The 230,686-nt window shown below is 54.7% G+C and carries 195 protein-coding genes and 3 tRNA genes (2 of these 198 cut by a window edge); 65 read left to right on the forward strand and 133 right to left on the reverse strand.

Annotated elements, in window-relative coordinates:
* Nucleotides 1-726, forward strand: partial view of a DUF349 domain-containing protein gene (locus PHACT_RS02080; RefSeq protein ID WP_070115694.1) — the 3' portion only. Its footprint begins 1,362 nt before the window's first position; the window shows 726 of its 2,088 coding nt (coding positions 1,363-2,088); the start codon falls outside the window, past its left edge; the stop codon is at nucleotides 724-726.
* Nucleotides 727-738: 12 nt separating this feature from the next.
* Here PHACT_RS02080 and PHACT_RS02085 read toward each other — a convergent pair whose 3' ends face one another.
* Nucleotides 739-1,905, reverse strand: coding sequence for a 1-acyl-sn-glycerol-3-phosphate acyltransferase (locus PHACT_RS02085; RefSeq protein WP_070115695.1), 1,167 nt, complete (start codon nucleotides 1,903-1,905; stop codon nucleotides 739-741).
* A 161-nt stretch (nucleotides 1,906-2,066) separates the two neighbouring features.
* Nucleotides 2,067-3,548 carry an exodeoxyribonuclease I gene (sbcB, locus tag PHACT_RS02090; RefSeq protein ID WP_245730752.1) on the reverse strand — a complete coding sequence of 494 codons (1,482 nt, stop codon included), beginning with the start codon at nucleotides 3,546-3,548 and terminating at the stop codon, nucleotides 2,067-2,069.
* 133 nt (nucleotides 3,549-3,681) lie between these two features.
* Between sbcB and PHACT_RS02095 the strand changes: the two genes are divergently transcribed.
* The 3 genes from PHACT_RS02095 to PHACT_RS02105 all read left to right on the forward strand — a co-directional run bounded on the left by PHACT_RS02095 (nucleotide 3,682) and on the right by PHACT_RS02105 (nucleotide 7,124).
* On the forward strand, nucleotides 3,682-4,695 hold the full coding sequence (locus PHACT_RS02095) for an aspartate carbamoyltransferase (protein WP_070115696.1): 1,014 nt from the start codon (nucleotides 3,682-3,684) through the stop codon (nucleotides 4,693-4,695).
* Nucleotides 4,696-4,737: 42 nt separating this feature from the next.
* Nucleotides 4,738-5,850 carry a PilT/PilU family type 4a pilus ATPase gene (locus PHACT_RS02100; protein WP_070115697.1) on the forward strand — a complete coding sequence of 371 codons (1,113 nt, stop codon included), beginning with the start codon at nucleotides 4,738-4,740 and terminating at the stop codon, nucleotides 5,848-5,850.
* Between the two features lie 80 nt (nucleotides 5,851-5,930).
* Nucleotides 5,931-7,124, forward strand: coding sequence for a GGDEF domain-containing protein (locus PHACT_RS02105; RefSeq protein ID WP_070115698.1), 1,194 nt, complete (start codon nucleotides 5,931-5,933; stop codon nucleotides 7,122-7,124).
* On the opposite strand, the gene PHACT_RS02110 is transcribed toward PHACT_RS02105, so the two are convergent.
* Together PHACT_RS02110 and PHACT_RS02115 are read right to left on the reverse strand one after the other, a co-directional pair.
* Nucleotides 7,125-8,288, reverse strand: a complete 1,164-nt coding sequence (locus PHACT_RS02110; RefSeq protein ID WP_070115699.1) for an acyl-CoA dehydrogenase family protein — start codon at nucleotides 8,286-8,288, stop codon at nucleotides 7,125-7,127.
* An 11-nt stretch (nucleotides 8,289-8,299) separates the two neighbouring features.
* Nucleotides 8,300-9,070: an SDR family NAD(P)-dependent oxidoreductase gene (locus PHACT_RS02115; RefSeq protein WP_070118091.1), complete on the reverse strand. Its 771-nt coding sequence runs from the start codon at nucleotides 9,068-9,070 to the stop codon at nucleotides 8,300-8,302.
* Nucleotides 9,071-9,170: 100 nt separating this feature from the next.
* On the opposite strand from PHACT_RS02115, the gene PHACT_RS02120 reads away from it, so the two are divergent.
* The 3 genes from PHACT_RS02120 to PHACT_RS02130 all read left to right on the forward strand — a co-directional run bounded on the left by PHACT_RS02120 (nucleotide 9,171) and on the right by PHACT_RS02130 (nucleotide 12,480).
* Nucleotides 9,171-10,268 carry a CaiB/BaiF CoA transferase family protein gene (locus PHACT_RS02120; RefSeq protein WP_070115700.1) on the forward strand — a complete coding sequence of 366 codons (1,098 nt, stop codon included), beginning with the start codon at nucleotides 9,171-9,173 and terminating at the stop codon, nucleotides 10,266-10,268.
* Nucleotides 10,265-11,704 carry an amidase gene (locus PHACT_RS02125; protein ID WP_083264269.1) on the forward strand — a complete coding sequence of 480 codons (1,440 nt, stop codon included), beginning with the start codon at nucleotides 10,265-10,267 and terminating at the stop codon, nucleotides 11,702-11,704. The genes PHACT_RS02120 and PHACT_RS02125 overlap by 4 nt, the downstream gene beginning before the upstream one ends.
* 152 nt (nucleotides 11,705-11,856) lie before the next feature.
* The gene (locus PHACT_RS02130) at nucleotides 11,857-12,480 is read left to right on the forward strand and encodes an inorganic pyrophosphatase (RefSeq protein WP_070115701.1); all 624 of its coding nucleotides are present in this window, start codon (nucleotides 11,857-11,859) and stop codon (nucleotides 12,478-12,480) included.
* A gap of 91 nt (nucleotides 12,481-12,571) precedes the next feature.
* Here the strand turns inward: PHACT_RS02130 and PHACT_RS02135 are convergent, their stop codons facing one another.
* Nucleotides 12,572-13,543, reverse strand: coding sequence for an XdhC family protein (locus PHACT_RS02135; protein ID WP_083264270.1), 972 nt, complete (start codon nucleotides 13,541-13,543; stop codon nucleotides 12,572-12,574).
* Between the two features lie 42 nt (nucleotides 13,544-13,585).
* The gene (locus PHACT_RS02140; RefSeq protein ID WP_070115702.1) at nucleotides 13,586-14,986 is read right to left on the reverse strand and encodes an MATE family efflux transporter; all 1,401 of its coding nucleotides are present in this window, start codon (nucleotides 14,984-14,986) and stop codon (nucleotides 13,586-13,588) included.
* Nucleotides 14,987-15,300: 314 nt separating this feature from the next.
* Between PHACT_RS02140 and PHACT_RS02145 the strand changes: the two genes are divergently transcribed.
* Both PHACT_RS02145 and PHACT_RS02150 read left to right on the forward strand, forming a co-directional pair.
* Entirely contained in the window at nucleotides 15,301-16,395 is a 1,095-nt protein-coding gene (locus PHACT_RS02145) for a response regulator (RefSeq protein WP_083264271.1), read from the forward strand.
* Nucleotides 16,389-17,354: a GGDEF domain-containing protein gene (locus tag PHACT_RS02150; protein WP_070115703.1), complete on the forward strand. Its 966-nt coding sequence runs from the start codon at nucleotides 16,389-16,391 to the stop codon at nucleotides 17,352-17,354. The genes PHACT_RS02145 and PHACT_RS02150 overlap by 7 nt, the downstream gene beginning before the upstream one ends.
* Before the next feature lie 15 nt (nucleotides 17,355-17,369).
* Here the strand turns inward: PHACT_RS02150 and PHACT_RS02155 are convergent, their stop codons facing one another.
* From PHACT_RS02155 to PHACT_RS02165, 3 genes are read right to left on the reverse strand one after another with little or no spacing between them, the layout of a single operon-like run.
* On the reverse strand, nucleotides 17,370-17,867 hold the full coding sequence (locus tag PHACT_RS02155; RefSeq protein ID WP_070115704.1) for a methylated-DNA--[protein]-cysteine S-methyltransferase: 498 nt from the start codon (nucleotides 17,865-17,867) through the stop codon (nucleotides 17,370-17,372).
* Nucleotides 17,864-20,023, reverse strand: a complete 2,160-nt coding sequence (locus tag PHACT_RS02160; RefSeq protein ID WP_070115705.1) for a PQQ-dependent dehydrogenase, methanol/ethanol family — start codon at nucleotides 20,021-20,023, stop codon at nucleotides 17,864-17,866. The genes PHACT_RS02155 and PHACT_RS02160 overlap by 4 nt, the downstream gene beginning before the upstream one ends.
* Before the next feature lie 28 nt (nucleotides 20,024-20,051).
* Entirely contained in the window at nucleotides 20,052-21,878 is a 1,827-nt protein-coding gene (locus tag PHACT_RS02165; RefSeq protein WP_083264272.1) for an outer membrane protein assembly factor BamB family protein, read from the reverse strand.
* A gap of 224 nt (nucleotides 21,879-22,102) precedes the next feature.
* On the opposite strand from PHACT_RS02165, the gene ilvD reads away from it, so the two are divergent.
* Both ilvD and corA read left to right on the forward strand, forming a co-directional pair.
* A complete protein-coding gene (ilvD, locus tag PHACT_RS02170; RefSeq protein ID WP_070115706.1) occupies nucleotides 22,103-23,782 on the forward strand; it encodes a dihydroxy-acid dehydratase in 1,680 nt (559 codons plus the stop codon).
* A gap of 93 nt (nucleotides 23,783-23,875) precedes the next feature.
* Nucleotides 23,876-24,826 (forward strand): magnesium/cobalt transporter CorA, encoded by a 951-nt coding sequence (gene corA / locus PHACT_RS02175; RefSeq protein ID WP_070115707.1) that lies wholly within the window; start codon nucleotides 23,876-23,878, stop codon nucleotides 24,824-24,826.
* Nucleotides 24,827-24,858: 32 nt separating this feature from the next.
* On the opposite strand, the gene PHACT_RS02180 is transcribed toward corA, so the two are convergent.
* The 3 genes from PHACT_RS02180 to PHACT_RS02190 form a co-directional block, all read right to left on the reverse strand.
* Nucleotides 24,859-25,857 carry a hypothetical protein gene (locus PHACT_RS02180; protein ID WP_070115708.1) on the reverse strand — a complete coding sequence of 333 codons (999 nt, stop codon included), beginning with the start codon at nucleotides 25,855-25,857 and terminating at the stop codon, nucleotides 24,859-24,861.
* Between the two features lie 172 nt (nucleotides 25,858-26,029).
* Nucleotides 26,030-27,169: a beta-ketoacyl-ACP synthase III gene (locus PHACT_RS02185; RefSeq protein ID WP_070115709.1), complete on the reverse strand. Its 1,140-nt coding sequence runs from the start codon at nucleotides 27,167-27,169 to the stop codon at nucleotides 26,030-26,032.
* A 62-nt stretch (nucleotides 27,170-27,231) separates the two neighbouring features.
* Nucleotides 27,232-28,512, reverse strand: coding sequence for a serine hydrolase domain-containing protein (locus tag PHACT_RS02190; protein WP_083264273.1), 1,281 nt, complete (start codon nucleotides 28,510-28,512; stop codon nucleotides 27,232-27,234).
* A gap of 423 nt (nucleotides 28,513-28,935) precedes the next feature.
* On the opposite strand from PHACT_RS02190, the gene PHACT_RS02195 reads away from it, so the two are divergent.
* Nucleotides 28,936-29,142 carry a cold-shock protein gene (locus PHACT_RS02195; protein ID WP_070115710.1) on the forward strand — a complete coding sequence of 69 codons (207 nt, stop codon included), beginning with the start codon at nucleotides 28,936-28,938 and terminating at the stop codon, nucleotides 29,140-29,142.
* 109 nt (nucleotides 29,143-29,251) lie between these two features.
* Here PHACT_RS02195 and PHACT_RS02200 read toward each other — a convergent pair whose 3' ends face one another.
* From PHACT_RS02200 to PHACT_RS02210, 3 genes are all read right to left on the reverse strand, one after another.
* Nucleotides 29,252-32,122 (reverse strand): TonB-dependent receptor domain-containing protein, encoded by a 2,871-nt coding sequence (locus PHACT_RS02200; protein WP_070115711.1) that lies wholly within the window; start codon nucleotides 32,120-32,122, stop codon nucleotides 29,252-29,254.
* 316 nt (nucleotides 32,123-32,438) lie between these two features.
* Complete coding sequence (locus tag PHACT_RS02205; RefSeq protein WP_070115712.1) at nucleotides 32,439-34,229, reverse strand: acyl-CoA dehydrogenase; 1,791 nt, start codon at nucleotides 34,227-34,229, stop codon at nucleotides 32,439-32,441.
* A 51-nt stretch (nucleotides 34,230-34,280) separates the two neighbouring features.
* Nucleotides 34,281-34,913, reverse strand: coding sequence for a TetR/AcrR family transcriptional regulator (locus tag PHACT_RS02210; protein ID WP_070115713.1), 633 nt, complete (start codon nucleotides 34,911-34,913; stop codon nucleotides 34,281-34,283).
* A gap of 164 nt (nucleotides 34,914-35,077) precedes the next feature.
* Between PHACT_RS02210 and PHACT_RS02215 the strand changes: the two genes are divergently transcribed.
* Both PHACT_RS02215 and PHACT_RS02220 read left to right on the forward strand, forming a co-directional pair.
* Complete coding sequence (locus PHACT_RS02215; protein WP_070115714.1) at nucleotides 35,078-36,202, forward strand: efflux RND transporter periplasmic adaptor subunit; 1,125 nt, start codon at nucleotides 35,078-35,080, stop codon at nucleotides 36,200-36,202.
* Entirely contained in the window at nucleotides 36,199-39,237 is a 3,039-nt protein-coding gene (locus tag PHACT_RS02220; protein ID WP_070115715.1) for an efflux RND transporter permease subunit, read from the forward strand. Before PHACT_RS02215 ends, PHACT_RS02220 begins: the two co-directional genes overlap by 4 nt.
* Nucleotides 39,238-39,336: 99 nt before the next feature.
* Here PHACT_RS02220 and PHACT_RS02225 read toward each other — a convergent pair whose 3' ends face one another.
* Both PHACT_RS02225 and PHACT_RS02230 read right to left on the reverse strand, forming a co-directional pair.
* Nucleotides 39,337-40,977 carry a long-chain fatty acid--CoA ligase gene (locus tag PHACT_RS02225; protein WP_070115716.1) on the reverse strand — a complete coding sequence of 547 codons (1,641 nt, stop codon included), beginning with the start codon at nucleotides 40,975-40,977 and terminating at the stop codon, nucleotides 39,337-39,339.
* 227 nt (nucleotides 40,978-41,204) lie between these two features.
* Complete coding sequence (locus tag PHACT_RS02230) at nucleotides 41,205-42,776, reverse strand: flavin monoamine oxidase family protein (RefSeq protein ID WP_070115717.1); 1,572 nt, start codon at nucleotides 42,774-42,776, stop codon at nucleotides 41,205-41,207.
* Nucleotides 42,777-43,266: 490 nt separating this feature from the next.
* Here PHACT_RS02230 and PHACT_RS02240 point away from each other — a divergent pair, with 490 nt between their 5' ends.
* From PHACT_RS02240 to PHACT_RS02255, 4 genes are all read left to right on the forward strand, one after another.
* Nucleotides 43,267-45,522, forward strand: coding sequence for a winged helix-turn-helix domain-containing tetratricopeptide repeat protein (locus PHACT_RS02240; protein ID WP_070115719.1), 2,256 nt, complete (start codon nucleotides 43,267-43,269; stop codon nucleotides 45,520-45,522).
* 384 nt (nucleotides 45,523-45,906) lie between these two features.
* Complete coding sequence (locus PHACT_RS02245; protein ID WP_070115720.1) at nucleotides 45,907-48,447, forward strand: TonB-dependent receptor plug domain-containing protein; 2,541 nt, start codon at nucleotides 45,907-45,909, stop codon at nucleotides 48,445-48,447.
* 72 nt (nucleotides 48,448-48,519) lie between these two features.
* A complete protein-coding gene (locus PHACT_RS02250; RefSeq protein ID WP_070115721.1) occupies nucleotides 48,520-49,152 on the forward strand; it encodes a c-type cytochrome in 633 nt (210 codons plus the stop codon).
* A gap of 315 nt (nucleotides 49,153-49,467) precedes the next feature.
* Nucleotides 49,468-50,133: a MaoC family dehydratase gene (locus tag PHACT_RS02255; RefSeq protein WP_083264276.1), complete on the forward strand. Its 666-nt coding sequence runs from the start codon at nucleotides 49,468-49,470 to the stop codon at nucleotides 50,131-50,133.
* An 8-nt stretch (nucleotides 50,134-50,141) separates the two neighbouring features.
* Here the strand turns inward: PHACT_RS02255 and PHACT_RS02260 are convergent, their stop codons facing one another.
* The 5 genes from PHACT_RS02260 to PHACT_RS02280 all read right to left on the reverse strand — a co-directional run bounded on the left by PHACT_RS02260 (nucleotide 50,142) and on the right by PHACT_RS02280 (nucleotide 56,197).
* Complete coding sequence (locus PHACT_RS02260; protein ID WP_070115722.1) at nucleotides 50,142-51,761, reverse strand: FMN-binding glutamate synthase family protein; 1,620 nt, start codon at nucleotides 51,759-51,761, stop codon at nucleotides 50,142-50,144.
* A gap of 21 nt (nucleotides 51,762-51,782) precedes the next feature.
* Nucleotides 51,783-52,739 (reverse strand): NAD(P)H-dependent flavin oxidoreductase, encoded by a 957-nt coding sequence (locus PHACT_RS02265; RefSeq protein WP_070115723.1) that lies wholly within the window; start codon nucleotides 52,737-52,739, stop codon nucleotides 51,783-51,785.
* A 43-nt stretch (nucleotides 52,740-52,782) separates the two neighbouring features.
* Nucleotides 52,783-53,784: a zinc-binding alcohol dehydrogenase family protein gene (locus PHACT_RS02270; RefSeq protein ID WP_070115724.1), complete on the reverse strand. Its 1,002-nt coding sequence runs from the start codon at nucleotides 53,782-53,784 to the stop codon at nucleotides 52,783-52,785.
* 79 nt (nucleotides 53,785-53,863) lie between these two features.
* A complete protein-coding gene (locus PHACT_RS02275; RefSeq protein WP_139141407.1) occupies nucleotides 53,864-55,528 on the reverse strand; it encodes a hypothetical protein in 1,665 nt (554 codons plus the stop codon).
* Nucleotides 55,529-55,747: 219 nt separating this feature from the next.
* On the reverse strand, nucleotides 55,748-56,197 hold the full coding sequence (locus PHACT_RS02280; protein ID WP_070115726.1) for an Hsp20 family protein: 450 nt from the start codon (nucleotides 56,195-56,197) through the stop codon (nucleotides 55,748-55,750).
* Between the two features lie 402 nt (nucleotides 56,198-56,599).
* Here PHACT_RS02280 and PHACT_RS02285 point away from each other — a divergent pair, with 402 nt between their 5' ends.
* Nucleotides 56,600-57,361 (forward strand): SDR family oxidoreductase, encoded by a 762-nt coding sequence (locus PHACT_RS02285; RefSeq protein WP_070118098.1) that lies wholly within the window; start codon nucleotides 56,600-56,602, stop codon nucleotides 57,359-57,361.
* 23 nt (nucleotides 57,362-57,384) lie between these two features.
* On the opposite strand, the gene PHACT_RS02290 is transcribed toward PHACT_RS02285, so the two are convergent.
* The 6 genes from PHACT_RS02290 to PHACT_RS02315 form a co-directional block, all read right to left on the reverse strand.
* Complete coding sequence (locus PHACT_RS02290) at nucleotides 57,385-59,172, reverse strand: thioredoxin domain-containing protein (protein ID WP_070115727.1); 1,788 nt, start codon at nucleotides 59,170-59,172, stop codon at nucleotides 57,385-57,387.
* A gap of 103 nt (nucleotides 59,173-59,275) precedes the next feature.
* The gene (locus PHACT_RS02295) at nucleotides 59,276-60,316 is read right to left on the reverse strand and encodes an endonuclease/exonuclease/phosphatase family protein (RefSeq protein WP_070115728.1); all 1,041 of its coding nucleotides are present in this window, start codon (nucleotides 60,314-60,316) and stop codon (nucleotides 59,276-59,278) included.
* Nucleotides 60,317-60,395: 79 nt separating this feature from the next.
* Complete coding sequence (locus tag PHACT_RS02300) at nucleotides 60,396-61,529, reverse strand: dihydrolipoamide acetyltransferase family protein (RefSeq protein WP_070115729.1); 1,134 nt, start codon at nucleotides 61,527-61,529, stop codon at nucleotides 60,396-60,398.
* A gap of 9 nt (nucleotides 61,530-61,538) precedes the next feature.
* Entirely contained in the window at nucleotides 61,539-62,603 is a 1,065-nt protein-coding gene (locus PHACT_RS02305) for an alpha-ketoacid dehydrogenase subunit beta (RefSeq protein WP_083264567.1), read from the reverse strand.
* Nucleotides 62,593-63,696, reverse strand: coding sequence for a pyruvate dehydrogenase (acetyl-transferring) E1 component subunit alpha (gene pdhA / locus PHACT_RS02310; protein ID WP_070115730.1), 1,104 nt, complete (start codon nucleotides 63,694-63,696; stop codon nucleotides 62,593-62,595). Before pdhA ends, PHACT_RS02305 begins: the two co-directional genes overlap by 11 nt.
* A 41-nt stretch (nucleotides 63,697-63,737) precedes the next feature.
* Nucleotides 63,738-64,760 (reverse strand): Glu/Leu/Phe/Val dehydrogenase family protein, encoded by a 1,023-nt coding sequence (locus PHACT_RS02315; protein WP_070118100.1) that lies wholly within the window; start codon nucleotides 64,758-64,760, stop codon nucleotides 63,738-63,740.
* A gap of 292 nt (nucleotides 64,761-65,052) precedes the next feature.
* Between PHACT_RS02315 and PHACT_RS02320 the strand changes: the two genes are divergently transcribed.
* Nucleotides 65,053-66,057, forward strand: a complete 1,005-nt coding sequence (locus tag PHACT_RS02320) for a glucokinase (RefSeq protein ID WP_083264277.1) — start codon at nucleotides 65,053-65,055, stop codon at nucleotides 66,055-66,057.
* Nucleotides 66,058-66,087: 30 nt separating this feature from the next.
* Here the strand turns inward: PHACT_RS02320 and PHACT_RS02325 are convergent, their stop codons facing one another.
* Nucleotides 66,088-67,008: a hydroxypyruvate isomerase family protein gene (locus PHACT_RS02325; RefSeq protein WP_070115732.1), complete on the reverse strand. Its 921-nt coding sequence runs from the start codon at nucleotides 67,006-67,008 to the stop codon at nucleotides 66,088-66,090.
* Nucleotides 66,983-68,272, reverse strand: coding sequence for an MFS transporter (locus PHACT_RS02330; RefSeq protein WP_070115733.1), 1,290 nt, complete (start codon nucleotides 68,270-68,272; stop codon nucleotides 66,983-66,985). The genes PHACT_RS02325 and PHACT_RS02330 overlap by 26 nt, the downstream gene beginning before the upstream one ends.
* Before the next feature lie 162 nt (nucleotides 68,273-68,434).
* Between PHACT_RS02330 and PHACT_RS02335 the strand changes: the two genes are divergently transcribed.
* From PHACT_RS02335 to PHACT_RS02345, 3 genes are read left to right on the forward strand one after another with little or no spacing between them, the layout of a single operon-like run.
* Entirely contained in the window at nucleotides 68,435-69,595 is a 1,161-nt protein-coding gene (locus tag PHACT_RS02335) for a Gfo/Idh/MocA family protein (RefSeq protein ID WP_070115734.1), read from the forward strand.
* Complete coding sequence (locus tag PHACT_RS02340) at nucleotides 69,592-70,659, forward strand: sugar phosphate isomerase/epimerase family protein (protein ID WP_317622238.1); 1,068 nt, start codon at nucleotides 69,592-69,594, stop codon at nucleotides 70,657-70,659. Before PHACT_RS02335 ends, PHACT_RS02340 begins: the two co-directional genes overlap by 4 nt.
* A gap of 29 nt (nucleotides 70,660-70,688) precedes the next feature.
* Nucleotides 70,689-71,423 (forward strand): 3-keto-disaccharide hydrolase, encoded by a 735-nt coding sequence (locus PHACT_RS02345; protein ID WP_083264278.1) that lies wholly within the window; start codon nucleotides 70,689-70,691, stop codon nucleotides 71,421-71,423.
* A gap of 74 nt (nucleotides 71,424-71,497) precedes the next feature.
* Here the strand turns inward: PHACT_RS02345 and PHACT_RS02350 are convergent, their stop codons facing one another.
* On the reverse strand, nucleotides 71,498-72,022 hold the full coding sequence (locus PHACT_RS02350) for a DUF4329 domain-containing protein (protein WP_070115735.1): 525 nt from the start codon (nucleotides 72,020-72,022) through the stop codon (nucleotides 71,498-71,500).
* A 193-nt stretch (nucleotides 72,023-72,215) separates the two neighbouring features.
* Here PHACT_RS02350 and PHACT_RS02355 point away from each other — a divergent pair, with 193 nt between their 5' ends.
* Complete coding sequence (locus PHACT_RS02355; protein ID WP_070115736.1) at nucleotides 72,216-73,196, forward strand: winged helix-turn-helix domain-containing protein; 981 nt, start codon at nucleotides 72,216-72,218, stop codon at nucleotides 73,194-73,196.
* Between the two features lie 41 nt (nucleotides 73,197-73,237).
* Here PHACT_RS02355 and PHACT_RS02360 read toward each other — a convergent pair whose 3' ends face one another.
* The 4 genes from PHACT_RS02360 to PHACT_RS02375 are packed head-to-tail and all read right to left on the reverse strand — an operon-like array spanning nucleotide 73,238 to nucleotide 77,961.
* Nucleotides 73,238-74,098, reverse strand: a complete 861-nt coding sequence (locus tag PHACT_RS02360; RefSeq protein WP_070115737.1) for a sugar phosphate isomerase/epimerase family protein — start codon at nucleotides 74,096-74,098, stop codon at nucleotides 73,238-73,240.
* A gap of 40 nt (nucleotides 74,099-74,138) precedes the next feature.
* Nucleotides 74,139-74,708: a gluconate 2-dehydrogenase subunit 3 family protein gene (locus PHACT_RS02365; RefSeq protein ID WP_070115738.1), complete on the reverse strand. Its 570-nt coding sequence runs from the start codon at nucleotides 74,706-74,708 to the stop codon at nucleotides 74,139-74,141.
* A 1-nt stretch (nucleotide 74,709) separates the two neighbouring features.
* Nucleotides 74,710-76,395 (reverse strand): GMC oxidoreductase, encoded by a 1,686-nt coding sequence (locus PHACT_RS02370; protein WP_070115739.1) that lies wholly within the window; start codon nucleotides 76,393-76,395, stop codon nucleotides 74,710-74,712.
* 57 nt (nucleotides 76,396-76,452) lie between these two features.
* Nucleotides 76,453-77,961, reverse strand: coding sequence for a Gfo/Idh/MocA family protein (locus PHACT_RS02375; RefSeq protein WP_070115740.1), 1,509 nt, complete (start codon nucleotides 77,959-77,961; stop codon nucleotides 76,453-76,455).
* A gap of 138 nt (nucleotides 77,962-78,099) precedes the next feature.
* On the opposite strand from PHACT_RS02375, the gene PHACT_RS02380 reads away from it, so the two are divergent.
* Together PHACT_RS02380 and PHACT_RS02385 are read left to right on the forward strand one after the other, a co-directional pair.
* Nucleotides 78,100-79,428, forward strand: a complete 1,329-nt coding sequence (locus PHACT_RS02380; protein ID WP_070115741.1) for a sulfatase family protein — start codon at nucleotides 78,100-78,102, stop codon at nucleotides 79,426-79,428.
* Between the two features lie 55 nt (nucleotides 79,429-79,483).
* On the forward strand, nucleotides 79,484-80,143 hold the full coding sequence (locus tag PHACT_RS02385) for an O-methyltransferase (RefSeq protein ID WP_070115742.1): 660 nt from the start codon (nucleotides 79,484-79,486) through the stop codon (nucleotides 80,141-80,143).
* Nucleotides 80,144-80,167: 24 nt separating this feature from the next.
* Here the strand turns inward: PHACT_RS02385 and purT are convergent, their stop codons facing one another.
* From purT to PHACT_RS02425, 8 genes are all read right to left on the reverse strand, one after another.
* A complete protein-coding gene (gene purT, locus PHACT_RS02390; protein WP_070115743.1) occupies nucleotides 80,168-81,385 on the reverse strand; it encodes a formate-dependent phosphoribosylglycinamide formyltransferase in 1,218 nt (405 codons plus the stop codon).
* Nucleotides 81,386-81,440: 55 nt separating this feature from the next.
* A complete protein-coding gene (locus PHACT_RS02395; RefSeq protein WP_070115744.1) occupies nucleotides 81,441-83,048 on the reverse strand; it encodes an N-acyl-D-amino-acid deacylase family protein in 1,608 nt (535 codons plus the stop codon).
* 10 nt (nucleotides 83,049-83,058) lie between these two features.
* Nucleotides 83,059-84,777: an ABC transporter substrate-binding protein gene (locus PHACT_RS02400; protein ID WP_070115745.1), complete on the reverse strand. Its 1,719-nt coding sequence runs from the start codon at nucleotides 84,775-84,777 to the stop codon at nucleotides 83,059-83,061.
* 25 nt (nucleotides 84,778-84,802) lie between these two features.
* Nucleotides 84,803-85,084, reverse strand: a complete 282-nt coding sequence (locus tag PHACT_RS02405) for a DUF2160 domain-containing protein (RefSeq protein ID WP_070115746.1) — start codon at nucleotides 85,082-85,084, stop codon at nucleotides 84,803-84,805.
* A gap of 13 nt (nucleotides 85,085-85,097) precedes the next feature.
* Nucleotides 85,098-85,850 (reverse strand): carbohydrate ABC transporter permease, encoded by a 753-nt coding sequence (locus tag PHACT_RS02410; protein ID WP_397389513.1) that lies wholly within the window; start codon nucleotides 85,848-85,850, stop codon nucleotides 85,098-85,100.
* 65 nt (nucleotides 85,851-85,915) lie between these two features.
* Nucleotides 85,916-86,809 (reverse strand): carbohydrate ABC transporter permease, encoded by an 894-nt coding sequence (locus tag PHACT_RS02415; protein WP_070115748.1) that lies wholly within the window; start codon nucleotides 86,807-86,809, stop codon nucleotides 85,916-85,918.
* Between the two features lie 51 nt (nucleotides 86,810-86,860).
* Complete coding sequence (locus PHACT_RS02420; RefSeq protein ID WP_070115749.1) at nucleotides 86,861-87,937, reverse strand: ABC transporter ATP-binding protein; 1,077 nt, start codon at nucleotides 87,935-87,937, stop codon at nucleotides 86,861-86,863.
* 30 nt (nucleotides 87,938-87,967) lie between these two features.
* Nucleotides 87,968-89,077: an ABC transporter ATP-binding protein gene (locus PHACT_RS02425; protein WP_070115750.1), complete on the reverse strand. Its 1,110-nt coding sequence runs from the start codon at nucleotides 89,075-89,077 to the stop codon at nucleotides 87,968-87,970.
* A 221-nt stretch (nucleotides 89,078-89,298) separates the two neighbouring features.
* Here PHACT_RS02425 and PHACT_RS02430 point away from each other — a divergent pair, with 221 nt between their 5' ends.
* Nucleotides 89,299-90,225, forward strand: a complete 927-nt coding sequence (locus tag PHACT_RS02430; protein ID WP_070115751.1) for a D-2-hydroxyacid dehydrogenase — start codon at nucleotides 89,299-89,301, stop codon at nucleotides 90,223-90,225.
* Here PHACT_RS02430 and PHACT_RS02435 read toward each other — a convergent pair.
* Nucleotides 90,216-91,934 (reverse strand): aminotransferase class V-fold PLP-dependent enzyme, encoded by a 1,719-nt coding sequence (locus PHACT_RS02435; RefSeq protein WP_317622239.1) that lies wholly within the window; start codon nucleotides 91,932-91,934, stop codon nucleotides 90,216-90,218. The genes PHACT_RS02430 and PHACT_RS02435 overlap by 10 nt on opposite strands.
* Nucleotides 91,935-92,043: 109 nt before the next feature.
* Between PHACT_RS02435 and PHACT_RS02440 the strand changes: the two genes are divergently transcribed.
* Entirely contained in the window at nucleotides 92,044-92,490 is a 447-nt protein-coding gene (locus PHACT_RS02440) for an Lrp/AsnC family transcriptional regulator (protein WP_070115752.1), read from the forward strand.
* 9 nt (nucleotides 92,491-92,499) lie between these two features.
* Here PHACT_RS02440 and PHACT_RS02445 read toward each other — a convergent pair whose 3' ends face one another.
* Both PHACT_RS02445 and PHACT_RS02450 read right to left on the reverse strand, forming a co-directional pair.
* On the reverse strand, nucleotides 92,500-94,416 hold the full coding sequence (locus tag PHACT_RS02445; RefSeq protein ID WP_083264279.1) for an outer membrane protein assembly factor BamB family protein: 1,917 nt from the start codon (nucleotides 94,414-94,416) through the stop codon (nucleotides 92,500-92,502).
* Nucleotides 94,417-94,456: 40 nt separating this feature from the next.
* Complete coding sequence (locus PHACT_RS02450) at nucleotides 94,457-96,880, reverse strand: DUF5916 domain-containing protein (RefSeq protein WP_139141409.1); 2,424 nt, start codon at nucleotides 96,878-96,880, stop codon at nucleotides 94,457-94,459.
* A gap of 231 nt (nucleotides 96,881-97,111) precedes the next feature.
* On the opposite strand from PHACT_RS02450, the gene PHACT_RS02455 reads away from it, so the two are divergent.
* Nucleotides 97,112-97,351: a TIGR02647 family protein gene (locus PHACT_RS02455; RefSeq protein WP_070115755.1), complete on the forward strand. Its 240-nt coding sequence runs from the start codon at nucleotides 97,112-97,114 to the stop codon at nucleotides 97,349-97,351.
* Between the two features lie 69 nt (nucleotides 97,352-97,420).
* Here the strand turns inward: PHACT_RS02455 and prpF are convergent, their stop codons facing one another.
* The 5 genes from prpF to PHACT_RS02480 are packed head-to-tail and all read right to left on the reverse strand — an operon-like array spanning nucleotide 97,421 to nucleotide 104,050.
* Nucleotides 97,421-98,602 carry a 2-methylaconitate cis-trans isomerase PrpF gene (prpF, locus tag PHACT_RS02460; protein WP_070115756.1) on the reverse strand — a complete coding sequence of 394 codons (1,182 nt, stop codon included), beginning with the start codon at nucleotides 98,600-98,602 and terminating at the stop codon, nucleotides 97,421-97,423.
* Nucleotides 98,599-101,223: a Fe/S-dependent 2-methylisocitrate dehydratase AcnD gene (acnD, locus tag PHACT_RS02465; RefSeq protein WP_070115757.1), complete on the reverse strand. Its 2,625-nt coding sequence runs from the start codon at nucleotides 101,221-101,223 to the stop codon at nucleotides 98,599-98,601. The genes prpF and acnD overlap by 4 nt, the downstream gene beginning before the upstream one ends.
* 45 nt (nucleotides 101,224-101,268) lie before the next feature.
* Nucleotides 101,269-102,396: a bifunctional 2-methylcitrate synthase/citrate synthase gene (prpC, locus tag PHACT_RS02470; protein ID WP_070115758.1), complete on the reverse strand. Its 1,128-nt coding sequence runs from the start codon at nucleotides 102,394-102,396 to the stop codon at nucleotides 101,269-101,271.
* Between the two features lie 59 nt (nucleotides 102,397-102,455).
* Nucleotides 102,456-103,343, reverse strand: a complete 888-nt coding sequence (gene prpB / locus PHACT_RS02475; RefSeq protein WP_070115759.1) for a methylisocitrate lyase — start codon at nucleotides 103,341-103,343, stop codon at nucleotides 102,456-102,458.
* Complete coding sequence (locus PHACT_RS02480; RefSeq protein WP_070115760.1) at nucleotides 103,340-104,050, reverse strand: GntR family transcriptional regulator; 711 nt, start codon at nucleotides 104,048-104,050, stop codon at nucleotides 103,340-103,342. The genes prpB and PHACT_RS02480 overlap by 4 nt, the downstream gene beginning before the upstream one ends.
* Before the next feature lie 244 nt (nucleotides 104,051-104,294).
* Between PHACT_RS02480 and PHACT_RS02485 the strand changes: the two genes are divergently transcribed.
* The 10 genes from PHACT_RS02485 to PHACT_RS02530 all read left to right on the forward strand — a co-directional run bounded on the left by PHACT_RS02485 (nucleotide 104,295) and on the right by PHACT_RS02530 (nucleotide 113,899).
* Nucleotides 104,295-105,020 (forward strand): alpha/beta fold hydrolase, encoded by a 726-nt coding sequence (locus PHACT_RS02485; RefSeq protein WP_070115761.1) that lies wholly within the window; start codon nucleotides 104,295-104,297, stop codon nucleotides 105,018-105,020.
* A 60-nt stretch (nucleotides 105,021-105,080) separates the two neighbouring features.
* Complete coding sequence (locus tag PHACT_RS02490) at nucleotides 105,081-106,667, forward strand: M28 family peptidase (protein WP_083264280.1); 1,587 nt, start codon at nucleotides 105,081-105,083, stop codon at nucleotides 106,665-106,667.
* A gap of 12 nt (nucleotides 106,668-106,679) precedes the next feature.
* Entirely contained in the window at nucleotides 106,680-107,456 is a 777-nt protein-coding gene (locus PHACT_RS02495) for an enoyl-CoA hydratase/isomerase family protein (RefSeq protein WP_070115763.1), read from the forward strand.
* A gap of 20 nt (nucleotides 107,457-107,476) precedes the next feature.
* Nucleotides 107,477-107,818, forward strand: coding sequence for a DUF503 family protein (locus PHACT_RS02500; RefSeq protein ID WP_070115764.1), 342 nt, complete (start codon nucleotides 107,477-107,479; stop codon nucleotides 107,816-107,818).
* Between the two features lie 105 nt (nucleotides 107,819-107,923).
* Nucleotides 107,924-108,409, forward strand: a complete 486-nt coding sequence (locus PHACT_RS02505) for a Rid family hydrolase (protein WP_083264281.1) — start codon at nucleotides 107,924-107,926, stop codon at nucleotides 108,407-108,409.
* A gap of 162 nt (nucleotides 108,410-108,571) precedes the next feature.
* Entirely contained in the window at nucleotides 108,572-109,468 is an 897-nt protein-coding gene (locus PHACT_RS02510) for a YihY/virulence factor BrkB family protein (RefSeq protein ID WP_070115765.1), read from the forward strand.
* Nucleotides 109,469-109,491: 23 nt separating this feature from the next.
* The gene (locus PHACT_RS02515) at nucleotides 109,492-110,862 is read left to right on the forward strand and encodes a cytochrome ubiquinol oxidase subunit I (RefSeq protein ID WP_070115766.1); all 1,371 of its coding nucleotides are present in this window, start codon (nucleotides 109,492-109,494) and stop codon (nucleotides 110,860-110,862) included.
* Between the two features lie 4 nt (nucleotides 110,863-110,866).
* The gene (locus tag PHACT_RS02520; RefSeq protein ID WP_070115767.1) at nucleotides 110,867-111,865 is read left to right on the forward strand and encodes a cytochrome d ubiquinol oxidase subunit II; all 999 of its coding nucleotides are present in this window, start codon (nucleotides 110,867-110,869) and stop codon (nucleotides 111,863-111,865) included.
* Nucleotides 111,866-112,062: 197 nt separating this feature from the next.
* On the forward strand, nucleotides 112,063-113,646 hold the full coding sequence (locus PHACT_RS02525) for an ABC-F family ATPase (protein ID WP_070115768.1): 1,584 nt from the start codon (nucleotides 112,063-112,065) through the stop codon (nucleotides 113,644-113,646).
* A 37-nt stretch (nucleotides 113,647-113,683) separates the two neighbouring features.
* Nucleotides 113,684-113,899: a dodecin gene (locus PHACT_RS02530; RefSeq protein ID WP_070115769.1), complete on the forward strand. Its 216-nt coding sequence runs from the start codon at nucleotides 113,684-113,686 to the stop codon at nucleotides 113,897-113,899.
* 20 nt (nucleotides 113,900-113,919) lie between these two features.
* On the opposite strand, the gene PHACT_RS02535 is transcribed toward PHACT_RS02530, so the two are convergent.
* Nucleotides 113,920-114,609, reverse strand: a complete 690-nt coding sequence (locus PHACT_RS02535) for an SOS response-associated peptidase family protein (RefSeq protein ID WP_070115770.1) — start codon at nucleotides 114,607-114,609, stop codon at nucleotides 113,920-113,922.
* Between the two features lie 110 nt (nucleotides 114,610-114,719).
* On the opposite strand from PHACT_RS02535, the gene ggt reads away from it, so the two are divergent.
* Nucleotides 114,720-116,495, forward strand: coding sequence for a gamma-glutamyltransferase (ggt, locus tag PHACT_RS02540; protein ID WP_070115771.1), 1,776 nt, complete (start codon nucleotides 114,720-114,722; stop codon nucleotides 116,493-116,495).
* A 47-nt stretch (nucleotides 116,496-116,542) separates the two neighbouring features.
* Here ggt and PHACT_RS02545 read toward each other — a convergent pair whose 3' ends face one another.
* Complete coding sequence (locus PHACT_RS02545; RefSeq protein ID WP_083264282.1) at nucleotides 116,543-117,613, reverse strand: VOC family protein; 1,071 nt, start codon at nucleotides 117,611-117,613, stop codon at nucleotides 116,543-116,545.
* Between the two features lie 199 nt (nucleotides 117,614-117,812).
* Nucleotides 117,813-119,891, reverse strand: a complete 2,079-nt coding sequence (locus PHACT_RS02550) for a TonB-dependent receptor family protein (RefSeq protein ID WP_070115773.1) — start codon at nucleotides 119,889-119,891, stop codon at nucleotides 117,813-117,815.
* A gap of 244 nt (nucleotides 119,892-120,135) precedes the next feature.
* Here PHACT_RS02550 and arsB point away from each other — a divergent pair, with 244 nt between their 5' ends.
* A complete protein-coding gene (arsB, locus tag PHACT_RS02555) occupies nucleotides 120,136-121,197 on the forward strand; it encodes an ACR3 family arsenite efflux transporter (protein ID WP_070115774.1) in 1,062 nt (353 codons plus the stop codon).
* A 35-nt stretch (nucleotides 121,198-121,232) separates the two neighbouring features.
* On the opposite strand, the gene PHACT_RS02560 is transcribed toward arsB, so the two are convergent.
* The 14 genes from PHACT_RS02560 to PHACT_RS02625 all read right to left on the reverse strand — a co-directional run bounded on the left by PHACT_RS02560 (nucleotide 121,233) and on the right by PHACT_RS02625 (nucleotide 135,518).
* Complete coding sequence (locus tag PHACT_RS02560; protein WP_070115775.1) at nucleotides 121,233-122,120, reverse strand: sulfurtransferase; 888 nt, start codon at nucleotides 122,118-122,120, stop codon at nucleotides 121,233-121,235.
* A 132-nt stretch (nucleotides 122,121-122,252) separates the two neighbouring features.
* Entirely contained in the window at nucleotides 122,253-122,459 is a 207-nt protein-coding gene (locus tag PHACT_RS02565) for a hypothetical protein (RefSeq protein ID WP_070115776.1), read from the reverse strand.
* A 106-nt stretch (nucleotides 122,460-122,565) separates the two neighbouring features.
* Nucleotides 122,566-123,858, reverse strand: a complete 1,293-nt coding sequence (locus tag PHACT_RS02570; protein ID WP_139141410.1) for a nucleotide pyrophosphatase/phosphodiesterase family protein — start codon at nucleotides 123,856-123,858, stop codon at nucleotides 122,566-122,568.
* Nucleotides 123,848-127,069, reverse strand: coding sequence for a TonB-dependent receptor (locus PHACT_RS02575; RefSeq protein ID WP_070115777.1), 3,222 nt, complete (start codon nucleotides 127,067-127,069; stop codon nucleotides 123,848-123,850). Before PHACT_RS02575 ends, PHACT_RS02570 begins: the two co-directional genes overlap by 11 nt.
* A gap of 215 nt (nucleotides 127,070-127,284) precedes the next feature.
* Nucleotides 127,285-127,668, reverse strand: coding sequence for a hypothetical protein (locus tag PHACT_RS02580; RefSeq protein ID WP_070115778.1), 384 nt, complete (start codon nucleotides 127,666-127,668; stop codon nucleotides 127,285-127,287).
* Between the two features lie 268 nt (nucleotides 127,669-127,936).
* Nucleotides 127,937-128,377, reverse strand: coding sequence for an ion channel (locus tag PHACT_RS02585; protein ID WP_070115779.1), 441 nt, complete (start codon nucleotides 128,375-128,377; stop codon nucleotides 127,937-127,939).
* A gap of 168 nt (nucleotides 128,378-128,545) precedes the next feature.
* Entirely contained in the window at nucleotides 128,546-130,834 is a 2,289-nt protein-coding gene (locus PHACT_RS02595) for a mechanosensitive ion channel domain-containing protein (protein WP_070115781.1), read from the reverse strand.
* Between the two features lie 172 nt (nucleotides 130,835-131,006).
* The gene (locus PHACT_RS15940) at nucleotides 131,007-131,216 is read right to left on the reverse strand and encodes an EAL domain-containing protein (protein WP_397389501.1); all 210 of its coding nucleotides are present in this window, start codon (nucleotides 131,214-131,216) and stop codon (nucleotides 131,007-131,009) included.
* A gap of 145 nt (nucleotides 131,217-131,361) precedes the next feature.
* Complete coding sequence (locus PHACT_RS02600) at nucleotides 131,362-133,230, reverse strand: GGDEF domain-containing protein (RefSeq protein WP_070115782.1); 1,869 nt, start codon at nucleotides 133,228-133,230, stop codon at nucleotides 131,362-131,364.
* Between the two features lie 47 nt (nucleotides 133,231-133,277).
* Nucleotides 133,278-133,616, reverse strand: coding sequence for a hypothetical protein (locus tag PHACT_RS02605; RefSeq protein ID WP_070115783.1), 339 nt, complete (start codon nucleotides 133,614-133,616; stop codon nucleotides 133,278-133,280).
* 58 nt (nucleotides 133,617-133,674) lie between these two features.
* Nucleotides 133,675-133,887: a hypothetical protein gene (locus PHACT_RS02610; RefSeq protein ID WP_070115784.1), complete on the reverse strand. Its 213-nt coding sequence runs from the start codon at nucleotides 133,885-133,887 to the stop codon at nucleotides 133,675-133,677.
* Nucleotides 133,888-133,899: 12 nt separating this feature from the next.
* A complete protein-coding gene (locus PHACT_RS02615; RefSeq protein ID WP_070115785.1) occupies nucleotides 133,900-134,469 on the reverse strand; it encodes a cysteine hydrolase family protein in 570 nt (189 codons plus the stop codon).
* 63 nt (nucleotides 134,470-134,532) lie between these two features.
* Nucleotides 134,533-134,907 carry a VOC family protein gene (locus PHACT_RS02620; RefSeq protein WP_070115786.1) on the reverse strand — a complete coding sequence of 125 codons (375 nt, stop codon included), beginning with the start codon at nucleotides 134,905-134,907 and terminating at the stop codon, nucleotides 134,533-134,535.
* 534 nt (nucleotides 134,908-135,441) lie between these two features.
* A tRNA-Arg gene (locus tag PHACT_RS02625) sits at nucleotides 135,442-135,518 on the reverse strand.
* 147 nt (nucleotides 135,519-135,665) lie between these two features.
* On the opposite strand from PHACT_RS02625, the gene PHACT_RS02630 reads away from it, so the two are divergent.
* From PHACT_RS02630 to PHACT_RS02640, 3 genes are read left to right on the forward strand one after another with little or no spacing between them, the layout of a single operon-like run.
* A complete protein-coding gene (locus PHACT_RS02630; protein WP_070115787.1) occupies nucleotides 135,666-136,091 on the forward strand; it encodes an SEL1-like repeat protein in 426 nt (141 codons plus the stop codon).
* Nucleotides 136,092-136,721 (forward strand): tetratricopeptide repeat protein, encoded by a 630-nt coding sequence (locus tag PHACT_RS02635; RefSeq protein WP_070115788.1) that lies wholly within the window; start codon nucleotides 136,092-136,094, stop codon nucleotides 136,719-136,721. It begins immediately after the preceding gene.
* Nucleotides 136,718-137,413 carry a tetratricopeptide repeat protein gene (locus tag PHACT_RS02640; protein ID WP_070115789.1) on the forward strand — a complete coding sequence of 232 codons (696 nt, stop codon included), beginning with the start codon at nucleotides 136,718-136,720 and terminating at the stop codon, nucleotides 137,411-137,413. Before PHACT_RS02635 ends, PHACT_RS02640 begins: the two co-directional genes overlap by 4 nt.
* A gap of 37 nt (nucleotides 137,414-137,450) precedes the next feature.
* Here PHACT_RS02640 and PHACT_RS02645 read toward each other — a convergent pair whose 3' ends face one another.
* The 8 genes from PHACT_RS02645 to ppnN form a co-directional block, all read right to left on the reverse strand.
* Complete coding sequence (locus PHACT_RS02645) at nucleotides 137,451-137,873, reverse strand: SufE family protein (RefSeq protein WP_070115790.1); 423 nt, start codon at nucleotides 137,871-137,873, stop codon at nucleotides 137,451-137,453.
* Nucleotides 137,873-138,406 carry a putative Fe-S cluster assembly protein SufT gene (gene sufT / locus PHACT_RS02650; protein WP_070115791.1) on the reverse strand — a complete coding sequence of 178 codons (534 nt, stop codon included), beginning with the start codon at nucleotides 138,404-138,406 and terminating at the stop codon, nucleotides 137,873-137,875. Before sufT ends, PHACT_RS02645 begins: the two co-directional genes overlap by 1 nt.
* 40 nt (nucleotides 138,407-138,446) lie before the next feature.
* Complete coding sequence (locus tag PHACT_RS02655) at nucleotides 138,447-138,830, reverse strand: HesB/IscA family protein (protein ID WP_070115792.1); 384 nt, start codon at nucleotides 138,828-138,830, stop codon at nucleotides 138,447-138,449.
* Between the two features lie 57 nt (nucleotides 138,831-138,887).
* The gene (locus tag PHACT_RS02660) at nucleotides 138,888-140,162 is read right to left on the reverse strand and encodes an aminotransferase class V-fold PLP-dependent enzyme (protein WP_070118106.1); all 1,275 of its coding nucleotides are present in this window, start codon (nucleotides 140,160-140,162) and stop codon (nucleotides 138,888-138,890) included.
* Nucleotides 140,137-141,576 (reverse strand): Fe-S cluster assembly protein SufD, encoded by a 1,440-nt coding sequence (sufD, locus tag PHACT_RS02665; protein ID WP_083264286.1) that lies wholly within the window; start codon nucleotides 141,574-141,576, stop codon nucleotides 140,137-140,139. The genes PHACT_RS02660 and sufD overlap by 26 nt, the downstream gene beginning before the upstream one ends.
* A gap of 1 nt (nucleotide 141,577) precedes the next feature.
* On the reverse strand, nucleotides 141,578-142,327 hold the full coding sequence (sufC, locus tag PHACT_RS02670) for a Fe-S cluster assembly ATPase SufC (protein ID WP_070115793.1): 750 nt from the start codon (nucleotides 142,325-142,327) through the stop codon (nucleotides 141,578-141,580).
* Between the two features lie 15 nt (nucleotides 142,328-142,342).
* Nucleotides 142,343-143,797 (reverse strand): Fe-S cluster assembly protein SufB, encoded by a 1,455-nt coding sequence (sufB, locus tag PHACT_RS02675; protein ID WP_070115794.1) that lies wholly within the window; start codon nucleotides 143,795-143,797, stop codon nucleotides 142,343-142,345.
* Between the two features lie 200 nt (nucleotides 143,798-143,997).
* The gene (gene ppnN / locus PHACT_RS02680; RefSeq protein WP_070115795.1) at nucleotides 143,998-145,464 is read right to left on the reverse strand and encodes a nucleotide 5'-monophosphate nucleosidase PpnN; all 1,467 of its coding nucleotides are present in this window, start codon (nucleotides 145,462-145,464) and stop codon (nucleotides 143,998-144,000) included.
* 131 nt (nucleotides 145,465-145,595) lie between these two features.
* On the opposite strand from ppnN, the gene PHACT_RS02685 reads away from it, so the two are divergent.
* Nucleotides 145,596-145,973 carry a DUF2750 domain-containing protein gene (locus PHACT_RS02685; protein ID WP_070115796.1) on the forward strand — a complete coding sequence of 126 codons (378 nt, stop codon included), beginning with the start codon at nucleotides 145,596-145,598 and terminating at the stop codon, nucleotides 145,971-145,973.
* Between the two features lie 138 nt (nucleotides 145,974-146,111).
* Here the strand turns inward: PHACT_RS02685 and PHACT_RS02690 are convergent, their stop codons facing one another.
* Nucleotides 146,112-146,984 carry a 3-hydroxyacyl-CoA dehydrogenase family protein gene (locus PHACT_RS02690; protein WP_070115797.1) on the reverse strand — a complete coding sequence of 291 codons (873 nt, stop codon included), beginning with the start codon at nucleotides 146,982-146,984 and terminating at the stop codon, nucleotides 146,112-146,114.
* 293 nt (nucleotides 146,985-147,277) lie between these two features.
* On the opposite strand from PHACT_RS02690, the gene PHACT_RS02700 reads away from it, so the two are divergent.
* Together PHACT_RS02700 and PHACT_RS02705 are read left to right on the forward strand one after the other, a co-directional pair.
* Complete coding sequence (locus PHACT_RS02700) at nucleotides 147,278-148,372, forward strand: hypothetical protein (protein ID WP_139141412.1); 1,095 nt, start codon at nucleotides 147,278-147,280, stop codon at nucleotides 148,370-148,372.
* Nucleotides 148,347-148,673, forward strand: a complete 327-nt coding sequence (locus tag PHACT_RS02705) for a hypothetical protein (RefSeq protein ID WP_139141413.1) — start codon at nucleotides 148,347-148,349, stop codon at nucleotides 148,671-148,673. The genes PHACT_RS02700 and PHACT_RS02705 overlap by 26 nt, the downstream gene beginning before the upstream one ends.
* Nucleotides 148,674-148,757: 84 nt before the next feature.
* Here the strand turns inward: PHACT_RS02705 and PHACT_RS02710 are convergent, their stop codons facing one another.
* Nucleotides 148,758-151,088, reverse strand: a complete 2,331-nt coding sequence (locus tag PHACT_RS02710) for a DUF6351 family protein (protein WP_070115801.1) — start codon at nucleotides 151,086-151,088, stop codon at nucleotides 148,758-148,760.
* Nucleotides 151,089-151,482: 394 nt separating this feature from the next.
* On the opposite strand from PHACT_RS02710, the gene PHACT_RS02715 reads away from it, so the two are divergent.
* A complete protein-coding gene (locus PHACT_RS02715; protein WP_070115802.1) occupies nucleotides 151,483-151,851 on the forward strand; it encodes an energy transducer TonB in 369 nt (122 codons plus the stop codon).
* A 766-nt stretch (nucleotides 151,852-152,617) separates the two neighbouring features.
* Here PHACT_RS02715 and PHACT_RS02720 read toward each other — a convergent pair.
* The 15 genes from PHACT_RS02720 to ffh all read right to left on the reverse strand — a co-directional run bounded on the left by PHACT_RS02720 (nucleotide 152,618) and on the right by ffh (nucleotide 170,168).
* A tRNA-Ser gene (locus PHACT_RS02720) sits at nucleotides 152,618-152,707 on the reverse strand.
* A gap of 115 nt (nucleotides 152,708-152,822) precedes the next feature.
* Nucleotides 152,823-153,029 (reverse strand): carbon storage regulator CsrA, encoded by a 207-nt coding sequence (gene csrA, locus PHACT_RS02725; RefSeq protein ID WP_070115803.1) that lies wholly within the window; start codon nucleotides 153,027-153,029, stop codon nucleotides 152,823-152,825.
* 277 nt (nucleotides 153,030-153,306) lie between these two features.
* Entirely contained in the window at nucleotides 153,307-154,539 is a 1,233-nt protein-coding gene (locus tag PHACT_RS02730) for an aspartate kinase (protein ID WP_070115804.1), read from the reverse strand.
* 85 nt (nucleotides 154,540-154,624) lie between these two features.
* On the reverse strand, nucleotides 154,625-157,234 hold the full coding sequence (alaS, locus tag PHACT_RS02735) for an alanine--tRNA ligase (protein WP_070115805.1): 2,610 nt from the start codon (nucleotides 157,232-157,234) through the stop codon (nucleotides 154,625-154,627).
* Nucleotides 157,235-157,346: 112 nt separating this feature from the next.
* Nucleotides 157,347-158,414 (reverse strand): AI-2E family transporter, encoded by a 1,068-nt coding sequence (locus PHACT_RS02740; RefSeq protein WP_083264287.1) that lies wholly within the window; start codon nucleotides 158,412-158,414, stop codon nucleotides 157,347-157,349.
* A gap of 54 nt (nucleotides 158,415-158,468) precedes the next feature.
* Entirely contained in the window at nucleotides 158,469-160,736 is a 2,268-nt protein-coding gene (locus PHACT_RS02745; RefSeq protein ID WP_169819370.1) for a protein-disulfide reductase DsbD family protein, read from the reverse strand.
* Between the two features lie 124 nt (nucleotides 160,737-160,860).
* Nucleotides 160,861-162,627: a single-stranded-DNA-specific exonuclease RecJ gene (recJ, locus tag PHACT_RS02750; RefSeq protein WP_070115806.1), complete on the reverse strand. Its 1,767-nt coding sequence runs from the start codon at nucleotides 162,625-162,627 to the stop codon at nucleotides 160,861-160,863.
* Between the two features lie 31 nt (nucleotides 162,628-162,658).
* Nucleotides 162,659-164,047: a threonine synthase gene (gene thrC / locus PHACT_RS02755; protein ID WP_070115807.1), complete on the reverse strand. Its 1,389-nt coding sequence runs from the start codon at nucleotides 164,045-164,047 to the stop codon at nucleotides 162,659-162,661.
* A 9-nt stretch (nucleotides 164,048-164,056) separates the two neighbouring features.
* On the reverse strand, nucleotides 164,057-165,400 hold the full coding sequence (locus PHACT_RS02760; protein ID WP_070115808.1) for a homoserine dehydrogenase: 1,344 nt from the start codon (nucleotides 165,398-165,400) through the stop codon (nucleotides 164,057-164,059).
* 73 nt (nucleotides 165,401-165,473) lie between these two features.
* The gene (locus PHACT_RS02765) at nucleotides 165,474-166,238 is read right to left on the reverse strand and encodes a DsbC family protein (protein ID WP_070115809.1); all 765 of its coding nucleotides are present in this window, start codon (nucleotides 166,236-166,238) and stop codon (nucleotides 165,474-165,476) included.
* Between the two features lie 243 nt (nucleotides 166,239-166,481).
* Nucleotides 166,482-166,847, reverse strand: a complete 366-nt coding sequence (gene rplS, locus PHACT_RS02770; RefSeq protein ID WP_070115810.1) for a 50S ribosomal protein L19 — start codon at nucleotides 166,845-166,847, stop codon at nucleotides 166,482-166,484.
* A gap of 59 nt (nucleotides 166,848-166,906) precedes the next feature.
* On the reverse strand, nucleotides 166,907-167,689 hold the full coding sequence (trmD, locus tag PHACT_RS02775; protein WP_070115811.1) for a tRNA (guanosine(37)-N1)-methyltransferase TrmD: 783 nt from the start codon (nucleotides 167,687-167,689) through the stop codon (nucleotides 166,907-166,909).
* A 55-nt stretch (nucleotides 167,690-167,744) separates the two neighbouring features.
* Entirely contained in the window at nucleotides 167,745-168,278 is a 534-nt protein-coding gene (rimM, locus tag PHACT_RS02780) for a ribosome maturation factor RimM (protein ID WP_070115812.1), read from the reverse strand.
* Nucleotides 168,279-168,297: 19 nt separating this feature from the next.
* Complete coding sequence (rpsP, locus tag PHACT_RS02785) at nucleotides 168,298-168,558, reverse strand: 30S ribosomal protein S16 (protein ID WP_070115813.1); 261 nt, start codon at nucleotides 168,556-168,558, stop codon at nucleotides 168,298-168,300.
* A gap of 227 nt (nucleotides 168,559-168,785) precedes the next feature.
* Nucleotides 168,786-170,168 (reverse strand): signal recognition particle protein, encoded by a 1,383-nt coding sequence (gene ffh, locus PHACT_RS02790; RefSeq protein WP_070115814.1) that lies wholly within the window; start codon nucleotides 170,166-170,168, stop codon nucleotides 168,786-168,788.
* A gap of 215 nt (nucleotides 170,169-170,383) precedes the next feature.
* Here ffh and PHACT_RS02795 point away from each other — a divergent pair, with 215 nt between their 5' ends.
* Nucleotides 170,384-171,184: a cytochrome C assembly family protein gene (locus PHACT_RS02795; RefSeq protein ID WP_070115815.1), complete on the forward strand. Its 801-nt coding sequence runs from the start codon at nucleotides 170,384-170,386 to the stop codon at nucleotides 171,182-171,184.
* A 65-nt stretch (nucleotides 171,185-171,249) separates the two neighbouring features.
* Entirely contained in the window at nucleotides 171,250-172,542 is a 1,293-nt protein-coding gene (locus PHACT_RS02800) for an HlyC/CorC family transporter (RefSeq protein ID WP_070115816.1), read from the forward strand.
* On the opposite strand, the gene PHACT_RS02805 is transcribed toward PHACT_RS02800, so the two are convergent.
* From PHACT_RS02805 to pspF, 3 genes are read right to left on the reverse strand one after another with little or no spacing between them, the layout of a single operon-like run.
* Complete coding sequence (locus PHACT_RS02805; protein WP_083264289.1) at nucleotides 172,543-173,379, reverse strand: 4'-phosphopantetheinyl transferase family protein; 837 nt, start codon at nucleotides 173,377-173,379, stop codon at nucleotides 172,543-172,545.
* The gene (locus tag PHACT_RS02810) at nucleotides 173,379-174,476 is read right to left on the reverse strand and encodes a histidine kinase N-terminal 7TM domain-containing protein (protein WP_083264290.1); all 1,098 of its coding nucleotides are present in this window, start codon (nucleotides 174,474-174,476) and stop codon (nucleotides 173,379-173,381) included. The genes PHACT_RS02805 and PHACT_RS02810 overlap by 1 nt, the downstream gene beginning before the upstream one ends.
* A 26-nt stretch (nucleotides 174,477-174,502) precedes the next feature.
* Nucleotides 174,503-175,534 carry a phage shock protein operon transcriptional activator gene (gene pspF, locus PHACT_RS02815; RefSeq protein WP_245730552.1) on the reverse strand — a complete coding sequence of 344 codons (1,032 nt, stop codon included), beginning with the start codon at nucleotides 175,532-175,534 and terminating at the stop codon, nucleotides 174,503-174,505.
* A 236-nt stretch (nucleotides 175,535-175,770) separates the two neighbouring features.
* Here pspF and pspA point away from each other — a divergent pair, with 236 nt between their 5' ends.
* From pspA to PHACT_RS02840, 5 genes are all read left to right on the forward strand, one after another.
* On the forward strand, nucleotides 175,771-176,427 hold the full coding sequence (pspA, locus tag PHACT_RS02820; protein WP_070115820.1) for a phage shock protein PspA: 657 nt from the start codon (nucleotides 175,771-175,773) through the stop codon (nucleotides 176,425-176,427).
* Between the two features lie 16 nt (nucleotides 176,428-176,443).
* Complete coding sequence (gene pspB / locus PHACT_RS02825) at nucleotides 176,444-176,680, forward strand: envelope stress response membrane protein PspB (protein ID WP_070115821.1); 237 nt, start codon at nucleotides 176,444-176,446, stop codon at nucleotides 176,678-176,680.
* Nucleotides 176,664-177,452 carry a PspC domain-containing protein gene (locus PHACT_RS02830; protein ID WP_070115822.1) on the forward strand — a complete coding sequence of 263 codons (789 nt, stop codon included), beginning with the start codon at nucleotides 176,664-176,666 and terminating at the stop codon, nucleotides 177,450-177,452. Before pspB ends, PHACT_RS02830 begins: the two co-directional genes overlap by 17 nt.
* A gap of 6 nt (nucleotides 177,453-177,458) precedes the next feature.
* Entirely contained in the window at nucleotides 177,459-177,815 is a 357-nt protein-coding gene (locus PHACT_RS02835; protein ID WP_070115823.1) for a DUF3135 domain-containing protein, read from the forward strand.
* 110 nt (nucleotides 177,816-177,925) lie between these two features.
* Nucleotides 177,926-178,507, forward strand: coding sequence for an NUDIX hydrolase (locus tag PHACT_RS02840; protein ID WP_070115824.1), 582 nt, complete (start codon nucleotides 177,926-177,928; stop codon nucleotides 178,505-178,507).
* Between the two features lie 394 nt (nucleotides 178,508-178,901).
* On the opposite strand, the gene PHACT_RS02845 is transcribed toward PHACT_RS02840, so the two are convergent.
* The 6 genes from PHACT_RS02845 to guaB all read right to left on the reverse strand — a co-directional run bounded on the left by PHACT_RS02845 (nucleotide 178,902) and on the right by guaB (nucleotide 187,778).
* Entirely contained in the window at nucleotides 178,902-179,213 is a 312-nt protein-coding gene (locus PHACT_RS02845; protein ID WP_070115825.1) for a Nif3-like dinuclear metal center hexameric protein, read from the reverse strand.
* A gap of 69 nt (nucleotides 179,214-179,282) precedes the next feature.
* A complete protein-coding gene (gene purL, locus PHACT_RS02850; RefSeq protein ID WP_070115826.1) occupies nucleotides 179,283-183,197 on the reverse strand; it encodes a phosphoribosylformylglycinamidine synthase in 3,915 nt (1,304 codons plus the stop codon).
* Nucleotides 183,198-183,292: 95 nt separating this feature from the next.
* Complete coding sequence (tadA, locus tag PHACT_RS02855) at nucleotides 183,293-183,844, reverse strand: tRNA adenosine(34) deaminase TadA (RefSeq protein WP_397389514.1); 552 nt, start codon at nucleotides 183,842-183,844, stop codon at nucleotides 183,293-183,295.
* A 149-nt stretch (nucleotides 183,845-183,993) separates the two neighbouring features.
* Entirely contained in the window at nucleotides 183,994-184,557 is a 564-nt protein-coding gene (locus PHACT_RS02860; protein WP_070115827.1) for an outer membrane beta-barrel protein, read from the reverse strand.
* A gap of 110 nt (nucleotides 184,558-184,667) precedes the next feature.
* On the reverse strand, nucleotides 184,668-186,245 hold the full coding sequence (guaA, locus tag PHACT_RS02865) for a glutamine-hydrolyzing GMP synthase (RefSeq protein WP_070115828.1): 1,578 nt from the start codon (nucleotides 186,243-186,245) through the stop codon (nucleotides 184,668-184,670).
* Nucleotides 186,246-186,308: 63 nt separating this feature from the next.
* On the reverse strand, nucleotides 186,309-187,778 hold the full coding sequence (gene guaB, locus PHACT_RS02870; protein WP_070115829.1) for an IMP dehydrogenase: 1,470 nt from the start codon (nucleotides 187,776-187,778) through the stop codon (nucleotides 186,309-186,311).
* 99 nt (nucleotides 187,779-187,877) lie between these two features.
* On the opposite strand from guaB, the gene xseA reads away from it, so the two are divergent.
* Nucleotides 187,878-189,128: an exodeoxyribonuclease VII large subunit gene (gene xseA / locus PHACT_RS02875; protein WP_070115830.1), complete on the forward strand. Its 1,251-nt coding sequence runs from the start codon at nucleotides 187,878-187,880 to the stop codon at nucleotides 189,126-189,128.
* A complete protein-coding gene (locus PHACT_RS02880; protein WP_070115831.1) occupies nucleotides 189,125-189,832 on the forward strand; it encodes a DsbA family protein in 708 nt (235 codons plus the stop codon). Before xseA ends, PHACT_RS02880 begins: the two co-directional genes overlap by 4 nt.
* Here PHACT_RS02880 and PHACT_RS02885 read toward each other — a convergent pair.
* Both PHACT_RS02885 and rodA read right to left on the reverse strand, forming a co-directional pair.
* Nucleotides 189,829-191,562, reverse strand: coding sequence for a methyl-accepting chemotaxis protein (locus PHACT_RS02885; protein WP_083264292.1), 1,734 nt, complete (start codon nucleotides 191,560-191,562; stop codon nucleotides 189,829-189,831). The two genes, PHACT_RS02880 and PHACT_RS02885, sit on opposite strands and share 4 nt — an antisense overlap.
* Before the next feature lie 169 nt (nucleotides 191,563-191,731).
* Complete coding sequence (gene rodA / locus PHACT_RS02890) at nucleotides 191,732-192,877, reverse strand: rod shape-determining protein RodA (protein ID WP_070115833.1); 1,146 nt, start codon at nucleotides 192,875-192,877, stop codon at nucleotides 191,732-191,734.
* Between the two features lie 114 nt (nucleotides 192,878-192,991).
* On the opposite strand from rodA, the gene PHACT_RS02895 reads away from it, so the two are divergent.
* Nucleotides 192,992-193,432: a DoxX family protein gene (locus PHACT_RS02895; RefSeq protein ID WP_083264293.1), complete on the forward strand. Its 441-nt coding sequence runs from the start codon at nucleotides 192,992-192,994 to the stop codon at nucleotides 193,430-193,432.
* A gap of 50 nt (nucleotides 193,433-193,482) precedes the next feature.
* On the opposite strand, the gene der is transcribed toward PHACT_RS02895, so the two are convergent.
* From der to iscR, 10 genes are all read right to left on the reverse strand, one after another.
* Nucleotides 193,483-194,886, reverse strand: a complete 1,404-nt coding sequence (gene der / locus PHACT_RS02900) for a ribosome biogenesis GTPase Der (protein ID WP_070115834.1) — start codon at nucleotides 194,884-194,886, stop codon at nucleotides 193,483-193,485.
* 56 nt (nucleotides 194,887-194,942) lie between these two features.
* Nucleotides 194,943-196,079 carry an outer membrane protein assembly factor BamB gene (gene bamB / locus PHACT_RS02905; protein ID WP_169819371.1) on the reverse strand — a complete coding sequence of 379 codons (1,137 nt, stop codon included), beginning with the start codon at nucleotides 196,077-196,079 and terminating at the stop codon, nucleotides 194,943-194,945.
* A 38-nt stretch (nucleotides 196,080-196,117) separates the two neighbouring features.
* Entirely contained in the window at nucleotides 196,118-196,786 is a 669-nt protein-coding gene (locus PHACT_RS02910) for a YfgM family protein (RefSeq protein ID WP_070118112.1), read from the reverse strand.
* 117 nt (nucleotides 196,787-196,903) lie between these two features.
* Nucleotides 196,904-198,190, reverse strand: a complete 1,287-nt coding sequence (hisS, locus tag PHACT_RS02915) for a histidine--tRNA ligase (protein WP_083264295.1) — start codon at nucleotides 198,188-198,190, stop codon at nucleotides 196,904-196,906.
* A gap of 35 nt (nucleotides 198,191-198,225) precedes the next feature.
* A complete protein-coding gene (ispG, locus tag PHACT_RS02920) occupies nucleotides 198,226-199,353 on the reverse strand; it encodes a flavodoxin-dependent (E)-4-hydroxy-3-methylbut-2-enyl-diphosphate synthase (RefSeq protein ID WP_070115836.1) in 1,128 nt (375 codons plus the stop codon).
* 27 nt (nucleotides 199,354-199,380) lie between these two features.
* Nucleotides 199,381-200,295: a helix-turn-helix domain-containing protein gene (locus tag PHACT_RS02925; protein ID WP_070115837.1), complete on the reverse strand. Its 915-nt coding sequence runs from the start codon at nucleotides 200,293-200,295 to the stop codon at nucleotides 199,381-199,383.
* An 8-nt stretch (nucleotides 200,296-200,303) separates the two neighbouring features.
* The gene (rlmN, locus tag PHACT_RS02930; RefSeq protein ID WP_070115838.1) at nucleotides 200,304-201,461 is read right to left on the reverse strand and encodes a 23S rRNA (adenine(2503)-C(2))-methyltransferase RlmN; all 1,158 of its coding nucleotides are present in this window, start codon (nucleotides 201,459-201,461) and stop codon (nucleotides 200,304-200,306) included.
* Between the two features lie 56 nt (nucleotides 201,462-201,517).
* Complete coding sequence (gene ndk / locus PHACT_RS02935; RefSeq protein WP_070118114.1) at nucleotides 201,518-201,946, reverse strand: nucleoside-diphosphate kinase; 429 nt, start codon at nucleotides 201,944-201,946, stop codon at nucleotides 201,518-201,520.
* Between the two features lie 149 nt (nucleotides 201,947-202,095).
* Nucleotides 202,096-203,262 carry an IscS subfamily cysteine desulfurase gene (locus PHACT_RS02940; protein WP_070115839.1) on the reverse strand — a complete coding sequence of 389 codons (1,167 nt, stop codon included), beginning with the start codon at nucleotides 203,260-203,262 and terminating at the stop codon, nucleotides 202,096-202,098.
* Between the two features lies 1 nt (nucleotide 203,263).
* Nucleotides 203,264-203,725, reverse strand: coding sequence for a Fe-S cluster assembly transcriptional regulator IscR (gene iscR, locus PHACT_RS02945; protein WP_070115840.1), 462 nt, complete (start codon nucleotides 203,723-203,725; stop codon nucleotides 203,264-203,266).
* Nucleotides 203,726-203,823: 98 nt separating this feature from the next.
* On the opposite strand from iscR, the gene PHACT_RS02950 reads away from it, so the two are divergent.
* A complete protein-coding gene (locus PHACT_RS02950; RefSeq protein WP_070115841.1) occupies nucleotides 203,824-204,669 on the forward strand; it encodes a PHP domain-containing protein in 846 nt (281 codons plus the stop codon).
* On the opposite strand, the gene PHACT_RS02955 is transcribed toward PHACT_RS02950, so the two are convergent.
* The 5 genes from PHACT_RS02955 to leuA form a co-directional block, all read right to left on the reverse strand.
* Nucleotides 204,670-205,056 (reverse strand): TFIIB-type zinc ribbon-containing protein, encoded by a 387-nt coding sequence (locus tag PHACT_RS02955; protein ID WP_070115842.1) that lies wholly within the window; start codon nucleotides 205,054-205,056, stop codon nucleotides 204,670-204,672.
* A 141-nt stretch (nucleotides 205,057-205,197) separates the two neighbouring features.
* Nucleotides 205,198-206,262, reverse strand: coding sequence for a DNA-binding protein (locus PHACT_RS02960; RefSeq protein ID WP_070115843.1), 1,065 nt, complete (start codon nucleotides 206,260-206,262; stop codon nucleotides 205,198-205,200).
* Between the two features lie 49 nt (nucleotides 206,263-206,311).
* On the reverse strand, nucleotides 206,312-206,980 hold the full coding sequence (locus tag PHACT_RS02965; RefSeq protein WP_070115844.1) for an anti-sigma factor family protein: 669 nt from the start codon (nucleotides 206,978-206,980) through the stop codon (nucleotides 206,312-206,314).
* Nucleotides 206,946-207,533 (reverse strand): RNA polymerase sigma factor, encoded by a 588-nt coding sequence (locus PHACT_RS02970; protein ID WP_070115845.1) that lies wholly within the window; start codon nucleotides 207,531-207,533, stop codon nucleotides 206,946-206,948. The genes PHACT_RS02965 and PHACT_RS02970 overlap by 35 nt, the downstream gene beginning before the upstream one ends.
* Before the next feature lie 218 nt (nucleotides 207,534-207,751).
* Entirely contained in the window at nucleotides 207,752-209,437 is a 1,686-nt protein-coding gene (gene leuA, locus PHACT_RS02975; RefSeq protein WP_070115846.1) for a 2-isopropylmalate synthase, read from the reverse strand.
* Nucleotides 209,438-209,888: 451 nt separating this feature from the next.
* Here leuA and PHACT_RS02980 point away from each other — a divergent pair, with 451 nt between their 5' ends.
* Complete coding sequence (locus tag PHACT_RS02980) at nucleotides 209,889-210,368, forward strand: Lrp/AsnC family transcriptional regulator (RefSeq protein ID WP_070115847.1); 480 nt, start codon at nucleotides 209,889-209,891, stop codon at nucleotides 210,366-210,368.
* A 63-nt stretch (nucleotides 210,369-210,431) separates the two neighbouring features.
* On the opposite strand, the gene PHACT_RS02985 is transcribed toward PHACT_RS02980, so the two are convergent.
* From PHACT_RS02985 to PHACT_RS03010, 6 genes are all read right to left on the reverse strand, one after another.
* The gene (locus PHACT_RS02985; protein WP_070115848.1) at nucleotides 210,432-211,253 is read right to left on the reverse strand and encodes a LytR/AlgR family response regulator transcription factor; all 822 of its coding nucleotides are present in this window, start codon (nucleotides 211,251-211,253) and stop codon (nucleotides 210,432-210,434) included.
* Nucleotides 211,240-212,310 carry a sensor histidine kinase gene (locus PHACT_RS02990; protein WP_070115849.1) on the reverse strand — a complete coding sequence of 357 codons (1,071 nt, stop codon included), beginning with the start codon at nucleotides 212,308-212,310 and terminating at the stop codon, nucleotides 211,240-211,242. Before PHACT_RS02990 ends, PHACT_RS02985 begins: the two co-directional genes overlap by 14 nt.
* A 78-nt stretch (nucleotides 212,311-212,388) precedes the next feature.
* On the reverse strand, nucleotides 212,389-213,369 hold the full coding sequence (locus PHACT_RS02995; RefSeq protein ID WP_070115850.1) for a malate dehydrogenase: 981 nt from the start codon (nucleotides 213,367-213,369) through the stop codon (nucleotides 212,389-212,391).
* A 66-nt stretch (nucleotides 213,370-213,435) separates the two neighbouring features.
* Nucleotides 213,436-214,494 carry a tRNA preQ1(34) S-adenosylmethionine ribosyltransferase-isomerase QueA gene (queA, locus tag PHACT_RS03000; RefSeq protein WP_070118115.1) on the reverse strand — a complete coding sequence of 353 codons (1,059 nt, stop codon included), beginning with the start codon at nucleotides 214,492-214,494 and terminating at the stop codon, nucleotides 213,436-213,438.
* A 78-nt stretch (nucleotides 214,495-214,572) separates the two neighbouring features.
* Nucleotides 214,573-216,408 (reverse strand): alpha/beta hydrolase family protein, encoded by a 1,836-nt coding sequence (locus PHACT_RS03005; protein ID WP_169819372.1) that lies wholly within the window; start codon nucleotides 216,406-216,408, stop codon nucleotides 214,573-214,575.
* A 330-nt stretch (nucleotides 216,409-216,738) separates the two neighbouring features.
* Nucleotides 216,739-218,049, reverse strand: coding sequence for an amidohydrolase (locus PHACT_RS03010; RefSeq protein ID WP_139141416.1), 1,311 nt, complete (start codon nucleotides 218,047-218,049; stop codon nucleotides 216,739-216,741).
* Nucleotides 218,050-218,220: 171 nt separating this feature from the next.
* Here PHACT_RS03010 and PHACT_RS03015 point away from each other — a divergent pair.
* Nucleotides 218,221-218,307: transfer RNA gene (locus tag PHACT_RS03015), tRNA-Leu, on the forward strand.
* A gap of 57 nt (nucleotides 218,308-218,364) precedes the next feature.
* On the opposite strand, the gene bla is transcribed toward PHACT_RS03015, so the two are convergent.
* The 7 genes from bla to PHACT_RS03050 all read right to left on the reverse strand — a co-directional run bounded on the left by bla (nucleotide 218,365) and on the right by PHACT_RS03050 (nucleotide 226,648).
* Nucleotides 218,365-219,306 (reverse strand): subclass B3 metallo-beta-lactamase, encoded by a 942-nt coding sequence (bla, locus tag PHACT_RS03020; protein WP_070115852.1) that lies wholly within the window; start codon nucleotides 219,304-219,306, stop codon nucleotides 218,365-218,367.
* A gap of 74 nt (nucleotides 219,307-219,380) precedes the next feature.
* A complete protein-coding gene (locus PHACT_RS03025) occupies nucleotides 219,381-220,280 on the reverse strand; it encodes an alpha/beta hydrolase family esterase (protein WP_070115853.1) in 900 nt (299 codons plus the stop codon).
* Nucleotides 220,281-220,318: 38 nt separating this feature from the next.
* Nucleotides 220,319-221,602: an amidohydrolase family protein gene (locus tag PHACT_RS03030; protein ID WP_070115854.1), complete on the reverse strand. Its 1,284-nt coding sequence runs from the start codon at nucleotides 221,600-221,602 to the stop codon at nucleotides 220,319-220,321.
* A gap of 56 nt (nucleotides 221,603-221,658) precedes the next feature.
* The gene (locus PHACT_RS03035; protein WP_070115855.1) at nucleotides 221,659-222,087 is read right to left on the reverse strand and encodes an acyl-CoA thioesterase; all 429 of its coding nucleotides are present in this window, start codon (nucleotides 222,085-222,087) and stop codon (nucleotides 221,659-221,661) included.
* 67 nt (nucleotides 222,088-222,154) lie between these two features.
* Nucleotides 222,155-223,465 carry an amidohydrolase family protein gene (locus PHACT_RS03040; protein WP_070115856.1) on the reverse strand — a complete coding sequence of 437 codons (1,311 nt, stop codon included), beginning with the start codon at nucleotides 223,463-223,465 and terminating at the stop codon, nucleotides 222,155-222,157.
* A 4-nt stretch (nucleotides 223,466-223,469) separates the two neighbouring features.
* On the reverse strand, nucleotides 223,470-226,385 hold the full coding sequence (locus tag PHACT_RS03045) for an amidohydrolase family protein (RefSeq protein ID WP_070115857.1): 2,916 nt from the start codon (nucleotides 226,383-226,385) through the stop codon (nucleotides 223,470-223,472).
* Between the two features lie 23 nt (nucleotides 226,386-226,408).
* On the reverse strand, nucleotides 226,409-226,648 hold the full coding sequence (locus tag PHACT_RS03050) for a hypothetical protein (protein WP_139141419.1): 240 nt from the start codon (nucleotides 226,646-226,648) through the stop codon (nucleotides 226,409-226,411).
* Nucleotides 226,649-226,761: 113 nt separating this feature from the next.
* Between PHACT_RS03050 and PHACT_RS03055 the strand changes: the two genes are divergently transcribed.
* Nucleotides 226,762-228,600, forward strand: coding sequence for a DUF885 domain-containing protein (locus PHACT_RS03055; RefSeq protein ID WP_139141420.1), 1,839 nt, complete (start codon nucleotides 226,762-226,764; stop codon nucleotides 228,598-228,600).
* 27 nt (nucleotides 228,601-228,627) lie between these two features.
* Here the strand turns inward: PHACT_RS03055 and PHACT_RS03060 are convergent, their stop codons facing one another.
* Entirely contained in the window at nucleotides 228,628-229,098 is a 471-nt protein-coding gene (locus tag PHACT_RS03060; protein ID WP_317622240.1) for an MgtC/SapB family protein, read from the reverse strand.
* Between the two features lie 148 nt (nucleotides 229,099-229,246).
* Between PHACT_RS03060 and PHACT_RS03065 the strand changes: the two genes are divergently transcribed.
* The 3 genes from PHACT_RS03065 to PHACT_RS03075 form a co-directional block, all read left to right on the forward strand.
* Entirely contained in the window at nucleotides 229,247-230,068 is an 822-nt protein-coding gene (locus PHACT_RS03065; protein ID WP_070115860.1) for an HAD family hydrolase, read from the forward strand.
* Nucleotides 230,069-230,173: 105 nt separating this feature from the next.
* On the forward strand, nucleotides 230,174-230,557 hold the full coding sequence (locus PHACT_RS03070; RefSeq protein WP_070115861.1) for an MAPEG family protein: 384 nt from the start codon (nucleotides 230,174-230,176) through the stop codon (nucleotides 230,555-230,557).
* 10 nt (nucleotides 230,558-230,567) lie between these two features.
* On the forward strand, nucleotides 230,568-230,686 hold the 5' portion of the coding sequence (locus PHACT_RS03075) for a DUF938 domain-containing protein (protein ID WP_070115862.1). The gene runs 580 nt beyond the window's last position; 119 of the gene's 699 nt are visible here — the first part of the coding sequence; the start codon lies at nucleotides 230,568-230,570; its stop codon lies beyond the right edge, outside the window.

Below are 230,686 nucleotides of genomic sequence, written 5' to 3' on the forward strand. Positions count from 1 at the left end.
CAACAACGCCAGGTCTCAAATGCAGCGCGCGACACGCTCAGAAAAATTGCCGCGCTGCTCAGCCTGAGTGATGAAGACTTCAGCCAGTCGCGTGGCCAGTACAACGCGCTGGTACAGGCGTTTCGTGCGGCGCTGACACCGGACATGAAAGCCGAACGCAAGAGCCTGCAGGATCAGTTCAATCAATTGAGCCGAAAGTATGAAGCCAGACTTCGCACAACCCCGGACAAAAAAGAACTGCAACTGATGCAGCAGGTTCAGGCCAAAGCAGACCTTTGCCAGGCACACGAAGAGACGCTGCTGGCGGATAACGTACCAGAGGTGACGGCGGATGCACTGGAAGCGGCCTGGTCCGAGCTTGATCGTATCAGCAGCGCGGATATTGAAAAGGCTATGAAAAAACGCTTCACGCAGTTGCTACAACACCTGACCAAACCAGCAGACTGGCCCGCCATGGTAGACAAACAGGAAACCAGAGCGCGTGAGTTATGCGTGGCCGCCGAAATCATGAGCGGTGTAGACACCCCCGCCGCTGATAAAGCGATCCGCATGCAGCAGCAACTGAATCAACTGCAACGTGGACTGGGCCGAATGCCGCAGACACAGAAAGACAAACTGCAACAGATGCAACAAACAGAGATGGAGTTCCTGTGCCTCGGACCATTGTTGCCGCTGACGCGAAGCACCTTGCAGAACCGGTTGCAGCACATACGTCAGAAAATCTGAGTGGACTGACGCCTACTCCTGTTTGTTGTCGGAAAAACGGCTGAGCACAGGATTGGCATACATCAGTCGCACCTGATTCTGTACACCGACTGGCATGGCGGCCAGGCGAGCATTGAATTTTGCCAGTGTCGCCGGATCTGGTCGCAGATTCAGCAAGGCCTGCCGACCTTCCTCAGTCAGCGCCGGCACTAACTCAGGAGACGTTTCCTGCAATTGTTGCAATGCCAGCAGATTGGTCTGCTGAAGCAGGTAGTTGTTAATGATCTGATGGTCTATCTGCGCTGCAATCGCTTCATCATTCATGGCAGCATCCAGCGACAGCTCGTCACCAAACGCGACGTGAACATGCCCTTTAAATCCCACCATCCCAGCGACGATGCTGTTAATGTCACTCTGTTCATCTTTCTGATATGAGCCCGTGCTCAGTTTCTGATGCAGTTCATCACCTTTAAGCCCATCACAGGGATCGAATTCATAGGAAATCGATACCGGCACTATATGCAGCGCATTGAGTGCGTCACCCAGTGACTCCGGCCGGCGCGCCATACCCAGCATCTTCAGCAGCGCGGTATCGGTTCGATCAATACCATTTTTAGCTCTGCCCTCGCGCTGGGCAATCCAGACATTACGATTGATATCAACGCAATGATGAATGTACTCCGACAACTGTTTGGATGATTTCAGCAGATCACGCCCTTTTAGCGAGCGCCTGACAATAAAGCTTTTGTTGAGCCGCATCAGGTCGGTGACAAACGGTCGTTTGAGCAGGTTGTCACCGATGGCAATATACAGCGTGTCGAAACCAGCGTGATACAACATGTAATTAACAAATGCCGGATCCATGGCAATGTCGCGATGATTGCTGACAAACAAATAGGATCTGTCGTGGCTGAGATTCTCCAGACCACTATTGGTCAGCCGCGAGGTCGTGCGCTCAATCATCTGATCCATGTAACCGGCAATGACATCCTGCATGGACTTGACGTTGTTGACGTCTTTCAATTGTGCCGCCAGCCGGCGTCGGGTCAACTCAGTCAGCAATCCCGGTAGCCAACGATACAGGCGTGGATGACTGAAGCTGGCAATACTGCGGATAAAATCGCGGTCCTGCAACAACGCATCCAAAACCGGGCGAATCTCTTCGTCATGGTATGGTCTGATATCCTTGAATGGGTCCATATTCAGTTAACCGCCTGGGTGGATTAATAGAGTCGCCTGAGCGAGTGCGTTGAGCAAATGGCCTGAATGACTGACCTGCCTGAATGGCCTGATCGAGTGGCGTGTCGGTATGACCTGTCCGAGCGAGCTGCATAAAATGCGCGCGATTCTAACCATTTTCATCAAAGCTGGCAAACCTCGTCCCGCCATTGCTGCAGATCCTGCAACAATGGCGACTGAACCTTAGCGGAAGAAGTTTGCTCCAGGTCAGCCAGTGCGTTATCAAAACTTGCCAGGTCGGGACCGGCACCCGGAATATCGGCGCTGCGGGTCAACCGTTGCTGGCAGAACTGCCGCCATCTAAGCTGCTCAGTTGATGATAATGATGGCGGGAAATTTCGCGCCCGGTAGCGAAACAACATTTCGGGCAGACGCGCATCATTGAACTGCGATGCCAACTGCCCGGACTCATCTGCCAGTTGCTGCGCACTCATTTCGCGCACCTTTGCCATCAACCTTTTGTCGGACGCGCTGAAAAAACCGCCCGCGTACAACATAAAATCCGGATCCACAGGCGCGACAAACCCGGGCCGATCAGCGAATGCCTCAACCACTTTTTTGATAAAGTCGGGATGCGCCTGAATCGTCTGCCAGTGCTCACGTGACTGCTCCATGTCAATCTGCAGCTGCTGCCCCCGTTCCGCCTCCAGCGCGGCCGGAGATGCAATCATCGGGCTGCGATTGCTGTGAAGCACCTTGACGGGCAGGCGCTGCTGATCGTCTGCCATTTCCGCGCGGGGACGAAACAGACTTTCACGCAACTGTTGCGCCGTCATTTGCAGCCAGGGCGCGGGATCAACCCTGAGGTCATACAACAGCACACCATTACTATCAACCGGATGCGCGGCCAGTGGCATGGTCAATGCCAGACAACCCAGCCGCGCCGGATACATTGACGACACATGCAAAACCGGCGTATGTGCCGCCACGTCCAGCAACTCATTAACGCGGTGTTTGCTGCGCAAGCCGAAAGCATAGTCAAACAGACGCGGTTGCTGAAGTTTTACCAATTTCGCCATGGCAATGGTTGCGCGAACATCCGACAGCGCATCGTGGGCATCCTGATGGGCAATGTCATTGGCAGCACTGAGTTCTTCCAGTCGAAATGACACACTGCCATCTTCTTTTTTCGGCCAGACAATTCCGTCCGGGCGCAACGCGTAACACAACCGAAGGACATCAATCATATCCCAGCGCGAATTGCCGTTTTTCCACTCTCGCTCGTAGGCGTCATAAAAATTCCGATACAACAACTGCCGTGTCAACTCATCATCAAAGCGAATGCTGTTATAACCAGCGACACAGGTCTTTGCTTGCGTAAACTGCGCGTGGATCTGACGAATAAACTCGGCTTCGGGCAGGCCGCGCTGACGCGCAATCTGCGGTGTAATACCGGTGATCAGACAGGCCTGGGGATGCGGCAGCATATCCACGGACGGCTGACAATAAATCACCAGCGGCGCATCGATTTCATTCAGCTCCATATCGGTACGGATACCGGCGAACTGGGACGCCCGATCGCGCCTGGCATCTGCACCAAAGGCTTCGTAGTCGTGCCAGTAAATAGTTGCCGCCCTGCCCTCGTTTGCCATGTTGTCACCCATCACATCAGTTTCGCCTGCACTCGTTTGGCAATGACTATAACACAGACAAAATTTGCCTCGGCAGTCGGCGACTGCCGCCCAGATGGTGTACTATCTGCAGCATCTGTTAAAGCCCAACCAAAGGATCAGCCTTATGCGTTTTCCCGGAGCCCATGTATTGAGCGTATCTCAATTCGAACGCAGCGACGTCGAGCGGATTTTTGAGGTTGCCGACAGTATGAGACCTTATGCCCACCGGGAACGCATGACCAAGGTGCTTGATGGCGCCATCATGGGCAATATGTTTTTTGAGCCCAGCACCCGCACCCGTGTCAGCTTTGGCTGCGCCTTTAATCTGCTCGGTGGCGAAGTACGCGAAACCACGGACATCAAGGCCAGCTCGCTGACAAAAGGCGAGTCCCTGTATGACACCGGTCGGGTCATGAGTGGTTACAGCGACATCATTGTCATGCGTCACCCGCAGGCAGGGTCAGTGGCAGAGTTTGCCAAGGCCAGTCGGGTGCCGGTCCTCAATGCCGGCGACGGACCCAATGAACATCCCAGTCAGGCATTGCTGGACCTATACACGATCAAAAAAGAACTGAAGTCGCGGCAGCAAAATATTGACGGCATGCATATAGCCATGATCGGTGACCTGAAGCATGGTCGCACTGTGCATTCGCTCTCCAGGCTTGTCAGCCTGTACTCAAAGGTAAAGTTCACTCTGATATCCCCCAGAGAACTCGCCATGCCGGAAGCCATTGTTGAAGACCTGCGCACCCGTGGTCATCAGGTGGTGGAAACTGAAGACATGGAATCGGGTCTGATCAGCAATGACATTGTTTATCTGACCCGGATACAGGAAGAGCGTTTTGCCAGCAAACCTGAGGCTGATCTGTACCGGGGCCGCTTCCGCCTGAATCAGTCTATCTACACGCAATACTGCCAGCCCAACACCGTTATCATGCACCCGTTGCCCCGCGACTCACGCGAAGAGGCCAACGAGCTCGACAATGACCTTAACCAGCACCCTAGTCTGGCGATTTTCCGTCAGACTGACAACGGTGTGCTGGTGCGTATGGCATTGTTCGCCCTGACACTGGATGTGTGCGAACAGGTCGACAAATCATCACGCGAAGTTAACTGGTATACAGAACGTCGTTTCTGAACACGGTCCAATTATCGCAGCACAACAAGCAGGAGCCGGAAAATGCAACTCAAGGATATGTTAAACGCCATGGTGACGCTGGAAGGCTCTGATCTTTTCCTCACCGCCGATGCGGCACCGATGATCAAGATGTTCGGGCAATTAAAGGCGCTTGATGACCATGTCATGAGTAACCGAGACGTAGAGTCGGCGGCGTTCTCTCTTATGTCTACTGACCAGCGTAAGCACTTTGACCTCGAACCAGAGCTCAATCTGGCCATCAGCGAGCCTGGCATCGGCCGCTTTCGTGTCAATATTTACCGCCAGCGTGGTCAACTGGCCATGGTGATCAGGCATGTCAAAACCGAGATCCCTCAGCCCGAAACACTCGGGCTACCTGATACCCTGAAACAATTGATGGCGGAGAAACGTGGGCTGGTGCTGTTTGTCGGCGCTACGGGTTCAGGCAAGTCCACCTCGTTGGCGGCGCTGATTGACTACCGTAATCAGACCTCCGACGGTCATATCATTACCATCGAAGACCCGATTGAGTTTATACACCCTCATAAAAAATCCATTGTCAGCCAGCGCGAAGTTGGCCTGGACACAACAAGTTATGAGGCGGCCCTGAAAAACACGCTGCGTCAGGCACCTGATGTCATTCTGATTGGGGAAATTCGCAGCCGTGAAACCATGGAGCATGCCCTGGCATTTGCCGAAACCGGTCACCTGTGTGTTTCCACACTGCATGCCAATAACGCCAACCAGGCCTTGGACCGCATTATCAATTTTTTCCCTGAAGAACGACATAAACAATTGTTTATGGATCTGTCACTGAATCTGCGCGGACTGGTTTCACAACGCCTGATACCGTCATCCGATGGCAAACGCGCCGCCGCCTTCGAAATCCTACTGGGCACACCCCGAGTCTGCGATCTCATCAAACAGGGCAAAATAGATGAAATCCGTGAAACCATGGAGAAATCTGCCGATCAAGGTATGTCCACATTCGATGGCGCGCTGCTGGAACTCTACCAGACCGGACGTATCACGCTCGATGATGCACTCAAGAACGCTGACTCGAAAAACAACCTGCGCCTGAAAGCCCAGTTGACACAAGGGTCGACGACAGCACAGGACACTGAGTCCGGTCTGTCATTACGCCCCAAAGACTGATTGCGCAATTACCGCACACGCCGATCAGATTGCACCCCGGCTTAGTGTGATTATGCCGGATATTCGGCTATAATCCCGAAATGGTCGATACAAAAATCAACAATTTCGCAATTTCGCGCTGGCGCGCCGAGTTTGTCGACCCGGCGATGGAACGTGCATACCACCTGCATGTTGAAGCCGATGTTGCCCAGTTTCTGGCTCGGGCGCTCAAACTGTGGGCTTTGTTATTGACTGTATTTGCCTGGGCGGATTGGCTGCAGCTAGGCAACAGCCCTGGTTTTTATATATTGTCTGGATTGAGAATGGCTCATGTCTGCCTGCTCTTGTGCCTGGCGTTTGTATTGCCTCTGAAACCGCACTGGGCCACCTGGGGCTGGCCGGTCACGATTGTCGCCATCGCGGGCTATCCGTTGTTTTTCGCCTACCCCTATATTATGCCTGACACGGGCGCAATGGGTCTGGCGATCATGATGATGATGCTACTCAGTGTTTATGTATTTGTACCCAATCGACTGGGTCTGACCAATCTGGTTGCTCTGATCGGGTTCGCCATGGTCATTTTTAACAGTATTATCGCGGGAGCAACATTGTCCCAGCTCATTCTCGTTACCATTGTTCTGGCCTGGCCGGTGTCGATAGGTTACGCCGCCGCACACCGGATCAATACCGGTAACCGCAAAGCCTTCAGAGCATTGCGACTGGCTGAGAATACAAATCTAGAGCTGGAAGAGGAAATGACCCGCCGCAAAACCCTGGAAGTGGAATTACAGCGCCAGGCGTTGACTGACCCGTTAACCGGCCTCAGTAATCGTCGCCAGTATGAGTTATTGTTCCGTCGTGAACTTGAAAGACATCGTCGCCATGGCACCAGGCTGGCAATGGGCATGATTGATCTGGATCACTTCAAACGTATCAACGATGAGCATGGGCATGAGTTTGGCGATCAGGTGCTCAGGACCGTTGCCGAAACTTTACAGGAGCCGCTGCGCAGCTGCGATATTCTGGGTCGATTTGGCGGCGAAGAATTTATCCTGATTCTGCCGGAAGCCAGCCTTCAGCAAGGGATAGAAGTTGCCGAGCGCATGCGCAAGGCACTTCGTTCAGCTGCCGTCATCAAAGATGGCAAAACCATCCACATTACCGCAACCTTTGCCATAACCGAAGTCTGCGACAAGGACGAGAACATCAGCGACCTGATTCGCCGCGCAGATGAAGCCCTTTACGAGGGCAAGCGTGACGGGCGTGATCGGGTCATGGAAGCGGCCGCAGCCTGATCAGAGATCGCGTGCAATCAGCAGCTTCATGATCTCGTTGCTGCCACCGTATATTTTCTGAATGCGGGCATCAATGTACATCTTCGCAATCGGGTACTCCATCATGTATCCGTAACCACCAAAGAACTGCAGACACTCATCAACTATTTCGCATTGCTTCTGTGTTGTCCACCACTTGGCCATGGCTGCCGTCGACGCATCCAGCTTGCCTTCCAGCAATTTCATGGCACAGTCATCGACAAACACGCGCGCAATTTTTGCTTCGGTCAGACGCTCCGCCAATTTAAACTGTGTGTTCTGGAAATCAGCAATACGTTTACCAAACGCCTTGCGTTCTTTGACGTACTCACGGGTGTAGTCCAGCGCCCTTTCCATGGCAACACAGGCGCTGACCGCAATAATCAGGCGTTCCTGTGGCAACTGCTCCATTAACTGGACAAAACCCAGACCTTCCGATTCTCCCAACAGGTTGCCTTCCGGTACAAATACGTTATCAAAAAATGCTTCCGACGTGTCCTGCGCCTTCAACCCGATTTTTTCCAGATTGCGCCCGCGCTTAAAACTGGCTTTGGCTGCGTCTGACTCGGTTTCCAGCATCAACAGAGATATGCCCTTGCTACCGGCATCGGCATCTGTCTTCACCACCACACAAATAAGATTGGCCAGCTGCCCATTGGTCAGAAATGTTTTCTGACCATTGATGAAGTAGCCGCCCTGCGATTTGATCGCGGTTGTTGATACCGCCTGTAGATCCGAGCCAGTGCCGGGTTCGGTCATGGCAATGGCGCCAACCAGTTCACCACTCGCCATTTTCGGTAACCAGCGCTGCTTCTGCTCTTCGGATCCGTAGTTAAGCACGTAGTGTGCAACGATGCCTGAATGCACGGAATTGCCTATACCGGTTACACCAGCACGTGCCATTTCCTCTTCGATGACCATTTCGTGCCGAAAGTCACCGCCGCCTCCGCCGTACTCCACGGGTATGGAGGCGCAAAGAATACCGGCCTCGCCTGCTTTCAACCAGGCCTCTCTGTCGACCATGCCCTGCTCATCCCAGCGTTTTACGTGAGGCACAAATTCGCGTTCAAAAAAGCGCGCAATGTGCGAGCGCATGATATTCAGTTCTTCATTCATCCAGGGTGGCGTGTGCTCATAATTGCTCATCAACAAATCTCCTAGCGCGCAGCCATACGAATGGCTGCATCCAGCCTGATGACTTCACCGTTCAGGTACGAACTGCTGACAATATGGCACGCAAGATCAGCAAACTCTTCAGGCAGTCCCATGCGTTTGGGGAACTGAATCATGTCCACCAATGCGTCTTTGACTGGTTGCGGTGACGCCTGCATCAACGGTGTCGCAAATATACCCGGCGCCACTGTCATGACACGAATGCCATCGCGAGCCAGATCTCTGGCTATGGGCAGGGTCATGGCAGCAATACCGCCCTTGGAGGCGCTATAGGCAGCCTGTCCCATCTGCCCGTCATAGGCAGCGACAGACGCCACGTTGATGATGACACCGCGCTCGCTGTCGTCGGTTTGCGCGTCGTTCTTTTGCATGGCGGCGGCGCATAGGCGCAAGACATTAAAGGTGCCCAGCAGATTTACCCGGATGACACGCTCAAACTGTGACTGCGGCATAGGGCCATCGCGGCCGACAGTTTTTGCCGCTGCGCCGATCCCGGCACTGTTTACATTGACATGCAGGCTGCCGAAGGTAGCCAGTGTCTTTTGCACGGCGGCCTCTACCTGTGATTCGTCGCTGACATCGCCGGCTGACCAGCTTGCCCGGCTCCCCAGTTCTGAAGCAACCGCCTGCGCCCGGTCAGCATCCAGGTCAAACAACATGACATTGGCCCCTTCGGCGATGAAACGCTGTGCCGCTGCCAGGCCAAGACCTGAGGCGGCTCCCGTGATAAAGGCTGTTTTTTCTTTTAATTGCATGGTAAAACCTCGTGCACCGGTCTGTTTGTCATCAATAAGTTGGCAAGAATGGAAGATCACGGGCCTAAAATCAATAACAAAATGAACGAATTCATTAAACATGAGCGGACCACTGCAAGGTTTTAAAATTATCGAAATGGCGGCGATCGGACCGGTTCCGTTCTGCGGCATGATGCTGTCGGACATGGGAGCGGACGTCGTCCGCATTGATCGTCGGGGCAGCCCCGTTGCACATCAGGGCAACCCGGTGAACCGGGGCCGGCGCTCGATAGCGCTGGATCTTAAACAACCGGGTGACATCGACATCGCATTGAGCCTGATCTCGGCAGCCGATGCGCTGCTGGAAGGTTTCCGGCCGGGTGTCATGGAACGCCTCGGGCTGGGTCCCGATCGCTGCCTGCAACACAATCCGCGTCTGGTATACGGCCGCATGACGGGCTGGGGACAGACCGGACCCCTGGCGCAGGCAGCCGGTCACGATATCAACTACATTGCCCTGACCGGCGCTCTGCATGCAATGTCGCGCGATGGTCAGCCACCCTCTCCGCCGCTCAATCTGATCGGCGACTACGGCGGCGGCGCCATGCTGCTGGCGTCCGGTGTGCTTGCTGCCCTGCTGGAAGCATCCCGCTCAGGTCAGGGCCAGGTCGTTGATGCCGCCATGACCGACGGATCTGCCAGTCTGATGAGTCTGTTCCACGGTCTGCAGGCGGAAGGGATGTGGCGGGATGAACCCGGCACCAACATGCTGGATGGCGGCGCACATTTTTATAATTGCTATGTATGCGCCGATGGCAAATTTATCAGCATTGGCCCTATCGAGCCGCAATTCTATGCCAGCCTGCTGCAACTGTGTGACATTAACGATGCCGACTTTTCCGCACAGATGAACACAGCCCAATGGCCGACTCTAAAAAACCGGCTAAGCGAGCTTTTCAAGACCCGGACACGAGACCAGTGGTGTGATCTGCTGGAAGGCAGCGACGCCTGCTTTGCGCCGGTGCTGGATACAAAAGAAGCTGCCATGCATCCACATAACATGGCGCGACAGACCTTTGTCAGCCACAACGGCATTAACCAGGCAGCTCCTGCGCCCCGTTTCAGCAGAACGCCTGGCGCCATCGGTAACGCGCCCGCAGCCGCTGACGAACATCGCGACGCCATTCTGAAGGACTGGATCAAGGACACCACATCATGATGACGATTGACGAATATACTCAGCTTGATGCTGTCGCCATGGCAGACTTGCGCCAGTCTGGCGAGGTCAGCGCCGGTGAATTACTCGAATGCGCCCTGCTTCAAACCGACAGGCTCAACCCGCAGCTGAACGCCATCGTGCATCAGGACAGGGATAGCGCCCGTGAGCGCGCACAAAAACTGGATCAGTCCGCATCTGCGGATGATTCCTCAAAGGTCGCTGGTCAGCTTGCCGGCGTGCCGTTCCTGATCAAAGAAGTCAATGCGGTTGCGGGTTGGCCGCATACTCGCAGCACTGCCCTGTACAGGGACCATATTGCCAGCCAGGACAGCGCCATCGTTCAACGCTATCGCGAAGCTGGACTTGTTGCCTTTGGCAGCACCAACACGCCGGAGTTGTGCCTGACCATCAGCACAGAGTTCTCTCTGTTTGGTAGCAGCCGTAACCCGCACAACCTGAACCACAGCAGCGGTGGTTCCAGTGGCGGCGCCGCAGCAGCCGTGGCAGCCGGTATTGTACCGGTAGCGGATGGCAGCGATGGTGGCGGTTCTATTCGTATACCTGCCGCGTGTTGCGGACTGGTGGGATTAAAACCCAGCCGCGGGCTCAGTGTGGTTGAACCGGATTTTGGCAGCGCCTGGAGCGGCATGAGCGTTGGTCATGTGTTAAGCCGCTCGGTACGTGACAGTGCCGCGTTTCTTGATCTGCTTCGCTTGCAGCAACCGGGACTGTTTCCGCTCCCTGCCTACGGCGAATCCTATTTTCAGACCTGCAACCACGACCTGCCGCGACTCAGGATTGCAGTGCAGCGACAGCACCCGGGCGGACTGGATGTGCACGCGGATTGCCAGCATGCGGTTGATCTTGCCGCAAGTCAGTGTGAAAGCGCGGGGCATGAGTTGGTAGACGCAGCGCCGCCGGTAAATTACGCCAGCGTCAGCAAAGCCATGTCGACGCTGATCAACGTACATATCGGCCAGATTATCAGTGCCGGCCTGGAGGCACGAGACACAACAATAGACAACGCAGAACTGGCAGAATCCACCCGGCGCATGGCCAGTCACGGTATCAATACCACGGCAGCAAGCTACCTGACGGCACTGGATACGGTGAAACAGGCAGAGCGCGAGATGGCTGAATTCCACAAACATCATGATCTGGTTTTGTCTCCGGTGTTAGCGTTGCCACCGGCGGAACTGGGATGGCTGGACATGAACGCAGGCGACATACGCGAATACGCACGCCGTTACGCTGCCTACAGCCCGTTTACAGCGTTGTACAATGGAACCGGGCAGCCCAGCATTTCCTTACCCCTGCACCAGAATGCCAGTGGCTTGCCTATCGGGGTCATGTTCAGCGCCGCCTGGGGTCAGGACCATGTCCTGCTACAACTGGCAAATCAGCTATTACCCGGCATCGTGCCGATCGCTGCATGATCGCCCTGCATGTGTGACAAAGCCGACGCTGCAATACAGCGCCAGATCGGCTTTCGCGCCTACACATCAGCACAGGCTGTTGTTATAATGCGCCGCTTTTAGCATCGCAGCATTCTCCAACAGTACGAACCGTCAACAGGATCCCAATACTCATGAAACAGACCCCCTCGTTCTCTCGCTGGCGTCCGCATCCCTGGCACGGCCTGGAAGTAGGCCCCGATCTGCCTCGCGTGGTTAACGCCTACATCGAAATCAGCCCATTTGATCAGATGAAGTATGAGATCGACAAAGACACGGGTTACCTGTGCATTGACCGTCCGCAACGCACCTCAGCGCAGCAGCCCACGCTGTACGGTTTCATTCCGCGCACCTACTGTGGCAACCGTGTTCGCGACCTGATGCCGGGCACTGAGTGCGGTGACGGTGACCCGCTGGACATCTGCGTGATCAGCGAGCGCCCTATTGATCGCACCGAAATTCTGATCAAGGCCAAAGTCGTGGGCGGCCTGCCCATGAACGATGGTGGCGAAGCCGATGACAAGATCATTGCCATTGTTCAGGATGATCCGGCGTACGGGCACATGAACGACATTTCCGAGCTGCCACCGATTCTGGTGGAGCGGATTGCCCACTATTTCAATACCTATAAAATGGTGCCCGGCAAAACCAACAAGGTCTCCATTGGTCCAGCCTATGGTTTTGATCACGCACAGACGGTACTGGCGGCGTCCATGGCCGACTATGACGAAGACTACGGTCACCTGCTGGAAGACTGATTAAGCTACTGACGAAAACCAGAACGGCGCAGGGTTCGGTGTTACCGGGACTCTGCGCCGTTTCTATTTGTGCGACAATGCTGACTCGAAACTAAGCGTGTGAATGCCGGACCGCGGTCAGTTCGGCCATGATGGAGATCGCAATTTCCGCGGGTGTTTTACTGCCAATTGCCATCCCGATGGGCGCATGCAGACGGGCAATTTCATCTGCACTCAATCCCAGTTCAGGCAAACGTAAACGACGATTGGCCGACGTGCGTTCAGATCCCATCGCGCCTATGTAAAACGCACTGGTTTTTAAGGCTTCCATCAAAGCCATGTCATCGACGCGCGGATCATGTGCCAGTGCGACAATACCGCTGTAAGGATTGCTGAATTGATCTCGCACGACATCGTCAGGCAGATCCGCCGTCAAATGCACGCCGTCAACCTGCCAATTATCCAGATACGATGGTCGCGGGTCACACAGCGTGACTTCATAATCCATGATCAAGGCCAGCTCTGCCACATAGCGCGCTACATCTCCCGCGCCCAGCAGCAATAACCGGTAACGCGGACTCAGACTGTGCAGCATTTCCCTGTCATCAAGTGTCACTGCCTCGTCAGAGGAAACCTCACGTGTGCTGACAGTTCCGGTCAGCAGATCAACATGCCGGCTGATACGTTGGTGATCATTCAACGCTGCTCCCAAGGCCGAGAACACGTCCCGCATCTCCGGCTCCGGTGCAATAAATTCCACCAGTACATGCAATTGTCCGCCGCAGGGTAGTCGCAGCCTGGCCTGTTCTTCCGCAGATACGCCATATTGCACGATAAAGGGCCTGCCTTCGTTCTGGTACCGCTGCTTGAGACTGCCATCGCGTAATTGCGCAATAAAATCCTCTTCAATGCATCCGCCGGAGATCGAGCCCACCATCTCGCCAGCCAGAGTGCAGGCCATCATGGCGCCGACCGGGCGCGGCGACGACCCCCAGGTCTTTAAAATCGTGCACAACCACACCGGTTTATCCTGAGTCAGCCACGCTGACACACTGGTGATAATATGATGCTGACTACTTTGCATTGTTATCCTTCTACGTTATAGCTGCGGGTACCAGTATGTCGATCATAAGGATCGTCGCTTCCATCCTCCCCGCATAAACAGGTAGGTGCCGATGATGCCCATGGTCAGGTCCCCGATAAAGATGGACCAGTATACACCCTCGGCACCCCATCCGGCTGCCATGGCCAGTGTCCAGGCCAGCGGTATCTGCACCAGCCAGAAACTGAATGCATTTATCCAGGTAGGTGTCATGGTATCGCCGGCGCCATTAAAGGCCTGTGTCACCACCGAGCCAAGCGCCAGGAAAACAAAGCCGTAACTGAGTATGCGCAGGCTTTGAATGCCATTGGCGACCACATCAGGGTTCTCGCTGAAAAAACCCATCACCCAGATCGGGAAAAAAATCAGAACCAGAGCGACCAGCAACATATAACTGACGTTGTAGCGAACGACCTGCCAGACGGTACGCTCTGCCCGCTCAGGCTTGGCCGCACCCAGGTTCTGCCCGACCAGCGTGGCTACCGCGTTGCTCAAGCCCCAGGAAGGCAGGATCACAAAAATGATGACGCGAATGGCGATGGTGTAACCGGCGACTGCTTCGTTGCCAAAATTGGATACCAGACGCATCAGAAACACCCAGCTTGCCGTCGCAATCAGAAACTGGGCAATGCCACCGACCGAAATGCGTAGAAGCTGAGCCACAATGGTCAGACGCATAACAAGATCAGATAGCGCCAGTCTGATACGGCGATTATGCGAACAGAGGTAATAAAGCTGGTATGCAACACCGATGCCGCGACCGATGTTGGTAGCCACCGCGGCCCCGGTCAAACCCATCTCAGGAAACGGCCCCCAGCCATAGATCAATACCGGGTCCAGCACGATATTGATGCCATTCGCCAGTATCAGCGCGCGCATGGCAATACTGGCATCACCGGCACCCCGGAAGATGGCATTATTCAGAAACAGAAACACAATGGTGAACGAACCCGAAAACATGATTCGGGTATAGGTTTCCCCAGTCGCCAACACAGCAGCGTCTGCCCCCATCAGGCTAAGAATTTTTCCGGCGTAAAAAAAACCGACAGTACCCACCAGCACAGACACCGCAACGCCCACCCAGAGCGCCTGCCCGGCGACGACAGCGGCAGCCTGTGGGTTGTTTTCACCAATGCGTCGGGCGACCAGCGCTGTTGCTGCCATGCTCAAACCAATGGCAATGGCGTACAGCAGCGAAATCACCGCTTCAGTCAGGCCCACCGTGGCCACGGCCTCCGCCCCCAGTCCGGCCACAAAAAAGATGTCCACGATGGCGAACACCGACTCCATGGCCATTTCCAGAATCATGGGCACTGACAACAGGAATGTCGCCCGCGCAATCGATCCCTCGGTGTAATTGATAGTAGCGCTGCCCACCAGCGCCTGTTTAAACAGGCTCAGGCCCGATCTTATTTTTCTTAACATATGACTAACCCCGGTAACCGGTCGGCAGGCACAACAATGACTACCCAAAACATCAGAGCGCAGTTCGTCAACGCAATAGAGCTGACTGTGCGACCGGTAAACTAAACTGAATAATTAAAAGGCACCCGATCAAAATACTCAGGGCCAGTGATGGAACTGGAAAAGAGACTTATGTCGTCAACCTTCGACGATGTCTCAAGCGGCTTTGGGAAAGCCTGAGGTTAGTAACTTCATGGACCTGCGCTCCTGCAGTGGGATGCTCGGTAGCATCAAACGGGCAAGGCAGTATAATCTGCAAATTATGCTTTGTCTGCATGTTTAATTGTCACAATGTGTTACAATGCAGCCTGAATACACTGAGCAATCTGGAAGCAATACGCGTGACTTTAGCGGTACTGATTTGTGACGACTCCGGTCTGGCAAGACGCCAGATGGCTCGATCCCTGCCGGCAGGCTGGGATATAGAGGTCAGCTTTGCCGAAGATGGCAAGCAGGCGATAGATGCCATACTGCAAGGCAAGGGCGATGTATTGTTCCTCGATCTGAATATGCCTGTGATGAATGGTTATGAGGTACTGGAGCGGATACGGCAAGACGATCTGCCGACCATGGTACTGGTAGTCTCCGGCGATATTCAGGCAGAAGCCCGCAACCGGGTCATGGCCGCTGGCGCGCTGGATTTTCTGAAGAAACCGGTTGCCCCGGAACAGATCTCTGACGTGCTGAAACGCTATGGCATTTTATCGCTTGCCAGCTGCGATCCTGACACAGCACCCGAATCGCGAGATTTAGACCTGCCCAGCCCCGATTTTCAGCCAGCCCTGCGCGAGGTTGTGAACATTGCCATGGGTCAGGCCGGTAATCGACTCAGCGAACTGTTGGGTACATTTATTCAGTTGCCGGTGCCCGATGTATTTACCGGACCCTATAATAAAATCACACAACACCTTCCCTATGATGACGGCTCCGCCATGAGCGCTGTCTCTCATGGCTTTAGCGGCAACGGCGTTGCCGGTGAAGCCGTCGTGATGATGCGTGCCGACGGCTTTGCCGATCTGGAGTCATTGGTGTCGCTTGATATGCCCGAAGGCAGCAACTCGGAAACCGGCATTCTGACGGACCTGTCGGAGTTACTGGTGGGTTCCTGCCTCAAAGGTATCAGCCACCAGCTCGACATCGAATTCAATCACAGCTATCCGGCAGTGCTCGGCCATGGTCAGGAATGCTCAGTGCTACTCGATTGCGAGGCTAACGAACAGAACGTGCTTGCAATCAATATTTCTTACAACCTGTCGACGCCAGACATGGATTGTCACCTGCTGCTGTTATTAACCGAGGATTCAATACCGGCACTCAAGTCCAGAGTTGACATGTTGATGCAGGATTCAGGAGCGGATACTTCATGCTGAGCCCTACAACCACTGGCAATGATATGGACAGCCTGCACCAGGTCATGCAGCTGCTGCAAACGCTGGACAACGGCCTGGTGCTGCTGGATGCAGATTATAATGTGCAGATGTGGAACAGCTTTATGGAGAATCACAGTGGCATTGCCATCAGTGACGCCAGGGGAAAGAATCTGTTCGATCTGTTTCCGGATTTGCCCAAAACCTGGCTCAGACGAAAAATCGACTCCGCCTTCAGCCTGCAAAGCCGTGCTTTTTGCACCTGGGAGGAACACCCTCGCCTGTTCAATTTCAAGAGCACTCGCCCATTAACGGGACGCTCAGCGATGATGTACCAGAACATTACCCTGATACCACTGACGGGTCTCAACGGAGCCATAAACAGTGTCTGCCTGCTGGTCTATGATGTGACTGAGATTGCAACGCGCAAGCAGGACCTGGAATCGGCCAACAAAACTCTGCAAAAAATCAGTCGAACTGACAAATTGACCGGACTGTACAACCGGGGTTATTGGGAAGAGTGCCTTGAGCAGGAATTCAAACGCTGCCAGCGCAGTAAAAGGCCATCAGCACTGATTCTGTTTGATATTGATCATTTCAAAACATTTAATGACACGCATGGCCATACCGCTGGTGATGAGGTCTTGCGAGCTGTTGCCAGAGCCATCAAAGAGACGCAGCGCTCAACCGACATCTCAGGCCGTTACGGTGGCGAAGAGTTTGGCCTGGTATTGCCGGAAACAACCCAGAGTCAGGCTATGCTGGTAGCAGAAAGACTACGTGAAACTATTGCAGCGGCAACGGTGGAATGGGATTCTACAACCCTGCAGGTTACGGTCAGTATCGGCGTTGCAGAATATTCCGACTCATTGAAAGATCATCAAAATTGGCTTGAGGTTAGCGATAAAGCCTTATACAGGGCCAAGGAAGATGGTCGCAATTGCACTAAGGTGCCCGAGTAGTGCCGTAACGAAACCTCACTGCAGACTGAATGGCGTATGCGCCTGCTCCAGAGCCAGCAAGTGCTTTTTGCAGGCCAGTCCACCACCGAACCCTGTCAGATCACCCTTGCTGCCAATCACCCGGTGGCAGGGAATGACAATCGGCAGCGGATTCTGTCCATTGGCCGAACCCACCGCACGACTTGCTTCCGGTTTTCCAACCAACGCAGCGATATCACCATAACTTCTGGTTTCGGCGTAAGGTATCTTGCGCAACGCCTGCCAGACCTGGCATTGAAAATCGGTACCGATGGGTCTTAAAACCAGATCAAACTCTGTCAGCTCGCCAGCAAAATATGACGCCAATTGCCGTTTCACTGGCAAAAACAGTTCATTGCGACGCAGCCAGTCGGGAGCCGGTTGTCTTGCCGCTTTACCGGTAGGGAAACTGATCAGCGTCAGTGCACTATCGTCACCCGCCAGCAACAGCTTGCCAACGGGTGATTCATAGTAACTGTAAAACGTTTCGCTCACTGAGATTCAAGCAAAGCGTTTGCACGCGCGATCACATACTGCAGAACCGCCTCTGCATCAGACTCTTCCAGTTGTTCGGAGAAGGACACCATGCCCCCAGAGGCAAGTTCGCCACCCAGTACAACCGAATTCCAGTCTTCAATATCATGCAGGCGATCTGTATATCGCAGATCAGGGAATACGCCAGCACCATCGCTGGCGGCATTGTTACCATGACAGACACTGCAGTACTGGCCGTATACCTGCTCGCCATGGGCCAGCATTTCATTGTTGGCCAGCAGCGGCGGCGGGTTCAGTTCACGGTCCTCGGCCACTGCAACTTCCGTTGGCAATGCGTGATCGCCACCCAGTGTGTATACCAGCAGTCGCGAATTATTACTGGATTCACGCGTCGTGGAGCCGATGGCACCTGGCCCGACCTGCGGCAGTGCACGCGACCCTGTCAACACCGCAACATATTGCTGGCCATCGATACTGTAGCTGACCGGAGCCGCTACCGTATGGGACTGGGTAATGCCACTCCACAGACGCTCACCATCGCTGTCCCGATAAGCAACAAATTCACCAGCCGCGTTACCCTGGAACACCAGCCCACCTGCCGTTGACATCACACCGGCTGCTGCCGTGGGTGACAACTGCGGTTGACGCCAGACTTCCTGCTGAGCAATCGGGTCCCAGGCCAACAGATAGGCTTTACGTTCGGGCGCTGCATCACCTGCAGCCGCTACCAGTCGCGCACCTTCGGCCAGATCGGTTCCGGTATTCCAGCCACGATCGGATCTTTCAAAAGACTCCTGAGCATGGTATCCCATGTAGTTTTCGGTCGCCGGCAGGTACACCAGATTGGTGTTCTGGCTGAATGACATGGGATACCAGTTGTGTCCGCCCAGCGCGCCCGGCTGCACAATAATCGGCTGTTTGGTCACGTCATAACGCGCCTCGGGTATTTCCACCGGACGACCGGTCTCCAGATCGATATGGGTGGCCCAGCTCACAGGGACAAAGTTTTCCGCTGACAACAGACGACCGGTCAACGCGTCCAGTACGTAGAAAAATCCGTTCTTGGGCGCCTGCATGACCACTCGACGATCTTCGCCACCGATGTTCAGGTCAGCCACAATAATCTGCTGCGTTGCCGTGTAGTCCCAGGTTTCACCCGGCGTGGTCTGATAGTGCCAGACGTAGCTGCCATCATCGGGATTGATGGCAACAATCGAAGTCAAGAACAGGTTGTCACCGCCGCCCGGGCTTCGCAGCGTCTGATTCCAGGGCGAACCATTACCAACACCGATATACATCAGGTTGGATTCCGGGTCATAGGCCATGGAGTCCCAGACCGTGCCACCGCCACCCATGGCCCACCATTCACCGGTCCAGGTTTCCGCCGCCATTTCCAGCTCAGGTTGCTCAAATCCATTTTCGGGATTGCCCGGTACTGTATAAAAACGCCAATGCTCTTCACCCGTATCAGCATCGTAGGCAGTAATATAACCACGCACGCCGTATTCACCGCCGCCATTGCCTATAATGACCTTGCCATCTACGATGCGCGGAGCACCCGTGATGGTATAGGGTTGCGACTGATCGGTAGTTACTACACTCCACAATTGCTCGCCAGTGCTGGCGTCCAGCGCAATCAGCCGGCCATCAAGCGCGCCAAAAAAGATTTTACCGTCCCACGCGGCCACGCCCCGATTGACCACATCACAACAGGCATCGACGCCACGCGCCCGGTCCACTTCCGGGTCGAATTCCCACAACAGGCTGCCATCTTCGGCATCAAATGCTTTCACCATGCTCCAGGCAGTCGTGATGTAGATTGCACCATCCACGACAATGGGTGTCGCTTCCTGACCGCGACTGGTATCCAGGTCTGCCGACCAGGCCAGGCCGAGCTGGTCAACAGTATCCTGATTGATCTGATCCAGAGGACTGAAACGTTGCTCCCAGTAATTGCGACCAGTAGACATCCACTGCCCGGGCTCCGCATCGGCTGCCACCAGCCGTTCAGTGGTGACTGACGCACTGTATTGCGGCATCGCAGTCGGCGCAGCAGCTGCCGGCGCACTGACAGCCGTATCCGACTGCTCTGCTGGTCCACATGCGGCCAACAGCGCCGCGGCCGCCAGCATTGGGAGGTGTTTGCTAATCTTCATCTTGTGTCCCCTGAATCTACGTCAGTTTTTAATTGTTCAACTTGAATACCAGAATCGCGTTGCCCGGCATCTGACCAAACGTTGCATACCCGGTATTAACGATCATGTAATTACCCGAAACCACAGGGCCGGTGGCGTCCAATGAACCACCGCTGGCTTCAACACCATTAATAGTGTCGTAGCTCTGCACCGTATTGTACTCCCAGAGCAGTGCTCCGGTCTCGGGGTCATGTGCAAACAGGTAACCACTGAGTGAGCCAGCAAGGACCAGATCATCCGTTACTGTGATGGGTGCGGAGTAAGCATCCATGCAGCCACGCTCGCCGGCGCAACGCTCAGGCACGGGTGCATACCAGAGCACATCACCGGTTTTCATGTCGATAGCGTGCAGACCTGGTTGGCGGGGCTCGCCCTCATCAGTGATGCCGCTGCGATCAGAGACCGGCACGTAGACGACATCGCCATGAAAGGACATGCCCCAATGTACGCCGCCCAACGCGCCGCCACGACCAACGCGAGTACGCCAGAGCACCTCGCCATCGGCAGCAGGATCAAGCCCGTACACCTCGGCACCCTTGGTGCCGGCAACAACAATGTCCTGCCCGTTCGACAGTGTCGTTGTCACAATGGGAGCGCCGATATCCAGGTCCGGACCCGGATCCGGGCAATTGGGGTGCGCGCCATCAGGCCGGCAACCCATAACAAACTGATCCTGGCCAGTGGTCTGGTAAACCCACTTCATCTCACCGCTATCCATATCAAAAGCAATCACCGAATCACTGGTGGTGCTGGCTGGCCGACTGTAGTTCTGACCGGATCCGGCGTAAACCAGGTTGCGCTCGGGGTCGATACTGGGGGCCTGCCAGATAGGTGCACCGGAGGGCGCATAGACCGGATTGCCGGCACTGTTGACGCCGACCTGCGTGGGCTCATCCATAATATAGGTATGCCAGAGCCTGGCACCGGTATTCAGATCAAACGCTGCCATATTGCCCCGGAAGGTGCAGCAATGGTGATCCGGGCGCCCGGCCGCAGCAACTTCAATGGAGGATACAGGGACAAACACCTTGCCCTTGTGAACGACTGGCGAGCCAGTACTGCGAGCAAAAGGGTTGTCATCGACTTGTACATCCCACAAATTCTCACCCGTATTGGCATCCACCACGTAAATATGATTCGTGTTTTCCGCGATTACCGCGAGGTATCGATCCAGCTCTTGTGAATAAGCTACCGTCACCGCAGCCCGAACCTCGCCTGGCACCGCAATATTCCAGTAAGCGCAGCCAGACGCGATGTCCATGGCGTAGACACTGCCCGATGGACTGCCCATGAACACGGTATTGTTGATCACGGTGGGTTGAGCACGCGCGGCAGTGGAGTTCTCCAGCCCCATCACCCAGGCCAGTTCCAGTTGATCAATATTGCTGGCATTGATCGCAGTGCCCTCAGCCGACTGGTAGCGCTCGTTACTCAGGCCATTGCCCCAACCGTTCCAGTTGCTGTCCAGCGCCAGATCAAGAGGCGGCATTGCCTGCGTGCAGCGTTGCAGCCCTGCCACCGCATCAGCCTGCATACGATCGCCAGTCAGATACTCTGCCAGCGCTATTTTTTGTGTACTGGTCAGCGCTGCGGCCTGAGCCTGCATGATGCCGTCCGTTAATGCGCTATGAAGGCTGTTTGCGGTATATGCGGCCAGGGCCTCACGATTGGGTGTACGCACATCCTGAGGGTCGGCATGGCAGCTTGCACAATATTGATCATACAGACTGGCGCCATCCAGATTTTCCGCTGCCAGCGCCAGACCCGCCGAACTGCCGATTGCCAGCCCGACCAGCATGCTTGTTAACTTTTTCATCGTGTTAAAAACCTCTACTGTGTTGCAAGGAACAGCCAGGGAATCTTGGCTCAAAAAACAAGAAGACCGATGTTAACCGAATCGTTACTCAAAACGAACCGCCTATGCGTCAGAACACCACCTGCGTAGACAAGACGCTAGCCTGTACTGGCCGTGACATGCCGCTTTGGTGTATAGTTCGCGAAAATAAAGTTCCCGCCCAACATAGCATTACGGACATTGTCATGAGTGATAAAAAAACCCGAAAATACTCCAGCCAGGTTGTTGATGGCGTCGAACACGCAGCCAGCCGGGCCATGTTGCATGCGGTCGGTTTCTCCGATGCTGATTTTAAAAAACCACAAATAGGCATAGCCTCGACCTGGAGCATGGTGACCCCGTGCAACATGCATATCAACAAACTGGCAGAGGACGTCAACCGGGGCGTGGATGCAGCGCAGGGCAAGGGCGTCATTTACAATACCATCACCATTTCCGACGGTATCTCCATGGGCACAGAAGGTATGAAATACTCTCTGGTGTCGCGTGAAATCATCGCTGATTCGATCGAAGCGGTATCTGGCTGCATGGGCCACGATGGCATCATCGCCATTGGTGGCTGTGACAAGAACATGCCCGGCTGCCTGATGGGCCTGGCTCGACTGAACCGCCCCTCCATTTTTATCTACGGCGGCACCATTCAGCCCGGTAAAAATCACACCGACATCGTATCCGTGTTTGAAGCTGTTGGCGGTCACGCCGCCGGCACTGTGTCTGATATTGAATTAAAAAACATTGAAGAAACCGCCATTCCCGGCCCTGGCTCATGCGGCGGCATGTACACAGCCAACACGATGGCCTCAGCCATTGAAGCACTGGGCATGAGCCTACCCAACAGTTCGGCTCAGGACGCAATTTCGCAGGAAAAAGAAGACGATTGCGTGCGCGCTGGCGATGCCATCATGAACCTGATCCAGAATGACATTAAACCGTCAGATATCATGACCCGGGCTGCTTTCGAGAACGCCATCAAGGTTGTTATTGCCTTGGGTGGATCCACCAATGCGGTACTTCACCTCATCGCCATGGCGCACACCATCAATATCAAGATTACCCTGGATGACTTTACCCGCCTGGGCAAGACCACACCCATGCTGGCGGATCTGCGCCCCAGCGGGCGCTTTCTGATGTCGGAGCTGATCAAGATTGGCGGCATACAGCCACTGATGAAAATGATGCTGGATGCCGGCATGCTGGATGGCTCCTGCCTGACGGTGACCGGTAAGACGCTGGCAGAAAACCTGGCAGACGTGGCCCCCTACCCTGAAGGCCAGGAAATCATTCGCGGCTTCGATGACCCCATCAAAGCGGACAGCCACCTCGTCATCATGCGTGGCAACGTCGCACCACAGGGCGCAGTCGCCAAAATTACCGGCAAAGAAGGCCTGCGATTCACCGGTAAGGCTCGGGTATTTCATTCCGAAGAAGAATCCATGAAAGGCATTCTCGATGGCACTGTTGTTGCTGGCGATGTCATTGTGATTCGATACGAAGGCCCGAAAGGCGGACCAGGCATGCGTGAAATGCTTAGCCCGACATCCGCCATCATGGGCCGGGGCCTGGGCAAGGACGTGGCACTGATCACCGATGGCCGGTTCTCCGGCGGCAGTCACGGTTTTGTTGTGGGTCACGTGACACCTGAAGCATTTGACGGGGGTCCGATTGCCATCATTGAAAACGGTGACGAAATCACCATTGATGCTGAACGCCAGCAGGTCATGCTGCATCTTGATGACGCTGATATCGCTGACCGACTGGCGAAATGGCAACAACCGGCGCCCCGCTACACTCGCGGCGTGCTGGCAAAATACGCCAGAACGGTAGCATCCGCATCTGAAGGTGCTGTCACCGACAGCGATAGCTAGAGACCGGCTTATTGCGCCTGCGATGTGCAGCAGCAGACAATGTAAACACACGTTCTGGTCACATCAGGACAGACAATACAGGCAGGGCTTTGTATGCTGATTCGTTATCAACTTGATGACCAGAAGTACCTGGTTTCCACCCAGGGCGAGATCACCAACGAAGCATTGGCGTCCGCCATGTGGCTCGACCTGGTCAACCCTGACGCTGATGAGCGGCAACTGGTGGAAAGTCTCTACAGTCAGCCGCTACCGGAAACTGAGGACGTTGAAGAGATTGAGGCCAGCGCGCGCTCCTATCAGGACGAAACTGGCCTGCACGTCCACTCACTTTTTCTGCATAAAGTGGATGAGCGGCACCGCAACAGCAGTGTCGCGTTTACACTCACTGACAACCAGCTCATCACCCTGCGTGAACGCGAAATCCCGGCTTTCCGGTTGATGCGAATGCGCGCCCGTCGCTTACATGGCCTGGTCGAAGATCCGGTCACCATTGTACTGTCGCTGTTCGAGATCAAGATTGATGACCTTGCTGACACGCTGGAAGAAGTGTATACCCAACTGGAAAATACCAGCAATCAGGTACTGGAAGACAACGACAGTCCAATTGAAGACGCTCTTGATGAACTGGCACGCCAGGAAGACACTAACGGCAAGGTTCGCCTGTGTCTGATGGATACGCAGCGCGCACTGAGCTTTCTGCTGCGTCGTGGCAAAATGTCTGCCGACCACGCTGAAACCGCGCGTGAACTGCTGCGCGATATCGATTCGCTGTTGCCGCACAACAGCTTTGTTTTCGACAAAATCAACTTCCTGATGGATGCGGCTCAGGGTTTTATCAGCATTCAGCAAAATAAAATCATCAAGATTTTTTCGATTGCTGCGGTGGTGTTTTTACCGCCCACTGTGATTGCCAGTATTTACGGCATGAACTTTAACACCATGCCGGAACTCGGCTGGCAACTGGGCTACCCATGGGCGCTGGGACTGATGTTCATGTCAGGCGTTGCGCCTTATGTCTTCTTCAAAGTGAAGGGCTGGCTGTAACCACTAACCGTCAGCCTGCCCTCACCACTAAACTAGAAATCAATGGTCGCGATCAGTGACAGATTGTTGCGCGAACGCGTACCTCGGGCATGCTGGTACCGGTCATACTGCAGATGCATACGTTTACCCCGGGCAAGCTGACGCACGATCCCCGAACTCAGCGTAACCGCAGTGCGATCATCAATGGGGAAATTCATGTTGGTTTCCAGTTCGTAGTCCAACGCTATCTCGCCAAACACACTCCACGAACCACTACTACCAAGCGGATACCCCAGGTTTAGACTTGTGCTGAGAACACTCAGGCGATTTTGTTCACCAAAAGGTTCTGCCACAGCCTGACCCAGACTATTGGTTGTCGGTTCGTTGTGAATGTGCAGGTGCCTGAAGCTATTGGCCCACCTGAGCATGACCCTCTCCGGCAGCCAGGGCAATGTCGACTGATTGAACCGCGCCATCGCATCCAACTGTAGATAACGGCGCTGGTATTCCACATCACGCGTGATGTTCAGCAAACCGGCGCCAGTCACGACTGACACCTCGTTATTACCATCAAACTCTAAATAATCTGCACGAATGCCCACGGCCCATACCGGGCCCAGCACCAGACCCGCATCAAACCGTGGCCCCCAGGCCTCGCCACTGGTTTCACCGGTCACATAAAAAATATCAGCCTGGGTAAGTTCACCAGCCAGTCCAAAACTGACAAAGGAACGGGTTGAGGGGGCGTAGACAAGACCGAGGTCAAGCCGATCGTTGCGACTGTCAACGCGTGCATCCTCGCTCCGTCCGGCAGAGCGCACAAGCGTCCGAACGAACAACGGTCGTTGCACCGAGTCGGCCACCGGTATCAGAGAATCAGACTGCAGGACCCAGGTGTCCGAACGCGACCGCATATCCTGTGGTCTGGTTGCAGGCTGTCGGCTATAAACACGCTGCGCAGTCTGGTAGCTGACAACGCGATTTACCATTTCACCCAGATCGCTGCCAGAAGCAAAGAAGCCGCGCAGACCGGATTCGCCCATAGCGCCCATCCACTGCCCCCTGTCAGCTGGCGTGGCAGCGTGCAGGGAAGCGCTCACGGAAACAGAAAGATACGCGACTGATATCAATGCCAAAGCAAAGCTTCGGCATTGATTTGAGGTTATCACAAACACAAAACCGCTCCATGACCGCGATCCGTTGACACCGGACCATACTGTTTGTCTATAGTTTTTTCAGTAACAGACTGCCAATTGAATAACCGGCACCAAACGAACACAGTACACCGATGTCACCCGACTCCAGATCCTGATGATAGAGAGACAGCGCTATAACAGAACCCGCTGAAGCTGTATTGGCATAACGGTCCAGCACAATGGGCGCCTCATCCGTATCCGGCAGACGGCCCAGCAGTTTTTTTGAAATCAGCTGATTCATGTTGATATTGGCCTGATGCAGCCACCAGCGCCTCACATCAGTTGGCGTCAGTCCGTGCAGCGCCAGGTGGTCCGACAAGTGCTCAGCGGCCATCGGACAGACTTCCTTGAAGACAGAGCGCCCTTCCTGATGAAAAAGCTTATCCGCCGCAAAGGGGTCGGTACCAAAGGCTCTGGACATATAGCCAAAATTGGAACGGATATTATTGGAGTACAGTGTCTTCGCCTGGGTACCAAGGATTTCAAAAACATGATCACTGCTGGCTGTCTCGGCACGCTCGATAACAACAGCTGTGGCTACGTCGCCGAAAATAAAATGACTGTCACGATCACAGTAATTTACCTGAGGCGAAACCAGCTCCGGATTTATCACCAGCACTGCGCGGGCGGAGCCGGACTTGACCATTTCCCAGGCACGATGCAAGGCAAACGTTGCCGCTGAGCATGCCACCAGCATGTCAAAACCGAACCCGTCTATACCCAGAGCACTCTGCACCTCTATTGCCAATGCCGGATAAGCGCGCTGAGTGTAGGCGCAGCTGACGATAACTGCATCAAAATCTTCAGCCTTTTTATTGGCAGAGGCCATTGCACTGCGTGCGGCATGCAATGCGATTTCAGCCTGATGGCTGAGTTCATCGTCATCGCGCTCTGGAATCAGGGGGCGCATATGCTCAATGTCCAGAATGCCGTCTTTGACATAGACATGGCGCTGTTTAATGCCACTCGCTTTTTCAATAAATTCGGGATCAGACTTCATGACCGGTTCTACATGACCGGCCTCAATCGCTGCCTGATGCGTCAGATTATATTTGTCGGCATAAGCGTTTAGCGCCTGCACCAGTTCTGTATTCGTTACGACGTGATCCGGTGTCCAGAGGCCAACGCCACTGATAACGACACGGTCACCTGCCTGATGCAAACGCATGACTGTTTCCTTCTCTCCCCATTTCTATTATTAGCTGGCTCTTTACAAAACCCAGCGACCTGTCAGTCGACGATGGCGCCATAGGCCAGCGCTTTGAATGTGGCACGCAACGGCACCTGAACATTCATGTGTTGAATCATTACCACACCTATCAATTCTTCAACCGGATCAATCCAGAATATGGTGCCGGCAGCGCCGCCCCAATAATACTCACCTTCCGAACCGACACCTCCTGCCGCCGCCGGATCTTCAATTACCGCAAAACCCAGACCAAAGCCGGTGCCGTCTACAAAACCTGGCAATGTATCGGGCGAATGCTGGCCATTGTCACCAAAGATTCCCGGCAAATGATTCTGTGTCATATATTCAAGTGTCTTCTTGCCAATAATACGGACGCCGTCAAGCTCGCCGCCATTGAGCACCATTTGACTGAACTTCATGTAGTCTTCAGCCGTTGACAGCAAACCGCCGCCACCAGACTCAAATGTCTGACGATTAACGAAGTTGCTGGCATTGGGGTTATCGCTGACTTCCAGTGTGTCGGATTGCGGGTTATAGGTATGGTTGGTGCCAAAGCGGTTGAGCTTGTCCGCGGGTACCTGAAAAAATGTATCATCCATTTCCAGCGGGCCAAATATGCGCTGCTGGAAGAATTCACCCAGAGACTGTCCGGACACTGCTTCTACCAGCGCACCCAGCACGTCGGTTGAAACGCTGTAATGAAAGCGTGTGCCAGGCTGATACTGCAAAGGTATTTGCCCAAGTCGTTCAATAAAGGTATCAAGGTCAGGGCTGACCATGACATTACCATCGCGGTATTGACGGTCGACCATGGTGTCGCCAAACACACCGTAAGTCAGACCCGAACTGTGTGTCATCAACATCTGAACGGTCATGGGTCGGTCCGGCGCTACCAGAGAACCTCCTGGGCCGGCAACACGGGCATTGGCGAAGGCTGGCAGGTAGCGCTCGACCGGATCGGTAAGCTGCAGCTTGCCCTCTTCGTACATCATCATGACGGCAAGTGTAGTGATGGGTTTTGTCATGGAGTAAATACGAAACAGGCTGTCTTTCTCCAGAGCCTGACCGGTATTCTTGTTCAGGTTGCCAAATTCTTCAAAATGCACAACTTCACCGCGACGTGCCAGCATACTCACCACACCGACGAGCTGACCTTCGTCAACGTAGCGCTGCAAAACCGGGCCAATTCGCTCCAGCCGCTCCGAGGACATACCCACCGCCTCTGGCGAATCGTAGGACAGATCCTGTGCGGAAGTCTGCGCCACCAGACCTGTCAGGGCCGCAGCGAGCACCAGCGTTGATCGCAATGATTTGAAATGCATCGAATTACTCCCTTGTGATTATTAGATTTGTCCGGAATGATAACTCAGCCCCAATGATAATGTAATAGCTACCAGAGCCACCAAAAAGCGCTCGCCTGCTCGGACGCAATCAAGCGCCGACCCGCTTACTGCAGCGCCTGGCCAGGCGATAACTTATAGTCCGCCTGATGATGCTCTGGCAAATAGCCGTTGACTTGGCCTACGGTTACTGTAGACTGCGCGGCAAGCCAGAATACCGGCTATATTTATATCTGCAATACGAAGTGCCGCAAGTAGACCCTCGTCGTGTAAATGTATTTGTAATCGTATTTTTCTGCTTACCGAATGTTGGTATGTGGCACTGTTGCACCAGAAATTCTGGTTCAAACAGCCCGCTCCCGCATACGGTGCATATTTAATTTTAGTAATTTCAAGGAATATTCTATGTCTACAGTGACAGGTCAGGTTAAATTCTTCAACGAATCCAAAGGCTTCGGCTTCATCCAGCAAGACGGCGGCGCCGATGTATTCGTACATTACAGCGCAATCAAATCTGCAGGATTCAAAACTCTGGCAGAAGGCCAGCGCGTTGAATTTACCGTGACTAAAGGCGCTAAAGGCCTTCAGGCGGAAAACGTTATTGGTCTGTAAGACTGCAACGTTTGAAATCGCCGCGCTGCTAAGCTAACGCGAATTCAAAAAAAAAGGGCTGTCACCTGGGTGACAGCCCTTTTTTCATGCCATTTATTATGACGCAGGCTTAGAAGCCTGGACGCCAGTCAACTGACAGCCAGAACTGACGGCCCCACGGGCTGTGCAGACGGCTTTCAAAACCACCAAGAATAGGCAGTCGCTGTGGCAGTTCGTCAAACACATTGCTTATCCCGGCACTCAACGTGATCTCGCTGTCGAAGTACTGGTCCATCAGATAAGTGTACTGTGCATTAACAATACCCTGCGAACGGATTCGGCCATCTTCAGGCGGTGGCGTTCCGGTCAGCGCGTTGTTGACGTTATCATCGAACTCAACATGATGCTGATAGTTCCAGCTCGCCGAAGCGCTGTGCTTGTCGCGAATCCAGCTCAGGCGAGCCTGACCCTTGATCTTGGGAACAGGCGCAACGATACCGGTGCGACCGTTCTGCTTGCCCAGTGCGTCAACCACTTCACCGCCATCTGCATACTCGTACTTGGTATTGTAGGTAGCATTCAGTGATGTCGTAAACGAACCCCAGTTATTGGTGTCCATGGTGTAGGTGGCACGCGCATCAAACAGGTCTACCCAAACGGTAGACACGTTCTGTGCCTGACTGACAACCCGGGATACGCGCTGATTGTCACTGCTGTCACGTGTCACATTGGAGAGTCCGCCCGCTGCGACCCATGCGTTGGCAGCTTGCCGGGTTGCAGAACCTGGTGTCGGATCGTAGGCCTCCGGTGTTGAACCAATTGCGGCCAGCATTTCTTCGAACTCAATGGCAACAATGTCCAGCGTACCCAGCGTACGGATACGGTCGGTGTACTCAATCGATTGATAATCCATGCTCAGGGTCAGGTCGTCCAGCGGCTCCCAGGTGAAGCCAACGTTCCAGATGTCAGACGTTTCCGGAGACAGTTTGGGGTTACCCGAGGAACAGGTCGCACCACCGTTAAGTACCCCGCCTGTGATCGGGTCGCTACCAAAGAAGATCTCACCACAATTTTCGTTGGGATCGAATGGGCGGGCATCTGCCGGCGTTGGAGCCAGAAAACTTTCACCAACCGAGGCACGAATTGCCAATTCAGGCAGTGCTTCCCAGCGCAGCGCAATCTTGGGTGTTGTCGTTTGCAGGTCATAAGTGGTGAAATTTTCATGCCGGACAGCTATCTGGGCATCCAGAGTATCCAGCAATGGCACTTCAAACTCCAGATACGCTGCCTGCACACGGCTACCGTAGTTGCGGCTTGTCGGTGGTGTATCAATGATACTGGTGTTGTAGTCCAGACCCGCTGCAGACAAGGGGTTAGCGTAATCCCACTCATCTATGTCACGCATCTGATAACCAATCGCCATCTGCGCCATACCGGCAGGCAGTTCGTAAAGGTCACCGGTCGCGTTGACTTCAAACACCGTCAGCTCGCGCTGTGATGTGCGGAAAGGTACGGTAGGAGCGATCCAGTCGATCAACGCCTGGCTGTTGGCCGTTGTGGCAGCATCATAAAACGGCGAACGCACATCGGCAGAACCAAAGGGGTTGAACCACTCATTACCATTAGGACCGCCCTGCCCGATCAAGGCCGCTGCGATATTCGGCATATTGATCATACGTGCAGTGTAGTCGCGGTGCGTGCGCTGCCAGGAGTACGACGAATTCGCAGTCCAGGAGTTGGTCAGGTCAAAGCGGGCACCCACTTTGTAGCGCTGAATGGTATCGTCATAGGTCTGCTTGCGTGCACCCGTTTTCAGGTCAGTATAGCTTGGCAACGTACCTGCTGCGGCAAACGGACGCCAGGTCCAGGGACCGACATCCATACCGAACGGGTTGGCAGGATGCGATTCCGGCACCACCAGACCTTCCCGGTTATTGGCATTAAGCTGGTACGACAGGGTATTGTGGTTTTCGCTTTCCCGGTTGGCCAGGGACATCTGAGCTTCCAGCTGCACGCGATCACTGACATCAAAAGTCATGTTCTGGAAGATGTTGTACTCGGTTTTGCCCTCTGCCAGTGGCCATTGCGCATTGTAGTTAAAAAAGCAGTTGTTGCCGGGGCGGGGAATGCCCGATGGGTTGTTATTCGCGGCACCAAAGTCTGTCACTTCATTAAAGGTGCCACAACTTGGATCGACCAGATTACCGCCAACCAGGTCGCCACCATGAACCTTTCCCGGGTTTGCGGTGGCGCCATCCAGTTCACGCCAGACCCCCGGGTTTCCTGAGTTTGCCCAGCCGTAGGCTGCGCGCAACGTACGTGGACGCTCGTACATCATCAGCGGTGTCGTGCGGGCATAGTCCGCAGCAAAAACATAGTTGATGCCGTTGCTGAAGTTGCGACCAAACATGACGCCAATCTTGTTGTCTTCAAAGTCCTGAGGCTCATCAAACTGGTGATACAGACGCACCCTGAAACCATCAAAATCTTTCACGGGTATCAGGTTGACGACACCGGCGACCGCGTCCGAGCCATACAGAGCCGAACCGCCATCCAGCACTACTTCCAGGCGGTCAATGGCAATTTCAGGTAACAAGGTATTGATACCGGCATCAACCGAGCGCGTACCATCCATCAGCGTCAGGGTGCTGTTCTCACCCAGCCCACGCAGGTTGAAGGTGGTGCCTACACTGGATTGGGAACCGCTGTTGCCAGCGTTAACATTGGCAACCGTATTGGTATTCTGTGTGTAAGGCAGGTCGCGGATATAGTTACCCATACTGGCGGCGCCGGACTCCAGGATATCGCTCTGGGTCACGGTATCAACCGGGTTATTCTGGGCGAAGGCGCTGTTCCGGATAAAGGAACCGGTAACAACAACCTCTTCCACGGCAGGGGTGTCATCCTGCTGTGCGAAAGCGGCCATAGGCACTAGCAGCGAACCGCTCACACAGGCGTGAATCATGTGCCTGAGGTAGTGTTTTGATTTATTGACAGACATTGGCAGTTTCTCTCCTGTTATTTTTTTTAGACCTTATATGCCATGGATTCGCCTTTTTCGGCGAAACAAGGGCATATGCGGCGGAGTGTACTGCCAGCCGGGCTTGACGCCGTTGTGAAAACGACAAACTATTATGATAAGTCACAACTTTGTAACTATTCGGGGAGGAAAAAAGTAGGTTTACAGGAGGACTGACTGTCGATGAAAGACGTGTTTTCTGCGGTATTCTGAAAATTTCTGTAAGCGCGACACGGCAGCCATCAGTCAATGTTCCCACTGACTGACGGTGACAGGTTGTTACAACTCGTGGGCTCGGTTAGAACCAGTTGTCACGCATTGTCAGGCAAGTATCGTCCAAGCTCGAGAGCAGGTTAAGCCACTGTTCGGTTCTGGGTAGCTCCCAGGCAAAATACCAACGACCCGCCTGACGTTTGCCAGCATAAAAATCGCCTGACTTGCCGGCCGCAGCCAACATCTGTTCAAGCCATATCCAGGCCACGACAGTGTGGCCAAACGCTTCCAGATAGACGGCCGCATTTGCCATTGTCAGTGCCGGCTGTCCGCACGTGTGCAGCTTGCGGGTCACATCTGCCAGGCGATAGACCACCGCATCAAGCTGAGCGCCAGACTCCGCCAACTCAGCCACTTCCGACGCCTGTGCGGTCGTTGCCTGAATCAGGTCAAGCAGCAGGTCCAGACCCAGCCCACCCTGCATGACAACTTTGCGGCCGAGCAAATCGAGGGCCTGAATGCCATGTGTACCTTCGTGAATCGGGTTCAATCGATTATCGCGATAGAACTGCTCAACATTATAGTCACGGGTATAACCGTATCCTCCGTGAACCTGAATGGCCAGATTGTTGGCCTCCAGGCACCATTGTGACGGCCAGCTCTTCGCCACCGGTGTCAGCATGTCCAGTAGCAGCGTTGCGCGTGCTTTATCGTCACCCTGGCTGGTGCGCTCTTCATCGATTAATCGCGCGCAATACAGATTGAGTCCAAGACCACCTTCAACATACGCCTTTTGTGCCAGCAGCATGCGTTTGACATCGGTGTGCTCGATGATTGCGACGGCTGGCTGCGACGGATCCTTGGCCCCGGGTGTGCGCCCCTGTTTACGCTCTCGGGCGTATTCAAGCGCGTGCAGATAACCGGTATACCCCAGTGCGGCGGCACCGAGGCCTACGCCGATGCGTGCCTCGTTCATCATGTGAAACATATACGACAGGCCTTTGTTCGCCTCCCCGACCAGATAGGCAACAGCGCCGGATTTACCTTCGGGGGTAAATTTTCCTTCACCAAAATTCAATAAGGTATTGGTGGTGCCACGGTAACCCATCTTGTGATTGAGCCCCGCCAGCACGACGTCATTATGTTCCCCGACAGTGCCATCAGCTTCAATCAGATGACGAGGGACGATAAACAGGGAAATACCTTTGACCCCGGGCGGCGCATCCGGCAACCGCGCCAGTACCAGGTGCACAATGTTTTCTGACAGACTGTGCTCGCCGCCGGAAATCCACATCTTGTTGCCAAACACACGATAACGACCATCATTGTCAGGCTCCGCCCGTGTCCGGATATCCGCCAGTGACGAGCCCGCCTGTGGCTCGGACAGGCACATGGTGCCAAAGAAACGACCGTCCATCATCGGTTTAACCCAGGTCTGCTTCTGTTCCGGGGTGCCATAAGTCAACAGCAGGTTGGCGTTACCAATAGTAAGGAAAGGGTATGCGGCTGTGCCGACATTCGCAGCCAGAAACCAGGCAAAACAGGCTTTTTCCACCAGTGTTGGCAGTTGCATGCCGCCGAGGTCATAATCCTGTCCCGCAGCAATCAGTCCGGCTTCAGCAAAAATATCCAGTGCCGCCTTCACTTCCGGGATCATATGCACAACATCCCCATCAAACCAGGGTTCGTTGGCATCATTCTTCTTGTTGTGGCTGGCAAAATGCTCGGTGGCAATCTCTGCGCTCAGATCGAGCACAGCATCAAATGTCTCACGCGAGTGATCGGCGTAGCGCGGCAAAGCCACAAGAGACTCGGCATTGAGCCACTCGTACAACATGAATTCGATATCTCGCCGACTCAGTATCAAGGAAGTCATAAACAATAACCTGTTAATCGTCAGTTTGGCCGCTCACTCGCAGGCCCAAATTCAGGGTTCAATGGAATTGGTCAGCATCGAGATGGTGTATTTAATCAGTTCGCCACCCTGCGGATAGTCTGTTTGTGACGATTTGGCGCTACGGGTCTGCATGATCACACCATGCAAGGCACCCTGCAGATAGAACGCAGTCTGCAACGGGTCTTTAATGTATGTTTCGCTCAGACTGCCGTCACTCAGGCCGTTGCGTAACGCTTTTACCATGAGGTCATTGACACATTCCCGGCAGTGGTCCAATGCCAGCAACTGGCTATCGCTTTCATCAGGGCCCGGAAAGGTTGCCATACTCGTCAGAACATCAAAGTAATTCGCTTCGTCGACCGAAAACGCGTGGTAGGCGTGACCGATGCCCTCTATTTGCGCAACGCCTGTCTTTCCAGCTTCCAGGGCTGCCTCAAAGCGACGTTGCAGGGACTGTGCTGCCCGCAACATGACACCGCGCATGATTGCGGCTTTGTCCTTGAAATAGACGTATAACAAGGCACGGCTGAGTTGCGCGGCCCTGGCGATATCATCCATTGAGGTTTGTTCATAACCTTTGTCAAAAAAGGTCAATTCCGCAGCATCGAGTATTTCATCATGCCGTTCCTGTTTTTCCTTTGCCCGTCGTCTGCGTACTGTCATTCCCTTGGAAGCCTCGGTCTCGATTCATGCATCAGTGAATTCTCCAGCATAGTGACAGCTAATGCCAGTGTTGGTTGCTGAAGACAGATTCAGTCTTAAGCATTATTGACATTTTGTCAATTAATGACATTATGTCAACAAATTAGTATGCACGGAGATTTACGATGCCTGTCCTACCTCGCCTGCCATCAGCAGTACTCCCGCTATTATTGTTTGTCATGATCACAGCGCTGCCTGCCTGTGGCGAAGAAAGTGGCGATACTGAAGCTGAACAAGGAACCGCTGACAGCAACAATACGCCTGCTGTGCCGGTGCGTATTGCCCGGGTCAGCCAGCGTAGCGTCGACGACAGTCTGCGTTTTGCTGGCATCAGCCGGGCTCGCCAGCGCGCAACATTGACATTTCAGGTTGGCGGTACGCTTCAGACACGTGCTGCTGATATTGGCGAATCAGTGAAACAGGGACAGGTCCTTGCGCAACTGTATAACCCGCAGCTCGAACCGTCACGCGATGCTGCGCAGTCGCGACTCGAGCAACTGCTCACAGACATTGCCCAGGCCAGACGCGATCAGGTGCGCATTGAGCAGCTACATGAACGAGGCGTATCGCCTTTGTCTGACCTGGAACAGCAACGTGCCAGGGTCGACAGCCTGCAGGCCGCGGTCAGTAATGCCGAAGCATCGCTTCAGCAGGCCCAGCGCCTGTTGGCAGAAAACACGCTGAGAGCTCCCTTTGCCGGTAGTGTTGAGGCTGTCCTGCTGCAACCGGGAGAATTCGCCCAGGCCGGCCAGCCCGTTATTCGCATCGCAGCCCGGGATGGAATGGAAATCGAAATCCGGGTTCCGGCTTACCTGCTGCGCGAAATCAAGCCAGATCAGACACTGCCCGTCTGGTCCAGCCTGACCGGCATTAAAGGCAGTGGTAACGTGTTGGAAATTGGCACCTCCAGTTCGGGCAGCAACACATTGTTCCCCCTGGTCGTCAGCCTTGACGGCAACGGTATCCATGCGGGTGAAGCCTATGAGGTTGGTATCCCCCGGCGCAGCGAAGCGGCTCTGGTCATACCCGTCAGCGCAGTGATGCGCTCCGCCGGTGGACTGACTGTATTCCGCTTCAGTTCGGGTCATGACCAGAACCTGGGGACAGTGAGTCGGGTCGCTGTACAGATAAGCGAACTGCTGGGCGAACATGCCGTACTCGAAGGGGATGGCCTGAAGCCAGCGGATGCCGTCGTGTACGCTGGCCTGACCCGTCTTGCCGACGGTGACATAGTCAGGGTATTGCCATGATCACTGATATGTTATTAAAACCGCGACTGATCCTGATGGTAGTCATCATGCTGACGCTGGCAGGCCTTGCTTCATTCGGCAACATGGCGCGTCAGGAGGACCCAGTGTTTCCGGCCCGCAACGGCCTGATTACAGTGTTATATCCCGGTGCCACCGCGGATGCCCTTGAGCGCCTGATTCTTGAACCCTTGCAGGATGAGATTTCTCAGGTTGAAGAGGTACTGGAATACTCAGCTATTGCTCGCAGCGGCGTCGCACTGCTGAATATTGTCCTTCAGGATAATCTCTATGACACCGACCCCGCCTGGGAGCGGGTGCGTCAAGCCATGGACCGGGCCCGACTTGAGTTTCCTGCAGGCGTCAGGCAGATGGAACTTGATGACCGTGTGACCTCGAATCCGGCCGTGGTACTGGCGCTGGCAGGCGACCCATCAGTGGTGGCACTGTCACTGGCAGCCGAGCGGCTAAAACGGCAATTGACCGACCTGCCCGGTCTGTCGCGTATCGAAATTGAAGGCGATGTCGAAGAACAGATTACCATCGCCATTCAGGATGCAGAACTCAACCGTCTGGGTATCAGCCCGGCGTATATTGCCAATGTCATCGGCCAGCGTAATCAGGTTTCTCCCGGCGGCTTCATTGTTGTAAACAACAAACGCATCAGCCTGCTTTCCAACAGCGAATTCGAAGACCTGGCCGCTCTGCGTAGCACACAGATTGCACTACCGGACGCGAGTTCAGTTCCACTGGCGAGCATTGCTGACATTCAGCGAACGCCGATTGAGCCGGCGCCGCCGGCCACGTGGATGAACGGTGAACGGGTGGTCACCGTTAATGTTTATATTCAGGACAATCAGGTTGATGCCATCGGGTTTGGTGAAACGCTGAGGCAACGTGTACAGGAAATAGCGCCGGACTTTGCGCCACTGAAAATAGCAGAGCTGTTTTTCCAGCCAGACCAGGTTGAATCACGCCTGAGTGACCTGCAAGGCAGCCTGTTGTTAAGTATGCTTATCATTACTCTAGTGGTGTTTATTGGCATGGGCTGGCGCATGGGCATTCTGGTAGCGGCGATGCTGCCACTGGTGACCTTAATCAGTCTGGGTGTTTATGACCTGGGCGGCGGTGTGCTACACCAGATTGCCGTGATCGGACTGGTTATTTCACTCGGCATATTGATAGACAACGCCATTGTCATGATCGAGAACATTCAGAACCACTTGAGTGACGGCAAGAGTCGCCAACAATCCATGTTGTTGGCGGTCAAAGAGCTGGCAGGACCTCTGGGTGCCTCGACCGGTACCACCCTCGCCGCTTTCACACCGCTGCTTTTGTCCAGTGGTGGCACGGCTGATTTTACCCGGGGTATTCCGGTCATGATCATGCTGACGCTCAGCATCAGTTATCTATTGGCGATCAGCGTAGCGCCGTTGCTGGCAGCATGGTTTCTGCCGCCGCAGCAGGCACGCCGAAGTGCCTGGTTTGACACATTGGGCTCAAGAATGGCACTCCTCAGCGAAACCTGGCCGCGACTGATCATTATCGGTGGGCTGACACTGGTCATTGGCAGCTTCATGCTGAGCAACTTTCTCAACTTCCAGTTCTTCCCCAATGCCGATCGTCCTCAGGTCGTCATTGAAGTATTCCTGCCCGAAGGATCCGACCAGGCGTACACTGATGAGATATCCGCTGACTTTGAGCGCCTGACTCGACAACAGGCAAACGTGGTGTCGGTGCATCGTTTTGTCGGCTTTACCGGACCCGGTTTCTACTACAACCTGCCCAACGCAACACGGGCACCGAACCGGGCGCGACTGGTGGTAAACATGCAAAGTCTGGGTGACACCAGTGGTCTGATAGACTGGGCGCGTGAACACGCGGCAACGTCGCTGCCGGAGATATCCATTGTCGCCAGCACCCTGGCTCAGGGTCCACCGAGAGTCGCTCCGGTGGAAGTACGGCTCTATCACGCCAACAACAACACCAGACTTGCCGCAGCGGAGCACATCTTCCGGCTACTAAAAACGATACCTGGCGCAGTTGATGTCAGACACGACATTGACCTGGGTACGCCGGTGCTGCGCGCGATGATTGATGATGCCAGTGCGCAGCGCCACGGCGTCAGTCGGGCCGATGTGGCACAAACACTTTTTGCCCGCAGTTTTGGTTTTACAGCAGAGCAGTATCGACAGGAACTGGACCCCATACCGATCGTATTGCGCTCACTCGAGGGCCTCTCAACCGACGTATCGAAACTGTTATCCAGCTATGTTTACAACAATAACGGTGAGGCGATTCCGGTGAGTCTGGTGGCCCGATTTGAGGCGGACTGGCAGGAAGCCGGCATACAACATCGCAATGGCGTTCGTGTCTATACAATTACTGCCGGTCTGGCAAATGGCTACAATTTCAGTCAGATTCTGGAAGTGCTGAATGAACGCCTGCAAGAAGAGCCTTTGCCGGTTGGCACGCGCATGGAATTGGGAGGTGACCTGGAAGGGTCCGGGGAAGCTAATCAGGCAATTCTGTCGACGGCGCCCATTGGCATACTGCTATTGCTGTTTTTCCTGATTCTTCAGTTCAATTCGTTTACCCGGGTTGGCATTATCCTGCTGACCGTGCCACTGGCCGCCGCGGGCATTTTTCCGGGTCTGGTTCTGACAGGTTCACCTTTTGGCTTTCAACCCTTACTGGGCATCATTGCGCTGGTAGGGATAGTCGTCAACAATGCCATCGTTCTGATTGACCGTATTGATCAGCGCCTGAAAGAGGGTGCCAACATCAATGATGCCGTCAGTGACGCTGTCACTCGACGCACGCGGCCCATTCTGCTGACCACAGCTACGACGGTAGCGGGATTGTTACCCCTGGCGCTGTCGGCTTCCACGTTGTGGCCGCCGATGGCCTGGGCGATCATTTCCGGTTTGTTGGCGTCGACGGTGCAGACCCTCCTCGTCGTTCCAGCCGTATGCCGGTTAACGCTCAAGCCAAAGAGGGACAGTGCCGAGATAGAAGCTTTTGCAGAAAAGATATAGGTAGACAGTATTCAGTATCGGGATCGCCTGTCGGGACTGCAGGTTTTGCAGGAGCAAAAACCTGCAGTCCCCGTATCGGCGCCTGACCTGAGAGTTGCACTACCGTTGGTCGGGCAGTTTATAGCCGTCTGCTTCGAGCTGGGCGCGGACAACTTTCTTGTCCATTTTGCCGGTTGCCGTCAGCGGAATCGAATCTACAAACAGAACATCATCAGGTAGCTGCCACTTGGCAAACTTGCTCTCGCAATGTGCGATCACCTGCTCTGGTGTCAATTCGACATCCGCCTTTTTGATGATCAACGCCACCGGGCGTTCATCCCAGCGTGGATGCGGGTGTGCCACTACACAGGCCTGTCCCACTGCTGCCATGCCGGCGATATGGTTCTCAAGATCGACCGATGAAATCCACTCACCGCCAGATTTAATCAGATCTTTGGAACGGTCAGTAATAATAATATAACCTTCCGGATCAATTTTGGCGACGTCACCGGTGATCAACCAGCCATCATGAAACTTGTCAGGCTGCGGATTATTAAAGTACTCCGAGCAAATCCACGGGCCACGAATCAGCAGTTCACCGAATGCCTTGCCATCGTGAGGCAGCGTGTTCCATTCATCATCAAAAATCTCGATTTCCAGACCGGGTATTGGCAGACCGGCCTTGGCCTGATTGGCGGCCCGGTCAGCATCTCCCATTTCAAGATGTTTGCGCTTGCTGGTGCGACGGCTGATAGTCGCCAACGGACTGGTTTCAGTCATACCCCAGCCCTGCACCATTTCTACGCCCAGTGCATCCCAGAACCATTCAATCAATGACGGTGGTGGCGCGGACCCGCCACAGGTCAGTCGTGTCAGGGCACTGAATTTGTATTTATCAGGATTGGCTTCGATCAGACCTTTGACACCTTGCCAGATTGTAGGGACGCCGGCGGAAATGGTGACATCGTAATCGGTGATCATGCGAGCCAGGTGATCGGGCACCATGAAGCGGTGCGGATAAACCTGTTTCATGCCCAGCATGCAGGCGACCCAGGGCAGGCCCCAGGCGTTAGCGTGAAACATCGGCACAATACCCAACAGGGTGTCGGTAGCAGATAACCCCATGACGTCGGTCATTGCGATGGCAATAGTGTGCAGGTAGTTGGCGCGATGGGTGTACATGACCCCCTTCGGCTTACCTGTGGTACCGCTGGTATAACACAGACCCATGGCAGAATTTTCATCAATCTCCGGCCACTGGTATTTAGTAGGCTTGCCTTTGATGAAATCCTCGTAATCGATGGCATTGGGCAGACTGGTTTCCCAGTTTTCAAAGCCAGGTTCTGCCGCCACCACGATTTTCTCGACACTCGGCATCTTTCCAGCCAGCTTCTCCAGCGCAGGCAGAACGTCGGCATCGACGATAATGATCTTGTCCTGAGCGTGGTTGATGATGTATTCGAGGTCAACCGGAGACAGGCGGATATTGAGGGTATGAATCACTGCACCCATGCAGGCAACAGCATGGTAGGCCTCCAGGTGACGGGCCCCGTTCCACATGAACGTGGCGACACGATCACCGATCTCGATGCCGGCATCGTTTAATGCATGAGCCAGCTGGTGGGCACGGTTACGGGTTTCCAGCATGGTCTGGCTGCGGGCGCCATCAGCGGTAGCCGTCATGACCTCCACATCGGGCTGCAGCATGGCGCCCCGATCCATCAGCCGGTGCATTAAGAGTGGAGTCTGTTGCATTGTCATTTATTTTTGCTCCTGACACGGTTGTTCGGCGAAACAGGAAGACTAAACCAGCTTGTGCCGCAGTTCAACAGATAGTGAATGCATTCAACTTGCCAGAAAGGCATTACGAAGGATATGAGGGAACGGCCGCATTGGCAGTCCCCACGCGCCGATGCGGCAGCCCCGTCAGCGCGAATGTCGGGGCTTGATGATAATCAATACCCCGACCGGTTCTTTCCCGCGATGGATCAGGCGCCGGCTTCGGCCCGAACACGCTCATCCAGGTGTGCCATTGCCCAGTGCGCTGACTGTATGGCACTTTCCATCCAGGCTGCATGAATACTGACCTGATCACCGATGAAGTAATGGCGACCGGCGGGTCGTTGCAACATACGGTAAGAGTCGGTTTTTTCCGGCGTCATCTGGCCCCAGCGGGCTGAACAGCCCAGCATGTGATTCATGCGATGCCAGGCGATGGTAATACCGTGTTCCGCCATCTCGCGATATTGCGGATGCACCTTTTCGCCCTGTTCCAACATGGCTTCGATTCGCTCGTCATGAGTCATTCGCATGAATTCCGAGCCACCGCCGTAATCATAAGCAGCCAGCATGACCCCCTTCTGTTTCATCAAACCGTGGAAGGGGTACCATAGCTGCCTGATGGGCTGGTTGGTCCAGGTTATGCCACCGTAAATGCTTTCCTTCTCCCAGAATCGTTCTTTCATCTGGAAAGCGCCTTTATAGGCTTCACCACGCCCAATCTGGCGCATGGCGGTGATGTACGATTCGGGCAGGTTATTGTCGATACCCACCATCAGGTGTGAAGGAATGCAGTTGAATACATAGTCGGCCTCGATCTGGTGGCGTTCACCATCCTGATCGTAGACGATTTCCACCTTATCACCACGGTCGTAAACACCCATGACCATCGCGTGATATTCGATCTTGTCTTCAAGTTGACGGGTAAAACCTTTGATGATGTTGTCCATGCCATGCACCGGCTGCATCAACATGGGCGCTGTTTCACCTTCATTTTCCAGCAGAGTCTGGCGTAGCAAACCAACATTGCCCTTGAGAATGTCGCGCACAGCGATCATTTCGTGGTGAACGCCCTCATCAATATATCCGCCGGAGACATAACCGGCCCGACCGCTGCCGTGATATTCGCCGTTGGCATCTAGGTCGCCGAACTGACGAATCAGCGCCATTATCTTTTGTGCTTCATCATCGGTGAATGGCTGATCCAGCTCGGCATTGTTGTAACCCTTCCACATCAGCTCGGCCATAAACCCTTTCAGGTTGGTGCTGATGTCAATGTTGCGCATGGGCTTGCCGCCATTCAGGTCTGGATCATGCACCAGGGCCTGCTTGTTCTCGTTGATGAACATTTCCAGATCCACGTCCAGCTCTTTGCAATAGGCAAGAACATTGGCATGGGTACTGGGAATGCGAGCGGCGCCGCAGTTGAAGTAAAGATGCGGTTCGTCATCAAATTTGCATATCTGGGGATTGCCAATCTCGTCAATCAGGTCTCCATGACGTACTGTCATGATGCGGCCACCGCAGCGGTGAGATGCCTCCAACACTGTGCAGTCATATCCCGCTTTGCCAAGTTCGTAGGCCGTGGTCAGACCCGATATACCGCCACCCAGAATCACCACGCGCTTACGCTGGCCATTAAGTGCCATCAAATTGGGTACGCTGGCGGAAGTACTGGCCGGGATGAGCCCCAGCGCACCACCGATGCCCAGCACGGTAGCGACGCCGCCAGTGGCGGCGATCAGGTTCAAAAATTCTCGACGGGAAACGGGTTTTGACACGGATGTAATCCTCTGCGCTCTGTAATTCTTGTAAATCGGGGCTGCCGTCAATGTCGGCGACTGCCCCGGACTGCTGGTACTCTTACATTATTACCTAACTATAGGAACAAAGTCCTGCCCGAAAGATTCCCAAAACCTACTAAAACAGCCAAAACCACCGTGACAACAGCGCCATTCTGGTGCGACAGAACATACCGGGCACCATTATGATGCTGGCACTCATCAAACTGCCCGCCCACAACCAGCAAATCGGAGCGGAAGTACTGGCCCCTAACTTGCATCAACATTGCGTTCACACCGGGTTTCCTGCAAGCCCCAGATTGCTGACAGAACGCAGACCGCTCCTGATAAGCGAGAGAGGAAGGCAATTCGAGAAAGCGAGCGACTGGTGTGCTCTAACCGGATGAAGCATAAGTCAAATCAGTGACGTAAAATCTTGACCTTTGACGTAGTATTTGTTTGCATACTGATACAAAAAGAAAGCATGCCCATGGCCGATAAAACAACATCTAACGCATACAACACTAAAAACCTGCAGCAAACTCTGCAGATAGGTGACTGGCAAGTGTCGCCCGGAGCCTGTACGGTCAAAAAAAATGGCGCTGGGACCGGCAATGAGACCGACGTTGGGACCAACGTTGAAACAAAAGTCACGCCGCGAAGCATGGATGTTCTCAAGCTGCTTATCGAGCGCGACGGCAACGTCGTCAGCCCAGGCGAATTTCTGGAAACAATCTGGCGCTCACCGATTGCCACAGACCACGCCGTTCACAAAGCCATCGCCGAGTTACGCAGTGCGCTACAGGACGATGCCCATAATCCGCGCTATATCAAAACCATCCCCAAACGCGGCTACAAACTGATTGCACACATTGCAAGCGAACCCCAACAGCATGCCGTGCCCGCGGACAAACCTGCAACAGAACATCGCACGGATCCTGATCAATCACAAAGCGAGCGGGCCGCAGCAGGAAACAATCCTCTCGCGCCTGAGCAACAAACCCCCCATGGTGACGGCGAAGAGCACACTGTAGCGACAACCAGAGCAACCTCGCGCCAGACGTTCTGGCGCAAACTGGCGGTAGCGGCCATGCTCAGCGCCCTGGTCATCAGCGCCCCTTTGTTTATTCGCAGCCCGGAATCCACGCCCGAAGCCACCAGTGTTGTCCAGTTGGCGGTGTTGCCGTTTGCCTCGCGCGACTTCAGTGATGACAATCAGATACTTGCCGAGGGCCTGCGCGAATCATTGATCCACGGACTGTCTAAACTGGGGCATCTGCAGGTGTTGTCCCCTGCCCGCAACCCGGAAACGCTGTCCGCTGTCAGGCAATATGGCGACAACTACCTGCAACAGGCAGATCACGTTCTGCAGGGCAGCGTCATGACGTCGGACGGACGATTGCGGGTGATCGTGCAGCTGGTTCGGGTCAGTGACGGATTACGCGAATATTCTGATCAGTTCGACCTGCCCATGAACGATATTTTTGCTGTTCAGGACCAGATTGTTTCCAACGTTACCAGTGCCTTACGTGTTTATCTTAACGAAAACGAACGCACCCAGATGCGTGACTGGGGCACCACCAACGCAGTGGCCTATGAACATTTTCTGCGCGGGGAATTCTACAATAACCAGTTCAGTCCTGCGGACTGGGAGCGCGCCATCGAGTCCCACCAGGCCGCCATCGAGCTCGACCCGAACTTTCTCAATGCCTACCACGGTGTTGCCACAGCGGCTAACAATCTGGCTGTCTACAGCGGCGCCGACAAAATAGACAAAATGTACCAGCTGGTGCTGGACACTCATCGGCAGATATCGCAGATTAACCCGGAAAGCGATATTCTGGATTCTATCCATGCGATCAAGTTACGCATGCGAGGTTCCAGTTATATCCAGCAGGAAATGCAACTGCGCGAACAGATCCTTTCAGGTGAACCACCTCATTTTGCCCTGAGCCATTACGCACTGCTGCTGATCGGGGCGCGCATGTACGACGAAGCAGCACGCTTCCTGGAACAGGCATCTGAAGCCGGCCCATTTGAAATATCACCGGATGAGGCCTGGAGCTATCGCACCAATGTGCTGACACCGGCTGACTCTGTGATGGCCCGTAAAAACCAGCTCCAGCAACGCCCTTACCACGTCGCATTCCTGGGCTCTGTGGCGGTCAACCTGGCGGTTCTGGGCGACTTCCGACAGGCACAGATATATCTGAACCAGCAACGCGAGGTTGATCTGGAAGGAATCCTGGCTCACTACTCGGAAGTTGTCATGAGTTACCTGGCTGGTGACATCAAGGCTGATACGCCCGCTTATTTTGCAGCCCTGCGAGACGACCCTGATTTTTACTACAATAATGGTGTGCTGGCGTTTATGGTCGGCGACATTGAGCGCGGCGTGCATTACTGGCAAAACCTGCCTCCTGTTCATCTGCGCCGCCTTTTTAATGTCACCCACGCGGCAGAGAAGTACTTTCCTGAGCAGGTGCTGTATTCGCCCGAATACCTCGACCTTCTGGACGCAATGGGCGCCGGTCTCGCCTGGCAGCGCCGTTTGATGGAAGGAGTCATGGCGATGGAAGCGACGACCGGTGTCAGCCTCAGCCGGCGCTCCAGGGACGCCTATGACAGTCAGCGCCTGATGTTAAAAAACAACCTGTGGAGCGAACAGGAGTGGAGCGAGCATCAACATTACCTGTCACAGCGCCTGGCCCAGGCATCAACGCTGGATGCAGCACGAATTCACTGAAAGAAGCCCGGCCATTGTCAACGTCCAAACCCCGCCACCATCCACGCAGCAGCTCACCCACCCGCCTTAACCAATAATTAACTTAAAACACCGATATCCTTATGTTTTTTCCGCTCAATATGTGTTTATATTAAATACCCGTTTTTGGCGGCCATATATTGACAAGTTGTCAAAGCAGTTAGCTCAAGGATTGTGCATACCCCCGTGCTCTCCGGCTTAGAGAGCGTTTTAGGAGGTATTAAGAAGGTTTTTAGGAGGACTTTGCCGAATATATATCACCATAATCGGACTGCCGTATTGCGTAACCTAATAATAATTTTATATCGGCAGGCTCTTAATCGGTTCAAGAAAAAGACGCACTTACTACATAAGAAGGAAAATTAAATGAACAAGTCTCTAAAACTCTGCACACTCTCCTCTACGTTGGTGTTGCTTGGTTCCCTGACTGCCGTTGGCGCTCCCGCCGCGTTTGCCCAGGAAGCCGCACCGGAACTTGAAGAAGTGGTAGTAACCGGTTCACGGGGTGCTCCACGAACTGCCCTCGAATCTGCTGCTCCAATCGATGTATTCTCGGCTCAGGATTTCCAGGACCAGGGTACGTCGGACATGAACGACCTGTTACGTAACCTGATCCCCACATTCAACGTTGACGTACAGGACATCAACGACTCTAACTCTCTGGTCAGACCTGCCACATTGCGCGGCCTGCCTGCTGACGACACACTCGTGCTGATCAATGGCAAGCGTCGTCACCGTTCTGCTGCCATCCAGTTTGGTCGTCAGGGTACTCACTTCCCGGACGTGGCCCAGATTCCGCCGATTGCCCTGCGCCAGGTAGAAGTCCTGCGTGATGGCGCATCAGCGCAATACGGTTCTGATGCCATCGCCGGCGTTATCAACTTTATTCTGAAAGAAAACTCAGAGGGCGGAACCTTCGAAGCCAAGCACGGCCGCCTGTCAGAAACCGATGACGGCATGTTGAACTACTTCGCCGGTAACGTTGGTTTCCCACTGGGTGATAACGGTTTTGCCAGCATCAGTTTTGACAAGACCGATCAGCGCCGCAGCGATCGCGGCATTCAGCGTGGTGATGCCCAGGCGATCATTGATGCCGGCAACAACGCCGTGCGTGTCAATGTTATGCGTCAGGGTCTGCCAGACACAGAAATGATGAATTTCTTTGTCAATGCCGGCGTTGACCTGGGCAATCAGCAGGAAGTATACACCTTCAGCGGTTACTCGGAGAAAGACGTTGAACTGGGCTTCTTCTGGCGTAACCCGGAAAACCGGGGTGGCGTCTTCACCAGCGGCGCCAACCAGCTGTTTGCTGACCTGACACCCAATGACGGCTTTGGCTGCCCGGTTATTCCGCGCGGCGTTAACCCTGTGACCGGCACTACCAGCTCACTGGCAGCCCGTGACGCCAGTCTCGCCGACCCCAACTGCTTCTCGTTCGCAGAACGCCATCCAGGCGGCTACACCCCCGACTTCGGTGGTGAGAATGTTGACATGTCCAACGTCACCGGTATCCGCGGCGAGTTTGACGATGGTACCAGCTACGATGTCAGCATCGGCAATGGCTTCAACGAGATGAGCTACTTCCTGAACGGTACGACCAACCCGTCGATGGGGCCGGATTCACCATCCAATTTCAAGCCAGGCATCTACACCACCATTGAGAACAACTTCAACGTCGACCTGGTTAAAGGCTTTGACGTGGGCATGTACTCAGACCTGAACGTGGCATACGGTGTTGAATGGCGCCGTGAAATCTTCAAGGTACGTTCTGAAGACCAGGACTCATACCGCATCGGGCCATATGCTGACCAGGGTTTCGGCGTCGGTTCTGACGGTTTCCAGGGTTTTGGTCCTGACCAACAGGGTAGCTGGGATCGCAAGAACTGGGGCTTCTACGTCGACCTGGAAGTGGACGTTACTGAGCGACTGCTGCTGGGTGCGGCACTGCGTTACGAGGACTTCTACAACACCTTTGGTGACACCACCAATGGCAAGTTGAGCGCCCGCTATCGCCTGACGGAAACCATGAACCTGCGTAGCACGGTAAGTACCGGTTTCCGCGCACCGTCACCAGGTCAGGCCAACATTTCCAACATCTCTACCGGTGTAGTGGATTCCATCCCGGTTACACAGGGTCAAATTCCTCCAACCAACCCGATTTCACAGCGCTTTGGCGGTGAGGAACTGGGGCCGGAAGAAGCAGATAACTTCAGCATTGGCTGGACCGCTGAAATTGGTGGCCTGGATCTGTCCATCGACTATTACAAGATCGATATTGACGAACGTATCCTGAACTCGGCCACGTTTGACATTACACCTGCCATCGCTCAGGAACTGGAAGATTCCGGTGTCTCCGGCGCACGCAGCATTGTGTCATTCAACTACTATACCAACGACATGAGCACCACCAACGAAGGTATAGAAATTGTCGGTTCATGGTCCATGGACTGGCAGGAAATGGGCACAACCGATTTCTCTGCTTCCTACGCCTACACCACACAGGAACTGAAAGACTTCACGCCCGGCCTGCTGACGCGTGCCAATATCGCGGATCTGGAAGACGGTATCCCGTCTGACCGAGCCAACTTCCGTGCAAACCACAACGTTGGCGACTGGCGCTTCACACTGCAGGCCAACTACTACGGTGACTACCGATCAGTGCCTAGCAGTGATGACCCAAGTCGTGACTACACGGTTGGTGCCAAGACTATATTCGGTACGGAAATCGCTTACATGTTAGGCGATCGCTATACCTTTATCCTGGGTGCCGACAACGTGTTCAACACCTTGCCGGAACGCGTTCGTCCTGAGGACTTCTTTAGCTTTACCAGCAATGAGTACATCACCAGCGGCGCCTTCAGCCCGAATGGTCGCTTTGTGTACACACGTGTGCAGGTAAACTTCTAACACCCGTTAGGAGGTTGACAATCAAAGGGACGGGGCTCGCCCCGTCCCTTTTTTAACGAGAGATAAAACACTATGAACAAGCACAAAGCAGGATTCTGGTTCAGTCTGGCACTGGGAACCGCGTTGAGCCTGAGTGCTCAAGCCGCTACCGTTGATGGCGTAGAAGTCAGCGACCGATTCTGTCTGACCTGTCACGGCACCGACGGACAGGGCAATCAGGGCATTGATGCGCCAAGGCTCGCGGGCATGGAACCCTGGTACCTCAAGCGACAACTCGAATTGTTCCGTGACGAATTGCGTGGCACACACCCTGAAGATATACCTGGTCAGGAAATGCAACCCATGGCTGCAATTCTGAGCGACGAAAGCATCACCGATATTATTGAATGGGCAGGCACATGGGAATACAAGCCTGCCGAAATTACCATCACTGACGGCGACGCGGCCCGGGGGCAACAACTCTATCAAACCTGCGCGGCCTGCCACGGCACTGATGGGCAAGGCAATGAAGCCATGAACGCACCGGCGCTGGCCGGGCAAAACGATTGGTACCTGATGAACCAATTGGTCAATTTCAAAGAAGGTTATCGCGGCTACGACACGCAGGATCGTTATGGCAATCAGATGCGAATGATGGCCCAGGGAATTCCTGACCGGACTGCCATGAAAGATCTGGTCAGCTACATTAATACGCTCGGTCGATAGCCCCTTCTCCCCGTTGGCGGATGATCATAAAAAAGGCGTCCGCCAACTTATTTCCTGACCCGGTTGTTTGCCCGCACTCCGTTATGCCCGTTTTTGAGCACGAACATTCGCTCTATCGAAAGTCTTGATCCGATATTGCAGTCACCGCCTTTCTGCCGCATAATTTCCCGGCTTTGTCAGAATATGACAAGTTGTCACTGAGCTATGACTTGCATCTGCGGAGACAATGTCTGGCAAGTACACGCGCTACCATTCAGACAACAGCACAGACAAAACCTCGACAAAAAAACAAATAAAAAAGAATCAGACATTACTATGCCGCAACAAGATTTTTTGCAGGATTTGCGAAACCACCTCAACGACTCGGCCACCATTACGCCGGAGTCGCAATTGCGTAATTATGTTACAACCACCTGCCTGACTCAGGATGACAAGACGTTACCGCTCCGTGTCAGCCTGGAAACAGCCCAACTATATATTGGCAAGGAAGTTGGCGTCACCAAATGGTTCCCGGTCACTCAGGACCGTGTCAACCGCTTCGCTGATGCAACCGGTGACTTTCAGTTCATTCATATTGACAAGGAACGCTCCGCACGGGAAACCTGTTATGACGGCACCATTGCGCATGGCATGTTGACCATGGCATTGGTACCCACCTTCGCTACTCAGGGTTCATTGAAGATTCTGGGCTCAAGGCAATCGATTATTTATGGACTGGATCGGGTCAGGTTTTTGAACCCGATTCGTATCGGCAAGCGCATCCGCGGTCGCTTTACCTTGCTTAGCGCACAGGAGAGGTCTACCGATGAAGTTCTGATGCGCCACGCTGTCAGCATCGAGATAGAAGGTGAGGAAAAACCCGCATTGATTGCTGACTGGATAGTTATGTATGCGCTTTCGTCAGAAGAAACGACGCTATCAGTAAGCGAGGCCAGGTCGACAGCAAACATGTCGCCATCGACATTCAAAGCAGCCGGATAAAGTCTGGCCTAAAACCTGTCCGCCCGCGCCTTATGCCAGTCTTCTTCGTATGCTTCAGGGACCCTGCCGACAATCAGTTGTTCATGCGATAAGGGCGTATATATCTGATCAAAGTGACGCAGACCCCTGTCAGTGCGCTGGTGCAGGTCAGAAGGTTTCAATTGCCCCGGATATTCATAACCCAGCGCACCGCACAATTCCAGAAAGGCCGAGACCGTGCCAGCCTGGTAATTTCTCACCCGCACAGCCCTTAGTTCTACATTGACTGCCTTGGCCCTTGATGCATCCTGGGTGGCAACACCGGTAGGACATTTGTTGGTATTACATGATTTGGACTGTATACAACCCAATGCCAGCATCATGGCCCGCGCCGAGTTGATCACATCAGCTCCCAGCGCAATTTTGGCCAACATATCAAAGCCGCTGGCATTCTTGCCCGCTGCGATCAGCTTGATATCCTGACGCAGTCCAGCTCCTTTCAACACCTGTTCAACAAAATAGATGGCTTCCAGCACAGGCATACCCAGGCGGTTGGAGAACTCGACGGGCGCTGCTCCAGTTCCACCTTCAGCACCGTCGATGGTAATAAAATCAGGCAATATTCCTGTTTCCACCATGGCTTTAACGATGGCCATAAATTCGGATTTTTTGCCGATGCACAGTTTAAAACCAATCGGTTTGCCTTCGCTCAGATCGCGCAGCCGCTGAACGAACTCAAGCAGACCACGGGGCGTATCAAACTCTGGATGTGATGCCGGCGAATACACCGTCACCCCGATCTCAACTAGCCTGATGGCAGCAATTTCCGCACTTACCTTGGCTCCGGGCAACACCCCGCCGTGTGATGGTTTGGCACCCTGTGACAACTTGATCTCAATCATCTTGACCACATCGTTGGCTGCGGCAGCGCGAAATGCATCGTCACTAAAGAGACCATCGGCTTGGCGACAACCAAAATAACCGGTACCAATCTGCCAGACCAGGTCGCCACCGTGCTGCAGATGGTAAGGGCTGATCCCGCCCTCCCCGGTATTATGTGAAAAGCCACCCAGCCTGGCACCCTTGTTGAGCGCACTGATGGCATTGTTGCTGAGCGCACCAAAACTCATACCGGAGATATTAAGCAATGCTGAATTATACGGTTGGCGGCAGGCGGGACCACCGATTACCACACGCGCTCGCTCAGGATCAATGTGCCTGGCATTGATTGAGTGAAAAATACAGAGATAACCTTCGGCCAGAATATCACGCTCTGTACCAAACGGAATGGTATCGTCCAGCTGTTTGCCGCGCCGATAGATCAGGTCGCGGGTCTCTCGATTGAAGGGGGCCTCTTCCAGGTTGTCGGCAATAAAGTATTGCCGGATCTCAGGACGAATGGCCTCCAGCATAAAGCGGATATTGGCGAACACCGGGTAGTTCTTGCGCAGGTTGCTGTCGGCAAAAAACAGATCGTAGAGACCGGTTGCTGTAAACACAACGACAAGCAGGAACAATAACAACTGCCATGGTTGCTGCAACAGTACCCACGGCGAAACTGAACCGTCCGCCGCCGAGTACAACAGAAAAAAGCTCAGCGGCAGCATGATCAGCACAAATAGCCAAAAGAACCGCACAACAACTGTCATCAGGCTGCTCCAGGCAGTTGTTTACTGGCAAAGGCGATTTTTGGCTTCCGCGTATTCACGCTGCAGACGCGCCACCAGAGTGGCGGTGGGCACAACTTCGCGAATCGATCCAATACCCTGACCGCAGCCCCAGATATCACGCCATGCACGTTTCTCATCACCACCGCCAAAATTCATTTTGCTGGGGTCAGATTCAGGCAGATTGTCCGGGTCCATGCCGGCATTGCGGATACTCTCTTTCAGGTAATTGCCATGCACGCCGGTGTAGAAATTGCTGTAGACGATGTCATCTGAATTACTTTCCACAATCATTTTCTTGTAGTCATCAACGGCACGCGCTTCATCGGTAGCAATAAAAGGTGAGCCGATATAGGCGAAATCTGCTCCCATCGCCTGCGCCGCCAGAATGGCATGACCGGTTGCAATCGAGCCGGCCAGCAGCAACGGCCCATCAAACCATTCCCGTATCTCCTGCACCATGGCAAACGGACTTTTGACGCTGGCATGGCCACCTGCACCGGCGGCGACACAGATCAAGCCATCAGCACCCTTTTCGATGGCTTTGCGGGCAAACACATTGTTAATCACATCATGCAGTACGATGCCGCCCCAGGCCTGCACCGCTTTATTGACGTCTTCACGCGCCCCCAGACTGGTGATGACAATGGGCACTTTGTATTTTTCACATAAGGCCATATCGTGATCAAGGCGGTCATTACTGCGGTGTACAATCTGATTGATGGCAAACGGGGCTGCTGGTTTGTCTGGATTGGCTTCGTTATACGCAGCCAGGGTTTCAGTGATTTCCGCCAGCCAGTCCTCCAGCTGTTCAGCCGGCCGGGCGTTCAACGCTGGCATCGAGCCAACCACACCGGCAATACATTGAGCAATGAGCAGTTTCGGGTTACTGATAATAAACAGCGGCGATCCAATCACGGGAAAAGACAGATTTTCAAGTACGGGTGGCAATCGAGACATTAAGACTCCGAAATCATTAGTTGGGTTGGCGGTGGCGTAGTTGTCAGAGCTCGAAACCTTCAAGGACAACCTTTCCAAGGGTGTGTTCGGTTTTCATGGCGTCATGGGCACGTTCAAGATTGGCAGCATTGATTACGCCAAAATGTTCACCCAGCGTGGTTTGCAGAGACCCTTTATCAATCAGACCGGCGACATCGGATAACAGCGCATGCTGGGCTTTCATATCTGACGTGGTGAACAGCGGTCGGGTAAACATGAATTCCCAGTGCAGAGACAGGCTTTTCTGCTTCATCAACTTGATATCCAGCGGCTCAACAGGATCATCAATCAGACACAGCCGACCTTGCGGGCGCATCATGGCAACAATATCGGGATAATGTTCGCCGGTACGGTTCACGCAGGCTGCATCCGTGATGTCAGCCAGGCCAGTGGCCGCCAGTTGCTTCTGTAGCGACTGGCTGTGATCAAGAACGTGATGGGCTCCCAGGCGCTCTACCCAGGCTTTGCTCTCCGGCCTGGATGCCGTGGCAATAACCGTGGCACGGGTTAATTGTCGTGCAAGCTGCACCAGCATGGAACCTACGCCGCCACTGGCCCCAACAATCAGCAATACCCGTCCGGCACCGTCCTCGCCGCCTGGTATCTGTAGGCGATCGAACAGCATTTCCCATGCGGTAATGGTGGTCAGCGGCAAGGCAGCGGCCTCAGAATCACTTAACGACGTTGGCGCCAATGCTGCAATGCGTTCATCAACACACTGATACTGGGCATTGCAGCCCTGACGACTGACGTCACCGGCGTACCAGACTCTATCGCCAACCTTGAATGACTTAACCTCGGCACCGACCGCGCTGACACGACCGACGGCATCCCAGCCCAGAATCTTGGGGGTTCCGTCCTCAGGTTTGACACGTCCACGAATCTTGGTATCTACCGGGTTCACTGCGATGGCATTGACGGCAACCAGCAGATCGCGGGGCCCGGGCGCGGGCTCAGAGGTATCGAAATCGATAAGGGGTCCGTCTGTGTATCCTACAGCTTTCATAAGGCTATCCTGTTTGTGCTTTAGATCAGGCCATGATTAAAGTACAAACAGGCAGGCTACGTCAAAGAGTCTTTTAAAATCAGAGAGCCAGCCAGCTTCGCAACTGCGCTTCCGTCATGATGCCACTGTGCGCTTCAGACTGATGCTGCGCATCGAAGTAATAGCTGCGCGGTAACTCGCCATACCACTGCGGATCAATACTGAAGCGCAGAGGCGCCGCATAGTCATCAGCAAACATCCATGACGTCATGTCATCCAGCCCATAATCCCTGAGAAAATCCTCTGCATCCGCCTTCAGGTCCATGGCGTCGGTGGAAACCAGCACCAGCGGCAGATCAGGGTCTTCCTGGCGCAGGCGGCCCAGCAGATCGAGCTCGACCATGCAGGGCGGGCAGTCAACCGACCACAGGGCCAATACAAACGGCTGCCCTGCCCGTTCGCGCTTGATCTGCGCGAAGCTGTCGGCTGTGAAAGCCTTAATGTCCAGGCCTGGCTCGGGCAATGCAATTACCTGATAGCCGTCGTTTCGGGTGTGCCAGCTCAGTCGCAACTGATCCGGTCCTTCTAGCAGCAGCGGATGATCAGAGGCATTGTCTGTGCTGGCCAGAACCTGAGGCTCGCTCCAGCTCGAACCCTCGTCCTGCGAGAAAATCCACAACACCTGGGTCTGCGACCCATCAAAGCGCTTCCACACCAGATGCTGTACGCCTTGACGTTCCGCAACCTGCGGATGGCTGGCACCGGCATTGCCGTCGATCTGCGTTACCAGGCGGGTCTTTCCCGACGCCAGGTCATGACGCCCGTAGTAAATGCCTTTGTGGAGGTCCCCGGCGCTAAACCAGGTCATGTGGTAAGTTGCCTCACCATCTGTGTCAGCACCCAGGGTCATATCGGGCCCATGATGCGGGCAGGCATCAATCTGCCATTCATCCACAGTCGCGCGACCGAACGGTGCGCGCACGCCATCTGGGCCGATGGCTGCAATGGCATGGTCACGCGTGGTGCCATCAAATACATGACGCCACATCAGCGCCATGCCGTCCTCGCCGTGAGGCGCCACAGCAATACGACAGCATTCACAGCTGTGGTCGGCAATTTTACGGTTGGCAGCGAAGCTTTCGCCCTGATCATCCGACACCGTGTAAAACACGCCACTGCCGGTATAATCGTCTCCACGCTGTGCTGCATACTCAAGCTCACGCTTGTCCAGCCAGGTCAGGTACAGATGGCCCGACTCAGTCAGGAACAGACTGTCAAAGCGGTGACTGGTCAACAGACCGTCATCATTGACTGTCCGCACCGGTGCAAAGCTGGCACCACTGTTGATTGATCGGGAAAAACGAATGTCGCCGGTGTGTTGACCCTCGGTTTTCTGAGTCCAGGATACATAGATGACCTCACCGGCGTCGTCAGTAAGCACCTTGGGGCGGTTCTCACCATTGACTTCGATATTCTCCGCGCTGGCGTTCACGCGCACAGGCGAGGAAAAAGTGGCCCCATGGTCACTGGAATTAGCGACATAAGCATGCTGGTTCTGCGCAAATACCACCCATAACCTGCCTGTCGCGTCATAAACCGCGCTGGGCGCCTGACCACAATGAACCGAGATTGACTCTGAATCACTACAATCGACAGCATCAGCGGTATCCGCACTAACCGTGCCGATACCGGTCAAAAGTAGCCACGTTATAGCCGCCATTGCCTGGCGGGCGAACAGTGATTGGCGATTGCAACGTTGAACCATAATGCTCACTTTCATAAATGATTAAATTCAGCGACCAGTTTAACGCATGCCGCCGTTACTGTGCGCTCTTAAGCTGCGGCGTATTGTCGCAGCCCTGCCCCATTATATAGGCGGCGCTGATGACCCATTATCACGAGACAACAAAGCAGGCAAAAAAAAGGCAGCCCGCAGGCTGCCTTGGAATAGACCTTCTTTCACGGAGTTACGTGCTGACTGGCCTCATTGGCCTTCAATCAGGGTGTCAGCTGAGCGCCCAATCGGGATCTGCCGGGGCTTCATGGTCTCGGGAACCTCACGGTGCAACTCAATGTGCAGCAACCCGTTTTCCAGATTCGCATTGACGACTTTCACATGCTCCGCAAGCTGGAAAGTACGTTCAAAATTTCTGGCTGCAATACCTTGATGCAGGTACTGTCGCTCGGTACTGTCCGCCGCTTTATCGCCGCGCACTTTTAATGTCTGCTGCTCGGACTGGATGCTCAGTTCATCCTCATTAAATCCGGCAACTGCCATGGTAATTCGGTAATCGTCCTTGTCCAGCCGTTCGATATTATAGGGTGGATAACTGGGCTGATTCTGGTCTCGTTGCGCAATGGAATCCAGCAACTGACTCAAGTGTTCAAAACCAACAGTTGAACGGTACAAAGGTGCAAAATCAAAATTTCTCATCAACATATCCTCATCAAGCAATATAAATATTTACGTTAATTTACTGTGCCCATCCACTGGATCGAGCAACTCCGGCCGACCTCATCATGAGCGTCTGCCTTACTTCATTAATAGGGTCACTATTCTGGTTTTCAAGACCCATGCAGAAAAAAACTGGCAGGCATCGAGCGTGTGATCTATAAACACAGTGGGCGCACGGATGTCGCCTCAAGCCTGCCAGGGATGTCGGGCGGCCAGACCTGCAACTGCTTCCTGCTGGTCTGGTTCCCGGAGGCATTGCCGCTTGCGTGCCGTCAATGCCTCCGGATTTTTCCTGCTACAGGAATATTTTTCCTTACCATGCTTGCACAGCAATCACACATGACCGATAGTCTGTTCCTGATCACTGGTAGAGGAAAGCACATGACCCGAACTGTTTTGATTACCGGCGCCTCGTCCGGTTTTGGCGAAGCCTGCGCGAAAAAATTTGCTGAATCGGGTGACAATCTGGTTTTACTGGCACGCCGCAATGAGCGTCTGCAGTCGCTTGCCGGCGAACTGACTGCACAGTGTCGCGTGCAGTCACTGAGCATCGACCTGACTGACGCGGCTGCACTTGAAGCAGCACTGCAGACATTACCTGACTGGTGCCAGAACCCTGACATTCTGATCAACAATGCCGGACTGGCTCTGGGGTTGTCGGCAGCGCATGAAGCGGACATGCAGGACTGGGCAACCATGATCAACACCAACATTACGGCACTGGTACACATGACACGACTGTTGCTGCCAGGCATGGTCGCCAGAAACCGTGGCCATATAATCAATGTCGGCTCCACCGCCGGCAGCTGGCCCTATCCTGGGGGCAATGTGTATGGCGCGACCAAAGCGTTTGTACAGCAATTCAGTCGTGAGTTAAGAGCAGACTTACTGGGCAAACAAATCAAGGTCAGCAATATCGAGCCCGGAATGGCAGAAACGGAGTTTTCGCTGGTAAGATTCAAACAGGACCAGAACAAGGCGGACAATGTCTACGACGGCACACAACCCCTGACCGCACGGGATATTGCTGACATCATTCACTGGGTGTGCAGTGTTCCGCCCCACGTCAATATCAATGCCATGGAAGTCATGCCGCTGTGTCAGGCATGGGGCCCATTAAAAGTTGACCGTGACATGGCCTAGATCCTGACCTAAAGGACCACTGCTCAGCGAGCACGCAGAAATCGCACATAGTGATTGAACATTTCATCCTGGTCACTTACACCCCACTGCACCGAGACATCGGGATCAGCATTGTAGGGATTGGCCAGTGAATTGTCGTACACGGTCACCGCTTCCAGACGGGTACCGGCCGGCAGCAGTAAGGGTTGTTGCAGACGATAGGTCAATTGCCAGTTGAAATTATAGTTTGCGACATTGGCAATCAATTCTCGTTCGCCATCGGGAAGCACTGCCGTCAGCTGCATACTTTTGGCACGGCCGTGCGCATGGGGTGACAGACTGCTGAGATACATATCGCTCGCCAGCGGCTCACTAAGTGCAGTCTCCCGGTGTTCTGCGGCACCGGCGGGAATACTGATGTTCTTGTTGGCGATTTCCAGAGTCTCAACAACCATATCCGGCGCTTCATCCTGAAAATAGAGACCGATACGGGTACGGTCTACCGTCTCCCGGCCTGAGGTCAGATAACGAATCTTGAAAGCCAGGTCACGGTCCGCCTGCAACTGGTAAGCCGAGTTTGCCGGAAACTCGTCAGCGCGTTCGCCGGGCACAAATATACTGACATAGTCAGACACCTCGGGGTCGATCAGATCGGTCTCCGACATCACCGGCGCACCTTCGTTGCGGGCATAAATCATCAGGCTGTGCAGCACACTTTTATCGCCGACATCATAGGCGACCGCACGCAGCCATTTATCCTCGGACAGCGACAGATCAGCGCTTTCCAGCAAAAAATCAACAATGCCTGTTGCCGGTAAAGACTGGGCCGGTACATCCACAACCAGATCGGGTTCACCAAGCGGCCAGGCCTCTGTCTCAGGCTTCGCTTCGCTCAGCGGGTCGACATCGCCATCCTGAGGTGCACCCTGATCAATCCAGTGGATCAACGTGGCCAGTTCCTGCGCCGGCAGCTCATGAGTCTGTTGCCAGTCACCGACATAGCCATCAATCTGACCCGGTGGCATGCGACGGGTCATCACTACTTCACGTATCATCGGACTCCAGCCCAATATCATCAGGTGACGATTCATTGCCCAGGGGGCCAGGCCTTCTTCAACATGGCAGTGGGCACACCGACGCTGCAGTATGGGGGCAATTTCACTCTGATAGGAAACCGTGCGCTCACGCAATTGTTGCTGATAAACATAGTTGATATCCGGCCCAGTGGCCCGAGCTGACTCCTCAACATCAGAGGAACCGCCCAATGTGCCTGTCAGCGCCTGCGTCAACGCATCAGTCTGGCTGTCGCCGGAATCATCAGGCGCACCGAGTCCACCTCGATATACAACCTCCTGCGAGCCCGGGTCGAGAACAAAAACATCACCCAGTTGTTGCGCTTCCAGCGTCGCCAGCACAATCTGCGCATCATCAAGCAACACTGGGACATCGGTTTCCTGAACTGCCACCATGGACTGAACCAGGCGCCGATCAGGATTGGCTTCGGCGTACAACAGAAAATACACAATATCATTGGCAGATGAGTCCGTCTGCAAACGTTGACGAATCTGCTGCAGAGACGCAAGCGCGCGCCGCGATGTCTGGTCCTGATCTGACACCACCAGAATCACGGCCGCATCCTGTTCGGCGTACCGGCTAAGCTGATGAAATTGACCGTTGTGATCCAGCAGGGCGAAGTCACCGCTGGCGGTAACATTGCCCGCAAACAGGCCAGTCAACGCCAGAATCAGAATTTGCCAGCGACGCACAAAGCCGCTGTCAATGACGCTCGCTTTGTTTCTCTCTTGTTTGATCTGTTTTGTCGTTTCTCGCATTGTCTCTTTCTTCGTTGATACGTTGTTTTGTAGCTTACATTACCCTCAATTTAATCACGCTGTTGCAGCGGATACTGCCGGATCCTGACAATTTATTAACGGATTATGAAATTTTATCCCGTGCCATCGCGCGATCGTCACTATCTGCCTCTGGACCATTGCCTTTCTGTCCGTTACCGGCTTCGATCACTATCTCCGCAAAAATGGCAAAGTGATCCGAACCAAAGGCTGTCAGTCGCCGCATCCGGGACAAGGTAAAATGATGGCTGATGAAAAGATGATCCAGCGGCCAGCGGCAGAACCAGAATTTGGCGTGAAAGCTGTTAAACATCCCACGACCGATCCGGGGATCAAGCAGTCCGCTTAATTTGCGAAAAAGCCGGGTCGTTTCCGACCAGGCAACGTCATTCAGGTCGCCAGTGACCAGTCTCGGCCCCTCTGCTGCCTGCACCTGCCGGGCCACCAGCACCAGCTCTTTATCACGTGGGCCGGAGGTCGCATTTTCCGTGGGACTGGGCGGCGCCGGATGCAGGAAATGCGCAAATACCCGCCGCCCGGAACGAAGTTCAATCTCCGTATGGATGGAAGGTACGTCTTTTTCCACAAGGTACTCGGTGCGGGCATTCAGTAGCGGCAGCCGCGAATACACATGCATGCCGTAGAGGTTGTCCAGCGGACATTTGACGGTGTAAGGATAGTCCGACTCCAGAACATCAAGTCGCTGCTGCCACCAGTCATCGGACTCCAGCGTTACCAGAATGTCAGGTTGACTCTGGCGAACCAGTGTCAGCAAGGCATCCGCGTTGCGATTGGGCGTCAATACATTGGCTGTGACCAGGCTGAGGGTATTATCCGCATCCGGTGTCCTGGCATTAGCAACCTCGGTTTTATGCCAGGGGCCGTAGGGCAGTATCCACCACATCTGGAAACCGAGACAGAACACCAGCGCCGATATCATCACCCAGCTCTGCCAGGCCTGCCAGTCAAAGAGCAACAGATCAGCCACAATCGCAATCAGCAGCAGCACTGAGAACTGTAGACGGGGAAAGTCCAGTGACCGCACCAGCCAGTGTTCGTTACGCCACAGCGGCAGCAGGCAGACAACTAACAGCAGAATATTTATCCACCAAAGAACTGTGATCATGGGGCCAGCGTCACTCCCGTTAAAGTTGAAGCCGCCACACTAGCCCAGAATGGCCTGTCGACGCCACCCCAAAATACAATCAGGCTTTCGCCAGATCCTGCATGACGAGCGCAAGAAACCTGGCCGCTTCACCCCCGCTGGCCGCCCTGTGATCAAAGGTCAACGATAGTGGCAACACACGATGGACAGCAGGTACTCCGTCTACTGCCACTACTTCGTCGCGCATCTTCCCTGCGCCCAGAATTGCCACTGTCGGTGGCACGATCACCGGATTGGCATAGCGTCCAGCAATCGTCCCGAAATTGGATAATGTAATGGTGGCCCCCGTCATTTCCTGTGGCGGGATTTTGCGCGACTTGACGGCATCGCGTAGATTATTGAGTCCTTTGCGCAAATCCGTTGTCTTTCGACCCGCAATGTCTCTTAACACAGGCACAAACAGCCCGTCGGGCGTATCCACAGCAATACCCAGGTCGACCCGATCAATCAGGCGCAATGACAGATTGCTGCCGTCAAACCAAGCGTTAAATTGCGGTGCATCTTTACAGGCGAGCCCGATCGCGCGCACCAGACGCATGGTCGGGTCTTCCTGTTTCTTCCAGGCATGAATATCAACGTCATCGTAAAGGGTTACGCCGACAACTTCTGCATGTGCTCTGGCCATGTTTTTTGCCATTACCCGGCGTACACCGCTCAGCGTCGTGGCACTGCCAAAATCATCACGCACCTGCGCCGCCTTTTCCACATCATCCGTGGTTATCAGGCCATGCGAGCCCGATCCGGCAACCTGGGTCAGATCAACATTGAGGCGCTTGGCCAGTGCCTTGATCAGCGGCGTGGCCAGCACCCTGTCACTGTTGCGACTATCCGCGGCGGCCGTCGACGCTGGCTCAGGGCTGCCAATGATAAAATCGTCGGTCTCTATTTCGGCACTGCCGGTTTTGACTTTGCCAACCACAGTGCCGCTGTCATCATTCTTTGCATCGGCATATTCCAGCAACGGTTCACCCACGTGTACCTGATCGCCGGCGGCGCCAAACAGCGTCAATACTTTGCCCGCGCAGGGCGACGGCACATCAACAATCGCCTTGGCTGTTTCCACAGAGACAATGACCTGATCTTCGCTGACTGTATCGCCAGCCTTGATATGCCACTCGACAATTTCGGCTTCCTGCAATCCCTCACCCAAATCGGGCAGCTTAAAATACCTCATGCCAGCTCCTTATGCGTTTTCCAGTGTTGCCGTGGCGGCGTCGACAATATCAGCAACCGAAGGCATATACAGGGACTCGTTACCGGGATAGGGCATCGGAGTATCGTAACCGGCGACCCGCTGAACGGGTGCACGCAAATACAACAACGCCTCCTCGGCAATACGTGCGCTGATCTCCGAACCCACACCGAAACTGCGCGGTGCTTCCTGAATCACAACACAGCGCCCGGTTTTTTCCACCGAACGTCGAATAGTGTCCATGTCCAATGGACTTATCGTAGCCACATCAATCACTTCCGCAGCCACGCCGATTTCTTCCAGTTGCTTCGCCGCCAGCAGAGTTTCATGGACCATGGCACCCCACGACACAAGCGTCAGGTCAGTGCCTTCCCGTAATGTGAAGCAGGTGTCCAGGGGCAGGCCCTGACCGTCATCAACAACCTGCTGGCGAACCATGCGATAGATCCGTTTGGGCTCCAGAAAAACAACAGGATCGGGATTGCGGATGGCGGATAACAACAGGCCATAGGCTCGGGTTGGCGATGACGGGATCACCACACGTAAACCCGGCATGTGTGCGAACATGGCTTCCGTGCTTTCGGAATGATGTTCCGGCGCATGAATGCCACCGCCAAAGGGTGCACGTAACACCATCGGACAGCTGAGTCGGCCGCGCGTACGATTGCGTAAACGCCCTGCGTGACACAGCATCTGCTCCACCGTGGCGTTAATAAAACCCATAAACTGGATTTCAGCTACCGGTCGCATGCCCTGGCTGGCCATGCCTACCGATATGCCGGCGATCAATGCTTCCGCCAGTGGTGTATCAATTACCCGTTTGTAGCCGAATGCCTCGCGCAGGCCCAGGGTCGCTCTGAACACACCGCCATTGATGCCAATGTCTTCCCCCAGCACAACAACGTCTGGGTCATCGCTAAGTGCGCGTCGCAGGGCGAGGTTTATCGCTTCGACGAGTGTCACGCCATGCACATTGTCGGCGCCAGGTCTTGCATTGGTGGCCCGGGATTTTCCGACCGCCTTTTCTTTGTTCTTGCTGGCAGTGTTAGCTGTCATCACAATTGCCTCCCGCTGCATTGTCACGCTCCAGCCTGGCCAGCAAACGTTCACGCTGTGCCTGCAACGGCTGGGGCATGGCGGCAAAGACATAAGCCATAAAATCATCGGCCGCCTGGGGTGCGGTATTCAGGTAGTCTGCTACCGCCTTGTCGATGCTCTGTTTGACCTCCGCGAGCAAGGACTGCTCCTGCGCTGGTGTCCACTGCCCGAGTTCATGCAGATAGGTCTGCAGACGCTTCACCGGATCGTATTCCCAGGCCTGACTGACTTCGCTGGCCTCACGGTACCGGGTCGCATCATCTGCCGTGGTGTGATCGCTTAAACGGTAACTGACTGCCTCGATCAACGTGCCCCCTTTGCCGCTTCGCGCCCTGGTCAGAGCATTACGCACAGCCTGAAACACCGCAACCACATCGTTGCCATCAATCTGGATACTGTCAATGCCGACGGCCAGCGCCTTCTCCGCCAGCGTTGCGGTGGCAGTTTGCAGACCACGCGGCACTGAGATGGCCCATTGATTATTATTGATGACGGCAACCATGGGCAGTTGCCACACACCCACGAGATTGAGCGCCTCGTACACATCACCGCGCGAGGTGGCACCGTCGCCACAGTTGGCAACAACGGCCTGCTTTACACCACGGCTTTTCATGGCAGCGGCAATACCTGCGGCATGACTCATTTGTGTGCCAATTGGCACACAGTTGGGGAAATCTTTAACGGCGGCGCCTTCAAACAGGTTGCCACGCTCGTCTCCGCCCCAGACCTGCAGAATCTGCTGCATGCTTACGCCACGCAGTACCTGCGTTGCCTGATCACGGTAATACGGCACCAGCACATCAGCATCCTGCATGGCCATGCCAATACCGGTGCCGATCGCCTCCTGGCCCAGACAGGATGGATAGGTGTGCATCTGGCCTGTACGCTGCAGCGCAACAGCCTTCTTGTCCAGCTGCCGGATACGCACCATGTGCTGATAACTTTGCTGTAGCCAGTCGATACTGACACCGTCAGGCAACTCGTTAACCAGCTTACCGTGAGCATCGATAAATCCGAGTTTGCCTGGCGTCTGATCCAGAACATCGAACATGCGCCGCCCTCCTTCAGTCAGATAACAGGAATTTGCTCAAACTAGTCAAACAGCAAGGCTTCAGCCACCCGATTGGCAATCTGTTCTGGAGGACTGTTGTCAGCGTGACTGCGTGCGAACAGATCTGACAGCGTGCTACCCAGAGCGAGTGTACGCTGATTGATTTCGCTGGCCGGTTTTTTCAGGTATCCGAGTGACACCTGAATGAGACCACCTGCGTTGATGACATAGTCCGGTGCGTACAGGATGCCTTTGTTATGCAGCACCTCTCCCTGAACATCGTCACTGAGCTGATTGTTGGCCGCGCCGGCGACAATGTTGCAACGCAACCGAGGAATAGTGTCGGCATTAATGACACCGCCCAGGCCGCAAGGCGCAAACAGATCACAGTCGACATCATAAATCTCATCGACAGCCACTGTGTCCGCAGCAAATTCATCAATACAGCGTTGCACACGCCGGGCATCTGCATCACTGACAATCAGGCGAGCGCCATCGCGGTGCAGCAAGGCTGCCAGTGCATATCCGACATTGCCCACGCCCTGTATGGCGATGCGCAGGCCATTGACGGAATCCCGTTGCAGCTGGTGCTTCACCGCGGCGACAATACCTGCGTAAACACCGAGTGCGGTCACCGGGGACGGATCCAGGCCGTCTTTTGAGGTACCTGAGACGTAAGGTGTATTTCTGGCGACTTCATCCATGTCGGTAATCAGACTGCCACTGTCTACGGCCGTGATATAGCGCCCACCCAGGTCGTGGATGAAGCTGCCAAAAGCCTGAAACAGTTCCTGCCGATCAAACGCCTGCATGGGTTTGAGGATCACTGCTTTACCGCCACCCTGTGGCACGTTGGCAATCGCGGCTTTGTAGCTCATACCCCGGGCAAGGCGGATAACGTCATCAATGGCGTCGTCATCACTCTGGTAGGCAATGAAACGACAACCTCCCAGAGCGGGTCCGAGCCGGGTGTTGTGGATCGCGATGATGGCGCGCAGGCCGGAGGCTTCGTCGTGGCGGAAATGCAATTCGTTCAGATCAGCACGTTCGATTCTGTCGAATATGGCGTCGGATGCGGACGCGGACGCGTGCGCAGGTTCACTCTTGTTCATGACTGTCTCCTGGGTGCTGTCAGACTTTGTAGGTCGTTTGCACAAGCCATGCATATCGGGGGTGGTGATATGTTGGCCGGATGATTTAAAACCTGAGCATATATTGCCCTGAGCCACCTGTCTACTGTCAACACGCTTGACAGGTTTTTGCTGGACCGCTAAAAAGGTCAGCAGTAGCAGGACGGACAAAAGCCTGTAAAGACAATAGCCAGTACGGACAATAGCAAGGAAGGACAGCAGCACAATGCAGGCAAAAAATATATCGGCCACGTTAGAATCAAACGCCAGGTCCTCCGCAGCCACGGTATTGGTCGCTGATATCGGGGGCACCAACGCCCGCTTCGCGCTGAGCGGCCCTGATCAGGCACTCTCTCATGTGGTTTCACTTTCCTGCCGCGACTATGCTGACATCAGCGAGGCAATCTCGACTTACCTGCAGACACTGGACCCTCAACAGGCAGCGCAACCGCGAGGCATATTTCTGGCAGTCGCGGCCGCGACCGATCAGGATGAGATAAAACTGACCAATAACCAATGGCAATTCAGCCAGCAGGCCCTGGCCCAGACTTTAGGCATGCCCGTGACTGCCATCAATGATTTTACGGCACAGGCCTGGTGCCTGCCCTCACTCTCCGCTTCAGATGTAAAATGGTTGCAGCAATACAGTCCGCACGATCTGGTCTGGACCCGGGGCAACCGCAGTATCGCTGGCCCCGGCACCGGTTTTGGTGCCGCCACCATGACCCTGAACGGTGAAGTACTGGAATCCGAACCCGGCCAATGCGCCTTTGCCCCTCTGACTCCCCGTCAACTCGCCATGGTTGTACATCTTTGGGACAGCTACCCGCGTGTCACGGTCGATTACCTGTTGTCAGGACCCGGATTGAGTAATATCTATTCAGCAATTGTCATGTTGAATACCGGCAAACCAGCCGAAGACCTGGTGGCAGCCGACATTGCAATGGCAGCCCGGCACGGTGATGAGCTGGCCCGGCAGAGTCTGGATGAATTTTCCCGTATGCTGGGTGCGGTCTGTGGCGACATTGCGCTGAGCATGGGCAGTCTGGGTGGGTTTTTCCTGACCGGCGCCATGCTACAGAAACTGGATGAATTATTTAATGCGGAGCTGTTCCTGGCGGCTTTTACCGACAAGGGAAGTTTTAGCGACTGGTGCCGGCGCGTGCCAATTGCAATAATGACAATGACTGATCCCGGCCTCAGGGGCTGCGCCGTTTTCAGCCAGCGATAACCACCCTGGTGTTGGCGAAACTAACAACAGTCAGACATCACAAATCGTCACCGCTTCGGCCAGGGACGCAACGCGTTGCTCGTTGCTACGAACATTGCCGTTGCCATCACGTCTGGGAATAAATTCCTGTGCTACGTAACCTTCAAATTCGGTGGCCAGTATCGCTTTCATGATGGCCGGATAATTAAGCTCCTGGCTGTCATCTATTTCATTCCGCCCGGGCACCCCCGCCGTGTGATAATGCCCAAACCATTGATGATGATCCCGGATGGTACGAATCACATCACCTTCCTGCACCTGCATGTGATAGATATCATACAGCAGTCTGAAATTGGGTGACCCGATACGGTCACACAAGGCAATACCCCACTGCGAGCTGTCACACATATAGTCGGGGTGATCTATCTTGCTGTTGAACAACTCCATCTGTATGACAATATTGTGCCGTTCGGCCAAGGCCATGATCTGTTGCAGGCCATCGGCACAATTCTGCAAACCAGTTTCGTCATCCATACCGTCACGGTTGCCACTGAAACAGATCAGATTGCGATACCCAGCCTGTGCCATCAGTTCAATGTGAGTTCGATATCGCTGGATCAGGTTGCCATGTAATTCGGGTCGATTCCATCCCTCAGTCAGACTGATTTCGGCGCCATTACACATTGAGCAATCAATGCCATGATCTTTTAAAACTTGCCATTGTTCCGGACCTACCAGATCAATGGCCGAAAAACCGATCTCGTTAACCACCTGACACAGCTCTGGCAACGACAGAAAGTCATACGTCCACTGGGCGACGGAGTGTTTTATATTGCCTCTGCCAACAAAAGGCACCGTCCCCTGCTCCAAACCATGCCCCGCAACCCGGGCCGAAGCGCCGCCTGCCGCCAGAGCCATCGAACTCAGTGCTGCCCGCTTTAACAGTTCACGCCGATTGAGAGACTGAGTCATGGTTCTTCTCACTTTTGAATGTAAATACAAAGAACAGCAATATCGCCAGCGCCAGTAATGACGGCATGACCCAGAAAGCAAACGCACTCTGTTGCCAACCGATCATGGTCGAACCGTCAAGCGAAATCCGGTCTCCCCACCAGCCCAGCATATAGTTGCCTACCAGCATACCCGCACCGTAGGTCAGCAGCGCAAACAGCCCCTGTGCACTCGCACGAATGGGGGCCGGTGCCTTGCGGTCGACATAGAGTTGACCGGTGACAAAAAAGAAATCGTAGCAGATACCATGCAAGGCAATACCGAATATCAGAAACGCAGCAGATTCAGGGAAGCTGGCAAACACCAGATAACGTAAGGCCCAGGCACCCATGGCCACCACCAGCATCCACTTAATGCCAAACCGAATCAAAAAGAATGGCACTAACAGCATGAACAGGACTTCGCTCATCTGACCGATGGCCATGAACGAAGCAGACTGATCACCAAACGCCATGGCGGCAACAAAGTCATTGGTGCGGGCATAATAAAACGACAGCGGGATACTGATCAGAAAACTGCTGAGCGCAAAGATAAAAAAGTTTCGCTCCGCCATCAGTTTGATTGCGTCCAGCCCAAGGCTTTTACTGAAACTGAATCGCTCTCCTCTGGCCTGTGGCGGTGTCGCCGGCAGGGTCAGGCAGTAAAGACCGTAGAGCAATGAGATTACGGCGGCCATTCTGAGTGGCACATTGGATGCCTGCGCGTTTTCCACACCGGTGATTATCTGCAGGAAAGGTATGTCCACCCAGCCCAGCACTGTCTGTGCGACCACAAAGCCTGAGACGATCCAGCCAATGGTGCCCCAGACCCGAATCGCGGGAAACTGTCGGTCCGGACTGTCAATATTGGAGAATGCGATCGCATTGGCTAACGCCAACGTCGGCATGTAGAGCATAAAATAAGCAAACATGACCCAGATGAATGTGCCCGGATCAGTGACTGTCGACGCGTACCAGAGCAGTGCCGCACCGGCGAATTGACAGAACGCATTCAGACGCTCAGCATTAAAATAACGATCGGCCAGCAACCCGACAAACAACGGCGCCAGTAATGCAGCCCAGTTATGAGTGGCATAAGCCTGACCTATAATACTGTTGATGCCGGTCTCACCTTGAAACACAGACAACAGATAACTGCCCAGGGTGACAAAAAAAGCTCCCCAGACAAAGAACTGCAGGAACATCATGATGCTGAGGCGAGTGATGATGTGACGATCTGAACCCATAAAGTAGCTTCCCGGTCTGCTTGTTATTGTTTGCCGACTACATTCGTTCTAGACTCTGATGTTAACAAGAAATGCTGGCAAGAATCCGTAATTTTTTTGCCAGCGGATCTCATCAGCATATGTGCTCATAAACAACTAACAACATTGCCCGGCCAGTAGAATATGAAGCAACTGAAACTCGGCATGATAGGCGGCGGTCACGGCTCTTTTATCGGTGCTGTGCATCGCAGAGCGGCGATGCTGGACGGCCACTTCCAGCTGACTTGCGGCGCTTTCAGCAGCGACCCGACAATCAGCGCCGAATCGGGTGCATCGCTCGGCCTGCCCGCAAAACGAGTGTATGCCTCCTACGCAGACATGTTCAGCAGTGAGGCGGCGCTTCCGCCCGATCAACGCATGCAGGCCGTCGCCATCGTGACACCCAACCATCTGCATGCCGCACCGGCCATTGAAGCCATGCGCCATGGCTTTCATGTCATTGTCGACAAACCCCTGGCAATATCGCTTGATGAGGCCAGGCAGATTCAGCAGGTCATACACAGCACAGGGTGTCAATTGGCTCTCACCCACACCTACGCTGGCTACCCCATGATCAAGGAAGCAAGGCAGTTGGTGCACGCCGGCAAACTGGGCCCCATCCGCAAGGTGTTGGTGGAGTACCCGCAAGGCTGGCTGAGCCAGGCATTGGAAGACAGCGGCAACCGGCAGGCATCGTGGCGCACGGACCCGGGGCGCGCCGGCGCCGGTGCCATCGGCGACATTGGTACACACGCCGCGCATCTGGCGGAGTATGTCAGTGGTCAGTTGATCACGGAATTGTGTGCCGACCTGAATTCCGTGGTGAATGGTCGGCAGGTAGATGATGATGCCGCCGCCCTGCTGCGCTTCAGCGATGGCGCCTCGGGCACATTGATCGCCACTCAGGTCGCAACCGGAGAGGAGAATAACGTCTGTATACGCGTTTATGGCGAGCTTGGCGGACTGCAATGGTCACATCGTGACGCCGAATCATTGCGGGTCAATCTGCACGAACAGCCGGCGCAGCTCTACCGTCGCGGTGACGCCTACCTGTCGCAGGCGGCCGCCAATAACAGCCGTTTGCCTCCGGGCCACCCGGAGGGTTTTATTGAAGCATTTGCCAATATCTATGGCAGCTTTGCACGCAGGCTACACACAAGCGGGGCCTCACTCACACCTGCCGACCTGTTTGAGAGCGGTTTCGACTACCCATCAATTGACGAAGGTCTACGTGGCATGGCGTTTATTGAAGCCATGCAACGCTCAGCAAAATCCACCCAAAAATGGACGACCATCAAACCATGAGCAACCTGAAATCAATCAAAGGCCCAGGCATTTTTCTGGCCCAGTTCGCCGATGACAGTGCGCCCTTCAACAATATCGACAACATCTGCGAGTGGGCATCCGCACTGGGCTATAAAGGCATCCAGATTCCAACCTGGGACAAACGCCTGATTGACCTTGAAAAGCTGGCCGACAGCAAAACCTATGCGGAAGAATATCAAGGTAAAATAGCCGAGCATGGACTGGAAATTACCGAGCTCAGTACACATCTGCAGGGCCAGTTGGTCGCTGTGCACCCAGCCTATAATGACATGTTCGACGGCTTTGCCCCCGAACACCTGCGTGGCAACCCGGGTGCCCGCACGGAGTGGGCGGTGAATCAATTAAAGATGGCAGCGCAGGCCAGTCGCCACCTCGGCATTGATGTGCATGCCAGCTTTCCCGGCGCGTTGATGTGGCATACCGTTTACCCCTGGCCACAGCGTCCCGCCGGTCTGATTGAGCAGGGTTTTGCCGAGCTGGCAAGACGCTGGCTGCCGATACTCGACGTGTTCGACAGCCACGGAGTTGATGTCTGTTACGAAATTCATGCCGGTGAAGACCTGCATGACGGTGTGTCCTATGAACGCTTCCTGGCAGCCACCGGTGACCACTCCCGCGCCCGGATTCTGTTTGACCCCAGTCATTTTGTACTGCAGCAGATGGACTACCTGCAATTCATTGATATTTACCACGACAAAATTGGTATGTTTCACGTCAAGGACGCGGAATTTAATCCGTCAGGGCGCAGCGGTATTTACGGCGGTTACCAGGACTGGATAGACCGGCCCGGCCGATTCCGCTCGCTGGGTGATGGCCAGATTGATTTTGCCGGCATCTTCAGCAGGCTCAGCCAGTATGGCTTTGACGGCTGGGCTGTACTGGAATGGGAATGTTGTATCAAACATCCTGAACAGGGGGCTGTTGAAGGCGCTCCGTTTATCCGCGACCACATGATCACGGTCACCGACAAGGCGTTTGATGATTTTGCCGGACAAACAGCGGATGCTGAATTGAATCGAAAAATTTTGGGACTCAAACCCTGATGCCACAACAATAATTAAAGGACACCATCATGAAAATCGCCACGCCGTTTGCACTCGCCCTGCTGGTGTTCGCATTGAGCCAGCCCTTGCGTCAGACCGGCCCTGATACCAGCCATGCTGACGATCACGATACCCGTTCAGCTCCGTGGATTACCCTGTTTGATGGCAGCTCGTTAGATGAATGGCGTGGCTACAACAGTCCTGATTTTCCCGATCAGGGCTGGGTCATTGAAGACGATGCATTGGTGCTTCGGCCGCGCGCTGATGGCCAGGCCGCGGGCGACATCATGAGCAAACGCAGCTTCCGCGATTTCGAACTTAGCCTTGAATGGCTGGTAGAAGAAGGCGGCAACAGCGGTATTTTCTATCACATACTGGAGCAGCCCGACCAGGCAATCTACTGGTCCGGGCTGGAAATGCAGGTGCTCGACGACGAGAACCACCCGGACAGCTTCCGGGGTGTTGATGGCAACCGACAGGCCGGTTCACTGTATGACCTGCTTCCCATCGAGCCTAAAACCGCCCGCCCCTTTGGCGAATGGAATGAAGTTCGCATTGTCTCCGACGGTCCATTTGTAGAGCATTGGCTCAATGGCACAAGGGTCCTGCGCTACGAGCGCTGGACCGTAGAGTGGTTTGCCATGCTGCGCAACAGCAAATTCAGTGACCACAATGAATTTGGCGCCATGCAACAGGGCCACATTGGCCTGCAGGATCACGGCGACGTCGTTAAATACCGCAATATCAGAATACGAGAGCTTTAAGCACGCAGGCGGAGGGCGAGGTTCGGCGGCGAGCAAAGGCCGAGGACCAATGTCCCTCCTCCTGATAATGCTGCTCATGACAACAATTGGCCACGCGCTACACCGCCCTGATCGCCCAGCCCCATGCGCCGCGCCTGTACTCTGCCAATAACCCTGTCGCCCGGTTCATAGACCCGCAACTCATTCTCGGCATTCATCAGATAAAATGGAATGCCCCATTCATTGGCAAGCTCGGTATCGGTCCGGGAAAAATAATCACGGGTCCAGTGCTGCGCGCCATGGGTATGCCAGAACGCCACAAGGCGACTATGCTCGGGCAATCGAAACGAGACAGTGACATGATCCTGCCCGCTCACACCAGCACCCACGGTATAGCCGTATAACAGCTGCCCATTAATCTCCTGCAGATATATACCACCCATGAATTCAATGTCCCTGGCCACCGAAGTCGGATTGTAGACCTTGACGGCAGCCCGAACTGCTGCCAGCTCTGTATGATACCTGGGACCCTGTATCAGAGCGCCACTTTCCGTCACCGCCATGGCTCCGGGAATGACCAGCAGGCCTGCTAACATCATCAACGTAGATAAAGACAGCATGGTTTCTCTCCTTGTTGGGAGAGCTCAGTGTCATCTTTTCCAACGTCCCAAGCCTGCGGAAACCATGAGGGATATCCGATTTTAATGTCGCCAGGGTGTCTAAAAGCTTCGGAAAACCTTCGTTTTTGTGTTCGGGTATTGACGACTCGGTCAAATTGCCGTTTATTAAGGCAATAAAGATCAGGGTCAAACCATGACATTGTCAGATTCATCAAGCAAACACGACAACACGCTGTACCAATTTGGCGACTGGCAGTTTAGCGCTGGCCCGGGTTTACTGATCAAGGACGGACACCCCCAGCATGCCGAACCCAAAGTCATCGCTGTTTTGTTATGCCTGATAAAATCCCGGGGCAATCTGGTCACCCGGGAAGAATTACTGAGCCAGGTGTGGCCGCGAGTGGTGGTCAACGACGAAGTGCTGACACGAGCGATATCCGAGCTCCGCAGTCTGCTCGGTGACAGTGGACGCAGCCGTCGCTATATCCAGACCGTGCCAAAGCGGGGCTACCTTTTTGTCATGCCGGTGGCATCAATTTCGCAGCCCTCGTCTGCCAACCCGTCCAGAACGCCCTGGTCGATACAGGCGCTGCCAACCTTATTTCAGACATGGTCGCGGTTTTTCATGACTGCGAATGGCGTTCGCGTAAAAACTATGGCACTGCTGCTTGCCGTGATAAGCGTGACCACTTATCACGGCTGGCGTCAGTACGATCTCGACACTGTTGCAGTTACACAGCAGCCCACGCCAGCGTTTAACTCACAATCAGCTTTACGACGTGAACTGGCAACAATGCACACCGTGCTGGACGCTGACAAAATCGACGACAACCAGGTACGGCAAATATTTCTGCAGCCGTTAACGGCGTTAACTGAGGACTCAGAGACGGAGGCGTTTGCGGCCGGGTTGACGGCAGATCTGCAACATGAAATAACGCAACAGCCCATGTTTCAGGTCGTGCATCAACTGGGCAGTGCATTATCAAATCCCGAGTTTGTGCTGGGCGGCAATGTACGCATTTATCAGCGCCAGGCCAGAATCGTTCTGCAACTGATCGACACACAGAGCGCCAGTCTTATCTGGAGCGGAAGCTTTGAGGCAGAACTTGAATCGCCTCTGAGAATGCAGGCAAAAATTGCCAGAACCGTCAGCCAGCAGCTGATACAGGCCTAACCCCGAGCCCGGCAATTCAATCTCTCTGTGTATGCGTGCGCTCAGGTGTACTCAAACTGCCGCATATAAACGGCATTGTCCTGCGCGCTTTCCAGGGGCGTGGTACCGGCATAGGATTCCTGCTCCACCATAAAAAAGCGCATACCATGCTCGTAGGCAACCGGCAGAATGCCGGGGTAATCAATGACCCCCTGACCCAACGTGGTAGACGCAGTGAACGAATCCGCCGGCATGTTCGGCAATCGATCCTTGACGTGTGAAAATGCGAATCGACCCGGGTATTTACGAATCCACGTTAGCGGATCCTGCCCGGCAGCCACCAGCCAGAATATGTCCAGTTCAAAATCGACCAGTTCGGGATCTGTATTCTGCATCAGCACATCGTGCGGTATCTCGCCGTTCAGCTCAAAAAACGTATAATGGTGATTGTGGTATGCGAATCGGAGTCCAGCCTCACGACAGATTTCACCGCACCGATTAAAGCGGTCAGCAAAACGGCGATAATCATCCAGTGACGCCTGCGCGCCAATCAGCGGACAGATCAGATACTGCATGCCGGCTTCTGCTGCCTCATTTGCTTTACGCTCAAAATCCTCCTCAATACTGCAGTGACTGGCGACCGGATCCATACCCAGGTCGCGTACATAGCGACCAAAACTTTCCGGTGAATGCCCCCAGAACATGCCCGAGGGCCCTTCATAACTCTGTATTTGCCGATACCCGAATTGGGCGAGCTGCTGAAGCACGCCATCAGGGTCTGCCGGCATGTCGGCGCGCAAACTGTAAAGCTGAATACCGAATGGGTAGTTGCTCTGTGCAGCTTCGGACGAACAACGCAGCAAGGCCAGTTGACTCAAGCCGGCAGCGGCGGCGCTCATTTTCAGAAATTTTCTTCTTTGCATCTGCAATGACTCCAATAGCAGGAAAAGTAACGGGTGGTAATCAGATTGCCCAGGCTGTGTCACCCTTCTGATAGGGGTAGCAGCCGTCGTATCGGCCGGGAACGGGCACCAGCCTCAGCACCTGGGTCTGCACAATTTCGGAGGTAAAATAGGCAAACAACGTGAGTTGTTTAAGCATGACAAAATAATGCACCGGACTGTCAGGCGCGCGCGGATAACTTCTCGCCACCTGATCCAGTTCGCGCAGGAATTCGGTGCGTTGCTGATCTGACAGCTCAGCAAAATCCTGGCCAAAACGTACCTGGCACAGTTCCCGAAACGCCTCCAGGCCTTGATAAAAAACCGTCTGATCTTCGCTGTCATAACAGTCTTCGACTATTTTGATCATGAACGGCGCTACCGCTGCGTCCTTGGCACCAGGCGTGTCGGTACGAGGAATAATGGTCTCGGCTATTTCAGCAATCAGTGGCGACACGTTCGGATCGCTACTGAGGTTGCCGGTGTTTCTGGCGCCGCTCGCGCTGGTGCAGCCGGCGAGAAGCACAGGGCTGCCAACCATGGCATAACCGGTCGCGGACATTATCATTGTTAACAGTTCACGTCTGTTCATGTCACAGGTTTCCTCTTTTTAATTCGGCCACCGCATAGTCTGCCGCTCGTGCGGTCAATGCCATATAGGTCAGGGAAGGATTTACGCACGACGCTGAAGTCATACAGGCTCCATCGGTGACAAAAACATTCAGCGCATCCCATACCTGGTTGTGTGCATTCAACACCGACGTTGCCGGGTCGCGGCCCATTCTGGCCGTGCCCATTTCATGGATACCCATGCCCGGCGCATAACCCGAATCACGACCGCGAACCTCTTTGACACCAGCCGCCTCCAGCATCTCCATCGCATCGGCCACCATGTCCTTACGCATGGCAAACTCGTTTTCCTTAATGCTGACGTCAAAGGCAAGGATTGGCAGTCCCCACTTGTCGGTTCTGTTCCGATTAAGAAAAATTCGATTCTCATGATAGGGCAACATTTCACCAAACGCGGTCATGCCTATGGTCCAGTCACCCGGCTGGGTCAGCGCCTGCTTAAAATCGGCACCCACATTCAATTCACTGATATCACGACTCCAGCCAGTGCGGCTGGCCGAACCCTGATAACCAAAACCACGCACATAATCACGCTGGTCATTGCCGACATTGCGGAAACGAGGCACATAAAACCCATTGGGTCGCCGGCCATAGTAGTATTTATCTTCATAGCCTTCTACGCGGCCTGATGCACCCAGACGGAAGTGATGGTCCATCACATTATGACCCAGCTCACCGCTGCTACTGCCCAGGCCATCGGGCCAGACATCCGTGGCGGAGTTCATCAGAATCCAGGTTGAATTAAAGGCGGAGGCATTGAGAAACACCACTTTGGCCTTGTATTCGATAACTTCATTGGTTTCCGCATCCACCACCTCAACACCGGTAGCGCGTTTGGTGTCCTTGTCATACAACACACGTGTCACAATTGAAAACGGCCGCAGAGTCAGATTGCCTGTCGCCATCGCGGCCGGCAACGTTGTCGACTGGGTACTGAAAAAGGCGCCAAAGGAACAGCCCCGCCAGCAGCGGTTTCGGTACTGACACTGCACCCGATTCTGTTCAGGCCGGGACTCGGTGATATTGGCGACGCGACCAATAAATAAATGCCGATCGCCATTAAAGTGAGACTTGATTCGGGCGGCAACATCTTTTTCGACGCAGTTCAGATCCATGGGCGGCAGGAAATTCCCGTCTGGCAACACCTCAAGCCCTTCTTTTGACCCACTGATCCCGGCAAACCCTTCAACATAGTCATACCAGGGTGCCAGGTCTTCATACCGAATCGGCCAATCAACGGCGATACCTTCACGCAGATTGGCGGCAAAATCCATTTTGTTCCAGCGATAGCTTTGTCGCCCCCACAACAGTGACCGGCCGCCAACCTGATAGGATCGATACCAGTCAAAGCGCTGAATCTCCTCATAGGGCGAATCCTGCTCGTTGGTCCAGCTACCCAGTGTCTGTTCATTCAGCGGATAGTCGCGACGCAGCACAGGATAATTCTCGATCATTTCCTGGGTGCGCATATCACGATGCGGAAACTCCCAGATTTCCTTATTCTCGTTAACGTAATCCTTTATATGCTCCAGGCTTCGACCCCGCTCCAGCATGATGACTTTGAGGCCTTTCTCGGTTAGCTCCTTGGCAGCCCAGCCACCACTGATACCTGAGCCAACCACGATTGCGTCATATTCATTGTGATTCATAAATTTCCTGTACGTTATTGTTATGGAATCAACCGGATTTTTATTCGAAACGGGAGATCAACTCGGCATGGGCGGCAGCGACCAGCCATCACGATACCGCGTACGGATCAGCCCCTCAGCAAACGCACTGGCATTGAGCGGCGCTGTGCGTGGCCGCGAAAATGACGGTCGCCCGTCGGTGATACTGAAACCTTCCTCAGTAATGATGGTCAACTCGTCATTGGCGTTAATATTGGCAAAACGCATATTATCGCCGTCCCAATCCAGTGCTTTGTTAAGCGCTTGCAAGCGCACTGCCAGCACCCCCATCACCACCGTTTCATTAAACGGTCCCGATTCGTGGAACGCGGACTTGGTTTCAGTCCGTGAGTCTGGACTCTCCTTGCAGGCGCGGATCCAGTCAAGATAGTGATTACTGTCGACACGTCGCTCAGTCTGCGCAACTGCAGGCTGACGCCCTGACAATAGCCATGGATCCGCTCCATAACACCCGCATACCAGCGTGTCTTTGCTGCCGTGAAATAACACCCCACCACCACGGTGATTCATGCTGCGACCTGCCGGCCAGCCCGCAGGTCGCAGCGGCTGCAGACCGCCGTCGTACCAGTCCAGTTTGACCGCAGGCAGCCGACCAAAACTGCTTTCACGCTGTGGATAGGACAAGGACACTTTTTGCGCTGCCGGCGCGCTGTCCTGAAGCAGTAAGGTCGAGCTACCCTGTACCTGTGTGGGGTAACCCAACTCCAGTGCCTTGAAGGCCGGATGCACGATGTGACAGGCCATATCGCCCAGTGCGCCGGTACCAAAGTCCCAGAATCCACGAAAGTTCCAGGGTGTGTAAATATCATGATACGGCCGCATGCGCGCCGGTCCGATAAACAGATCCCAGTTCATGGTATCCGGAATCGGCATGGCTACTTTTGGTGTATTGATGCCCTGGGGCCAGATGGGTCTGTCGGTAAACGCTTCGACATGGTTTACCTCACCGATTTCTCCGTTCCTGACCCACTCCACCATCAGGTTTACACCCTCGGCTGAGGCACCCTGGTTACCCATCTGAGTGGCAACCCGATAGTGCGCTGCCAGGCGTGTCAGCAAACGTGACTCGTACACCGTATGGGTCAATGGCTTTTCCACATAGACGTGTTTGCCAAGGCTCATGGCATAGGCGGCAACAGCTGCATGCGAATGATCAGATGTCGCCACTACCACCGCATCAATATCATTTAGCATTTCTTCATACATCACCCGCCAGTCCCAAAATTTCGACGCATTGGGAAACCGGTCAAAGCAACGCTGTGCATAACGCCAGTCGACATCACACAAGGCAACTATGCTGGCATCGTCGGCCATCGCCTGAAGCACACTGAAGCCACGTCCGCCAACGCCCACGCCCGCAATGTTAAGCCGATCACTGGGCGCGGTGTGACCCAGCCCGCTAACGACAAAACTCGGCACAATCAGGATACCAGCGGCCGTCGTTGCCCCACGTTTCAGCAAACGACGACGGGTGAAGCTCACACCCTCTGATTGATCTGAATTATTGTTATTATCAGTTTCACTCATAATGGTGACCTGTATTTTTGATCATACGGTGTACCTGAGCATAAACCGCTGAACTTCCTACGTCCATCACAAGTTAGTGACTTTTAAATCCTTCATTGTGATATTGTTTTATCGATCTCCTCCGTCAGGACAACGACCATGTTACGAGCACTTTCCCTGTTTATGCTGATTGTCAGCGCCGGCACAATCACTGCCTGTCAGCAGGCAACTGGCAACACACCTCCCAATATTATTGTCATCATGGCCGACGACCTGGGTTACGGTGATATTGGAGCCTATGGCGCATCGCTGATAGAAACGCCCAACCTGGACCGTATGAGCAATGAAGGCATCCGGCTGGACAGTTTCTATGCCAGTGCCAACATCTGTACACCCTCACGTGGCGGTCTGCTAACAGGACGTTATCCAGTTCGACTGGGCCTGACGGCGGACGTTGCACGACCGACCAATAACATCGGACTGGCACGCGAAGAAATCACCATCGCCCGTATACTTAAGGACCTGGGTTACAGCACCAGTCTGATTGGCAAATGGCATCTGGGCAGCCAGCCTCAGTACTCACCACTGCATTATGGATTCGACAGCTTTTTTGGTTTGCTACACAGCAATGACATGCACCCGCTGCAGTTGTATGACAACACTGACGTCATTGAAGACCCGGTCAACCAGTCAACACTGACGGAACGTTATACCGCGCAGGCGGTGAATTTTATCAACGATAATCGCGACCAGCCTTTTTTCCTGTACCTGCCGCATACCTTCCCGCACACACCCTTGCATACAGCGGCGCCGTTTGCAGGACAATCCGACGCCGGGCTTTACGGTGATACCGTAGAAACGCTTGACTGGAGCACTGGTCAGATACTGACAACACTTGCAGAGCTGGGGCTGGATGACAATACCCTGGTTATTTTCACCTCCGACAATGGCCCATGGTTTGAGGGCAGCGTCGGGCAACTGCGCGACCGCAAGGGTTCGTCCTGGGAAGGTGGCATGCGAGTCCCCTTTATCGCGCGCTGGCCCGCCATGATTCCTGCCGGCCAGGTCAGCAATGAGGCTGCCATGAATATCGACCTGCTTCCCACTTTGATCAAATTGGCCGGTGGTGATCTGCCGGCCGATCGCCCGATTGACGGCAAAGATATAATGCCCATGCTGAGTGAGGGCGCAGAAAGCCCACACGAAGCCCTGTTTCTGTTCCAGAATGATCGCATCGCCGGTGTTCGCAGTGGCAAATGGAAGCTGGTGGTGGAATCCTCCTACCGTAGCGTCATCACCAGTTTTGATCATGCCGATTCCTACTATGCGCCGACAGGTCTGTTATTCGATCTGCAGTTGGATCCGGGTGAAACCTACAGCTATGCCCGGGAAAACCCGGAAGTCGTGAATCGGCTTCGCACACATCTGGAGCAGGCACAGCAAGCGCTGGACACATCGGTGCTCGATGCCATGTGGATTCTACCCTGACCGGCGCCGCGACAGCTGCTAAACTGGCCACAAAGACAAAGGCCAGGAGGCAGACATGTCACGATGGATACAGGTAGACGAAGCAATAAACAACTATATCAATGAGCATCTTGAACAGGAACAACCCGTTCTGAACGCACTGTTTGCAGAGACGGCGCAACTGGAAGATGCTCAGATGCAGATCTCACACGAGCAGGCGCGCTTCATGAACACTGTGCTGCGCAGTATGCAGATACAACGATGTATTGAGATCGGCGTATACACTGGGTACAGCACACTGGTCACCGCACAGGCCCTGTCACCCGGCGGAACCATTATCGCCTGTGATCTGAGCGAAGAGTGGACGAGCATTGCCCGTCGCTACTGGCAACAGGCGGGCGTCGCTGACCGTATTGATCTGCGTCTGGCACCTGCTTCCGACACACTGGCGGCACTGCTCGATGCGGGTGACGTTGGGCAGTATGATTTTGTGTTCATTGATGCTGATAAAACGGCGTACGACGACTACTATGAACAATCACTCAAACTGCTGCGCCCGGGCGGGCTGATGATGATAGATAACTGCCTGTGGTACGGCCAGGTGCTTGATTCTGACAGCACGGATGGCGACACCCGGGCCATTCAGGCGCTGAACAAAAAGATCGCCGCCGATAACCGGGTCAACAGCAGCCTGGTGCCCATTGGCGACGGTATTCACATGGTTTACAAACAATGACCAGCTTGCTGCCGACATGCTGCATTAAAGTGCGACCTTGATGCAGTCTACTGCCCGCAGTGCTTTACTGACTGCGGCATCGGTATCGTCAGCGCGCGCCAGTGCCACACCCAAACGTCGCTCGCCACGCACTTCAGGTTTGCCAAACAAACGCAGGTCGGTATCCGGCTCCGACAGCGCCAATTGCAGATTGCTGTATTGCATATCTTCCGAGTCGCCCGCGACCAGTAGCACCGCCGATGCCGATGGACCCAGCTGCCGGATCACCGGAATCGGCAAACCCAGAATGGCGCGGGCATGCAATGCAAACTCGGACAGGTTCTGCGAAATCAGTGTGACCAGACCGGTATCATGAGGGCGAGGCGACACCTCACTGAAGTAGACATTGTCACCTTTGACGAATAATTCAACACCGAACAGGCCAAAACCACCCAGCGACTTCGTCACTGAAGCGGCAATTCGCTGTGCCTCCGCCAACGCCACCTGGCTCATGGCCTGTGGTTGCCAGGATTCGCGGTAGTCACCTTTTTCCTGGCGATGTCCAATCGGTGCACAGAAACTGGTGCCGTCGCGGTGGCGGACGGTCAACAAAGTAATCTCGTAATCAAAGTCGACAAAACCTTCAACGATCACTTTACCCTGTCCGCTGCGACCACCCGACTGTGCGTAATCCCAGGCGCGTGCGATATCATCAGTCGACGTGACCAGACTCTGGCCTTTTCCTGACGACGACATGATGGGTTTGATAACACAGGGCAGACCCACCTGATCAACGGCTTTCAGATATTGTTCTCTGGTATCAGCGAACTGATAGGGTGAGGTCGATAATCCCAGCTCTTCGGCTGCCAGTCGACGAATGCCTTCCCGGTTCATGGTCAACTGTGCCGCCCGCGCCGACGGAATCACATGCCAGCCTTCTGCCTCCAGTTTCACCAACTCGTCAGTGGCAATGGCTTCAATCTCCGGCACCACCAGGTGCGGCCTTTCCTGTTCCACCAGAGACCGCAGAGCAACACCGTCGAGCATATTGATGACATGGCTGCGATGCGCCACCTGCATGGCCGGCGCATTGGCATATCGATCCACGGCAATGACTTCACAGCCAAAACGCATCAGTTCAATGACAACTTCTTTGCCCAGTTCGCCACTGCCCAGAAACATCACGCGCGTGGCGTTGGTTGCTAGCGGTGTGCCCAGTGTAACGGTGTCAGAAAGATTTTCTTGATCAGGTTTGCGAGACATCAGTTTCCCCGGAAATTACGGTAAATCATCGAGACTGCGAAAGCTTCAGGCGGGCTCATCGATAGTCACTCGACAGCAGCACTCTGCCCGGCAGTTCACCGGTCATGTCGCCATTCAGCAAGACCGGACGGCCATTCACAAACACATGCTCAACACCCTGGGCGTAACGATGCGGAGCGTCGAATGTTGAGCGATCTAATACGGTTGTCAGATCGATTACGGCAACATCAGCCATAGCGCCTACTTCCAGACGGCCACGATCATACAGATTAATTCGATCGGCGGGTTTCATGCTCATTTTGTGAATCGCTGTATGCGGGGCGAATACACGCTCATCACGGGAAAAGTGGCCCAGTACACGGGCAAAGGTGCCATAGTTGCGCGGATGCGGCACGCGCTCAGACGGACCTTCAATGCCACCGTCGGACGCGATCATGGTGCGGTCGTGACGCATGATGTTGCGCATGTCATCTTCGTCTATGGCATGGAACACGGCGCTGCAGTTGCCGGCATAGACCAGTTCCATCAGCAATTCAGCGGCATTCTGGTGGCTGACATCGCGCTCCTGCAAGCGCAGAATTTCACTCAGGTTCAGACCATTAAGCGTGTTGTCATGCGGGCAGTTGGCAATGCCCACATTGGCCGGATCATCACCTCCCCGATCCACTTCAATGTTGTAAACAATGGCGTCCTTAAGACGCTGCCGTTGCTCTGAGTCTTCCATACGTGCAAGCAACGCGTCACGGCCGCCGTCCAGGCTCCAGCCCGGAAACAGAATGGTCAGGCTGGTCGACGATGCAGTATAGGGATACTGGTCAATGGACACATCAACACCGCGCGCCAGCGCTTCATCAACCAGCCGCAGGGTGTCTTCAGAGCGCCCCCACATCGGTGCGCCAACAATCTTGTGATGCGTAATCTGGGTAGGCAGACCACCTTCTTCGCCGATACGTATGGTCTCGTTGACACTGTCCAGCACGGCCAGGCCTTCTTCACGCATATGGCTGATGTAGATACCGTCATACTCGCCGGCAACTTTCGCCAATTCCACAACCTCTTCGGTCTGGGCAAACCTGCCCGGCGCATAGATCAGCCCGGACGACAGGCCGAAGGCACCTGACTCCATTGCCAGCCTGACCTGTTCCCGCATCAGATTCAGCTCCTCTTCGGTTGCTGGCCGGTCATCTTCACCTACGACCAGACCACGAATCGAGCCATGGCCGACAAAGGTCGCGAAGTTGACCGAGGCCGGGGCCGCTTCCAATGCATCAAAGGTATCCGTGATGGGTAGCGGTGAACTGCCATCAGGCCCACCCACGATGGTGGTCACACCCTGGCGTATCAGGTTCTCGGCATCCGGCCAGCGAAAAATGCCATCGTTGAGATCATCGCGCACGGCGTGACTGTGTATATCAACAAATCCCGGCATCACTGCCAGCCCGGACACATCCAGGGTCAGCGCTGATTCACGACCGGACAGCGAACCAATGGCCACTACCCGGTCGTCAATGATGCCAATATCGCCAACCACCGGCGGTGCATCCATGCCGGTATACAACATGCCGCCGGTCAGCAGAATATCCAGCGGCTGATCCGGAGTCGCTTCCTGTTCCGCCGAGCAGGAAGCCAGCAGCACTGCAACAATCAGATAGCGTATATTCATGGTATTTGCCTTATTGCCAGCTTTTCACCAGCTCATCATAATCAATTGTCATTGGTTGTGGTTTTTCATTGTCCAATGGCGGTTTCGGGGCTCCGGGCTGGGCAAACCAGTATTCCCGGCTCTGCGGCTCATTCAGCTGCGGCCCACACTCTCCCAGCACATTGGCGCGCTCCAGTCGTTGCATCAAACGGTCCTGATCCGCAGCCAGCGAGGTCAGCGCTTCCTGAGGCGTCTTGGCACCGGATGCGGCATCTCCGATATTCTGCCACCACAACTGAGCCAGACGCGGATAGTCCGCGACATTGGTGCCGGTCGGTGTCCATTGCAGGCGCGCAGGCGAGCGGTAAAACTCAACCAGTCCGCCCAGCTCATCGGCCCGCTCGGTGAAACTTTCATGACGAATATCAGAATCACGAATAACTGTCAGTCCCACGTGACTTTTCTTTAATGAGACTGTTTTCGAGGTTACAAATTGCGCATACAGCCATGCCGCACTGGCGCGATCCGCCGGCGTGGATTTCATCAGGGTCCAGGCACCGGCATCCTGGTAACCCAGTTTTTGTCCTTCTTCCCAGTACGCGCCGCGGGGCGAAGGTGCCATGCGCCATTTGGGAGTACCGTCCTCGTTCATCACCGGCAATCCGGGCCGCACCATATCGGCAGTAAAGGTGGTATACCAGAAAATCTGCTGAGCGATGTTGCCCTGGGCCGGTACCGGGCCGGCCTCACTGAACACCATGCCAGCCGCCTCCGGTGGCGCATACTTCTGCAACCAGTCCACGTACTTGGTCACCGAATACACCGCCGCCGGACCGTCAGTGGCGCCGCCGCGCTCAACACTGGAGCCGACCGGGCGGCAGCCATCAACACGAATGCCCCACTCATCCACCGGCAGGCCATTGGGGATACCAACATCCCCGGCACCGGCCATCGACAGCCAGGCATCAGTAAAGCGCCAACCCAGTGAGGGATCCTTTTTGCCGTAATCCATGTGACCATAAACCCGGCGCCCGTCGATGGTGCCAATGTCATTGGTAAAAAATTCGGCAATATCCTCATACGCTGACCAGTTCACCGGCACGCCCAATTCATATCCGTACTTGGCCTGGAACTGCGCTTTGATCTCCGGATCCGTGAACCAGTCGTAACGGAACCAGTACAGGTTGGCAAACTGCTGATCTGGCAACTGGTATACTTTGCCGTCCGGCGCAGTAGTAAACGACAGACCAATAAAGTCTTCCAGATCCAGCGTCGGTGATGTGACGCTGGCGCCCTCGCCGGCCATCCAGTCAGTCAGGTTGCGCACCTGCTGATAACGAAAGTGGGTGCCAATCAGGTCAGAGTCATTGACATAGGCGTCATAAATATTTTCCCCAGACTGCATCTGTGTCTGCAGTTTTTCTACCACATCGCCTTCACCAATCAGGTCATGTGTCACTTCAATGCCGGTGATCTCGGTAAACGCCCGGGCCAGCGTCTGCGCTTCATATTCATGAGTGGTCAACGTCTCTGATACAACTTTTATTTCCATGCCACGATACGGCTGCGCAGCCTCAATAAACCATTGCATTTCACTCATCTGTTGGTCACGGCTCAGCGTCGACGGCTGAAACTCGTCAAGCCAGCGTTGAGCCGCTTCGGTATCCGCCAGCAAGGGTGATGTTGCCAAAAGCAATAATGGGCTGGCGGCGCCGACCATGACAGAGAGAGCAGTTTTTTTGTGCAACATGGAACATCTCCTCGGAAAGAAAAACCTATACAAACAGAAAAACCAGCAGTGCAAAAAAAGCGCACAGTACCAATGCCCACCATAACGGCGAACCGAACACGGCCAACCAGGCCAGATTGATAAAGGCGCTGCCCAGCAGGGTAACAAACAGTCGGTCGCCACGCGTGGTTTCAAACCGGAGAATACCTTTGCGTGGCTGACCACCTGGGCTGACCACTTCCCAGGCACACATCACTGCAATCAGACTGGCAATGACAATAAAAAATATGGCGGTTGGAGTCGTCCAGCCCATCCACGATAGATCCATTGGCTCCCGCTCCTTACACCCGACCGAGGGCAAATCCCCGGGCGATATGATGACGAACAAAATAAATAACCAGGGCGCCGGGAATGACGGTCAATACGCCGGCCGCTGCCAGCACACCCCAATCGAGTCCGGACGCCGACACAGTCCTTGTCATGATGGCAGAGATGGGTTTGGCATCTGTGACTGTCAATGTACGGGCAATCAGCAATTCCACCCACGAAAACATGAAACAGAAAAATGCCGCGACGCCGATGCCCGACGCGATCAGCGGCATGAATATCCTGCCAAAGAAACGAGGAAAAGAATAACCATCAATGTAGGCGGTTTCGTCTATTTCCTTGGGCACACTGGACATGAAGCCTTCCAGAATCCAGACCGCCAACGGTACATTGAACAGACAGTGCGCAAGCGCCACCGCGATGTGCGCATCGATCAACCCGAAAGCAGAATATAACTGAAAGAATGGCAACACAAACACCGCCGGTGGTGCCATGCGATTGGTCAACAGCCAGAAGAACAGATGCTTGTCACCCAGAAACCGGTAGCGGGAAAACGCATAGGCCGCCGGTAAAGCGACTGCCAGCGAAATCACCGTGTTCATCACCACATAAATCATGGAGTTGATGTAACCACTGTACCAGCTGGCGTCCGTCAGAATGGTCTGGTAATTCTGCAGCGTAAAGTCCTGCGGCCAAAACGAGAACGTTGACAGGATCTCCTGATTGGTTTTGAAGCTCATCATCAGCAGCCAGTACAACGGCAACATCAGGAACACGATATACAGTGTTGGCACCAGCCAGGTGTTTCGACCAGCAGAGGTTCTGATCGGTGTCATTGCGTGCCCCCCTGTCGCCCATCGGTAACCGACTCATTGTCCTGCTGGGTCATCACGGTATAGAACACCCAGCTGATTAACAGGATGATCAGGAAATAAATCAGCGACATGGCCGCCGCTGGCCCCAGATCAAACTGACCAATCGCCATTTGCACCAGATCAATGGAGAGAAATGTTGTCGCATTGCCCGGTCCGCCGCCGGTAACCACAAAGGGTTCGGTGTAGATCATGAACGAATCCATGAACCGCAACAGCACGGCAATGACCAGCACACGGCGCATCTTGGGTAACTGAATGTACCTGAACACGGCCCAGCGCGATGCCCCGTCAATACGCGCCGCCTGATAATAGGCGTCCGGTATCGAGACAAGACCGGAATAACACAGCAGCACCACCAGGCTGGTCCAGTGCCAGACATCCATGACAATCAGTGTCACCCAGGCATCAAAGGTATCCTGCGTGTAATTGTAATCTACGCCGAGTGCGGCCAGCGAATGCCCAAGCAGCCCAATATCGACACGGGCAAATACCTGCCAGATGGTCCCCACCACATTCCAGGGAATCAGCAATGGCAGTGCCATCAATACCAGGCAGACCGACACTCCCCAGCCACGTCGGGGCATGGCCAGCGCTACCGCAATGCCCAGCGGGATTTCTATCAACAGAATGATGCCGGAGAACAACAGGTTGCGCATCAGTGAGTTGTGGAAGCGCTCTGATGCCAGCACCTCCTGAAACCACTCCAGCCCCACCCAGTAGAACTCGTTATTGCCAAAGGAGTCCTGCACAGAATAGTTCACCACCGTCATCAATGGGATGATGGCGCTGAACGCGACCAGCAACAGCACAGGCAACACAAAAAACCAGGCTTTGTTGTTATACGGTTTCACAAATAGCTCCGGGGTGTCACAAGCAGCTCCAGGATTTCACAAATAGCTTTATCATATCGATGCCCCACTCACCAGCTGCGAGTTCTGATAAATGTTGATGCGCTCACTGTCGAACTCCACGCAAGGATCACTGGGAATCGGCTGGTGCTCGGGTACAATAATGTCAAGCCGGTGATGCTGCAGCTGCGCCCTCGCAATTCGGTATCGGCCCACGTCTTCAACACCAACTATCTGTACCGGCATGCCATGCCCATTGTCAGCCAGACGGACAAACTCCGGACGAATCCCCAGCTCCACTACGCCGGACAACTCCGGATACTGCCTCGCCAGTGCGATCCGGCGACCGTCTATCACGGCCTCATTGCCAGCCACTTCGCAGGGCAATACATTCATGCCGGGTGAGCCGATAAATTGACCGACAAAGGTATGTTGCGGCGTATCAAACAACTCCTGCGGCGTGCCCATCTGCACAACTTCGCCGGCCAGCATCACCACAACCTTGTCAGCGAAGGTCAGCGCTTCGGTCTGGTCATGTGTCACATAAATCATGGTGTGACCGAACTGACGGTGAATCTGCTTGAGCTGGGTGCGCAACTGCCACTTCAAATGTGGATCAATGACCGTCAGGGGTTCATCAAACAGAATCGCATTGACATCTGTGCGCACCAGCCCACGTCCCAAAGATATTTTCTGTTTGTCATCGGCGCTCAATCCACGCGCTTTGCGATTGGCCAGAGATTCCAGGCCGAGCATGGCGATTGCCTGTTGTACCCGCGCATTGATATCGGCGGCGCTCAGTTTGTCTGCCCCCCGGCGGTTGCGTAGTGGAAAAGCCAGGTTCTCTGCCACGGTCATGGTGTCGTACAACACCGGGAACTGGAACACCTGGGCTATATTGCGCCGCTCTGTGGGCAGGGTTCCGACATCGGTATCGTCGAATAACAGCTGCCCTTCGCTGGGCTGTAACAGGCCTGATATGATATTCAGCAATGTGGTTTTGCCACAGCCAGATGGTCCCAGCAGGGCGTAGGCGCCACCGTCATGCCATTCATGCGTTAATGCTTTCAGGGCATAGCTGTTGCCGCCATCATAAGAGTGCGCAATGTTATTGAGTGTAATTTTAGCCATGACTGCCTGTGCTGTTGTCTGTCATCTGTTTCATGTCCCTGTTGCACTCGCTGCTGTCGGGCGAACCCCGTCACCGGGCGCCAGCACCCGTTGACCGCTGCGATCAAACAGATAAATATCGTCGGATGAAAAATACAGCGGCATGACGGCATCAACCGCCAGGTGACGAATGCCGTGCGTCAGACTCACCCAGGGTCGCCCGGCCACCTGCAGATGCACATAGGTTTCCGAGCCGGTGATCTCTGTGACCCGCACCTGGCCCTCAATTGCGCACTGTTTTTTGGCGTCACCTGTGGCCAGGGAGAGGTGCCATGGCCGCAGCGCCAGCGTGTACTCGGCATCCGGCAAGGCCGCCTGCTGAGGCGACAGGGCAACGACAAAACGGTCCAGCTGCAATTCGGCGCCCACTTTAACTACCGTCGCGGTATTCATTGGCGGATCGGAGAAGGTTTTTGCCGTGATCAGGTCACTAGGGTGATGGAACACTTCGATGGTACGGCCAAACTGGGTCACTCGCCCCTGATGCATCGTCGCGGTGTTTCCGCCCAATAGCAGTGCCTCCGAGGGCTCTGTACTGGCATACACCAGTATGGCGCCCAGCTCGGCAAAAATTCGGGGTAACTCCTGACGCAATTCTTCACGCAATTTGTAATCCAGGTTCGCCAGCGGCTCATCCAGCAACACCAGCTGGGAATCCTTGACCAGCGCCCGGGCGATGGCCGTGCGCTGTTGCTGACCACCTGACAACTGCGCCGGCCGCTTGTCCAGGAACTCGGTCAATCGCAACAGATCAGCAGCATGACGCACTTTTTTATCGATGTCGGCTGCCGCCAGTCTGGCGACCCGCAATGGGGAAGCGATATTTTCGTAGATACTCAGGGTAGGATAATTGATGAACTGCTGATAAACCATGGCAACGCGACGCTTCTGCACCGGGATGTTGAGGACGCTGCGTCCGTCCAGCAGGATATCGCCACGGGTGGGTTTGTCCAGTCCCGCCATTAGCCGCATCAGACTGGTTTTACCTGACAGGGTGGGCCCCAACAGCACATTCATTGATCCGCGCGTCAATTGCAGACTGACATCACGAATATGATCCTCGTTGTCCACGCGTCTGCTTACGCCTGCCAGTTCCAGCATCCCCTACCCTGTTTGTTGTCGTTGTTGTAGATGGTTATGTGTTCTTGTTGTTTTGATTAGTTGTTTTGCTCATGCATTATTACCATATTAGACTGATGATTTGCAGTACTTGTATTACAAAACTTGTTGATGCAGAACTACGCTTGCAAATAGCTCCTGCAATACAGCTATTGCCAAACCCGCTTTCGAAAATCGTCTTTGGAGCAAAACAGGAACCTGCCATGAAAGCCGTATTACTTGACGCCGCCAGCCTGGGCGACGATGTGGACCTTGCGCCGCTGGCGGCGGCAGTGGATGAGCTGGTCATCCATCAACATACCGCCGTTGAGCAATGTGTGGCACGGCTGACCGGTGCGCAGGCGGCCATCTGCAACAAGGTGGTGCTGGACGCGGACACACTGGCAGCCTTGCCCGGCCTCAGCTTGATCTGTGTACTGGCGACGGGCACAAACAATATTGACAGTGATGCCGCCGCCCGGCAGGGCATCGAGGTACGCAACATCACTGCTTATGGCACCGCCAGCGTTGCGCAACATACCCTGATGCTGATGTTGGCACTGGCAAACCGCCTGCCGCTGTACCAGCACGACGTCAACGCCGGCGACTGGCAGCACAGCAAGTCTTTCTGCCTGATGACACATACAACACTGCAGCTGGACGGCAAACATCTGGTTATTGTGGGCCAGGGCGAGCTCGGGCAACGGGTCGCCCATCTGGCAGAAGCGTTTGGCATGCGAGTGAGTTTCACTGCGCGCCCGGGCAATGAGCGACACGATCAGCGCCCAACACTGGCGCAGCTGGCACCAGCAGCGGATATCATCAGCCTGCACTGTCCGTTGACCGAGCATACCCGTCACCTGATTGATCAGGCCATGCTGAGCAAACTGAAACCAGGTGCAATACTGATCAACTGCGCTCGCGGTGGTATCGTCGATGACGGTGCCGCGCTGGCAGCACTTCGGCAGGGATTTCTGGGTGGCCTGGGGGTTGATGTGCTGCCGCAGGAGCCGCCCAGTCAGGGCCATGCGTTGTTAACGGCGTTGCAGGACAAGCTCAACCTGGTTGTGACGCCGCATAACGCCTGGATAAGCCCGGAAGCGCGTCAGACGGTCGTCGACATGACCGCTGACAACTTGCGTCAGACCTGAGCCACCAACGATTCCGTGGGCAGCACAAACCAGCGCAGGACTTCGTGCTCAGCGCAAAGCGCCGGATCACAGGGGGCAACATCCGGATGCTCAGCCAGAAGTTGCGCCTCGGCGGTTGCCAGCGACTGCGACAGTGACGGTGGATAATGCTGGCCGTCGCCGACTTGTCGACTCTGACGCCAGTCCAGCGCTGCCAGTGGATCCTGCCGCTCGCTGACGGCATGCTGGTATCGCCAGACGCCGTGACTGGCTTCATAACGGTAACAACGCAACAATCGCCAGCCGTGTCTGGCGACCAGCTCAAGCGCGCGCAGCAGGTACTCCAGCTCCTCGGCATCAATAAAATAGTTGAAATTGAGACGCACCCAACCAGGGCGCATCAGGCCGGCACCTGACGTTACGGCAGCCTGCACACGTTTACTGTAAGCCATGTCCATGCCCAGCAGACTGTGCGCATAGGGCCCGGCGCATGAACACCCGCCTCTGGCCTGAATGCCAAACAGGTCATTCAGCAGGGATACCACAAAACCATAATGCAGCTCACGCTTACCATGCCAGAAGCGCAAGGAAAAAATCGGCAAACGATGACCGTCTGCATTGCCCAGCACCTCGATATTGTCACAGGCCTGCAGCCGCGCCATGACTGTTTCAGCCATGGCCTGCTCCTTAGCCTGAATCACGTCAATACCCACCTGCTGCTGCAGGGAAAACACCAGGCCGGCGCGAATGGATTCGACAATGGCCGGTGTGCCACCCTCCTCACGACGTTCAATATCCGTGACATAAACATGATCATCCGGCGTGACGTAGGATACGGTGCCGCCTCCGACCATCGCTGGCACACGGTTTCGAAACAGGCCCTGCTTGGCTACCAGAATACCTGGCGTCCCCGGACCGCCGACAAATTTATGCGGCGACAGAAACACTGCATCCAGGGCGTCATCGGCGTTCATGTCAATGCGAACATAGGGCCCGGCCGCGGCATAGTCCCAGCATGCCAGTGCGCCAAAACGCTTGAGCAGCGCAGTGATGGCAGCAACATCGGTCTTGATGCCGGTGACATTGGACGCCGCCGAAAAACTGCCAATCAGCAAATTGCGCTGCTGGTGCCTGATCAACGCCGTCTCCAGGGCGTTCAGGTCGATACTCCCTGCGCTGTTCAGGGGAATCAATTCCAGCCTGGCGATACTCTCGCGCCAGGGCAATTCATTTGAGTGGTGCTCGTAGGGACCAATAAATACAACCGGGCGCTCGTCCTCGGGCAGCTTCGCCGACAGCTGGCAACGCTGATCAAGATCAGCAGGCAGACGCAGGTTAAGAACGTCTATCAGTTTATTGATGGCCGCAGTGGCACCCGAGCCGCAGAAAATCACTTTGTCATCCGCCGAGCCATTGACTGCCCGCCGGATCATCTGTCGCGAGGATTCACGTAGCGCCGAGGTACGGGCACCCGTATAGGTGGTCTCGGTATGGGTGTTGGCATAGAACGGCAATACCTGCTCGCGAATATAGTCCTCAATAAAACCCAGACTACGGCCTGATGCCGTGTAATCGGCGTACACCAGCGGTCGATCGCCAAACGCGGTGCGAATGCAATGACGCTGGCCAATGACATTGTCACGGATTTTCTGAATCAACTCGCTCATGGTGGCCTCGGCTGCAACGGCATTGTCGAAGGCCAGTATCGTACTCAATTCAAGGCGAAACATTGTTCCTATTTGTATCAATATATCGCTTTTTATCGAGACATTGTTCCGATATTATTGAATCTATTGAAACATTATCTCACATCAAGGCCACAGGCTGAATGGTAACGCTATGGATACTCAGGACAGAAAATTATTACGTCTTTTACAACAGGATGCAGCGCTGTCAGTGGCCGATCTGGCTGAGGCCGTTGGTATGTCCAAGTCTGCCTGCTGGCGACGAATTCAGAAGCTGGAGGACGACGGCACCATCAGACAACGTGTCACGCTGCTGGATCCCACCAAACTGGGGCTTGGACTCACCGTTTTTGTGACCGTGCGCACCAATCAGCACAACGCCGACTGGGCGAAGCATTTCAACAAGGTCGTGCAGGACGTCGAAGGTGTGCTGGAAGTCTACCGGCTGGGCGGTCAGATAGACTACCTGCTGAAAGCCGTGGTGGCGGACATGCCCGGATATGACCGGCTCTATCAGCAATTGATCGCCGCAGACCTGTTTGATGTCACCGCCAGCTTTGTCATGGAGGAAATCAAAACCACCACGGTGCTGCCGATCTAAGCGTTTCGGTTAGCGCCGGGGCCGAAAAGCCAGCAACACATTGCCTGCCTGCTGGCGAAACCGGTCGTATCCGGAACCCACAAACACCATGCCGGCACCGGCGGCGATGGTATGTGAATCGAAAGCACCGCCGTGCGCTTCAACGTTGTTGACCGTGGCAAAACTCTGGGAGGAATCAAACTCGAACAGGATATCGCCGTTCTCACCATCAAACACAAACAACCTGCCATCGATATTACCAGCCACTAAAGCGCCATCCACGACCAGAGGCAACGCTGAGAAGCCATAGCGTTGCTGGCAGGTTTCGACACGCAGGTTGCGACCATTAGCGCAGTCAGGCCGGGCACGAAACGCCCATACCGGCTCCCCGGTGTCCAGATCAAATGCATACACACCGGCATCAACCATGTCGTCAGTCATGCTGGCATAGTGTGGGTCGTTGATCGGCAGGAATACGCGTTCACCATCCACCGCGATGCCCCAGTGATTACCCCCCAGAGCACCACCATCACCCACCCGTTGCTGCCAGACCACGCTACCATCGTCCGGGCGCAGCGCCCACAGATGCCCGGATTTCTGGCCCGCCACCAGACGTTCACTGCCATCCGCCAGCGTTACCAGCGTGGCAGCACTACCAAAATCCCAGTCCTTGATAATGCTGTCGTCAGCAGAGGGACAATTGGGGCCGTATTCTCGGCCGGTGCAGGCCATGTTCCAGACGTCATTGGCGACCGCCTGGAACTGCCAGCGCACATCACCGGAATCGAGGTCCAGCGCGATAATGGCGTTGCTGGTGTCGGTAGCCGGCAACGAAGTATTCTCACCGGTAGTGACATACAGCAGCCGGCGCTTTTCATCAAGGCTGGGGCTGGACCAGATCGGCGCACCTGACGGTCCCCGCAACCGGGTACCCACTGCGTTACGTTGGCCGGTGTAGTCAGCCAGTGGCATGGTGTAATAGGTCCATACGGTTTCACCGGTGAGGCCGTCCATAGCAACCACCGCGCCACGACCATCACAGCATTCATGTGTGGCTTCAGCGCCACGTTGCACACCCGAGGCTGATACCGGCAAATACAGTCGTTGCTCAAAAAACAGGGGAGCCCCGGTCAGACGTGTGTGCACACCCTCATCGACGGCACCATCAATCACCCAGGCCGCATCGCCAGTCAGGGGATCAATGGCGTGCAGACGGGCACGTTCATCCGTGACGTAAAGCAGGCGTTCACCGTTGGCCAGAACATCACTCAGTGTCATCGAACTGCGCAGACTGGCGCCGGCGTCATAGGCCCATTTCAGGCAGCCTGAAACCGTATCAATAGCCAGTACCTGTTCCGTCGCTGCGGCAGGATAAAATAAAGTGCCGCCAGCGATTACCGGCGTTGAACGCAAACCACCAATACCCGGCAGACCCAGAGCCCAGGCAAGTTCAAGATCAGCCATATCGGATTTGTTGAGGCCGCTTTGTTCAGCGCTCAGATTGCGGGAAAATTGTAAGTCACCACCCGCATTGGCCAACGACACGGGCGCCAGATCAATCGAGCGCTGTGATTCCGAACAACGGTTGTCGGTCAGCCACTGCCCTGACACGGGTGGCACGGCCAGATAGTCAATCACGTCTTCGCGCTCGGCCTCAGTCAAACGCTGACCCTGTGCCTGCATCAGCCCCGCAGTCAATGCAAAGCGCAGAGTGTCCGCTGTCATTGCATTCAGAGCATCAACGGACACCGCCCTTGGATCGCCGCCTTCATGGCAGGTCGCACAATGGGCGGCAAACACCGCCGCCCCCGGGTGGCTGTCTTCTTCCTGGGCCGGGGCCGGAAACGCGGCTAACAGCGATAACGTTGCTCCCACCGCCGTCTGAACCGATAGCTTTATCGGTGTTGGTATTGTCATTCGACGGCGAAAGAAGCTGGCTATGCTCATGGGATCACAGGCTCACTTTTTGCTCTGTTTGTTTTTGTCTTCAGGATCCCAGCCGGTAACGCAGTTTGATCACCAGCGTGTCTACAACGGGCTCGGTCCATGCTTCATGCAGAAGCCCAGTGTAATCATCAAAGGTATTGCCCGGCAAGTTTCCACCTCGCGTGTAGACAATAAACAGATCTGACAGCGGCGCAATTTCCCAGCGGTAACGCGCCTGGAACGTCATGCGGCTGATACTGAAGTTGTCGCTGGTCGTATTAGGCTTGGGTACTTCGCGCAACTCCTCAATACGATTGGGATTGACCTGCAGGAATTTATTTTCAAACGCCTTCAGACCCGTCCATTGCATGCCTATGCGAATCTGCTGACGGGCGTTGATGAAGTAGTTCAGCGTCACTTTAGGCGACCACTGCGTGGCTTCGTAACTGGTGTACCGCCCATCGCCCCGGTAAACCAGAAGCCCTTCTCTGTCGGTGTAAGCGGCCTCCGCCAGCAATGAAAAATTATCTACCGGCCGGTAAGTAACCCCGGCGGTAGTGGTGGTATTGCGCTCACCCAGATCTTCGGAATTGGCATCAACATTAAAGTTGTAGACCAGTTTCTGCGATGGATCAGTATCCCAGCCAAACACAAACTGCCAGCGGCCCGGCACATAATAATCACCACTGCCACGACCCAACCGGTCATCTACGCGGCGGTGATAATAGCGGGCACTGGCCATCAGGGAGTGATTGTTCAGGAAGGTGTAATTACGAGTGGCGAACACACCCTGACGCACAAAATCGCCATTGCCGTTCCACTGGTTAAAGCTGAAAATGCTGGTACTGCGCGAACGCAGGCCTTCCACATTGGACTCATTGCGTGTGTAGTTATAGTCCAGGTGCATCAGGTCATTACGGGTCAGAAAACCCAGTGTATTCAGGTCCAGCGTATCATCGTGGTAACCCGCAGCAACCCGATGCTGGCGGCCACGCACGGGCTGGAAAATGATATCGGCAAATGCGCCCTGTCCGTCCACGCCATTGACATCACTTTGCACTGCCTGAGCATCAAACACCCAGCGCGCATCAGCGGAGAAATAATGCATGTCGACGCCATTGACGACCGCATCAACATCCGTGTGGGACACCGATGTCCCCATCCAGCCAATCGAGCGACGACCACCACCGGTGGTATCTTCGTACAACAGTCGACCAACACCAAAATCGCGACCTTCTGCTTCAATCTTAACGCGTGTTCCGTCAATGGTCTGGCCACGGATTTCACTGTCGTCTTCCGACGCCAGCAGGGTTCCATAACGCCAGTTACCATTCTGACCGGTAAACTTGGCAGCACCCAGCAGATCAGTCGGTTGACTGACATCAGTGGCGACAGTGGTCACCCCACTGGGCACATCAAACAACGCGGCACTGCCAATACGCCGGGTATTCAGCAGCGTAGTGGGGCCGCCCGGGCCGCGGGCACTCTGATTACGTGGCGAGGTATTAAAAACATCCTGCCCTTCAAGGAAAAACGCCCGCTTTTCCGGAAAGAACGTTTCAAACGCGCTCAGATTGACCACAATATCATCGGATTCGACATTGCCAAAATCAGGGTTGAGACTTGCCGACAGTTGAGTGTTAGTGATCGGCCGCCAGAACACTTCCAGACCAGTGCGCAGCTCTGAATCGTGGCGAATACCGTCATAGGTGCCAGACAGATACGGATACCAGGTCAACTGCGCACTGGGTTCAATCGCGTCCAGTTCCAGTTTGTGCCAGGCAGATATAAACTCATTCACAGTGGTGGGCAGCGGCGGAAACGACCAGGTTTCATTCAGGTAGCCTATCTGACGCTCAGTATAGATGCCGATTTGACGCGTATCACCAGACACACTGGGCAACGCCATCATGGTCCAGGGAATAAAAAATTCCGCCACCCAACCACCGTCTACCGCACTGGTTTCGGCATCCCAGGAACCATCCCACTGCAGGTTCAATTGCCGTTCTGGCAGTATCGTGGCATCGGTCTTGGACCCGCCCAGATTCACCCGCATCATGTAGCCATACAGCCCCTGACCTGATGGATCAATATTGATTACGAAGCCGTCTCGCTCGAGTCGCGTGTCCCGCGAAGTCATACGTGCGACCAGGGAGGCTGGGGCCTGGTGGTTCATTACCCCGACATAGATGCCACGATCGGTATAGAAAATATGGGTGTCGGTGCGCAGCGTTGCCTCGGTCAGTGTATCAGGCTGAATCACGCGCATGCCATCAATGGCAGGCACTCGTTGCCATACACTTTCATCCAGTCTGCCATCCAGTGTGATCTGCGCGTCGCTTTCCTCAACCCGCACCAGGCGTGGCGTGATTTCCTGAGCCAGGGTAATACCAGAGAAGACAGTGACGGCGATTAACAGAGCGAGACCAAGCGGCATAGACAGCCAGCGTCGAACGGGCGAGGAGTGACGAGTAGAAACGGGCATAATTATTCTCTTTTTTTGTCCCCAGGCTCGTTGTGGGCAGTCGGGGTTTGCCAGACTATAGCGGGGCGGTCACGGTTCACCCATAGCTGGCTACAAATCGTTGCAAAATAGACTGTTGGCAAAGCCCTCCCTTTCCCGACTTATTCGTGGGATGATAAAGCCAGTGTGATCAGGCAGCACCTGCCTACCGCCCTGACATACTCTAAAAATACAGTGGCAAAAGGGGATATCATGCAACTGAACAAGAATCTTGTCGAAGAAATGGAACTACTGCTCAAATTCGATCTGAGCAGCGCCCGTGTTGGCCTGAAGGTCCACAGTAACGCTGATGCAGACATGATCGCAGCCGCAAAACGGCTGTATGAAAAAGCGCTGGTTGAGCATGAGGATGGGGGATTTCTCACGACCTTAGGCCACGAAGCTGCCGAGCACCTGCAGGCAGCGCAACAGATACTGACATCATCGGAATAACCGGATGCTGCTGGCGTTGCCCTGCAGCTTAAATCCTTCAGTTCAAGCTTTTGTTACGGTGTCAGACGCTCAGGCGCCAGGCACCCTGACCCAGCCTTCCATGAGCACACGCGCACTGCGACTCATGATTGCTTTGCTGACTGTCCATTCTGTCCCGACCTGGGTTGCCTCGGCGCCCACTCGCAACGTGCCTGACGGATGCCCGAACACCACCTCCGTGAGCTTGCCACCGCCGGCGGCCAGGTTGACCAGTGTCCCCGGTACCGCCGCAGCTGCCCCGATAGCAACGGCTGCCGTGCCCATCATGGCATGATGCAGCTTGCCCATGGACATGGCGCGAACCAGTAAATCAACTTCAGTTGCCTTCACGGTTTTGCCACTGGACGTGACATAATCAATGGGTGGTGCAACGAACGCGACCTTGGGCGTGTGCTGTCGGCTCACGGCTTCGCTGACATCGTTGATCAGCCCCATCCTGACAGCGCCGTGACTGCGGATGGTCTCGAGCATGGCCAGCGCCCCGCTGTTATCATTGATAACAGACTGGGGTTCGGCACCGGTATAACCTAATTCGCTGGCGTTCAAGAAAATGGTGGGTATGCCCGCGTTGATGAATGTGGCGTTGAGTTTGCCAACGCCAGGCACATCCAGTTCATCCACCAGGTTGCCGGTCGGGAACATGGCACCGCCGTCTTCGCCCTCGTCAGCCGGGTCCATGAACTCCAGTTTGACTTCAGCGGCAGCAAAGGCCACACCGTCCAGCTCAAAGTCACCGGTCTCCTGTACCTCTCCATTGACCATGCGTACATGGGCAACAATGGTCTTGCCAATATTCGCCTGCCAGATCCGGACCGTACAATGCCCATTCTGAGGCACTCGCGTCGCATCAATCAGTCCGTTGCTGATGGCAAAACCTCCTACCGCAGATGACAGGTTGCCACAGTTGCCGCTCCAGTCCACAAAGGCTTTGTCAATTGCCACCTGGCCAAACAGGTAATCTACGTCATGGTCGGTGCTGCTACTTTTGCTGATGATCACGGTTTTACTGGTGCTCGAGGTTGCACCGCCCATACCATCAGTATGTTTGCCGTAGGGGTCGGGGCTGCCAATCACGCGCATCAATAATTGGTCGCGGGCCGCGCCGGGAATCCTGGCATCAGGAGGCAGGTCATCCAGCAAAAAAAACACACCTTTGCTGGTACCACCCCGGATATAGGTTGCCGGTACTTTGATTTGCGCGGGAAAGGTCATGTTGGCACTCCCTCCACTCCCGACACGCCCGGCACCTGCTCCGATTCCAGGAAATCCTGGGCAAAACGCTGCAGCACGCCACCGGCGTCATAGATCGAACATTCTTCATTACTGTCCAGACGGCACTTCACCGGCACTTCCAGGCGTTGACCATTGTGTCGGTTGATCACCAGTGTCAGCCTTGCTCCCGGTGTACGCTCACCCATCACATCGAAGGTTTCGGTGCCGTCAATTTCCAGTGTTTTACGCGTAGTGCCCGGCTCGAATTCAAGTGGCAGCACGCCCATGCCAATCAGATTGGTGCGGTGTATGCGCTCAAACCCTTCCGCGACAATGGCTTCAACGCCGGCCAGGCGCACACCCTTGGCAGCCCAGTCACGTGACGAGCCCTGACCGTAGTCGGCACCGGCAATAATGATCAGTGGCTGTTTACGTACCATATAGGTTTCGATCGCTTCCCACATGCGAGTCACCGTACCCTCCGGCTCCACTCGGGCCAGCGACCCCGGTTTCACCTGACCGTCAACAATAGCCATTTCATTGACCAGTTTCGGATTGGCAAAAGTAGCGCGCTGCGCAGTCAGGTGATCACCCCGGTGCGTTGCATAGGAATTAAAATCTTCTTCAGGCACACCCATCTTATGCAGATACTCTCCGGCCGCGCTGTCCATCATGATGGCATTGGACGGTGACAGATGATCAGTCGTAATGTTGTCGCCCAGCACAGCCAGCGGTCGCATGCCGCGTAACGGCCGCTCCCCGGCCAGCGCGCCCTCCCAATAAGGCGGACGCCGGATGTAGGTACTTTGTGAGCGCCAGTCGTACAGAGGCTCAATTTTATTGTCTGAATCGCGCGTGATATCAAACATCGGAATGTAGACATCCCGGTACTGCTGCGGTTTCACACTCTGTTTAACGATGGCATCAATTTCTTCATCGCTGGGCCAGATGTCTTTTAATGTCACGGGATTGCCCTGTTTATCCGTCCCCAGACTGTCCTTCTCGATATCAAAGCGGATGGTTCCGGCAATCGCGTAGGCCACGACCAGCGGCGGCGATGCCAGAAAAGCCTGTTTTGCGTAAGGGTGAATACGACCATCAAAATTCCGGTTACCCGACAGTACAGCGGTGGCATACAGATCCCGCTCAATGACTTCTTTCTGGATATCCGGATCGAGTGCACCGCTCATGCCATTACAGGTTGTACAGGCGAAGGCAACAACACCAAAACCCTGTTGTTCCAGCTCCGTTAACAATCCGGCTTCCTGCAGATACATTTTTACCGTTTTCGAGCCTGGCGCCAGCGATGTTTTAACCCAGGCCTTGCGCTGCAGCCCCAACTTATTGGCATTGCGCGCAATCAGACCGGCAGCAATCATGTTGCGCGGGTTACTGGTATTGGTACAACTGGTAATGGCGGCGATGATCACCGCGCCGTCGGGCAGACGCCCTGCCTCATCCTCAACCTTGCCACTGATACCCCGCGCTGCCAGCTGCGACGTTGGCAACAGCGCATGCGGATTTGAAGGCCCGGCCAGTGTTCGCGCCACAGTCGACAGATCAAATGTTAATACACGCTCGTAGCTGGCACTGGCCAGACTGTCGGCCCACAAGCCGGTGTGTCTGGCAAACTTCTCCACCAGTGCAACCTGCTCGTCATCGCGCCCGGTCAGGGTCAGGTAGTCGATGGTCTGCTGATCGATATAGAACATGGCTGCTGTGGCACCGTATTCGGGTGTCATGTTGGCAATGGTGGCACGATCACCAACGCTCAGCCGGGCGACACCGACGCCGTAAAATTCCAGATAGGCACCGACCACTTTTTCCCGTCGCAGAAATTCGGTCAGCGCCAGCACCATATCGGTACTGGTAATACCCGGCTGCAGTTTTCCTGTCAACTCAACGCCCACCACATCCGGCAAGCGCATCCACGACGCGCGCCCGAGCATCACGCTTTCGGCTTCCAGACCGCCCACACCGATGGAAATCACGCCCAATGCGTCAACCATCGGTGTGTGGCTGTCGGTGCCGACACAGGTATCGGCGAACGCAACGCCGTCACGCACCTGCACCACCGGCGACATTTTCTCCAGGTTGATCTGGTGCATGATGCCATTGCCCGGTGGAATTACATCCACATTCTCAAAGGCGGTTTTGGTCCAGTTAATAAAATGAAAACGGTCATCGTTGCGGCGATCTTCAATGGCCCGGTTTTTCTCAAACGCATCTTTGTCAGAACCAGCATGCTCCACCGCCAGTGAATGGTCCACGATCAACTGTGTCGGTACCACCGGATTTACTTTGGCGGGGTCACCGCCCTGACTGGCAATGGCATCACGCAGACCGGCCAGATCAACCAGTGCCGTTTGTCCCAGAATGTCATGACAGACAACGCGCGCCGGAAACCAGGGGAAATCGAGATCACGTTTGCGCTCGATCAATTGCTGCAATGAGGCCGTCAGGGTCTCCGGATCACAGCGCCGCACCAGATTCTCAGCGAGCACGCGCGAGGTATACGGCAACTGGTCATAGGCACCCGGTTGAATGGTATCCACTGCTTCCCGGGTATCAAAATAATCCAGTTGCGTTCCTGGTAGCGGTTTGCGATAGCGGCTATTCATGACAGGCTTGACCTTTTTGCGTGTATGGCTTGATTGATTAACAGCTTAGCGTTTATCAATGGCAGTGACTTTTCGTGGCTCTGGCCCGGTGTACTCCGCGCTGGGACGAATAATACGATTATCGGCGCGCTGCTCCATGACGTGTGCCGCCCAGCCGGTCAATCGGCTCATGACAAAGATTGGCGTAAACAGCTTGGTTGGAATATCCATAAAATGGTACGCCGAGGCATGGAAAAAGTCGGCATTGCAAAACAGTTTCTTCTCGCGCCACATCACTTCCTCGCAGCGAACCGATACCGGGTACAGCGTCTTGTCACCCACATCGTTGGCCAGTTTCTCTGACCACAGCTTGATGATGGCATTACGCGGATCAGATTCTTTATAGATTGCGTGGCCAAAACCCATGATTTTTTCTTTGCGTTCTAGCATGCCCAGCATTTCCTGCTCGGCATGATCCGCATCCCTGAAATTTTCGATCATGTCCATCGCCGCTTCATTGGCGCCGCCATGCAGTGGTCCGCGCAGGGTACCGATCGCGCCGGTAACACAGCTGTGCATGTCAGACAGGGTCGAAGCACACACGCGCGCTGTAAAGGTAGATGCATTAAACTCATGTTCGGCGTACAGGATCAGTGACACATTCATGGTCTGGGCGTGCAGCGTCTTGGGCTTTTCGCCGCGCAGCATGTGCAAAAAATGACCGCCGACAGAGTCATCATCCGTGTTTTCATTGATACGCAGACCGTCATGGCTGTAGCGATACCAGTAACAGATGATGGAGGGAAATATCGCCAGCAGACGGTCGGCTGCGGCGCCCTGTTGTTTAAAGTCTTCCTCTGTTTCCAGGTTGCCCAATACCGAACAGCCGGTGCGCATCACGTCCATCGGGTGAGCTGATTTGGGAATGCGTTCGAGAACTTCTTTCAGCGCGTTGGGCAGACCGCGCAGACTCCTGAGCCTGGATTTATACTCAACCAGCTCGGCACTATTGGGCAGGTGACCTTTAAGGATCAGATGCGCCACTTCCTCAAATTCACAGTTATCGGCGAGGTCCTGAATATCGTAGCCACGGTAGGTCAAGCCGGAGCCTGAGACCCCGACCGTCGACAGGGCTGTTTTACCTGCGATTTGTCCACGCAAGCCTGCACCACTTAGTACTTTTCCTTCAGCCATTGTTGCTCTCCTCGTTTAATCGGGTTCTTGGTATAAAATTCGTTCTGACAAAAATCGTCTCAGGACTTCTTCTGCTTTGCAAACAGCGCGTCCAGCCTTTCTTCAAACACATGGTAGTCAATACGGTCATAAAGTTCTGCGCGCGTCTGCATCAGTTCCGTCACATTCTGCTGGGTTCCGTCCTGGCGTATGGCAGTATAGACAGCTTCGGCCGCCTTGTTCATGGCACGGAATGCTGACAGTGGATACAACACCAGCGACACATCAACGGACGCCAACTCTTCGGTGGTGTAAAGCGGTGTCGATCCGAATTCGGTAATGTTAGCCAGCACCGGGACGTTTAAGCGTTCGGTGAATTTTTTGTACATGGATAACTCGGTGATCGCCTCCGGAAATATCATGTCCGCACCCGCCTCAATACAGGCTTCAGCGCGCTCCAGAGCGGCATCCAGGCCTTCGACGGCAAGCGCATCAGTGCGCGCCATCACCACAAAACTGTCATCCGTGCGCGCATCAACGGCGGCCTTGATTCGGTCAACCATTTCCTGCTGCGTCACAATTTCCTTGTTGGGACGATGACCACAGCGCTTGGCGCCGACCTGGTCTTCAATGTGCATGGCGGCGGCGCCGAATTTGATCATCGATTTCACGGTGCGGGCCACGTTGAAGGCACTGGCACCAAACCCGGTGTCGACATCTACCAGTAACGGCAGATCACATACGTCAGTAATGCGCCGCACATCAGTCAACACATCATCCAGTCCAGTGATGCCCAGATCGGGCAGGCCCAGTGAGCCTGCTGCCACGCCGCCGCCTGATAAATAGATCGCCTTGAAGCCGGCGCGTTTCGCCAGTAACGCATGATTGGCATTGATGGCGCCAATTACCTGTAACGGATGTTCTTCAGCAACGGCATCACGAAAACGCTGGCCTGGTGATTTGTTCATAGGGTCATTTCTCCTGGTGTTGTGCCGTCGTTCGACTGAGCCAGCAAACGACGTTCGATGTTGCGGCGCGATGCGCTGATATGGCGTCGCATCAGCAACTCTGCCAATTCACCATCGCCATCGGCAATGGCTTCGATGATGCGGTGATGTTCGGCAAACGCCTGTTTCGGTCGCTTGGGCGTTGCCGAATAACGGTATCGATACATGCGCAGCAAATGGTAAAGGTCACCACATAACATGTCGCTGAGTGTACTGTTTTTACTACCCTGAATAATCAGGTAATGAATATCCAGATCGCCTTCCTGCTGATAATAGGACTCGTTATGCTTCAGGCCGCTATGGTTCTCATGCATGGCCAGAACTTCTCGCATGCCGGCAATTTCGTCAGCGCTCATGTTCTGGGCTGCCAGTCGACATGCCATGCCTTCAAGGGCTTCACGCACGTAATACAGCTCAATCAATTCTTCATAACTGAGCGAGGCCACACGAATACCCGCGTGCGGTATGCGCACGACCAGCCTCCGGCCCTCGAGGCGGCGGATTGCTTCCCGCAGCGGCCCACGGCCAATACCGAAGGTTGTGCTCAGGTACTGCTCGCTCAGGCGTGTACCCGGGGCGATATCCCCTTTGACAATGGCGTTCTGGATACGTTCAAAGGCGCCATCAGACAGTGTCTGGCTGCTATTTCGAAGCTCGGGAACGGTCAATTGTAGATAATCCTTCTGATATTACGAGCTGCATGCCGTATTTATGCCAAATAATGGGCCTAAATTTATAGATTGTCAACAATCCATAGAAGCGGACTGAATACAGCAATATAGCGCGTGATCGCCATTTGTCCGACCATTCCGGTAACCTGTCTTATGCAGTCTGGGCAAACAGACAGCGCCGCTGCTATTGTTTGCCTGCAGATGGACGGCACCATACCCCTACAACCAACAAGGAATTTACATGACCCTCTTCCGCACCCTTCTTTGTTTTATCACTCTGGCAGCAGCAACAACCATCTTCGCAGCGCCAGTATCAAACAACTTCACAACTTCCGACGGCGTGGATATCCACTACCTGACCGACGGTGACCAGGGCAGCCCTGTGGTGCTGGTACACGGCTTTACGTCAAGCGCGCAAGGCAACTGGTACAATACCGAAATCGCACAACAACTGGCGGAGTACCACCGTGTCATCGCCATCGACATGCGCAACCATGGTGACAGTGAAACGGTGCAGGAACGCGAACCCGGCATTGTCCGAGATGTACTGGAGTTGCTCGATCATCTGGAGCTGGATAAAGTGCATATGCACGGCTACTCCATGGGCGGCGCCACCACACTGGCCATTCTGGCCTATGCGCCGGAACGCTTGATCACCGCCAGCGCCGGAGGCATGGGCGTCGGCGACCTGCCTGGCAATATCGCGCCGCATGCCGACTTTGACTGGGATCAGGCCCTCGCTGACCGAGTGCCGGTGCAGTTTCCCATTGATCTGACGCAAGTTGAGATACCGGTGATGACCATTAATGGCTCAGACGATGCACCCTTCCCCAAAACCGTGCGCATGACCCGTGAACTGAAAAACTATACCAACTTCATCCTGCCCGGTTATGGACATATGAATGCCATGCGACCAGGCACGGGTTACGCAGAGAGGCTGGTGTTCTTTATCACTCAGAACGACTGACATGGTTTATTCTGTCTCCAGCCAATATCCCTGAAAACAACAAAAATGGAGTGATTGATCATGGCCTGGATTCGCCCTATCAGATATTGCATGCCTGTCGCTGTTGCTGTCTGCCTGACAACAGCTTTTAATCCAGCACTGGCGCAGACAGTTGAGTCACCGTGGTATGACATTCCGTTACCGCCGACGTTTGAAGCTCACAATCTGCCTGCCATTGCCGGCACTCGCGGTCCGGCTCCCGCGGTCGTGCCTGAGGGCGAAGAGCAATATGTCGAACTTGCCGGTCAACGCTTGCTGCAGGACCTGCGTGCCATCATCGAATTTTCCCATCAAAGCCGCCAGCAACAGGAACTCGGCGGCAACCAGATGTGGGGTCGTGTGTCAGGTTTTCCGTCAGGAAAAGCCAGCGCCGACTGGGCAGCACAACAGTTTCGTGATGCCGGTATTGACCAGGTCGAGACACAAACCTTCACTCAGAATCAAGACGCCAGCCTTTGGCTCCCGGTGCAATGGGAGGTACGCCTGATCGGCAACAATATTGCCGGAGCTGGCAGCAAGGACGTGGTATTGACGACTGCTGTGGCGCTGGCGCCGTCACAGATACCCGATGGCACACTGGAGGCGCCGCTGATTTATGTCGGCACCGCCCGCCCGGCGGAACTGGCGCACATGGATGTAAGCGGTAAAATTGCCATCCAGCACATTACGCCTCAGGCGCATCTGGTCTTTGAGCGATCCGCTGCCGTGCCGCGTGCCCAGGACCTGATGGCTCGAGGCGCTGTCGCGGTGCTGAACATTATCGATCAACCCGGTAACGAGATGGCGCGCGACCTCGCCAACTGTGGTGGTCCCTGCTTCAATATCGGTGGCCGCGACGGGGTGTTTCTGGGCAATGTCATGGACGCAGCCGCGACCCGTGGCCATGACGGCCAGTTAAGCGCCCGTCTGTCCCTGCAAACCAGTGAGCACAGTGGCCTGACCGGATACAATGTTGTCGCGGTGGTTCCGGGCGCCAGCGAGGAAAGCATTGTGGTCAATGCGCATCTGGACGCATGGTATGATGGTGCCGGTGACAATGGCGATGGTGTAGCCGTATTAATGGCGCTGGCTCGCCACTTTGGACAGCGGCAGGTCGAACTGGAGCGAACGCTGGTGTTGATAGCAAGCGCCGGGCATCATACGACTGGTCTGAATGGCCCACGTAATGCGGTAAGCATGAATCCGGACCTGTTCGACAACAGTGTGCTTATTTTTAATCTGGAACACGTGGCACAACGAAATTTCTCACCAGCGCGAAGTGTGCTACCGGATGGTTACCGTGAATTCATTGCCGACTCAGGTGAAGCACCCATTGTCGCCGGCATTACCAATTCATCGCCGTTCCTGCAGGACCTGTTTAACGAGGGTGTGCAACGTTACGGTACCAATTTTGTTTCCGGCAACTCTACCATGGCCAGCGGCGAAGGCGGAGGCTACCGGGATGCCGGCAAACCCATAGTCACGACCATGCAGGCACCGCCGCTTTACCATACCAGTGGTGAAGTGGCCGAAGCCATTTCGGTCCCGGGCATGGAGCGCATGGCCCGTTTTATGGCCTGGTTTATCAAACAGGTAGCCCGGGCGCCAAACTCAGAGATCAATCCCTAAAAGGAAACAAACATGCAATACGGAGACGTTAACGTCACCCTGGAAAATCACGTTGCGGTCGTGACCATTCAACGCCCGCCCTACAATTTCTTTGATGTCGCCCTGATTGAAAACCTGGCCGATGCGTTCGCTGCCATGGACGAAGACACCGAGTGCCGGGCGCTTGTGCTTGCCGCTGACGGCAAAGCCTTTTGTGCCGGTGCCAATTTTTCTTCAGGACCCTCCGTGCTGGAGCAGTCAGACGGAAAGGGGCGCAACCCACTGTATGTGGCGGCAGTGCGCCTGTTCAGTAACAAAAAACCGGTGGTCGGCGCCATCCACGGCGCAGCGATCGGTGGCGGTCTGGGCCTGGCGCTGGTGCCTGATTTCAGGGTGACCTGCCCTGAAGCCAGCTTTGCTGCCAATTTCAGCAAACTGGGGTTTCATCCCGGTTTTGGCCTCACGCATACCCTGCCCTCGATAATCGGACAACAAAAAGCCGCCCTGATGTTCTATACCGGGCGCCGCATTAAAGGTGACCAGGCCCATGAATGGGGGCTGGCTGATGTTCTGACCAGCGCTGACCAGGTTCGTAGCGAAGCCGTAAGGCTGGCACAGGAGATCGCAAGCTGCGCGCCCCTGGCGGTGATGTCGGTACGCGCAACGCTACGCCAGGGCCTGACCGAAATGTTGACGGCAGTCACTGACCATGAAGCCAGCGAGCAGGACTGGCAGCGTCTGACCGAAGACTTCAAAGAAGGCGTGGCCTCCGTGGCTGAACGACGCCCCGGTGAGTTCAAGGCACGCTAACAGCAAGTGAGGTGGTAATAATGTCTGATCTGTTTCGCAAACTGCTGGCAGAACGGGAATCCGCACCCGTGTCAGTGACCCCGACTGTCGGTGTCGTCACCCTGCAATTTCAGCTCTATGGTGTTGACGACCTCAAGGCCAAGCGCAAGGTATTTAATGCGCTGCGTGTCATCTGGGGCAAAGAGGCTGACCTGGCAGTTGCAGAAACCGGCGATTTCGAGGCGCTGGACAGCGCCACCTGGAGCATCGTCGCTGTCGGCGGCACAGCGCAGCAACTGACCGCCCGGCTGGACCAGGTGGAGAAGGCAATCGCACAAAAGATAGATGCTCCTGTTGTTGAGGTCCACCGCGAGATGCTCTGACACCAGAACGTGTTCGAAAAGCAGCTTAAGTGCTTGATTATGTCAATACAATTGGCGAAGATTGGCTGGATCGTTACAACATAACAAAGCACAGGAAAAGCAAACATGAAATCATTAAAGAAGTTTATACTCGCGCCCACTGCTCTGGTCGTGGGCAGCCTGCTGGCTGTTTCTGCTCCCCTGGCAGGTGCCCAGGAAATTGAGCGCAAAGGCGAAGGTCGCCATTTCTACACCACGATTCGTGTGCCTGCCAACGCTGAGTTCATGTACCTGAGCGGCTCGGGTGCCTCCCCCATGGAAGACGGCACCTGGGGCGACATGGCGCAACAGACTCGCGACACCTTCAACGGCTTCAAGGAGAAACTGGAGGCTGAAGGCTGGTCAATGTCGGATATCATTCAGGTACGTGCGTTTGCAGTATCCGATGATAATGACTTCCTTGATTTTGATGGTTTCAACACGGCATACCGCGAATTTTTTGGTACTGAAGAAAACCCAATGAAACCCGTACGCTCGTTTGTTGAGATCGAAGATCTGGTCGTAGGTGGCTGGTTAATCGAAATCGAAGTGCGCGCTGCACGCGTTCCCTGATCGAAACGACTGTACACGATATACACTGACCGACGATTCTGCTGTCCAACCGGTCGCAGAGTCGTCGCTGCCAGCGGCCGGTTAACTGACACCGATCGCCGACGCCTGTAGCGCTACGAACCAGCTATTAGCTACGAACCAACTATCAGACGGAGGGCCACTTTGGCTGAACTGAAATACTGGTGGCATATCGTTCGTGACTCGGCAAAACTCTGGGTTGACTGCAACGCCTTCAATCATGCCGGTGCGCTGGCGTTCTACACGCTTTTTTCCCTGGCTCCAACAGTTATTATCGCGGTGGCGGTGATTGGCCTGGTTATGGGTGAACAGGCTGCCCAGGGGCAGATAGTTGCCCAGTTTCAGGACGTCATGGGCACCGATGCGGCGGCTCTGGTCGAAGAAGCAGTCACCAGTTCTCGTGTACAAAGCAGCGGCATTTTTCCGGCGATCGCGGGGATTGCCGCACTGATGATTGGTGCGACCACGGTGTTTGCACAGATGCAGTATTCACTCAATGCACTTTGGGGGGTGCAGCCCCGACCCAGCCGCAACAGCATTCTGCTTTTTATCCGCAAGCGCTTCTTTTCATTGATGGTGGTACTGTCCATCGGTTTTGTCATGCTGGTGTCACTGGTGCTGGGTGTCGCTCTGCGTGCCAGCCTGGAGTTCAGCTCGCGCTTTGTTCCTGCGGTAGAGTCGCTGATCAACAGTGGCGAACTGGTATTGTCGTTCGCAGTCGTTACCCTGCTGTTTGCCACCATATTCAAGGTACTGCCGGACGTTAAACTGCACTGGCGCCAGGTTATCGTTGGCGGCATGATAACTGCCCTGCTGTTTTCGCTGGGTCGGTACGGCATTGCCGCCTACCTGGCCTACACTGCGCCTGCGTCTGCTTATGGCGCCGCCGGTGCTGTGGTACTTATACTGATGTGGGTGTACTACTCTTCACTTATTCTGTTCTTCGGTGCGGCATTCACTAAAACCCATCTGCTGGCTCAGGGTAAACAGGTGCGCCCACGCAATACCGCCGTTTTGGTGGAAAGAAGCCTGCTGCTTTAGCGCTGTCCACACAGGAAAGCCGTATGTTTGACATAGATCCGTTCATTCTTGCCCGGGCGCAGTTTGCCGCCAACATCAGCTTTCATATCCTGTTCCCTTCCATCACCATGGGGTTGGGCTGGATTCTCCTGTTTTTCCGTTTGCGCTTTACCGCCACCGGGGATCAGCACTGGGAAAACGCCTATCACTTCTGGGTGAAAATATTTGCCCTGTCCTTTGCCATCGGCGTGGTCTCGGGCATCACCATGAGCTTTCAGTTTGGCACCAACTGGCCCGGTTTCATGGAGCGAGCCGGCAATATTGCCGGGCCACTGCTGGGCTATGAAGTGTTAACGGCATTTTTTCTTGAAGCCACCTTTTTGGGTGTGATGCTGTTTGGCAAGAACCGGGTATCCAACCGGACACACCTGCTGGCATGTGCACTGGTGGCCGTGGGTACATCGCTGTCTGCTTTCTGGATATTGAGCCTGAACTCATGGATGCAGACACCGACCGGCTACTCGCTTGAAGACGGTGTATTTTATGTCGATAGCTGGGCCGCCATCATATTCAACCCTTCATTTCCCTATCGCCTGGCCCATATGATGACAGCCACGCTGCTGACAGCCTCCTTTCTGGTGATGGGCGTCAGTGCCTGGCGCATGAAACGCAAGGTTGATGGTCCAGCCACGACCAAGGTTTTCAAAGCCATGGTGGTGATGGCGATGATTCTGGCTCCGTTACAGGTCGTTATCGGTGATCTGCATGGGCTGAATACACTGGAACACCAGCCTGCCAAAATTGCGGCGATCGAAGGCGTCTGGGAGACTCACAATGCCGTTCCGTTTACCGTATTTGGTTTCCCCGACGAAACCACCCGCACCACCCGCTTCGCTCTGGAGATTCCGTTTGCCGCCAGTTGGATTCTGACCGGTGACCTTAATGGTGAAGTCCTCGGCCTAAACGAATTTCCGGATCAACACCCTCCCGTGGCGCTCGTGTTCTGGTCATTTCGCATCATGGTTGGCATGGGCCTGCTCATGATCCTGGTGTCCTGGTGGGCCGGCTGGGAGCTGTTCAAACGCAAACAGAAACCCAGCACCTGGCTTATCAATGCCGCCTCATGGATGGCGTTCTCAGGCTGGGTTGCTGTGCTCGCAGGCTGGTATGTCACCGAAATTGGCCGCCAGCCATGGATTGTCTACGGCCTGCTATCCAGCGCTGAGGTGGTCGCTGACCACGGCAGCGGCATCCTGCTGAGCACTTTCACCGCTTACATTGCCCTGTACCTCTTCATTCTGCTGTCTTATGTTGCAACCTTGCGCTATATGGCGACCAAGCCGGCAGCATCGCTGCTGGACATGGCGCAGGTACCAGGACAGGTCACTGATCATCGAACGGTAACGGGGGATTAATTATATGGATCTGGAATTCTGGCTGCCCCTGTTTTTTGCCAGCGTCATGGGGCTGGCACTGCTTATTTATGTCGTTCTCGATGGTTATGATCTGGGCATCGGCCTGCTGCTTCCATTCGCGACAGACAGTGACAAAGACACCATGATTGCCTCGATCGGGCCGTTCTGGGACGCCAACGAAACCTGGATTGTCCTCGGTATCGGCATCTTGCTGATTGCCTTCCCCCAGGCACACGGACAGATTCTGACGGCAATGTACATTCCGGTGACCCTGATGCTGATGGGCCTGATACTTCGCGGTATCGCGTTCGATTTCCGTGCCAAAGCCGTCGCCCGGCGCAAGGACATGTGGAATGCCATTTTTGCCATTGGCTCACTGATTACGGCAGTGGCGCAGGGTTGGATGCTGGGCACCTATATTACCGGCCTGGGAACATCTGCTGTCAGTTTTCTGTTTTCTGTACTGATTGCGATCACGCTGCCGGCACTCTACATTCTATTGGGGTCGGCATGGCTGCTGATCAAGACCGAAGACGCACTCTTTGACAAGGCACTGCGCTGGGCGCAGAAATCGATTGTGCCCATGGGCATTGCCTTGTTGCTGGTATCGGTGGCAACGCCGCTGGTCAGCCAGACCATTGCTGACAAATGGTTCAGCTTTCCGGAAGCACTTAAACTACTGCCAATCCCCCTGCTCAGCAGTGCAATATTTGCCGGCCTGCTGTGGCTGCTGTATGACCAGAAAGCCATACGTGCCGGCAAAGAATGGTTATTGTATGCCGGGCTGGTGATATTGTGTCTGCTCGCTGCGCTGGGTCTGGCCTACAGTATCCTGCCTGACATCATCATCGGGCAGCTGACGATCTGGGAATCTGCTTCCAGCACCTCTTCGTTACTGTTCACGTTCTGGGGTACCGCCATTGTTCTGCCCACCATTCTTGTCTACACATTCTTTGTGTACCGGATCTTCTCGGGCAAGACCACTGCCCTGACCTATGAATGATGCCAATGCCAGCACGCTACCAGGCACACAATAAAATCTGACATTCCCGCCCTTGGCGGCCCCGGAAAGATCAACCGGTGTTTGTCGGCGCGAATACTCGACGTGCCCTGCCGCGTGGTTTCTGCGCGTGGTTTCTGATAGGATGCGCGCCTTCATCCGCACCTTCAAATCCAGTTCCTTCAGTACAGAGTCTATTTGTGATTTCCACCGCCAACCTCACCATGCAGTTCGGGCCTAAACCATTATTTGAAAATGTGTCCGTCAAATTCGCCCAGGGCAGACGTTATGGTCTGATCGGAGCCAACGGCTGCGGCAAATCCACCTTCATGAAAATACTCGGGGGGGACCTGACGCCGACCAGTGGCCAGGTCATGCTGGAACCTGATGTGCGCCTGGGCAAGCTGCGCCAGGATCAATTTGCCTATGAGAAATACTCGGTCATTGACACCGTTATCATGGGACACGAAGCATTATGGAAGGTAAAGTCCGAGCGCGACCGGATCTACAACCTGGCCGAAATGACTGAAGCCGAGGGTATGGCCGTTGCCGAACTGGAGGAGCCCTTCGCCGAGATGGACGGGTATACCGCCGAATCGCGCGCCAGTGAGTTATTGTTAGGTCTGGACATTCCGCTGGAGCAGCACGAAGGTCCGATGAGCGCGATTGCACCGGGCTGGAAGCTGCGCGTGTTATTGGCACAGGCACTGTTCTCGGACCCCGATGTGCTGCTGCTGGATGAGCCCACCAACAACCTGGACATCAACACCATCCGCTGGCTGGAACAGGTGCTGAACCAGCGTAACAGCACCATCATCATCATTTCGCATGACCGTCACTTTCTGAACGCTGTCTGCACTAATATTGCCGATATGGATTACGGCGAACTGCGCCTGTATCCGGGTAACTATGACGACTTCATGATTGCGTCAACGCAGGCTCGCGAGCGTCTGCTGAACGAGAACGCCAAGAAAAAATCACAGATCAACGAACTGCAGGCATTTGTCAGTCGTTTCTCGGCCAATGCGTCCAAAGCCAAGCAGGCCACGTCGCGGGCTCGCCAGATAGAAAAAATTCAACTGGAAGATGTCAAACCTTCCAGCCGGGTCAGCCCCTATATCCGGTTTGTCGAAAACAAGAAGCTGCACCGGCAGGCCCTGATCATGGAGAATGCCAGCAAGGCCTATGATAACCAGCTGTTTGCCAAACTGAGCCTGCAAATTGAAGCTGGCGAACGCGTTGCCATCATCGGCCCCAACGGCGCCGGTAAAACCACCCTGCTGCGCTGCCTGATGAACGAAGTTGCGTTGGACGATGGCAAGCTCAAGTGGGCCGAACAGGCAGATATTGGTTATTTCGCCCAGGATCACAGCGCTGAGTTTGTTGAAGAAATAGCGCTATTCGACTGGATGAAACAATGGACCAAAGGCGATCAGCAACTGGTTCGGTCCGCACTGGGGCGCATGCTGTTCTCCAACGATGACGTTAATAAACACCTGCCAGTCCTGTCCGGTGGTGAAAAAGCGCGCATGATGTTTGGCAAATTCAGCCTGATCAATCCCAACGTATTACTGATGGACGAGCCCACCAACCACCTGGACATGGAATCCATCGAAGCGCTTAACCTGGCGCTGGAGAACTATCCCGGCACGTTGATTTTTGTCAGCCATGACCGCGAATTTGTCACCTCGCTGGCAACACGCATTATTGACATGCAACCCAGTGGCCTGGTCGATTTCAAGGGCAACTATGAGGACTACCTGCGCAGTCTCGGTGTAATGTGATAGGGTGGAGTTTCACTATTGACCAGAAGGAGTAGTCATGTCTGATCATCACACCTACAAAAAAATCGAAATAGTTGGCTCATCAACAAAAAGCACGGACGATGCGATACGTAACGCCATTAAACAGGCCAGTACGAGCACAAGGAATCTCGAATGGTTTGAAGTGACCGAAACACGGGGTCACATTGTCGATGGCGACGTTGGGCATTTCCAGGTCACACTAAAAATCGGTTTCAGAATAGAAAACAGCTGATCCGTCTGCACTGCCGTCCTCTAGTCGTCATTGGCTGAGGGCGGTATTGTCCACGATGGCCCGATCGCATCCCATTTGCTGGGTTTGCCGATTGGGGTCACAACCTGGGTGCTGCGAACTTCAGGCTGCAATAATGCTTCGAATTGCGTCACATCATGATCATGCGGGTCCAGCCAGGCATCCATGATTTTTTTGTCTTCAACTGGCAACATCAACGGCATCGATTTGGGATGTATGGTCTGCCATTGCGGCAATGCCCCCAGAGTAATAATACTGGCTGCGTAAGCTGATTCCCCGGTGTGCTTATTGACGTAATGTGTATACAAGCCGCCAAAGGCAATGGCTTCATCCTGCAGCTCGATTTTATGATAAGTCTTTTTGTCGCCCAGCCCTTCGACAAACGCACTGGCAGGAATGATGCAGCGGCGCTGCCGGTACGGAGCGTAGCCCAGCGACTGCTTACTGTTCAGCTTGTCCCAACGGGTGTTAAAGCTGGCATATTTATAGTTTGGCTTCAGCGTCTGCGGATCCAGCAGCAGCCACCAGATGGCATCAGTCAGCACCACCCCTTCATCACTGCCGTGAACAATGGAAATCAATGCTCCCGGTGCAGCGTCAGGTGTGAAGCGAAGTTGCCCTCCCACGATACCAAGATGCCGGAGCAACACCTGGACTTCAGGGGAATCTATAACGTTAAAGCGGCCACACATAGTCTTCTTCCGGTATTGGATGTTTCAGCTGTTGTGCCTGAGCATAAACGACTATATCCTCAGATTGTCAAAATTTGAACCTATTCACTGACCATGGAATACACCCTGTCATGAGATTTACAGTTGCCACCCTGAGCCTGGCGATGCTCACCGCCTGTTCCGACGCCAATAATCCAGCACCAGATGCCACTTCCACAACCGCGCCGGTTGCATCGGAAGTTGTCGCAGAGCCGACACAGAATAACGGCTGGTCACTGGGTTACATGGCGGCAGTTGCCAACCCTTACGCGACCGACGCAGCGGTCCAGATGCTGGAGCGGGGCGGTCATGCAGTCGATGCCGCCATCGCGGCACATGCTGTGCTGGGACTGGTGGAGCCGGAGAGTTCAGGTCTGGGCGGCGGCGGATTTATGGTGGTGTACGAGCAGGCTAGCCAAAACGTGCGTTTCCTGGATGGCCGCGAGACTGCGCCTGCCGGGGCCAGTCCAGATATGTTCATGCAGGACGGCGAACCGGCCGGTTTCCTGGATGCCTGGCAAAGCGGTAAGGCCATTGGCGTACCAGGTGCAGTTGCCCTGTATAAACTCGCGCACGACAATTACGGCAAATTACCCTGGGCAGACCTGTTTGCGCCCGCAATACGTCTGGCGAACGAGGGATTTGAAGTATCGGGAAAACTGGCGGGCTATCTGCCACAAATGGCGCAGATTTCCAGGCTCGACGAAAACCCGGGTGCCGCCGAGTATTTTTATCCAGACGGAGCCCCTATTCAGGCAGGCAGCATGCTGCGTAACCCCGATTATGCCAACACCCTGCAACGCATTGCCAACGAGGGCCCCCAGGCTTTCTACTCGGGCGAAATTGCCGAAGCCATGGCCGCATCAGCACAGGCGGGTGACAACGGTGGCACCATGACAATTGACGATATTGCGGGCTATGCAGCAGTAGAACGCGAAGCTATCTGTGGCACCTGGCGTGTTTATAACATCTGCTCAGCCACCCCACCGTCTTCGGGCGCCATGCAGATCATGATAGCCAATCTGTATGACCGTTTGCTTCCGGACAATCCCAGCCAGCAGCAACAGATCAGAGCCTTTGTTGACGCCCAGCGTCTGGCCTATGCGGATCGCGATTATTATTTCGCTGACCCGGACCACGTCACCGTCCCCGTGCAGCAACTTCTCAACACACAATATCTGCAGCACCGGGGCGATAACCCAGCCGCACCCGGGGCCACGCCGCAGCACGGCGACCCAGCTCTGGTGCTGGGCAATGACAATGCTATCAGATGGGCACAGGACAGCACGCAGGAGCCAGCCGGCACCACGCATTTATCCATTGTCGACAGCGAGGGCAATGCCATCTCTGCCACCATGACGGTAGAAGCCGCATTTGGTTCAGGCCGCTGGGCCGCAGGTTTCCTGCTGAATAATGAAATGACGGATTTTGCCCGTGACTACTACGCCGACCAGCCACAAGCTGCCAATATGATCAGACCTGGCGCCCGTCCACGATCATCAATGTCACCGACGATCATTCTGGACGATGACAATAAACTCTTTATGGTGACCGGCTCTCCCGGCGGCAATTCAATTCCTGCCTACACCGCAAAGTCAATTTTGGGTATTGTCGACTGGGGCATGTCAGTGGAAGACGCAGTGGCATTCCCAAATATCATTGCGCGTGGTGATACTGTCAGAGTTGAAATCAATCGTGAACCGGGACAGACGCAGGCCGATTCGCTGCGAGCCGCCGGTTACGATGTACAGGAAAGCGACGGTGAAAACTCAGGTCTGCATGTCATTCTGGTGACTGACGACGAACTTGTTGGGGCAGCGGACCCGCGCCGTGAAGGTTCGGTATCCGCCGGGTCTGTCAATCCCTAAAAACCGGAAATGGCGTCAGGTTTGAGCAACCTGACGCCTCCTCCGCTTTAGCAGTCTTCGCCGAACACACCACCACCACCGCAATAGGTGTGGTGCTGCAGCTGGATATGAATACCGTCAGGGTCTGACAGATAAACTTCCGGCGTACCGCCTGGCGCGCCGCCTCGCTCCGGCATACGACGACTGACCCAATGCTGCAGGGGTCTTGCATCCTCACCGGCTGGCCGCGCCGTCAAACCGTACTCCGTCAGACGCTCAAGTACCGATTCTTCGGTAAAGTTTTCGATATTAAGGCTGGCGTGGTCAATGCGTCCCGGCTGTGCCGGTGTGCCTGGCTGTGTACCACCGACAAACATCATGAACTGACGACCGTCACTCAAGCCAAGCAAGGGAAAAGTGCCCTGAAACGCCTGGTTGCCGAGACCGAACAGGTTGCGATAAAAATCGTTGGTCACCTCGTAGTTGGCAACGTAGGTTGTGAAATGATTGATCTCGCGAAGCTCGATCAGACCTTCCTCCGGCGCAGGCTCAAGCTCGCATGGTACGCCCCTGCCCTCACCCGCACCGCAGGCATCAGGACTTGAAAGCTGCACAGGAATACCATTGGGATCGGCGACATACAGGTGGTGATTTTCCGTCATCATGTCTTCGCCTTCGCCAGGCAGACGCACAGTCCAGGTCAGGCCAGCGGTGTCCAGGCTCGACCGGCCATCATAAAGCGTTTCCACAGTTCGGGTAATGCCATGGTCTGACAGCTGGCGCTGCAATTCGAAAATATTGAACCCTGGCACGCTGAGTGCAAAGTGATGGATATGCGGCTGTTCATCCCGGCGGGTCGGCGCCAGCGTAAAGTAATGCGGGCCATCACCAATCTGCAGGGAGACATTGTCACCCAGGCGGCTGATCACAGGCGAGCCAAACAGGCCCTGATAAAACTCCAGTGAACGCTCTACATCACTGACTCGTAACTCGAAACTGTGCAGCCCGTCGATGGCAATGGGCTCGGCGGCATCCTGCTGAGCTACGGATGGCATCGACATTGGCAGCAGGGCCATACCCGCAACCAGGGCCAACCTTGCTTTGAATCGGTTATTCGCGACGCTTGTCGTAGATTTCATAGTGGACCTCCACTGTTTTCCATATGTTACCGATCAGGATAGTCGCCAACCGTGCCAGAGTCCAGTGCAGCCGCTGGCACAGCAGTGCGCAACAGCATTCAGCTCGGCGGCAGCAAATCGTCAGACACAAAAAAACCCGGCCAACACGCACCGGGTTTTTAGTGTCATCCGCTACCGGATGCCGGGAAAGGGCGCCAGATCAGAAGCCGTAACGGAACCCCACCTCGACGGAACGCTCAGGCCCCACATAGATGCCCTGACGCAGACCTGCAATGTATTTTTTGTCAGCAAGGTTCTTGATCGCACCAAAAACGTCAAAACCCTGAGCAACCGTATATTGCGCCGTCAGATCCACCACCGTATAGGCAGGCAGCAGACCGCCCCAGATGCCGCCAGCGGCGCCGGTTGGCAGATCCACCTGATTACTGGGGTCAGCGTACTGCTCACCTCGATGATGGGCTGTCAGCGATGCCTGAAGACGGTCCATGCGGTAATTCAGGCCGAGGTTCGCCAGTAACTTGGGCGCATAAGGCAGGCGATTGCCGGCAAATGCACCAGTCTCGAACTCAGAAGTCGGCACCCAGGTGGCATTGGAATCCACACTGAAACCCATGCCGAAGTCATAACCCAGCGCAAACTCCATACCGTAGTGCTCGGTTTCACCGGCATTGGACTGCGACAGATTGGGGTTGCTGTTGCCAGTAACCACCTGATTGCTGAAATCCATGGCAAACGCAGCCACTTCGTAACTCAGCGGGCCTTCAGCGCCACGGATACCGAGCTCGTAGTTGGTGGAACGCTCGCCGTCCAGATTCTGATCGGTCAGACCGTCCAGCGCCACGCCATTGGAAGCAGGTGAGAATGCACGGTAGACACCGCCATAAATCTGCGCAGCCGGGGTCAGGTCAAAGGTTGCACCGATACCCGGCAGGAACTCGGTATTGCTGGTGGAAGCTGAGGCATTATTCTGGGTCAGGATCAGCTGGGTTTGCTCGTAATCTTCCACGCGCAAACCGGGTGTCACCGCCAGTCGCTCCGTCAACTCAATACGGCTTTGCACGTAGGCCGCCACACTGTCCGCCGAATCAATACGATGACGATCATTGACGCCAGTACGATCCTGCTGACGGGTTGCACGAATGCGGGTGTCGTTGGACTCTTCGGTCATCACACGGAAACCAAACTCGGTATCTGCCGTCATACCACCCAGTTCATGTGCCATCGACAGGCGGGTTTCCGCCCCCAGCCGTTCAAATGACCGATTATTTCCCGTCAAGTCGTCGGTATAAACCCAGCGACCAGCCAGATTGGAGGCTGGCGTGTCAACACTGTAACGCCAGTAGTCGCGACTGACGTCGCTCCAGTAAAACAGAGTTTTCAGTGTTGTGGAATCACTGATCAGCCACTCATGGTTCAGGTCAGCTGCCTTGCGGTCCTGCAGGTACCAGTCGTCCGGCGCCGGGTTGTAATCGGCACCCGCACGGTAGGCGTCCAGGAAAACCCCTCGGTAGGATATGTTGGCATCGTTCTCATGGAATGAAACCTTAAGGCCTAAGCGCTGATTGCTGCCGATTGCGGTCCCCGCTTTCAGCATCACATCAGACATTTCATAACCTTTGTCCATGAAGCCGTCGCTGTCAGCGTAAGTGGCCACCACACCGGCATAGGCATCGCCGGAAACATTCTGTCCGCCCGCCTCGATATTCATTTCGCGCAGATTAAATGACCCCACCCGGCCTGACACTTTAACGCCGTCATCAGGGGTCTTGGTAATGTAGTTAACCACGCCACCGATGGTGGAAGGGCCGTAACGCAGTGATGATGAGCCCTTCAGCACTTCAACCTGCTCAACGCGCTGAATGCGGGTATTAAAATATCGATCATTGCCAATAAACAGACCGGGAGCGACCGGCACGCCGTCTTCAAGCAGCAAGGATTTGGATTCGCTGGCAGACAGGCCACGCAGGCCAAAATTGGACACAATCGAGGTTTCTTCCTCGCCTTTTATGTTGATGCCCGGAATACGACGCAATACGTCTTCTGTCGACAGTGGCTGAATCGCCTGGATCTGCTCCAGATCAATCAGGTTGACCGTGCCGGTTTCCACGTAAGCGTGGCCCTGCTGGTTACCGGTTACGCGAATCACCTGAATCGATGGGCTTGCATCTACTGACGCAGCGGTCGATTCACCCGTCTGGGCATGCACGGCAAGCGGCAGCGCAGTCAGCGCGAGGGCCATGGACAATCTGGATTTGTGGAATACTGAAGAAGCTGACATTGATTTTCCCTGAACTTTTTGTTTGATTACTGCGCTGTTTCAGCCGTCGGCCTTTGAAATGGGCACTTGCCGGGCCAGCAATTTGTGGCGTGGAATAATAGATGCAAATGATAACGATTGTCAATTGTATTGCTATCAACTTTATCATGTTCAACGATTGTGCGTGCGGCAATCGCCATCGTAGAATGCTCATGACGCAGTCAGATGCTTGAAAATTCACAGCCTCGATCAACCAGAGTTTTGCATGAACGACCACCCAAGCATCAGCTTTTTTGAACGCTACCTGTCACTATGGGTAGCGTTGTGCATCACCCTCGGGATTACGCTGGGGTCGTTACTGCCAGAGCTGTTTCAGGCAATGGCTGCTATCGAATATGGCTCGGTTAATTTTCTGGTCGCCTTTCTGATCTGGCTGATGGTGTATCCGATGATGGTAGCTGTTGATTTCGGCAGCCTGCGTCGGGTGCACGAACGGCCCAGGGGATTGCTGATCACTCTCAGCGTCAACTGGCTGATCAAACCCTTCACCATGGCCGGTCTGGGAGTACTGTTCTTTCATACACTCTACGTTGACTTAGTCGACCCTGCCAACGCCAGTCAGTATATTGCCGGCATGATCCTGCTGGGCGCAGCTCCCTGCACCGCCATGGTATTTGTCTGGGCGCAACTGGTCCGTGGTGACCCCAATTACACATTGGCTCAGGTCGCGCTTAACGACGTCATCATGGTATTTGCTTTTGCGCCGTTGGTGGCATTTTTGTTGGGGATCACAGACCTGGACGTGCCGTGGTCGACACTGCTGCTGTCGGTGGCGCTGTATGTGGTGATGCCATTGCTGGCTGGCATCGCAACCCGGGCCCGCTTGACGCGGGGAAAGACGGAGCCGGCAGCGGCCGACGCTGCCGTGACACAGTTCACGGCCCGCATCAAACCGCTATCCGTACTCGGACTACTGGCAACCGTGGTGCTATTGTTTGGTTTTCAGGGTCAGGTAATTTTGCAGCAACCGCTACTGATCGCTCTGATTGCAGTGCCCCTGCTAATTCAATCCTATGGCATGTTCGCCATCGCTTATGTTGCAGCCAGATTGTGGAAAGTACCAGCCAACGTTGCCGCTCCGTGTGCGTTGATCGGCACCTCGAATTTTTTCGAACTTGCGGTCGCCGTCGCCATTGGCCTGTTTGGTCTGAATTCAGGTGCTGCACTGGTGACTGTCGTGGGTGTGCTGGTGGAGGTGCCAGTGATGTTATCACTGGTTGCTTTTGCTAACAGAACACGCCACTGGTTTCCGGTGGCGCGCATCTGAGTACCTAAAGGAACGTTTCACCTGTCGACAGCGAATCAGTTCCCGGCCGGTTCGTTCATCATTGGCCGGTTCGGATCCATGGCCCATTCAGTAATACTCTCAGCGTATAAACGCGTGTTGTCATACCCACCCAGTTCGCTGATGGCAAACCAGTCAATGGATCCCAGGTGACCGGTATTGCAGAACGTCACCGTCAGCTCTGCATCCTGCGCCATGGCGCTCTCCAGCATTGACGTGAGCACTTCGCCGGTTTTCATGCGATTACCGTCAAACAGCTCGGCAAAGCTGAGATTACTGGCACCGGGCAAGGTACCGGCGCGAGACGCTGAAGCCTGCTCACCGTTAAAATAAGCAGGTGGACGGGCATCGATAATGTGGCCGTTGCCGTTGGCCACCAGGGACTCCAGGTCCGATGTGGTGACGCGGTAGGCATCGCTCCATTGCGGCTGAAAATCAGAGGGGCTGGCCTGGACTGTTTCCGTACTGACCGGTAACGCCTCGGCCTGCCAGGCGGCGAAGCCGCCATTCAGAATCGCCAACGTTTCGACACCCAGTGACTTCAGGGTCCAGTACACCCGGGTGGCAGCACCCATATCAACCGAGCCACTGCCGCCGTGCACCAATACCACGGGCGTCCCTGCGGAAATACCGAGATCCTGCACAATCCGGGTCAGTTCGGGTAGCGCGGGCAATTGGCCAGCATTTTCCTGCGGGCCCCGAAATTGAGCGTAAGGCGCAGCCACCGCACCGGGGATATGGCCGTCTGCATAATTACCCGTCAGGTGAACAACACGGACACCCGATTCCCTCGTGAGCAATTCTGACAACTGAGCGGGTTCAAGCAGCGGTCCCCAGCCTTGTGGGGCGGCGTGCGCGACTGCGGAGAAAAACATCAGCAGCAACAATATCAATGGTCGTTTCATGTAAAATCACTCCGAGTTGAAAACCCAGTAAACAGTAAGACCTAACAATAGTCTTAATCTACCCGGCTTTCCAACCAAATATCTAGCCGACAATTTAACCAGCTCTGCAACACCTGACAAGGAACCGCATCATCAGTTGCCCTCCTGTCGTGCAACTTCCTTTCTTGCCCCCACTCCGGCAGCCCAAAGCGCGATGGCGACAAAACCACCAACGGCGACACCATACACAACACTGGTCATTACCAGACCAAAACCAAGGCCTGTGCTTAACCCCACACCAATCGCAATACCGATATTGCCGCGACGCCGGCGCTGCTTCTTTTCTGCTTTAGACTCCATAGCATTCTTCTCCTGATATTCGACTATCCTGATGGCTTAACCAAGATATGTGAACACAGGGAAACCGGCAAGTCCATGGTCGACGCTGGAGACTGTCAGACCCGAGTTAATCGAGCCTGAACAGCGGTGCAATACGGCTCGGGTTGCCATCGTTTGCAGCTGGTTTGATACCCAGTGTACGAGTCAGAATGCCGTAAATGTCCACCATGTGCACCGACTCCACAGTGACACCCTGTTGGAATGCCGGCCCATTGACGATGAGACTGGCGTGCATGTCACGCGCCTGTGGCGAGAAACCATGCGTGGCCCGGGGCCCGCGAAAAGCAACATTGCGTTTTGACAGTAGCCAGCCATTGTCGGGCAGGATCACCAGATCAGGGCCGCGCGCCGGGTGCGACAGGCGGAACCAGTCTGGAAACTGTGACTTGCGGTACACCCGCATACGTGGGTGGGCCAATGACAGCGCCTGATACACGGTTTCCACAGCGTCCGGTTCACCATGAAAAGCAGCGAACACGGCGTTACCCTGTCGCTCCCCACTCAACTGCGGGCTATGCAGCGCCGAAAAATCGACATAATCATCCAGATAAATGATGCGCTCTTCAGAGACATCCGTCATGCCATGGTCACCGACAATCACCAGGTTAATACGTGACAACAGGTCACGCGCAGCCAGCCCCTCGAGCAGCCGTGCTATGGTCGCATCGATCTCGGCAACTGCCTGCCGCTCTTCAACACTGTCAACACCCGCAGTGTGACTGGCCGAATCAATGGCTTCAAAATACAGGCTTATAAATCCGGGGCGTTCGGCTTCCGGCAGATCCAGCCAGTCAAACACCTGCTTCACACGGGCGTCATTAGGCACGCTGCCATCAAATGGCCGCCAGTAACTGGGCCGGGTATCGGAAATTTCTGCTGCCGAGCCTACCCAGAACATGGTGGCCGCGCGCACGCCCTGCTGCTCTGCTGTCACCCAGATGGGTTCACCCTGAAACCAGCCCACATCATTTTGATCACTCATGCGAAAGGTTTTGTCCAGCTCCGGCGCATAGGTGGTGTTGTCCATCACACCGTTATTTTCCGGATACAACCCGGTGGCAATGGCATAAAAATTGGGAAAGGTTTTGGACGGCAGCACCGGTATCAGGCCCTGCGCACGGACACCCTGCTCTGCCAACTGTCGTAAAGTCGGTGCCGGATGGCGATCAATGATGTCCCAGCGCAGCCCGTCCAGGCCGATCAGCAGGGTCATTGGGGATTCGGGAGGCGAATCCGCTGCCCGAACTGTTGCAGCAGAGGCAAACACTGCCATACCAAGCAACAGTACAAACAAAGACACCCGGGCTTGCGCCCGGGTGGAGTAGAAGGTTTGCCAGAGAATCATCAGTTTAGAATTCAAACTGGATGCCCAGACGAACCTGCCACAGTGACTGAGTCTCTTGCAGGTCGCTGACGCTTCGCGAATTGAAGCTTTCAAACACGTACTGGCCTTGTGCGTTAACCGACTGAGTCACGACATCAGGCGAGAAGAACTGGGCATCGTACTGATGACCCCACTCGTCATTGATCATGTTCAGGAAGTTATATACTTTGACATATACACGCGCGTTGGCTCCGCTAAAGAACACAGGCAGTTCCTGATCCAGGCGCAGATCCATGCGTGACGTCCAGCGCGAGTAGAAGTCATTTCGTGTCTGGAAACCCTGGCTCAGTCCGTTGGCATCAACAAAGTCTGAGAACGCGGCGACGTCAAAATTCGGACCGACTACCACATTCGAATCATTTGGGCCCGGCACGTACAGCAGGTGGCGACGGTTGCCGCTGTTGCTGCCTTCCAGTCCGCGGCTGCTCATGACATAGCTCTGTGGCTGACCTTTAGCCCTGAACCACTGCATGGTGGCACGGGTTTCGTAGCCTGGCAGGAATTCACGACCATAACTGACCCGCGCCGTAAACCGGTGCGGTGTTTCGTAGTTGGAGGTGCCGGCTGATGGATTGTTGATATCAGACAGAGCCAGGTTGCTGAAGTTTGAGCTTGCGACGGACGATGTCATCGGGCTCAGATCTTCGGCCTGGGTATAAGCATAACCAAAGGTCCAGTCCAGACCAAAGTCGTAAGTCTGACGCGCCAACAGGGACAGTGAGTGGCTCACGGGAGATTCGCTGGAGTTGGTCAACATGTAGTTGCTCTGACCGCGCACGTTGGCATAGATAGGCTGCCCGGCCGTTGTGCTGCCCACAATATCCTGGGCTACATCAACATAGAACGCCGGATCATTTGCCACAGAGTACAGATAGTCGCCTTCCAGCGTAGTGCCCGTTGGCAACAGATAAGTCGCACCCAGCGCGAACTTCCACTCAGATGGCTGTTCGTAGTTCGGGTCAATCAGGACCAGAAAACTATCGGAGGCACTGGCTGGGGTGGTTGCTGCCACCTGATCTTTTATTGCCTGCGGCACATCGTAACCAGGGCGCTGACTGCCACTCAGCACGTAATCGTTCAACACCGACTGGTTGCCATTGTTGCGGTCTCGTACCTGCACATTTGACAAACCATCATTGCTCCATGCGTTGGAAAGCCATACGTTGGGGTTGCCACCCGAGTACAGGCCGAGCCCGCCACGAACCGTCAGGTCATCTGCCACTTCCCAGGTAAAGCCAAGACGTGGCATCAACAGATCCAGTCCGTCAACATTGGCGTCGTTCCGCAGGCCACCGTTGAGATTGGTAAAGGTCTCGTTAAAGTTGGGGCGATCATCGCTGGTAAACCAGTCGTAACGCAGGCCCGCAACCAGGGTCAAGGCATAGTCGTCCAGACGGAACTCGTCCTGAACATACACCGTGTTCAGCACATTGCTGAAACTCGCCGCGGCATCATCCGGGTTATTGGTGCCACCACCACTACCGTAATAGATGTCCGTGGGAATACCGAGTTCAAAATTATCAATACCGGTCAGGCCGCAAGCCGGATCCGCCTGACGTTCAAGCGCCGTCAATGCGTCGCATGACGCCGGGTTGTTGCCTGAAAGGTCTTCAAACCGGTACTCACCACCGCGCGCGTGCTGCAGAAACTGGTTAAACACAAACAGGTCGTCACGCTCGTAACCGACAGTCACGACATGATCATTCCACAGGTATTCCGCGGTGAATTTCATGAAGTCGGATTCTGTGGCCAGGCTATTGGCCTGACGCGAATCATCAGCACCCAGATAAACAGTGTTACTACCCATGTATATCTGCATTTCAGCAAAATCCCTGGGACCCACAGTGACCTGAGAGTCATCCATGGTATTACGGCTGATGAACACATCAGTCGAGAGCGCACTGTTCCATTGTGACGACAGCTTGAAGGTCAGCGTTTCGGATTCGGAACCCTTGCGATAGAAATGGTTGGCGAACTCAAACTCATTGCTGTCAGAGTCTGAAGCACGGTCTTCAATACCGTCGTAATAGTTGTAGATCACTGTCGCATCGTGCTGCTCGCTGATGTTCCAGTCCATACGCAGCATGTACTTCTCTTCGGTCTGAGCACCGTCAGAAGGCATGCCACCGGCATCATAGGCGTAAGTATTGGTCGCGATATTGCTAATACGATTAAAGTCCGACTGAGTCAACCACGGACGCTCGACGCCGTTGCCCGACCCGGCAAAACCCTGGGCAATGAACTCGGGTGTTTCAGTTTCTTCGTAGGCGCCAAAAACAAACAGACGGTCACGGATCAGAGGGCCACCGAGACTGAAACCACGCTTCTCTTCTTTAAAGTCCGGACTACTGAACGTCGATTCATCACCATCTACGGTCAATGAATCACCGCGCATATCCTGATTGTTGTATTCATAGAATGCGGAGCCGGTAAAGTCATTGCTGCCCGACTTGGTCACCGCATTGATGTTACATGCAGTAAAACCACCGTAAGTAACATCAAAAGGTGCCAGTTCTACTGCCACCTGAGAGACCGCTTCAAATGGAAAAGGCATACCGGTGGCCGTCGAGTAACCATTACTGTTCAGACCGAAGCGGTCATTCTGGCTGACGCCATCAAGGTTGACGCTGTTGTACCGCGGATGTTTGCCAACACAGTTGATGGCGGAACCACTATCAAGGTTCAGACGCGGGTCGTACATAAAAACATCTTTGATATCGCGATCAAAGGCAACCGAGGTCTCCAGGTCGAACGTAGAGTATGTCGCTGCCGGGCCTGAAGCCACATCGACAATGTTGCCGGAGCGGCCAAGAACCATGATTTCCTCGACTGGTGCGCTGTTCATGTCGATAGATACATTGTAGATGTCGCCAAGAGCAATGGAATCGATGACAACTGTGCGACCATTGGCAGTGACCCGATAAGGGCCACCTACAGACAGATTGGTGGCGTAAAAGGCGCCGGAGTCATTGGTCTGCAGAGTACGGGTAGCACCGGTGCGGGTGTCTTCGATAACAATGGTGGTGTTGGCTTGTGGGGAGCCATCCGTGCCATTGATACGGCCGCGAATGGCGGACGTCATGTCTTGTGAAAATGCAGGTGCCGACAGCCCCAAACCCAGACCCAGTGCCAGCAGGATCGAGCTGGCCAGCACCTTTTTCTTTAACTTATTAGTAGATGAATACATACCCGCTCCCTTGCAGAGTGATGACTGAAGGCGCCACTTTAGGGTATGTATTTGACAGGGGAGTGAAAGATTCGTGGCAGTGATGTGACGGTTCTGTGGCTTGTTCTCGGCAGGCGGTCAACAGACAACAGGCTACCAAAATTGAGGGATCATACCCCCGCCGGGCGGCGGGGGCAGTGAAACGAATGTTACCAATATTTAGACGGAGGTCTCCCTCAGTTCAAAGTATCAACTTCCACCCGCATAAAGGTATTAGGTTCGAGTGAGTCAGCGGGTTCAAGGAACACATCCATGGCCTCAACGCGAATACAGTCACCGGGCGTAAGCATGGTCGTTCTGTCATCATACTCAACCCTGAGTGGTATAACCTCGGCACTGTCTGCCGCGCAGACCCGAACGATGCGATCCCTGCTGTATGACACAACCTGTTTTCTATCGTCCTCGAAGAAAAAGTACTCGTCTGCATCAGACTGCATTCTGGCGCGGTACTCCAGATAGGAACCCGTTTGAGGTTGGGCCGCCAGTGGCAGTGCAAATACAAAGGTTGTTATGGCAGCGGTTGCTGCGATCATGATTTTTTTTGGAATGGAAATACACATACAATACTCCTTTCCTTGGGAATCTCAGCGCCCACCTGCATCTCAAAGTATAAAGCTTTTCATGCAGATACTTCAGGCACTTATGCAAACCGTCGCATCAGCGCGAACAGTTCGCATCGATGGATTGACATGGCTGCCTCTAAGCTCTTGTTAAAGCAGCCATGTGTCTAGGGTACTGATCTGTTAATATTTTTCAAGTCACTGGAAAAACAAACAGTATCAAGAGCCCAGAACTGTACAGCTTCCGTGACCGATGGGAGGTTTTTTATCACTCGCGCTTGGGCCAGTTGTTTTGCATTTCAATAAACGCGAAAGACGCGGACCAGGTGATCAATACAAAACCAACCAGCCCCTGTGTACCATACAGAAAGCGCACCGGGCCCAGTGGAATCATGTCACCATATCCCAATGTAGAATAGGTCACAGCAGACATGAATATGTAATCGAGAAAAACCAGAGTGTCATATCCAGCCAGCTCACCGATCCCCTGAACCTGTATCAGCCACCAGGCACTGACACCGAATACCCAGATCGCAACAATGTGAGCCACCAACAAGCCGAACACCAACAGTAACATACGACGCCGGTGCGATATTTTCGATTGACTGACAATACGGCTAAGGCCGATAAAGGCTTCATAATGCAACATGACCGTTGATATAGTTGCGATCAGGCTCACGGTAAAGGCAACTACATAATCCGAACTCATCACTCGCTGACAGCCTCCAACGTTGCGGCCGGAGCCACTCTGAAGCCTTTCGCTTCGTCACGTTTCATCCAAATCGCCATGTTCCGGGAAAAAGGCTTCCCCGGATTGGCCCCCACAAGCAGCTTCGGAGCTAGTGGATCGACAAAGCACCCTTCCCCCTGCCAGACATCAGTCGTCTGCGTCGTCGAAATCACGACCCTTCCTGGCGTTGGTTTTGGCGCCTTTTTTGCTGGTTTTGCGCTTACTGGTACCGGCGTCATCCTTTTCGTCCGCGTCATCATCGTCCGGTTGTGCCAGTGACGACAACGAAGCTGACTCAATGGTGATCGGCGCCGCCGGTGCCTTGCCTTGCTTGTCCTCGCCAAAATACATGGTCAGGTGCGGGAACGGAATCTCTATACCCGCCGCATCCAGATGGTACTTCACAAGTCGGTTATAGGCCCTGCCCACGCCCCACTGTGCGCCAGGCAGAGTTTTTATTCGTACCCTGATATTCACTGAGCTATCGGCAAGCGCGGTGACCCCATGCACTTCCAGCTCTGCCAGAATATTGGCTTTTTGGTCTGGGTCTGCAATCAATTCTGCATAGGCTTCACGCAGCCGCACGATAACCTCATCGATATCTTCGCGATAAGCCACGCCATATTCGCCGACATGGTAGGCAAATTCGCGCATATAGTTCGCGACCGTATCCACGGAAGAAAACGGAATCAGATGATAGGTGCCGGACAGGTCCCTGATACCCAGCGAGCGTATGGTCAGCTTTTCCGCGGTGCCTGTGACGCCGCCGGCACTGACCACATCGCCGCTGTTGATGGCATTTTCAAGCTGAATGAAGACACCGGTAATAATGTCCTGCACCAACTTTTGCGCGCCAAAACCGATGGCCAGACCGAGAACACCGGCGCCAGCGATAAGCGGGCCAATGTTGATACCGATCTCCGCCAGCACAATCATCAGGGTCATCACAATAATGGTGATGGCTACCGCGTTGCGGAAAATGGTCAGCAGTGTCGCTTCGCGGGCACTGGGCGCGCTCGTATCGCCCTGCGGATTTAATCGCTGTTCAATCCAGCTGGCTAACCCGATCCAGACCAGCATCGCCATGATAATGATGAATGCGACCGATATGACGATGCCCAGCACGCGCGCACCCGCTTCAGACGCCGTCCATTGCGCCAGGTCGAATAAGCCCCACGCATCTGCAACGAGGCCCACCACCACGATCAGAATAATCAGCCGTGCCACTTTCATGACTGTCGGGAGGAAGCTGTTCATGCGATCTTCCAGCATGGGGAACCGCGCCTGCGTTTCTGCAGGCAGATGGAATCCGCGACTGATCAACTGACTCAGAACCACGGAGACAAACAGACCGATACCCACTGCCAGTAACGTGCGTAATGACGCAGCCAGCATAAAGGGAAGAGCGTCCTCAGGACGGGCAACGGTCACCAGTGCCAATGCGGCAAAATAGATGATTGCAACCACGTACCAGGACTTGGCGAGCATACCCAGCAAAAGCCGATTGAATGCCAGTTCTGTCTGACTCGCACGCTGCTCAATCTGCTGGGTTACCGGCGCCTTGTTCTGCAGAATAATGGCCAGCGCATACAAAAACGCCAGCAACATGACGGCCAGTGCTACCAACTGGCCTACGTCGGGCGACAACATCGCGTTTACCAGCGGCACCAAAAACAGAATGCCGTAACCGATAAACCCACTGAGACGCGCCAGCCATGCATTCCAGTACGCCGCCTGTTCAGCGCTCATGGGTAACATGCGCAAACCGTCATCACGCGAGGCAAACAGACCGCGAATAAGGGCTTTAAATATTTCGATCAACAGGAAGGCATTAAGAAACAGGGACTGATAGATATCCATCTCACCCGTGATGCCGAGTGCAAACAGCGCCACCAGGTAACCACCGACATAAGCCAGCAAGATTACCGCGACATCGAGTACAGCAGCCCCGACGACGGCAACCAGTTTCCGCAACATGGCACTGCGGGCTGCATCCTGCAATGCCCAGCGATTGGCCATGGCAAACAGCGGCCGTATCGCGAGTCGCAGTACCAATAGCAGGCCCACTGTCACCGCAATGACAATCAGCAGACTGATACCGGTTTCAATCAGCTCATCAAGATTCAGCGCACCACCGCCGCTGAACACGTTGCCTACGGCATTGACCCCATCTGTAATCTCACCGACAAAGCGCTCGGCAAAGTCACGCGAAGTGTCCGCAATGCGACGGGCCGGCGAAATGCGTTCCTCAGTCGGTTCCTCGCTCGCGGCACCTTCTGTGCTGGCAGGACTCTCTCCTGCGGCCAGCGCCCGTAGATCGTTGATCAAGCGCTCACGTGCGGCATCATCCTGAAGAATGTCGGCAAGATAGGCATACGAGGTATTGTCACCACTGGCGTCGGCATTGCCCGATGACTCTGGCGCCTCTGCGGCCATTACAGTTGGAATATAGAAAAATGTGAGTAAGGTAAGAAAAAGGAAAGCTTTCACTGTCCTCAACGAATTAAGGTAGGTCACAGGGTTCGGCTCCATGCACGCGTATGATGAATTCACAGTGTTACACACTACGTATCCTAACTGAACCCTACGCAAATAGCACCGCGCTGGATCACTCTGAATATTCGGCTCCGGCAGACCGAGTCGTCAACAGGGGGAATCCGAGACAGCTCAAACCGCCAGCTTCGGCGATGACCTTTAATCCCAGACTGTGCATCATGACAATTAAAATGTTAACGATGACTTCACAGTGCGTGTCTGTCGTCACTTTCGCAATAAACGACTTATCTATTTTGAGGTTGTCGATCGGAAAACGCTTCAAATAACGTAACTGGAATACCCGGTTATAAAATCGTCCAATAAAATACTTACATTGAGTTCCATCGACCTGACAAATCGGTCATCTACTTCTGAGAGCCCGAACACACGCATATGGCGTTTCATGAGGCCTCTACCAGCAGCTAAAATCAGCCGCTGATGGTCAGTTTATTGCGCCCTTTGTGCTTGGATTCGTAAAGTAAGCTGTCAGCCTCGCGCACAATATCTACCGGCTGCGTATGCCTGTCGTGCAGTTTCGCCAACCCGGCACTGATCGTGACAACGCCGTGCTTTGACCGGGAGAATTCGATTTCCAGCTGTCGCACCGATGTCATGACTCGTTCAGCCACATACCGCGTAGGTTCGGCACTGGTGCAAGTAAATAGTACAGCCAACTCCTCTCCTCCGTAACGATACACCCTGTCGTCATTGCGGATACTGCGCGTAATGGCCTGTGCTATCTGCTGGAGCACCTTGTCGCCCTGGGTATGACCGTAACTGTCATTAAAAAGCTTGAAATAGTCGACATCAATCAGCATCAGAAAAAAGCTGCCGTGACCACTTCTCGCTTCGGCAAATAGTCGCTCCAGATCACGATCAAATGCACGCCGGTTGTGGATTCCCAGCAGGCCGTCCATCAGACTCAGTTCACGTAAATTGCTGTTGGCTGCCTCAAGTTCCTGCGTACGCTCGGCGACAAGTCGCTCCAGCGTGTTTTGTGTATCGCGAATGTTCACCGTCATGTCATAAAACGTATTCGCCAACAGCCCGACTTCATTGCCCAGATCACGTGGCAAGCTCACTCGTCCTTCAGCAACAGCAGCATAATCTCCGCCACTGACGCGCTGCGCGGCCTCGTGTAGCTGAGCCAATGGCCGTTCGGCATCACGGCGGATGATGAAAACAATGATAACGACCAACAGCACTAACAGCAGTGTGCCTGTGGACAGAACGGCTGCTGCCGCCTGATTGGCCGAACTTCTGATCATGGCCCCCGGATAGACCGAGACAAACCACCAGTCTGGTCCTGCCAGTTCGCTGACCGCCAGCCAGGTGTCATCTACCTCATTTTGGATCAAGGAAACGGTTCCTGGACTGCCCGCCGTTGCTGCGTCGATCAGTTCGTAAATTCTGACGACCGCAGGGTCATCTATGGTCTCCAGTGACATCTGCCCTACCCAGCGTCGATCCGACGCAGGTGGCGCAGGTTGTGCAACCAGAAAACCATCACTGCGAAAGATAAGGTTGTAGCCTCCATCAGGCGTATCTGTCACCAGTTTATTCATGACTTCTGTCAGTGACACATCGTGGCTGGGGTTTATCAGATGCCTGCCCTCAAGGTCCAGGGGCACCTGGTAGGTAAGCGCCCATTCCTGCGCCGTCTCATCGTAATACAGTCCGCTCCAACCTGGCTCCCGCCCGGGATTTTCTGACTGTTGCATGGAGCGAATGACGCCAAGCTCGTTCATCGGCAGATCAGGAGCAGCTTCCAGCCCCCATGGCGTGCCAGGGGCATAGAGCGCAATGGCATTTTCGGGGAATGTAACGTGAACATTTTCAAACCGGTTTATCCAGGCCGGCCCCAGCTGCGCCAACAAACGGGTGGAAAGTACCAGACGGCGCTGCAGGTCAGCATCGTCAACCGGTTGATTATTGCCGATAAAACTGGTCAGGCCTTCATAGTAGAGGCCGTCCTCGGCATAAACGCCATCGTAGAACTCACGACGCATGCGTACAGCATTGTCCTGATCAGTCTCGTAGTATGACCAGAACTCCTCCTCGGTCACGGTCACGTCAGACGTATAAAGCCTGATAAACTCGCGACTGAAGCGCGCCAGGTTGTCCCTGGCCAGCTCAAAGATGACACTGTCGTTACGGGCACGCTCAACGACCCAGTCGCTCAGGTTATCGAGCAGACGGGTTTGCGTCTCGGTCTGAATAAACGTGTACGCCAGCATGGTCAGACTACCCACGACAAGCGTGGCCGCAAGCACGATGCGTAGCAAGACACTGCGCATCAGGGAGCGCGGGCGGGAATCCGGTCGTTGGTTTCCGAGAGGCCCCGTCAAGACGAATCCCTGGAGCCGGGCGAACTCTTGTTGTATTTAAATGTGTCCCAGACCCGATACTTTTTGAAATACCAGAGCATAAACGGGGTTTCTATCGCTGCATAACTAAGCAATGCAAACCAGAACCAGTTAACAGAAAAGAAGAGCAGGCTGAACTCGTGACCACTACCTGAATACAGACTACCCGCGATCAAAAGCACTGTCCCGGAAGCCAACAAATCATTCAACGCAATTCGCCAGATATTGGCGCCACACAGCAACGGGTAAATGACGAGGTACGCCAACAACGCCACAACAAAATTTATGCTGATGACTAATATTTCGGGGCTATTCATGTCGCCCTCCCTGTTGGAAACTTTCGCATGCCTCACCGTCCATTGCGCTGCGAACTACCTACTGACCGGTGGCTGCCTGCCGCTCTCTTTCATACTCATTAAATGACTTGTTCGCACGTTGCATGCAATCGTCGAATTGTGAAGGCGGCAACCGGTGACACTCAAGCCGGTTGCTGGCCTGAATTCCTTCGTAAACGCCCCTGTTGCTGCAGCCAGACAGCGCCAACAGGCAGGCCACAATCAACAACAGGGCTATTCTTGCGCTTTTCATACCACCTCCGACCTATCCGGCTTGAAGTTTAAACTGTTTAAGCACATCCTTTGTGCACATCACAGTAGCATATTCTTTGTCCAGATTTGCCAGCGACATGGCATGGACTTCATCAGCCGACCTCGGCACCCCGGTATAGTCATTTTTGTCGAACGCAAAAGTAGCATCCGACACCACAAGCGTCGCAAATCCCAGGTTGCCAGCAGTACGGGCAGTCGCCTCAACCGAATTATTGGTACTGACACCAACAAGCACCACCCGGCCTATCCCGCGGACATGCAACCATCGCTCCAGCCCCGACAGGATGAAGGCATCGGGAACATTCTTTTCGACAATGTGCTCGTTGTCTGCCGGGGCCAGTTCAGGCTGAAACGCGGCACCCGGCTGGCCGGGCCAGAATGGAGAATCCGGACTTCGTGAAATATGCCGCACATGAACGATAGGCCAGTCTGCGCCGCGCCATGCCATGAGCAACTGTTGTATATTATTTTCAGCGTCAGGATTGTTTCGTGGCCGCGCGGCGGATCCTTTCATGCCCTGTTGCATGTCAATGATTATCAGGGATACTGGTTGTTCGGTCATTTTTTCACCAATCTTGAATACCGTCAGGGGATTCTGTTTCGGGTTCCATTTGCTGATGACACGTTACTCCACTCTCCAGGGAGGAAATCGTCTGTTCTCGCCGGCGTAGTAAAGGCATAGGGTGTTGTTATCCGGGTCCCTCAGCCGGGCTTCGCGCCAAAGCCACTCTTCGTCTTTGGGGGTCTGGTCAAACTTGTATCGTTTATTCTGCAGTTCCAACACCAGTTCATCGAGTCGCGACGATTCGAAATACACAACCACATTGGAGTTGTTCATCGTCTCTGATACCAGATGCACCGAGAAGGTAGAGTGTCCATCTGGACATTCGAACCTGGCATACTCTGGCGAGTCCACGATGAGGATAAACCCCATGCCGCAATAAAACTCAATGGATCTAAGTATGTCGGTAGAAGGTAACGTAACCTGGTTCAGGTTCATAAGCTGTCGCTCTCGATTCTAAGTCATTGTTATTTTACTCCTGGATAACCCGAAAACACGACACCTTCAATAATGGGGCAGGATTCGACCCAGGTTGCACGTCCGGTTCCAGTAGAGCTGAAAACGCTCAATCACTCGTTGCCCGGCATCGCTTCGGACGCTTTTAGAAGCGCTCAATGTAATTAAATATATCTGCTTTGGCCATAACCATGGTCCGATATCCCTTTCGGTTCACCTGCTCTCGCTTGAGGACCCGAAACTGTGAGCCCGCTGGAGACAACACCTGATGGACGCTAAGTTGGCGAAATGTCTTATGAAATTATTAGTAAGTGCCGACATGTCAGTGCCGGCGTCGGCCGCAACCCACATTTACTATGGCGCACCCGGATGATTGACCCTCAAGCCGCATAGGCCACCCTGGCAGGCGCTTAAAAAGCGATGATTTTTATCAAAAATGGGCAGCTCTACCGGAGGCGGGTAAACCGTGCAGACACAAAAAAGCCCGCACTAGGCGAGCTTTTTTGTGTCTCTGTATGGTGCACCCGGCACGATTCGAACGTGCGACCCCCTGATTCGTAGTCAGGTACTCTATCCAGCTGAGCTACGGGTGCGAAAGAGGTGCGTATTATATATAAATAGGAGAATTTTCAAAGCCCTTTTTGCCTTAAATGCATTATTTTTAGCCGGTTTTCCTGTTGTACTGTGGCCGTGATAAGATTGGGCTCTGAATCCAATGCTGTCGAGTCGGGAAACAAATCATGAAAATTACACACACTCTCAGTGCCTTGGCGCTTGGTAGCCTGCTGACAATGGCGATGCCGGCGTCTGCGGATTACGCCACCGGCATTGCTGCCTACGAGGCAGGTGATTACCAGCAGGCGTTACTGGCGTTTGAAGTTGACGCCAACAATGGCCATGCACGCGCTCAGGAGCGCCTGGGCAATATGTATCGCACCGGTCAGGGTACCCGGCCGGACCCGGTAGTAGCCATCAAATGGCTGACACTGGCATACACCAATGGCTTGCGCTCCACCCTGCCCACGCTGGAAACACTGCGTGAAAGCATTACCGAAGCGCAACTGGTCGAGGGCGAACAGATGGCGCTGAGCTGGCTGGAAGATGCCAACCGCATTGTATTTGCCGATGATGACACTGACGCCCTGTACGACGCTCAAGGCTTCTGAGTGACCTTGGCCGACAGCTGGCGGCGCCTGTCCCGTGTGGCAGTCTGCCTGTTGTGGCTGCTGGCGATCCCGGCAATGGCCGCTGATGCGACGGCGCCATCGCCGGCAGCCATAACGTCATTAACCAACCTCGCCGAGAGCGGCGACCCCGACGCCCAGTTTTCCCTCGCCAACCGCTATCTTGAGGGCAACGGTGTCGAGCAGGACAATTTTGCTGCCCTGCGCTGGTTTACGCGAGCAGCCGAGAATGGCAACGCCAATGCCCAGTACAACATCGCCGTGATGTACCTGAATGGCATCGGCGTGGTCAGGGATCCGGAGCAGGCCGTCACCTGGTTTGTGCGCGCGGCCGAGAACGGTGACCCGCCTTCTCAATATACTCTGGCCGTGCTGTTGTTTAACGGCCAGCTTGGCGTACCACAGAACGTACCCCAGGCATACAAATGGTTCACGCTCGCCGGGACCGCCGGCGTCAAGGAAGCTGCGGCCAACGCGGTGCTGGTGCAGGAACTGCTGCCCGCCAATGAAGTTGAGGCTATGCAGGCCGAGGCGCGCCAATGGATTGATACGTTTAATCAGCGTCAGAACAATGAGACTGCCACCGACTTCGACTCACCAGAGACCCCATGAGAACTACCTTCTTTACTGACACATTGCGGACAGCGACCATCCTGCTTGTATTGCTGTTGACTCCCCACCTGCCCGCACAGGCGCAGATCACCATTGCCGATGAAGACACCGAGCTGCCGGATTACACCGATTATTATGCTGCCGTGGAGGCTCTTGAGGCAGGCGACTATGCCACCGCATTAGAAGAGTTCAGGCAATCAGCGGCAGAAGGCCTGCACCTGGCGCAATACAATCTCGGCGTGATGTATTACACCGGCCAGGGCGTTGAGCAGAGTTATGAGGACGCTTACCACTGGCTGCTGCAGTCGGCGGAACAGGGCCACCTGAACTCAATGTTTAACGTCGCCACCATGTATTACAACGGCCAGGGCGTGAACTCGGCGTTGATGCAGGTATGGCCACTCTCCCTTTTCAGCCGCCGGCAGAATCTGGTGCAGGCGGCCACCTGGTATCAGGAAGCGGCGGAATATGAACACGCAGGGGCGCAGTACAACCTGGCGACCATGTATGAAGTTGGCGAAGGTGTACAGCAGGATCTGGGCGAGGCTTACAAGTGGGCAAGGCTGGCTCGCGACAACGAAGCCAATGGCGCTACCGCCCTGGTTACCCGGCTGCAACAGATGATGACACCTGAGCAATTGGTCCGGGCACAGCAGGCTTATGCTGAATGGGTGTTGCAGTATCGGAGCTGATAAACGACTCAGTGTTTTAAAGGTTAAACAACTGTCGTCAGACTGACGCTGCGGCAATAGTCTTGATGCGTGCGACCATTGCCTGCAGACCACTGCCCCGGGTCGGGCTCAGATGCCGCATCAGGTCGATTTCGGCGAAATACGCTTCAATATCAAAGTCCAGAATCTGCTGCGGTGTCTTGCTGTTGTAGGCAGCCATCACGATACCCAGCAGGCCTTTGACGATAAAGGCGTCGCTGTCGACCTGAAAGTACAAGTGTTGCTCGCGCTGCCCGGCGCTCAGCCACACTTTACTCTGGCACCCGCGAATTATATTTTCATCAATGCGCTCACTGTCCGGCAGCGGCGGCAGCTCTTTGCCCAGGTCAATGATGTACTTGTAGCGGTCATCCCAGCTGTCAAAAAATGCCAGCGTGTCGATGATGTCGTCCGTGGTAATGTCTACACCAAACTCTTTCATTAAAAGAACATTCCTGTTTCCAGTTGAGCCTCTTCGCTCATCATGTCGCGGCTCCAGGGAGGATCGAATACCAGATCCACATTGACGGTGCTCACGTTGGGCACTTTGCGTACGCGGTATTCGACATCGCCGACCAGCACCGGTCCCATGCCACAGCCAGGCGCCGTCAGGGTCATGTCAATGTCGACGCTATGACTGTCCTGATCAATGACGACTTTGTAGATCAGTCCGAGGCTGACCAGGTCGACCGGAATTTCCGGGTCGAAAACAGTGCCCAGCGCTTCCCACACCTGATCTTCGTTAATGCGGTCGTCATCAGGCTCAGGAAAACTCAGCGTTTCCGGCTGCAAACCGAGGATGGCGGCATCGGTGCCATCCACACGCAGCATCTGTCCGTTATGCACCACCGTGTAATTACCACCCAGTGCCTGCGTGATACTGACAAAACTGTCTTTGGCAATTGTAACCGGTGTGCCGTCCGGCACGCGTCGTGCCGGGCAATCGGCCTGCGCTACAACCATCTGTCGCTGCATGTTCTATTCTCTCTGCCCAAAGGCTCTTGGTGCTGGCTGCTCAGCCAACACTGAAACTTTCACCGCAGCCACAATGGTCCTTGGCGTTCGGGTTCTGAAAACGAAGCTGGCGGTTGACGCCTTCGGTGACTATATCAATCTCGGTGCCATTGACCACGCCCAGGCTGCCGCGATCGATCATCAACTCTACGCCCTCGTCCAGGGTCTGGCGAATATCATCAGCGCCCATCTCAGGCACCAGGTCAACCACATACATGAAACCGGTGCAGCCACTTTCCTTGACGCTGAGGCGAACAGCTCGTGCGCCGCCGTCTTTCTGCAGTTGGCGACGGAAGTGTTCGACTGCCGCCGGGCTTACTGTCACCGGTGCATCTGTCACCCGCGTGGTGGCAGCAGTACGCGGATCAAACGTTTCTACAGCCATGGTATTACCCTCTTTTTGATGTCGACCAATTGTTTAACTGAATTACCGGAAGTTGAGCTAGAGCAACATGCCCCTGGCTTTATCCAGCGCAGCAAACAAACGATCCACATCCTCGAATGTATTGTAAATTGTGAAACTTGCACGCACCGTTCCCGGCACCTGGTACTGGTCCATCAACGGCTGCGCACAATGATGACCGGTGCGCACGGCGATGCCCTGCTGGTCCATCAGCATACCCAGGTCTGATGGATGCACGCCCTCCAGTACAAAACTGAGCACTGCCACTTTGTTAGTCGCTGTCCCGATCAATCGCAATCCGGGCACCTGCAATGCCCTGTCACGCGCGTAGGCCAGCAAGGCATCTTCATGTGCGGCGGCGGCGCGGCGATCAAGCGCATTGATGTAATCAATGGCGGCGCCCAGCCCGATGACACCGGCGATGTCGGGAGTACCGGCCTCAAATTTATATGGCAACTGATTGTAGGTCGTGCCGGTAAAACTGACAGTCTCGATCATTTCACCACCGCCCTGATACGGCGGCATGGCATCCAGCAGTTCGCGTCGGCCATACAACACACCAATGCCAGTGGGACCAAAAAGTTTGTGACCGGAAAATGTGTAAAAGTCACAACCCAGTGCCTGCACATCTACAGCCCAGTGTCCTATGGCCTGAGCTCCGTCCACCAGCACCAGCGCGCCCGCATCGTGGGCCAGAGCTATCATCTCGGCCACCGGGTTGATGGTACCCAGCGCATTGGACACGTGGTTTACCGACACCAATCGAACACGATGATCCAACATCAGGGCAAAGGCTTTCAGGTCCAGCGTTCCGCTCTCATCAACCGGAATCACGTCTACCTGCGCACCGGTTTTTTCCGCCACCAGTTGCCAGGGCACAATATTGGAATGGTGCTCCATGGCTGACACCAGTACCCGGTCACCCGCTTTCAGGTTGGCACCACCCCAACTCGCTGCGACCAGATTGATGGCCTCTGTGGTTCCCCGCGTCCAGATAACCTGGGCCGGGGTTTCGGCATTAACAAAGTCAGCAACTTTCTGCCGGGCGGCTTCAAATTTTGCAGTGGCACGATCGCTCAGGGTATGGGCACCACGGTGTACGTTACTGTTGTCGTAACAGTAATAGTCACTGATGGCGTCGATAACCGCACGTGGTTTTTGTGTCGTAGCCGCGTTATCCAGATACACCAGCGGGTGTCCGTTAATCTGTTGTTGCAGGATGGGGAAATCCGCGCGCACACGCTCTACATCGAATCCGCCAGCCACGGCTGTCGTATTATCGCCCACCTCAGGCACGCCCTTTTTCAACTGCATCAACATCAGCCAATGCAACATCACTGACCAGCGCGCGGTCAGCGGCAAACAGGGCACTCAGATGTGTGCCCAGCGCGGTTTTGATGTCTTCGTGAGGCAGTCCCTGCAACAGTTCATTGATAAAACCGAAGCTTAGCATGACACGCGCCTGCGCCGGGCTGATGCCGCGACTTTGCAGATAATACAAGGCGGTTTCGTCAAGCTGACTGATGGTGGCACCGTGGGCACAACGCACATCGTCAGCATAAATTTCAAGTTCCGGCTTGGTGTCAATTTCTGCGGAATTTGAAGTCAGCAGGTTGCGGTTATTCAGTTCCGCCAGCGTTTTCTGCGCGTCTTTGTGAATATGGATACGGCCATTAAAAACCGCCTTGGCTTTGTCACCGATGATGCCCCGGAAGACTTCCTGGCTGGTGCAATGCGGCACCCGGTGCTCAATGGTGGTGTGATAATCGACCAGTTGTTTATGGCGCGCCAGATAGACACCGTCCAGCTTCAGTTCGGCGCCCTGCCCGCAATGGTTCATCTGGTAATCGATCCGTTTCAGGCGACTGCCTTCGGCAATGGTAAATCCGCTGAAACGCGAATCACGTTGCAGGTTCAGATGCACGCCGCCCACATGGGACAGAGCTTCATCTTCCATATTCAGACGGGTGTGGTGCAATTGCGCATTGTTACCGAGCTGTATTTCCGTCAGTGCATTAACAAACGCCGGCTGTCCGGGTTCGCTGCCAATGTAATGCTCAATTATCTGGGCGTTGCTACCCTCTTCCATTACCACCAGCACGCGCTGGTTGGCAACCGTCGCGTCGGTTCTCTGAGTCGATGGCGCGGACGACACATGGGCGATATAAATGGGTTTTTCCAGTGTCACCGAGCGCGGCACATGCACCAGCAGGCCGTCGCGCGTCCAGGCGTTATTAAGCATGGCAAACAGATTGCGGCGCTGAGCGTCAACACTGCCGGCAACGCGCCCCAGGTTGTCAGCGATAATTTTTTCGGCGGCAGCATCAGCCAGACTGAACAGAGTGGTGCCTGACGGCATGGCATCGGATGCCTCTGCATCAAACACGCCATCAACAAAAATCAGGCGCGTGGCAGACAGCGTCAACAGCGAGCTGCTGACGGCGGAGCCGGAGGTTGCTGCATCGGCATCGACGGTTGTGGCGGCAACCGTTGCAGAACCCCAGTCGGCGGCCAGGAAATCCTGAAACGACTGCAGGCTGGTGTATTTCCACTGTTCGGTTTTTCGGCCGGGCCACGAGGTGCGGGCAAAATCGGCCGCGCCCTGCTCGCGCAAGGTGGTCATCCAGGCAGGACTGCTGTTGTCCCTGGCCATTGCCGCCGATTGCGCGGCAGCCAGCGTCAGTGCGTGCTGATGAAACTCAGCCGCAGGCGTTACACTTGCAGACATATCAGGCGACCTCGCTTTCCAGCCAGCCATAACCCTTGGCTTCCAGTTCCCTGGCCAACTCTTTATCGCCGCTTTTTACAATTTTGCCACCAGCCAGCACGTGCACAAAGTCAGGCACAATGTAATCCAGTAGACGCTGATAGTGCGTCACCACGATAAAGCCACGATCGCTACTGCGCATGGCGTTTACACCCGTGGCAACCACCTGCAGTGCGTCAATATCGAGGCCGGAATCGGTTTCGTCCAGAATGCACAGACTGGGCTCAAGCAACATCATCTGCATGATCTCGTTGCGCTTCTTTTCGCCGCCGGAAAAACCTTCGTTAACGCCACGCTTAAGAAATGACGGATCAAGACTCACCTGCTTGCTGGTTTCGCGCGCCAGCTTCATGAAATCAAACGACGATAGCTCCTCCAGACCCTGATGTTTGCGTCGGGCGTCAACGGCCGCCTTAAGGAACTCCATGTTGCTGACGCCGGGAATTTCCACCGGATACTGAAACGCCAGAAACATGCCTTCGCGGGCTCGTTCCTCAATGCCCATGTCGAGCAGGTTCTTGCCATTGAACTCGATGTCACCGGACAGCACTTCGTAACCGTCGCGCCCAGTCAGTACATTGCCGAGCGTACTTTTGCCGGACCCATTGGGTCCCATGATGGCATGAACTTCGCCGGCCTTAATGTTCAGACTCAGGTCATGCAGAATCTGTTTGTCTTCGACCTGAGCGTTGAGCTTGTTAATCTGGAGCATAATTCGTTTTCCGTTTTATCCAACCGAGCCTTCAAGGCTGACTTCGAGCAGTTTGCCGGCTTCAACGGCAAACTCCATGGGTAATTCTTTAAATACTTCGCGACAAAAACCGTTCACGATCATCGACACTGCTTTTTCCGCATCCAGACCACGCTGCTGACACAGGAACATCTGGTCATCACTGACTTTTGAGGTCGTGGCTTCATGTTCAATGACGGCCGAGGCATTGCGATTCTCGATATAGGGGAAGGTGTGGGCACCGCACTGGTCGCCGATCAGCAATGAGTCGCACTGGGTAAAATTACGCGCCCCTTCTGCACCCGGATTCATTCGCACCAGCCCGCGATAGGAGCTGTTGCTGCGGCCGGCAGAGATGCCCTTGGCAATAATGGTGGAACTGGTGTTCTTGCCCAGATGAATCATCTTGGTGCCGGTATCGGCCTGCTGAAAATTGTTGGTCAACGCCACCGAATAAAACTCACCCACACTGTTGTCGCCTTTCAGAATACAGCTGGGGTACTTCCAGGTCACTGCCGAGCCGGTTTCTACCTGCGTCCAGGAGATACGTGCGTTTTTGTGGGCAATGCCGCGCTTGGTGACAAAATTGTATATACCACCTTTGCCGTTCTTGTCCCCAGGATACCAGTTCTGCACCGTTGAGTACTTGATGGTGGCATCATCCAGCGCCACCAGTTCGACAACGGCTGCGTGCAGCTGATTTTCGTCGCGCATGGGCGCCGTGCAACCTTCAAGGTAGCTGACATGTGAGCCTTCTTCGGCAATGATCAGTGTGCGCTCAAACTGGCCGGTGTTGAGTTCGTTAATCCGGAAATAAGTGGACAGCTCCATGGGGCAGCGCACGCCTTTGGGGATATAAACAAACGAACCATCGGAGAACACGGCAGAGTTGAGAGCCGCGTAAAAATTGTCTTTTTGCGGCACCACTGAGCCCAGGTACTTTTTCACCAGCTCCGGGTGCTTGTGCACTGCTTCGGAAATGGGACAGAAAATCACACCGGCTTCGTATAGCTTTTCACGGAAGGTGGTGACCACCGATACCGAGTCAAATACCGCGTCCACCGCCACGCCCGCCAAAGCTTCCTGTTCGTGCAGGGGGATGCCCAGCTTCTCGTAGGTGGCAATCAGCTCGGGATCGACCTCGTCCAGGCTTTTGGGCCGGTCTTTCATGCTTTTCGGCGAGCTATAATAGGAAATCGAGGAGAAATCAATTTCCGGATAGTGCACATGGGCCCAGGTCGGCTCTGCCATTTCACGCCAGGCGCGGTAGGCTTTCAGACGCCATTCCAGCATCCACTCCGGCTCTTCTTTCTGTGCTGAAATAAAGCGCACCGTGTCCTCATCCAGCCCGGGCGGCAGCGTATCGGATTCAATTGCGGAGTGAAACCCGGCTGCGTAATCCTTGCGCATCAGGTCTTCTACCTGTGCGTTGCCACTCACCTGTTCACTCATGAAAAACCTCTTTGCTAAAACCCAATACTAAAACCAGGCACTAAAACCTGATACTGGAGCCTGATATCGAAACCTTATGCTGAAAACTGCAACTAAATGCCTGCAAATGCACCCAGAATGGCGATTACAGGGCATGAATTATTCATTATCCGACTAATTTAGTCAAGTATTACGCCGGTCAGGCCGGCCGCGGGAGCCCCCTACAAAGGGTGTACAGTATAACAAGGATTATACTGTTCTCTGAGTATCTTCATGCGCCCATCAGCGACGAAGTCACGCAACAGGCTGTCCATGGCATCCATGATGGCGCGCTCTCCGCGCAGTTCGAACGGCCCGAACTGACGGACCAGGCGCACACCCTTGTCTTTGACATTACCCGCAACAATACCGGAAAAGGCCCGCCGCAGATTGACTGCCAGCGCCTCCACCGGCAGGTCCCGGGTCAGTTTAAGTGCCGACATGCTGGCATGGGTCACCTCAAACGGGTCCTTCATGCCCTGCGGGATATTGAGCAACCAATTGTAGTAATACGCATCGCGTGATCTACGGCGGTTTCGGGCGACCTTTTCGACACCCGACTTCATGGCCCTTGCCACCTGCACCGGATCGTCTTCCACTATCTGATAGTACGCCCGAACCCTTTCACCCAGGGTACTGACCAGAAACGCATCAACTTTACTGAAATAACCCCGGCTAATCGCAGGCTCGGTAAACACAACAGGCACGTAGACATCAGCGTTAGCCGGGTCCATCAGCGTGCCTAACAGAAACAGAATTTCCTCCAGCGTGCCGACGCCGCCAGGGAAGACGATAATGCCATGACCAAGCCGGGCAAAGGCCTCCAGGCGTTTTTCGATATCCGGCAACACCACCAGATGATTGACAATGGGATTTGGGGATTCAGCAGCAATAATGCCCGGTTCGCTGATACCGATATAGCGCCCGCCCTGAATGCGCTGTTTGGCATGACCAATCGTGGCACCCTTCATCGGTCCCTTCATGGCGCCAGGGCCACAGCCGGTGCAGATATCCAGACCGCGCAGACCCAACTGATAACCTACTGCCTTGCTGTAATCGTACTCTTCACGACTGATGGCATGACCGCCCCAGCACACCACCAGCCGCGGCAGTACCTTGGGTTGCAGCAGGCCGGCGTTGCGCAGCACATGAAACACCAGGCTTTTTATCGCCTCGGCGCCCTCGGTATGCGACTGATCAAAGCGGATGGCTTCAAAATTATGCAGCGTGGCGTCATCCTGATCGCCACCCTGAACGGCCTCCAGCGGTCGGTACAGCTCGCTGGAAACAAACACGATGTCCCGCAACACAGCGAACAGATGGTCGCGAATACCGCTGATGATCGCCCCGTCGACAAAGGCGCAAGCCGGCGCATTGCGCAGTTGCAGCTTGATGCCGCGGGTACGCTGGACAATCTCGATCTCGAAATCGGGGTAGCGCTTATAAACCTCTTCAGCACTGTCGGAGGTATCGTCGCAGTTAAGCACCGCCAGCGCGCAGCGACGGAACAGTTCGTACAGGGCACCGCGCGCGATGCCACGCAGACGCTCCACTTCCGCCTGTGACAGCAGCTCCAGGCTGCCGGTGGGACTGACAGAGGTATCCAGTGTACTGGCCTGACACGGTGTTGCTAACGGGTCGTGCGACATAATTGCTTCCTTGTGCTGAAATTGCTGTATCCTGAGGCTGTATCAGCTAATATACGCGCCCCCGAAAGACTACGTGACCTGTGCAGGCCCGGACCATACTGGCGCCAACACATTCAGCAGGAGACAGCGCAATGACCACAGCCATCAATCCCCCCGCCGTGCTTGGCGAAGACGAAGATGCCAATTATCAACTTTTTCTGGAGCAAGTGCAGCATACCGGTCAGGTCTGGGGCCTGCACGGAGAAGACGGTTGGGCACTGTGCCCGTCAGTAGAATTTGAAGAGACCGAAGTCTTTCCCTTCTGGTCCGACGAACGCTACGCCGCCGCCTTGTGCACGGACGAGTGGAGCACATACAAACCCAAAGCGATTTCGCTGCAGGACTTTGCCACCGAATGGCTACCCGGCATTCACGAAGACAACGCCATGGTAGGCCCCAACTGGGACACCGAGATGAGTGGCCTGGAGCTGGAGCCTGCAGACATGGCTGCTGCGCTGTCCGCAGATTAAACAGGATTTCCCGAACCACAAGCGCGTAGACGAGGCCGCTGGATCGAAGCGAAAGCTAGCAGGAAATCGCAGTTTACTAAAAGTAAATGCGCATTGACTGCTTGCTTTCAGCGAAGATCCAGCAACGATGACAGCTCTTTACTTGCCGGGGTAGGAGTACCAGCCTTGCCCTGTTTTCTCGCCAAACTCGCCTTTCATGTAATGCTCTACCAAACGCGGGTTAGGCAGGTCAGCCGGATTGCCGGTTTCGCGGAATTTTTCCATTCGCATGATATAGCTCAGGTCCAGGCCGGTGAGGTCGTTCAGGCGGAACGGACCCATCGGGTGACCGGCGCCATAGACACACGCATTATCAATATCCTCAGCTTCTGCAACGCCCATTTCCAGCAACCACATGGCTTCCCGGGAAATAGCGGCAAAAATGCGATTCAACAAAAAACCATCGACTTCTTTTTTCAGCAAAACCGGCACCTTCTGCAGATCTTTGCTCAATGCCATGGTGATGTCCGCGGTTTCATCCGAGACATGCTCACCTTTCACGACTTCGACCAGCTTCATGACCAGCGCCGGATTAAAGAAATGCATATTCACCACTTTGTCCTGTCGCTGCGTGGCATCGGCAATCTTTGAACTGACAATGGCCGAGCTGTTGGTTGCCAGGATCGCATGTTTGGGTGCAATCCGGTCCAGATCAGCAAAAATCTTGCGTTTCAGCGACAACACTTCGGTTGCAGCCTCAATGACAAAATCGGCATCCCCGGCCGCCTCTTCCAGCGAATTCACAAAGCTGATGTTGGCCCGCGCCTGTTTTGCCTGATCCGCTGTCAGGCGCCCCTTCTCAACGCGACCCGGCAAATAGGAGTCAACAAAGGCATCAGCTTTTTTCAGAGTTTCGTCACTCACATCCGAACACTTGACGCGGTACCCGCCGATCGCGGCCTGCAGAGCGATCTGGTGCCCCATATTACCTGCGCCGACAACACAAATGTTCTTGATATCTTCCAGTTTCATAAGGTTTTTCCTGTGCTTGTTTATGGGTGAAGTGAGAGGCAGCCTGCGATATCCATTGTCATCTCTGGCCGTCTTTATATCTGTTCTTTATTTTACTGAAACCTTTTATCAATGCCATGTATTTTGCCCGGAAATGATCTAGCGGGCCGCCACTGGCGAATAATTAGACAATGCTCAGGGAATAGACTAGCCTCAGAGCAGGGTCAGCGTGACCGTCAATTTTACGCGGAGCGTTAGCATACTGAGAAACGTCAGCATGCTGCGAAGCTTTTACATGCCGCGGAGCTTTTTTCATGAAAGGTCCCTGTGGGTCAGCTTGTGTGGTGCTCCTTTGCGTCACGGCTATTGCCGCGATGCGGCCTGTGCTCGCGCAACCCCCTTCCCCCGACAGCGCGATAACCACCGACCATTTCACCACGGGCAGCCAGACGCGCGCGCTGGAGTCAGCCGAAAGCATGGTGCAGGCGGGTGAACTGGAAGCCGCGAACATTGCCTTTCGTCGTGCATTCGAGAGTATACGCGCCGAACGCGGACTCTTCCATGAAGCGCAGATACCCGTCCTGCAGCGACTCCTGACCACCAATCTGGCCAGGCGGGATTGGCAACAGTTCAACCACTACCTCGACTACCACGGTGCGTTGACACATCGCATATCACGCCATCAGCCTGACCGTTATGCCGGGGCGCTGGCGACCGGTGCTGACTGGCATCAGCGCGCTGCGCTGGTGCTGGACGATGAACTTCGCGCCTGGCACCTGATCCGGGCACGAAGCCTGCTCTGGCAGGCGGTCAGCGCGCTGGAACAGAGGCCAGCCAACCAGGCCCTGCTATCACCATTGCTGTACCGGATTGCCACCCTGCATTATTACCTGACCACTGAATCCAGTATGCGTGGCCTGACCAGCCTGGAGACGCGCACTGACCAGCCATTACGTGTCAGTGGCTGGTCCATGTCAGGCAGCGAATACACAAGGCGCAGCTACGCCATCGGGCAGGAGTTGCTGGAGCGCATCTACCAGTTACAGACTTCAGCTGATAACACCAACCACTCCGAGGCCCGCATCAACACTTTACTGGCTGACTGGCAACTGATGTTTGGCCGCGAGGATCTGGCGCGCGACTACTACCGTAAAGCCTACCGGGCATTGCTGGCCGACTCGTCAGCGGAGCCAGTATTAGGCCAATTATTCGGCCAGGCAGTGGCGTTACCGGCCCCCTACTTTTCGACCATGCTGCCAGCGACAAACGACATGCCGGCACTGGAATCAGAGTCCGACACCATGACGCTGTCGGACATGAACACATCTACAGGACTGCTCAGACCACAACTCACGGATGATTTTTTTGCGGAGGATCGTCAGCATGAGTTGCTTCAGAACATACAGTAAAGTCGGGAATAAAGAATCGGCAACAACAGCTTTTGGAGGCGTAAGCGGTGTTTTTACCACAACCTTGCTGGCAACTGTGTTGGCAGGTTGCGTCGCCCCGGGTGAGGGCAATTTCAGACGACCACCGACACCGGCCGAAGTTGAGCAGTACAATGCCATGGTGCAACCGGAGGAGCGTATTGTGTGCCGATCAGAGGTGCCCATTGGCAGCAATATTCCGGAGCGCAGATGCCGGCTGGTGGTCGACATAGACGAAACCTCGGCGTTCCATCGCGAGCAGTTGCGCCGCGCGCTGCGCTAGGGCAGCGTCAGCGCAGCACTTGAACTCTTGAACTTTTAAGAGTTGCCTCGGGCATTGCCAATAGACAAAACCCGAGGCACAACTTCAGTCGGGACGCCCCTGATCGGCCTGTGCGTAGTCACACACACCCTCCGGGAAAATATCACGCAGCCTGTCGATCTGGCCTGAATCTGGAGTCCAGTTACCGTAGGTGCCATCACTTAGCGCAACATCGAGGGGCTTCAGCGCGCACTTGAAGACACTGCCTTCGATCGGGCCACCCGCCTCGATGCGAGACGTCGTGTATAACGGAAATACTTCAGTACAGGCGCCCGTGGTATTGTCGTCCAGCACCCCACCCCAGACATCATCCCCGCGTGCGATCAAACTGCCATCAGTGGCAAAACAGGCATCCTGTGCAGACGCTGGCCGGTTACCCGCCACGCCCGCGTCCGGGTTTGCCTGAATGTTGCTCACCCATTCGTGCAACACCTCAAGCGCCTCCCCGGTCTGATCAAACACGCGTTCGGGACGTGCGTCGGTAAACCAGATTACCTGGTTATCACTATGACCCATCTGGTTCTCGATGCGTTGGCGCGCGGAAAAGGATTGATGGCTGTTATGCATATCAAGCTCCTCTTCCAGGTAGTGGCGCCAGTCGATGACAGGAATGTTTAACTGACCATCAAACACCATGCCGCTATCGTAGAGCGCTTCAATCGCCTGCAGGTCGCCCTGGGTTCTGGGCGCCGGCGTGTTGCCCACCGACAGGTTCATGTTGCGGCGGCTCCACGGATCAAAATTATCCGCGGTCGGCTCACCCAGAAATGGAAAGCCCTCCTGCACCATTTCCGAGGGATGTTTCCAGCCACCGACCCTGGCGTTCAGGTCCAGGAATTCACTCTCCGTAATGGCGCCTTCACGCAACGCCTGCAGCCCGTATTGCACACCGACATTGTCCCAGGGCACTCGTGCCCAGCCGCGAGCATCGACACCGTAAATATTGCGCAGATCATCGTAGTGCGTCCACTTGACGTCAGCCATGATCCCGGGCGGGTGCATTTTGTCCTGTTCGCGCACCTGACCGTAGTGCGGATTCATGCTCAGGGGCGTCAGGCCCCGCCAGGCCGGTATGCACTCATTGGAGCCGGGCGCCGAACTGTAACCCAATGACTGTTTCGCCTCAGCCAATGGGTCCGGCACCGCATCGGTTGAATTAAAACCCAGTAGCAGGCTGCGCGCTTTAGTCTCCTGCCAGCGCGGGTTATCACGATCGGTGACATCCATATAGTGCTCGAGCAGCTCGCAGTCACCCACGTGGATGGTCTGCGTCACCATATCCGGATACGAGTACTGAGGCACACCGGCATCAATCAGGCCAGGATGATTCTGCTGATAAACATACTGCTGGATGGCACCACCAGATCCGCCGATAGCAACGGTATAATCCGGTTCACCGAACCGTTTGATGAAATGCTCTTTCACCATCAATGCGGTTTCACCACCAAGCTGCAGGTTGTAGTGTTCGCCGGTGCGGTTTCCCGATGAATAGGCAACCGCATAACCCTGTGCCAGCGCCGCTGCCAGCCGCGCCCGCTCAGCACTCACCCGACCCTGAAAATGGCCAACCCCAACGCCACCCTCAAAATGGTACAACAGGCGCTCATTCCAGTAGGTGGTACCCGTATCATTGACATCAAGCAGACTGCCATCAGTGTCAGCCAATATGGCGTAGCTATAAAGGAAACGGTTAATGGTGCCGCGCTCCCAGCGCACAATAAACTCAACATCACGGCCATCAGACAACACTGTCCGTGCCAGGTCCGTGGGGCGCGTACCGTCCGTTGGCATCGGATGATACTCGCCGTCCAGATTCATATAATGATATTCGACGATGGGTTCGATCGAGCAATCCTTGCTGTAACCGATGACTTCGCCGGCATCGTCATACACCGGAAACCCCCAGGCTTCATCATGATCCACCAATGGTTGCACGCCCCACTCCAACACACTGCTGCAGACAAACGGGTATTGCTGCGGGCCGGAAAACATCGGACCGGTAATGGGGTGATTGATCAGATCAATGGCTGCCAGTTCCAGGCCACCAGGATTCATGACCGAAACTTCGTTGGCACCCACCTGCAAGCCATCCAGCAATACCAAGGTTTCACCATCGACTGACATCTGCCGCTGAACGCTCAGTAGCTGACCATTGCTCAAAAAAACAAGTTCGGACTCGCTGGGATTTTCTACTCGCAGCAAGACATTGCCGCCGCTGACCTGATCAGGCGCGCTGGACACAACTGCCAGTTGAAGTGGCTCGGGCGTGTCATCAATCACCGCGACCGGCGTCGACGTTTGATCACTATCAGAACAGGCAACCAAGGCGGTAAAGGCTGCTACGCAGGCAGCCAGAGGTAAGCGGCGTGACCTCATGACAGATCTCCAGAGTGTGTTTGTCGTTGTTTTTAATACTCTTGTTGGTCATACATTAGCATGAATATATTCATTATTGGAACGCTAGCGCAAGCAGATTCAACCTCGCGCGTATCTATGCTGACAAGCCGGTGCAACGTAAAAAATTCATTAAATTGACAAGCAAGTGACACGGAATTGTCAATATGGCTTGGTAATATGCTGTCACTGATGAGTCATAGTTGTGCAGCCCGCATCGTTGTGGCGCACAAGGATGAATCAGCAGGACCAGGATATTTTGCTATGTCTTTGTTTTAATAAGACTTTAAATATTGGCATTGCTTTTGCTTTATTCTGGATGCAAGTGAGTGACACCAAGAAACTCTAAATTGACTTTGATCTTAACCGAGGTGTAATGATGAAACTGATATCTAAAGCAGCATTGATCGCAACTGTCGCTGGAAGCTCTCTGATCGCTGGTGCGGCACACGCCCAGGAACCCGCCATGTACAGCAGCAAGAACCTGCGTGCCGTTGCTCAGACCGTTCCTGAGTACCCACGCCAAGCCGAACTTTCTGGCATTGAAGGTTACACTGTTGTTGAGTTCACTGTGATGCCTGATGGCAGCGTTGCTGAGCCTACTGTACGTGACTCAAACTACCGCGGGTTTTCTCGCGTCACTATGGAAGCGATTGAAAACTGGAAGTTTGAACCTGTGATTGCAGATGCCGGTGAAGCTGTCCCAGTACGTTCAGCAATGCGCTTCAGCTTTGTTGGTCAGTAATCTTACCGGATACTGAACAACAGGAAACAGACGACTGTCGCTTAAAACCCGTAACCGACAGTGCGTAGTGGCCACAAGCCATAAAAACAGTTAAATAAAAACAATGACAATACGGGATTATCATGAAAATAATAGAAATATGCGTGAATAAATGAGCCGGTAAACTGAAGGATCAGTTCCGGCTCATTTTCCTTTCCTGCGCGACCCCTGTCGTGTATACCGTCAGTCGAGCATTTTCCCCTTCGCTACATCCGCTGTTTTCCACCGCGAACAGGCAACCCGACAACGGGATACCATTATCATGTGACATTTGCCGCTGATGGGCCGGAGAATGCGTCTCGTCTGCTGTGCCGCGACCATTGGTCGGGATATTAAATATGGCGGAGAGAGAGGGATTAAGACAAACAGCTTTGGGCTGTTTGCCCCCTGACGGGCTTCGCGCTGTCGCGCTCGTTTTAGCTTGCTGACGCAAGCTGATCGACCCTCTGATCGGGTTCGCATCCCTCTCCGTGTTTGGAGCTGGATACATTTTTTGACGGTCTTGCCGCGACCATTGGTCGGGATATTAAATATGGCGGAGAGAGAGGGATTAAGACAAACAGCTTTGGGCTGTTTGCCCCCTGACGGGCTTCGCGCTGTCGCGCTCGTTTTAGCTTGCTGACGCAAGCTGATCGACCCTCTGATCGGGTTCGCATCCCTCTCCGTGTTTGGAGCTGGATACATTTTTTGACGGTCATGCCGCGACCATTGGTCGGGATATTAAATATGGCGGAGAGAGAGGGATTCGAACCCTCGATAGGGATTAACCTATACGCCCTTAGCAGGGGCGCGCCTTCAGCCACTCGGCCATCTCTCCAAAATCGGGCGCAATCATAGCACAACTCGGAAGAAATGGCAGGGCTGAAAAGCGTTTTTCAGACTTGAATTTCCATTTGTTGTAGACGCCACCGGTTTTCTGTCTGATTGCGGACTTATTCGCTGTCCGAACTGCTGCCTTCATCGCTGGTGGCATTTTTTTCTTTTTGAATTCGTTGGTAGATCTCTTCGCGATGCACAGCCACATCTTTGGGCGCATTGACGCCGATTCTTACCTGATTGCCCTTAACACCCAGGACCGTCACGGTGACGTCGTCACCTACCATCAGGGTTTCACCTATTCGGCGAGTCAAGATCAACATGATGTATCTCCTTTTCCATTCATGATATCCATGTAACATCCCTTTCAGCTGATTCAGCTATCTGCCTGCACTCTGCCTGAAAAGTATTCACGGAAATGCTTCATTTCATTGCACTGTAAACACCGTTTTCGACTCCTCACTGACAGAGACCGGAAAACGAACATTTTGCAGTCATTTGCCCCAAAACAAATCACTACCGCACTTAAATATCAACTTGTTCATTTTTATTGTGTTTCAGGCATCAGCATCGCTGACCGCAGCCCAAAGCAACATTGAGCTATAAAGTCGCCGCATCTCCCGCAAGATCAAATGCTGCATGCAGAGATCGTACCGCCAGTTCGAGATATTTCTCTTCTATTACGACCGAAATCTTGATTTCGGATGTCGTGATGATCTGTATATTTATCGATTCATCGGCCAACGTTTTGAACATCTTGCTGGCAATACCGGCATGAGACCGCATTCCTACACCAACCAGCGAAATTTTTGCGATTTTCTTGTCAAACGTCACTTCTCTGGCGCCAATGCGGCTGACAATGTCAGCCACCAGGGCGCGAGTCTGTTCGCTGTCCTGACGTTTTACGGTAAAAGTGATATCAGTGGATCCATCGGCAGAAACATTCTGTACGATAACATCAACTTCAATACCCGCATCACTGACCGGACCCAGTACCTGAAAAGCCACACCAGGCACATCTGGCACACCTGTTACTGTAACTTTTGCTTCGTCACGGGTAAATGCGATACCGGAGATAATCGGCGCTTCCATTTCTTTGTCATCCTCCAGACTGATCAGTGTTCCCGGATCGTCCTCAAAACTCGACAGTACTCGCAGCGGTACCTTGTATTTGCCGGCAAATTCGACCGAACGAATTTGCAAAACTTTAGCGCCCAGGCTGGCCAGTTCAAGCATTTCCTCGAAGGTAATACTTCGCAGTAACCGGGCGTCCTCAACCACTCTGGGATCTGTTGTGTAAACACCCTTGACGTCGGTGTAGATCTGGCACTCATCCGCCTCCAACGCCGCTGCCAGCGCAACAGCCGAGGTATCTGAACCACCACGCCCAAGCGTCGTGATATTCCCATTCTCATCAACACCCTGAAAACCGGCCACAACAACAACGGACCCCTTGCCCAGTTCGTCTTTGATGCGAATGGAATCGATTTCACGTATTCGCGCCCGCGTATGCGACCCATCCGTCAATATGCGCACCTGGGCCCCGGTGAAGGAGCGCGCCGGGCAGTCACGTTTGTGCAGAGCCATACATAGCAGGGCAATCGTCACCTGCTCGCCAGTGGAAACCAGCACGTCCAGCTCCCTTGGGGTTGGCTGGGCCTGGATCTGTTCTGCCAGACCAATCAGGCGATTGGTTTCGCCACTCATGGCAGAAACGACCACCACAATATCGTGACCGGCAGCGCGGCTGGTGACAATTTTATCGGCAACCGCTTCAATACGATCAACCGTGCCAACCGAGGTGCCACCAAACTTCTGAACAAAGAACGCCATAGAATCTATCTATCAGGAAAGACGGTGATTAAACAAAATTGCCCAGATGATTGCAATAGATGAACGCGCTCATTTTGATATTTTGTCAAGAGAACTGCGTCACAAAACCGGAAACTGATGCCAGGGCAGCTGGCAACCCAGAGGGATCAGTGCCTCCGGCCATCGCCATATCCGGGCGTCCACCGCCTTTTCCGCCAACCTGCTGCGCCACACTGTTAACCAGATCTCCGGCCTTGATTCTGTCGGTCAGATCCTGAGTCACGCCAGCTACCAGACTGACTTTATCGCCATCTACACTCGCCAGCACAACCACGGCACTGCCCAGCTTGTTCTTGAGTTGGTCCACCGTATCACGCAAGGTTTTGCTATTAAAACCTTCCAGTTGTTTAACCAGCAGTTTAATGCCATTAACGTCCACGGCCCCGGCCGCCATATCACTGCCTGCGGCGCTGGCCAGTTTGCCCTTGATCTGTTCAATCTCTTTTTCCAGGGAACGGCCATTAACGACCAATTGCTGCACCCGGTCAAGCGCACCATCAGCACCAGTCTTCAGCAACTCACAGATTTGCCTCAATACAGTTTCTTCGCGTTCAACATAAGCCAGTGCGCCCAGACCGGTGACTGCTTCGACCCGGCGCACACCGGCCGCGATACCAGATTCAACCACCAGCTTGAACAGGCCAATATCACCGGTACGCTGAACATGAGTACCGCCGCATAATTCTGTCGAAAACTCGCCCATGGTGACGACTCTGACCTGATCGCCGTATTTTTCCCCGAACAGCGCCATGGCGCCTTTGTCCATGGCCTGATCAATGGACATGACGTCCTTTTGCACAAGATGATTCTGCAGAATCTGCGCATTGACCAGCATCTCAATGCGGCTGACCTCATCGGCACTCATCGGTGCGCTGTGTGAGAAGTCAAAACGCAGACGATCGGCATTGACCAGCGAACCTTTCTGGGTGACATGATCCCCCAGCACCGTGCGCAGCGCAGCGTGCAGCAGGTGTGTTGCCGAATGATTGAGCATGATGGCATGACGATTTTCAGCTTCGACGCTGGCCGACAACCGATCGCCTACCTTGATACTGCCTTCTTTCAGTACCCCTTTGTGCAGCACATGTTCGCCCTGCTTTTGAGTATCAGAGACTTCGAACACGGCCGTGACTTTATCGCCCTGCCGCATTTCCAGCACGCCACGGTCACCCACCTGACCACCTGACTCACCGTAGAACGGACTGGTACTAAGCAGCACGACCGCTTCGACATTGCCAATCAGCGCATTTACCGACTTTGCGTTCTGATATATTGACAACACATCAGCATCAGCATGCAGATTGTCGTAGCCGACAAATTCTGTGCCCACGGAGCTGTCGATACTCAATTTTTCTACCGCGTTGAACTGACTGGCAGCGCGTGCCTGTTGTCGCTGCCCCTCCATGGCCTGTTCAAACCCTGCCATATCCAGGCTCAAATCGTGCTCGCGGGCGACATCGGCAGTAAGATCAACGGGGAAACCGTAGGTGTCATAGAGGCGGAAAACGGTATCGCCTGGCAGAACCTTGCCTGATAATTGACTGATAGCCTGATTGAGAATCTGCATGCCGTTTTCCAGCGTGCGCGCAAACTGTTGCTCTTCCTCTTTCAGAATCTTCTCAACGCGTGCCTGCTCTTTTTTCAGCGCCGGATAGGCATCACCCATCTCTTTTACCAGTGCAGCCACCAATCGATAGAAGAACACGTCTTTGACGCCGAGCTGATAGCCATGACGCACGGCCCGGCGCACAATGCGACGCAGCACGTAGCCCCGCCCTTCATTGGACGGGGTCACGCCGTCCAGCACCAGAAAGGCACAGGAACGGATATGGTCCGCGATCACGCGCAACGATGTATTGCCGGTGTCCTTGATGCCAGTTACATCACCAGCGGCCTGCAACAGGTTCTGAAACAGGTCGATCTCGTAGTTGCTGTGAACATGCTGCAGCACGGCTGCCAGACGCTCCAGCCCCATACCGGTGTCGACGGACGGTTTAGGCAGCGGGATCAGTTCGCCACTGGGTTGGCGGTCGAACTGCATGAATACCAGATTCCAGATTTCAATGTAGCGATCACCGTCTTCATCGGGGCTGCCCGGCGGTCCACCGGCAACGTCGGGCCCGTGATCGTAGAATATTTCGCTACAGGGGCCGCAAGGACCCGTGTCACCCATCGCCCAGAAGTTGGAATCATCTCCCAGCCTGACAACACGCGAGGCATCCACGCCAATATCGTTGATCCAGATAGCGGCGGCTTCATCGTCATCGTTGTACACCGTGACCCAGAGTTTGTCTTTCGGCAGCTTCAACTCACCGGTCAGAAACTCCCAGGCAAAGGCAATGGCATCGTTCTTGAAATAGTCGCCAAAACTGAAGTTGCCCAGCATTTCAAAAAACGTATGGTGACGAGCGGTATAACCGACATTCTCCAGATCATTGTGCTTGCCGCCTGCGCGCACGCAGCGTTGTGAGCTGACAGCGCGCGTGTAAGCGCGCTTGTCGGCACCGAGAAAACAATCCTTGAACTGCACCATGCCCGCGTTGGTGAATAACAGCGTCGGGTCGTTACCCGGCACAAGCGAGCTACTGGCGACAACTTCATGGCCTTTGGACTTAAAGTAGTCGAGGAAAGTCTGGCGAATATCATTACTTTTCATCGGGGCTTCCGTTAACAAATTCATTAATCAACATGGGGGGCCGGCAACACAGCCACTCAGCCAAATATGGCGGCAGATTATACTCTTATAGCAGTTTAATGTCAGAACCGCGTTATTCCTCGGTAATGTCAATTTTACCGTTACTGGACAACAGGATAGCAATCGGACGAGTCTTGGGGAAATGGGATAAAACGATGGTGGTAATAATCAGAAAAGGCACACACAGGAACATACCCGCCACACCCCAGATATACCCCCACAAAGCCAGGTTAAACAGGATGACTACCGGGCTCAGGTTCAGCGAGGTCCCCATCAGGCGCGGCTCCAGAATATTGCCAATACACACCTGCAGCGAGCCAATTGACAACAGCACAATCAACGACAACGCGATACCTTCGTTGGATTGGGCCAGCGCAATGGTTGCCGGAAAGATAGTGGCAATGATCGACCCTACCGTGGGAATGAAATTCAGCAGGAAAATCAGCACCCCCCAGACTTCGGGAAAGTCCACGCCCAGCGTGCGCAACACCAGATAGCTCAGGATACCGGTCAGCAGGCTGGTGAGCATTTTAATACTGATATATTTCTGCACATCCTTGCGAATTCGGTTAATAATGCGCCTGACACTGCGCTCCCTTGCTTCATTTCCTACCAGGGCAGACAATTTGGCATTGAAATTGCCCTGCTCGAACAGTAAAAAACCGACATAAATGATAATCAAGACACCGTCTGCTGCCAGCCCGGTGAATGTCAAAGCGGTCGCAGTCACCAGCGCGGAAATATCCAGCCACTCGGTTACCATCTGGGCCATACCCCCTGCCGGCAGACTGTCGGCAAACGGAAATGCCTGCCAGTAGGCGCGCAAATTGGTTTCGTATTCCCGCGCCACACTACCCAGGTCATTGAGACTGCCACTGATAAACTGCACGATCACCGAGACCGCGACCAGAAACATCAGAATGGAAGCAATAAAACACAGAGGCCTGGGAATGTGCAGACCACCGACCCGAAGGCGCCCGAAGCTGGCCGCCAGCACATTGATCAGGAACCAGAAAACGATGGCGATAACCAGCGGCAGCAACAGACTCTGCCCGACCACCAGCAAATAGATGCTCAACGCTGCCAACGCAGCGCTGAGGGTAAAGTTAATCAAGGATCTGGGCAGTGGCCGGACGTCCATTTGGCGCTCCCTTGCACAACAAAGACAAGCATCAGGCTAACATTAGCCCGACCTTTATAAGTTGGCGAAGGCCTCCAGCACAATAGCCGGCGTCAGCAATTGCGGCAGGATAACGGGTTCTGCCGCCGGATCGCCAGGATACAGGATGTACAGTGGAACGCTGGGACGATTGAATTCATCCAGGACCCGGCTGATTTCCGGGTCCTGGTTGGTCCAGTCGCCCTTCATGTAGGTAATTCCGTTGTCACGCATGCCCTGCTGTACCCGCTGTGTGCTCAATGTGGTCTGCTCATTGGCAAGGCAGGTGATACACCAGGCCGCCGTCATGTTGACCAGAACCGGCGTGCCGTTGTTGCGTAATTCAGTCACCCGTGAGGAGGCAAAGGGTTCAAAATCAGCCTCGTAGTCATTGCCACTCATGTCCACGCCCGAATCAGGATTGCCCAGACGTGGTTCCAGCATTGGCATTCGCAGCACGGACAGTGCGCCGATAATCAGTACCAGGCTGACCACTATGTTGGCCCGTCGCCAACCTTCAGATGATCCACTGCCTTTCTGCAGCAACCACAAGGCCAGCGCCATCAGCAGTGCCGCAGAGGCCACCGCCACCATGCCATTAACCCCGACCTGAATGCCCAGTACCCACAACAGCCAGAGCGCTGCCGCATACATCGGGAACGCCATGAACTCCTTGAATGTCACCATCCACGGACCCGGCTTGGGCATGTGTTTCATCAACGCCGGGCTGAACGACAGAATCAGGAATGGCAGCGCCATGCCCAGGCCCAGTGCCGCGAATACAACCATCGCCACCAGCCAGGACTGTGATAATGCAAAACCCAGCGCCGCCCCCATAAACGGTGCCGTGCAGGGACTGGCAACGACCGTGGCCAGCACCCCGGTGAAAAAGGACGATTTATAACCCTTGGATGTGGTCAGGCTGCCGCCCACGCCCATCAGACGCGTGCCGAACTCGTAGACACCTGACAGGCTCAGGCCCATGACAAAGAACAGGAACACCAGCATCGCTACAAACCAGGGGGTTTGCAGCTGAAACGCCCAGCCGACGGCCTGGCCACCGGCCCTCAGTGCCAGCAGCACGGACGCCAGACCCATGAAAGTCAGCATGATGCCTGCGGTGTAAAAAACTCCGTGCATCCTGATCTGCCCTTTGTCGGCGCCACCTTTGGACGTCAGGTTAAGGGCCTTCAGTGACAGCACCGGAAACACGCAAGGCATCAGATTCAGAATCAGGCCGCCCAGCAAGGCAAAGAGAATAATGGTCAACAGGTTCTGCTCACCACCGGTGGCGATAGCCTGAGGCCCCGAACCTGACTGCTCTGCTGCCACAGCCGCAACAGCAGCCAGACTTTCAACATCAGCGGCAGCGGCGCTGATGTCATAACCGGTAACCTGGCCATCGGCGCTCTGAACCGCCAGCAGTCCCTCGACACGCTCCAGGTCCTGCAGCATTCGGCGCGGCTGACCATGGGTAATCTGGGCTATGCCCGGGTAGATGGTGACGTCGCGCAAGGGGCCCGGATCCAGCACACGGCGTTGCTCGGGGAAAAACCAGACCTCTTCGGCATCGGCAAATGCGTTCTCGTTGGAAGCAAACGAAAAGCTGATTCGGTCTCCGGCTACTGCAAACTGGCCGTCCAGCGCGTGATCCTGCACTGGCCAGCTGTCGCGTGCAGCTGTAAACGCGTCCGCCCACTGGGCATTAGGCTCCAAAGTACCCGCCGACACCGGCACAGTCAGATTGACCTCTGCATCCTCAATCAGACAGATAAGATCACAGACCTGCCACTCAACATGGGCGGTCATGGCAAATTCGCTGCCTTGATAATCTGCAGGCACCTCAACCGGGACCATTAGCAGCACTTGCCCTTTATAGGAGAATGTCACCAGGTCACTGCCGGGAAATGGCAGCCAGGTAGGCACAGGCCACTGAATGTCGCCTGCCCGCGCACCTTCGGGCAAGTTCCAGCTACGAATAAAGGTCGCGTCGCCGCTGTCGCCAGGCCATTTTGAGTAGGTATGCCAGCCTTCTGTGGGATCCAGCCGGATTGCCGTCCACAGGGTTTCACCGGGGACCGCATTCTGTGACTCAGCGATCAGCTCGACATCAATCTCATCACCCTGATAGACACCGTTCACATACTGGGGGGCATCACTTTCACTGCGACCACTTTCCTGCGCGCGCACAGCACCGGCGGCCAGCACAGTCGCCACCGCCAGCAACAGTGCCAGCAGCAACGGCAAACCCTGCCCTGCTTCCGTAACTGAACGATGTCGTAGCCAGTGAACCGTATGCACCATGTGAACTCTCCGAACGGGTGATGATTTTTTTAGTGTTTTCAGTTTGTTGTTGCCCGATTGTAGCGCCTGATGCACGCCGATGGCAGCCCTGATTGTGATAAAAAGTAACAAACTGTCAATAAGGTCAAACGATGGGCTGTAAATGCTCGACCAGCAACTGCAACTGGCGCTGCCCTCTGAATTCATTTACATCCAGTTTGTATACCAGGTGTACACGGGTAATGCCCTGATCCGGCCAGATGCTGGTATCAATATTAAACGCGATGGCATCCAGCAGATCGCGACTGTGCAAGGGCAACAACGTCATTTTGAGGTGCTTTTCTCCCACAATACGTTGGCTGACCAGCTCAAACTCACCGTCAAACAGCGGCTCCGGGAAGCCCTGCCCCCAGGGACCGGCTTCACGCAACATTTCTGCAGTCTCCAGCCGCATTTGCGGCGCTTCGATGGCGCCATCCGTGAGCATACGCTTTTGCAGCGCGTCTGCATCCAGCAGCTGCCGGGCCGCACTCACGAAGGCCGCCTCAAAATCGTCAAGCCTGGATTTGTCCAGACTCAATCCAGCGGCCATGGCGTGTCCGCCGAAACGACTGATCAGGCCCGGATGCTGAGCCGCAATCTGGTCCAGCAGGTCACGGATGTGGAGCCCGGGAACAGAGCGCGCCGAGCCTTTGACCTCGGTGCAGTCATCGCCACTGCTGTCGGCGTCGGCAAACACAATGACTGGCCGATGGAACTGCTCTTTCACCCGTGACGCCAGAATGCCAACCACGCCCTGATGCCATTGCGCATCATACAGGCACAGCGCGGCGGGCATCTCCCGGGTATCATTCAACTGTGCCTGCATCGTATTCAACGCGGCCATTGCCTGCTCGCGCATCTCGCCTTCAATACGTTTGCGTTCATCATTGATACGATCCAGCCTGGCTGCCAGTTGTCGCGCCGATTGCGCATCGTCACTGAGCAGGCAGGCAATACCCAGCGACATGTCTTCAAGGCGCCCGGCGGCATTCAGACGCGGGCCCACAGCGAATCCCAGATCGGCCGCGACCAGGGTGTGATAAGGTCGTCGCCCCTGATTCAGCAGCGCCAGAATGCCTTCACAGGCTCTGCCCTGTCGTATTCGCCGTAACCCCTCGCTGACCAGGATACGATTATTTCGGTCCAGTGGCACCACATCGGCAACCGTGCCCAGCGCGACCAGATCGAGAAGGTCGGCCAGACGTGGCTCGGCAATACCCTGAGAGCCAAACCAGTCTTTGTCGCGCAGCAGCGCACGCAGCCCCAGCATCAGGTAAAATACCACACCAACACCGGCCAGTGCTTTGCTGGCGAAGGTACATCCGGGCTGGTTGGGATTCACAATGGCGTCAGCTGCGGGCAGTGTGGCACCGGGTAGATGATGGTCTGTGATCAGTACGGAAATACCGGCCTCCTTGGCCAATGCAACACCTTCGTGACTGGAAATGCCATTGTCTACGGTGATGATCAGCTGCGGGTCACGGGCGATGGCCAGGGGCACGATCTCAGGGCTGAGGCCATAACCATAGGTAAAGCGGTCAGGTACGATAAAATCAAGATTGTTGAAACCCATCAGGCGCAATGCCCGCAACACCACAGCACAACTGGTGGCGCCATCGGCATCAAAGTCAGACACCACCAGAATACGCCCCTGTTGTTGCAGGGTTTGCCACAAAAGCTCGGTAGCAGGTTGCAAACCCTTCAGTGTCGAGGGTGGCAGCAGTCCCGCAGGTTCCAATATCAGGTCGGCAGGGTCAGTGATATTGCGGCTGGCAAAGATACGGGCGAGCAAAGGATGGGCAGCGCCGCCCGGCGCCATCAATGCAGTCAGGGCAGCATCAGGCGGGGCCGGGCGACGCTGAATCAGCATGGACGTAAAACGCTGTCAGTAACGATACCGATCACAACCTGGACTGCATGAAATCGGTCACCGCGGTGATGTCATTGTCCAGCACGTCGTAGCGTTCATCCCGCTCAAGCAGGTCCTGCAGGTGCTCGGGCAAATCCGGGTATTGCAAGCCGGCTTTTTCTACTGCATCGGCAAATTTCACCGGGTGTGCGGTGGCCAGCGTCACCATCGGCACACTGCTATCCTTGTTGCACACGCGCGCCGCATGAACACCAATCGCTGTATGCGGATCAATCAGAAATTCGGTGTCGGCATAAACCTGGCCAATCACCTTGCAGGTGGTATCGTCATCCACGCCCAGACTACTGAACAGCTCGCGGGCACGCAGCCATTGGTCGGGCTTGAGCTTCTGGGGGGTATGACCCAGACCGGTGACAAACTCGGTCACTGCCTCGGCATCACGGTCAAACAGATCGAACAGATAACGCTCAAAATTGCTCGATACCATGATATCCATGCTTGGAGACAGTGTGTGCTCAAGCGAACCCAGTGAATATTCATTGTCGCTGATCAGGCGATGCAGGATGTCATTGCGGTTGGTAGCAATGATCAGTTGATTCACCGGCAAGCCCATTGAGCGTGCCAGGTAACCCGCATAGATGTCACCGAAGTTTCCTGTCGGCACTGAAAATGATACCGGGCGCAGGGGGCCGCCCAGGTTCAGGGACGCATAGAAATAATAAACGATCTGAGCCATGATTCTGGCCCAGTTAATGGAGTTCACTGCCACCAGTTGTCGATCCGATGGCAGGAAAGACTGATCACCAAAGGCGGCTTTAACAATGCGTTGGCAGTCATCAAAGTTGCCGCGCACGGCGATGTTGTGCACATTGTCGCCAGCAATGGTTGTCATCTGACGGCGCTGCACCTCTGACACGCGCTGGTAGGGATGCAGAATAAACAGGTCAATGTTTTCGCAATGCCGACAGCCTTCCAGCGCAGCAGAGCCGGTATCACCAGAGGTTGCCCCCAGTACCGCAACTTTTTTGTTGTCCCGGGTTAATACGTAGTCCAGCAGACGGCCCAGTAACTGCAGGGCAAAATCCTTGAACGCCAGCGTCGGGCCACAGTACAGTTCCAGCACCCATTCATTGGCATCCAGTTGGCGCAAGGGTGCCACGGCTTTATGGGTGAATGTCTGGTAACTTTCGCTGAGAATGCGTTGCAACACGTCGTCGGGAATTTCACCATCAATAAACGGTTTAATAACCCTGAATGCCAACTGGTCGTAAGGCAGACCCGCCCAGGACGCAATCTCACTTTCCGAGAACCGGGGCAAGGACTCAGGTACGTAGAGCCCGCCATCGGGTGCCAGCCCAGTCAACAATACCTGCTCGAAGTTACAGGCCGGTGCCTTGCCGCGTGTACTGATATATTTCATCGCCCGACCTCAACCATTCTCGCCGTCAAACTGTTCCACGCGGATACGCATGATTTGCCCGTCTACTTCTTCCAGCGCTTCAAGTGCGGCGATGGCAACATCCATGGCCGCTTCATTGATGCGACTGGTCAGCAGCACAATGGGCACGATACCTTTTTCAAGATCACTGCCATGCGGCTCTTTTTGAATGACCGCCTCAATATTGATGCCGTAGTGCGTCAGCACCTGAGATATTTTGGCAAACACGCCGACACGGTCACGGGCGGAAATCCGCAGATAATACTCGGACTCAATTTCCGTGATATCCAGAATTTTGAGGTCGTTACGCAGGGCAGTAAACGCCAGCGGCGGAATACTGGCCCCCTGGGTTTCATCACGGCCTGCTCGTGCAATGTCGATAATGTCAGCCACCACGGACGATGCTGTGGCTTCGGCACCAGCGCCGGCCCCGTAGTACAGCGTGCTGCCTGCTGAATCACCTTTGACAACAACAGCGTTCATGACGCCGTTAACATTGGCGATCAAAGCCTGTTCCGAAACCAGGGTAGGATGAACGCGCAGCTCAATGCCCAGCTCGGTTACCCGCGTAATCCCCAGGTGTTTAATTCGGTAGCCCAGCTCTTCAGCGTAAGCAATATCGCCGGTCGTGATATGGCTGATACCTTCGGTGAAAACACGCTCGAACTGCAGAGCAATACCAAAGGCATTGGAGGCCAGAATCGCAAGTTTGTGAGCAGCGTCGATACCTTCAACATCAAAGGTGGGATCAGCTTCAGCATAACCCAGTTGCTGTGCTTCCTTGAGCACATCGGGAAAGTCGCGGTTGTTCTCACCCATCTCGGTCAGAATATAATTGCTGGTGCCATTGATGATGCCGGCCAGCCATTGAATCGAGTTGGCAGCCAGACCTTCGCGCAACGCCTTGATGATGGGTATGCCGCCAGCCACTGCGCTTTCGTATGACACAACAACACCTTTTTTGCGCGCCGCTTCAAAAATGGTATTGCCATGAACCGCAATCAGAGCTTTGTTGGCAGTGACCACATTTTTGCCATTGGCGATGGCCAATAACACCAATTCCAGTGCCGGCTCATAGCCGCCGATCAATTCCACCAGAATATCGACCTCAGGATCATTGGCTACATCAAACACATTGGTGCTGACGCGGATGCCACTTTTCGCCAACTCCGGCGCCGGATGCCGGGTAGCGACATGCACAATGTCCAGGTCCATGCCTACGCGGCGGGTGATTTCAGTTTTTTTACTGTTTAACAGATGATAGGTGCCGCCACCGACAGTACCCAGACCACAAATACCAATACGTAACGTCTGTTTGTTTCGATCCTGACTCACATGTGCCTCACACTAGCTGTACTCTGCACATTGGCATGCGCAGTAATTAAATGTTGATTTGAAATGCCGGTAATTATTGTCCCAGTACGGCTGCGGTCAAGCGCTCCGTATCCATATATCCCGGTATCAGCGTGCCGTCAGGCAACACAATAGCCGGCGTGCCAGTGATGCCAATGCGGTTGCCCAGGCTGTGGTGATTCAACACCGGATTCTGGCAATCGCGTTCGGGCAGATTCTGACCGTTCTTGGCTTGCGTGATGGCGCGATTCCGATCATCAGAACACCACACTGAAATCATCTTGGGATAGGCCGTTGACTCAAGGCCGCCGCGCGGATAAGCAAGATAACGCACACGAATGCCATTGGCGTTGATTGCCTCGACATCATGATGCAGACGACGGCAATAGGTGCAGTCCACGTCAGTAAACACACTGATGGTGGCCATGGTTTCACCCTCGGGTTCAAAAATCACCATTTGATCTTCGGGCACACCCGCGAGCAGCTGACGAACCTGATCCTTGCGGGTTTCAGCAGTCAGGTTGACCAGACCTTCAGGGCGGGTCATATACATCTCGCCCGCGATCATGAAACGACCGCTTTTGTCACTGAACAGGATCTCGCCGGAACTGAGGATGACCTCGACCACGTCGGCCATCGGCGTTTCTTTCATGCTTTCCACACGCAGTTGGCCCTGCGACGCGGCGCCCAGGCTGGTGTTGATGGTTTCACGCAGAGTGTCTTGCCAGGGTTCGTTTTGTGCCAGCACCACACCCGTGACGACAATACTCATCAGCAACGTGAGTTGCACCAGTCTCCAACGGACGATTTTCATGTTCATAACTGTGTTACTCCGCTATGCGTTAACGATGGCCCTGCCAGCCAGCAAGACTTTACCATGACCGGCTGTTGACAAGAAACTTCCGGATCGACATTCCGGCACTGGCAAGGCTTAAACACATCCAAATGTTGAAAAATGCGCGTGTGCGGGCAAAAAAAAAGGGGCGCAAATGCTCCCCTTTTTTTTGAACTGCTCTGGTTTCGCCTGCACGGCAGCTCTGGAAAGGCTGCCACACCAACGAGATCAGCTGACTTTTTTGTCCAGCTTCTCGGCGATACGGGCAGAACGGCCTGAACGTTCACGCAGGTAGTACAGCTTGGCCTGACGTACGTCACCACGACGTTTCAGGGTCACGCTGTCGATCAGCGGGCTGTAGGTCTGGAAAGTACGCTCAACGCCGACACCGTGAGAGATTTTACGAACAGTAAATGCAGAGTTCAGACCACGGTTGCGGACGCCAATAACCACGCCTTCGTATGCCTGCAGACGCTCGCGGTCACCCTCTTTGATCTTTACCTGAACAACAACGGTATCACCCGGTGAAAATGCCGGCATCTCCTTACCCATCTGTTCTTTTTCAATCATGTCGATAATTTTGCTGTTGCTCATTGCCGTACTCCCGGTTATTGATACCCCTCAAGCCTGTTGCCTTCCGCCCTGGGCGGTCTTCAGTCAGCTGAGGTACCGTATTCACTAATAAATTCGTTTAACAATGCCTGTTGTTCCTGATTAAGCTGTTGCTCAATCATGTCAGGCCGCTTAAGCCATGTCCTGCCCAGTCGCTGCTTTAATTGCCAGCGCCTGATCTGTTCGTGGTTGCCACCGACCAGTACCTGAGGTACCGGCATTCCCGCAAAATCCTGCGGTCGTGTATAACGTGGGCAATCCAGCAAACTAATACTTTCACTTTGCACCCCCGGCTCCTGCGGCAATGGCGCAAATGAGTCCAGCCCGGCTGAATCCTCATGCCCCAGTGCACCGGGTTGGTAGCGGATAATCGCATCCAGCATTACCATCGCAGGTAACTCGCCGCCACTCAGGACATAGTCCCCAACAGACCATTCCTCATCAATCTCGGTCTGCAGTACGCGCTCATCGATACCCTGATAACGCCCGCAAACCAATACCAGGTTGCTTCGTGCTGCCAGCTCAGTGACCCCGGTCTGATCCAGTCTGCGCCCTTGCGGGGACAGGTAAATCACCGTGGGCCTTGCCGACTGCCAGGCCTTGGCCTGCTCAATCGCCGCACACAATGGGCCGGTCTTCATCAGCATGCCGGCGCCGCCACCAAAAGGCTTGTCGTCAACGGTGCGATGCCGGTCAGTGGCAAAGTCACGAGGACTGTGACACGACACCTGCATCAAGCCGTTACGACAGGCCCGACCAGTGACACCATATTGTGTCACCGCCGCAAACATCTCGGGAAACAGCGTAACAATGCCAACCTGCATGTGCGCGTCTCCGTGCGTTTCCTTCAAATCAGGGTTGCCAACAGGGCAGCCCTTTTCATATGAGATAGTCCGGCTCCCAATCGACCAGTATGCGATCGCCTGCCAGATTTACCTCTACTACAACCTGATCCGGAAGCCATGGGATCAGGCGCTGGTTATCATCAACACTGCTGCTGTCCGGCGCTACCACCATGACATCATTGGCACCGGTCTCGAACAGGCTTTCCACCCGCCCCAGATTCACGCCGTCGCGATTGACCACCTGCAGACCTATCAACTGATGCCAGTAATAGTCATCAGCCCCCAGTTCGGGCAGCGCATCAGACGACACACTCAACTCCAGCCCGGTCAGTTCGCGCACAGCTTCGGGTGTATCAAACCCGACAAAGTGGGCGATAAGACCTTTACCCTGCGGCTTGCCGGCGTCCATTTCCAGTTCAATTTCGACACCCTCACGGATGGCAAAAAAGTGTTTGTAACCAAAAATGTTATCTCTGGGCTGGGTAAACGAAACCAGCTTCACCCAGCCTTTAACACCAAAGGGCGATGCCACGCGGCCCAGTCGGATGCCTGACTTCTTCAACGACATCGCCTCTTCAAGCTAATGCTCAGGCCTGGGTGCTGGCAGCCTGAGCGGCTTCGCTGATCAGCTTGGCAACGCGCTCGCTGGGCTGTGCGCCCTGGCCAGACCAGTAACCGATACGATCCAGATCGATTCGCAGACGCTCTTCAGCACCACGCGCCAGTGGGTTAAAGAACCCTACTCGCTCGATGAATCGGCCATCACGTGCGTTGCGTGAATCGGTAACGGTGATGTGGTAAAAAGGCTTTTTCTTGGCGCCGCCGCGAGCCAGTCGGATTGTGACCATAGACTACTTTCCTAATGTTAGCTTCGTACGAAAACAGAGTATTCCCGACACAGTGCCGGAAAAAGTGCGGTATTCTAAGCGAATTGACCGCTTGTGGGAAGGAATGTTTACAGGTTTTTTACTGAAACACCGCTAAATTTACCGATTTTCCTGCCAACCTGAACTTCCATTTTGCCGCTAGCCCGCCAGCAGAGCGCAACAAGGCTGGCAGGGCGTCATTACAGGCCTCAGAATCCGGGTGGACCGCCAGCACCGGGAAAGCCACCCGGGCCACGCATACCACCAAGACCGCGCATCATATTGGCCATGCCGCCGCCTTTCATTTTTTTCATCATTTTCTGCATTTGTTTGTGCTGCTTCATCAGGCGGTTAAGATCCTGAATCTGGGTACCTGAGCCCTGACAGATACGCCGCTTGCGCGAGCCATTCAACATGTCTGGATTGCGCCGTTCACGCGGCGTCATGGAATTGATGATGGCTTCCATACGTCCGAATTGACCGTCGTTGACCTTGGCGGCCGCACCTGGCGGCAATGCACCCATGCCAGGCATCTTGTCCATGATACTGGCCATGCCGCCCATGCTCTTCATCTGCTGCAGCTGTTCGCGGAAGTCTTCAAGATCAAAACCTTTGCCTTTCTGGAACTTGCCAGCCAGTCTGGCGGCCTTGTCTTTATCTACCTTGCGCTCGGCCTCTTCAATCAGGGACAGCATGTCGCCCATGCCCAAAATACGGGATGCAATCCGATCAGGGTAGAAGGGCTCCAGGGCATCGGTTTTTTCACCCATACCGATAAACTTGATGGGTTTGCCGGTAATATGGCGAACCGAGAGCGCAGCACCACCGCGCGCATCACCGTCAGCCTTGGTCAGAACCACACCGGTCAGGGGCAGCGCATCGTTAAAGGCTCGCGCCGTAGCGGCCGCATCCTGACCCGTCATGGCATCCACCACAAACAGGGTCTCTATCGGGTTCAGCAAGCGGTGCAGATCACCAATCTCGGTCATCATTTCCGCATCAACAGCCAGACGACCGGCAGTATCGACCAGCAGGACGTCGACAAAACTCTTGCGCGCTTCTTTGACAGCCGCCTGCACGATGTCCTGGGGTTTCTGTGACACATCCGAGGCAAAGAATTTGGCACCGACGTCGCCCGCCAGCGTCTCCAGCTGCTTGATCGCGGCCGGACGATAAACGTCGGCGCTGACTACCATGACAGATTTTTTGCGGGAATCCTTCAACCAGCGCGCCAGTTTGGCGACCGTGGTAGTCTTACCCGCGCCCTGCAGACCGGCCATCAAAACCACCGCCGGTGGTTGCGCATTCAGGTTCAGCTCTTCATTGGCTGACCCCATGACCGCTTCCAGCTCGGCCTGCACAATCTTGATAAATGCCTGGCCGGGACTAAGGCTTTGCGATACTTCCTGGCCTACGGCACGCAGCTTGACCCGGTCAATGAAATCCTTGACCACGGGCAACGCAACATCGGCTTCAAGCAAGGCCCGGCGAACCTCACGCAACGCTTCTTCAATATTGTTCTCGGTCAGAGTCGCTTTGCCGCTTATTTTGCGGAGCGCCCCGGAGAGCCGTTCGGTTAAGCTGTCAAACATCTGTAATATGCCTCTGCTTGGTCACGGTCTGCTGGCAAGCAAACCGGTTGGCAACTGTAAAACCCGCTATTATCACCCTGATGACACACAGCTACAATAGCCAGCACTCGCACGGTAGCATGCGCAGCTCCGGAAAAAACACTACAACGCATGCATCAGGTGTGCGACACTTTGCCCGTTAACGCAGACCATTCCAGGAGCCAAGCAGAAAACCCATGTCAATCACGACGCTGTCAGGACTTGTTGCCGTCGCGCTGTACCTTATCAGCCTCATGTTCCAGGGACAGGCGATCAAAGCCAGAACAGCGCGCATTAAAACCCGGGGAATCGTGCTGGCGACCGGGATACTGGCGACCGTCGCTCACGCGCTAAGCGCCTGGACACTGATTTCCCGCGATATTGGTTATCATTTCGGCGTCGTCGAAATCAGCACCCTGATATTTGTTGTCATCTCCCTGCTGGCCATCATCAGCAGCGCACGGCGCCCTATTGGCAATCTTATACTGGGCGTATTCCCCCTGGCGGCGCTGATCATCATCCTGTCTCTGACACTGGAGAGTGATTATCCGGCCCAACAGATCGATGCTGGCATCGCAGGTCACATTCTGCTGTCAATAGTCGCCTATAGCCTGTTTACACTGGCGGCCGTGCAGGCTGCATTTCTGGCTTTTCAGAACTACCAGCTGCGCCACAAACATGTTGCCAGCGTAATCAAACGCTTCCCTCCGCTTGAGGACATGGAGCGACTGCTGTTCGAACTGATCTGGGTCGCACAGGGCCTGCTCAGCCTGGGTATCATTGCTGGCTTTGTATTCGTTGACGATCTCAGTGCACAGGGATTGCCGCATAAAATGTTTTTCTCGGTACTGGCCTGGGTAGTTTTTGCCGTATTGTTATGGGGGCGTCATCAATTGGGCTGGCGTGGCAATACTGCCATTCGCGGCACGCTGGGTGGCTTCGTTTGCCTGTTGCTGGGTTTTTACGGCTCCAAATTTGTGTTGGAATTCATCCTGTAAGCACGCGGCCATGACTGTCATGGCCTTTTCACACCCACTCGTATTTCAAGGAGGTCACCGTCCTGATGGACGCTGAATCGTCGCCCGTCCCTTTTTTAACCGGACTCCTGGTCTTTCTGGTCATCGCTTCGGCCTATTTCTCCAGCTCTGAAACGAGCATGATGAGCCTGAACCGTTACCGACTTAAGCATCTCGCACGCCAGAAGCATGCCGGTGCCCTGCGCGTGAGTAAACTACTGGAAGCGCCAGACAAGTTACTGGGTGTTATCCTGATCGGCAACAACTTCGTCAATCTGCTTTCGGCCTCAATTGCCACCACCATTGCCATCCAGGTATTCGGCAATCCGGAAACCGTACTGACCACCGTGTTGTTGACGCTGGTCATTCTTATTTTCGCCGAAATAACACCCAAGACCATTGCTGCACTTCACCCGGAGCGTATTGCCTATCCCTCCAGCCTGCTGCTGATGGTGTTACTCAAGTTGCTCTATCCGCTGGTATGGATGGCCAACCGCGTGTCACATGTGTTGATCCGGACACTGGGCATCAAACCGGAAGCATCACCGGATCATCAACTGAGCCCGGAGGAACTGCGAACCGTTGTACACGAATCGGCACAGATGATTCCAAAACAGGGTCAGGGAATGCTGCTGAACATCCTCGACCTGGAAAAAGTGACGGTCAACGATATCCTGGTTCCCCGCAGCGAAATCATCGGCATCGATATTGAGAGTGATGTCTCCGTCATACTGGATACCATCAGCAATAGCCAGCACACGCGCATCCCGATCTACCGAAAAGAGATCGACAACATTGTCGGCGTGTTGCACATGCGCAGCCTGGGCCGTTTCCTGCGCAGCACAGATCTTGAGCGCGACGACTTTCTCAATGAAGCCGACGAACCCTATTTCATTCCGGAAAGCACACCCCTGCACACCCAGCTGTTCAATTTCCAGTCCAGCCGTAAGCGCCTTGCATTTGTTGTTGATGAGTACGGCGTCATCAAAGGCATTGTCACACTGGAAGATATCCTGGAAGAAATAGTCGGCGAATTCACCACCGACATGGCTGACAACAGTCGCGACATTCATCCCCAGACTGATGGCAGTTTCCTGATTGATGGCACCGCTACGCTGCGTGACATTAATCGCACACTGGACTGGGACCTGGATTCGGAGAATGCGAAAACCCTGAATGGCCTGCTGGTGGAGGCACTGGAATCCATTCCTGAATCAGCCACGGGTATTCAGGTTGGCAATTACTATGTGGAAATCATCCAGGTAAAAGACAATTTGATCAAGACAGTACGCATGTGGCGTGCGCAGGAACTTATCGACACTGACGATGCCGACGGTTGATCAGGTGCCGCACTGGTAGTCGGGAGTGCAGCTAATAATACTGACCTGGTCTGGCCATAATAGCTGGCGCACGCACAGCTCAGGCGCGCCCGGATTGTTATCCGCACGCAGCGCAAGTGCAACCCGCAATCCTGCCACAGTGAGCGACCACAGGCGCCAGTAATGATGCGGTGGTGCTTCATGAGGCGCCGGGTAGAACACCAATGCGGGTTCAAATCCGAATTCAAAATTCCGTAAGGCACGCGCCAACCCCTGACCATTAGCTTTGACACAGGCTTCCTTCAATGTCCACAAGCGCAGAAAGCGATCCTGTTGCTGTGGCGGCGGCAGTGCCTGCAACGCATTAAACTCTGAATCGGAGAAAAATCGTCTTGCCAGTGCAGCCGCCTCCAGCGGTCTGTCCAGAGCTTCGATATCCACGCCCACCTGATCGAGCGCAGCAAATGCCAGTACCAGCATGTCATCCGTGTGCGACAGATTAAACACCGGCGCCGGCAACGGTCCGAGCACACAGGGCCGACCTTCGGCACTTCGCCCCAACTGCCACTGCCCAGGTTCAACACCTGCCTGATAGACTGACAGCAATCGCCTGAGCACGGCCCGGGTAAGCAGAAACATGGCATGGCCTTTGGGCAGGCGTCGACTTTGCAGACGTTCCCATTCGGCAGCGCTAAGCCAGTGCCCGGCGATTTTTTCCATGGCGGTCACATCATCCGTGGCCGGCACCAGCCAGACATCAATCTGCGTCAAAGGCAGCTCAAGCGGTGTCAGTGGCTCTGCCACAGCCATAACCGCGCTCGCTGCAGACGCTGGCCCCGCCCCTGGTCCCAATGTCATCAAATATCATCCCGATCACTGTCAGCGTCACCGGCCAGACGGCTGATCTCGTCCAGCGCTCTCTGCACCTGCGTCACATCATTAAACAGGATCAGGTAACCCATGCGTTTATGGCTATTGCCAAGAATTGGCATGATGCTGACATCGTAGTGACGGTTACCGCTTAACGTGGTCATACGACCCTGCCAGCCACTGTCGACCACTGATGCATCGACACCCGTAAAATATTTCTGCAAGACGTCTACGACGGGCTGCCCCCCTACCCGTGACAGACTTTCCCCGGTCATATCAACAAAGGCGGGGTTTACGTCGGAGATCTGATGCTGCTCATTTGCCACCACCACGGCAATATTGATGTGATCAAACACCCGGTCCCGGGCGACGGGTGTTAGCGACAGGAAATGATACTGGTGCGTGGCAATAGTTACCAGGATCGCGCTGATGACAAAAAACAGGGAAGTCGGATCAAAACCGCCAGCCAATTCGATACCCGCCACGTACATCATATTGGGAACCACCGGTATCAATGCGGCAACAGCAATCAGCAAGGATTGAATGCGATAAACCTGTGGCTGTTTCATGCTGGTATTGAGCAGCAACAGTGAGCCACCCAGTGTAAACAGGTGGGCGCTGAACAGATGCAGCCAGAAGCCAATTCCATATTCCAGATCCAGCAGGACAAAACCATTGCGTTCGACCAGCACAGCGCTGGTGTACAGCAACTGGTGCTGATCCAGAGTCATGACCAGGGTGATCGAGCTGGCTGGGACGACCATAAATACCAGCAACAGACGCCCGCACAGCCATCGATCAAAACCGGCAAAACTGATGGCAAAGAAGAACCAGGTGGTTGTTGCGCTGATCACACCCACATACACCAGGCGCTGAAAGCCAAGCTGCCAGGCCTGCGTGGTGCCAACATTGGCGATCAGTTCGCCAAACGTCCAGATGACGAAGCTGGCCATCACCGCCACCCAGAGCTTGCCACTGCGAGTGTGCGCCTGGTTCAGGCTGAAGGTGCCCAGCGCACACGCCATCAGGCCCGCGACCAGATAAAGATAGTTAATAGGGGGAAACTGGAAATCCATAAATCGCATGCTCTCCGGCGTGTCGACAGCGCCGATCAGGACAATAAATCGTATTTGCGCAAATAACCCCGCAACTGGTGATAACTCAGATTCAGGTGCGTTGCTGTTTTGCGCTGGTTAAACTGACAATGCTCCAGCGCCTTGCGCAGCAGATCAGTTTCGTAATCCTGAATATGCTGACGAAAATCCAGTGACTCGCCATCCCAGTCAACGACAGCTTTGTCCTCACCTGACACTCGTTCGGCCGGCACAGAGTCTTCGCTTGTCGACACCGCAGTGGTCTCAACAGTCTCGCGAACCGGTGACACAGAAGGACGGTAAGGCGACTCAAAAGGGTTGAACACCAGCCGGGATACGGTTTTGTTGGGATGCTGGTAAACCGCTCTCTCGATGACATTCTTGAGCTCCCGGATATTGCCCGGCCAGCTGTAGCTGAGTAACTGACGTTGGACGGCATCAGAGAAACCGGCAAAAAAATCCTCATCCATCTCTTTAACCATACTGATGGCAAAATGTTCGGCCAGTACCAATATGTCGTCTTTGCGGGCGCGCAGCGGTGGCAGCGTCACCACGTCAAACGCCAGTCTGTCGATCAGATCCTCGCGAAACTTTCCGGCGCGGCCAAGCGCTGGCAGGTCCTCATTGGTCGCCGCTACCAGGCGCACGTCAACTTTCAGGGTCTGATTGCCCCCCAACCGCTCGAACTCACCATATTCAATCACCCGCAGTATTTTCTCCTGCACGGGCATGGCCGTATTGGCCAGCTCATCCAGGAACAGCGTGCCGCCATCAGCACGCTCGAACAGACCCTTGCGTTGCCCTGTGGCGCCGGTGAATGCGCCCGCTTCGTGTCCAAACAACTGCGCTTCCAGCAAAGCATCACTGAGCGCGGCACAGTTTATTTTCAGGAAATTGTTCTGCCACCGCGATGACAGATAATGCAGTCGCGATGCGATAAGCTCTTTACCGGTACCCCGTTCACCCACAATCAGAACGGGTTTGTTAAGAGGCGCCACCTGAGAGACGTGTTCCTGCATCTCGAGAAAACTGGCGGACTCTCCTATCATACGGGGCAGTGACACTTCCGATGGCATATATTTTCTCAGCAAAGACCTTAAACCAATATGTCGCGAAAAATACCACTTATTAACCCAAACAGCCATGCGCCAAAAGTCATAAAAACCGGACAGCTAATTTATATGCTTTCTATTCAAAGCTTTATCGCGAATTTCAAGTATTGGCACAGTTCCTGCTCCTTCTGCTTGGACCCGATCCACTAACGCCAATTTTTGAGGTAATAAACATGGGTATCTTCTCACGATTAAGCGACATCATTAACTCCAATATCAGCGCCATTCTGGACAAGGCCGAAGATCCGGAAAAAATGATTCGTATGATGATTCAGGAAATGGAGGAGACACTGGTTGAAGTTCGCAGCAGCACCGCCAAGGTGATCGCTGAGAAAAAAACCGTTAATCGCCGCATTGAACAGCTGGGCCGCCAGGCTGCAGACTGGGAAGAAAAAGCAGAGCTGGCGTTGAAGAAAGAGCGCGAAGATCTGGCGCGGGCTGCGTTGATTGAGAAATCCAGTGTCCTGACCACAATTCAGATGCTGGAAGATGAATTGGCCAAGCTGGATGAGACAGTTGACAAGCTCAGCCATGAAATCGAGCAACTGCAAGCCAAGCTGACCGATGCCCGCGCACGCCAGAAAACACTGCTGATGCGCACAACGGCCGCCCAATCTCGTGTTGACGTCAATCAGAAGCTGCATAACTACAGTATTGACAATGCGATGAACAAATTTGAATATTACGAGCGCAAAATTGATCAGATGGAAGGACAGGTAGACAGTCTGAATATCAAGCAGCGCGGCCTCCAGGATGAGTTCGAGGAACTGGCCAATCAGGAAAAGATCGACCAGGAACTGGAAAGCATCAAAGCTAAACTCAATAAGTAACCAAAGGACAAGGCCCATGGAATTCTTTGAATTTGTCATCGCGCTGGTCGCCGTAGGCGGCACATTCGTGACGATCTGGGTTGCCTTGCTGTACCGCCGCAAGGAGAAAAAACTGCCCGCGGCGGAACAGGCCTATAACCTGGGCCAGCTCAGCGCTCTGGCCAACAGTATGAGCCAGCGAATTGATACACTAGAGTCAATTCTGGACGCCGAAGTGCCTGGCTGGAGGGAACATCATGAGCAACAACACTGAAGGCGATACAGCCTATCGCAGCACCCGGGCACCACTGACACTGGACCGGGAAAACCGGAAGGTGCTGGGTGTCTGTGGCGGCTTTGCCCGTTATCTTGAAGTACCGTCAGCACTGGTCAGGGTTATCTACTGTGTCGCCTGCCTGGCGTCACCGTTCCTGATTATTGCCTACTTCGTCATGTATTGGCTGCTCGACGACGAAGAGCGGCCGGCACGCATCAAAGCCGCCATGGGCGGTAAAGCCAGAATGTCGGGATTCTCGGAGAAAAGCCGTAAACAGGCGTCAGCCGAGGCTGACCTGGATGCTGCGGAGACCGGCTTTGACGAAGGCGAAACCGAACCGCAGACGCCTCGCTTCGATCTGAAAAGGCCTCTGCATCGCAGTCGCAGCAACGCACGCATCGCGGGTGTCTGCGCAGGTGTCGCCAACTACCTGGGCATCAGCACCTTTCTGGTCAGACTGGTGACGTTCCTGTCGCTGTTTATACTGGGTGGCGTGACGTTGTGGGGCTATGTAATTTTCTGGATCGTGCTTGACAAGGAACCCAAAGGCCGTAAAGTAACGGGAAGACGCAGCTACAGTAAGCGTCGGCAGAGCAGACAGAACGGCCAGAATGACAGACCCATTGACGACGAAGAAGAACTCGATAATGGTCTGGATATTGAAACATGCGGTAATGCTCTTCGCGCCGCAGAAAAAAAATTGCAGGACGTGGAAGCGTTCATGACATCCAAGCAGTTCAGGTTACATTGTGAAATCAACAGGATTTAACCGCTTATGGGCGATTTACCTGACTTCGATACCCTGCTTGCCATGCATCGGGATAACCCCGAAGCACTGGAGAAACTGCGCCGCCGACTAACCCGTAATATCCTGCAATCCGCCCCCGATAGCGCTCGGCAGCGACTGGAGGGGCTGCAGTTCCGCATCGACATGGAATTACGGCGGGCCAGCAACCCCACGGCCCGCTGTTTACGTTTATCCGATATGATGCATGACTCCTTTGCCCGCCTGAACCACTGTCTGCATCACCCTCTGGACGAAGTTAATGCGCGACAGGGCCGCCCCAAGGCTGATATCCTGAATATGGATTCACGCCGCCGACAGCGTGTAAAATCGTCAAAACCGCACTAAGGCATCGACCTGCATCAACTGCAATTCAGCGAGTGTTTGCAGATACTGCAGCTATCACTGCCTCTGGAAATACAAATAGCCAGGCGGCAACCTTCAACTACAGAGACTGCATGAAATTTTGCCACTATTGTGCCGGCCAGGTAACTCACCATATACCTCCCGGTGACGACAAATTGCGTTATTGCTGTCTGAGCTGCGACGTCGTTTTCTACCAGAACCCCAACAACATTGTTGGCACCCTGCCCATTAGCGGCGACAAAGTCCTGCTTTGCCGTCGCGCCATTGAGCCACGCAAGGGTCTGTGGACACTGCCAGCGGGCTTTATGGAGAATGGTGAAACCACGCTGGAAGGCGCGATTCGGGAAACTCGCGAGGAAGCCGGTGCCGAACTCAACCTGACCGAAGACAGCCTGTACACACTGTTCAACCTGCCCAATATCAACCAGGTCTACCTGTTCTTCAAAGGCGAATTGGCCAGTAGCGAGTTCAGCGCGGGCATTGAAAGTCTGGAAGTAGAACTGTTTTCTGAAGAAGATGTACCGTGGGACGACATTGCATTCGCCGTCGTAAAGTCTACCCTGCAACAGTATTTTGAAGATCGCAGAAAACAGCACTACCCGGTACGCATGTACGATGTACGCTATTCACCTGACAGAAAAGCGGAAATCACGCTGATCAGCGAAAGCCACTGAGCCGCCCGGTCTGAATGCGTGCCCGATGCCTGATTGCTCGTTTGTTACCGGCTGGATGATGATTGGATGGCGATTGGCAGATGGCCACGGCATCCATGCCGGGCCAATGCGTCCTGCTCCGTCCCTGGCATCATGCATCAAATGCACAAATGCTGTCCTTGCCTGCTTGTCCCTGATTCTGCCTGACACTCGCGCTGTATCTTATCAACGGCTTTGCTGCCGCTGTCTTTTCCTTGATAGCAATGCGTATGATCCGAGCCACGCGATTACTGGAAACCGATACTAATGCAAATGTTTTTTCCAAACGACACAACTTGTGTCCGAGACGAGAGCTTATCGATAAACCCTCACATTTGAGCGCTGAATGCTTTCAGTATTTTACTCACATTCTTATTCAAAAATCTGAGAGCAAGATCACATCGTAGGCAGGTTCTTCGAAAGGATGCGCAAGTTTGAGTGCGGCGACCGCAGAACGGATATGTGCCTCATCGCACACCAGCTCCACTTTGAATTCTGTTACCCGGGTCAGTGTCTCGTGTTGGCCAACAAAGGGAGAGGCGCCGGCCAGGGGACGAAACTGCCCCTGGCCGGCTGTTTGCCAGCAACATCGGTCGTAATCGCCAATGCGGCCAGCACCCGCTTCAAAGATGGCGTCTTTGACCGCTTCCAGGTGATCTTCGGGGACAAAAAAACAGAGCTTATACAATTGCTGCCTCCTGATGATCCTGTGGACTGTCTGATTTGCTCTTCTGCGCTGCGCTTCTGCACTGTCCGTCTACTTGAGCCACGCCCTCGCGTTACGGAACATTCGCAATGTTGGTGCGTCCTCTTTCCAGTCATCAGGGTGCCAGGAATTCTGCACCGTGCGGAATACCCGCTCCGGGTGCGGCATCATGATGGTGACGCGTCCATCCTTGCTGCACACGCCGGCAATACCGGCAGGAGAGCCATTGGGGTTCTCCGGATAGTGCTCAGTCACGGCGCCGCCATTATCCGCATATTGCAAGGCGATACCCGCAGAGGCCTTCAGCTGCAGCTGATCACTGCTGCCAACAAAGCGGGCCCGCCCTTCCCCATGTGCAACTGCCACCGGGAACAGTGACCCCTTCATACCCTGCAGGAAGGCTGACGGGGACTCAGGCACTGTCAGCAAGCTGACCCGGGCTTCAAACTGTTCCGAGCGATTGCGCTCAAAGCGGGGCCAGTGATCAGCACCCGGGATCAGGTCATGCAACAGAGACATCATCTGGCAACCGTTGCACACGCCAAGCGACAGCGTATTCTGGCGTTCAAAGAATGCAGCGAATTGCTGTCGCAACGGCTCGTTAAACAAAACTGATTTGGCCCAGCCGCCGCCGGCGCCGAGAACGTCGCCGTAAGAGAATCCACCGCATGCGGCCAGAACATTGAACGTTGCCAGATCCACAGAACCGGCCAGGATATCACTCATATGTACGTCAACGGCACGGAAGCCGGCCCGGTCAAATGCCGCTGCCATTTCCACATGACCATTGACACCCTGCTCACGCAGCACCGCTACCGAGGGGCGCACGCCCGTGTTGATGAATGGCGCAGCAATGTCCTGATTGATGTCATAACTCAGCCGCGCCTGCAGACCCGGGTCGGCTTTGTCCTGTAATCGCTCGAATTCCTGCTCTGCTGTTTCCGGGTTGTCGCGCAGCATCTGGAGTTCATAACTGGTCAGTGCCCATAATTGCTGACAGGCAGCACGATCACGTTCCTGCAACAGTCGACCGTTGTTAAAGACCCGAATCTGCTCACCATCAGTGGGCTGACCAATCACACTGGTACAATCGGACAAACCATGTTCCTCAATGAGGCTCAATACCAGATTCAACTGAGTGCGGGGAATCTGCAGCACTGCACCTGGTTCTTCGTTGTACAGAACGTCTACGGCATTGGTTTCCGGGTGTAACAGTTCTGCCAGATCAATATCCAGCCCGCAGTGACCGGCAAAGGCCATTTCCGCCAGCGTCACCATGACGCCACCATCTGAACGGTCATGGTAAGCCAGCAGCAGGTCACGTGCATTCAGTTGCTGAACCAGATTAAAGAAGTTTTTCAGATCCTGGGCGTTGTCGAGGTCAGCAGGTACATCACCCAATTCACGATAGACCTGAGCCAGGGCGGACCCGCCCATGCGATTGCGACCGTGCCCCAGATCAATCAGCAGCAGGTCAGTTTCACCTTTGTTGATGCGCAGTTGCGGTGTCACCGTGCGCCGGATATCAAGCACCGGCGCGAATGCCGAAATGACCAGCGACAAGGGTGACGTATTGCTTTTCTGTTCGCCTTTGCCCTGCCACACGGTACGCATCGACATGGAGTCCTTGCCGACTGGAATACAGATACCAAGTGCCGGGCACAGTTCCATCCCTACGGCCCGAACCGTTTCATACAAGCGGGCGTCTTCACCAGGATGACCAGCGGCAACCATCCAGTTGGCAGACAGTTTGATGTCACTGATATCATTGATGCGGGCACAGGCGATATTGGTAATGGCTTCAGCGACGGCCATACGACCGGATGCCGGTGCATCAAGCAATGCTACCGGGGTGCGCTCACCCATCGCCATGGCTTCGCCGCAGTCACTGTCAAATGCGCTCGCAGTAACGGCGGCATCGGCTACCGGTACCTGCCAGGGCCCGACCATCTGGTCGCGACTGACCAGACCGGTTACGGTGCGATCACCAATGGTAATCAGGAAGCTTTTACTGGCCACCGCAGGCAGACTGAGGACGCGCTCAAGTGCCTCATCCAGTTCTATTTGCGCGGTATCCAGCGCCACTGCTTCGATGTCTGCGCTGCTGGCATCTCGATGCATTCGCGGCGGCTTGCCAAACAAGACCGACATCGGCAGATCAATCGGCAGGTTGTTAAAGTGCGAGTCCTGTAACCGGATCACATCTTCGTCTGTGGCTTCGCCGACCACGGCATGCGGACAGCGTTCACGCAGACAGATAGCCTCAAACTCTGCAAGCCGTTCCGGCATCACAGCAAGCACATAACGTTCCTGGGCTTCGTTACACCAGATTTCCAGGGGTGACATGCCAGACTCGGCATTGGGAATATTGCGCAGCTGGAACACACCTCCGCTTTCGCCGTCCTTAACCAGTTCTGGCAGCGCATTGGACAAACCACCGGCGCCGACATCATGAATAAAGGCAATCGGGTTGTCGTCGCCCATCTGCCAGCACTGATCGATGACTTCCTGGCACCGACGTTGCATTTCCGGGTTTTCCCGTTGCACCGATGCGAAGTCAAGTTCAGCAGCACTGGCACCGGCGGCCATGGAAGAAGCCGCGCCGCCACCCAGTCCGATCAACATTGCCGGGCCACCCAGCACAATCAGCTGAGCGCCAGGTTCAAAGGCATGTTTCTGTACGTGTTGTTCACGAATATTGCCCAAGCCACCGGCAATCATGATGGGTTTGTGGTAACCGCGCACTTCAGGGCCATTGACCGAAGGCACTGATTCTTCATAGGTGCGGAAGTAACCACAAAGATTGGGGCGTCCAAACTCATTATTGAAAGCAGCGGCACCGATGGGGCCTTCCAGCATGATGTCCAGCGCGGAGACGATATGCGCGGGACGACCAAAGTCTTCTTCCCAGGGTTGCGGCAATGCCGGAATACGCAAGTTGGAAACACTGAAGCCACACAGGCCCGCCTTGGGTTTGGCACCGGTACCGGTGGCGCCCTCATCACGGATCTCGCCACCATTACCCGTGGCTGCACCCGGGAACGGTGCAATAGCCGTTGGATGGTTATGTGTCTCCACCTTCATCAGGATATGGATAGGTTCCTGGGTGTAGGTGTATTCATGACTGTGCGGTTGCGGAAAGAAACGCCCACCGTTGCTGCCAGACATGACCGCTGCGTTGTCTTTATAGGCAGACAGCACCTTGTCCGGAGATTTTTTGTGTGTATTACGGATCATCGCAAACAGCGACAGTTCCTGGTCAACGCCGTCCAGTGTCCAGCTGGCGTTAAAAATCTTGTGACGGCAGTGTTCGGAGTTTGCCTGTGCGAACATCATCAGCTCGATATCGGTCGGGTTGCGACCCAGACGTGAGAATGAATCCACCAGGTAGTCAATCTCATCGTCGGCCAGTGCCAGACCCATCGCCTGATTGGCGCTGGCCAGCGCTGCTCTGCCCGAATCCAGCACATCAACGGTTGCCAGCTCGCCCGGGGCGGCGTGGCTAAACAGACAGCTTGCCTCGTCTATGTCAGCCAGAACTGATTGCGTCATCTTGTCGTGCAGGAAACCGTCCAGCGTCAGTAATTCATCGTCAGACAGGGGCTGAGTCAAGGTAATATCCCAGATCACGCCGCGCTCAAGGCGAACCACGGCATCCAGTCCACAGTTGTGGACGATATCAGTGGCTTTGCTTGACCAGGGCGATATGGTGCCTGGCCGCGGCACAACCAGCCGAGTGACGCCTTCACTGTTCTCCCCGGCGCCCTCATCGCGAGGCTCCTGACCGTAGGCCAGCAGCTGCTGCAGAGCACTGGTTTCGTCGGCACTGAGGTCACGTGTGCATTCAGCGAAATGGACAAAGTACGAGTTCAGGCCACGCACAGCGGGCAGTTCCTGCTGCACGTTGCGCAGTAACTTACGGAGTCGGAAATCGGAATGAGCGGTGCTGCCAGTGAGAACAAGCATTATGTCTGATAGCCTTAAAGTCAGTCGAGCCGGAAGAAGAAACCTGCAGAATTCGGGGCAGTATGATACGCCATTTGCCAGTAAAAATCAGGCAATTATTGCGACTGGGAGCCTGCGTCAGTTGCTGACGCTTTGTCCGCGCGGCGATCGCGGCGTTGACGGAAAAACTGTTTCATCAGTACGGCCGCCTCTTCCGCCAGAATACCACTGCTGACCACCAGTTCATGGTTGTAAACCCCATTCTCCAGCAATCGCTGACCGCTACTGACAGCGCCGTAACGCGGCTCGGCGGCGCCGAACACCAGCCTGGCAATACGCGCATGAATAATCGCGCCCAGACACATGGTGCAGGGCTCAATGGTGACATACAGGGTACAGCCTGGCAGGCGGTAATTCTCCAGCGTCTGTCCGGCATCGCGCAGGGCGCAGATCTCGGCATGAGCGGAGGGATCATGGCGGCCAACCGGCTGATTATAGCCCTGGCCCACGACCTGGCCATTTTTGACGATGACCGCGCCGACCGGCACCTCATCATGACTGCCAGCCCGGGCTGCCAGACTCAGGGCTTCGCGCATAAAGGCGATATCATCGTCCAGCGAAGAGACAGCCGACACGTTAGTGTCGGCACCGGCGGTGTCAATATCGATCACTGCTGTCCTCCTGCCGCTGCCCTGATGGAGGCTCCATTCTACCGGCAGCATTGGCAAGGGCGCCAGTATCTTGTGTCGATGACATGAGAGAGAGGTGATGGCCACCTGAATACAGAATGGCCACCACATTTAAGCAAAGTGGGAGCTTAGAAGTAGAATCTCATCCCGATCTGCAGGGTCGTGATATTGTCTTCGATCGAGTCATCGGTGGCAAAGACATCATCTGTCGCTAACTGGAAGTTGATCGCGGTAGATATGGCCATATACGGACGGACAAACCATTTAACACCGGTTTCGATATCAAACACGGCGCCATCGCCGTCGTCGAGATCGGATTCAGCATCAAAATCGCCGTCATCGAAACTGACCGAGCCCAGGCCAATTGCTGCGCCGACATACGGTACCCAGCGACTGTCACGATTAAAGTTGTATTCGGTGAATACACCGACATCAAGGCGATCTACACCACCAAAATCCGCTGCACCCAACTGAGCACCGACTTCCCAACCGTCCTGCAGGAAGTAGCCATAGGATCCATCCAGGTCATAGTCGAGTTTGTCAAAATCAGGGAATTCCAACCGGCCCGATATGCTGACCTCTTTCGTCCCCTGATCCAGCATGGGAGTCCAGTTTGTGTCTTGAGCCAGTGTATAACCGCTGCCCGTCATGAGCACAGCAGACATAAGTATTGCACTTTTTTTGAGTTTCATACGTCTCTCCAATGAGTTAATGCTTCCTTTAAAAGACCCGAAGACCTCGGGTCTTTTCACTTGACCTGCTGACGGCCAAAAAAGTTACAACTCATTGAAGTTTTTTTAGACTATTCCCACTCAATCGTTGCCGGTGGCTTCGACGAAATATCGTAAGTTACCCGCGACACATCGGTAATTTCATTGATGATGCGGTTACTGACGGTTTCCAGCAATTCATACGGCAAGTGAGCCCAGCGCGCAGTCATGAAATCGATGGTTTCCACCGCGCGTATGCTGATCACCCATGAGTAGCGTCGCCCATCACCCACAACGCCAACAGATTTCACTGGCAGGAATACAGCAAAGGCCTGACTGGTTTTATGGTAGTAGTCAGCTTTGTGCAGTTCCTCAATGAAAATGGCGTCTGCGCGGCGCAGAACGTCACAATATTCCTTTTTCACTTCACCCAGAATGCGCACACCCAGCCCCGGTCCGGGGAATGGATGGCGATACACCATATCGTAAGGCAGGCCCAGTTCCAGGCCAATACGGCGCACCTCGTCCTTGAACAGTTCGCGCAGCGGTTCGACCAGTTTCAGCGCCATGTTTTCGGGCAGCCCACCAACATTGTGGTGTGACTTGATAACATGAGCCTTGCCCGTGCGGGACCCGGCAGACTCAATGACATCCGGATAAATAGTGCCCTGCGCCAGCCAGCGCACGTTCTCTATCTTCGAAGCCTCCTGGTCGAACACTTCTATAAAAGTATTGCCAATGGCTTTGCGTTTCAGCTCAGGATCACTGACCCCGGCAAGGCGGTCAAGGAACATGTCCTCAGCATCAACACGGATAACTTTGACGCCCATGTTTTCAGCAAACGTGGCCATCACCTGATCGCCTTCGTTCAGGCGCAGCAAGCCGTTATCAACAAACACACAGGTCAACTGATCTCCGATAGCTTTGTGCAGCAGCGCTGCCACTACCGAGGAATCAACACCCCCGGAAAGACCGAGCAGAACGTGATCGCTGCCGACCTGCTCACGCACAACCCGAATCGCATCATCAATGATATTGGCTGACGTCCACAGCGCATCACAGCCACATATTTTACGCACAAAACGTTCCAGTATGCGCTGACCTTGCAGGGTATGAGTCACTTCCGGATGGAACTGGACACCATAGAACCGGCGAGATTCATCCGCCATGGCGGCAATGGGGGCACTGCCGGTCTCGGCACTGACCACAAAGCCTGGCGGCAATTTGATGACCTTGTCACCATGGCTCATCCATACGTCCAGTTGCGGCACGCCGCCTTCCGCCATGCGATCTTCAATGCCGTCAAACAGGGCACCCGGCGCAGGCAGATTTACTTCAGCATAACCAAACTCGGATTTGTCAGATGCTTCAACCTTGCCTCCGAGTCGTTCGGCCATGGTCTGCATACCATAACAGATACCCAGCAATGGCACGTTCTGGGTAAACAGGTAATCAGCAGCCTGCGGTGAATCGGCCAGCGTAGCTGTTTCCGGGCCGCCGCTGAGGATAATGCCCTGCGCTGCAAACGCTTCCACTTCCGCCTGGGTGCACTGGTAATCCCAGATCTCACAATACACGCCAAGTTCACGAACCCGGCGAGCAATCAGTTGTGTGTATTGTGATCCAAAATCCAGAATCAGTATTTTCTGGCTGTGAATATTTTGACTCATGCGTAGCTTGCCTTGTTCATGACGTTATTGATAACCAACCTCCAGATACAACCAGATTGATCATCAACTCATACGATAATTGGGAGCTTCCTTGGTGATGCTGACGTCATGCACGTGGCTTTCCTGCATACCGGATGCGGTGATTTTGACAAACTCAGGTTTAGTGCGCATTTCGTCCACCGTGGCACAACCGGTATAACCCATGCTTGAACGCAGACCACCCATCAACTGATGCACGATGCTGGACATGGTGCCTTTATAAGGCACCCGGCCCTCTATGCCTTCGGGTACCAGTTTTTCCACACCGGATGCTGCATCCTGGAAGTAGCGATCACTGGAACCCTGACTCTGGGACATGGCGCCCAGAGAGCCCATGCCGCGATAGGCCTTGTAGCTGCGGCCCTGAAAAAGCTCTACTTCGCCCGGCGCTTCTTCGGTGCCCGCCAGCAGGCTGCCGATCATGACGACGTGTGCGCCAGCAGCAACAACCTTGGCAATGTCACCCGAGAAGCGGATACCGCCATCTGATATGACGCAGACCTTGGTGTCTTTCAGTGCATCAACAACATTGGACACGGCCGTGATCTGCGGCACCCCGACACCGGTTACGATGCGGGTGGTGCAGATGGAGCCCGGGCCTATACCCACTTTCACTGCATCCGCGCCTGCCTCGGCCAGGTCGCGTGCTGCCTGGGCTGTGGCAATGTTGCCGCCAATAACACCGAGCTCGGGGTACAGGCCTTTGATGCGCCGCACCATGCTCAATACACCCTCTGAGTGGCCATGCGCCGTGTCTACCACAATCACATCCACACCCGCTTCAGCCAAAGCATTGACTCGGTCTTCAGTGTCCGCGCTGGTGCCAACAGCAGCCGCAACGCGCAATCGCCCCTGCTGATCCTTGGAGGCATTGGGGAAGTCTTCCGACTTGCGGATATCTTTCAGGGTAATCAGGCCGCGCAGTTCGAATTCATCATTAACCACCAGGATTTTTTCAATCCGGTGCTGATGCAACAATTCCTTGATCTGGTCATGACTGGCATCTTCTTTAACCGTCACCAGACTCTGTTTCGGTGTCATGATGGTTTCGACCTTGGCGTTGAGATTGCTCTCAAAACGCACGTCCCGGCTGGTCACGATGCCAACCAGCTGACGGCCAATCACGACGGGCATACCGGAAATATCGTTCTCGCGCATCAGCGCAACCAGATCACTGATCCGCGCCTCGGGAGAAATGGTTATCGGGTCTTTGACCACGCCACTTTCATACTTTTTGACCTGTCGCACTTCGCGTGCCTGTTGCTCGATGGTCATGTTTTTATGTATGACACCAATACCCCCCTCTTGCGCCATGGCAATAGCAAGACGCGCTTCAGTCACGGTATCCATGGCAGAAGACATCAGGGGAATATTCAGGGCTATACTCGCAGTCAAACGCGTTTTCAGGCTGACAGCTTTGGGGAGTACAGAAGAGTGGGCGGGCAGAAGCAGAACATCGTCGAATGTCAGCGCTTCTTCAGCAATGCGTAACATAAGTTTTCACCTATCCACAAAAAGCGGATTATACAGATGTGGCGGCTCAAGGTAAACCGGCGTCTATGATCGCTTCACAGGCTGGGTTAAGATGCATGCATGAACCCTGACAATCCTGCTCTACACGCATTTGATGCCCGTGACGCCGACAACAGCAACCGCGTACTCAGCGTCAGCAGCCTCAATCGGCTGGCCCGCGGTCTGCTCGAAGACTGTTTTCCGTCGGTCACCGTTGAAGGCGAAATTTCCAATCTGGCTGTACCCGGATCCGGGCACTGGTATCTGACACTAAAAGACGACGGCGCCCAGATCCGTTGCGCCATGTTCAGGAACCGCAATGCCTCGGTGCGCTTTCGACCTGCAAACGGTATGCAGGTGGTGGTCCGTGGCAAGCTCAGCCTCTACGAGGGTCGCGGGGATTATCAATTGATTCTGGACACGCTGCAGGATGCCGGCGCCGGCGCCCTGCAGCGCGCATTCGATGAACTGAAACAGAAACTGACCCGGGAAGGCCTGTTCGACAGCGACAACAAACAACCGCTGCCAGCGCATTGCCGACATATAGCCGTCATCACCTCACCTACCGGTGCGGTCATCAAGGACATCATCAGTGTATTCCGCCGCCGTTACCCTGCCATGCAGGTGACAGTGATACCGGTACCGGTGCAGGGACGGGACTCGGCGCTTGCCATCGTCCAGGCTTTGCGCACCGCGCAGCAACGACAACAGGACCTCGGTATAGACGTCGTGTTGCTGGCCCGCGGGGGCGGTTCGCTTGAAGATATGCAGGCGTTCAATGACGAGTCGGTAGCGCGCGCCATTCATGCCTGCCCCCTGCCCGTTGTCAGTGCCGTGGGTCATGAGACCGATATTAGCATCGCCGATTTTGTTGCCGACCTGCGCGCGCCGACACCGTCGGCCGCGGCCGAGCTTCTCAGCCCTGATCAACAACAGCTGCACATGACAGTTCAGACCCAACAGGACAAACTGCTGCGCCTGATGCAGGCCCTGTTTAATCAACGCCATCAGCAACTGGACTGGTTACAAAAACGCCTGCAGCATCCGGGCCGTCGACTGCAGGAGCAGTCACATCTGTTGGCTCAATTGGACAGTCGACTACAACGAGCCACGTTGCGCTTTTTACAGCAACGCCGCAGCAGTCTGCAGATGCTGGTCCGCAATCTGGAGAATATCAGCCCCCTGCAAACCCTGCAGCGCGGCTACAGCATTACCCGCACCCCGGAAGGAAAACTCATCAACTCATCATCACAGCTTAGCGCCGGTGATGATATTATCAGCACCCTGGCTAATGGCCAGATAGTCAGCACCGTTAAGGAGATCAAGGCATGAACAAGCGCGAGCAACAACGTCTGATTCGCGAACAAAAACAACAACAGGCCGAAAAACAGGCAAAGCTGCGCAAAACCATGGGCCGACTTGCGATGGTTATCGTGATACCACTGGTGATCATCAGTGTCATCTACGGCCTGATGGGCCAAGGGGAAGTCTATCCGCCCGACCAGATAAGTGACCTCGATCATGTCAAAGGCAATGGCGACGAGGTAACGCTGGTGGTGTATGCGGATTTCCAATGCCCAGCCTGTGCCACTGAACATCGTGTCATGAGTCAGGCCTGGCCGCGAATCGCACCCAATGTGCAGCTGGTATTCCGCCATTACCCGCTTACCAGTACCCACCGTTTTGCCTGGACAGCGGCATTGTACGCCGAAGCCGCAGGACGCCAGGGCAAATTCTGGGAAATGCATGACCAGCTTTTCCTGAACCAGACTTATTGGGCGTCCCTGAACGAAGTGGAAGAAGAGTTTGACGGCTACCTTGAACAACTGGACCTGGATGTGGCCCAGGCCCATACCGATATGCGTGACGAAACCCTGCTGCAGAAGGTACGCAATGATCAGCGCGGCGGCACCAGTGCCGGCGTCCGCTCAACGCCTGCGCTATTTGTTAATGGTCGCCTGACGCCTGTCCCGCAGAATCCAGTTGACATGATCGCTCTGGTCAATCGCGCACGCGAAGACGACGCCGACAACTAGGCTGGCGTGGAAATACCCAGGCGTGTTGCTGGCAACCCCATAAACAGGCCCCCCCAATACTGACCGTTAATATGCACGGGTACCGACAGGTTGAACATGACCTCGCCGGTATCCCGCAGGTAACTCTGCAAACGGAACCGGCCCATGTAAGGTATATCCCGGCTCTGGAAGAACCGCATATGACGACTTTTAGCCAGATCAACAGCCGGGTCCCCCGTGGGTTCCTGCGATAACTCACTGCGATGCACGGCAACATAGCCTTTGCTATCGAGTGGCAGGCAGTAAAGCGCCCCGTCTTCCTCTTTTGCCCACGCATCAATCAGATGCTGACAGCCCTGCTGAAACGCACGTGCATAGCTGACATCAAATTTGACCGGATTGGTGCCGGCAATGGTCTGATGGTTTCGGTCGAACATGTCCACACCGGATGACTGCAGTTTAGCCATCGCCGGCTCAAGTTGATCGCGGCGCTGCTCCACAATCTCCAGCACCTGTTCCAGCGGGCCGCGGCCGATCCGGAACTCACATAGCTTGTGCAACGCTTTGTCGGTGGATTCCAGCAGCTCATGGGTCTGTTCGTTGTTCTTGTCCATATCAACCCGGATACGGCTACCCAGCTCCCGGATTTCATGGCTACGACTGCGAATATCCTGATTATTCACAGACAGCTGTTCGGCGGCCGCACTGACCTGCAACAGATCCGAATGCGTCGATTCGAACCCATTGACCATCTGCTTGAATTCGCCAGCCGATTTGTCTATTGATTCCCGGGCCTGACCGGTTTCCCTGATCATCTGTTCCGTACCGCTGGACGTCTTTGACACCACACCAATCATTTCTTCCAGCAAATTGCCGATTTCATCCGCCGAACCCCGCACCTTGACGGCCAGGTCTCTGACTTCATCAGCCACCACGGCAAAGCCACGTCCCTGCTCACCGGCGCGAGCCGCTTCAATGGCGGCATTAAGTGCAAGCATATTGGTTTGTGCAGCAAAACCCTGCACAGTAGACAGGATGCCGCGGATATTCTCTGACGTTGTCTCCAGCTGCCCCACCGTGCCGTGAAACTGCTGCATCATGCCGCCCACATTGGCGATCTGACCATTGGCGTGCAACAGCTCCTCTACGGCCCCACGGGCGGTCGACAGATTACTGGAATTGACGTCAGCAATATTATTGGTCCAGCGCGACAGTTCGTCGATGGCGGTAGCCGTTTCCTCGCTTGAGCGATAGATGATTTCGGAAAAGTCTTCCTGCTTTCCTGCGTCCCGACTGGCTTCTTCAGCGATTTTCCGCCCCATGGCAGACGTCAGACTGACGTGAATGGTGTGATGGCGCAGATCGTCAAGTGCTGCGCGCAGCCGTTCCATAAACTGATTAAACAGGCGCGCAGTCTCACGCTCGGCCTGGTCGCCCACTTCCGGCATGATCGATGAGAGATCGCCCTGAGCATCATTGGCATCTCGCAATACGCGCACCAGAGCAGTGACACCGGCGACGACAGACGTCTGCCGCCACAACAGGAACAGAGCAATACCAGCGACCGCAGTGATTACAGCAGTCCAGCGCAGAGCACCCGTACTCGTAATGAATAACAACACTGCCAGCACCAGCAATAACACAAGAATGGCGGGCACCATTACGGGTGCCAGTCGATGAATCAGGGGGGAGTCCGGGGTGACGGATGAATTCGAGGCAATGGAAGTTGGCTGGCTCTGCATTCTCTGCATTATTATTTGATCCTCCCGGTGACCGTTCGCAGAACTGCCGATACGGCTAATCAATATCCCAAAGCGCCTTAAGACGTCTTATTGGATATTTTAACGGCAGCAACGAAAAAGCCTTTAGCGGCAGGAAAAAAAGCCTTTAGCAGCAGGAATTGCCCCTGCCAATACCCGCTCAGTGCGGCAACAACCGGCGATGCGTATGAATTGACATCAGAATACCAAAGCCGGTCAACAATGTGATAGCTGAGGTACCGCCATAACTGACCAACGGCAAAGGCACGCCGACCACCGGCAGGATGCCCGACACCATGCCCATATTGACCACGACGTAAATACAGAAGGTGAGCGACAGACTGACACCCAGAAGACGACTGAATGTCTCTTTGGCCTGCCAGCTAATGAACAACCCGCGACCGACAATAAAAATATAAAGCGACAGCAGCACAACAATGCCCAGCAAACCAAACTCTTCGCCAATGACCGCCAGGATAAAATCCGTCGAGGATTCCGGCAGGAAGTCCAGACGCGATTGTGTGCCATTGAGCCAGCCCTTGCCCATCAGCCCGCCCGACCCCATGGCAATGGTGGACTGAATGATGTTCCAGCCAGCACCCAGTGGGTCCGCTTCAGGGTTGAACAGGGTATCTACCCGACGACGCTGATAGGGTTCCAGCACAAACATGTACATCAGTGGAATGGCGATAACAGTCAATAAACCCGCGGCAGACAGAATTCGCCACGACAACCCGGCAAAGAACAGTACGATCAGGCCAGACATACCAACCAGGATGGAGGTACCCAGGTCCGGCTGGTTGGCAATCAGAAAACTGGGAACACCAACGATGATAAGACTGATGACGATGTCATGCCAACGCGGGGGCAGCACCACCTTGCTGAAATACCAGGCGACCATCACCGGCAAAGACAGTTTCATCAACTCAGATGGCTGAAAAACCCCGAGCCCTGGTATTGCCAGCCAGCGTTGTGCGCCATTGACAACGGTGCCAAAAAACAGCACCAGCACCAGCAAGACCGTGACTACAGCAAACGCAGGCAGTGCCCAATAGCGAAATGTTCGCGGTGGAATCTGAGCAATGATCAACATGGCCGTAAAACCAATACCCAGGCGAATCACCTGCCGTATGACCGAGTCCATGTCTTCGCCACTGGCACTGTACAACACAAACAATCCCAGACAGCAAACCATGAGCGCCCCGACCAGCAAAGGCACATCAATATGCAAACGCCAGGCGAGAGTGCGCTCTTGCGTGCCCAGTGCGAAACGGGGATTGATCGCTCGTCGCGTCAGTTCAGACATAGTCGGATAATTCGGTGCGTGTGATAAAGCCGAAGGGTAGCGCAAGCATTGTTTTAAGTCTATGCTCAGACACCATTGCCCTAATACCCCAAACAACTACCGCCAGGAGATTTCATGTCAATAATCAGTACGGTCAACCGATGTGTGGACAGCGTTGGTAACAATACTCAGACGCTGTCATGGACGCTTCTGCGTGTTCTGGGTAGCGCCATGTTCATGACCCATGGCTGGCCCAAGATGTTCGGCACCCAGGCACAACCATTTCTGGGCGGTATGGGATTCTTCGGCATTGATGTCGGCGTGAATATGTTATGGGTTGCGGGCGCCATCGAGTTATTCGGCGGGGCCTTGCTGTTGCTTGGCCTGTTTACCCGATATGCAGCCCTGTTCGCGGCGGTCCTGATGGTCATGGCTTATCTGACGGCTCACCCGGCCTGGTTTCCGACCCTCAACAACGGTGAGTTGGCAACCCTGTACTTCCTGGTCTATTTCGCCATTTTTGCCATCGGACCCGGCAAGATCAGCCTTGACTACCTGATTCGCGGCCGTAGCTGACAATGGCTCGACAGCCAGTCAGCTATAATTGCGTCGCGCGGAAGTGACGCTCAGTCGTCGCGCGATCGGGCGATCTTCCGGTTCTTGGTGATACGCCGTTTTTGAGCAACCAGCCGCCCTGACATCCCCTGCTCGTGTTTAACATAGGGGTTGTCATCGCTGCGCAACTCGATCTTGACCGGCGTACCTTCAAGTTTCAGCACCTTCCTGAAGGTTTTTTCCAGATAGCGCTTGTAGGAATCAGGTAATTTGTCAGTCTGTTTGCCATGAATCACGATAATCGGTGGATTCTGACCGCCGGCATGGGCGTAGCGCAGTTTAATGCGTCGGCCATTGATCATCGGTGGCGAATGATCCAGCACTGCATCCTGCAGGGTCTTGGTCAACATATTGGTACCCAGATCACGTTTCGCTGAGTCGTAAGCAATATGGACGGATTTGTACAGGTCACCCACACCGGTGCCATGCATGGCCGAAATAAAGTGGATGGCGGCAAAATCGACGAAGGCGAAACGCCGTCGTATGTCGCTCTTGATCCGTTCCTTCTGCTCAGTGTCCATGCCGTCCCATTTGTTCAGGGCAATAACCAGTGCACGACCGGCGTCAACAACATACCCAAGCAAATGCAGGTCCTGCTCGACAATACCCGTACGGGCATCCACCACCAGAATAACAACGTTGGCATCCTGAATCGCAGTCAATGATTTCACCACCGAGAATTTTTCCACCGTCTCCGTGGTTTTTCCACGCCGGCGAATACCGGCAGTGTCGATCAGGGTATAACGATTGCCATGACGTTCAAAAGGGATATAGACGCTGTCCCGGGTAGTGCCGCCTTCGTCGAAGACAACCACGCGATCTTCACCCAACATGCGATTGACCAGGGTCGACTTACCGACATTTGGGCGACCCGCAATGGCAATGCGAATGCCTTCGGCAGCGCGTTCATCTTCTGGCACCGGCTCAGGAAATCCGATCAGCACAGAATCAAGCAGTTTCTTGACGCCACGGCCCTGGGACGCAGTGATGGGAAACACCTGTTCCAGCCCCAGACCATAGAAGTCACCCATGGCGACTTCTTCGTCGATGCCATCAACCTTGTTGACCACCAGATGTGCCGGCTTGCCCAGTTTGCGCAAATGTTCAACAATCTGGGTATCGCCCGGATTCAGACCCGCTCTGCCGTCTACCAGCAACAAAACCACATCGGCTTCTTCAATGGCCAGCAATGACTGGGATGCCATTTCAAAATCGATGCCTTTTTCGCCACCTTCCAGACCGCCGGTATCAATAACGATGTAAGGCTTGTCACCGCCTTTGCCTTCACCATACTGCCGGTCACGGGTGAGCCCGGAGAAATCCGCGACAATTGCGTCACGACTACGGGTCAGTCGGTTAAACAGGGTGGATTTACCCACATTCGGTCGCCCTACGAGGGCCAGTACGGGTTTCATAGAAATTCCAGAAAATTCACGCGGCGACCACGCCGCGCAGTGTCAATCAGATGTGATCAGGGCAGACTGTATGCTGACAATCTGCCGCTGTTGCCATAGACATAGATGCTGCGACCTTCAGCCACAACGGGGGCGCGCACGCCATCGCGATCAACACGCGTGCGAGCAACAAAACTGCCGTCGATCTGTGACAGAACGTGTAGATAACCTTCAAAATCGGCGACTGCAACAAAATTGTTGAACGTTGCCGGCGCCGTTGCTCGTCGCAATCGTAGCGAATCGTTTTGCCAGACTGTGCGCTCTGTATTGTTTTGTACGGCATGCACCTGACTGAAGCTGTCAACCCAGTATATGTTGCCCAGGCCCAATGCCAGCCCCTGATAGGTCGACCCTGGCATACCCCAGACGATGCGGCCACTCTGTACGTCCAGCCCCATCAGGTTGCCCTGATAGCTGCCCATGTAAACAACATTGCCAACAACCACGGGGTCGCCATCAATATCGATAATGCGTTCGATGTCATAACGACCCTGCGGCACCGCGATGCGCTCTTCCCACATCAGAAAACCATTGTTGGCATCGACACCGGCAACCATGCCGTTGCTGAATCCGGCAATAACAACGTTGCCAACAATAACAGGCTGGCTGTTACCACGCAGGGAAAGAGCCGGCACCGTGGTTTCATACACCCAGCGCTGTCGGCCATCAGAGGGCTCCAGTGCAATCAGACGACCGTCAACGGTCTGTACCGCCACAAGACGCCCATCACTGGCAGGTGCTGCCAGCACTTCACTACTGACCGACGCTTCCCATAAAAAATCGCCAGTGCTTTGCTCAAGGGCAAACACCCTGGCATCCCGAGTCCCCAGCAACACCATGTTGCCACCTGCGCCAACGCCACCAGTGATGATTTCGCCGGTGCGTTCGCGCCACAACACGTCCCCGGACGCTTTGTCTATGGCATAAACCTCGCCATCTTCCGAGGCGGCAAATAGCGTGTCACCAACAATGACCGGCTTCAGCCTGTTGTAACGACTCCCCTGACCATCACCAACGTTGACACTCCAGTCACGGTTAAGTGAAAACTCTTCGTCAAAATCGACCAGCTCCGCCGGTTGCTCGGACTCGTCGCTGGAGAAAATACTGCAGGCGCCCAATGTACCGGCGACCACAAGAGATACAAAAGTTTTCACAACATAATTCATATTCACATGCTCGGCGACTTGCGCGGTCAGAGGCTGTCTTGCAGCTCAGTGAGTTTCATTTGCAGAATCGGATTACCTGTGGCCGCGGCCAGTGCGTCTTCGTAAGCGGCCAGCGCCTGATCCCGCTGCCCTTGTGCCAGGTAGATATCACCGCGCAATTCGTCGAACTCAGCATTCAGCGCCGACGGTTCAACGCCACTGACAACCGTCAGCGCGCGGTCAGCCTCGCCCTGGGCCAACAAAACGCGACCCAGTCGCAACTGTGCCAGCTTGATCAGTGTCGGATCAGTGCTGCCAAACAGCCCGCTGCGGGTGTTATCCAGCAACCACTGCAGCTGCTCTTCAGCCATGGCCAGATCGTCTGCTTCAACAGCGAGACGGGCACCAAACAGCGCGCCGTAAAGCGCATACACACTGTCAGTATGCTCGGTTTTTAATGTCGCCACCAGCGCCTGTGCCGGCTCCCGGTTTTCCTCGGCGACCGTTTCACCAGGCTGGGTCACCATTAGTTGCGACAACTGATCATACACCGCAGACGCAGCTGCCGCAGAACGAGTTTGACCGCCCTGCCATGCCTGCCAGCCAAAGTAGACAATGGCAACGGCGGCTATACCCAGGGCAATTGACCGGCCGCTTTCGCGCCACCAGCGTTTTAGCGACTCTAAACTTTCTTCTTCTTCCGTACTTAAAGCCACAAACAGCTCCTGTCTCAAATTACCTATCGTTGTGGGTCCTGCGCCAGCGCAGAACTTGCCATCATGTCTGATTAACAGCAGGCAGGCATCGTGTCGCACTGCCTTATCCGTGTCAAGTCAGGGCGTTGCCAGCGCCCTTTTAAGGGCCTCGGCGAGGCCCGCCACTGTGATTGTCTCACTGTGGCCCGTGTCATCAAGTTGACGCAGGCGGACTGTTTGATCACCTGTTTCCGGCAGCGGATCAACAATCACTGCCAGCCGTGCACCACTATTATATGCTTTCTTGAGCTGGCTGTTGAATTTACCGCCACCGCAATGGCTCATAATTCGCAAACCCGGCAGGCGGGTCCGCAAATGCTCGGCCAGCGTCAACACCTGTTGCGGCGCTACGCCGTCAGAGGCCAGCACAGTCACATCCAGTACCTGGTTTACCGAATCAGGCAGTTTTCCGGACGCTTCCAGCAACAGCACCAGCCGCTCCATGCCAAAGGCCAGGCCGACGGCCGGCGTGCCGCGCCCGCCCAATTGTGCTACCAGTGAATCATAGCGTCCACCAGCACACACCGTGCCCTGGGCACCGAGTTCATCAGTGATCCACTCAAAAACCATATTGTTGTAGTAGTCCAGCCCCCTGACCAGGCGCGGATTCTCCACAAACGCCACATCATTGTCGCGCAATAGCTGCTTCAGTGTTGCATAGTGCGCGGCAGTCTCAGGGCTGACAAAATCAGACAGTGAAGGTGCATTAACCAACAGCGCCTGTGTTGCCGCTGCCTTGCTGTCCAGCACCCGAAGCGGATTACTCAGCAAACGGCGCCGACTGTCTTCGTCCAGGTCCGCTTCATGTTGCTGCAGAAACTGCGTCAACGCAGCACCAAAGGCCTTGCGATCGGCGGCAGTGCCAATATTGTTGATTTCCAGACGCACGCTACTGCTCAGACCCAGTGCGCGCCACAGCGCCGCCGAAATCAGGATGATTTCAGCATCAATATCGGGCCCGGCCATGCCGAAGCTTTCGATACCCACCTGATGAAACTGGCGGTACCGGCCTTTCTGAGGCCTCTCATGACGAAACATGGGGCCGCGATACCACAAGCGCTGCTGCTGGTTGTACAGCAGACCATGCTGCTCGGCCGCTCTTACGCAACCGGCGGTTCCTTCCGGTCGCAGGCAAAGCTCGTCGCCGTTGCGATCAGCAAAGCTGTACATTTCCTTTTCTACAATATCAGTGACTTCACCAATAGAACGTTTGAACAGTTGTGACTGTTCCAGTACGGGGAAACGAATTTCACGATAACCGTAAGATTGCACCAGCTGCTGCGTCACCTGTTCGATATATTGCCAGGTGGGAGTTTCCGTCGGGAGAATATCGTTCATCCCGCGGATTGCCTGAATTTTGCTCATGTCCGTATTTTACTCATACCTTGTTCTTGAAAGCGTTATCCGCGTGCGATGATGCCGCCCGGAGCCTGTTCAGCTTCTGCCTTCTGTTTCTCTGCCACCCGGGCACGCACCATGGCTTCCAGCTCATCTACCAGGCGGGCGTTATCAATTTTGTGATGCGGCTTGCCATGCACATAAGCCAGGTTGTGCGGACTGGCCCCGGTCAGACCAATCTCGGCAACTTTGGCTTCACCCGGGCCATTAACAATGCAACCTATGACGGCAACATCGACCGGCGTTATAACGTCTTCCAGGCGCGACTCAAGTTCATTGACGACAGAAATGACATCAAAGTTCTGCCGTGAGCAGCTGGGACAGGCGACCAGGTTGACGCCTTTGCTGCGCAGCCCGAGGCTCTTGAGAATGTCGAAACCAACACGGATTTCCTCAACCGGGTCGGCTGCCAGCGAAATACGGATGGTATCGCCGATGCCGTCCATCAACAGCGCGCCCAGCCCCACCGCTGACTTGACAGTGCCGGAACGCAAGCCGCCGGCCTCGGTAATACCCAGGTGCAATGGCTGATCAATCTGCCCGGCGAGCTGGCGATAGGCTTTCAGCGTCATAAAAATCTCGGACGCTTTCAGGCTGATTTTGAAATCCTGAAAATCCAGCCTGTCCAGAATATCTATCTGCGTCAACGCAGATTCAACCATAGCCTCGGCGCAGGGCTCCGGATACTTGCGCAGCAGTACTTTGCCCAGAGACCCGGCGTTGACGCCGATACGCAGCGGAATACCTTTGTCGCGCGCGGCATCAATGACCGCGCGAATACGTTTTTCACTGCCAATGTTACCGGGGTTGATGCGCAAACAGTCGACGCCGTACTCGGCCACTTTGAGGGCGATTTTATAATCAAAATGGATATCAGCAACCAGTGGCAGACTGACACGTTTGCGAATCGCGCGAAACGCTTCTGCCGCTTCCATGGATGGCACCGACACTCTGACAATATCAGCACCGACATCGGCCAGGCGCTGTATCTGCGCCACTGTTGCTTCTACATCACGAGTTTCGGTATTGGTCATGCTCTGCACAGAAATCGGCGCACCTCCGCCCACAGGCACATTGCCGACCATGATGCGGCGCGACTGGCGACGGGTAATGGGAGATGATGTCAACATAGTGAACTCACAACATGGGTGTCTGGTTTACAAACCGATATTCAAGCGTACCGAATTGTCTGCCTTGATATTACTGCTAAAATCAGTTTGTCGACCATTAAAACTTAAAATTACACCGGGCGCGTTATCAAGCACAATGGAAAACGGTGCGGTTCCCTGAACGGTCAATTGTTCACCGGCCAGATACTGTTCAAGATGGCTTTCATCGCCGCCACGGTGCTCGATCTCTACGCCGCTATCCTGTGTAAACCGCAACTGTACACGGTCGTCGCCAGGCCAGCTCAGTGCCGTCTGGCCTTCCGGGATTTCAACCTCAGCCTCGGCTGCGATACCAGCTGCGCCTGCATCACCGTCCAGCGCAAGAGCGGACTCGTTGTCACCTGAAGGCGCCGTGTCGAACACCGGCAGGGCATCAATACTGCCACCTTCAATATTTCCGGTTGCGGTAACACGGTCGCGCTCAACGTCTGCCATCGCGGTATCGGCTTCATTACCGGAGCTCAACCACCACAGCACGATGGCCACAACCACAAACGCAATGCCGGAGAAAATTATCCATGGCCGGTTCTTGTCCATGCGTCGACGGGCATGGCGTTTGATGGCTTCTTCCTTGCGAGCCAGTTTGTGTGTCGTGAAATCGCGATATATTTCCAGCATCTGATCGGGATCAAGGCCCAGTAATCTGGCATAGGAACGAATATACCCTTTAACAAACACATCGCCCGGCAACTTGTCATAACTGTCAGACTCCAGCGCTTTGACATAGTGCATGGTGAGATTTAATTCATCGGCTACATGTTGCAGCGACAATTCCAGCGTTTCCCGCTGCGCCAACAACAGACTGCCGGGTCTTGTACGCACATTCTCAGCGCTGACGTCGGCACTGGCTGCGGACTGCTCGGGGACGCCGTCGGCATCGGCACTGTTGTTGTCATCAGTCATGGCTTTCCCTAGGATCCGGTTTGCCGGGCAATGATATCACTGCTTTCGACCGCCGCCCGGCGATAACGTTCACTGCGTCGGGTCTGATCGGCGACTTCACCGACCAGTTGTCCACACGCAGCGCCAATATCATCACCACGGGTGGTACGAACAGTGACCGTGTAACCCGCATCCAGCAATATCTGCCGGAAATTGGACACCGAGGAATTGCTCGGACGACGATAGTCGGACTGGGCAAACGGATTAAACGGGATCAGGTTGATCTTGCATGGAAAGTTCTGCAGCAAGGCAGCGAGTTCGCGCGCATGCTGCCGATGGTCATTGACGCCAGCAATCAGGGTATATTCAATGATCGGCACGCGTTTGTCAGGCAGACTGGCCATGTAATCAGACACGCTTTTCAGCAGCATCTGAATCGGGTACTTGCGATTGACCGGCACGATCTGATTGCGCAACTCATCATTGGGCGCGTGCAAAGAAATGGCCAGCGACGCATCCGTATGGTCTTTGAGACGGTTGATGGCCGGCACTACGCCGGCAGTGCTGATGGTTACCCGCCGTTTGGACAGACCGTAAGCGTTGTCTTCCATCATCAGGCTGAGGCCGTCCATGACATTGTCAAAATTAAGCAGGGGTTCGCCCATGCCCATCATGACAATATTGCTGACCATCCGGTTCATTTTACCTTCGCCTCGCTTGGTCGTTGCGAAGCCACCCAGACGATGATTGGCCCACCACAGTTGCCCGATGATTTCTGCGGTGGTCAGGTTACTGTTGAACCCCTGTTTGCCGGTAGCGCAGAAACTGCAGTCCAGCGTGCAACCGGCCTGGGAGGAAATACACAACGTGCCGCGAGTCGCCTCCGGAATAAAAACAGTTTCCACCCGGCTACCGCTGGCGACCTGAACAATCCACTTATAACAGCCATCGCTGGCCAGATGCTCATCCACAATAGTCGGCAATCTGATCTCGGCATTTGCCTGCAATTTCTCACGCAGACTTTTGCTGACATCCGTCATTTCGGCAAAATCGGTGACGCCGCGTTGATGTATCCATTTCATTACCTGGACAGCCCGAAACGGTTTTTCATCCATTGACTGGAAATATGCCTGCAACTTGGGCAGGCTCATTCCCAGCAAATTGATTTTTTCGACCGATTCGTTCATGACGTCACTCCTGAATTGCCCGAATCAGACTGATCCGGGCCATGCCTGCGCGTTACTCAGCTACGCGGGCAGATTTCTTCAGCCTTAAAGAAGTAGGCTATTTCGCGGGCGGCTGACTGCTCAGAGTCTGAACCATGTACTGCATTGGCATCGATGGACACAGCAAAATCGGCGCGAATGGTGCCTGCGGCGGCTTCGGCCGGGTTGGTAGCACCCATCAGCTCGCGGTTTTTGGCGACCGCGCCTTCACCTTCGAGCACCTGCACCATAACAGGGCCAGAGGTCATGAACGCGATCAGGTCTTTGAAGAAGCCACGCTCTTTGTGCTCGGCGTAGAAGCCGCCAGCGGACTCATCAGTCAACTGAACCATTTTGGCCGCAACAATGCTCAGACCAGCTTTTTCAAAGCGGGAGTAGATCTCACCGATCACGTTTTTGCCGACAGCATCGGGTTTGATAATTGATAATGTACGTTCTTTAGCCATTGTTTCGCTCCACAGCCTGTTACTGGTATAAAAGGCGCGCATTATACTGGCTTATGGGCAGGTATTTCTACAGCAGTGCACCGTAACCATGCGCAATACCTCGCCAGTTACCGTAAATAAGCTCCGATATCGGGCACGTTTGGGGCTTTTTATGCGTGCGCGCGCGCCGGCTGGCGTAATTGCGCCAGTGTACGGACCAGGCAGTCCAGTGCCGTATCAATGTCCTGAGGTGTGCTGAAACGACCAAACGACACTCTTAATGCGCTTTGCGCCATGTCCTCTTCCACGCCCATCGCCTTAAGCACATAGGACGGCTCCAGTGTTGCCGACATGCAGGCAGAGCCAGAGGATACGGCAATCTGGCGAAGCGCCAGCAGCAGGGATTCGCCATCAACGCCGGCAAACCCCAGATTGACGATGCCAGGCACACCATTATCGGCCTGGCCATGAAGCTGCCAGCCCGGCACGCCGTCCAGTCCTGTCAGCAACTGTTGACGCAGATCACGCAGTCGCAGCAACTCATCCGGCATCTGGGCCCTGGCCAGGCGAAATGCCTGTCCCATGCCCACCAATTGATGCGTAGGCAATGTGCCTGACCGCATACCACGTTCGTGACCTCCGCCGTGGATCTGCGCAGCCAGCTCAACGCGGGGGTCGCGGCGCACAAACAGAGCGCCGACACCTTTCGGGCCATAGACTTTGTGGGCAGACAGAGACATCAGGTCAACCGGTAACTGCATCAGATCAATGGGCACCTTACCCGCACCCTGCGCAGCATCGACATGGAACAACACATTATGCGCACGTGTTATCGCACCAATAGCGGCCAGGTCGTTGATACTGCCAGTTTCGTTATTGACGTGCATCAGGCTGACCAGGATGGTATCGCCCCGGATCGCTTCCTCAACGCGAGCCGGGTCGATGGACCCGTCAGCCTCAGGTTTGAGATAGGTGACCTCAAACCCTTTCTGCTCGAGGTAGTGACAGCTGTCGAGCACGGCTTTGTGTTCTACGCGAGAACTGATGATGTGGCGACCCTTATTCGCATGAAACCCGGCAACGCCTTTGATGGCAAGGTTGTCAGCTTCAGTGGCACCGGAAGTCCAGACAATTTCACGCGGGTCACAGTTGATCAGTTCCGCCACATCACGGCGGGCGTTTTCAACCAGCTCTTCCGCCTGCCAGCCATACAGATGTGAGCGCGACGCTGGATTACCGAACTGTCCCTCCAGGGTCAGACAGCGCGCCATCGCCTCAGCCACCAGCGGGTCGACCGGTGTGGTCGCGGCGTAATCAAGATAAACCGGCAACTGCATACTACCCCCCGCGAATAACCAGCTCGCGCCGCTCATCCTGGCTGAGCGCCACAGACTTTACCTCATGGCGCTGCATCAGGTCGGCGAGCGAAATGCTGCGCAAAAAATCATTGATCTGGGCACTCAGATCCTCCCACAGATGGTGGGTCAGGCAGATCTCGCCCTGCTGACAATTACCCTGCCCCTGACATTTGGTGGCATCCACCGATTCATCAACCGCATCAATAATATCGACAATGGCGATGGCCATGGTGTCTCGGCCCAGCCGGTACCCGCCGCCCGGTCCCCGCACACTGTGCACCAGCCCGTGGCGGCGCAGGCGCGCAAACAGCTGCTCCAGATAGGACAATGATATGTCCTGTCGCAGAGAAATATCGGACAGCGTCACCGGTTCCGGATCGCCGTGAATGGCCAGATCCAGCATGGCGGTGACCGCGTAGCGACCTTTTGTTGTCAAACGCATGGTTTATCTGCCGGTGTAAGGGTAATTAGCGATGATTATGGAATACCACAGTATTTTTATCAACTATTAGCCCGGCCCGTCATGTTAGACTGCGGCCCATGATAGACCTTCATTCTCACACATGGTTCTCTGACGGACAGCTTAGCCCGCAGGCCCTGATCTCGCGCGCCGCCACGCTCGGCATCAGCCAGCTCGCCATCACCGATCATGACAGTGTTGCCGCGCACCGGAGCCTTGCTGCCGCGAATATTCCAGCCGGCATGCAAGTGATTACCGGTGTCGAGATATCAACGCTTTGGGATAATCGCGAAATTCATATCGTTGGGCTTTTTGTCGATACTGAAGACGCCCTGCTGAACGCCCTGCTCAAGCAACAACAGGAAAAGCGCCGCCTGCGCGCCCTGGACATTGGCCTCAAGCTGCAGAAATCAGGAATCACAGGGCTGGAGAGCTACCTGGCAGAGTTGCCATGTGAGGCGATCAGCCGCAATCACATCGCTGATTTTCTGATTGCGCGTGGCCATGCGAGCAGTAAGCAGCAGGCGTTCAGCAAACACCTGGGTAAACGCGGACGTTTTCATAGCAATGCAGACTGGTGCTCGATCGCTGAGGCGGTAGCGAGTATCAAAGCCGCCAACGGCCTCTCTGTGGTCGCCCACCCGGACCGATATAAACTCAACAAAATAAAGTTACGTCGATTGCTGGCAGAATTTACCGAGGCTGGCGGTGATGCGCTGGAGGTCAGTTACTCCAACCTTAACCCGGACACGTTGAAGAACCTGGCTGATTTATGCTGCGAACTGGATATGTGGGCATCGGTGGGCTCGGACTTCCACACGCCCGATACTACCTGGATGGATCTGGGCAGGGTTCGAAAACTGCCTGCCCATTGCGAATCGAGGGCGATCTGGTTGCACCCGCAGTGGCCAGCAACGCACCGCTGATTAACGGCGCTTCATGGCCGCAACCAGACCTTTGAATATATCCATCAGGGTCTCGTGCTTGTAGTCGGTAAACTCACCGGCGTCCATGAACATGCCATGCTCGGGACAGGCCTCGTATTCCAGGTGAGGTTGATGTGAATCATTTACTTTCAGCATTGCCTTGCTGCAACGTGGACACTGAATATCACGAACCCGATTGTAGGTTTTGCCAATACGGGGATCACCGCTGTCCAGAAAATCAGACATCCACGACGATTTCAGTTGTTCTGCCTCGCCATTGTCAAACCAGAGCCCATGGCAACTGCTGCATTGATCAATCTCGACAGTGCCGTGCAGCGTTTCGACTGACCGCTCTACCATCTTGGAATTACATTTGGGGCAATCCATCTTAATCTCCTTACGGCGCTGCTGCATCGGTGCGGTGCGGTCGCACTCGGTGCCTTAGCCAGCCTTTTGTTATTCTGACCCTTGCCTGCGCCCAACATTCTATAAGATTAATTCACGCCGTAACAGGCCTGACTGACAAATTCAGAAATCGTAGCTGACCGCACGGTTACCCATGTCCGCAGGGTCCAGGTCACCCCGTTGACAGGCCAGCAGGTCTGATTTGTTAAACACATGGATTCTGTCGGGACGCCGACCCTCGCCACTCTGACTGCCCAGGCCTGTCATTATCAAAGTTAGATGCTCACCATCGGGCAATGTCCGTAGCCCCGACGCGTAGTCGCACAACGCCACAAACATTGTCGATTCCAACTCGATTATGTCCTGCTGCCACTGCAACTGTCGCTCTGCCTGCACCGCCTCACTACGCTGCTGCAGGTCCTGCGCTTGCTCGGCCACCTGTGCACGAAGCTCGGCAACCTGGCCATCCAGTTCTTCCCGTGCCCGCTGCCAGGCTTGCTGGACTTCCTCGCTGGGCACCGCGTCGGTCTGCATCAGACGATCCCGTATATCTTCGCGCAGCGCTTCGGTGTCGTTAAGCCGTTGCGCCAATTCCGAGCGCAACTCCTGAAGTTGCTGACTCAGTCTCGCCCTGCTGGCAGGGTCCATTTCTTCCAAATTGCTCAGGTTGTGCGCCGATGCCGCTGCGGAGGCCAATGCCTGTTCAATGGCGGGCAGGTCAAACAGCGTCGACAGTTCCTGCATCTGTTCGCTGTAGAACGCGGCAATTTCGTCGCTCCGCAGGGACATCACCATGCTTTCGCGCATCGCTTCAAAATCAGGCCGCGATACAACGCCACTGCTCATCAGGCTACCGAGTTGCGACGACAGATCCCCCAAAGCCCGATTCAGTGAACCCAGATTGGTCGAACTACGAAATCCCTGCAATGGCGTAATGATCTCAAGCACGATTCCCTGGCCAGCCAGGTAGTGCCCCTGCACATCGCCGGCTCGGGGAGTGAACACACCGCGGCGGTCGTTGAAGCCCAGGCTTTCATTCATGACACTGCTGAATACATCGATACTTCGCCGTATTTCCCGCAACTGTTCCGGCTCTGGAGGCTGCGCTGACACGGTCAGAGCAGACAGGGAGAGCCCCAGCGCCAGGGCCAACGTGACTGACTTTTTGATTCCCGGGATGTTATTCATGGTCTAGCCTCAATAAGCAAAAGCGTTTATGGAGTGGATTGCACCCACGTCAGGGCTGGTCGCCCCGGTACTGCACGTAACTGGCCAATTGCTGAACAGAACTGACGGTCTGATAATCTCGGTCCAGCAGTTGCTGAAATCCCGCCTCCATGCGCTGAATATCCAGTTCGCGCTGCTGTTCAAACCAGGTTGCCATCTGCTCCAGACTGTCCGTTGTGCTGTCACCGAACTCTTGCAGGGCAGCAGCCAGCATCTGCTGATTCTGTTGCTGCTGTATGCTGGCCTGCTCTGCCAGATACACATCCAGTTGTTGCAACTGCGTCTCTGCGGCGGAACTGCCAAAACTGACCTGCCAGCCCTGGTCCGAGACATCCAGCCGGGTTTGCGTCAATACCGCTACCGACAACACCAGAGACGCCGCCAGCGGCAGCCAGCGTCCCGCATTTGCCCAGGACATAGCGGGTCGACGTTTAGGCAATGTCGAGCGGGGCTGATGGCTTGCCGGGCCGTGATCTCGCGTCCAGTCAGGGGCTGGCCATTCCGGCGCTGTTTCCGGCTGCCACGACCTCAGCAATTCCTGCGCAGGTGCCAGCAGAGCTATTTCGGCACGGCAGAATTCGCACGCCTGTACATGCGCCTGCACCTGCTCACGCGCCTGCGGTGACAATTCACGATCAAAATGGTCAGCAACTATTTCCGGGGTTCGGTGACAACTCATGGTGTCCCTCCATCAACGCCCTGAGCTTCTTCAGAGCAGTATAAAAACGCGTTTTCGCGGTATTGGCAGAGATGTCCTGCATCATCGCGATTTCATCAAATGTCATGGACTGGAACACTTTCAATTCCAGCATCAGTCGTTGTTCCGGGCTCAATTGCTGCAACAGTTTAAGCACGGCCGCATTACCCTCATCAGCCAACACCTGTGCCTGAGGGCCGGCATCACTGTCTTCAATATCCAGCCAGGTATCGGAATCGTCCGGCAGTGCCTGCTCCCTGACTGGGCTGGCGCGCCTGCGCCGGGCAAGATCAACGGCTTTATTATGGGCTATCCGGAATAACCAGCTGACAAATTGCGACTCCCCACGAAACCGTCCCAGATTGCGATACACACCCAGAAAAACATCCTGCATCAAATCCTGCGCATCAGCACGATTGCCGGTCAGGCGCAGGCAATAGTTGTAGACTCGTCCCTGGTGACGGCGCACAAGTGCCTCCCAGGCTTGCAGGGATCCGTTCAGGGCGCTCGCTATCAAATCGTTGTCTTGTTCCATGGTGTTGTTGTCTTTGTCGAAGCAACCGGCAAAAAAGTTTGATGGCAAAGTTTGCCCGTGATCACACAGAAAGGGAATTGGCAGGCCGCCACCGGGCTGTGACAGGACGGGGACACAGGAAACAGCGGAGATTGAAGTCAGGAATCAGGAAGGACCGGATCACGCTGAAAGCGCACAGCCTGTGACGGGCCGAGCGCTTCCAGAACGAGAACACGGTATCAGGCTGCGTTGCGCTGCCTGGACTCTTCAATCAGTTGGCTGGCAGCCCGGAGCAAGGCGTTCAGTGACGAGCTGACAATGTCCCGACTGATGGCAACGCCGGTATGTCGCTGCAGGCCATTCTTCAATTGAATATAAGTTACAGCTTCGGCATCTGCCCCCTGACCCAGCGCATGCTCGCCATATTCCATGATTTCGAAGTCGATATCAGTGGCTTCCTTGATGGCCTCGACAAAAGCGTCCATGACCCCATCACCTTCTCCACTGATATCCAGTGTCTGTTCAAAACAGGTCAGACTGGCCTTGAAGGTTTCACGTTCCCCGGACTTGGAGAAATTAAAGCTGTCCAGTGTCACCGACTGCTGATCATGCAGATATGTTGCCTTGAAAAGGGTCCAGATCTTGTCAGCTGCAATTTCCTGACCGGTTGTTTCGGCTTCTTTCTGAATCACGCGGCTAAAATCTATCTGTAACCAGCGCGGCAGATTGAAACCAAACTTGCTTTGCAGCACATAGGCGACACCACCTTTACCAGACTGACTGTTGACCCGTATCACATCCTGATAGGTTCGGCCCAGATCACGCGGATCGATCGGCAGATAAGCGATTTCCCAGGTACTGCCTTCCTGATACAGGTCCAGACATTTCTTGATGGCATCCTGATGACTGCCAGAGAACGCCGTGAATACCAGATCACCCGAATATGGTTGACGCGGATGCACATCAATCTGCGTGCAGGCTTTGACCACTGTCACAATCTTGTCCATATCGCTAAAGTCCAGCGTCGGATCGATGCCCTGGCTGTACATGTTCATGGCCATGACCACAATGTCCATATTGCCGGTACGCTCGCCATTACCCAGCATCGTGCCTTCAACACGGTCGGCACCGGCCATGACCGCCAGCTCTGCCGCCGCGACGGCGCAGCCACGGTCATTGTGTGTATGCAGACTGACCACCACTGCATCACGACGATCGACGTTGCGGCAAAAATACTCGACCTGGTCAGCAAACACATTGGGCGTTGCCATTTCCACCGTTGCCGGCAGATTGATGATGATTTTTTTCTCCGCCGTGGGCTGCCAGACATCAATCACCGCGTTGCACACATCAACAGCGAAATCGACCTCGGTACCGGTAAAACTTTCCGGTGAATACTGGAAATGCCAGTCCGTTTCCGGCGCTTTCTCGGCGTGCTCCTTGACTACGCGCGCGCCAGCCACGGCAATATCAATAATGCCCTGCTTATCTGTTTTAAAAACCTTTTCCCGTTGCACAACCGACGTCGAATTATAGACGTGCACGATGGCGCTTCTGGCGCCTTTCAGAGATTCATAGGTGCGCGCAATCAATTCCGGACGCGCCTGGGTCAGCACCTGAATGGTGACGTCGTCAGGAATTCTGTCTTCTTCAATCAGGTAACGCACAAAATCAAAATCGGGTTGTGATGCGGCCGGAAAACCGACTTCGATTTCCTTGAATCCGACTTCAAGCAGCAGGTCGAACATCTGTTTTTTCTGGTTGACAGACATGGGCTCAATCAGAGCCTGGTTACCATCACGCAGATCCACACTGCACCATCGCGGCGCAACCTCTATCACCTGATCCGGCCAGGTGCGATCTTTTAATGCTACCGGCGTATACGGCAAATACTTCTGATGGTTAAAACGGTTGTGTTCGGTCATGCTGTCACCCTCTACGTTCCTTACGGGTTATTAACCCTTTGTCTCCAGATCTATCACTCCGGCACAACGTGAGCTTTCCGGATTCCCCGTCGATTTTGCCGTCAGGGTGGCAGCTTCGGTCAGCTCCGCTGGGTAAGCGGTTGCCTGAAGACTGGCCAGTTGGTGGTAACCGTGTCCAGATTGCTCATGTATGCCTGGTGTTGCGATGACTTTCAGCCGTTGACAATCATTGGCAATCGTTGGCAGTCATTGCCCCTGGCCTTCTGACTGACTCACATCCTATGTCTGGTGAGTCTGCCGGGGCCTTCAGGTTGATGCATAGAATAGAAAAATTGCCGTAGTGATTCCACTCATAAATTGCGAATAATTCGGGATATATTAGCGTTTTTAACTATTATTTGTGCTATAAATGATTTTTATAACCAATATTTAAGCCGGTATAGAGATAGCTATGGAACTGGACAAACTTGATCGCCGCATACTGCGCGAATTACAGCTTGATGGCAGCATTACCAACGCCGACCTGGCAGAGCGCGTAGGGCTGTCCGCAACCCCTTGCGCCAGGCGCGTCAAACGCATGCAGGATGAAGGATTAATCGAAAGCCAGGTCATTGTGCTCAACCCCTCACACCTGGGCCTCAAGCTCAGCGCACTGGTGCAAGTCAGTATGGACCGGCACACCCCTGACCGTTTTGAACGCTTTGAAGCAGAAATTCGCAAACACCCTGAAGTAACCGAATGCCTGTTAATTACCGGTCAATCAGCAGACTACCAGCTCAAGGTTATTGTGCCCGACATGGATGATTATCAGGAATTTTTGCTGAACACGCTGACCCGGATAGAAGGTGTCGCCGACGTTCACTCCAGCTTCATCCTGCGCAAAGTTCTGGACACGACAGCATTGCCCCTGCATCACCTGGACGGAATTTAAGGGGACGGAGGGATTTGCATGGCAAATCCAGGCTCCGGCCCCTTAAATTCCGCCGCTAAAAACTCAAAAAAAGTGTTTAACCTTGTCTTTGTATGAGCGGCTCATTTTTAGTGACGTGCCGCAGCTCAAGGTCAGGTGAAATTCACCGTTGATATGCGATGACACTTTTTCGACCCGGTCCAGATTAACGATGGTGGACCGGTGCACGCGCTGGAACAGGGTCGCGTCAAGCTGCGATTCCAGCTCTTTCATGGTGGTGCGCATAATATGGGTATCGCCTTTTACATGCACACACATGTAGTCACCCGCAGCATCAATCCAGTCGATATCACGAATGGATACAAAGGTGGTCGACGCTCCGTCCTTGATTGCCAGTTTTTCGCAGGTCTCGATCGGATTTTCACCATTGCGCAATAACTCGGCCACGGCCTGCTCGGACTTTCCGGTCAGGCTGATCACGATATCCAGCAACAGTTTTTTGTCACTCTGTCCACGATCACTGTGCAGACGTTGCCGGGCTTTCCCGACAGCGGCCTGCAGACGCTCGATCTCGATTGGTTTCAGCAGGTAGTCAACGGCATGAATTTCAAATGCGTTCACTGCGTACTCATCGTAAGCGGTGACAAAAATGATCATCGGCATGTTGTCCTGCTGCAGCCGTTCCACCACCTCAAACCCGGTCATTCCCGGCATCTGGATATCCAGAAATACCAGATCGGGTGTCAGCTCGGCGATTGCCTGCAATGCCTCACGGCCGTTCTGACAATCACGCAGTACTTCAATATTTTCCAGTTCCTGCAAGCGCAGCGTCAATCCCTGCCGGGCCAGCGCTTCATCGTCAACAACAATTGCTCGAAGTGTCTGCTTTGCGTCATTTTGTTTCATAAGGAATCATTACCATGACCTGGAAGCCCTTCGGCTTCCGCTCTGAAAGTACCAGTTTATGGGCATCGCCATAAATTTCCTGCAATCGGTCCCGGATATTCTTCAGCCCAACACCAATCGAGGTCGGATGACTGACAGACCCGGGACCGTCATCCGCCACTGTAATGCAAAGCTGATTCCTGTCGCATCGATACGCACTGATCCAGATTGTACCGCCCTCTTCACTGCGCGCGATGGCGTGCTTTATCGAGTTCTCCACCAGCGGCTGCAGAATCATGCTTGGCACCAATGCTTTTTCTGTTTCCGGTGCCAGGTCAACTTTGATGACAAGACGTTCTTCGAATCTGACTTTTTCGATATCCAGATACAGATTGAGCGAACCAAGCTCATGGTCCAGATCGACAGTGTCGAGTGGATCATGCTCCAGTGAATAACGCAGGAATTTGCTCAACCGGGTGACCATAGCGTTGGCCTGATCGGTCGACTGCACCAGAATCAGCGTGGATATTGCGTTAAGAGTATTAAATAGAAAGTGAGGATTCAACTGATAGCGCAACATGCGTAGCTGCGCCTCATGCGCCAGCGCCTCTGAACGCAGGCTTTTTTCTTTCTCGTGCTGAAACAGCTGGTAATACTTGATACAAAAGTAGAGTACGCTCCATATCAGCAGTATCGACATGGAAATGGGCACCATACTGGTAAAACTGACCCAGCCGTAACCGGTCAAATCAACGCTGGCGCCAAACTCGGAATCAGTGATCAACACTTTCAGCGGCCGCCAGGTCTGGGACGCTACCCAGCACCCCAAAACAACTGCAACGATGCGCAGAAACACCATCTGCTCCCAGACCGCACGATACAGGTAACGCAGACCAGTGGTCAGTATCATGCCGATGGCGGCATCTACCAGGAACACACCGATACGCTCGAGCATGTACTCGGCGGGCACGAAGGTCAGGTCGCGCAAAACCAGCATCACCACCCAGGTGCCCCAGCCCAACAGCTGAAACAGCCAGAATTGCACTTCCCTGCGCAGCATGGGAGCACGAACGCTCATGGCATCACGCCGACATCAGGAACATAAACGCGATGCAGGCAGTTGGCCATGCCACCTGCCCGCATCGCGAATACTGCCTTATGGCAACAGGTGCGCAACACCGTCACGCTCTTCGCCAAGTTCTTTCTCGGTTTTGCTCATCAGGTCACGACTGAAATCGTTGACGTCGAGGCCCTGTACGATGGTGTACTGACCGTTTTCGCAGGTGACCGGAAATGAGTAAATCAGGCCCTCGGCAATGCCGTAGCTGCCGTCGCTGTGAATACCCATGCTGACGATTTTACCGTTGGTGCCCAGGGCCCAGTCACGCATGTGCTCAATCGCCGCGTTGGCTGCTGATGCTGCGCTGGACAGGCCACGTGCCTTGATGATGGCCGCGCCGCGCTGCTGAACATTGGGGATGAACGTGCTTGTGAGCCAGTCCTGCTCCACCAGGTCTGTGGCTTTTTTGCCAGCGACAGTGGTGTGATGCACGTCCGGGTATTGTGTTGCGGAGTGGTTACCCCAAATGATCATGCCTTCAACATCGGTGCTGTGCGTGCCGGTTTTTTCCGCCAGCTGTGCAATGGCGCGGTTATGGTCAAGTCGGGTCATGGCGGTAAACTGGCCCGGCTTCAGGTCCGGCGCATTGCGGTACGCAATCAGTGCATTGGTGTTTGCCGGATTACCGACAACCAGCACTTTGACGTCACGACTGGCGTGATCGTTAATGGCTTTGCCCTGTACCGAGAAAATCGCAGCATTGGCCGCCAACAGATCCTTACGCTCCATGCCCGGGCCACGCGGACGCGCACCCACCAGCAGGCAATAGTCAGCATCTTTAAACGCAACATTGGGATCGTCGCTCTGGACGACGCCTTGCACCAGCGGGAATGCGCAGTCTTCCAGCTCCATTGCCACACCCTTGAGGGCTTCCAGCGCCGGGGTGATTTCCAGCAATTGCAGAATCACCGGCTGGTCTTTACCCAGCATTTCACCAGATGCGATTCTGAACAATAATGAGTAACTGATTTGCCCTGCTGCCCCAGTGACAGCGACGCGAACGGGTGCTTTAGCCATGATAAAACCCTTATTAAGTCTGAATGATAGTTAATGCGTGAAGATTTTAGGGGCCAGAGTATACCACTACCGGATAAACATGGCATCGCCGTAACTGAAGAAGCGATAACGCTGTTCAATGGCCTGCTCATAGGCAGCCATGACCTGCTCGCGGCCGGCAAAAGCACTGATCAGCATCATCAGTGTTGAACGTGGCAAGTGGAAATTGGTGATCATGGCATCCACGACCTGAAACTGATATCCCGGATAAATAAAAATGTCGGTTTCACCTTCATAGGGCTGCAGCCCGGCAGCAGGGCCCGGTGAGCCCGCCTTCAATGCAGCCGACTCCAGGCTGCGTACCGAGGTAGTGCCAACGGCAATGACCCGCCCGCCGCGTTCGCGGCAGGCGTTAATCCGGGCGCAGACATCCGGCGTCACACTGATCCATTCACTGTGCATCTTGTGTTCCTGCACATTGTCCACGCGTACCGGCTGAAAAGTGCCTGAGCCGACATGCAGTGTCACAAAAGCCATTTCTACCGATTGGCTGCGCAGCGCACCGAGCAACGCCTCATCAAAGTGAAGACCCGCCGTGGGGGCTGCCACGGCCCCCGGATTCCTGGCATAGACTGTCTGGTAACGGCTCTGATCCAGAACCTCGTCATCACGTTTAATGTAGGTTGGCAACGGCACATGCCCGACCCTGTCCAGCTCATCAATCAGCAGGCCCTGGCAAAAAAAACGCAAATGATAAAACCTGTCCTGACGGCCAATGACTTCAGCTTCCAGGCTATATTGGCCGCACGGAGACGTCAATATCAGCCGCACTCCGGGCTGCCGGGCGTTGCTGGCCCTGACATGGGCAATGGCTTCATTGTCCGGTAGCAGCCGCTCTATCAACACTTCGACTGCCCCGCCGGTATCCGCCCGCTTGCCCAATAATCTGGCCGACAGCACCCGGGTATCATTGAATACCAGCAAATCCTGCGCATCAATCATTGACACGATGTCGCTGAAACGTCGGTGCTCTACGGCACCACTTTCCCTGCCCAGGCATAACAGGCGACTGCCGCTGCGCTGCTCCAGTGGGTAATGTGCGATCAATTGATCGGGTAGGTGATAGTCGAAATCAGAAAGTTTCATAAGGCGGCGAATTTTGCCCGAAAGCCCGCCCTTTGCCAAGCACGAACACCCTGAAACACGGCAATGCAGCCCCTGTAATCACTCCAGGGACCGCTGGAAAAAGCTTAGTAGAGACTCATAGAAGGCAATCCGGTTTTCCTGATCATAGAATCCATGACCCTCACCGCGATGATAAATCCATGCTGGATCCTGCCCGGCTTCCTGCAACGCCTGCCGCATGGCTTCCGCTTGGGACAGCGGCGCCCTGCGATCTTCGCCACCATGCGCCAGCAGTACCGGAACCTTTATCTTATCAGCCATATTGACTGGGGATTGCCGGTGCAGTTCCTCAACATCAGTACCCACCGCCAGCGCCAGATAGCTTTCACCGCCGGGCAGGAACGGAATATCGGAGCTGGACAGCTCATTCAGATCATAAACACCCGCATAGCCGGCAGCACAATGGTAATCATCCGGATACCTTGCCACCGAGGCTAGCGCAGCAAAGGCACCATAACTGGCCCCATAGACACAGACCCGATCCGGGTCGGCATGACCAGCCTGCACCGCCCAGCGCGTTGCCAGCTGCAGGTCATCCACCATGCCGCTGCCCCACTGGCCGTATCCTCGCTGCAGGTGTTCGTAGCCAAACCCGCCCGAACCGCGGAAATTCACCTGTAATACGGCAAAACCGTGTTTTGCCAGATACTGTGCTTCCCGATTGAAGCCGTACAGGTCCCTGATACCCATGGGCCCACCATGCGGTATCACAATCATCGGCAACGCTGTGTCCGCGTCCGCCGATTTTGTCAGGTATCCACTGAGGACAAAATCGTCAGGGCTGCGAATGGCAAAGGGCGTCACCGTTGCCATGGCGTCAACCGGCAGGTCTGTATTGAGCCCTCCCAGAAAAATCATCTGCCGGGCTTCGTTTTCAAGCAAATAGAACTCACCCACCCGCTGTGGGCCGGACACAGCAACCACTGATCGCCTGCCATCCCGACTCATGTTTGTCACCCGCACGCGTTCGCCAGGAAACGACGCATCGAGCCCGCGCTGCAAGACCACTTCCGGATGTTCGGAAAAATAGCGGGTCTCAAAAACGTGACCATTAAATTTTGCCCCCAGCAGCTCGTCCCGGCCGCTGGACAACACCAGATCAGCACGGCTCAAATCAAAATCCGGGTCAGCAAAAACAGAGGCGATGCTGCCGTCTTCAACTACATAACGGAACAGACCCAGCGTGCCGTGCGAACTGCGCTGGATGAAATAAAAATCATCATTATCCCTGGAGAAGCCAACAAACTCGAACCCACCTTCCAGCGCAGGGCGGATAAATCGATTGCTGATATCCTGCCAGTCTTCATCGGCATGGCGGAAGCGAACCTGCAGCATCATGTCGTCATCAATGGCATACGCCAGCCGCACGTCACCATCGTAATCAGAGCGCAGTTGCCCCCAGGGTAGCGGGCTATGAACCTCGCTCCTCAGATTGCGCATCATTGACGTCCGGTTGCCTGGCGGTCGGTTATCTATGTCCAGCAGGAAGGATGACGGCCTGCTGCGGGAAATCGACCCTCGATCGACTTCGTATCGGGAAACACGAATGTGGCGGGGATCATCGGGCAGCAGGTTCTCTATCATAAACGCGGCGAAGTCACCCACGCCTGGGCCTACCATCTGAAATTTACGGGTGTTGTCGATATTCAGGCCGAATATTTCACCGGTCAGCATCGGTTGTTCCAACCCACCCATAAAGCGCTGAGTGGCGATAACAATGCGCTCGTCCGTAGCCCAGTGAAATTCTGCTACCCCGGTACGCGAACGTGTGGCAAAACTGGCCTCTATCTCACCACTTTCGATATTGACGATACGTAGAACGGCATTTTCATCACTCGGATACAGCATTGCCAGATGCGTGCCGTCTGGTGACAAACGAATCGCCTCAATGGAGCTCTTACGAAAAAAGGTCTCTGCACCAATGTTCTGGAAAGAAGGGTCTTGAGCAGGAGAGGACTGATCAGACGGGTCCTGTGCAGATACGAGCGGCGCAGAAACCATCAACCAGCCTGAAAAAAGTAATGTTAAGTACCCGGGTACGCGCCTCATGCTCAGCTCCTTTTCTTATTGTTACGAAACGGAGAGAGCTTATGAAATGAATGTTCCTCAACGCAACCAGATCTGAAGACCCGCCCGTGTCGGCTGCAGAAAATGAGAGTTACTTCACAATTTTGACATTACCCCTGCACACGGACTAAAAACAGTCTACGGCCCTGACAGGAAGTCCAGCGCTAATGCCGTCATTGCCTGCACGCCAACCGGCAATGCACTTTCATCGGCATAGAAAAAAGGCGAATGATTGGGATAGACCATCTCGGGGTCATCGGCCGCAATACCCAGGAAGAAAAACATGCCCGGCACTTCGTTGGCATAATACGAAAAATCCTCGGCACCGGTGATCAGGGGAGATTCGGTCAGTCTGTCGCCGACCACGCGCTGCAGTGTTGGTTGCATGGCGCGAGTCAGATCCGGGTCATTCGCAGTCACCGGATAACCAAGGTTGATTTCTACCTCGGCGGTAGCGCCAGCACTGGCGGCGATCTGCTCAGCGGTGCGGGTAACCCGCTGATGAATCTGTGTGCGGGTATCGGCATCAAACGTGCGCAAGGTGCCAATCATTTCCACGGAATCAGGAATGATGTTGCTGCGCAGACCGCCATTGATCGCGCCTACCGTAACAATGGAGGGCGTAGTGGTGGCATTGAGCTGACGACTGGGAATGGTCTGTAGCCCCATGACAATCTGGGACGCAACCACAATCGGATCAATGCCCGCCCAGGGTGCGGCACCGTGGGTCTGCTGTCCCTGAACAGTGATTGAGAAAGAGTCACTTGATGCCATGGTGCCGCCTTCACGCACAGCGATCACGCCTGCAGGGATTGGCCAGACATGCAGGCCAAAAACCGCATCCGGCCGCATTGCATCAAAGATGCCTTCGGCCAGCATCAGTTCTGCACCGCCCTCTTCACCTTCCGGCGCGCCTTCCTCCGCTGGCTGGAAAATGAACATGACGGTACCCGGCAACTCTGCCTGCATGCCTGCCAGTACGCTGGCCGCACCCATCAGAATGGCCATGTGATTGTCGTGGCCGCAGGCGTGCATGACACCAACTTCCTGACCGTTGTATTGGGTTGTCACCTGGGACGCAAATGGCAGGTCAACTCGCTCCTCTACCGGCAAAGCATCCATATCCGCCCGCAGTGCCACCACCGGACCCGGTTGCCCACCGCGCAAAACTCCCACCACACCCGTGTGAGCAATGCCGGTTTCGACTTCCATGCCCAGGGATTCAAGATGTTCGGCAATAATGCCTGCCGTGCGAAACTCCCGATTTCCCAGCTCGGGATGTTGATGAAAGTCACGACGCCACGCTACAACGTCAGGCATCACATCATCCACCCTTGCCTGCACATTGTCTGGCAATGCCGGCTGGGATGGGTTCTGAGCATGCACCGGCGCCATTACAATATTGGTCACCAGCACGGTGGCAGCACTGAGCAGAAGCATCTTTTTCATGATCGGAGTTCCTGTTCTGATAGCGGCGGCTAAGCGTCAAACCACCTTTGATTTCGAGAATAGCCTATGGCTGATTGTTAAATCCAGCAAACAGAAGGATTATCCGATCTCCCCGTTGCCAGCCGTCGCAATGTTGTTATAATGGCGCCCTTCTGCGATAGCACACTTCCTGCCGGAGTGGTGAAATTGGTAGACACGCCGGATTCAAAATCCGGTGCTAGTGATAGCGTGCCGGTTCAAGTCCGGCCTCCGGTACCATATTCCCGAGGTTTCAAAAACTGCGACCTCCGGTACCATATCCCCTACTCCCGAGTTTTATAGCCCGGCCAGTCTTGCCCGTTCGGCCGCGACCCGCGCCTCAAATTCCGATCGCCGCTGCGCGATGAATTCACGCCAGGGTTGTTGACGCAATAGAGGATGCGGCCGCACCTGAACGCGCATCTGATGCTCTATGCCTTCAAAGGGTTGCTGAGGATGTCCCGTCAGGTAGATATCTGGCCGAAGCTCAGCAAGATTATCAAAGCCCATCAGTGACTGCTCCACCAACTCGGGAAAATGCGGATTGTTAACCAGTTGCACTCCCTCATTGGGGCCGTTGCAGCCAAATATCGCCACGTTAATACTGTCACCCGCGTCCATTGTATCCAGACTCCAGGTTGTGCAGCCCTGGGTATGACCCGGCGCCCAGGTCGGTGTCAGCGTCACATCACCGAGCGTCACCGCCTCGCCATCCTGCAATCGGCGATCCACTGACACCGGCTCCCAGCCTTCGAACGCCAGTGGCGATAAATCGTGCCCCGCCTCCAACGCGTCAGCGTCGCCTTCCAGCGCCATCACTTGAGCGCCGGTCATGCGCTGGACAATGGCATGCCCCTGCACATGATCAAAGTGCGCGTGACTCGACAACAGCACACGGATGTCACGCATATCAAAACCCAGCGCCTCGACGCTGTTTCTAATCCCGGGAGCCATGCCTGCAACGCCGGTGTCTATCAGGAAATGTCCCTCAGACGACGCAATCAGATACGAAGCAATATTCCGAGTGCCAACAAAATAAATATTGCCCAGCACCCGAAAGGGGTCTACCGGTTCGGACAGATGTGTGTGAAAGGGTAAACCTGCTGCTACCCGCTCCTCCATGGACATCATATCCAGCCGCCCTGGCACGCCCTGGTTCTCTGTTCCGTCGGCCGACGCCTGCGCCAGTGCCTGTACAGAAATCGTCATGCTGGCAAACATGGCCAGTGCTGTTGTCATTTTCCTCACGTTTACCTCCGGTTTTATGTCAGGGCGTGTCGTTGCGTTGGAATGAAGTCCGTTTCAGGTCCGACTCAGTTTTGGGAAACAGCCATACTGCCATTATCCAGCATTTTCGGCCGGGCCAGCAGCCATGCCACCACTTTTTCCGGGAACACCGCAGATATCTGGGGGATGTGCGCACCATCGGCAATTGTCCACAATTCCGCCGAACCGCCAGCCTGGCAATCATCACTGTAACGGGTGACCGTTGTTTCCAGACCCTCCAGGCTGACATCCAGGTCCAGCATGGCGGTAACCGTGCCTTCAGCCGAGCAACCATTGTAGGCGGCCCAACGGCTCACCGATTCTTCGGCGCTTGGGTAAGCATTGCCCTGAATATCTCCACCGTTATAGGCGATGGTGCCATCGGCAGTGCCGTGAATCTGAAGAATATGCACAGGATGCTCGGGTGCCGATTGCGCCACGGTAGCTTCCGCGCCAGCCAGGCTTGCTATACCGGCGATGACGTCTGAGTGCTCATGCGCTGTTTTGTAAGACATAAAGCCGCCATTGGAATGACCAATCAGGTACACGCGTCGCTCATCTACCTGGTACTGCTCTTTTACCGTGTTGATGATATCCAGCACATAGGCTGAATCATCCAGATCGTTGGCATAGAAGTTACAGCAGGCATCCGAAGCATTCCAGAAGCGTGCATTGCGACCCTGAGTCTCCTGGGTTCCGTCCGGCGTCGCGAGAATGAAACCAAATCGATTCACCAGCTCACCGATACGCATGTAGCCGTTCTGTTGAACGCCACTGGAACCATAACCGTGCAGAAGTACGATCAGCGGCGTCGGCGCGTTGGCCTGGTAGGAGTCAGGCACAATGACCTGAACATCACCGCGCCCGGCGTCAATTTGTGTCGTTTGCTGTGCCAGTGCAAAGGGCGAGCACAACAACAGTGAGAATAGAATTAGCATCGAACGCATAACATTTCCTCTTGAGTAGTAAAAAATAACGTGAAATTCTATTGGTAAACCTGACCCTGTTTCATCACAAAATCAACGCTCTGAAGGACAGTGATGTCATCCAGAGGGTTACCCTCGACGGCGATCAGGTCGGCACTTTTGCCGGCGGTGATGGTCCCGATGTCATTGTCCAATCCCAATACGCCTGCGGCCACCGACGTCGCGCTGAGAAGGGCTTCGTCCTCAGGCATACCGGCTTCGACCATGTATTCGAATTCTCGCGCATTCAGGGCATGTGGAAACACACTGGCATCGGTACCAAAAGCGATCCTGACACCATAGCGATAGGCACGAGCGAAGGTATCCTGTATCAACGGGCCAATTTCCCGTGCCTTGGGCACGATCAGGGGATGATAATAACCGTCAACGTCTGCCTGCTCGGCAACAAATTTGCCAGCGGTGATGGTCGGAATATACCAGGTGCCATGTTCGACCATGGCCGCCATCACTTCCTCATCCATGTAGGTACCGTGTTCAATTGTATGAACACCCGCGCGTACCGCCCGCAGCATGCCCTCTTTACCATGTGCATGCGCAGCCACGTGCATGCCGTAGTCACGAGCAGTCTGCACGACAGCTTCAAGTTCATCCATCATAAACTGCGGATTCTGGCCAGATGCGGCAATACTGAGTACGCCACCAGTCGCCGTAATCTTGATGTGGTCGGCGCCGTTCTTGTATTGCTGACGAACCGCCTCACGAGCCTCTGTCGGGCTATTGATGACACCTTGCGCCGGTCCCGGTGTGCCTGCCAGATCATCCCGCCAGCCATTGGTCGGATCAGCATGTCCGCCCGTCGTTGCAAGACTCTTGCCGACGGTAAGGATTCGCGGCCCTTCCGCGCGCCCCTGATTGATGGCGTCGCGCAGAGCAATATTGACCCCGGTGCCGCCGAGTTCGCGAATGGTGGTAAAGCCCGCCAGAAGCGTACGCCTGGCGTACATGGCAGAATCGAATGCAATGTCTTCGGGGTTCTTGGTAAAACGATCACTGGTACGATTCGGGCTGGTTTCACCTTCGATATGAACGTGCAGGTCTATCAGACCCGGCAGTACCGTTTTGTTTGACAGATCCAGTAGCTCATCATTCTCGCCCGGTTGCAGAAAACCATTGCTGACTGATTCAATCAGGCCCTCGTTGACCACAATGGTCATGTTGCTCTGTGTTGCACTGCCGGTGCCATCCCACAATGACCCGGCGTGTATATACGTGCTTTGCGCTACCGCCATCTGCAGCGGCGTGATAACGAGCAGCGCGCATACTGATTGTTTTAGTATATTCATGTTTCCCCTTCATTTTTATTATATAGACTGCAATGTCAGTTTCTCAGTGTATTCCTTCAACGCAATGCAGCGCCATAGCCCTGAAGAAATTCAGGGGGCATGCGCTTGGGTCTGCCAGAGGACAGTGCGATGCAGACAAAGGTACTTTCCGCGCGCAATAACGTTGTCTGATCCGACAGCCTTCGTATCTGAAAATGGCGAACCAGGCGCAGTTTCTGATCCGATTTTACAATCCAGGTCGCAATCTGCAGTTCATCGCCCAGATAGGCCGCCGCGAGATAGTCGATCTCGTGACGCAACACCACCATGGCGCGATCCAGTTGTCGGTACGAAACCAGATCGAGCCCCAACGCCGTTGAATGCTGCCAGGCACACCGCTCAAGCCAGCGAACATAAACGGCATTGTTGGTATGGCCAAGTTCGTCAATATCGGCTGTTTCTACCACAACACTCAGAGTATGAGGGTCGGGTCTATCCCATTCCACAGACACTCGCTCCGTGACGTTCGGTTAACACTTCAAACGACCAATGCTTCAGTTCAGTGTTTGTCAATTATTGTTCCAGAGGCTGATTCGAGTAGCGTTCAAAATAGCGTTCGTACAGTTGCTGCTGGGTCCCGACAAGGTCGATCAGACGCCCCTGAATGAATGCTTCCTGTACCTGGCTGCTGCGCATATCCAGCGCATCGCCCGTGGAGACAAAGAAGGTCGCATTCTTGCCTACTTCAAGCGTACCCACCTGGGCGTCAATGCCCAGAATTTCAGCGTTGTGTTTGGTGATCATGGACAATGCCGTCTCCCTGTCCATACCATAACCTGCCGCAGTGCCGGCAAAGAATGGCAGATTACGCTGCGAATCCAGCGCTGTCTCCCCCCCGCCAATGCCTACCAGGATACCTGCTGAGTGCAGCTGAAGTGGCACTTTGAAAGGTTCATCAACATCATACCAGTCGCGACCAGGCAACGAATGCACCGACTCGTAGACCACCGCCACGGACTCACTCAGCAACAGATCTTTGACTTTCATGGCATCCCGGCCGCCGACCAGCACGATCTCCTCAACACCATAGCTACTGGCGAACTGAATGCTGCTGACGATGGTGCGGGCATCATTGGCATGCACAAACAGTTTAGCGTCACCGGTAAACAGGGCTGCCATTGCCTGCAGGTTGAGGTTGAACGGCTCACCGGTATAAGTGCGCGCATTCTGGAACAACGCATGCAGTAGTTGCGTCTGGTGCAGATAGTCCTCATTTTGGACGGTTTCGAACTGACCCGAAATTTCGTTTCGTTCACGTCGCGTCCGCGAAGGCCAGTGCATGTGCATGCCATTGTCTTCAGCCAGCAGCGTGTCTTCCCAGTTCCAGCCATCGAGGTTCATCACACTCGATCGCCCCGAAATCAGTCCACCCTGGGGCGCTATCTGCGCAGTCAGAATGCCATTAAAACGAAATGTAGGTATCAGTTCGGAATCCGTATTGTAGGCTATCGCCGAGCGCACACTGGCATTGATATCGCCTTCTTCGACGACATCATTGGTCGCCCGTTGATTGGCAATCTCTGACAGCCCGAGCGTGGAGTTTGGCAACACAAAACCGGGATAAAGATGTGCGCCCTGCACATCAATGACCTGATGATTAAAAAAGTCAGGGCGGTTGGCATCGGTGCCCACATAGGTAATGACGCCTTCGGCAAATGCCAGCACACCATCGTTTATCACACGGCCATCGCCGGTGTGAATCACGGCACCCGTTATGGCGATGGGTTCACTTTGCTCTTCAGCGGGTTTAGGGACGATTGCCTGCGACAAAGGAAGCGCCAGACACACCACGGCACACACGACCGCCTTGATTCCAGTATTCATGCTCTTAATCCTCTTCGCTAATGATGGCCGCAATGATGCGCGCGCGCTCATCGGCAATGTTCTGTCGCAGTTGCTGGTCACGCTCGCGATCAAAATAGGGCACGCCATCAACCCAGGTGGTCTGCGCCTGGGCATATACCGACAACGGGTGATCGTCCCACAACACCAGATCAGCGTCTTTGCCCTCGCGAATGCTGCCCATGCGGTCATCCAGATGTAAAAGTTTGGCCGGATTCAGAGTGATCATTTTCAGGGCATCAGATTCACTGACATTGCCATATTTGACCATTTTGCCTGCTTCCTGATTCAGTCGTCGCGACATTTCGGCATCATCTGAATTGAGCGCTACTACAACGCCTGCCTGCTGCATCAGCGCCGCGTTGTAAGGAATCGCGTAACGCACTTCCCACTTGAACGCCCACCAGTCGGAGAATGTGGAGCCACCGGCACCATGCGCTGCCATTTTGTCAGCAACTTTGTAACCTTCAAGAATGTGGGTGAACGTGTTGATGTTAAAACCAAAGCTTTCTGCCATCTCCATCATCATATTGATTTCAGACTGCACATAGGAATGGTTGGTTACATAGCGTTCGCCGTCAAGAATCTCCAGCATGGTTTCATGCACCAGGTCGCGCCTTGGCATCACCGCGTTCCGGCGCTGGGTGGTAGACAGGTTATTATAGGTGTTCCAGCGCTGCTCATACTCCCTGGCCTGGCTGAAGGCGTTGACATACACCTGTTCAACGCCCATTCGTGTTTGCGGGTATCGAATGGACGCTGGGTTGGTGCTGCGTTTAACGTTTTCACCGAGTGCAAACTTGATAAACGCGGGCGCATCGTCAATGGCCAGATTATCGGGTGTCATACCCCAGCGAAACTTGATGATGGATGACTGTCCGCCAATCGGGTTGGCCGAACCGTGCAATTGCTGAGCCGCCACCACACCGCCGGCAAGATTGCGGTAAATGTTCACATCCTCTGAGTCCACGACGTCTTTCATTCGGACCATGCTTGAATTGGTCGCAATCTCGTTGATGCTGAACAGGGCGATATGGGTGTGCTCGTCAATAATGCCTGGCGTCAGGTGCTTGCCGGTGCCATCAATTTCCACAACATCGCCAGCCGACAGATTGTCCCCAACGCCGGCAATGCGTCCATCACGCACCAGCACATCGGTGACCAGCGTGCCCATATCTTCAACGGTCCACACCGTGGCATTGCGGATAATCATGTCCTGTTGTCCGGGCAATGACTCACTGCCATAAGCGGAGAACGGATATAGCACGGGTGATGGTAACTCTCCTGAGGCAGTCAGTTGCTCAGGCGTTGCCGTGTCGGCGTCGGGCAACGGACCAGTCATGCGCAGGCGCCAATCGATCATTTCGCCAGCAGCGGTCTGCCCACTGCCCTGCCAGCCATTGTCTACCGGCCAGCCGCTGAGGCGCAACGGCCCTGCATCAGCACCGTCCGTGATGGTCAGGCTGATCAGCTCTGCACTGACGCTGGCATCCACTGATGAGTCGTCAATCTCGACACCGCTGGCATCCACCAGAGTAAACTCGGCGCGCCCATTCGGGAAATCCAGTGTCATTGTCAGTTGCTGATTGCCGGCGCTGAGCGCGTACTGCCCGCGTCGTTGATCCATTCCGGTAGCAAGCACAAAGCGCTCGCCACGTACCCAGTTCTCAAGCACTCGGGACGTTTCATCAAATAAGGGGCCGGAGCTAACCACCAGATTGGCCAGCGCACCCGACTTAAGATGACCCAGCCGGTCCTCAACGCCGAGCATTTGCGCTGGTACGGTGGTCAGCGACGCGATTGCAGTCTCTTCTGGCAATCCGTTCGCCACTGCCTGCTTCAGATTACTCCAGAATTCGTCACCGGCACCGTCGCTGGTCACCGCAAATTCGATGCCCGCTTCCGCCAGCAGGCGCAAATTGAAAGGCGCCAATTCCCAGTGTTTGAGTTCTGCAAACGATACCTCATCGGCAACAAATGGATCGGCCACATCGGGTGCGTCCGGGTAGTCGAGTGGCACAATCATCCGAGCCCCGGTCGCCGCCAGTGCCTCTGCCTGCTGATAGGCGTCATTGCCGGCGCGAATAATATAGTCGGCATCAAACTCTTGTGCGACGTCATGCGCGGTGAGCACCTGGTGCCAGTTGTCCACCACCATCACCTGGGGCAGACTCTGCGACCGGATCCAGGCTTCCAGAGACTCATCAACGAAGGGGCGTTGTTCCTGGGCGGCGAACCACTGGGCATCAAGATAGGTTTGCCGCAACAGCGCCACCGAACCCATCAGCGACACCGGCACGGTTTGCCGGGAGCTACCCTTATCGAACGAATAGTGCGCGGCCGCATCCGGTATCACAATTGCCTTGTTGGCATTGTGGTTACCTACGGTCACCAGCGCAGAGGTGCCGCGGGCTATACCATCTGCATGGTGGCTGAGCACGGCGCCGAAACCGAGCTTGCGCAAGGCATCGCCACGGTCCGTGTCAGGAGTGAAATTTTCTACCGCACGGTAGTGGGAACGAATGGCGTCATTGGCATTAAAGGCCTGGGCGCTGGATTGAAGTACTTCCGCTCCGCCTCGCTGTTCCGGGCGCGCCGGTTCTGGCAAGCCGTAGCCGGAGATCATGTCGATGAAGCCGGGGTACAGATACTTACCGGACATATCCACAACAAAAAAATCATCACGGGTGTCACCACTGTCACTGACTTCAACAACGCGACCGTCGCGAATAAATACGGTGGCATTCTCCTGATAGCCCTGTCCTGGCAGATAAACCGTCGCCCCGGTCAGTGCCAGCGCATTGCGTCTGTTATCGGCAATCCCATTGGGCGTTGCCGTTTCCTGGGCAAGCACCGGGGACACCATGAGCATGGTGGCCAGTCCGATTATGAAGAAGCGCATATCTGAAATCCTCGACGTTAGCATTATTCAAGATTATTATTTTGAGGTGTATTGCGATCACCGCGGGGGGTACCGGCACAACTTTCACCGGTATACATGCCTGCCAGAAACAGCGACAGACCGCGCCGCAGCTTTGCCAGCCGGCCGCGCCCGGAAACCTGACCCAGATTCAGCTCTTTGATTGCCAGTCGGCGCCCGCCTGGCGGCGAAACGGCTTTTGCGCCCGGACCATTTCCTTCGCCTGATTTCATCTCAGTCGACATGATGACCTCGTAAAAAATGACAGCAGCCCGATAATATCGGAAAGCACGCAAATAAAGTACAGTAATAGAATACAATCGGATACTACAAATGCCGCCAACGGGAGACTGAGCAAATGCCACCCATCACGTTCAGAATGCGACTTCTGACCATCACTGCAGTCAGCGTCATGCTGGCATCATGCTCCCCCAATGACAATACGCCAACGACATCCAATCCGGATCAGGGAGTTGCGGCACCGTCTGACTCGGCGCAAACGGCTGCGCCGGCGTCTACATCTGAGGAATTTGCCCGTGCCAGCGATGCCCTCATGCAACGTATGCTGTCGCGCAGCCCGGAGTGGTCGATTTATGCTGGCAATTACGAGGATGCTGACCAGGTCACCATCCCCGACGCAGCCCGACGTGCAGATGACCTGGCGTTTGTCGAAGCGGAACTGGCCGGTCTGGCCAACTTCGACCCGGAGACGCTGCCTCCCGAACAGCGCATTGATTACACCCTGTTGACCAACGAGTTACAATCAATGCACTGGTATGTCACTGAATTCAGAGACTGGCAATGGGATCCCTCCAACTATAACGTTGCCGGTCCCATTGGTTTGCTGCTGAATACTCCCTACGCGCCGGAAGCGGATCGCCTGAGAACGGTGCAGGCTCGCCTCCAGCAGGTACCTGAGTATTATCAGGCGGCACGCAGCAATATCAATAACCCCACTCGTGAACATACCGGGCTGGCAATCATACAAAACCAGGGCACACTGAACCTGATCGGATCCAGCCTGAGCGACAGGGTTGCCGCCTCCAGCCTTGAAACGGCAGAAAAACAACAGTTTGAGCAGGTCCGGCAACGGGCCGTAGAAACTGTCACAGGGTTCATAACCGAGATGCAGGCGCTTGCCGAGACGCTGGCCGAAGCCGACGAAGCACGCCCTTTCCGCATTGGCGCTGAACTCTATGAAGCCAAATTCGCTTACGACATTCAATCCGGTTTTACCGCGCGCGAGCTCTATGACCGTGCCGTCGAGGAAAAAAATCGCCTGCACAATGACATGGACGCCATCACAATCGAGCTTTGGCACGAGTATTTCCCCGACCAGGCCATGCCTGATGATCGGCTGGAACGAATCGGTCAATTGATTGACCACCTGTCAGATCAGCATATTGAACGTGAAAACTTCATCACTGAGATTGAACGTCAGATTCCTCTGCTGACGGCTTTTGTCAACGAACATGATCTGCTGGATCAGGATCCGACACGGCCGCTGGTGGTGCGCGAAACGCCTGAATACATGCGCGGCGGCGGCGCCGGCGCATCCGTCAGTGCGCCGGGCCCTTTCAATCCGACTGCCGATACCTACTACAATGTCACACCCCTGGACGACTACACGGATGAACAGGCCGCCAGCTACCTGCGTGAATATAACCAATGGGTCCTGCAGATTCTTAATATACATGAAGCCATTCCCGGCCACTACACCCAGCTGGTACACGGCAACAAATCAACCGGCCTGATCAAGAGCCTGTTGCGCAACGGCGCCATGATTGAGGGCTGGGCAGTATATTCCGAACGCATGATGCTGGAGGAAGGCTGGGCAGATCAGGAGCCGGAAATGTGGTTGATGTACGGCAAATGGAATCTGCGCGTCGTCACCAATGCCATCATGGACTATGCCGTTCATGTTCTGGGCATGACTCAGGACGAAGCCATGGACATGATGCTGCGCGAGGCGTTTCAGGAGCAGACTGAAGCCGAAAACAAATGGCGACGCATCACGCTGTCACAGGTGCAACTGACATCCTATTTTACGGGTTATGCTGAAATCTACGACTTCCGCGAGCGTCGCAAAGCCGAGTTGGGCGACGATTTCGACCTGAAGACTTTCCACAATCGCTTTCTGGGTTACGGCAACGCACCGGTGCCAGCGATTATCGACATGATGGAAGGAGCCGACTGAGCAGACTCGAATTCTTGATGACGAATATCAGTCCTCTTCCTTGCCACTGGGCCCTGACAGGACATGCAACACAAACAGTGCCAGCAAGGTGACGCCAAATGCCAGCACATACTGTTTCAGGCCCACGGCCACACCAATCGTGGCCGTGAACAATAATGATGTGGCGGTCGTCAGGCCCAGCACCGCATCTCTGCGTGCGTGCTGAATAATCGTGCCAGCACCGATAAAGGCAACGGCCGTGACAATGGCTTCGATGATCCGGATAGGATCGATTCTTAACAGACTCTGATAACTTTCATCGCTGAAATGCTCCGCAATCAGATCCGCAATCCCCAATAGCAGAGCGGCCGCCCCCGCCACCAGCATATGCGTACGCAGCCCGGCGGGGCGATTCCGGCTTTCGCGTTCAAAACCAATTATTCCGCCCAACACCATGGCAAACGCCACACTGCCAATAATGCCAAGTTGTAACCGCCAGTCCCCCAGTAGCTCCATCATCGCTCTCCTTGTCAATAACACCTTGATCGAAAGACTATCACATTGCCGTGATTGCTATCGTGCTGCCACATCCGATGCCATTTTGTGGTTAAATGACCACTCTGTCCATACTGAACAGACTGACTCTTCAGGAGACCCACCACCCGATATGGAACTTGTTGTCTTTGATCTCGACGGCACGCTGCTCAACGACGCTTCGCAGATTTCCGCGTTCACGCGTGAAACCCTCAGTAGTCTGACCCGCAATGGCGTCGCCTATACAGTTGCTACCGGGCGGAACCTGCACTCCGGTCAACAGATTATTGCGGATCATGGTTTTGTGCTGCCGCACGTCTACACCAACGGTACTGTCATCTGGGATCCACGAGTTGAAACCCTGTCACTGAATAACTACCTCACTGTTAGCGAAGCCACACACGTCTTGCGGGCTGCACTGAAGGAAGAGATCAGCCCCTGGGTCAATACAGTCAACGAGGACAAACAGCATTTTGTTTTCCATCCCTCGCGCCTGAGTGAGGTGGAAAAAAAACTGCTGGCAGTGGTTCAAAAACGCGGCGGCGCGCAAACTCTGCCTCTGGATGAACTGCCGGCCGATGCAAAAATCACCAACATCAGCATGCTGGGGAGCGCCGCGGGCATAGACGCGATCCGAGCGAGTCTGGCAAATGAACATCATCTGATTTCCTACTCGGGTGTTGCCATGGAGAGAAAGGACCTGAAATGGGTTGATTTCCACCACAGCAGCGCCAGCAAGGGAGACGCGTTGAATCTGCTGCGTCAGCAATTGAATATCAGCAGCCTGATCTGTTTTGGAGACAGCGATAACGACCTGAGCATGTTTCAGATTGCCGATGAATGCTATGCGCCCGACAATGCCAAGGATTTTGTCAAAGCAGAAGCAACCGCGGTCATCGGTCACAATAATGAGGACGGTATTGCACATTATCTGCGAGAGCGCTTTAATCTGTGAAGCTGAAACGGCAAGCCACCGCACTCAGACAAGAATAATTAAACTGGCTATAACTGAAAACCATCATCTGAAAATCATGCATCTAACACCTGAAAAGGAAACATCATGGAACTGGTCACAATCGTTGTTGTACTGGCACTGCTGCAATACATGGTATTCGGCATCCTCGTAGGCAAAGCCCGCGGCACTTATAAAGTTGAAGCACCGGCGGTCACCGGCGACCCGATTTTTGAACGTTACTATCGTGTCCACATGAACACCCTGGAAAGCCTGGTGCTGTTTCTGCCTTCCATCTTTCTGTTTGCCATGTACGTCAACGCCGATATTGCCGCCGCGCTGGGCTTGATTTTTATCTGCGGCCGATATCTGTATCTGCGAGCCTATGTCAAGGACCCTAAGTCACGCGGCCTCGGGTTTGCCCTGACCATGTTACCGTCACTGGCACTGGCGCTGGGCGCAATGATTGGCGCCGCGCTGAGTCTGCGCTAAGCGGGTGAAAATGTCCGTCAGCTCAGATGCGCGCCGCAGCAGCCCCAGCTCGGCGCGTAACCGGGAGCCCATTGCCCAGGTATTGCAGCGGCATCTGCCTGCCCGCAGTCAGGTACTGGAAATTGCGTC

Source organism: Pseudohongiella acticola, assembly GCF_001758195.1.
GTDB classification, from domain to species: domain Bacteria; phylum Pseudomonadota; class Gammaproteobacteria; order Pseudomonadales; family Pseudohongiellaceae; genus Pseudohongiella; species Pseudohongiella acticola.

Coding starts and splice junctions, on each gene's coding strand:
- PHACT_RS02200 (WP_070115711.1), bottom strand. CDS start 32,122: ATGTCTGTCAATAAATCAAAACACTACCTCAGGCACATGATTCACGCC.
- PHACT_RS02710 (WP_070115801.1), bottom strand. CDS start 151,088: ATGAGGTCACGCCGCTTACCTCTGGCTGCCTGCGTAGCAGCCTTTACC.
- PHACT_RS02240 (WP_070115719.1), top strand. CDS start 43,267: ATGGCCGATAAAACAACATCTAACGCATACAACACTAAAAACCTGCAG.
- PHACT_RS02160 (WP_070115705.1), bottom strand. CDS start 20,023: ATGAAGATTAGCAAACACCTCCCAATGCTGGCGGCCGCGGCGCTGTTG.
- PHACT_RS02700 (WP_139141412.1), top strand. CDS start 147,278: ATGAAAGGTCCCTGTGGGTCAGCTTGTGTGGTGCTCCTTTGCGTCACG.
- PHACT_RS02615 (WP_070115785.1), bottom strand. CDS start 134,469: ATGACCGAACAACCAGTATCCCTGATAATCATTGACATGCAACAGGGC.
- PHACT_RS02520 (WP_070115767.1), top strand. CDS start 110,867: ATGGATCTGGAATTCTGGCTGCCCCTGTTTTTTGCCAGCGTCATGGGG.
- ilvD (WP_070115706.1), top strand. CDS start 22,103: ATGAGTGATAAAAAAACCCGAAAATACTCCAGCCAGGTTGTTGATGGC.
- ispG (WP_070115836.1), bottom strand. CDS start 199,353: ATGTTGACATCATCTCCCATTACCCGTCGCCAGTCGCGCCGCATCATG.
- PHACT_RS02190 (WP_083264273.1), bottom strand. CDS start 28,512: ATGCATTTCAAATCATTGCGATCAACGCTGGTGCTCGCTGCGGCCCTG.
- rpsP (WP_070115813.1), bottom strand. CDS start 168,558: ATGGTCACAATCCGACTGGCTCGCGGCGGCGCCAAGAAAAAGCCTTTT.
- purL (WP_070115826.1), bottom strand. CDS start 183,197: ATGCTTGTTCTCACTGGCAGCACCGCTCATTCCGATTTCCGACTCCGT.
- pspF (WP_245730552.1), bottom strand. CDS start 175,534: ATGATAGGAGAGTCCGCCAGTTTTCTCGAGATGCAGGAACACGTCTCT.
- PHACT_RS02645 (WP_070115790.1), bottom strand. CDS start 137,873: ATGAAAGAGTTTGGTGTAGACATTACCACGGACGACATCATCGACACG.
- PHACT_RS02440 (WP_070115752.1), top strand. CDS start 92,044: ATGGATACTCAGGACAGAAAATTATTACGTCTTTTACAACAGGATGCA.
- PHACT_RS02350 (WP_070115735.1), bottom strand. CDS start 72,022: ATGCTGTCTTTATCTACGTTGATGATGTTAGCAGGCCTGCTGGTCATT.
- sbcB (WP_245730752.1), bottom strand. CDS start 3,548: ATGGGTGACAACATGGCAAACGAGGGCAGGGCGGCAACTATTTACTGG.
- rlmN (WP_070115838.1), bottom strand. CDS start 201,461: ATGAACGAATCGGTCGAAAAAATCAATTTGCTGGGAATGAGCCTGCCC.
- PHACT_RS02505 (WP_083264281.1), top strand. CDS start 107,924: ATGAAATCATTAAAGAAGTTTATACTCGCGCCCACTGCTCTGGTCGTG.
- PHACT_RS02205 (WP_070115712.1), bottom strand. CDS start 34,229: ATGACTTCCTTGATACTGAGTCGGCGAGATATCGAATTCATGTTGTAC.
- PHACT_RS02715 (WP_070115802.1), top strand. CDS start 151,483: ATGATGAAACTGATATCTAAAGCAGCATTGATCGCAACTGTCGCTGGA.
- PHACT_RS02985 (WP_070115848.1), bottom strand. CDS start 211,253: ATGAAACAAAATGACGCAAAGCAGACACTTCGAGCAATTGTTGTTGAC.
- PHACT_RS02655 (WP_070115792.1), bottom strand. CDS start 138,830: ATGGCTGTAGAAACGTTTGATCCGCGTACTGCTGCCACCACGCGGGTG.
- PHACT_RS02405 (WP_070115746.1), bottom strand. CDS start 85,084: ATGGATCTATCGTGGATGGGCTGGACGACTCCAACCGCCATATTTTTT.
- PHACT_RS02285 (WP_070118098.1), top strand. CDS start 56,600: ATGACCCGAACTGTTTTGATTACCGGCGCCTCGTCCGGTTTTGGCGAA.
- PHACT_RS02600 (WP_070115782.1), bottom strand. CDS start 133,230: ATGCGCAGTGTCTTGCTACGCATCGTGCTTGCGGCCACGCTTGTCGTG.
- PHACT_RS02180 (WP_070115708.1), bottom strand. CDS start 25,857: ATGGGCGCTATGGGCGAATCCGGTCTGCGCGGCTTCTTTGCTTCTGGC.
- sufD (WP_083264286.1), bottom strand. CDS start 141,576: ATGTCTGCAAGTGTAACGCCTGCGGCTGAGTTTCATCAGCACGCACTG.
- PHACT_RS02270 (WP_070115724.1), bottom strand. CDS start 53,784: ATGAAAGCTGTAGGATACACAGACGGACCCCTTATCGATTTCGATACC.
- PHACT_RS02345 (WP_083264278.1), top strand. CDS start 70,689: ATGAAAATCGCCACGCCGTTTGCACTCGCCCTGCTGGTGTTCGCATTG.
- PHACT_RS02195 (WP_070115710.1), top strand. CDS start 28,936: ATGTCTACAGTGACAGGTCAGGTTAAATTCTTCAACGAATCCAAAGGC.
- PHACT_RS02295 (WP_070115728.1), bottom strand. CDS start 60,316: ATGATCACAGTTCTTTGGTGGATAAATATTCTGCTGTTAGTTGTCTGC.
- PHACT_RS02860 (WP_070115827.1), bottom strand. CDS start 184,557: ATGAAACTCAAAAAAAGTGCAATACTTATGTCTGCTGTGCTCATGACG.
- PHACT_RS02970 (WP_070115845.1), bottom strand. CDS start 207,533: ATGGAACAAGACAACGATTTGATAGCGAGCGCCCTGAACGGATCCCTG.
- PHACT_RS02420 (WP_070115749.1), bottom strand. CDS start 87,937: ATGGCTAAAATTACACTCAATAACATTGCGCACTCTTATGATGGCGGC.
- PHACT_RS02560 (WP_070115775.1), bottom strand. CDS start 122,120: ATGAAACGACCATTGATATTGTTGCTGCTGATGTTTTTCTCCGCAGTC.
- PHACT_RS02835 (WP_070115823.1), top strand. CDS start 177,459: ATGGGCGATTTACCTGACTTCGATACCCTGCTTGCCATGCATCGGGAT.
- PHACT_RS02265 (WP_070115723.1), bottom strand. CDS start 52,739: ATGTCTCGATTGCCACCCGTACTTGAAAATCTGTCTTTTCCCGTGATT.
- PHACT_RS02365 (WP_070115738.1), bottom strand. CDS start 74,708: ATGAACAGACGTGAACTGTTAACAATGATAATGTCCGCGACCGGTTAT.
- PHACT_RS02290 (WP_070115727.1), bottom strand. CDS start 59,172: ATGCGAGAAACGACAAAACAGATCAAACAAGAGAGAAACAAAGCGAGC.
- PHACT_RS02530 (WP_070115769.1), top strand. CDS start 113,684: ATGTCTGATCATCACACCTACAAAAAAATCGAAATAGTTGGCTCATCA.
- PHACT_RS02885 (WP_083264292.1), bottom strand. CDS start 191,562: ATGCAGAGAATGCAGAGCCAGCCAACTTCCATTGCCTCGAATTCATCC.
- PHACT_RS02690 (WP_070115797.1), bottom strand. CDS start 146,984: ATGAAACTGGAAGATATCAAGAACATTTGTGTTGTCGGCGCAGGTAAT.
- PHACT_RS03045 (WP_070115857.1), bottom strand. CDS start 226,385: ATGCGCTTCTTCATAATCGGACTGGCCACCATGCTCATGGTGTCCCCG.
- PHACT_RS02630 (WP_070115787.1), top strand. CDS start 135,666: ATGAAAATTACACACACTCTCAGTGCCTTGGCGCTTGGTAGCCTGCTG.
- PHACT_RS02545 (WP_083264282.1), bottom strand. CDS start 117,613: ATGAAATCTACGACAAGCGTCGCGAATAACCGATTCAAAGCAAGGTTG.
- PHACT_RS02955 (WP_070115842.1), bottom strand. CDS start 205,056: ATGGATTGCCCCAAATGTAATTCCAAGATGGTAGAGCGGTCAGTCGAA.
- PHACT_RS02730 (WP_070115804.1), bottom strand. CDS start 154,539: ATGGCGTTCTTTGTTCAGAAGTTTGGTGGCACCTCGGTTGGCACGGTT.
- leuA (WP_070115846.1), bottom strand. CDS start 209,437: ATGACCGAACACAACCGTTTTAACCATCAGAAGTATTTGCCGTATACG.
- PHACT_RS02455 (WP_070115755.1), top strand. CDS start 97,112: ATGCAACTGAACAAGAATCTTGTCGAAGAAATGGAACTACTGCTCAAA.
- PHACT_RS02100 (WP_070115697.1), top strand. CDS start 4,738: ATGCAACTCAAGGATATGTTAAACGCCATGGTGACGCTGGAAGGCTCT.
- PHACT_RS02585 (WP_070115779.1), bottom strand. CDS start 128,377: ATGAGTTCGGATTATGTAGTTGCCTTTACCGTGAGCCTGATCGCAACT.
- guaA (WP_070115828.1), bottom strand. CDS start 186,245: ATGAGTCAAAATATTCACAGCCAGAAAATACTGATTCTGGATTTTGGA.
- PHACT_RS02260 (WP_070115722.1), bottom strand. CDS start 51,761: ATGACAGTTGTTGTGCGGTTCTTTTGGCTATTTGTGCTGATCATGCTG.
- ndk (WP_070118114.1), bottom strand. CDS start 201,946: ATGGCTAAAGAACGTACATTATCAATTATCAAACCCGATGCTGTCGGC.
- PHACT_RS02135 (WP_083264270.1), bottom strand. CDS start 13,543: ATGCAAAGTAGTCAGCATCATATTATCACCAGTGTGTCAGCGTGGCTG.
- PHACT_RS02495 (WP_070115763.1), top strand. CDS start 106,680: ATGCAATACGGAGACGTTAACGTCACCCTGGAAAATCACGTTGCGGTC.
- PHACT_RS02245 (WP_070115720.1), top strand. CDS start 45,907: ATGAACAAGTCTCTAAAACTCTGCACACTCTCCTCTACGTTGGTGTTG.
- hisS (WP_083264295.1), bottom strand. CDS start 198,190: ATGAGCAAAATTCAGGCAATCCGCGGGATGAACGATATTCTCCCGACG.
- PHACT_RS02275 (WP_139141407.1), bottom strand. CDS start 55,528: ATGGTTCAACGTTGCAATCGCCAATCACTGTTCGCCCGCCAGGCAATG.
- PHACT_RS02395 (WP_070115744.1), bottom strand. CDS start 83,048: ATGAATATACGCTATCTGATTGTTGCAGTGCTGCTGGCTTCCTGCTCG.
- PHACT_RS02360 (WP_070115737.1), bottom strand. CDS start 74,098: ATGCAAAGAAGAAAATTTCTGAAAATGAGCGCCGCCGCTGCCGGCTTG.
- trmD (WP_070115811.1), bottom strand. CDS start 167,689: ATGCAGGTTGGCATTGTTACGCTGTTTCCCGAGATGTTTGCGGCGGTG.
- ggt (WP_070115771.1), top strand. CDS start 114,720: ATGAGATTTACAGTTGCCACCCTGAGCCTGGCGATGCTCACCGCCTGT.
- PHACT_RS02140 (WP_070115702.1), bottom strand. CDS start 14,986: ATGTTAAGAAAAATAAGATCGGGCCTGAGCCTGTTTAAACAGGCGCTG.
- PHACT_RS02800 (WP_070115816.1), top strand. CDS start 171,250: ATGGACGCTGAATCGTCGCCCGTCCCTTTTTTAACCGGACTCCTGGTC.
- PHACT_RS02085 (WP_070115695.1), bottom strand. CDS start 1,905: ATGGACCCATTCAAGGATATCAGACCATACCATGACGAAGAGATTCGC.
- PHACT_RS02550 (WP_070115773.1), bottom strand. CDS start 119,891: ATGTCAGCTTCTTCAGTATTCCACAAATCCAGATTGTCCATGGCCCTC.
- PHACT_RS02105 (WP_070115698.1), top strand. CDS start 5,931: ATGGTCGATACAAAAATCAACAATTTCGCAATTTCGCGCTGGCGCGCC.
- PHACT_RS02610 (WP_070115784.1), bottom strand. CDS start 133,887: ATGAAAAGCGCAAGAATAGCCCTGTTGTTGATTGTGGCCTGCCTGTTG.
- rplS (WP_070115810.1), bottom strand. CDS start 166,847: ATGAGCAACAGCAAAATTATCGACATGATTGAAAAAGAACAGATGGGT.
- PHACT_RS02960 (WP_070115843.1), bottom strand. CDS start 206,262: ATGAATAACATCCCGGGAATCAAAAAGTCAGTCACGTTGGCCCTGGCG.
- PHACT_RS02965 (WP_070115844.1), bottom strand. CDS start 206,980: ATGAGTTGTCACCGAACCCCGGAAATAGTTGCTGACCATTTTGATCGT.
- PHACT_RS03040 (WP_070115856.1), bottom strand. CDS start 223,465: ATGAATACTGGAATCAAGGCGGTCGTGTGTGCCGTGGTGTGTCTGGCG.
- PHACT_RS03070 (WP_070115861.1), top strand. CDS start 230,174: ATGGAACTGGTCACAATCGTTGTTGTACTGGCACTGCTGCAATACATG.
- PHACT_RS02990 (WP_070115849.1), bottom strand. CDS start 212,310: ATGAGCGTTCGTGCTCCCATGCTGCGCAGGGAAGTGCAATTCTGGCTG.
- pdhA (WP_070115730.1), bottom strand. CDS start 63,696: ATGTTCGATGTTCTGGATCAGACGCCAGGCAAACTCGGATTTATCGAT.
- PHACT_RS02255 (WP_083264276.1), top strand. CDS start 49,468: ATGCCGCAACAAGATTTTTTGCAGGATTTGCGAAACCACCTCAACGAC.
- PHACT_RS02805 (WP_083264289.1), bottom strand. CDS start 173,379: ATGACATTGGGACCAGGGGCGGGGCCAGCGTCTGCAGCGAGCGCGGTT.
- prpC (WP_070115758.1), bottom strand. CDS start 102,396: ATGGCTGAAGGAAAAGTACTAAGTGGTGCAGGCTTGCGTGGACAAATC.
- PHACT_RS02185 (WP_070115709.1), bottom strand. CDS start 27,169: ATGCGTTTGCATCAGGCAGGTGACCGTGTCGTTATCAGTGGCGTTGGC.
- PHACT_RS03060 (WP_317622240.1), bottom strand. CDS start 229,098: ATGATGGAGCTACTGGGGGACTGGCGGTTACAACTTGGCATTATTGGC.
- rimM (WP_070115812.1), bottom strand. CDS start 168,278: ATGTCGTTGAAGAAGTCAGGCATCCGACTGGGCCGCGTGGCATCGCCC.
- PHACT_RS02225 (WP_070115716.1), bottom strand. CDS start 40,977: ATGACAATGCAACAGACTCCACTCTTAATGCACCGGCTGATGGATCGG.
- PHACT_RS02515 (WP_070115766.1), top strand. CDS start 109,492: ATGTTTGACATAGATCCGTTCATTCTTGCCCGGGCGCAGTTTGCCGCC.
- purT (WP_070115743.1), bottom strand. CDS start 81,385: ATGTCTCGCAAACCTGATCAAGAAAATCTTTCTGACACCGTTACACTG.
- PHACT_RS02685 (WP_070115796.1), top strand. CDS start 145,596: ATGACCACAGCCATCAATCCCCCCGCCGTGCTTGGCGAAGACGAAGAT.
- PHACT_RS02165 (WP_083264272.1), bottom strand. CDS start 21,878: ATGAAAAAGTTAACAAGCATGCTGGTCGGGCTGGCAATCGGCAGTTCG.
- PHACT_RS03050 (WP_139141419.1), bottom strand. CDS start 226,648: ATGTCGACTGAGATGAAATCAGGCGAAGGAAATGGTCCGGGCGCAAAA.
- sufB (WP_070115794.1), bottom strand. CDS start 143,797: ATGAGTGAACAGGTGAGTGGCAACGCACAGGTAGAAGACCTGATGCGC.
- PHACT_RS02125 (WP_083264269.1), top strand. CDS start 10,265: ATGATGACGATTGACGAATATACTCAGCTTGATGCTGTCGCCATGGCA.
- PHACT_RS02485 (WP_070115761.1), top strand. CDS start 104,295: ATGACCCTCTTCCGCACCCTTCTTTGTTTTATCACTCTGGCAGCAGCA.
- PHACT_RS02280 (WP_070115726.1), bottom strand. CDS start 56,197: ATGAGAAATTTTGATTTTGCACCTTTGTACCGTTCAACTGTTGGTTTT.
- ffh (WP_070115814.1), bottom strand. CDS start 170,168: ATGTTTGACAGCTTAACCGAACGGCTCTCCGGGGCGCTCCGCAAAATA.
- PHACT_RS02320 (WP_083264277.1), top strand. CDS start 65,053: ATGCAGGCAAAAAATATATCGGCCACGTTAGAATCAAACGCCAGGTCC.
- PHACT_RS02745 (WP_169819370.1), bottom strand. CDS start 160,736: ATGGTGCATACGGTTCACTGGCTACGACATCGTTCAGTTACGGAAGCA.
- csrA (WP_070115803.1), bottom strand. CDS start 153,029: ATGTTGATCTTGACTCGCCGAATAGGTGAAACCCTGATGGTAGGTGAC.
- PHACT_RS02500 (WP_070115764.1), top strand. CDS start 107,477: ATGTCTGATCTGTTTCGCAAACTGCTGGCAGAACGGGAATCCGCACCC.
- PHACT_RS02705 (WP_139141413.1), top strand. CDS start 148,347: ATGAGTTGCTTCAGAACATACAGTAAAGTCGGGAATAAAGAATCGGCA.
- PHACT_RS02880 (WP_070115831.1), top strand. CDS start 189,125: ATGAACAAGCGCGAGCAACAACGTCTGATTCGCGAACAAAAACAACAA.
- PHACT_RS03055 (WP_139141420.1), top strand. CDS start 226,762: ATGCCACCCATCACGTTCAGAATGCGACTTCTGACCATCACTGCAGTC.
- thrC (WP_070115807.1), bottom strand. CDS start 164,047: ATGAAATATATCAGTACACGCGGCAAGGCACCGGCCTGTAACTTCGAG.
- queA (WP_070118115.1), bottom strand. CDS start 214,494: ATGAAACTTTCTGATTTCGACTATCACCTACCCGATCAATTGATCGCA.
- ppnN (WP_070115795.1), bottom strand. CDS start 145,464: ATGTCGCACGACCCGTTAGCAACACCGTGTCAGGCCAGTACACTGGAT.
- PHACT_RS02810 (WP_083264290.1), bottom strand. CDS start 174,476: ATGCGATTTATGGATTTCCAGTTTCCCCCTATTAACTATCTTTATCTG.
- PHACT_RS02765 (WP_070115809.1), bottom strand. CDS start 166,238: ATGAACATGAAAATCGTCCGTTGGAGACTGGTGCAACTCACGTTGCTG.
- guaB (WP_070115829.1), bottom strand. CDS start 187,778: ATGTTACGCATTGCTGAAGAAGCGCTGACATTCGACGATGTTCTGCTT.
- PHACT_RS02130 (WP_070115701.1), top strand. CDS start 11,857: ATGAAACAGACCCCCTCGTTCTCTCGCTGGCGTCCGCATCCCTGGCAC.
- PHACT_RS02095 (WP_070115696.1), top strand. CDS start 3,682: ATGCGTTTTCCCGGAGCCCATGTATTGAGCGTATCTCAATTCGAACGC.
- PHACT_RS02210 (WP_070115713.1), bottom strand. CDS start 34,913: ATGACAGTACGCAGACGACGGGCAAAGGAAAAACAGGAACGGCATGAT.
- PHACT_RS02335 (WP_070115734.1), top strand. CDS start 68,435: ATGAAGCAACTGAAACTCGGCATGATAGGCGGCGGTCACGGCTCTTTT.
- PHACT_RS02450 (WP_139141409.1), bottom strand. CDS start 96,880: ATGCCCGTTTCTACTCGTCACTCCTCGCCCGTTCGACGCTGGCTGTCT.
- PHACT_RS02740 (WP_083264287.1), bottom strand. CDS start 158,414: ATGGACGTCCGGCCACTGCCCAGATCCTTGATTAACTTTACCCTCAGC.
- prpF (WP_070115756.1), bottom strand. CDS start 98,602: ATGACCTTTCCCGCGCAAATCAAAGTACCGGCAACCTATATCCGGGGT.
- PHACT_RS02425 (WP_070115750.1), bottom strand. CDS start 89,077: ATGCTGGAACTGGCAGGCGTAAGCAGACGCGTGGACAACGAGGATCAT.
- PHACT_RS02145 (WP_083264271.1), top strand. CDS start 15,301: ATGTTTAATTGTCACAATGTGTTACAATGCAGCCTGAATACACTGAGC.
- PHACT_RS02325 (WP_070115732.1), bottom strand. CDS start 67,008: ATGACTCAGTCTCTCAATCGGCGTGAACTGTTAAAGCGGGCAGCACTG.
- alaS (WP_070115805.1), bottom strand. CDS start 157,234: ATGAAAAGTAATGATATTCGCCAGACTTTCCTCGACTACTTTAAGTCC.
- pspB (WP_070115821.1), top strand. CDS start 176,444: ATGGAATTCTTTGAATTTGTCATCGCGCTGGTCGCCGTAGGCGGCACA.
- PHACT_RS02385 (WP_070115742.1), top strand. CDS start 79,484: ATGTCACGATGGATACAGGTAGACGAAGCAATAAACAACTATATCAAT.
- PHACT_RS03065 (WP_070115860.1), top strand. CDS start 229,247: ATGGAACTTGTTGTCTTTGATCTCGACGGCACGCTGCTCAACGACGCT.
- xseA (WP_070115830.1), top strand. CDS start 187,878: ATGAACCCTGACAATCCTGCTCTACACGCATTTGATGCCCGTGACGCC.
- PHACT_RS02565 (WP_070115776.1), bottom strand. CDS start 122,459: ATGGAGTCTAAAGCAGAAAAGAAGCAGCGCCGGCGTCGCGGCAATATC.
- PHACT_RS02250 (WP_070115721.1), top strand. CDS start 48,520: ATGAACAAGCACAAAGCAGGATTCTGGTTCAGTCTGGCACTGGGAACC.
- PHACT_RS02895 (WP_083264293.1), top strand. CDS start 192,992: ATGTCAATAATCAGTACGGTCAACCGATGTGTGGACAGCGTTGGTAAC.
- PHACT_RS02940 (WP_070115839.1), bottom strand. CDS start 203,262: ATGCAGTTGCCGGTTTATCTTGATTACGCCGCGACCACACCGGTCGAC.
- PHACT_RS02435 (WP_317622239.1), bottom strand. CDS start 91,934: ATGTTTCGCCTTGAATTGAGTACGATACTGGCCTTCGACAATGCCGTT.
- recJ (WP_070115806.1), bottom strand. CDS start 162,627: ATGCTGATTCAGCGTCGCCCGGCCCCGCCTGATGCTGCCCTGACTGCA.
- pspA (WP_070115820.1), top strand. CDS start 175,771: ATGGGTATCTTCTCACGATTAAGCGACATCATTAACTCCAATATCAGC.
- rodA (WP_070115833.1), bottom strand. CDS start 192,877: ATGTCTGAACTGACGCGACGAGCGATCAATCCCCGTTTCGCACTGGGC.
- PHACT_RS02375 (WP_070115740.1), bottom strand. CDS start 77,961: ATGAGTGAAACTGATAATAACAATAATTCAGATCAATCAGAGGGTGTG.
- PHACT_RS02355 (WP_070115736.1), top strand. CDS start 72,216: ATGACATTGTCAGATTCATCAAGCAAACACGACAACACGCTGTACCAA.
- PHACT_RS02215 (WP_070115714.1), top strand. CDS start 35,078: ATGCCTGTCCTACCTCGCCTGCCATCAGCAGTACTCCCGCTATTATTG.
- PHACT_RS02595 (WP_070115781.1), bottom strand. CDS start 130,834: ATGGCCGCAGAGGCGCCAGAGTCATCGGGCAATGCCGACGCCAGTGGT.
- PHACT_RS02120 (WP_070115700.1), top strand. CDS start 9,171: ATGAGCGGACCACTGCAAGGTTTTAAAATTATCGAAATGGCGGCGATC.
- prpB (WP_070115759.1), bottom strand. CDS start 103,343: ATGAACAAATCACCAGGCCAGCGTTTTCGTGATGCCGTTGCTGAAGAA.
- PHACT_RS02580 (WP_070115778.1), bottom strand. CDS start 127,668: ATGTGTATTTCCATTCCAAAAAAAATCATGATCGCAGCAACCGCTGCC.
- PHACT_RS03030 (WP_070115854.1), bottom strand. CDS start 221,602: ATGAATATACTAAAACAATCAGTATGCGCGCTGCTCGTTATCACGCCG.
- PHACT_RS02430 (WP_070115751.1), top strand. CDS start 89,299: ATGAAAGCCGTATTACTTGACGCCGCCAGCCTGGGCGACGATGTGGAC.
- PHACT_RS02220 (WP_070115715.1), top strand. CDS start 36,199: ATGATCACTGATATGTTATTAAAACCGCGACTGATCCTGATGGTAGTC.
- bla (WP_070115852.1), bottom strand. CDS start 219,306: ATGACAACAGCACTGGCCATGTTTGCCAGCATGACGATTTCTGTACAG.
- PHACT_RS02830 (WP_070115822.1), top strand. CDS start 176,664: ATGAGCAACAACACTGAAGGCGATACAGCCTATCGCAGCACCCGGGCA.
- sufT (WP_070115791.1), bottom strand. CDS start 138,406: ATGCAGCGACAGATGGTTGTAGCGCAGGCCGATTGCCCGGCACGACGC.
- PHACT_RS02535 (WP_070115770.1), bottom strand. CDS start 114,609: ATGTGTGGCCGCTTTAACGTTATAGATTCCCCTGAAGTCCAGGTGTTG.
- PHACT_RS02330 (WP_070115733.1), bottom strand. CDS start 68,272: ATGGGTTCAGATCGTCACATCATCACTCGCCTCAGCATCATGATGTTC.
- arsB (WP_070115774.1), top strand. CDS start 120,136: ATGAACGACCACCCAAGCATCAGCTTTTTTGAACGCTACCTGTCACTA.
- PHACT_RS03010 (WP_139141416.1), bottom strand. CDS start 218,049: ATGAAAAAGATGCTTCTGCTCAGTGCTGCCACCGTGCTGGTGACCAAT.
- PHACT_RS02445 (WP_083264279.1), bottom strand. CDS start 94,416: ATGAGCATAGCCAGCTTCTTTCGCCGTCGAATGACAATACCAACACCG.
- PHACT_RS02575 (WP_070115777.1), bottom strand. CDS start 127,069: ATGTATTCATCTACTAATAAGTTAAAGAAAAAGGTGCTGGCCAGCTCG.
- PHACT_RS02410 (WP_397389513.1), bottom strand. CDS start 85,850: ATGTTGCCGTTGTACTGGCTGCTGATGATGAGCTTCAAAACCAATCAG.
- PHACT_RS02925 (WP_070115837.1), bottom strand. CDS start 200,295: ATGACTGATGACAACAACAGTGCCGATGCCGACGGCGTCCCCGAGCAG.
- iscR (WP_070115840.1), bottom strand. CDS start 203,725: ATGCGTTTGACAACAAAAGGTCGCTACGCGGTCACCGCCATGCTGGAT.
- PHACT_RS02300 (WP_070115729.1), bottom strand. CDS start 61,529: ATGAGGTATTTTAAGCTGCCCGATTTGGGTGAGGGATTGCAGGAAGCC.
- PHACT_RS02950 (WP_070115841.1), top strand. CDS start 203,824: ATGATAGACCTTCATTCTCACACATGGTTCTCTGACGGACAGCTTAGC.
- PHACT_RS02605 (WP_070115783.1), bottom strand. CDS start 133,616: ATGAATAGCCCCGAAATATTAGTCATCAGCATAAATTTTGTTGTGGCG.
- acnD (WP_070115757.1), bottom strand. CDS start 101,223: ATGAATAGCCGCTATCGCAAACCGCTACCAGGAACGCAACTGGATTAT.
- der (WP_070115834.1), bottom strand. CDS start 194,886: ATGAAACCCGTACTGGCCCTCGTAGGGCGACCGAATGTGGGTAAATCC.
- PHACT_RS02370 (WP_070115739.1), bottom strand. CDS start 76,395: ATGAATCACAATGAATATGACGCAATCGTGGTTGGCTCAGGTATCAGT.
- PHACT_RS02995 (WP_070115850.1), bottom strand. CDS start 213,369: ATGGCTAAAGCACCCGTTCGCGTCGCTGTCACTGGGGCAGCAGGGCAA.
- PHACT_RS02115 (WP_070118091.1), bottom strand. CDS start 9,070: ATGCAATTAAAAGAAAAAACAGCCTTTATCACGGGAGCCGCCTCAGGT.
- PHACT_RS02380 (WP_070115741.1), top strand. CDS start 78,100: ATGTTACGAGCACTTTCCCTGTTTATGCTGATTGTCAGCGCCGGCACA.
- PHACT_RS02110 (WP_070115699.1), bottom strand. CDS start 8,288: ATGAGCAATTATGAGCACACGCCACCCTGGATGAATGAAGAACTGAAT.
- PHACT_RS02150 (WP_070115703.1), top strand. CDS start 16,389: ATGCTGAGCCCTACAACCACTGGCAATGATATGGACAGCCTGCACCAG.
- PHACT_RS02980 (WP_070115847.1), top strand. CDS start 209,889: ATGGAACTGGACAAACTTGATCGCCGCATACTGCGCGAATTACAGCTT.
- PHACT_RS03025 (WP_070115853.1), bottom strand. CDS start 220,280: ATGCGTTCGATGCTAATTCTATTCTCACTGTTGTTGTGCTCGCCCTTT.
- PHACT_RS02340 (WP_317622238.1), top strand. CDS start 69,592: ATGAGCAACCTGAAATCAATCAAAGGCCCAGGCATTTTTCTGGCCCAG.
- PHACT_RS02305 (WP_083264567.1), bottom strand. CDS start 62,603: ATGACAGCTAACACTGCCAGCAAGAACAAAGAAAAGGCGGTCGGAAAA.
- PHACT_RS02490 (WP_083264280.1), top strand. CDS start 105,081: ATGGCCTGGATTCGCCCTATCAGATATTGCATGCCTGTCGCTGTTGCT.
- PHACT_RS02620 (WP_070115786.1), bottom strand. CDS start 134,907: ATGAACCTGAACCAGGTTACGTTACCTTCTACCGACATACTTAGATCC.
- PHACT_RS02660 (WP_070118106.1), bottom strand. CDS start 140,162: ATGCAGTTGAAAAAGGGCGTGCCTGAGGTGGGCGATAATACGACAGCC.
- PHACT_RS02795 (WP_070115815.1), top strand. CDS start 170,384: ATGTCAATCACGACGCTGTCAGGACTTGTTGCCGTCGCGCTGTACCTT.
- sufC (WP_070115793.1), bottom strand. CDS start 142,327: ATGCTCCAGATTAACAAGCTCAACGCTCAGGTCGAAGACAAACAGATT.
- PHACT_RS02400 (WP_070115745.1), bottom strand. CDS start 84,777: ATGTTGCACAAAAAAACTGCTCTCTCTGTCATGGTCGGCGCCGCCAGC.
- PHACT_RS02840 (WP_070115824.1), top strand. CDS start 177,926: ATGAAATTTTGCCACTATTGTGCCGGCCAGGTAACTCACCATATACCT.
- PHACT_RS02640 (WP_070115789.1), top strand. CDS start 136,718: ATGAGAACTACCTTCTTTACTGACACATTGCGGACAGCGACCATCCTG.
- corA (WP_070115707.1), top strand. CDS start 23,876: ATGCTGATTCGTTATCAACTTGATGACCAGAAGTACCTGGTTTCCACC.